The sequence below is a fragment of the Burkholderia sp. AU15512 genome, from assembly GCF_002223325.1.
Classification (GTDB): domain Bacteria; phylum Pseudomonadota; class Gammaproteobacteria; order Burkholderiales; family Burkholderiaceae; genus Burkholderia.
Window position 1 is genome coordinate 1 of record NZ_NKEX01000006.1, and the last position, 230,686, is coordinate 230,686.

Annotated in this window: 188 protein-coding genes, 2 rRNA genes, 6 pseudogenes and 1 riboswitch (1 of these 197 cut by a window edge); of the genes and pseudogenes, 95 read left to right on the top strand and 101 right to left on the bottom strand. The window is 65.9% G+C overall.

The features are described 5' to 3' along the window. From CFB43_RS19360 to CFB43_RS19370, 3 genes are all read left to right on the top strand, one after another. Nucleotides 1–110, top strand: a 23S ribosomal RNA gene (locus CFB43_RS19360); the annotation flags it as partial. Nucleotides 111–298: 188 nt separating this feature from the next. Beyond that, nucleotides 299–411 (top strand): 5S ribosomal RNA (gene rrf / locus CFB43_RS19365). Nucleotides 412–993: 582 nt separating this feature from the next. Further along, on the top strand, nt 994–2,418 hold the full coding sequence (locus CFB43_RS19370) for a DHA2 family efflux MFS transporter permease subunit (RefSeq protein ID WP_089496181.1): 1,425 nt from the start codon (nt 994–996) through the stop codon (nt 2,416–2,418). A gap of 273 nt (nt 2,419–2,691) precedes the next feature. Here the strand turns inward: CFB43_RS19370 and CFB43_RS19375 are convergent, their stop codons facing one another. The 3 genes from CFB43_RS19375 to CFB43_RS19385 all read right to left on the bottom strand — a co-directional run bounded on the left by CFB43_RS19375 (nt 2,692) and on the right by CFB43_RS19385 (nt 6,111). Continuing rightward, nucleotides 2,692–3,435: a 2OG-Fe(II) oxygenase gene (locus CFB43_RS19375; RefSeq protein WP_089498072.1), complete on the bottom strand. Its 744-nt coding sequence runs from the start codon at nt 3,433–3,435 to the stop codon at nt 2,692–2,694. Nucleotides 3,436–3,745: 310 nt separating this feature from the next. Beyond that, entirely contained in the window at nt 3,746–5,338 is a 1,593-nt protein-coding gene (locus tag CFB43_RS19380) for an inorganic phosphate transporter (RefSeq protein WP_089496182.1), read from the bottom strand. Nucleotides 5,339–5,523: 185 nt separating this feature from the next. Then, the gene (locus tag CFB43_RS19385; protein ID WP_089496183.1) at nt 5,524–6,111 is read right to left on the bottom strand and encodes a histidine phosphatase family protein; all 588 of its coding nucleotides are present in this window, start codon (nt 6,109–6,111) and stop codon (nt 5,524–5,526) included. A 49-nt stretch (nt 6,112–6,160) separates the two neighbouring features. Then, nucleotides 6,161–6,298, top strand: a riboswitch (cobalamin riboswitch). Between the two features lie 33 nt (nt 6,299–6,331). On the opposite strand from CFB43_RS19385, the gene CFB43_RS19390 reads away from it, so the two are divergent. Further along, entirely contained in the window at nt 6,332–6,541 is a 210-nt protein-coding gene (locus tag CFB43_RS19390; RefSeq protein ID WP_006488502.1) for a CbtB domain-containing protein, read from the top strand. A 13-nt stretch (nt 6,542–6,554) separates the two neighbouring features. Then, nucleotides 6,555–7,277 carry a CbtA family protein gene (locus CFB43_RS19395; protein WP_089496184.1) on the top strand — a complete coding sequence of 241 codons (723 nt, stop codon included), beginning with the start codon at nt 6,555–6,557 and terminating at the stop codon, nt 7,275–7,277. A 101-nt stretch (nt 7,278–7,378) separates the two neighbouring features. Here CFB43_RS19395 and CFB43_RS39200 read toward each other — a convergent pair. Next, nucleotides 7,379–7,546, bottom strand: a pseudogene (locus CFB43_RS39200) (LysR family transcriptional regulator); the annotation flags it as partial. A gap of 68 nt (nt 7,547–7,614) precedes the next feature. On the opposite strand from CFB43_RS39200, the gene metE reads away from it, so the two are divergent. After that, nucleotides 7,615–9,909: a 5-methyltetrahydropteroyltriglutamate--homocysteine S-methyltransferase gene (gene metE / locus CFB43_RS19400; protein ID WP_089496185.1), complete on the top strand. Its 2,295-nt coding sequence runs from the start codon at nt 7,615–7,617 to the stop codon at nt 9,907–9,909. A gap of 106 nt (nt 9,910–10,015) precedes the next feature. Here metE and CFB43_RS19405 read toward each other — a convergent pair whose 3' ends face one another. From CFB43_RS19405 to speB, 3 genes are all read right to left on the bottom strand, one after another. Then, nucleotides 10,016–11,518, bottom strand: a complete 1,503-nt coding sequence (locus tag CFB43_RS19405; protein ID WP_089496186.1) for a purine-cytosine permease family protein — start codon at nt 11,516–11,518, stop codon at nt 10,016–10,018. A 172-nt stretch (nt 11,519–11,690) separates the two neighbouring features. Then, on the bottom strand, nt 11,691–13,016 hold the full coding sequence (locus tag CFB43_RS19410) for an MFS transporter (RefSeq protein WP_089496187.1): 1,326 nt from the start codon (nt 13,014–13,016) through the stop codon (nt 11,691–11,693). Between the two features lie 54 nt (nt 13,017–13,070). Beyond that, entirely contained in the window at nt 13,071–14,027 is a 957-nt protein-coding gene (speB, locus tag CFB43_RS19415) for an agmatinase (RefSeq protein WP_011353980.1), read from the bottom strand. Between the two features lie 140 nt (nt 14,028–14,167). On the opposite strand from speB, the gene CFB43_RS19420 reads away from it, so the two are divergent. After that, nucleotides 14,168–15,079 (top strand): LysR family transcriptional regulator, encoded by a 912-nt coding sequence (locus CFB43_RS19420; RefSeq protein ID WP_089498073.1) that lies wholly within the window; start codon nt 14,168–14,170, stop codon nt 15,077–15,079. Nucleotides 15,080–15,208: 129 nt separating this feature from the next. On the opposite strand, the gene CFB43_RS19425 is transcribed toward CFB43_RS19420, so the two are convergent. Continuing rightward, complete coding sequence (locus CFB43_RS19425) at nt 15,209–15,673, bottom strand: Lrp/AsnC family transcriptional regulator (protein ID WP_046549763.1); 465 nt, start codon at nt 15,671–15,673, stop codon at nt 15,209–15,211. A 134-nt stretch (nt 15,674–15,807) separates the two neighbouring features. Here CFB43_RS19425 and CFB43_RS19430 point away from each other — a divergent pair, with 134 nt between their 5' ends. The 3 genes from CFB43_RS19430 (at nt 15,808) to CFB43_RS19440 (ending at nt 20,041) form a co-directional block, all read left to right on the top strand. Further along, complete coding sequence (locus CFB43_RS19430) at nt 15,808–16,434, top strand: LysE family translocator (RefSeq protein ID WP_089496188.1); 627 nt, start codon at nt 15,808–15,810, stop codon at nt 16,432–16,434. A gap of 247 nt (nt 16,435–16,681) precedes the next feature. Next, nucleotides 16,682–18,289, top strand: coding sequence for a S53 family peptidase (locus CFB43_RS19435; RefSeq protein WP_089496189.1), 1,608 nt, complete (start codon nt 16,682–16,684; stop codon nt 18,287–18,289). Between the two features lie 75 nt (nt 18,290–18,364). Then, nucleotides 18,365–20,041 carry a S10 family peptidase gene (locus tag CFB43_RS19440; protein WP_089496190.1) on the top strand — a complete coding sequence of 559 codons (1,677 nt, stop codon included), beginning with the start codon at nt 18,365–18,367 and terminating at the stop codon, nt 20,039–20,041. 69 nt (nt 20,042–20,110) lie between these two features. Here the strand turns inward: CFB43_RS19440 and nadE are convergent, their stop codons facing one another. The 3 genes from nadE to CFB43_RS19455 form a co-directional block, all read right to left on the bottom strand. Continuing rightward, a complete protein-coding gene (gene nadE, locus CFB43_RS19445) occupies nt 20,111–20,959 on the bottom strand; it encodes an ammonia-dependent NAD(+) synthetase (protein ID WP_089496191.1) in 849 nt (282 codons plus the stop codon). 242 nt (nt 20,960–21,201) lie between these two features. Continuing rightward, the gene (locus tag CFB43_RS19450; protein ID WP_089426693.1) at nt 21,202–22,071 is read right to left on the bottom strand and encodes a DMT family transporter; all 870 of its coding nucleotides are present in this window, start codon (nt 22,069–22,071) and stop codon (nt 21,202–21,204) included. A 181-nt stretch (nt 22,072–22,252) separates the two neighbouring features. Further along, nucleotides 22,253–22,438 carry a hypothetical protein gene (locus tag CFB43_RS19455; RefSeq protein ID WP_006480515.1) on the bottom strand — a complete coding sequence of 62 codons (186 nt, stop codon included), beginning with the start codon at nt 22,436–22,438 and terminating at the stop codon, nt 22,253–22,255. A gap of 208 nt (nt 22,439–22,646) precedes the next feature. On the opposite strand from CFB43_RS19455, the gene CFB43_RS19460 reads away from it, so the two are divergent. Next, nucleotides 22,647–23,405, top strand: coding sequence for a DeoR/GlpR family DNA-binding transcription regulator (locus CFB43_RS19460; protein WP_089496192.1), 759 nt, complete (start codon nt 22,647–22,649; stop codon nt 23,403–23,405). Between the two features lie 104 nt (nt 23,406–23,509). Next, on the top strand, nt 23,510–25,303 hold the full coding sequence (locus CFB43_RS19465) for a phospholipase D-like domain-containing protein (RefSeq protein WP_089496193.1): 1,794 nt from the start codon (nt 23,510–23,512) through the stop codon (nt 25,301–25,303). A gap of 66 nt (nt 25,304–25,369) precedes the next feature. Here CFB43_RS19465 and CFB43_RS19470 read toward each other — a convergent pair whose 3' ends face one another. The 3 genes from CFB43_RS19470 to CFB43_RS19480 form a co-directional block, all read right to left on the bottom strand. Then, nucleotides 25,370–26,044 carry a TetR family transcriptional regulator gene (locus tag CFB43_RS19470; protein ID WP_011353990.1) on the bottom strand — a complete coding sequence of 225 codons (675 nt, stop codon included), beginning with the start codon at nt 26,042–26,044 and terminating at the stop codon, nt 25,370–25,372. A 116-nt stretch (nt 26,045–26,160) separates the two neighbouring features. Beyond that, complete coding sequence (locus CFB43_RS19475; RefSeq protein WP_089496194.1) at nt 26,161–27,429, bottom strand: NAD(P)/FAD-dependent oxidoreductase; 1,269 nt, start codon at nt 27,427–27,429, stop codon at nt 26,161–26,163. Nucleotides 27,430–27,575: 146 nt separating this feature from the next. After that, on the bottom strand, nt 27,576–29,156 hold the full coding sequence (locus tag CFB43_RS19480) for an amino acid permease (protein ID WP_089496195.1): 1,581 nt from the start codon (nt 29,154–29,156) through the stop codon (nt 27,576–27,578). Nucleotides 29,157–29,777: 621 nt separating this feature from the next. Between CFB43_RS19480 and amaB the strand changes: the two genes are divergently transcribed. Continuing rightward, the gene (amaB, locus tag CFB43_RS19485) at nt 29,778–31,289 is read left to right on the top strand and encodes an L-piperidine-6-carboxylate dehydrogenase (protein WP_069252500.1); all 1,512 of its coding nucleotides are present in this window, start codon (nt 29,778–29,780) and stop codon (nt 31,287–31,289) included. 105 nt (nt 31,290–31,394) lie between these two features. Here amaB and CFB43_RS19490 read toward each other — a convergent pair whose 3' ends face one another. Further along, nucleotides 31,395–33,842, bottom strand: a complete 2,448-nt coding sequence (locus CFB43_RS19490; protein WP_089496196.1) for a DUF3772 domain-containing protein — start codon at nt 33,840–33,842, stop codon at nt 31,395–31,397. A 449-nt stretch (nt 33,843–34,291) separates the two neighbouring features. Here CFB43_RS19490 and CFB43_RS19500 point away from each other — a divergent pair, with 449 nt between their 5' ends. The 4 genes from CFB43_RS19500 to CFB43_RS19515 all read left to right on the top strand — a co-directional run bounded on the left by CFB43_RS19500 (nt 34,292) and on the right by CFB43_RS19515 (nt 39,745). Then, nucleotides 34,292–35,710, top strand: coding sequence for an MFS transporter (locus CFB43_RS19500; RefSeq protein ID WP_089496198.1), 1,419 nt, complete (start codon nt 34,292–34,294; stop codon nt 35,708–35,710). Nucleotides 35,711–36,098: 388 nt separating this feature from the next. Beyond that, entirely contained in the window at nt 36,099–37,409 is a 1,311-nt protein-coding gene (locus tag CFB43_RS19505; RefSeq protein ID WP_089496199.1) for a hypothetical protein, read from the top strand. Between the two features lie 160 nt (nt 37,410–37,569). After that, the gene (locus CFB43_RS19510) at nt 37,570–38,682 is read left to right on the top strand and encodes a porin (RefSeq protein ID WP_089496200.1); all 1,113 of its coding nucleotides are present in this window, start codon (nt 37,570–37,572) and stop codon (nt 38,680–38,682) included. Between the two features lie 10 nt (nt 38,683–38,692). After that, on the top strand, nt 38,693–39,745 hold the full coding sequence (locus CFB43_RS19515) for a nucleoside hydrolase (protein ID WP_089496201.1): 1,053 nt from the start codon (nt 38,693–38,695) through the stop codon (nt 39,743–39,745). 6 nt (nt 39,746–39,751) lie between these two features. Here the strand turns inward: CFB43_RS19515 and CFB43_RS19520 are convergent, their stop codons facing one another. Continuing rightward, the gene (locus tag CFB43_RS19520) at nt 39,752–40,663 is read right to left on the bottom strand and encodes a LysR family transcriptional regulator (protein ID WP_089496202.1); all 912 of its coding nucleotides are present in this window, start codon (nt 40,661–40,663) and stop codon (nt 39,752–39,754) included. A 94-nt stretch (nt 40,664–40,757) separates the two neighbouring features. On the opposite strand from CFB43_RS19520, the gene CFB43_RS19525 reads away from it, so the two are divergent. The 4 genes from CFB43_RS19525 to CFB43_RS38855 all read left to right on the top strand — a co-directional run bounded on the left by CFB43_RS19525 (nt 40,758) and on the right by CFB43_RS38855 (nt 45,499). Further along, nucleotides 40,758–42,107, top strand: coding sequence for an NCS2 family permease (locus tag CFB43_RS19525; protein WP_089496203.1), 1,350 nt, complete (start codon nt 40,758–40,760; stop codon nt 42,105–42,107). Nucleotides 42,108–42,153: 46 nt separating this feature from the next. Then, nucleotides 42,154–43,254: an adenosine deaminase gene (add, locus tag CFB43_RS19530; protein WP_089496204.1), complete on the top strand. Its 1,101-nt coding sequence runs from the start codon at nt 42,154–42,156 to the stop codon at nt 43,252–43,254. Between the two features lie 281 nt (nt 43,255–43,535). Next, nucleotides 43,536–44,900, top strand: a complete 1,365-nt coding sequence (locus CFB43_RS19535) for a WG repeat-containing protein (RefSeq protein ID WP_256990056.1) — start codon at nt 43,536–43,538, stop codon at nt 44,898–44,900. Between the two features lie 20 nt (nt 44,901–44,920). Beyond that, entirely contained in the window at nt 44,921–45,499 is a 579-nt protein-coding gene (locus CFB43_RS38855) for a hypothetical protein (protein ID WP_256990058.1), read from the top strand. Between the two features lie 46 nt (nt 45,500–45,545). On the opposite strand, the gene CFB43_RS19540 is transcribed toward CFB43_RS38855, so the two are convergent. Both CFB43_RS19540 and pdxR read right to left on the bottom strand, forming a co-directional pair. Further along, complete coding sequence (locus CFB43_RS19540; RefSeq protein WP_089496205.1) at nt 45,546–47,774, bottom strand: penicillin-binding protein 1A; 2,229 nt, start codon at nt 47,772–47,774, stop codon at nt 45,546–45,548. Between the two features lie 194 nt (nt 47,775–47,968). Next, nucleotides 47,969–49,483, bottom strand: a complete 1,515-nt coding sequence (pdxR, locus tag CFB43_RS19545) for a MocR-like pyridoxine biosynthesis transcription factor PdxR (protein WP_089496206.1) — start codon at nt 49,481–49,483, stop codon at nt 47,969–47,971. Nucleotides 49,484–49,606: 123 nt separating this feature from the next. Here pdxR and CFB43_RS19550 point away from each other — a divergent pair, with 123 nt between their 5' ends. Then, the gene (locus CFB43_RS19550; protein ID WP_089496207.1) at nt 49,607–50,245 is read left to right on the top strand and encodes an FMN-binding negative transcriptional regulator; all 639 of its coding nucleotides are present in this window, start codon (nt 49,607–49,609) and stop codon (nt 50,243–50,245) included. 55 nt (nt 50,246–50,300) lie between these two features. Here the strand turns inward: CFB43_RS19550 and CFB43_RS19555 are convergent, their stop codons facing one another. Continuing rightward, nucleotides 50,301–50,882 (bottom strand): thioredoxin family protein, encoded by a 582-nt coding sequence (locus CFB43_RS19555; RefSeq protein ID WP_089496208.1) that lies wholly within the window; start codon nt 50,880–50,882, stop codon nt 50,301–50,303. Nucleotides 50,883–51,109: 227 nt separating this feature from the next. Between CFB43_RS19555 and CFB43_RS19565 the strand changes: the two genes are divergently transcribed. Next, nucleotides 51,110–51,850, top strand: coding sequence for a response regulator (locus tag CFB43_RS19565; protein ID WP_034190595.1), 741 nt, complete (start codon nt 51,110–51,112; stop codon nt 51,848–51,850). After that, complete coding sequence (locus tag CFB43_RS19570) at nt 51,847–53,169, top strand: ATP-binding protein (RefSeq protein WP_089496209.1); 1,323 nt, start codon at nt 51,847–51,849, stop codon at nt 53,167–53,169. The genes CFB43_RS19565 and CFB43_RS19570 overlap by 4 nt, the downstream gene beginning before the upstream one ends. Before the next feature lie 84 nt (nt 53,170–53,253). On the opposite strand, the gene CFB43_RS19575 is transcribed toward CFB43_RS19570, so the two are convergent. The 4 genes from CFB43_RS19575 to CFB43_RS19590 all read right to left on the bottom strand — a co-directional run bounded on the left by CFB43_RS19575 (nt 53,254) and on the right by CFB43_RS19590 (nt 55,953). Continuing rightward, nucleotides 53,254–53,865 (bottom strand): alpha/beta fold hydrolase, encoded by a 612-nt coding sequence (locus CFB43_RS19575; RefSeq protein ID WP_089496210.1) that lies wholly within the window; start codon nt 53,863–53,865, stop codon nt 53,254–53,256. A gap of 62 nt (nt 53,866–53,927) precedes the next feature. Then, nucleotides 53,928–54,662, bottom strand: a complete 735-nt coding sequence (locus CFB43_RS19580) for a metallophosphoesterase family protein (protein ID WP_089496211.1) — start codon at nt 54,660–54,662, stop codon at nt 53,928–53,930. Between the two features lie 112 nt (nt 54,663–54,774). Continuing rightward, entirely contained in the window at nt 54,775–55,308 is a 534-nt protein-coding gene (locus CFB43_RS19585) for a GNAT family N-acetyltransferase (RefSeq protein ID WP_089498074.1), read from the bottom strand. A 12-nt stretch (nt 55,309–55,320) separates the two neighbouring features. Further along, the gene (locus CFB43_RS19590; protein ID WP_089496212.1) at nt 55,321–55,953 is read right to left on the bottom strand and encodes a LysE family translocator; all 633 of its coding nucleotides are present in this window, start codon (nt 55,951–55,953) and stop codon (nt 55,321–55,323) included. A gap of 306 nt (nt 55,954–56,259) precedes the next feature. Between CFB43_RS19590 and CFB43_RS19600 the strand changes: the two genes are divergently transcribed. Next, entirely contained in the window at nt 56,260–57,453 is a 1,194-nt protein-coding gene (locus CFB43_RS19600) for a porin (RefSeq protein ID WP_089496214.1), read from the top strand. Nucleotides 57,454–58,102: 649 nt separating this feature from the next. Continuing rightward, entirely contained in the window at nt 58,103–60,025 is a 1,923-nt protein-coding gene (locus CFB43_RS19610) for an SMP-30/gluconolactonase/LRE family protein (RefSeq protein WP_089496215.1), read from the top strand. A 23-nt stretch (nt 60,026–60,048) separates the two neighbouring features. On the opposite strand, the gene CFB43_RS19615 is transcribed toward CFB43_RS19610, so the two are convergent. The 5 genes from CFB43_RS19615 to CFB43_RS19635 all read right to left on the bottom strand — a co-directional run bounded on the left by CFB43_RS19615 (nt 60,049) and on the right by CFB43_RS19635 (nt 64,962). Then, a complete protein-coding gene (locus CFB43_RS19615) occupies nt 60,049–60,468 on the bottom strand; it encodes a DoxX family protein (protein ID WP_089496216.1) in 420 nt (139 codons plus the stop codon). A gap of 57 nt (nt 60,469–60,525) precedes the next feature. Beyond that, a complete protein-coding gene (locus CFB43_RS19620; protein ID WP_089496217.1) occupies nt 60,526–62,193 on the bottom strand; it encodes an MFS transporter in 1,668 nt (555 codons plus the stop codon). Between the two features lie 149 nt (nt 62,194–62,342). Further along, a complete protein-coding gene (locus CFB43_RS19625; protein ID WP_089496218.1) occupies nt 62,343–62,633 on the bottom strand; it encodes a putative quinol monooxygenase in 291 nt (96 codons plus the stop codon). 17 nt (nt 62,634–62,650) lie between these two features. Next, nucleotides 62,651–63,127 carry a cupin domain-containing protein gene (locus CFB43_RS19630; protein WP_089496219.1) on the bottom strand — a complete coding sequence of 159 codons (477 nt, stop codon included), beginning with the start codon at nt 63,125–63,127 and terminating at the stop codon, nt 62,651–62,653. Further along, nucleotides 63,127–64,962: a thiamine pyrophosphate-binding protein gene (locus CFB43_RS19635; RefSeq protein ID WP_089496220.1), complete on the bottom strand. Its 1,836-nt coding sequence runs from the start codon at nt 64,960–64,962 to the stop codon at nt 63,127–63,129. Before CFB43_RS19635 ends, CFB43_RS19630 begins: the two co-directional genes overlap by 1 nt. A 218-nt stretch (nt 64,963–65,180) precedes the next feature. Here CFB43_RS19635 and CFB43_RS19640 point away from each other — a divergent pair, with 218 nt between their 5' ends. Then, a complete protein-coding gene (locus CFB43_RS19640) occupies nt 65,181–66,056 on the top strand; it encodes a LysR family transcriptional regulator (RefSeq protein WP_089496221.1) in 876 nt (291 codons plus the stop codon). 33 nt (nt 66,057–66,089) lie between these two features. Here CFB43_RS19640 and CFB43_RS19645 read toward each other — a convergent pair whose 3' ends face one another. Beyond that, a complete protein-coding gene (locus tag CFB43_RS19645; protein ID WP_226202107.1) occupies nt 66,090–67,559 on the bottom strand; it encodes a multidrug effflux MFS transporter in 1,470 nt (489 codons plus the stop codon). A 7-nt stretch (nt 67,560–67,566) separates the two neighbouring features. Beyond that, nucleotides 67,567–69,750: a TonB-dependent siderophore receptor gene (locus CFB43_RS19650; RefSeq protein WP_089496223.1), complete on the bottom strand. Its 2,184-nt coding sequence runs from the start codon at nt 69,748–69,750 to the stop codon at nt 67,567–67,569. 401 nt (nt 69,751–70,151) lie between these two features. On the opposite strand from CFB43_RS19650, the gene CFB43_RS19655 reads away from it, so the two are divergent. Further along, entirely contained in the window at nt 70,152–70,598 is a 447-nt protein-coding gene (locus CFB43_RS19655) for a hypothetical protein (RefSeq protein ID WP_089496224.1), read from the top strand. A 26-nt stretch (nt 70,599–70,624) separates the two neighbouring features. Here the strand turns inward: CFB43_RS19655 and CFB43_RS19660 are convergent, their stop codons facing one another. From CFB43_RS19660 to CFB43_RS19680, 5 genes are all read right to left on the bottom strand, one after another. Then, nucleotides 70,625–71,719: a porin gene (locus CFB43_RS19660; protein WP_089496225.1), complete on the bottom strand. Its 1,095-nt coding sequence runs from the start codon at nt 71,717–71,719 to the stop codon at nt 70,625–70,627. Nucleotides 71,720–71,821: 102 nt separating this feature from the next. Further along, complete coding sequence (locus CFB43_RS19665) at nt 71,822–73,165, bottom strand: MFS transporter (protein ID WP_089496226.1); 1,344 nt, start codon at nt 73,163–73,165, stop codon at nt 71,822–71,824. A 156-nt stretch (nt 73,166–73,321) separates the two neighbouring features. Further along, nucleotides 73,322–74,383 (bottom strand): aromatic ring-hydroxylating dioxygenase subunit alpha, encoded by a 1,062-nt coding sequence (locus CFB43_RS19670; protein ID WP_089496227.1) that lies wholly within the window; start codon nt 74,381–74,383, stop codon nt 73,322–73,324. Nucleotides 74,384–74,432: 49 nt separating this feature from the next. Then, nucleotides 74,433–75,398 carry a PDR/VanB family oxidoreductase gene (locus tag CFB43_RS19675; protein WP_089496228.1) on the bottom strand — a complete coding sequence of 322 codons (966 nt, stop codon included), beginning with the start codon at nt 75,396–75,398 and terminating at the stop codon, nt 74,433–74,435. Next, entirely contained in the window at nt 75,395–76,474 is a 1,080-nt protein-coding gene (locus CFB43_RS19680; protein WP_089498075.1) for an aromatic ring-hydroxylating dioxygenase subunit alpha, read from the bottom strand. The genes CFB43_RS19675 and CFB43_RS19680 overlap by 4 nt, the downstream gene beginning before the upstream one ends. Nucleotides 76,475–76,673: 199 nt before the next feature. Here CFB43_RS19680 and CFB43_RS19685 point away from each other — a divergent pair, with 199 nt between their 5' ends. Beyond that, nucleotides 76,674–77,162 carry a MarR family winged helix-turn-helix transcriptional regulator gene (locus CFB43_RS19685; protein WP_089496229.1) on the top strand — a complete coding sequence of 163 codons (489 nt, stop codon included), beginning with the start codon at nt 76,674–76,676 and terminating at the stop codon, nt 77,160–77,162. A 65-nt stretch (nt 77,163–77,227) separates the two neighbouring features. Here CFB43_RS19685 and CFB43_RS19690 read toward each other — a convergent pair whose 3' ends face one another. Next, on the bottom strand, nt 77,228–77,974 hold the full coding sequence (locus tag CFB43_RS19690) for a TetR/AcrR family transcriptional regulator (protein ID WP_089496230.1): 747 nt from the start codon (nt 77,972–77,974) through the stop codon (nt 77,228–77,230). A 170-nt stretch (nt 77,975–78,144) separates the two neighbouring features. Here CFB43_RS19690 and CFB43_RS19700 point away from each other — a divergent pair, with 170 nt between their 5' ends. The 6 genes from CFB43_RS19700 (at nt 78,145) to CFB43_RS19725 (ending at nt 86,501) form a co-directional block, all read left to right on the top strand. Then, a complete protein-coding gene (locus tag CFB43_RS19700; protein ID WP_039339638.1) occupies nt 78,145–79,326 on the top strand; it encodes an isovaleryl-CoA dehydrogenase in 1,182 nt (393 codons plus the stop codon). Nucleotides 79,327–79,357: 31 nt separating this feature from the next. Beyond that, nucleotides 79,358–80,965, top strand: coding sequence for a carboxyl transferase domain-containing protein (locus tag CFB43_RS19705; protein ID WP_089448307.1), 1,608 nt, complete (start codon nt 79,358–79,360; stop codon nt 80,963–80,965). 19 nt (nt 80,966–80,984) lie between these two features. Beyond that, nucleotides 80,985–81,770: an enoyl-CoA hydratase/isomerase family protein gene (locus tag CFB43_RS19710; protein WP_089426733.1), complete on the top strand. Its 786-nt coding sequence runs from the start codon at nt 80,985–80,987 to the stop codon at nt 81,768–81,770. Between the two features lie 45 nt (nt 81,771–81,815). Then, on the top strand, nt 81,816–83,813 hold the full coding sequence (locus CFB43_RS19715) for an acetyl-CoA carboxylase biotin carboxylase subunit (RefSeq protein WP_089496231.1): 1,998 nt from the start codon (nt 81,816–81,818) through the stop codon (nt 83,811–83,813). Nucleotides 83,814–84,140: 327 nt separating this feature from the next. Next, nucleotides 84,141–84,344, top strand: coding sequence for a hypothetical protein (locus CFB43_RS19720; protein ID WP_039339629.1), 204 nt, complete (start codon nt 84,141–84,143; stop codon nt 84,342–84,344). A 42-nt stretch (nt 84,345–84,386) separates the two neighbouring features. After that, on the top strand, nt 84,387–86,501 hold the full coding sequence (locus CFB43_RS19725) for a phosphocholine-specific phospholipase C (RefSeq protein WP_089496232.1): 2,115 nt from the start codon (nt 84,387–84,389) through the stop codon (nt 86,499–86,501). Between the two features lie 115 nt (nt 86,502–86,616). Here CFB43_RS19725 and CFB43_RS19730 read toward each other — a convergent pair whose 3' ends face one another. Beyond that, entirely contained in the window at nt 86,617–87,315 is a 699-nt protein-coding gene (locus CFB43_RS19730) for a class I SAM-dependent methyltransferase (RefSeq protein WP_089496233.1), read from the bottom strand. A 76-nt stretch (nt 87,316–87,391) separates the two neighbouring features. Next, nucleotides 87,392–88,714, bottom strand: coding sequence for a galactosyl transferase GMA12/MNN10 domain protein (locus CFB43_RS19735; RefSeq protein WP_089496234.1), 1,323 nt, complete (start codon nt 88,712–88,714; stop codon nt 87,392–87,394). Nucleotides 88,715–89,160: 446 nt separating this feature from the next. Here CFB43_RS19735 and CFB43_RS19740 point away from each other — a divergent pair, with 446 nt between their 5' ends. The 3 genes from CFB43_RS19740 to CFB43_RS19750 all read left to right on the top strand — a co-directional run bounded on the left by CFB43_RS19740 (nt 89,161) and on the right by CFB43_RS19750 (nt 92,392). After that, nucleotides 89,161–90,303 carry a DUF2827 domain-containing protein gene (locus tag CFB43_RS19740; RefSeq protein ID WP_089496235.1) on the top strand — a complete coding sequence of 381 codons (1,143 nt, stop codon included), beginning with the start codon at nt 89,161–89,163 and terminating at the stop codon, nt 90,301–90,303. A 776-nt stretch (nt 90,304–91,079) separates the two neighbouring features. Next, nucleotides 91,080–91,883, top strand: coding sequence for an EAL domain-containing protein (locus CFB43_RS19745; protein ID WP_089496236.1), 804 nt, complete (start codon nt 91,080–91,082; stop codon nt 91,881–91,883). A 92-nt stretch (nt 91,884–91,975) separates the two neighbouring features. Next, complete coding sequence (locus CFB43_RS19750) at nt 91,976–92,392, top strand: hypothetical protein (protein ID WP_089498076.1); 417 nt, start codon at nt 91,976–91,978, stop codon at nt 92,390–92,392. Nucleotides 92,393–92,808: 416 nt separating this feature from the next. Here CFB43_RS19750 and CFB43_RS19760 read toward each other — a convergent pair whose 3' ends face one another. The 7 genes from CFB43_RS19760 to CFB43_RS19815 form a co-directional block, all read right to left on the bottom strand. Then, on the bottom strand, nt 92,809–93,945 hold the full coding sequence (locus CFB43_RS19760) for a DUF2827 family protein (protein WP_089496237.1): 1,137 nt from the start codon (nt 93,943–93,945) through the stop codon (nt 92,809–92,811). A 32-nt stretch (nt 93,946–93,977) separates the two neighbouring features. Continuing rightward, complete coding sequence (locus CFB43_RS19765) at nt 93,978–94,445, bottom strand: DUF4019 domain-containing protein (protein WP_089496238.1); 468 nt, start codon at nt 94,443–94,445, stop codon at nt 93,978–93,980. A 25-nt stretch (nt 94,446–94,470) separates the two neighbouring features. After that, complete coding sequence (locus CFB43_RS19770) at nt 94,471–95,625, bottom strand: DUF2827 domain-containing protein (RefSeq protein ID WP_089496239.1); 1,155 nt, start codon at nt 95,623–95,625, stop codon at nt 94,471–94,473. A gap of 14 nt (nt 95,626–95,639) precedes the next feature. After that, the gene (locus CFB43_RS19775) at nt 95,640–96,785 is read right to left on the bottom strand and encodes a DUF2827 domain-containing protein (RefSeq protein ID WP_089496240.1); all 1,146 of its coding nucleotides are present in this window, start codon (nt 96,783–96,785) and stop codon (nt 95,640–95,642) included. Between the two features lie 398 nt (nt 96,786–97,183). Beyond that, entirely contained in the window at nt 97,184–97,852 is a 669-nt protein-coding gene (locus CFB43_RS19780; protein ID WP_089496241.1) for an OmpA family protein, read from the bottom strand. A 137-nt stretch (nt 97,853–97,989) separates the two neighbouring features. Next, the gene (locus tag CFB43_RS37825) at nt 97,990–106,272 is read right to left on the bottom strand and encodes an ESPR-type extended signal peptide-containing protein (RefSeq protein WP_144023142.1); all 8,283 of its coding nucleotides are present in this window, start codon (nt 106,270–106,272) and stop codon (nt 97,990–97,992) included. Nucleotides 106,273–107,500: 1,228 nt separating this feature from the next. After that, on the bottom strand, nt 107,501–108,403 hold the full coding sequence (locus tag CFB43_RS19815; protein WP_089496244.1) for an aminomethyltransferase: 903 nt from the start codon (nt 108,401–108,403) through the stop codon (nt 107,501–107,503). Between the two features lie 1,014 nt (nt 108,404–109,417). On the opposite strand from CFB43_RS19815, the pseudogene CFB43_RS19825 reads away from it, so the two are divergent. Both CFB43_RS19825 and CFB43_RS37830 read left to right on the top strand, forming a co-directional pair. Beyond that, nucleotides 109,418–109,771 (top strand): annotated as a pseudogene (locus tag CFB43_RS19825) (integrase); the annotation flags it as partial. A gap of 122 nt (nt 109,772–109,893) precedes the next feature. Next, nucleotides 109,894–110,601 (top strand): hypothetical protein, encoded by a 708-nt coding sequence (locus CFB43_RS37830; RefSeq protein WP_144023075.1) that lies wholly within the window; start codon nt 109,894–109,896, stop codon nt 110,599–110,601. Nucleotides 110,602–110,756: 155 nt separating this feature from the next. Here the strand turns inward: CFB43_RS37830 and CFB43_RS19835 are convergent, their stop codons facing one another. From CFB43_RS19835 to CFB43_RS37835, 4 genes and pseudogenes are all read right to left on the bottom strand, one after another. Then, nucleotides 110,757–111,158, bottom strand: coding sequence for a VOC family protein (locus CFB43_RS19835; RefSeq protein WP_089496246.1), 402 nt, complete (start codon nt 111,156–111,158; stop codon nt 110,757–110,759). A 158-nt stretch (nt 111,159–111,316) separates the two neighbouring features. After that, nucleotides 111,317–112,852 carry an MFS transporter gene (locus CFB43_RS19840; RefSeq protein ID WP_089496247.1) on the bottom strand — a complete coding sequence of 512 codons (1,536 nt, stop codon included), beginning with the start codon at nt 112,850–112,852 and terminating at the stop codon, nt 111,317–111,319. A gap of 180 nt (nt 112,853–113,032) precedes the next feature. Next, entirely contained in the window at nt 113,033–114,148 is a 1,116-nt protein-coding gene (ald, locus tag CFB43_RS19845; protein ID WP_089496248.1) for an alanine dehydrogenase, read from the bottom strand. 790 nt (nt 114,149–114,938) lie between these two features. Then, a pseudogene (locus CFB43_RS37835) lies at nt 114,939–115,088 on the bottom strand (transposase); the annotation flags it as partial. Between the two features lie 478 nt (nt 115,089–115,566). Here CFB43_RS37835 and CFB43_RS19850 point away from each other — a divergent pair. Then, nucleotides 115,567–115,751: pseudogene (locus tag CFB43_RS19850) on the top strand (IS5/IS1182 family transposase); the annotation flags it as partial. 347 nt (nt 115,752–116,098) lie between these two features. Here the strand turns inward: CFB43_RS19850 and CFB43_RS38435 are convergent. Beyond that, nucleotides 116,099–116,506 carry a hypothetical protein gene (locus tag CFB43_RS38435; RefSeq protein WP_179254868.1) on the bottom strand — a complete coding sequence of 136 codons (408 nt, stop codon included), beginning with the start codon at nt 116,504–116,506 and terminating at the stop codon, nt 116,099–116,101. 26 nt (nt 116,507–116,532) lie between these two features. Here CFB43_RS38435 and CFB43_RS19855 point away from each other — a divergent pair, with 26 nt between their 5' ends. The 15 genes from CFB43_RS19855 (at nt 116,533) to CFB43_RS19920 (ending at nt 135,611) form a co-directional block, all read left to right on the top strand. Further along, nucleotides 116,533–117,501 carry a LysR family transcriptional regulator gene (locus CFB43_RS19855; RefSeq protein WP_179254869.1) on the top strand — a complete coding sequence of 323 codons (969 nt, stop codon included), beginning with the start codon at nt 116,533–116,535 and terminating at the stop codon, nt 117,499–117,501. A gap of 432 nt (nt 117,502–117,933) precedes the next feature. Then, on the top strand, nt 117,934–118,428 hold the full coding sequence (locus CFB43_RS19860) for a DinB family protein (RefSeq protein WP_089496250.1): 495 nt from the start codon (nt 117,934–117,936) through the stop codon (nt 118,426–118,428). Nucleotides 118,429–119,347: 919 nt separating this feature from the next. Further along, a complete protein-coding gene (locus tag CFB43_RS19865) occupies nt 119,348–121,588 on the top strand; it encodes an iron-containing redox enzyme family protein (RefSeq protein ID WP_144023076.1) in 2,241 nt (746 codons plus the stop codon). Between the two features lie 33 nt (nt 121,589–121,621). Then, a complete protein-coding gene (locus tag CFB43_RS19870; protein ID WP_089496252.1) occupies nt 121,622–123,466 on the top strand; it encodes a carbamoyltransferase family protein in 1,845 nt (614 codons plus the stop codon). 290 nt (nt 123,467–123,756) lie between these two features. Continuing rightward, entirely contained in the window at nt 123,757–124,839 is a 1,083-nt protein-coding gene (locus CFB43_RS19875; RefSeq protein ID WP_089496253.1) for an SGNH/GDSL hydrolase family protein, read from the top strand. Nucleotides 124,840–124,863: 24 nt separating this feature from the next. Continuing rightward, on the top strand, nt 124,864–125,001 hold the full coding sequence (locus tag CFB43_RS38440; protein WP_179254870.1) for a hypothetical protein: 138 nt from the start codon (nt 124,864–124,866) through the stop codon (nt 124,999–125,001). A gap of 60 nt (nt 125,002–125,061) precedes the next feature. Next, on the top strand, nt 125,062–126,228 hold the full coding sequence (locus CFB43_RS19880; protein WP_089496254.1) for an ATP-grasp domain-containing protein: 1,167 nt from the start codon (nt 125,062–125,064) through the stop codon (nt 126,226–126,228). 83 nt (nt 126,229–126,311) lie between these two features. Further along, nucleotides 126,312–127,631, top strand: coding sequence for an aspartate aminotransferase family protein (locus CFB43_RS19885; RefSeq protein WP_089498078.1), 1,320 nt, complete (start codon nt 126,312–126,314; stop codon nt 127,629–127,631). A 182-nt stretch (nt 127,632–127,813) separates the two neighbouring features. Next, nucleotides 127,814–128,131 carry a hypothetical protein gene (locus CFB43_RS38445; RefSeq protein WP_179254871.1) on the top strand — a complete coding sequence of 106 codons (318 nt, stop codon included), beginning with the start codon at nt 127,814–127,816 and terminating at the stop codon, nt 128,129–128,131. Further along, nucleotides 128,043–129,494, top strand: a complete 1,452-nt coding sequence (locus CFB43_RS19895) for an amidohydrolase family protein (protein WP_179254872.1) — start codon at nt 128,043–128,045, stop codon at nt 129,492–129,494. The genes CFB43_RS38445 and CFB43_RS19895 overlap by 89 nt, the downstream gene beginning before the upstream one ends. Nucleotides 129,495–129,741: 247 nt before the next feature. Beyond that, nucleotides 129,742–131,352, top strand: coding sequence for an MFS transporter (locus CFB43_RS19900; RefSeq protein ID WP_144023078.1), 1,611 nt, complete (start codon nt 129,742–129,744; stop codon nt 131,350–131,352). 186 nt (nt 131,353–131,538) lie between these two features. Further along, nucleotides 131,539–132,417, top strand: a complete 879-nt coding sequence (locus CFB43_RS19905) for an SDR family NAD(P)-dependent oxidoreductase (RefSeq protein WP_089496257.1) — start codon at nt 131,539–131,541, stop codon at nt 132,415–132,417. Between the two features lie 171 nt (nt 132,418–132,588). Beyond that, a complete protein-coding gene (locus CFB43_RS19910) occupies nt 132,589–133,521 on the top strand; it encodes a M28 family peptidase (RefSeq protein ID WP_089496258.1) in 933 nt (310 codons plus the stop codon). A 723-nt stretch (nt 133,522–134,244) separates the two neighbouring features. Further along, nucleotides 134,245–135,135 (top strand): LysR family transcriptional regulator, encoded by an 891-nt coding sequence (locus CFB43_RS19915; protein WP_089496259.1) that lies wholly within the window; start codon nt 134,245–134,247, stop codon nt 135,133–135,135. A gap of 146 nt (nt 135,136–135,281) precedes the next feature. Next, complete coding sequence (locus CFB43_RS19920) at nt 135,282–135,611, top strand: hypothetical protein (RefSeq protein ID WP_256990065.1); 330 nt, start codon at nt 135,282–135,284, stop codon at nt 135,609–135,611. A gap of 192 nt (nt 135,612–135,803) precedes the next feature. Here CFB43_RS19920 and CFB43_RS19925 read toward each other — a convergent pair whose 3' ends face one another. The 3 genes from CFB43_RS19925 to CFB43_RS19935 all read right to left on the bottom strand — a co-directional run bounded on the left by CFB43_RS19925 (nt 135,804) and on the right by CFB43_RS19935 (nt 137,532). Further along, entirely contained in the window at nt 135,804–136,022 is a 219-nt protein-coding gene (locus CFB43_RS19925) for a hypothetical protein (protein ID WP_011354057.1), read from the bottom strand. 228 nt (nt 136,023–136,250) lie between these two features. Further along, complete coding sequence (locus CFB43_RS19930) at nt 136,251–136,901, bottom strand: NADPH-dependent FMN reductase (protein ID WP_027790596.1); 651 nt, start codon at nt 136,899–136,901, stop codon at nt 136,251–136,253. Between the two features lie 325 nt (nt 136,902–137,226). Next, nucleotides 137,227–137,532 (bottom strand): NIPSNAP family protein, encoded by a 306-nt coding sequence (locus tag CFB43_RS19935; RefSeq protein ID WP_089496260.1) that lies wholly within the window; start codon nt 137,530–137,532, stop codon nt 137,227–137,229. A 279-nt stretch (nt 137,533–137,811) separates the two neighbouring features. Between CFB43_RS19935 and CFB43_RS19940 the strand changes: the two genes are divergently transcribed. The 3 genes from CFB43_RS19940 to CFB43_RS19950 all read left to right on the top strand — a co-directional run bounded on the left by CFB43_RS19940 (nt 137,812) and on the right by CFB43_RS19950 (nt 141,784). Then, a complete protein-coding gene (locus CFB43_RS19940) occupies nt 137,812–138,600 on the top strand; it encodes a GNAT family N-acetyltransferase (RefSeq protein WP_089496261.1) in 789 nt (262 codons plus the stop codon). Between the two features lie 360 nt (nt 138,601–138,960). Beyond that, nucleotides 138,961–141,045, top strand: a complete 2,085-nt coding sequence (kdpB, locus tag CFB43_RS19945; RefSeq protein WP_089498080.1) for a potassium-transporting ATPase subunit KdpB — start codon at nt 138,961–138,963, stop codon at nt 141,043–141,045. A 40-nt stretch (nt 141,046–141,085) separates the two neighbouring features. Beyond that, nucleotides 141,086–141,784, top strand: coding sequence for a response regulator (locus CFB43_RS19950; RefSeq protein WP_089496262.1), 699 nt, complete (start codon nt 141,086–141,088; stop codon nt 141,782–141,784). 8 nt (nt 141,785–141,792) lie between these two features. On the opposite strand, the gene CFB43_RS19955 is transcribed toward CFB43_RS19950, so the two are convergent. The 3 genes from CFB43_RS19955 to CFB43_RS19965 form a co-directional block, all read right to left on the bottom strand. Continuing rightward, nucleotides 141,793–142,446 carry a lytic transglycosylase domain-containing protein gene (locus tag CFB43_RS19955; RefSeq protein WP_089496263.1) on the bottom strand — a complete coding sequence of 218 codons (654 nt, stop codon included), beginning with the start codon at nt 142,444–142,446 and terminating at the stop codon, nt 141,793–141,795. Nucleotides 142,447–142,575: 129 nt separating this feature from the next. Next, nucleotides 142,576–143,919, bottom strand: coding sequence for a DUF3999 domain-containing protein (locus tag CFB43_RS19960; RefSeq protein ID WP_089496264.1), 1,344 nt, complete (start codon nt 143,917–143,919; stop codon nt 142,576–142,578). Further along, entirely contained in the window at nt 143,916–147,299 is a 3,384-nt protein-coding gene (locus tag CFB43_RS19965; protein ID WP_089496265.1) for a DUF2339 domain-containing protein, read from the bottom strand. Before CFB43_RS19965 ends, CFB43_RS19960 begins: the two co-directional genes overlap by 4 nt. A gap of 485 nt (nt 147,300–147,784) precedes the next feature. On the opposite strand from CFB43_RS19965, the pseudogene CFB43_RS19975 reads away from it, so the two are divergent. The 5 genes and pseudogenes from CFB43_RS19975 to CFB43_RS19995 all read left to right on the top strand — a co-directional run. Continuing rightward, nucleotides 147,785–149,073, top strand: a pseudogene (locus CFB43_RS19975) (quaternary amine ABC transporter ATP-binding protein); the annotation flags it as partial. Beyond that, nucleotides 149,066–149,962, top strand: a complete 897-nt coding sequence (choW, locus tag CFB43_RS19980; RefSeq protein ID WP_060225978.1) for a choline ABC transporter permease subunit — start codon at nt 149,066–149,068, stop codon at nt 149,960–149,962. The pseudogene CFB43_RS19975 and the gene choW, both read left to right, overlap by 8 nt. Nucleotides 149,963–150,067: 105 nt before the next feature. Beyond that, nucleotides 150,068–151,066: a GlxA family transcriptional regulator gene (locus tag CFB43_RS19985; RefSeq protein WP_011354068.1), complete on the top strand. Its 999-nt coding sequence runs from the start codon at nt 150,068–150,070 to the stop codon at nt 151,064–151,066. Between the two features lie 98 nt (nt 151,067–151,164). Beyond that, nucleotides 151,165–152,112 (top strand): choline ABC transporter substrate-binding protein, encoded by a 948-nt coding sequence (locus tag CFB43_RS19990; protein WP_011354069.1) that lies wholly within the window; start codon nt 151,165–151,167, stop codon nt 152,110–152,112. Between the two features lie 302 nt (nt 152,113–152,414). Further along, a complete protein-coding gene (locus CFB43_RS19995; RefSeq protein ID WP_089498081.1) occupies nt 152,415–153,041 on the top strand; it encodes a trimeric intracellular cation channel family protein in 627 nt (208 codons plus the stop codon). A gap of 9 nt (nt 153,042–153,050) precedes the next feature. On the opposite strand, the gene CFB43_RS20000 is transcribed toward CFB43_RS19995, so the two are convergent. Further along, nucleotides 153,051–153,476: a PACE efflux transporter gene (locus CFB43_RS20000; RefSeq protein ID WP_089429036.1), complete on the bottom strand. Its 426-nt coding sequence runs from the start codon at nt 153,474–153,476 to the stop codon at nt 153,051–153,053. 147 nt (nt 153,477–153,623) lie between these two features. Here CFB43_RS20000 and CFB43_RS20005 point away from each other — a divergent pair, with 147 nt between their 5' ends. After that, a complete protein-coding gene (locus CFB43_RS20005; protein ID WP_089496267.1) occupies nt 153,624–154,550 on the top strand; it encodes a LysR substrate-binding domain-containing protein in 927 nt (308 codons plus the stop codon). Between the two features lie 45 nt (nt 154,551–154,595). On the opposite strand, the gene CFB43_RS20010 is transcribed toward CFB43_RS20005, so the two are convergent. Next, nucleotides 154,596–155,744 carry a WD40/YVTN/BNR-like repeat-containing protein gene (locus CFB43_RS20010; RefSeq protein ID WP_089496268.1) on the bottom strand — a complete coding sequence of 383 codons (1,149 nt, stop codon included), beginning with the start codon at nt 155,742–155,744 and terminating at the stop codon, nt 154,596–154,598. Between the two features lie 67 nt (nt 155,745–155,811). After that, on the bottom strand, nt 155,812–156,081 hold the full coding sequence (locus CFB43_RS20015) for a MoaD/ThiS family protein (RefSeq protein ID WP_043180651.1): 270 nt from the start codon (nt 156,079–156,081) through the stop codon (nt 155,812–155,814). Between the two features lie 98 nt (nt 156,082–156,179). Here CFB43_RS20015 and CFB43_RS20020 point away from each other — a divergent pair, with 98 nt between their 5' ends. Further along, entirely contained in the window at nt 156,180–156,683 is a 504-nt protein-coding gene (locus CFB43_RS20020) for an ASCH domain-containing protein (RefSeq protein ID WP_226272403.1), read from the top strand. A gap of 64 nt (nt 156,684–156,747) precedes the next feature. Here the strand turns inward: CFB43_RS20020 and CFB43_RS20025 are convergent, their stop codons facing one another. Beyond that, nucleotides 156,748–157,146, bottom strand: a complete 399-nt coding sequence (locus CFB43_RS20025) for a nuclear transport factor 2 family protein (RefSeq protein WP_089496270.1) — start codon at nt 157,144–157,146, stop codon at nt 156,748–156,750. Nucleotides 157,147–157,226: 80 nt separating this feature from the next. Between CFB43_RS20025 and CFB43_RS20030 the strand changes: the two genes are divergently transcribed. After that, nucleotides 157,227–158,183 carry a LysR substrate-binding domain-containing protein gene (locus CFB43_RS20030; protein WP_089496271.1) on the top strand — a complete coding sequence of 319 codons (957 nt, stop codon included), beginning with the start codon at nt 157,227–157,229 and terminating at the stop codon, nt 158,181–158,183. A gap of 25 nt (nt 158,184–158,208) precedes the next feature. On the opposite strand, the gene CFB43_RS20035 is transcribed toward CFB43_RS20030, so the two are convergent. After that, complete coding sequence (locus CFB43_RS20035) at nt 158,209–158,898, bottom strand: aspartyl/asparaginyl beta-hydroxylase domain-containing protein (RefSeq protein ID WP_089496272.1); 690 nt, start codon at nt 158,896–158,898, stop codon at nt 158,209–158,211. A gap of 241 nt (nt 158,899–159,139) precedes the next feature. Between CFB43_RS20035 and CFB43_RS20040 the strand changes: the two genes are divergently transcribed. Together CFB43_RS20040 and CFB43_RS20045 are read left to right on the top strand one after the other, a co-directional pair. Continuing rightward, entirely contained in the window at nt 159,140–159,484 is a 345-nt protein-coding gene (locus CFB43_RS20040) for a DUF4148 domain-containing protein (protein WP_089496273.1), read from the top strand. An 80-nt stretch (nt 159,485–159,564) separates the two neighbouring features. Then, a complete protein-coding gene (locus CFB43_RS20045) occupies nt 159,565–159,840 on the top strand; it encodes a DUF4148 domain-containing protein (protein ID WP_089498082.1) in 276 nt (91 codons plus the stop codon). 144 nt (nt 159,841–159,984) lie between these two features. Here the strand turns inward: CFB43_RS20045 and CFB43_RS38860 are convergent, their stop codons facing one another. Further along, nucleotides 159,985–160,110, bottom strand: coding sequence for a hypothetical protein (locus CFB43_RS38860; RefSeq protein ID WP_256990071.1), 126 nt, complete (start codon nt 160,108–160,110; stop codon nt 159,985–159,987). Next, the gene (locus tag CFB43_RS20050; RefSeq protein WP_089441696.1) at nt 160,107–160,634 is read right to left on the bottom strand and encodes a cytochrome b; all 528 of its coding nucleotides are present in this window, start codon (nt 160,632–160,634) and stop codon (nt 160,107–160,109) included. The genes CFB43_RS38860 and CFB43_RS20050 overlap by 4 nt, the downstream gene beginning before the upstream one ends. Nucleotides 160,635–160,823: 189 nt before the next feature. Between CFB43_RS20050 and CFB43_RS20055 the strand changes: the two genes are divergently transcribed. From CFB43_RS20055 to CFB43_RS20065, 3 genes are all read left to right on the top strand, one after another. Continuing rightward, nucleotides 160,824–161,174: a hypothetical protein gene (locus tag CFB43_RS20055; protein ID WP_089496274.1), complete on the top strand. Its 351-nt coding sequence runs from the start codon at nt 160,824–160,826 to the stop codon at nt 161,172–161,174. Nucleotides 161,175–161,237: 63 nt separating this feature from the next. Further along, nucleotides 161,238–162,407: a bacteriohopanetetrol glucosamine biosynthesis glycosyltransferase HpnI gene (gene hpnI, locus CFB43_RS20060; protein WP_089496275.1), complete on the top strand. Its 1,170-nt coding sequence runs from the start codon at nt 161,238–161,240 to the stop codon at nt 162,405–162,407. Further along, the gene (locus CFB43_RS20065; RefSeq protein WP_089496276.1) at nt 162,404–163,492 is read left to right on the top strand and encodes a lysylphosphatidylglycerol synthase domain-containing protein; all 1,089 of its coding nucleotides are present in this window, start codon (nt 162,404–162,406) and stop codon (nt 163,490–163,492) included. Before hpnI ends, CFB43_RS20065 begins: the two co-directional genes overlap by 4 nt. 48 nt (nt 163,493–163,540) lie before the next feature. Here the strand turns inward: CFB43_RS20065 and denD are convergent, their stop codons facing one another. The 8 genes from denD to CFB43_RS20105 all read right to left on the bottom strand — a co-directional run bounded on the left by denD (nt 163,541) and on the right by CFB43_RS20105 (nt 171,690). Further along, a complete protein-coding gene (gene denD / locus CFB43_RS20070) occupies nt 163,541–164,512 on the bottom strand; it encodes a D-erythronate dehydrogenase (RefSeq protein WP_089496277.1) in 972 nt (323 codons plus the stop codon). Between the two features lie 28 nt (nt 164,513–164,540). After that, nucleotides 164,541–165,317 carry a 2-oxo-tetronate isomerase gene (gene otnI, locus CFB43_RS20075; RefSeq protein WP_089496278.1) on the bottom strand — a complete coding sequence of 259 codons (777 nt, stop codon included), beginning with the start codon at nt 165,315–165,317 and terminating at the stop codon, nt 164,541–164,543. Between the two features lie 80 nt (nt 165,318–165,397). Further along, the gene (locus tag CFB43_RS20080) at nt 165,398–166,723 is read right to left on the bottom strand and encodes an MFS transporter (protein WP_071332018.1); all 1,326 of its coding nucleotides are present in this window, start codon (nt 166,721–166,723) and stop codon (nt 165,398–165,400) included. A 112-nt stretch (nt 166,724–166,835) separates the two neighbouring features. Further along, the gene (otnC, locus tag CFB43_RS20085) at nt 166,836–167,474 is read right to left on the bottom strand and encodes a 3-oxo-tetronate 4-phosphate decarboxylase (protein WP_089496279.1); all 639 of its coding nucleotides are present in this window, start codon (nt 167,472–167,474) and stop codon (nt 166,836–166,838) included. Further along, on the bottom strand, nt 167,471–168,769 hold the full coding sequence (otnK, locus tag CFB43_RS20090) for a 3-oxo-tetronate kinase (RefSeq protein ID WP_089496280.1): 1,299 nt from the start codon (nt 168,767–168,769) through the stop codon (nt 167,471–167,473). Before otnK ends, otnC begins: the two co-directional genes overlap by 4 nt. Nucleotides 168,770–168,788: 19 nt before the next feature. Beyond that, nucleotides 168,789–169,679, bottom strand: coding sequence for an L-threonate dehydrogenase (ltnD, locus tag CFB43_RS20095; RefSeq protein ID WP_089496281.1), 891 nt, complete (start codon nt 169,677–169,679; stop codon nt 168,789–168,791). A gap of 49 nt (nt 169,680–169,728) precedes the next feature. Continuing rightward, nucleotides 169,729–170,433: a FadR/GntR family transcriptional regulator gene (locus tag CFB43_RS20100; protein ID WP_011354089.1), complete on the bottom strand. Its 705-nt coding sequence runs from the start codon at nt 170,431–170,433 to the stop codon at nt 169,729–169,731. A gap of 189 nt (nt 170,434–170,622) precedes the next feature. After that, entirely contained in the window at nt 170,623–171,690 is a 1,068-nt protein-coding gene (locus tag CFB43_RS20105) for a GlxA family transcriptional regulator (RefSeq protein ID WP_089441798.1), read from the bottom strand. A gap of 290 nt (nt 171,691–171,980) precedes the next feature. On the opposite strand from CFB43_RS20105, the gene CFB43_RS20110 reads away from it, so the two are divergent. The 8 genes from CFB43_RS20110 (at nt 171,981) to CFB43_RS20145 (ending at nt 180,945) form a co-directional block, all read left to right on the top strand. Next, a complete protein-coding gene (locus tag CFB43_RS20110) occupies nt 171,981–173,366 on the top strand; it encodes an L-serine ammonia-lyase (protein WP_089496282.1) in 1,386 nt (461 codons plus the stop codon). A 16-nt stretch (nt 173,367–173,382) separates the two neighbouring features. Next, a complete protein-coding gene (locus CFB43_RS20115; protein WP_006480591.1) occupies nt 173,383–174,627 on the top strand; it encodes a sarcosine oxidase subunit beta family protein in 1,245 nt (414 codons plus the stop codon). A gap of 31 nt (nt 174,628–174,658) precedes the next feature. Beyond that, a complete protein-coding gene (locus CFB43_RS20120) occupies nt 174,659–174,958 on the top strand; it encodes a sarcosine oxidase subunit delta (protein WP_089433164.1) in 300 nt (99 codons plus the stop codon). After that, nucleotides 174,955–177,966, top strand: coding sequence for a sarcosine oxidase subunit alpha family protein (locus CFB43_RS20125; protein ID WP_089496283.1), 3,012 nt, complete (start codon nt 174,955–174,957; stop codon nt 177,964–177,966). Before CFB43_RS20120 ends, CFB43_RS20125 begins: the two co-directional genes overlap by 4 nt. Further along, the gene (locus CFB43_RS20130; protein WP_089496284.1) at nt 177,956–178,588 is read left to right on the top strand and encodes a sarcosine oxidase subunit gamma; all 633 of its coding nucleotides are present in this window, start codon (nt 177,956–177,958) and stop codon (nt 178,586–178,588) included. The genes CFB43_RS20125 and CFB43_RS20130 overlap by 11 nt, the downstream gene beginning before the upstream one ends. Beyond that, a complete protein-coding gene (locus CFB43_RS20135; RefSeq protein ID WP_089496285.1) occupies nt 178,585–179,025 on the top strand; it encodes a dihydroneopterin aldolase in 441 nt (146 codons plus the stop codon). The genes CFB43_RS20130 and CFB43_RS20135 overlap by 4 nt, the downstream gene beginning before the upstream one ends. A 244-nt stretch (nt 179,026–179,269) precedes the next feature. After that, the gene (locus CFB43_RS20140; RefSeq protein WP_089496286.1) at nt 179,270–179,593 is read left to right on the top strand and encodes a helix-turn-helix domain-containing protein; all 324 of its coding nucleotides are present in this window, start codon (nt 179,270–179,272) and stop codon (nt 179,591–179,593) included. Next, nucleotides 179,593–180,945, top strand: coding sequence for a HipA domain-containing protein (locus CFB43_RS20145; RefSeq protein WP_089496287.1), 1,353 nt, complete (start codon nt 179,593–179,595; stop codon nt 180,943–180,945). Before CFB43_RS20140 ends, CFB43_RS20145 begins: the two co-directional genes overlap by 1 nt. 73 nt (nt 180,946–181,018) lie before the next feature. On the opposite strand, the gene CFB43_RS20150 is transcribed toward CFB43_RS20145, so the two are convergent. Beyond that, nucleotides 181,019–182,092, bottom strand: a complete 1,074-nt coding sequence (locus CFB43_RS20150) for an alkene reductase (RefSeq protein WP_089496288.1) — start codon at nt 182,090–182,092, stop codon at nt 181,019–181,021. A 172-nt stretch (nt 182,093–182,264) separates the two neighbouring features. On the opposite strand from CFB43_RS20150, the gene CFB43_RS20155 reads away from it, so the two are divergent. Continuing rightward, nucleotides 182,265–183,140: a LysR family transcriptional regulator gene (locus CFB43_RS20155; protein WP_089496289.1), complete on the top strand. Its 876-nt coding sequence runs from the start codon at nt 182,265–182,267 to the stop codon at nt 183,138–183,140. A gap of 22 nt (nt 183,141–183,162) precedes the next feature. Here the strand turns inward: CFB43_RS20155 and CFB43_RS20160 are convergent, their stop codons facing one another. From CFB43_RS20160 to osmF, 7 genes are all read right to left on the bottom strand, one after another. Next, on the bottom strand, nt 183,163–183,564 hold the full coding sequence (locus CFB43_RS20160; RefSeq protein ID WP_089496290.1) for a lysozyme inhibitor LprI family protein: 402 nt from the start codon (nt 183,562–183,564) through the stop codon (nt 183,163–183,165). Nucleotides 183,565–183,585: 21 nt separating this feature from the next. After that, nucleotides 183,586–184,269 (bottom strand): lytic transglycosylase domain-containing protein, encoded by a 684-nt coding sequence (locus CFB43_RS20165; RefSeq protein WP_089496291.1) that lies wholly within the window; start codon nt 184,267–184,269, stop codon nt 183,586–183,588. Nucleotides 184,270–184,427: 158 nt separating this feature from the next. After that, nucleotides 184,428–184,823 (bottom strand): NAD(+)--rifampin ADP-ribosyltransferase, encoded by a 396-nt coding sequence (gene arr / locus CFB43_RS20170; RefSeq protein ID WP_089496292.1) that lies wholly within the window; start codon nt 184,821–184,823, stop codon nt 184,428–184,430. A gap of 33 nt (nt 184,824–184,856) precedes the next feature. Continuing rightward, nucleotides 184,857–185,624 (bottom strand): ABC transporter permease, encoded by a 768-nt coding sequence (locus CFB43_RS20175; RefSeq protein WP_089433157.1) that lies wholly within the window; start codon nt 185,622–185,624, stop codon nt 184,857–184,859. Continuing rightward, nucleotides 185,621–186,559, bottom strand: a complete 939-nt coding sequence (locus CFB43_RS20180) for an ABC transporter ATP-binding protein (protein WP_089496293.1) — start codon at nt 186,557–186,559, stop codon at nt 185,621–185,623. Before CFB43_RS20180 ends, CFB43_RS20175 begins: the two co-directional genes overlap by 4 nt. Further along, nucleotides 186,556–187,734, bottom strand: a complete 1,179-nt coding sequence (locus CFB43_RS20185; protein ID WP_089496294.1) for an ABC transporter permease — start codon at nt 187,732–187,734, stop codon at nt 186,556–186,558. The genes CFB43_RS20180 and CFB43_RS20185 overlap by 4 nt, the downstream gene beginning before the upstream one ends. Next, complete coding sequence (gene osmF, locus CFB43_RS20190) at nt 187,731–188,654, bottom strand: glycine betaine ABC transporter substrate-binding protein OsmF (RefSeq protein WP_089496295.1); 924 nt, start codon at nt 188,652–188,654, stop codon at nt 187,731–187,733. Before osmF ends, CFB43_RS20185 begins: the two co-directional genes overlap by 4 nt. 166 nt (nt 188,655–188,820) lie before the next feature. On the opposite strand from osmF, the gene CFB43_RS20195 reads away from it, so the two are divergent. Further along, the gene (locus CFB43_RS20195; RefSeq protein WP_089496296.1) at nt 188,821–189,750 is read left to right on the top strand and encodes a 2-hydroxyacid dehydrogenase; all 930 of its coding nucleotides are present in this window, start codon (nt 188,821–188,823) and stop codon (nt 189,748–189,750) included. 96 nt (nt 189,751–189,846) lie between these two features. Here CFB43_RS20195 and CFB43_RS20200 read toward each other — a convergent pair whose 3' ends face one another. The 3 genes from CFB43_RS20200 to CFB43_RS20210 all read right to left on the bottom strand — a co-directional run bounded on the left by CFB43_RS20200 (nt 189,847) and on the right by CFB43_RS20210 (nt 192,567). Beyond that, a complete protein-coding gene (locus CFB43_RS20200) occupies nt 189,847–190,854 on the bottom strand; it encodes a quinone oxidoreductase family protein (RefSeq protein ID WP_089496297.1) in 1,008 nt (335 codons plus the stop codon). Between the two features lie 76 nt (nt 190,855–190,930). Further along, nucleotides 190,931–191,371, bottom strand: coding sequence for a DoxX family protein (locus CFB43_RS20205; protein WP_089496298.1), 441 nt, complete (start codon nt 191,369–191,371; stop codon nt 190,931–190,933). 74 nt (nt 191,372–191,445) lie between these two features. Further along, nucleotides 191,446–192,567 carry an alkene reductase gene (locus tag CFB43_RS20210; protein ID WP_089496299.1) on the bottom strand — a complete coding sequence of 374 codons (1,122 nt, stop codon included), beginning with the start codon at nt 192,565–192,567 and terminating at the stop codon, nt 191,446–191,448. Nucleotides 192,568–192,710: 143 nt separating this feature from the next. Here CFB43_RS20210 and CFB43_RS20215 point away from each other — a divergent pair, with 143 nt between their 5' ends. Continuing rightward, entirely contained in the window at nt 192,711–193,619 is a 909-nt protein-coding gene (locus CFB43_RS20215) for a LysR family transcriptional regulator (protein WP_089496300.1), read from the top strand. A gap of 136 nt (nt 193,620–193,755) precedes the next feature. Here CFB43_RS20215 and CFB43_RS37840 read toward each other — a convergent pair. From CFB43_RS37840 to CFB43_RS20230, 4 genes and pseudogenes are all read right to left on the bottom strand, one after another. Beyond that, nucleotides 193,756–193,896: pseudogene (locus tag CFB43_RS37840) on the bottom strand (CocE/NonD family hydrolase C-terminal non-catalytic domain-containing protein); the annotation flags it as partial. 270 nt (nt 193,897–194,166) lie between these two features. Further along, complete coding sequence (locus CFB43_RS20220; protein WP_089496301.1) at nt 194,167–195,270, bottom strand: terpene synthase family protein; 1,104 nt, start codon at nt 195,268–195,270, stop codon at nt 194,167–194,169. A gap of 45 nt (nt 195,271–195,315) precedes the next feature. Further along, nucleotides 195,316–196,278 carry an SAM-dependent methyltransferase gene (locus CFB43_RS20225; protein ID WP_089496302.1) on the bottom strand — a complete coding sequence of 321 codons (963 nt, stop codon included), beginning with the start codon at nt 196,276–196,278 and terminating at the stop codon, nt 195,316–195,318. Between the two features lie 265 nt (nt 196,279–196,543). Beyond that, nucleotides 196,544–198,496 (bottom strand): Xaa-Pro dipeptidyl-peptidase, encoded by a 1,953-nt coding sequence (locus CFB43_RS20230; RefSeq protein WP_089496303.1) that lies wholly within the window; start codon nt 198,494–198,496, stop codon nt 196,544–196,546. Between the two features lie 592 nt (nt 198,497–199,088). Between CFB43_RS20230 and CFB43_RS20235 the strand changes: the two genes are divergently transcribed. After that, on the top strand, nt 199,089–199,901 hold the full coding sequence (locus tag CFB43_RS20235; protein ID WP_089496304.1) for a hypothetical protein: 813 nt from the start codon (nt 199,089–199,091) through the stop codon (nt 199,899–199,901). 32 nt (nt 199,902–199,933) lie between these two features. Here CFB43_RS20235 and CFB43_RS20240 read toward each other — a convergent pair whose 3' ends face one another. Continuing rightward, nucleotides 199,934–201,187, bottom strand: coding sequence for a lipoprotein-releasing ABC transporter permease subunit (locus CFB43_RS20240; RefSeq protein ID WP_256990076.1), 1,254 nt, complete (start codon nt 201,185–201,187; stop codon nt 199,934–199,936). A 301-nt stretch (nt 201,188–201,488) separates the two neighbouring features. Here CFB43_RS20240 and CFB43_RS20245 point away from each other — a divergent pair, with 301 nt between their 5' ends. Both CFB43_RS20245 and pbpC read left to right on the top strand, forming a co-directional pair. Further along, a complete protein-coding gene (locus CFB43_RS20245) occupies nt 201,489–207,497 on the top strand; it encodes an MG2 domain-containing protein (RefSeq protein ID WP_089496306.1) in 6,009 nt (2,002 codons plus the stop codon). A gap of 54 nt (nt 207,498–207,551) precedes the next feature. Then, entirely contained in the window at nt 207,552–209,966 is a 2,415-nt protein-coding gene (gene pbpC, locus CFB43_RS20250) for a penicillin-binding protein 1C (RefSeq protein WP_089496307.1), read from the top strand. A 34-nt stretch (nt 209,967–210,000) separates the two neighbouring features. Here pbpC and CFB43_RS20255 read toward each other — a convergent pair whose 3' ends face one another. Next, nucleotides 210,001–211,215, bottom strand: a complete 1,215-nt coding sequence (locus CFB43_RS20255; protein ID WP_089496308.1) for an MFS transporter — start codon at nt 211,213–211,215, stop codon at nt 210,001–210,003. A 337-nt stretch (nt 211,216–211,552) separates the two neighbouring features. Between CFB43_RS20255 and CFB43_RS38865 the strand changes: the two genes are divergently transcribed. The 3 genes from CFB43_RS38865 (at nt 211,553) to CFB43_RS20265 (ending at nt 213,607) form a co-directional block, all read left to right on the top strand. Further along, nucleotides 211,553–211,753 carry an alpha/beta fold hydrolase gene (locus CFB43_RS38865; protein ID WP_256990077.1) on the top strand — a complete coding sequence of 67 codons (201 nt, stop codon included), beginning with the start codon at nt 211,553–211,555 and terminating at the stop codon, nt 211,751–211,753. Nucleotides 211,754–211,756: 3 nt separating this feature from the next. After that, entirely contained in the window at nt 211,757–212,194 is a 438-nt protein-coding gene (locus CFB43_RS38870) for an alpha/beta fold hydrolase (RefSeq protein ID WP_256990078.1), read from the top strand. 183 nt (nt 212,195–212,377) lie between these two features. Further along, a complete protein-coding gene (locus tag CFB43_RS20265) occupies nt 212,378–213,607 on the top strand; it encodes a Shedu anti-phage system protein SduA domain-containing protein (RefSeq protein WP_089496309.1) in 1,230 nt (409 codons plus the stop codon). A gap of 212 nt (nt 213,608–213,819) precedes the next feature. Here CFB43_RS20265 and CFB43_RS20270 read toward each other — a convergent pair whose 3' ends face one another. Continuing rightward, nucleotides 213,820–214,158, bottom strand: coding sequence for a helix-turn-helix domain-containing protein (locus CFB43_RS20270; RefSeq protein ID WP_011354126.1), 339 nt, complete (start codon nt 214,156–214,158; stop codon nt 213,820–213,822). Nucleotides 214,159–214,237: 79 nt separating this feature from the next. Here CFB43_RS20270 and CFB43_RS20275 point away from each other — a divergent pair, with 79 nt between their 5' ends. Together CFB43_RS20275 and CFB43_RS20280 are read left to right on the top strand one after the other, a co-directional pair. Further along, complete coding sequence (locus tag CFB43_RS20275; RefSeq protein ID WP_089441733.1) at nt 214,238–215,137, top strand: hypothetical protein; 900 nt, start codon at nt 214,238–214,240, stop codon at nt 215,135–215,137. A gap of 207 nt (nt 215,138–215,344) precedes the next feature. Continuing rightward, nucleotides 215,345–215,575 (top strand): hypothetical protein, encoded by a 231-nt coding sequence (locus CFB43_RS20280; protein WP_089441800.1) that lies wholly within the window; start codon nt 215,345–215,347, stop codon nt 215,573–215,575. A gap of 97 nt (nt 215,576–215,672) precedes the next feature. On the opposite strand, the gene CFB43_RS20285 is transcribed toward CFB43_RS20280, so the two are convergent. The 8 genes from CFB43_RS20285 to CFB43_RS20320 all read right to left on the bottom strand — a co-directional run bounded on the left by CFB43_RS20285 (nt 215,673) and on the right by CFB43_RS20320 (nt 223,195). Beyond that, entirely contained in the window at nt 215,673–216,644 is a 972-nt protein-coding gene (locus tag CFB43_RS20285) for an aldo/keto reductase (RefSeq protein WP_256990079.1), read from the bottom strand. Between the two features lie 87 nt (nt 216,645–216,731). Further along, nucleotides 216,732–217,058 carry a carboxymuconolactone decarboxylase family protein gene (locus tag CFB43_RS20290; RefSeq protein WP_089496310.1) on the bottom strand — a complete coding sequence of 109 codons (327 nt, stop codon included), beginning with the start codon at nt 217,056–217,058 and terminating at the stop codon, nt 216,732–216,734. A 132-nt stretch (nt 217,059–217,190) separates the two neighbouring features. Beyond that, entirely contained in the window at nt 217,191–218,084 is an 894-nt protein-coding gene (locus CFB43_RS20295) for a LysR family transcriptional regulator (RefSeq protein ID WP_089496311.1), read from the bottom strand. 82 nt (nt 218,085–218,166) lie between these two features. Beyond that, complete coding sequence (locus CFB43_RS20300; protein WP_179254873.1) at nt 218,167–219,045, bottom strand: alpha/beta hydrolase; 879 nt, start codon at nt 219,043–219,045, stop codon at nt 218,167–218,169. A 110-nt stretch (nt 219,046–219,155) separates the two neighbouring features. Beyond that, the gene (locus tag CFB43_RS20305) at nt 219,156–219,896 is read right to left on the bottom strand and encodes an alpha/beta fold hydrolase (protein ID WP_089496313.1); all 741 of its coding nucleotides are present in this window, start codon (nt 219,894–219,896) and stop codon (nt 219,156–219,158) included. Next, nucleotides 219,893–220,699 (bottom strand): DinB family protein, encoded by an 807-nt coding sequence (locus CFB43_RS20310; protein ID WP_089496314.1) that lies wholly within the window; start codon nt 220,697–220,699, stop codon nt 219,893–219,895. The genes CFB43_RS20305 and CFB43_RS20310 overlap by 4 nt, the downstream gene beginning before the upstream one ends. A 142-nt stretch (nt 220,700–220,841) precedes the next feature. Beyond that, nucleotides 220,842–221,270, bottom strand: a complete 429-nt coding sequence (locus CFB43_RS20315; RefSeq protein WP_089496315.1) for a YciI family protein — start codon at nt 221,268–221,270, stop codon at nt 220,842–220,844. A 161-nt stretch (nt 221,271–221,431) separates the two neighbouring features. After that, on the bottom strand, nt 221,432–223,195 hold the full coding sequence (locus tag CFB43_RS20320) for an ATP-binding protein (protein ID WP_089496316.1): 1,764 nt from the start codon (nt 223,193–223,195) through the stop codon (nt 221,432–221,434). A 162-nt stretch (nt 223,196–223,357) separates the two neighbouring features. Here CFB43_RS20320 and CFB43_RS20325 point away from each other — a divergent pair, with 162 nt between their 5' ends. After that, a complete protein-coding gene (locus CFB43_RS20325) occupies nt 223,358–223,588 on the top strand; it encodes a hypothetical protein (RefSeq protein WP_034186060.1) in 231 nt (76 codons plus the stop codon). A 42-nt stretch (nt 223,589–223,630) separates the two neighbouring features. On the opposite strand, the gene CFB43_RS38875 is transcribed toward CFB43_RS20325, so the two are convergent. From CFB43_RS38875 to CFB43_RS20345, 4 genes are all read right to left on the bottom strand, one after another. Further along, the gene (locus tag CFB43_RS38875) at nt 223,631–223,807 is read right to left on the bottom strand and encodes a hypothetical protein (RefSeq protein WP_226272372.1); all 177 of its coding nucleotides are present in this window, start codon (nt 223,805–223,807) and stop codon (nt 223,631–223,633) included. A 152-nt stretch (nt 223,808–223,959) separates the two neighbouring features. Further along, nucleotides 223,960–225,372: an MFS transporter gene (locus CFB43_RS20335; protein ID WP_089496317.1), complete on the bottom strand. Its 1,413-nt coding sequence runs from the start codon at nt 225,370–225,372 to the stop codon at nt 223,960–223,962. Nucleotides 225,373–225,536: 164 nt separating this feature from the next. Further along, on the bottom strand, nt 225,537–226,298 hold the full coding sequence (locus CFB43_RS20340) for an ABC transporter permease (protein ID WP_083266168.1): 762 nt from the start codon (nt 226,296–226,298) through the stop codon (nt 225,537–225,539). 3 nt (nt 226,299–226,301) lie between these two features. Continuing rightward, nucleotides 226,302–227,246 (bottom strand): ABC transporter ATP-binding protein, encoded by a 945-nt coding sequence (locus tag CFB43_RS20345; RefSeq protein ID WP_089496318.1) that lies wholly within the window; start codon nt 227,244–227,246, stop codon nt 226,302–226,304. A 434-nt stretch (nt 227,247–227,680) separates the two neighbouring features. Here CFB43_RS20345 and CFB43_RS20355 point away from each other — a divergent pair, with 434 nt between their 5' ends. The 3 genes from CFB43_RS20355 to CFB43_RS20365 form a co-directional block, all read left to right on the top strand. Continuing rightward, complete coding sequence (locus CFB43_RS20355; RefSeq protein WP_089496319.1) at nt 227,681–227,977, top strand: cupin domain-containing protein; 297 nt, start codon at nt 227,681–227,683, stop codon at nt 227,975–227,977. 620 nt (nt 227,978–228,597) lie between these two features. Then, a complete protein-coding gene (locus CFB43_RS20360) occupies nt 228,598–230,211 on the top strand; it encodes a DUF2957 domain-containing protein (RefSeq protein ID WP_089496320.1) in 1,614 nt (537 codons plus the stop codon). Between the two features lie 71 nt (nt 230,212–230,282). Beyond that, nucleotides 230,283–230,686: the 5' portion of a DUF2957 domain-containing protein gene (locus CFB43_RS20365; protein WP_089496321.1), read on the top strand. The gene runs 850 nt beyond the window's last position; 404 of the gene's 1,254 nt are visible here — the first part of the coding sequence; it begins with the start codon at nt 230,283–230,285; its stop codon lies off the right edge, out of view.

Here is a 230,686-nt window from a genome sequence, read left to right on the forward strand (position 1 = left end):
ACTAGATCCCCTTGAAGGGTCGTTCGAGACCAGGACGTTGATAGGTCAGGTGTGTAAGCGCAGTAATGCGTTCAGCTAACTGATACTAATTGCCCGTAAGGCTTGATCCTATAACAAGTCTGTTTCGACAGTCGTTAGCGCTTCAGCGCTCTACGAATGTCGAACGTCGAGTGCAAGGCACTCGACGTACAGCGGTTGAACTACCGCGTATGTGTGAGATACAACCTCACAACCCAACGAAATTACTGCTTCTTCCCAGATTGGTTGTGCTGCGAAGCCAGCGCAACAACCCCTTTTGCCTGATGACCATAGCGAGTCGGTCCCACCCCTTCCCATCCCGAACAGGACCGTGAAACGACTCTACGCCGATGATAGTGCGGATTCCCGTGTGAAAGTAGGTAATCGTCAGGCTCCCTAAGCCAGAAACCCCCGCCCGAAAGGCGGGGGTTTTTGCATTTCAGCGGCGGAAATGCTTTGCGAGCGGGATGGACAGCAGGCTGGATACAGCTCCGCGTCACTCCTACCTCCAGGCACGTTTCCCAGCGCCACACCTCGATCTGGCGGAAACCGGGGGGCGAATGCGTCGACCCAGGCCTCCAATGTTCTCCCGACGCTCTCTCTGGACCACACACATCCATCGGCCTCCCATTAGTCCCCATCAGACGTCGATTTATCCACGAATGGCGCGATGATGGCTGACGATGGGCGATGTTTTGTCGAAAATGGCTGGCAATTGATGTGTTCGGGCAAAAGGCATCTTGCACCATCTACCGGTCCTTCGACGCGGTGTATCGACGTGATCGCCGGCACACACAACAAACTCAGCGCTAAATCATCACAAAAATCTATGCGCATAAAGTCCATTCGCGCGACATGCCCTGCAGAGCGGGGTGCAAGCCCTTCGGGGTAATATCACCGTTCGTCCCGATCCCCGGTGCTTCCAGGCAACCGCCGGCGGTCGGGGTCCGCCGTATCCCGTCTCCCGCACCGTTCATGACTGATAACCCTGCACAAAGTGGTCGGACGACCGACTTCTTGCCGTATCTCGTCGCCGCAACGTTCTTCATGGAGTACCTCGACACGACCGTGATCGCGACCGCGCTACCGCAAATGGCGCGCTCGTTCGGTGTCGGGCCGAATGCGCTGAGCCTCGGGATGACGGCCTACATGCTGGCACTGGCAGTGTTCATCCCGATCAGCGGCTGGATCGCGGACCGGTATGGCTCGCGCACGGTGTTCGCCAGTGCAATCGTCGTCTTTACCGGTGCGTCGGTGCTGTGCGGGTTGTCCGAAGGTGTCGTGACATTCACCGCTGCGCGCCTGCTGCAAGGCGTCGGCGGGGCGATGATGGTGCCGGTCGGGCGCATGATCGTCGTTCGCAGCACCGAGAAGGCGAAGCTGATGCGCGCGATCGCGACGATCACGTGGCCAGGCATCGTCGCTCCTGTCGTCGGGCCGCCGATCGGCGGCTTCATCACGACCTATGCATCATGGCGGTGGATCTTCCTGCTGAACGTCCCGTTCGGCATTGCCGCACTGGTCTGCACCTGGCTGATCGTCCGGAACACGCGGGCCGACGAGCAACGACCGCTCGACTGGGGCGGCTTCGTACTCGCCGGAGGTGCGCTGACCTGTCTGTTGATCGGCACCGAAGCGGCCGGCCAGCAGGACGTCCACTTTACGCGCGCAGCCGTCCTGGTGGGCGCGAGCGTGGTGTTCGGCATCGCCGCCTGGTGGCATGCGCAACGTTGTGCACATCCGCTGCTCGACTTCACGACATTGAAAGTGCCGACGTTCTCGGTGACCGTGATCACCGGGTCGATCACGAGGATGGCCATCAATGCCGTGCCGTACCTGCTGCCGCTGCTGTTCCAGATCGGTTTCGGGCTGTCGCCGTTCCAGTCCGGCCTGCTGCTGCTCGCGAGTGCGCTCGGCAATCTCGGGATGAAGGCGGGAACGTCGTGGATTCTCGACCGCTACGGCTTTCGGCGCGTCGCACTCGTCGACGTGACGATAGTCGGCCTCTTCACGATCGCGTGCGGCTGGCTGACTACATCGACGCCACTGGCGATCACGCTGTTCGTCGTATTTGTCTACGGACTGACGCGGTCGATGCAGTTCACGACGCTCGCGACGCTGGCCTATGCGGATATCCCGGCCCAGCAGACAAGCGCGGCCAGCACGTTGTGGAGCGCTGCTCAGCAGATGACGATCGGAATGGGCATCGCGTTCGGTGCGTTGTCGCTTCGACTCGCAGCGTTGGTGCGGGGCGATGCGGCCGGCATGCACTACGTACTCGACGACTTTCGCTGGGCATTCGTCGCAGCGGGCGTGCTCGCATTGCTGACGTTGCCGGGCTACGCACGGCTCGCCTCCGATGCGGGTGATCGATTGCGGGCGAATGTGGCGCGCGGGTAGGTCGGGTCCCATCGACGTTGTGCTGCGACAGGTGAGTGCTTCTGCTTCCTGTCGCTCACTTGAGACGTCGATCCGACGAGTCGCGACGGTCTGCAGCGAATCGAAAGCGATCATTTGCCGGATTGGATGGATGAACTGGTCGCGCGCCGATGTCCGTTTGCAAAGAATCCGGATGGGTAACGAGCGATTGGCATGCCGGATGCGCGGCATTTCCCGCACAAATCCGTCTGCGTGACGGATGGCCTGCGAGCATCGTGCGTATTCCGCTCGCCGTCACTGCGCGTCATGGAAGATGATGCCGACCGTGTGGCGATGGCCGTTCCGAATCCGGCTGACGCCGTGACGCAGGTTGACGCGATAGACGCCGCGCGTTCCCTGCACGGGCCTGCCGTGCACGGCGAAGATGACGGCGTCGCCTTGTGTCAGCGGCACCACTTCCGCGCGCGATTGCATGCGTGGTCGCTGTTCCGTCAGCACGAACTCCCCACCCGTGAAATCACGGCCGGGCGCCGACAGCAGGATCGCGACCTGGAGCGGAAAGACATGCTCGCCATACAGGTCCTGATGGAGGCAGTTGTAGTCGTCGGCGCCGTATTGCAGGATCAGCGGCGTCGGTCGCGTCTGTCCTGCTGCATGGCAGCGAGCGAGGAAGACCGCGTGGTCTGCCGGATAGCGGACGTCGATCCCGAGTGCCGTGTTCCAGCGATTCGCGATTGGCGCGAGATGCGGGTAGAGCGTCGCACGCAGCTCGGCGATGACCGCGGGGAGCGGATACGCGAAATACTTGTATTCGCCGCGACCGAACCCGTGCCGCGCCATCACGACGCGCGAGCGATAGAGCGCATCGTGAGGATAGAGCGACGCGAGCGTCGCGCATTCGCTGGCCGAGAGCAGGCCCGGCACGCGCGCGCATCCGTAGCGATCGAGATCGGCATCGACAGTCGTCCAGTCGATCGCATCGACGCGTTGCGCAATTTCCAGTGATTCGACGGCAGGTTGCAGGTCGGCAATGTTCACGGGCATAGCTCGGTTCGTCAGCAATGTAGCGCCATGCAGTCGTGCGGAATGCTTCGGGCACGTCGTCCGCACGGTCGAGTCCACGGTAAATGTTGATGAGCCCAGTCTACGGATGTCGATGCGCCGGCGCGCTCCAGATCTTGCGCTTCAATTCGGGAAAGGAAGAGGGGGAGCGTTCGCGACGGCATGGACGCACGGAATGCCTCGACGAGTCGAGTTGGCGAGACGGAGAGACGGGACAGCGAGGGACAAGGGTCGAATCTTCTCCAGCAGGTAGCCGGCTCCGCCCGGCCACCCGCTGCATCACCGCTTACGCCACCGACCGGAACAGCCAATAGAGCCCGCCGGCAAGCACGATCGACGCCGGCAGCGTCAGCACCCACGCCAGCACGAGGCTGCGCACCGTGCCCCACTGCAAGCCCGATCCGTTCGCCGCCATCGTGCCCGCGACGCCCGACGACAACACGTGCGTCGTCGACACCGGCAATCCGTACACGTCGGCCGCGCCGATCGTGAGCATCGCCACGAGTTCGGCCGATGCGCCCTGTCCGTACGTCAGATGCTGCTTGCCGATTTTCTCGCCGACGGTCACGACGATCCGCTTCCAGCCCACCATCGTGCCGAGGCCCAGTGCGATCGCGACCGCCACCTTCACCCACGTCGGAATGAACTTGGTCGCGTGGTCGAGCTGCTTGCGATAGTTGTCGATCGCGAGCTTGTCGTCGGCGGCGAACGCGGGCCGGCCGGACTTCTCGATCAGGCGGATGGCTTCGGAGACCAGATACATCGTGTTGCGTACGTTGTCGACGTCGCGTTGCGGCACGGCCGCCATCGAGCCCGATGCACCGACGGCGGTGGCGAGCGACGCGGACAACTGCTGTACGGCGGGGATCACGGCCGGCGTCAGTTCGCGATGCTGGACGTAAAGCTCGACGTCGGCACGCGGGTTCGCGGACGGTGCAACGCCGTTCGTGTACTTCCCGAACGTCGCGGCGGCCTGGTTCGCGACCGCCACGAAGGTCTGCGTCTCGGCCGGCGTGACGGCCTTGTTCAGCGCATAGGCGGTCGGCACCGTGCCGATCAGGATCAGCATGATGAGCCCCATCCCTTTCTGGCCGTCGTTCGAGCCGTGCGCGAACGACACGCCCGTGCAGGTCAGGATCAGCAGGCAACGAATCCAGAACGGCGGCGGCTGGTCCTTCGGCGGCTCCTTGTACAGCTCCGGAATCCGCACGAGGGTTTTCAGCACGAGCAGCAGCAGCGCCGCGCACAGGAAGCCGACGAGCGGCGAGAGCAGCAGCGACTTGCCGACGCCGAGCGCCTGGCCCCAGTCGACGCCGCTCGTGCCGGACGGCCCGTGCATCAGCTGGTTCATCAGCCCGACGCCGATGATCGACCCGATCAGCGTATGCGAGCTCGACGACGGCAACCCGAAATACCAGGTCGCGAGGTTCCAGACGATCGCGGCGATCAGCAGCGCGAACACCATCGCGAAGCCCGCACCGCTGCCGACCTGCAGGATCAGCTCGACCGGCAGCAGTTGCAGGATGCCGAACGCGACGGCGCCGCTCGAGATCATCACGCCGAGGAAGTTCCACAGGCCGGACCAGATCACCGCGACGTTCGGTGTCAGCGAGTGCGTATAGATCACGGTGGCCACCGCGTTCGCGGTGTCGTGGAAACCGTTGACGAATTCGAAGCCGAGCGCGATCAGCAGCGCGGCGCCGAGCATCAGGTACGGGAACAGCGATCCTTCGCGCATCGGCGACAGATCGTCGATCAGGTGCGTGGCGATATACACCGCACCGATCGCGAGCACCAGCAGGAAGACGGCGTAGCCGAGCTGCTTGGTGCGCTCGACGGAACCCGAATTGTTCGGGGCAGACGAAGCAGGCTGATTCATGACGGTATCTCGTAAGGGAACCGCGACTGATCCTAGCTTCGGCTAGCAGTCAGTTTGATGACAGCAGGGACAACGAACGGCGTGTCTTGCAGCGGCGTAAGGTGAACGTCGCCAGGCAATCGCGATACGACGCGACACGTCGGCTCGTGTCGTGCCCGATATTGCGAATGCAACACGGCGAGCGGCTACGTCGCAGTGTCGCGCCGGTCGTCGGCGGCGATCAACGTCCATCCGTGCGGCGACGCAGCGAATCTCGTGCACGACAGTGGTGCGACGTCGATGCGGATTGCCGCGCCGGGATCCATTCGCAGCGCATGCGCGACGGCCGCGCGAACGATCGGCGCATGCGTGATGGCGACGATGTCGCGGCCGTGTTGCAGCGCGTTCAACCATGTGCCGACGCGGCGCATCGCTGCAACGAACGATTCGCCGCCGTGCGGGGACGCGGAGGGATCGCCGATCCACGCGCCCAATTCGTCAGGCAGGTCGCGCACGAGGTCGTGCAGCCGCTTGCCGCGCCAGTTTCCGTAGTCGATGTCGCGCAGCGCGTCATCGATGGCGGCACGCAGGCCGAGCGCATCGGCGGTCTGCACCGCACAGCGGGCCGGGCTGCACAGCACGCGCGCGCCGGTCACGCGTGCCCACCGGTCGTGCAGTGCCGCGGCGTCGGCGAGCCCGTGCGCGTCGAGCGGGTCGTCGTCGGGAAACGTACCGGTGCGCATTGCCCGGGTCGAGGCGTGCGCGATCAGGCGCAGCGAGGCAGGCATGTTCATGTCGTTGTTCGGATGATCCGGGACGAGTGAATGCGATCGCCGGTCGCCGCTTCAATACGCGAACGTTCGCGCGTACAATTCGCCCGATACGAAACGCGGAAGCCGGTGCAATTCCGGCGCGGTCGCGCCACTGTAACCGGTGATCCATGATCCCGGAAGCCAGACCTGCCTTCGTACCCATCCAACATTTGTCGGGGCGCGATTCCCCTGAGGTGCATCCATGAGCGAAGCAGTGCTGAAGCCGGCGGTCGTGCCGGCACCCATCCCCGTCCGCGAACTGTTGCCGTGGGCCGTGTTCGTCGGCCTGATCCTGTTGCTCGCGCTGTATTTCGTCGGTGCGGAACAAGGCGCGACGTCGCTGGTGCCGGGCATGTATGTCCACGAGTTCGTCCACGACGGCCGCCATCTGCTCGGCTTCCCCTGCCACTGACGCGGAGTTCACGATGGTCGGAAAGCTGCTCATGCGCGGGATGCTCGCAGGCATCGCCGCAGGCCTCCTCACGTTCGGTTTCGCGAAAATCATCGGCGAACCGCAAGTCGATCAGGCAATCTCCTTCGAGGAAAAAACCGAAGCCGCCCGAGGCGAAGCACCGGAACCCGAACTGGTCAGCCGCCACACGCAAGCCGGCCTCGGTCTGCTGACGGGCGTCGTGACCTACGGCGCGGCATTCGGCGGGCTGTTCTCGCTCGTCTTTGCGTATGCGTATGGCCGAGGCAGCCGCCTCCCGGCACGGCCGCTGGCTGCGTGGCTTGCGCTGGCGTCGTTCGTCGCGCTCGTGATCGTGCCGAACCTCAAGTACCCGGCGAATCCGCCGTCGGTTGGCGACCCCGACACGATCGGCTATCGCACGGGGTTGTTCTTCCTGATGATCGCGATCTCGGTCGCGACGATGGTGTTCTCGGTCAGCGTGCGCCGCCATCTGCTGGCGAAGCTCGGGCAGTGGAACGCGTCGATCGTCGCCGGCCTCGTGTTCGTCGCGATCATCGCGGCCGTGCAGATCGGGCTGCCGTCGGTCAGCGAGTTGCCGGCCGATTTCCCGGCGGCCTTGCTGTGGAAGTTCCGCGTGGCGGCCATCGGCATGCAGGTGATCATGTGGACGACGATCGGCTTGCTGTTCGGCGCGTGGGTCGAGCGCGGCGAACGCATCGGCATGCGCGCCGCCTGACGCACAGCGCAACGGGGCGTGCCTAGCGCAGCATGCGTGGCGCGCTCCACGTCGATTCGCGCGCCAGCGCGACGAACGCGGCCAGATAGTCGATCGATGCCGGTATGGCTGAGCGCCGATTGCGTGAGGTGCAGCACATGGGCGGCCGCGGTCAGCGAGCCCTGGCGCTCGACCTCACGAATGACGACGAGATGGAATCGTTCCAGCATGGATATCGCTCGCGCAACAGGTGCATGAATAAATTTAATGGATAAATGAAATAATTCCATTTTATTTCATGATTTGAAATCCCTATCATGGCTCCCGGACATGCAATTTCTCTTCTGGACGGCAGCTCATGGTCACGACACACAACCTCGGTTTTCCGCGCATCGGCGCGAAGCGCGAACTCAAGTTCGGTCTCGAACGCTACTGGAAGGGCGAATCGTCGCGCGACGAGCTGAAGGCGCTTGGCGCCGAGTTGCGCCAGCGTCACTGGAACGACCAGCGCGGTCTGGACCTGGTGCCGATCGGCGACTTCGCGTTCTACGATCAGGTGCTCGACATGAGCTTCACGCTCGGCAACCTGCCGAAGCGCGTGCAGGGTTTCCACGGCGACGTGCTCGACAACTATTTCCGTGTCGCACGCGGCCGTTCGGCGCAGTCGGCGGACGCGCATGCCGCGTGCTGCGGTGGCGTCGCGGCCGGTGAAATGACGAAGTGGTTCGATACGAACTATCACTACATCGTGCCTGAATTCCACGCGGACACGAACTTCTCGCTCGACCCGTCGCGCCTGCTCCAGCAACTGGCGGAAGCGCAGGCACGGGGCGTGGCTGCGAAGCCGGTGATCCTCGGCCCCGTCACGTATCTGTGGCTCGGCAAGGCGAAGGACGATTCCGACCGCCTCGCACTGCTGCCGAAGCTGCTGCCGGTGTACGGCGCGCTGCTCGACACGCTGACCGCGCAGGGCGTCGAATGGGTGCAGATCGACGAGCCGATCCTCGTCACCGAACTCGACGACGAATGGCAACAAGCGTTCAGGACCGCGTACGCCACGCTCGAAACGCGCCGCATCAAGGTGCTGCTCGCGACGTATTTCGGCCAACTGCAGGGCAATCTGGCGCTCGCGCGTTCGCTGTCGGTCGACGGCCTGCATGTCGATGCGATCAACGCACGCGACGAAGTCGACGCGCTGGCCCGTGACCTGCCGGCCGGGCGCGTGCTGTCGGTGGGCGCGATCAACGGCCGCAACATCTGGAAGACCGACCTGAACGCGACGCTCGACTGGCTCGAGCCGCTCGCGAAGCAACTGGGCGATCGCCTGTGGATCGCACCGTCGTGCTCGCTGCTGCACGTGCCGGTCGATCTCGCGAGCGAAGAGAAGCTCGATGCGGAAATCCGTTCATGGCTCGCGTTCGCGCTGCAGAAGCTCGACGAGCTGAAGGTCCTCGCGACCGCACTGAATGAGGGCCGCGACAAGGTGGCCGACGCGCTGGCCGCGAACGCCGCCGCGATTCATTCGCGCCGCCAGTCGCCGCGCGTGAACAACCCGGCGGTGAAGGCCGCGATCGCCCGGATCGACGCGCAGCTCGGCAACCGCGCGAGCCCCTATACGCAGCGCGCGCCGAAGCAGTCGGCGCGCCTTAACCTGCCGGCGTTCCCGACGACGACGATCGGCTCGTTCCCGCAGACCGGCGAAATCCGTCAGGCCCGCAGCCAGTTCAAGGCCGGCGCGCTGGACGAAGCCGGTTACCGCGCGGCGATGCAGGCCGAGATCGAACGCAGCGTACGCGAACAGGAGTCGCTCGCACTCGACGTGCTCGTGCACGGCGAAGCCGAGCGCAACGACATGGTCGAATACTTCGGCGAGCAGCTCGACGGCTACGCGTTCAGCCAGTTCGGCTGGGTGCAGTCGTACGGTTCGCGCTGCGTGAAGCCGCCGATCCTGTTCGGCGACATCAGCCGCCCGAAGGCGATGACGGTCGAATGGATCACGTACGCGCAGTCGCTGACGAACAAGCCGATGAAGGGCATGCTGACCGGCCCGGTGACGATCCTGAACTGGTCGTTCGTGCGTGACGACCAGCCGCGCTCGGTGTCGTGCTACCAGCTTGCACTGGCGATCCGTGAAGAAGTGCTCGATCTCGAGAAGGCCGGCGTGCGCGTGATCCAGATCGACGAGGCCGCGCTGCGGGAAGGGCTGCCGCTGCGCCGCGCGCAGTGGGGCGAGTACCTGAAGTGGGCGGTCGAATCGTTCCGTATCGCCGCGAACGGCGTGCAGGACGATACGCAGATCCACACGCACATGTGCTATTCGGCGTTCAACGACATCATCGCGTCGATCGCCGACATGGATGCGGACGTGATCACGATCGAGACATCGCGCTCGGACATGGAGCTGCTCGACGCGTTCGACACCTTCAAGTATCCGAACGAAATCGGGCCGGGCGTGTACGACATTCATTCGCCGAACATCCCGACGCAGGCGCACATCGTCGGCCTGATGAAGAAGGCGGCCGAGCGGATTCCGGCGGAACGCCTGTGGGTGAACCCGGACTGCGGCCTGAAGACGCGCCAGTGGGCGGAAGTGATTCCGGCGCTGACGAACATGGTCGCCGCCGCGAAGACGCTGCGCAACGCGGTGCAATAACGCGCGCAGGTTGCGTGCCGGCCGCCGCGCTCGATGATCGGGCGGCGCGGCCGGCGGCGTGACTTATGCCGTGACCGGGTGGCCCGGTGTCACGGGCAGTGCGCGATCATGCGCGCTCGTGTTCGAGGGGCCCCGCGAGCATCTCGGGTGAGGGCGTCTCGGCAATGATGCGGCGTTCGCGTGCGAGGTCGAGCGACCGCGACAGCAGCCAGTACGTAGTACCGGCGACGACCAGGCCGACGAGCCACGCGATATCCACGCCGCCGAGCAGGCGAGCGAACGGCCCGACGAAAATCTCGCGGTTTGCTTCGGCGTCGAAGATATAGAAGAACGGCACCATCGCCGCGAAGCCGACAAGGTAGGCGACGATGCCGCGCGGTTGCCACGCGCCGTAGAGCCCGTTCGGCATGAAGAAGTGCGCGATCGCATAGTGACCGCGGCGCACGAAGAAATAGTCGACGAGATTCACGGCGGTCCACGGTACGAGGAAGTAGAGCATCAGCGTCAGGAACGTCTGCAGCAGCGCGATGCCGTTGCCGCGGATCGCGAATACGCAGGCCAGCACGAACGTGCTGATCGCGATGATCGATGCCACGCGCGCGCGGCGCGTCGGCCGGATCGGCACGATCGAATCGGCGGCGGTCAGTACGGTCAGCATCGCGCTGTACGCGTTGAGCGCGATGATCGGCAGGAAGCCGACCAGCGAGACGATCGCGATCAGCTTGCCGAGGCCCGGCACGAGTGACGAGCCGACGTCGTTCATCGCGACCAGCGCATCGGCCGCATGCAGCTTCTGCGCGAGCCACGCGCCGAGGCCGATCATCCAGGTGCCCGACAGCGACGCGCCGGCGAAGATCACGGCGATCAGCTTCGCGCGGCGCGTGTTTTTCGGCAGATAACGCGAATAGTCCGACACATACGGGGCATACGAAATGTTGTAGCTCGCGGCGATCGCGAATTGCGTGGCGAACGCGATCCAGCTGAAGCCCGGAGCGGCAACCGGTGCAACGGTAGCGGGTGCCGGCGTCGCATGGCCGAACGCGAGCGCGAGTGTCACGAGCGCATAGAGCGGCAGTGTCGCGATCAGCGCCCACGTGAAAGTCCGGTGCATCAGGTCATGGCCGTAGATGGCGAGCAGCGCACCTGTCGTCACGGCGGCGATGGCGACGAAGCCGCCATCGATGCCGAATACGTTGTGCACGCCGTCGACCAGCAACGACACGTTGACGACATTGAAGCCCACGAACACGAACAACGTCGCGAGCAGCGCGACGATCACGCCGCGATAGCCGAACTGCGCGCGCGACTGGATCATCTGCGGCAGCCCCATCTCGGGCCCCTGCGAGCCGTGAAACGCCATGAAGATCGTGCCGAACATGATCCCGAGGGCGCCCGCGAGCGTCGTCCAGCCGGCGGACAGGCCCATGCCGGGCCCGACGAAGCCGATCGAGATCGTGAAGAAATGGAAGTTGCCGAGGAACCAGAACGGGCCCTGGCTGGCGAGTTTCGCGTGGCGCTCGTGTTCCGGAATGTAGTCGATCGAGTGGTGCTCGATCGCAAGGCCGGCCGATTCGGTGCGACCGAGATCGAGCGTGTCGGGGCGGGTCATGACGACTTGTCTCCTGGGTCGTGCGCGGTTCGGCAGAGCGACCGCGTGCGCCAGCCTGCCGCGACGTCTGCGTGGCAGGCGATGAATAGCATGGAACCGGGAGGCGGTGCGACGCACCGCCGACGCGTACAACGAAAAACGGGCAGGCGAGGTGCCTGCCCGTTGCGAGCGGTTACGCGGTGCGTGTGCCGCGCGGCAGCGGCGTTTCCTTCTGATTTGTCGCGCCCGCATCGTCGATGCTCACGCGACGCGAGATCAGCCACACGCACAGCGACGACAGGATAGCGGCGCTCGTGTACTGGAGCGCGAGCGGCCACCATTGCGGCGCGCTGTTCTGCGCGATGAGGGTCGCGACGAGCGGCGTGAGGCCGCCGGCGAGTGCGCCGCACACCTGGTATGCGATCGAGATCGCCGTGTAGCGGATGCGTGCGACGAAGATGCCGCTGACGAAGCCCGCAACCACCGAGTAGTAGCCCGATTCCGCGAGCGTCGCGAGGCCGACGCCGACCGTGATCGACAGCGGCGTGCCCATGTGCACGAGCGGCAGCATGACGAACGGGACGATCGCGGCCCATGCGCCGGTGATCAGCAGCACGCGCGTGGTGCCGAAGCGCTGCGCGAGGAACGCGGCCGCGAGCTGCACGACGAACTGCAGCACGGCGACGATCGTCATGCAATGCAGCACCATCGACCGGTCGAGCGACAGGAACTGCGTCGCGTAGCTGATCATGAAGATGTTGCTGAAATACACGCCGGCGATGCCATACACGTTCGCGCCGATCGCGAGCAGCAGCAGCGGCCAGTACTTGAGCGCTTCGCGCAGCGGCTTTTGCGCGATGTTGCCGCTCTTCTTGACCTCTTCGAACTCGGGCGATTCCGACACGCTCGCGCGGATCACGAAGCCGACGATCAGCAGCACGGAGCTTGCCAGGAACGGCACGCGCCAGCCCCAGCTCATCATGTCTTCCTTCGACAGCGTGCTGATCGCGCCGAACGCGAGCATCGACAGGATCAGGCCGCTCGCGCTGCCGAGCTGAGCGAACGACGCGAAGAACGTGCGCTTGCCTTCCGGCGCATGCTCGCCGGCGAGCAGCACCGCGCCGCCCCATTCGCCGCCGACCGCGATGCCTTGCAGCACGCGCATCAGCACGAGCAGGATCGGTGCGATCACGCCGGCTTGCGCATGAGTCGGCAGCAGGCCGATCGCGACGGTCGACACGGCCATCAGCATCAGCGTCGCGAGCAGCGAGCGCTTGCGGCCGAAGCGGTCACCGAGGTAGCCGAACATCACGCCGCCGAGCGGCCGCGCGAAGAAGCCGACCGCGAACGAACCGAACGACGCGAGCAGGCTGATGAAGCGGTTTTCGCCGGGGAAGAACAGCGGCCCGAACACGATGGCGGCGGCGGTCGCGTAGCTATAGAAGTCGTACCACTCGATCGTGGTGCCGACGAACGACGCGAGCGCCGCCCGCTTGGGTTGCTTGACGGAAGTCCCCATCTTTATGTGTGCTCCTCTGAATCCTCTGATTTGGAATAAGTGGCGGCGCGGGGATCAGTCGCGGTACGCGACGCCCGGCAGCACGCACAGCAGCTCGTACGCGAGGTTCGCGCCGAGCAGCGCCGTGGTGCCGAACGGGTCGTACGGCGGCGCGACTTCGACGAGATCGCAGCCGACGATGTTCAGCCCCTTCGCGCCGCGGATGATCTCGAGCGCCTGCGGCACCGTGAGGCCCGCGATTTCCGGCGTGCCGGTGCCCGGCGCGTAGGCCGGGTCGATGCCGTCGATGTCGAAGCTGATGTAGACGGGCGTGTCGCCGACGCGCGCGCGCACTTCTTCCATCAGCGGCGCGAGCGACTTGTTCCAGCACTCCTCGGCCTGGACGACGCGGAAGCCCTGCTCGCGGCACCAGTCGAAATCCTCGGCGGCGTAACCGGTGCCGCGCAGGCCGATCTGCGTGACCTTGTCGCCGTGCAGCAGGCCTTCCTCGACCGCGCGGCGGAACGGCGTGCCGTGCGCGATCTTTTCGCCCATCATCGTGTCGTTCACGTCGGCGTGTGCATCGACGTGGATCAATGCAACCTTGCCGTGCTTGCGGTGGATCGCGCGCAGGATCGGCAGCGCGATCGTATGGTCGCCGCCGAGCGTGATCGGCTTGCAGTCGTGCTCGAGGATCGCGTCGTACGCCGCTTCGATGCGCGCGATGGAATCGTGCAGGTTGTACGGATTGATCGCGACGTCGCCGATGTCGGCGATCTGCAGCGAATCGAACGGTGCGGCGCGCGTGGCCATGTTGTACGGGCGCAGCAGCACGGATTCGGTACGGATCTGGCGCGGGCCGAAGCGCGCGCCGGTGCGGTTGGACGTGCCGAGATCGAACGGCACGCCGACGAAACAGGCGTCGAGGCCTTCGGCGCTCGCCACGTGCGGCAGGCGCATCATCGTCGCGATGCCGCCGCAGCGCGGCATTTCATTGCCGCCGAGCGGCTGGAAATGGGTGTGGTCGTTCATGGGGCTGTCTCTTCCGATGTGGGGTTGCCGTATCATGCGACGCGGCCTGACGCACAGTTTTACGCGCTCGGCCCGCAAAGAAGAATGCGAAGATATCGACGTAAACATCGATTTTCATCGATGTATGGAAGGGGATGAACGTGCTGGGGAATCTGTCGACCCTCGATCTGCGGTTGATCCGCGTGTTTCTCGCGGTCACGGACGCGGGCGGCGTCTCGGCCGCGCAGGCGGTGCTGAACGTCGGGCAGTCGACGATCAGCGCGCAGCTTTCGTCGCTCGAGACGCGGCTCGGCTACCGGCTCTGCGAGCGCGGCCGCAGCGGTTTCCGGCTCACGCCGAAGGGCGAGCGGTTTCACGCGATGAGCCGCAAGCTGCTCGCCGCGCTCGACGAATTCGGGATGGCCGCGCGGCACATGGACCGCCAACTGGTCGGCACGCTGCACATCGGCCTGATCGGCCATACGCCGGTGAGCCAGAACGCGCGGATCGCCGAGGCGATCGCCGCGTTCCGCACCCGCGACGAGGCCGTGCGTTTCTCGATTTCCGTGCGCGCGCCTGGGGATCTCGAGGAGAAGCTGCTGAGCGACGAGATCCAGATCGCGGTCGGCTATTTCTGGCACCGGGTGCCGTCGCTGCACTACACGCCGCTGTTCATCGAGCGCCAGGTCGCGTACTGCGGGCGCGGCCATCCGCTGTTCGACGGCGCCGGCGAGTTGACGCCGGCCGACGTCGCGGGCTTCGAATGGGCGTGGCGCTCGTATCCGCTGCCCGAAGCGCAGATGTCGACGACGCCCGACCGCGTGACCGCGACCGCCGACAACATGGAGGCCGTCGCGCTGCTGATCCTGTCCGGCCACCACCTCGGCTACCTGCCGCAGCACTTCGCGGCGCCTTACGTCGCGCAAGGGCTGCTCACGCCGCTCAATCCGGAGCAGTTGCGCTACGACGTGACGTTCCACATGGTCGTCGCGCGCAACGGGCGCGGCAATCCGCTCGTGGAAGCGTTTCTCGAGGATCTCGAACGCGCGCACCAGCCGCCCGACATCGCATAGGCTGCCGGCCTCAACAATGTGAACCAGTGTTGCGGCGGGGCAGCCCGACGCGGCCCACATCGATCGGCGTCGACGTGACGAACCGAGGAGCGCCGGGTGCGGCTTGCGTGTGCCGTCCGCCCGCCGGCATCACGGCACCGGTAGCCCCGCGTCGTGCTTGACCTCGCGCAGCGACAGCGCCGATTCGATCGACGTCACGCCCGGCAGCATCCGCAGCGATTCGCGCAGGAACGTGCCGTAGTCGTCGAGATCGCGCGCCACGACCTGCAGCAGATAGTCGGCCGTGCCCGCCACGTTGTGGCACGCCAGAATCCGCTCGATGCCAAGGACTTCCCGCTCGAAGCGATCGGCGGTCTTGCGATCGTGCGTCGCGAACCGCACGAGCACGAATGCGACGACGCCGAAACCGAGCGCCTGGCGTGACAGCTGCGCGCGGTAGCGCTCGATGTAGCCGTCGTTTTCGAGTCGCTTCAGGCGCCGCGCGCAGGGCGTCTCGGAAAGGCCCACGGAATCGGCGAGGCGCGCGATCGGCAGGCGGCCGTCGCGCTGCACTGCGGCAAGGATGGCGCGGTCGGTTTTGTCGAGTTCGGTCATGTTGGCGGAATCCTTTTATGGATTGCATGATTGTGGCGGATTCCCCTACGGATCGCCAATCCTGAACCAAAGATGGCCAATAATCCCTCGCACTCTGGCGGCAACATATCGTCGTAAGAGGACAGGGGCAGACCATGATTTCCACGCATTTGCTGTTGATTTATCTCGCCGCGCTGGCGGCCATTTACGCGGTGCCGGGGCCCGACATGGCACTCGTGCTGCAGACCAGCATCGGCCGCGGCGTGCGGCCGGGGATGGCGGCGGCGGCCGGCCTGTCGCTCGCACGCACCGCGCACGTGACGCTGTCCGCCTGCGGCGTCGCGGCGCTGATTCGCAGCGCGCCGTGGCTGTACGAAGTGATCCGCTACGGCGGCGCGCTCTATCTCGCCTATGTCGCGATCCAGGTGTTCCGCTCGCCCGTGTTCGCGCTCGGCGACGGCGATGCGGCGGCCTCGGCGGGCGAACTGCGCCAGTCGTTCGTGAAGGGCCTGCTCACCAACCTGCTGAACCCGAAGGCGCTGCTGTTCTGCTCGGTGCTGCTGCCGCAGTTCGTGCGTCCCGAGGCCGGGCCGGTCATGTTGCAGATGTTCGAGCTGGGCGCGCTGCTGGTGGCGGCCGGCGTGTGCTTCGACCTCGCGTGCGCGTTCGGCGCGTCGCGGATCGCCGCGTGGATGCGCGCGCATCCGCTCGCGCAGACGGTGCAGCGCTGGACGTTTTCCGCGGCGCTGATCGGCTTCGCACTGCGCCTGTCGATGGACTGAGTGCCGAGGCGGCGGCGCGCCGCCGCAGGTCGCGCGGTGCGTTGCCGCACTCGATGCAGGCCGTGCGCAACGCCGGCCCGTGCGCGCGCCCCGTCGCAGAAGGGCATGCGCGCAAATCGTCTGACTGTTCTAAACTCCCTGTTACTTCGCGCTGCGCGAACCGACCGACCGAACGGAACCGTCTCCCGCCGGCCCTGTCCGATTTCCTGGCTGTTCCGTGCAACGCGGTACCAAGGAGGGTCTGAACATGGCAAGGCATCTTCACGCCGACCGTGAACCCCGAATCGTCGCCGAGTCCAAGTGCCTCGGCCCGTGCGATCCGGCAGAACGCATCCACGTCACGATCATGTTGCGGCGGCAGGAAGAAGGGCAACTCGATACGTTGCTTCACCAGCTCGCCACCGGCGACGCGCAAGCGAAGCCGGTGTCGCGCGCCACCTTCGCGCAACGCTTTTCCGCGAATCCCGACGATATTCGCAAGGCCAAGGACTTCGCGCATCGTCATCAGCTGACGGTCGATCGCGTCGATCCCGTTGAAAGCGTGGTCGTGCTGTCCGGCACGATCCAGCAGTTCGAAGCCGCGTTCAGCGTCAAGCTCGAGCGCTTCGAGCATCGGTCGATCGGCCAGTATCGCGGCCGCTCCGGCCCGATCGCGCTGCCCGACGAGCTCGGCGATGCCGTCACGGCCGTGCTCGGCCTCGACAGCCGTCCGCAGGCGCGGCCGCACTTCCGGCTGCGGCCGCCGTTCAAGCCCGCGCGCGGCGGCGCATCGAGCGTCACGTTCACCCCGATCCAACTGGCCTCGCTGTACGGCTTCCCGGCCGGCGATGGCGCCGGGCAATGCATCGCGATCATCGAGCTCGGCGGCGGCTACCGCGCGGCCGACATCCAGCAGTATTTCCGCGGGCTCGGCATCACGACGCCGCCGACGCTCGTCGACGTGAACGTCGGCACCGGCCGCAACACGCCGACCGGCGACCCGAGCGGCCCGGACGGCGAAGTCGCGCTCGACATCGAGATCGCCGGCGCGATCGCGCCGGCCGCCAAGATTGCCGTCTACTTCGCGCCGAACAGCGACGCGGGCTTCATCCAGGCCGTCAACGCGGCCGTCAGCGACACGACCCACAAGCCGTCGGTGATCTCGATCAGCTGGGGCGGCCCGGAGGCGATCTGGCAGGCTCAGTCCGCGCAGGCGTTCAACCGCGTGCTGCAGGCGGCCGCCGCGCAGGGCATCACGGTGTGCGCGGCATCGGGCGACAGCGGTTCGGGCGACGGGCTGCAGGACGGCGCCGATCATGTCGACTTCCCCGCATCGAGCCCGTACGTGCTCGGCTGCGGCGGCACGCAGCTCGACGCGCTGCCCGGGCAGGGTATCCGCAGCGAGGTCACGTGGAACGACGAGGCGGCCGGCGGCGGCGCGGGCGGGGGCGGCGTCAGCACGCTGTTCGACCTGCCGGCGTGGCAGCAGGGGCTCACCGTCACGCGCACCGATGGCAGCAGCACACCGCTCGCGAAGCGCGGCGTGCCGGACGTGGCCGGCGACGCGTCGCCGCAGACCGGCTACGAAGTGTCGATCGCCGGCACGGCCACGGTGATGGGCGGCACGAGCGCGGTCGCGCCGCTGTGGGCCGCGTTGATTGCACGGATCAATGCGGCGGCGAGTGCGGCGGCGGGCGGTGCGACTGCCGGCTGGATCAATCCGGTGCTTTACAAGAATCCGGGTGCGCTGCGCGACATCACGCAAGGATCGAACGGTACGTACGCGGCCGCGCAGGGCTGGGATGCGTGTACGGGCCTCGGCAGCCCGAACGGCGCGCAGCTCGCCGCGATCCTGACGCGCAAGCCGTCGAGCTGACGGCCGCGTTACACGTCTTTCCGTATGGCGCGGGCTTCCTGTCCGCGCCTTTTTCTCACCTCCAGGAGCAGCACGATGGGCATCGATTCCGCATCTTCCGGCGGCGTGTATCCGCTGCATCACGGCGACCACAACTCGCATGGCGTGCCGCCGACCATCAACCCGGTCGCGCTGAGCCACGGGCGCGACCAGCCGTTCTTCGATCCGGTCGCATACGGCAACGGCCCCGACGACTCGGTGACCGACACGACCGAGGCGGCTGCGATCACGCATCACACGATCCTGATCGACGGGAAGCGCATCGCGTATACGGCGACGGCCGGCCACCTCGTGACGGTCGACCCGAGCAGTTCGCAGCCGGCCGCGAAGCTCTTCTACGTCGCGTTCACGGCCGACGGCGCGAAGGAAGAAACGCGGCCCGTGACGTTCTTCTATAACGGCGGGCCAGGCTCGTCGTCGGTGTTCGTGCTGCTGGGCTCGTTCGCGCCGAAGCGCATCAAGACGTCGATGCCGGGTTTCACGCCGCCCGCGCCGTACCAGATGGAGGACAACCCGGACAGCATGATCGACCACAGCGACCTGGTGTTCATCAACCCGGTCGGCACCGGCTATTCGGCAGCGGTTGCGCCGAACAAGAATCGCAACTTCTGGGGCGTCGACCAGGATGCGGATTCGCTGAAGCAGTTCATCAAGCGCTACCTGACGAAGAACAACCGCTGGAATTCGCCGAAATACCTGTTCGGCGAATCGTACGGCACCGCGCGCAGCTGCGTGCTCGCGTACAAGCTGCACGAGGACGGCGTCGACCTGAACGGCATCACGCTGCAATCGTCGATCCTCGACTACCGGCAGGCCGGCAACCCGGTCGGCGCGCTGCCGACCGCCGCGGCCGATGCGTGGTATCACAAGAAACTCGGCGTCACGCCGGCGCCCGCCGATCTCGGCGCGTTCGTCGAGGAAGTCGCGCAGTTCGCGCGCACCGACTACCTGACCGCATTGCGCAACGTGCCGCATGCCGACCCGGCCGCCGTGAAGAAGCTGTCGCAATACACGGGCATCGACACGGCGACGCTGCAGACGTGGGGGCTCGACATTGCGGGTTACAACGCGCGCGGCAATTCACTGTTCCTGACGACGTTGCTGCAGGCACAGGGGCTGGCGCTCGGTTCGTACGACGGCCGCGTGACCGGGATCTCGTCGGGCATCGCCGGCAAGATCGACCCGAACTCCGGCGGCAACGATCCGACGATGACGGCCGTGACGGGCGTCTATACGGCGATGTGGAACAGCTACCTGAACGAGCAGTTGAAGTTCACGTCGAGTTCCGCGTTCACCGACCTGAACGACCAGGCGTTCCAGAACTGGGATTTCCATCACACCGACCCGACCGGCGCGCAGCAGGGCATCGATGCGCAGGGGAACGTGATCCTCTACACGGCCGGCGATCTCGCGGCGGTGATGGCGTTGAACGTCGACCTGAAGGTGCTGTCGGCGAACGGCTTCTACGATTTCGTCACGCCGTTCTACCAGACCGTGATCGACCTGCAGCAGATGCCGCTCGAGGATCAGAAGGTGCGGCAGAACCTGTCCGCGCGTTTCTATCCGTCGGGGCACATGGTGTATCTCGACGGCGGCTCGCGTACCGCGCTCAAGCGCGATCTCGCGGCGATGTACGACGCGACGGTCAGCGATACGGGCGCGCGGATGCGGATTCGTGCGCTGCAGGCGACGAAGACGGGCGGCCACGCGTAGCGGTGCCCGTCAGTAAGACGCCGCGCGCAGCCATGACGGTGCGCGCGGCGTTTTTTTAACCTGGCCGGCTTACGCGGCCGGCCAGTCGAACATCGTGTACGGCAGCGCGCGCTTGTGGCGCGACGCGTCGTAGAAGCGCAGCACGGTTTCGTACACGTGGTCGGCGACGGGCTTGCCTTCGAGGAAATCGTCGATCTCGTCGTAGGTGACGCCGTACGCATGCTCGTCGGGGCGCAGCGGGCGCAGTTCCTCGAGGTCGGCGGTCGGCACCTTCATCACGATCAGTTCGTCGCCGCCGAGCGCACGGGCCACCGCACGCACGCGACGCTTGTTCAGCCCCGCGAGCGGCAGGATGTCCGCGCCGCCGTCGCCGAACTTCGTGAAGAAACCCATCAGCGACTCGGCCGCGTGATCGGTGCCGATCACGATGCCGCGCCGCGCGCCGGCCACCGCGTACTGCGCGATCATGCGCTCGCGCGCCTTGACGTTGCCGTGCACGAAGTCCTGCTGGGCAGGCGTCTCGAACGCATGGCCGGACGCGACCAGCGCGGCGAGCATCGCGTCGGCGGCCGGCTTCACGTTGACGGTCAGTTCCTCGTCCGCGCGGACGAACGCGAGCGCGCGCTGTGCATCGGCTTCGTCGTTCTGCACGCCGTTCGGCAAGCGCATCGCGATGAAGCGGGCATCGTAGCCGCCGGCGCGCAGCTTTTCGACCGACAGCTGGGCGAGCCGGCCGGCCGTCGACGAATCGACGCCGCCGCTGATGCCGAGCACGTAGGTCCGCAGGCCGGTCGAACGCAGGTATTGCGCGAGGAACTCGACGCGGCGGGCGATTTCGGCCTCGGCGTCGAAGTGCGGGGCGACGTTCAGTTCGGCAATGATCGCGCGTTGGCGGCTGGCGTAATCGGCGGATGTCATGAAAGGAGTTCCGGAACGAAATCAAGGCGCCCATCATAAGCGCAATCGCGGCGCGGCGCCGCGCCGGGCGTGCGATCCGGCGATTTCGCGTTGCTTCGGCGAGACGGGCCGCCTCGCCGTGGTGCACGGTGCGCCGGGCGGGTGCAGCGATGTCGTGTAACGGGCGTTCGCGCGGCCGGTATGCGATGCGCGTGGCGGCTGGTGTGGGCGCGGCTGCATGGCGCCCCACACGGTCGGCCGCGTCAGCGCCGCGCGAGCACGACGCCCACCAGCGCGAGCGCGAAGCCGGCGAGCTGGATCGCCGCGAGCGTCTCGCCGAACAGCCAGTAGCCCTGCAGCGCGGCCAGCGGCGGCGCGAGGAACAGCAGCGACGTCGCGCGTGCGGCGTTGCCGCGCCGCAGCATCCACATCAGCATCGTGACCGCGCCGCCGGACAGGAACACGACGCCCCACACGAGCGATACCCACAGCGCCGGCGCGCCGATCCAGCGCGTCTCGTGCAGCAGCGCGACGAAGATGGCCGCGACGATGGCCGCACCGAAGTTCTGGATGGCAACCGCCGTGCGCAGGTCGCTCTGCGCGAGCTTGCCTTTCTGGTACAGCGAGCCGGCGGTGATCGACCCGACCGCGAGCACCGAGACGGCAACGACGAGCCACGCCGGCGCGGCGCCCGGCGGCGGCGCGACGCCGCCCGTGACCTTCGGCGCCAGCACGAGCGCGACGCCGGCGAGGCCGAGCGCCATCCCGAACCAGCCGCGCGCGGGCAGGCGCTCGTTGAACAGCGGGACGGCGAGCACGGCGGTGGCGAGCGGCTGCAGTGCGCCGAGCAGCGCCATGACGCCGGCGTTCAGCCCTTGCGCGACGGCCCAGTAGCTCGCGCCGAGATAGACGCCCTGCAGCAGCGCGCCCGCGATCAGGTGGCGCGGCCATTCGCGCCGGGCCGGCCACGGCGCGCGGGAAACGAGCGCCACCGCGCCGAACAGCGCGGCCGTGCCCGCGAAGCGCGCGAGCAGGAACAGGTTCGGATCGGCATAGGGCTTGATTGCCCGCGCAACGATGAAGCCGGTGGACCAGAGGGCGACGAAAGCGGCGGCGACGAGCGAGGTCAGCATGCGTGGCGGGCCGCGACGCGGCCGGACAGAATCGTGAAGTCGGCCAGTATCGGTGGAAGTGAAGCGGGCGTCTTGTCGAATCCTGCACTCATGCCGCGTGCCGCGCGGGCGGCCGCCGGTGCCGGGAGAAGGCGGGGCGCCGCCCCGGGATGAGGAACGTTCGAGCGTGAAGCCGCGGCGATCAGTCGATCGAGAACGTGTCGAGCGGCTGGTTGGCGCGTGCGTCGGTCGCGAAGCGCGCGGCGAGCTGTTCGTAGAGCCGGCGGGCCTCGTCGAGCGTCAGGTCGATCCAGTACGGATCGCCGGCCGCGTCGTTGAGACGTTCGGGCGGAAACTGGATTTCGATCACACTGCCTTTGCGATACATGGCGCGAGCCCCTTTGCTTGGTCGGTCGTTCGGCGAAGCGCAAAGTGTAGCAACCGGCGCCGCGCCGATTCGCGCGCGTCAGGCAATACAGAATTTCGCTTTCGGGAAACGCGGCCCGGCGGGTTTCCCGCCGCAGTCAAATGCCGGTCAAACGGCCGTAATACAATGGCCGGCTTACCCATAACCAGTCGCCTCGGGCGCACACGCGATGCTGGCGGAACAACGTCATCAATTCATCCTGTCGGAACTCGGACGGTCGGGCGCATTGTCGGTCGCGGAACTCGTCCGCTCGCTCGACGTGTCGCGTGAGACCGTGCGGCGCGACCTGAACGCACTGGCCGCACGCGGCCTGCTCGTGATGACGCACGGCGGCGCGCTGGCCGCGGATCGCCGCGAGCCGAGCCTGTCCGAGCGCGAAGCCGCGAACGCGGAGGCGAAGCGCACGATCGGGCGGCGCGCGGCCGAGTTCGTGCCCGATGATGCGTCGGTACTGATCGATTCGGGCAGCACGCCGCATGCGGTGGCGCTCGCGCTCGCCGACCGGCACCGGCTGTCGATCTACACGAACGACTGGCGCACCGCGTTCGTGCTCGCGCGGCGCAACGGCAACCGCGTGACGCTGCTCGGCGGCGAGCTGTCCGACGACGAGGACGCCACCTTCGGGCTCGACACGATTCAGCAGCTCGCGCAGTACCACGTCGATTTCGCGTTCGTCGGCGCCGGCGGCATCACACCCGACGGCGAATGCACCGACTACTCGCGGCTCGCGGCCGAGGTGCGCAGCCGGATGATCGCGGCGGCCGGCACCGCGATGATCGTCGCCGACCATTCGAAATTCGGCCGCGTGACGCCGGTGCGGATCAACGGCACCGGCGCCGCCCGCTATCTCGTGACCGAGCGCGCACCTGACAAGGTCGTGCGCCGTGCGCTGACCGCGCGCGGGATCGAGCTGCTCGTGTGCGACTGACGCGCGTCCGACATACAAGGTTCATCGAACCGTCATCCGCAGGGAAGAACCGCCGTCAAGACTGACCCATTCACCTCGACCGGCCGCAGGCCAGGGAGCAACGAATGACCGTCAGCGTGCGCAGCTATCTTTCCCCCACCCTGGTCCTGCTGGCCTTCGACTGGCCCGATGCGGCGTCGCGATCCGATTTCCTCGGCTTCGCGATCCGGCGCACGCCGGGCTTCTGGTCGGCCGACGGCAAGACGCGCGCGCCGGACAGCTGGCTGCCGAACCGCCTGACGTTCGATGGCCCGGCCGCGCACACGCAGGGCGACGCGCCGACCGATCAGGCGCCGATCCAGAAATTCATGTGGTGGGATGCACGCATCGATCCGCAGGATCGCGGCGCGGCGTTCCGCTACGACGTGTATCCGGTCGTCGGCACGCCGGCGAACCTGCAGGTGCTCGACGCGCAAGCCGGCGTGTGCGACGTCGTGCTGCCTGCGCATATCGAGGACGGCATCGGCACGTGGTTCAACCGCGCGGTGGTCAGCTCGCAGGCCTTCGCGAGGCAGGTGGCGGCGCTGGGCCTCGCGCCGAATGCGGCGCCGAGCTCCGCGCAGGCGCTGACGCTGCGCACGTGGCTCGCGAACGACATGGAGCAGGTGTTCGCGGAGATGCTCGACCCCGCGTCGCGCGCGGCGTCGGCGGTCTATCACCTGACCGACACGCTGTGGGCGCTGCCCGCGTTCGAAGCGTTCGGGCGCCAGCACGGTGAAGCGTCGCTCGCGATCGTCTACGACGCGCATACGACGGCGCGCAAGGGCAAGCCGCCGCTGCCGTCGCCGAACCAGCCGGCCGTCGACGCGCTGCAGGGTCTCGCGACGCTCGCGCCGCGCGACAAGACGCACATCATGCACGACAAGTTCATCGTGACCGATGCGTCGTCGAATGCGGCGCCCTCACGCGTGCTGACCGGTTCCGCGAACTTCACGACCGAAGGGCTCACGGAGCAGGCGAACGTGCTGCACGCATTCGACTCGCCCGCGCTCGCCGCGCTGTACAACGATCGCGCGCATGCGCTGGCAGGGAATCCGTCGATCGCGGAGACGGCGAAGCTGTCGCCGGGCTGGTCGGAACCGATGACGATCGGCAGCGCGCAGGTGCGGCTCGCGTTTTCGCCGGAGCCGGCGGGGCAGCGCACCGAGATCGACACGATCGTCGCCGCGATCGCGGCCGCGAAGCATTCGGTGTGCTTCTGCCTGTTCATGCCGACCGACGCGGCGCTGCGCGACGCGTGTTTCGCGGCCGGCGACCGCGGGCTGATGATGTTCGGGCTGGTGAACAAGATCAACGTCGGCAGCGCGACGAAGGCCGATGCCGGGCAGCAGGGCGGCCAGACGCTCGATGCCGCGACGCTCGCGAACCTCGAGCTGTACCACCGCAGCCGCGACAACCACGACGTGATCGATGCCGCGTATTTCTCGCCGGCCACCGTGCCGCAGGGTTTCGAGCCGGAATTGCGGTTGTTTCCGGGCGAGCCGGCGCCGGCCTTTCCGCCCGTCGTGATCCATCACAAGTTCATCGTGATCGATGCGGAGGGCGCGAATCCGGTCGTCTACACGGGCTCGGCGAACATGAGCCGCAATTCCGAGCAGTACAACGACGAGAACCTGCTCGAGATCCGCGACCAGCGGATCGCGGCGATCTATCTCGCGGAATTCCTGCGGCTGTACGAGCACTATCGCGCGCGGGCGCTGGCGATCAATGCGAAGCAGCACGGCACGGACGGGGGCACGGGCGCGCATGCGCGGCTCGCGCTTGCACCCGATTCGAGCTGGGCGAAGAAGTATTACGTGGCGGGAAGCCCGGAGGCGAAGGCGCGGATCGCACTGGCGTCGACCGCGCCGACGGACTGACCCACGAGAGCATGCCGGGCGCGGATGTCGCGCGCCCGGTTCGAGTCTGGCAGGGAAACCGTCTGCTTATGCGGCGACGTAGCGCAGCACGGCGTCGGCGATCGTGTCGCGGTGCCGCGCGCGCAGGCGCGGCGCCGACGGGTCGCGGCCGAATGCGGCGCCGAACGTGTAGCGGTTCGACACGCGGTGGAAGCAGAACGAGCTGATCAACAGGTGCAGGTCGAATGCGTCGATGTCCTTGCGGAACGCGCCGCTCGCCGCGCCGCGCTCGACCAGTTCCTCGAGCGTCTTGATGATGCTGACGTTGCGGTTCTTGAACGACTTGAGCTGTTCGAGATACTTCGCGCCGTGGATGTTCTCGATCGACACGAGGCGGACGAAGTCGCGATGCTTGTCGTGATAGTCGAACGTGAATTCGACGAGGCGGCGCATGCCCTCGCGCGGCTCCATGTCGCCGACGTGCAGCTCCTGCTCGAGCGCGCGGATGTCGCCGTACACCTTCTCCAGCACGGCCTCGTACAAGCCTTCCTTGCTTTCGAAGTAGTAATAGAGCATCCGCTTCGTCGTGTTCGTACGCTCGGCGATGGCATCGACGCGCGCGCCGGCGAGGCCCATCGCGGAGAACTCCTGCGTGGCGACGTCGAGGATGTTGCGCTTGGTTTGCTCGGGATCGTATTTGCGCCGCGCATCGGACGGAAGCGCGCGGGTGTCGGACGTGGCGGCCTTGCTTCCTGCTTTCATGTGGACTTATTGTGGCTTCGGCGGCTTGGAAAAGCCATTCTAGCATGTGGGAAATTCCCGCCCGGCCGACCTTCCGCTCTAATCGGCAGGGCGGTTTCGGCCGCCGTGGCCGCCGCTCAGCGGCGGCAGGACGCGAGCGCGTCGCGGGCCTGGTACGCCGTGTACGTGAGCTGCGCGGCAGCGAGGCCCGCCAGCCCGAACGTGCGCGTGAGCCCGAACGCGTTGAAGCCTTCCGGCACCGGCCGGCCTTCGGCCAGCGTGGCCGCGAGCACCTCGCCGGCCACCGTGGTCGGCGCCATCCCGTGGCCGCCGAATGCGATCGCGTGCCACACGCCGTCCGCGTCGCGGCCGATCTGCGGCATCTTGTGCCGCGCGTAGCTCATCAGCCCGCCCCACGCGTAGTCGACCTTCACGCCTTCCAGTTGCGGATACACGCGCAGCAGGTCGCGCCGCAGCAGGCGCGCGATCGCGTCGGGGCCGCGGTCGAGCACGGAGATCCGGCCGCCCCACAGGATGCGCGTGTCCTTCAGCGGACGGTAATAGTCGAACGCGAAACGCGTGTCGTAGATCGCGTACGGCGCGTCGATCGCGTCCGGCAGGCGCGCGCCGAGCGGTTCGGTCGCGATCACGTAGGTCGCGATCGGCAGCACCGCGCGCTCGATGCGCGGCGACACGCCGCGCGCGTAGCCGCCGCCGGCGAACACGACGTCCTTCGCGCGCACCGTGCCCTGCGCCGTACGCACGACGTACCCGGCGCCTTCGCGCGCGATGCCGAGCGCGGCCGAGCGTTCGTACACGCGCGCGCCGCCGTGCGAGGCGGCCGCCGCGACGCCGAGCACGTACTTGAGCGGATGGAAATGGAAGGCATTCGGCTCGAACAGGCCGCCGTAATAGCGCTGCGTCTTCAGCCGCTTGCGCAGCGCGTCCGTCGAAACGGGTTCCCAGTCGACGCCGAGCTCGTCCTTCATCAGCGTGCGTACGCTGTCGAGCCGGGCAGGATCGTCGAACCAGTTCGCGAGCATCACGCCCTGGTCGACGATGTCGCAGTCGATGCCGTAGCGCGCAATGCGCGCGCGGATCAGGTCGACCGCGTCGACGGTGAGCCGGTACAGCCGGCGCCCTTCGTCGCGGCCGAGCGTGCGCAGCAGGTCGGCGTTGTCGAGGCTGTAGCCGCCGAAGACGAAGCCGCCGTTGCGGCCCGATGCGCCGAAGCCGACGCGTTCGCTGTCGAGCACGACGACGTCATGCACGCCGCGCTCGACGAGGCCGAGCGCCGTGCACAGGCCGGCGAGGCCGCCGCCGACGATGCAGACCTGTGTGTCGATCGTGCCGGTCAGTTGCGGGTAGGGCTGGCGGGTAACGGTGGCTTCGTAGAAGTTCTGCATGCGATTTCGTTGACTCTTGACGGCGGAAAAACAGACGGCGCGCGTCGATCTTGCCTGAACGTGCGCGCCGCGTCGAATGGGGGTTGTCTGGGCACCGGCCGCCGCGCCTGGGCGGCGGCCGGTGCGGTGCAGGCCGATCCGCGCGATCAGGCGCCCGGCGTCGGGTTGGCCGGACGGGCGCCGTAGCCCGCGTAGCCGGTTTCAGCTTGGGGCGCGGGCTCGGGCGTCGCGTTGCGTTCGATCCAGGGAGCGATCTCCATGTCTTCGTAGCGTACGAGACGGCATTTGCGCACGATCGCGTAGCCGAGCCAGATCGCGAGGAAGAACGGCAGGCCGATGTAGGTCGCGGCGACGCCGACCCAGTCGATCTTGTCGGAGAGGAACGCCTGGTAATCCTGGCCGAGCGCGATCACCGCGCACAGCGCGAACGCGAACAGCGGGCCGAACGGGAACCACTTCGACCGGTACGGCAACTGGTCGAGCCGGTAGCCCTGCTTCAGGAAGCCCTTGCGGAAGCGGTAGTGGCTGACCGCGATGCCGAGCCACGTGATGAAACCGGCCATGCCCGACGTGTTCAGCAGCCACAGGTACACGGTCTTGTCGCCGTACAGCGACGTGAGGAAACACAAGGCGCCCACGGCCGTCGTCGCATACAGCGCATTGCGCGGCACGCCGCCGCGCGACAGCTTCGCGAAGATCTTCGGCGCACGGCCTTCGACTGCGAGGTTGTAGAGCATCCGCGTCGATGCATACATGCCCGAGTTGCCGGCCGACAGCACGGCCGTCAGGATCACCGCGTTCATCACGCCGGCCGCGAACGCGAGGCCCGCGTGGCGGAACACGAGCGTGAACGGGCTCACGCCGATGTCGGTCACGTCGCTCTTCAGCAGGCTCGGGTCGGTATAGGGAATCAGCACGCCGATCACGAAGATCGCCAGCACGTAGAACAGCAGGATGCGCCAGAAGATCTGGCTCACCGCACGCGGGATCGTCGTGCGTGGGTTTTCCGATTCGCCAGCCGCGACGCCGATCATCTCCGTGCCCTGGAACGAGAAGCCCGCGATCATCGCGACGCCGAGCATCGTCGCCCAGCCGCCGGCGAACGGCGCGTCGCCGATCGTGAAGTTGCCCCAGCCCGCGCTCGGGCCGCCCTGCATGATCCCGAAGATCATCAGCAGGCCGACGCCGACGAACGCGAGCACCGTCAGCACCTTGATCAGCGCGAACCAGTATTCGGCTTCGCCGAAGCCGCGCACCGACAGCGCGTTGAGCGCGAAGATCAGCGTGAGGAACAGCGCGCTCCACCAGACGCCCGGCACATGCGGGAACCAGTAGTTCATCACGAGCTGCCCGGCGACGAGCTCCACCGCCAATGTCACGGCCCAGCTGTACCAGTAGTTCCAGCCGAGCGCGAAGCCGAAGCCTTCGTCGACGAACTTCGCGCCGTAGGTCGCGAACGAACCCGACACCGGCATGAACGCGGCCATCTCGCCGAGGCTCGTCATCAGGAAATAGACCATCAGGCCGATCACCATGTACGCGAGCATGGCGCCGCCGGGGCCGGCCTGCGAAATCGACGCGCCGGACGCGACGAACAGGCCCGTGCCGATCGAGCCGCCGATCGCGATCATCCGCAGATGGCGTGCCTGCAGCGCACGGTGGAGGGACGGCTTCGCGGGCGGCGAGCCGGAGGGGCGGGGCGAATCGGGGCGGGCATCTGAATGCATGGCGGGCGCTGGGCGCTGTCTCCGGGATTGTTTTTTCGGTGACGAAGCGCGACGCGTTGCCGGGCAGCGGTGATGCGGTGCTGAAACGGGCCGGGTGAGCGGGCCGCGATGCGTGTCGCCTTCGTCTGTCGTCCGGCAGCCGTGGTGGCGGCCGGCGGCGCGCCGGGTGCGTTGCACCTCGACGTCGCAACGATTGTGTGTGCCCGGTGCACGGGCGGCAAACGATATTTCCGAACAGGGTGATGCGGCTTTGTCATCAACTTGTGCACCGTCACGGCATCGCCGATGCCCGGTCACGGGCCTTGGATAAGTCTGATATCAGCGAAGAAACGCACGGCGTCATCCCGCCCGGGTGTTGCGTTTTCGGAATGAAGTCGTGAGTTAATATCAATAGCGGCCCGCCTTGTGGCCACCGACAATGTGTTTCATGGATCGTGCCCTGCGAGGCGGGAGCGCGCCGTCCGGCGGGCTTCCGGCGGCGGCGCGGCGCGATGCGCCCAATGGCGCACCGGGCCTGCCGCGCGGCGCATCCGCTTGCACAGGGCGCGCGAACGCGCTCCAATCGAATCACGCGGGCGGCGTTGCCGCCGCACCGATCAATCTGTCCCTGAAGAGGAAGTGATGCAATTCAACGACATTCTTGCCGCGCTCGATATCGATCTCGCCCAGTGGAAAGGCAATGCGCTGACCGCGCGTTCGCCGCTCGACGGCGCGACGCTCGCGACGCTGGCCGTCGACACGCCCGCCGACGCCGAGCGCAAGATCGACGCCGCGCACGACGCATTCCTCAAGTGGCGCACGGTGCCGGCGCCGGTGCGCGGCGAACTCGTGCGCGTGTTCGGCAACGTGCTGCGCGAGCACAAGGCCGAGCTCGGCCGCCTCGTCACGCTCGAAGCCGGCAAGATCACGTCGGAAGGCCTCGGCGAAGTGCAGGAAATGATCGACATCTGCGATTTCGCGGTCGGTCTGTCGCGCCAGCTTTACGGCCTCACGATCGCGTCGGAGCGCCCGGGCCACCGGATGATGGAAACGTGGCACCCGATCGGCGTGTGCGGCGTGATCTCGGCGTTCAACTTCCCGGTCGCCGTGTGGGCCTGGAATGCCGCGCTCGCATTCGTGTGCGGCGATTCGGTCGTGTGGAAGCCGTCCGAGAAGACGCCGCTCACCGCGATCGCATGCCACGTGCTGCTGCAGAAGGCGATCCGCGAGTTCGAGAAGACCCACCCGGGCGTCGCGCCGGCGGAGCTGAGCCAGCTGGTGCTCGGCATGCGCGATGTCGGCGAGGTGCTGACGGCATCGAAGAAGGTGCCGGTGGTCAGCGCGACGGGCAGCGTGCGGATGGGCCAGGAAGTCGCGAAGGTGCTGAGCCAGCGTCTCGCGCGCGGCATCCTCGAACTCGGCGGCAACAACGGGATGATCGTCGCGCCGAGCGCCGATCTGGATCTCGTGGTGCGCGCGGTCACGTTCGCGGCGGTCGGCACGGCCGGCCAGCGCTGCACGACGCTGCGCCGCCTGATCGTGCATCGCAGCCTGGTCGAGCAGCTGCTGCCGCGCATCGAGAAGGCCTACGCGTCGGTGAAGGTCGGCAACCCGCTCGAAGAAGGCACGCTGGTCGGCCCGCTGGTCGATCGCGCGTCGTTCGATGCGATGCAGAAGGCGCTGGGCGATGCACGCGAGCAGGGCGGTGAAGTGAAGGGCGGCGAGCGCGTCGACGTCGGTCACGCGGATGCATACTACGTGCGTCCGGCCATCGTGCGGATGCCGAAGCAATCGGCGGTGGTCGAGCGCGAAACGTTCGCACCGATCCTGTACGTGATGGTCTACGACAACTTCGACGATGCGATCGAACTGCACAACGCAGTGCCGCAAGGCCTGTCGTCGGCGATCTTCACGAACGACATGCGCGAGGCCGAGCAGTTCATGTCGGCAGCGGGCAGCGACTGCGGGATCGTCAACGTGAACATCGGCACGAGCGGCGCGGAAATCGGCGGCGCGTTCGGCGGCGAGAAGGAAACGGGCGGCGGCCGCGAGTCGGGTTCGGATGCGTGGAAGGCTTACATGCGCCGCGCGACGAACACGATCAACTACAGCCGTCAGCTGCCGCTGGCGCAGGGCGTGAAGTTCGACGTGTGATGCGGGGCGCCCGGGAGGGCGCTGCGTAGAAGGAGAAAGGGCCGGCTGCCGCGTGGCGGTGCCGGCCCTTCGTTCATCTGCGCGACGGCAAGCGTGCGAGCCGCGTCATGCGTCTCCCGCCGCCGGCATGTTCTGCACGACCAGCATCTGCGGGCTCGACAGCGTGATGCCCGCCGCGCGCAACTGCTTCAGGATCTCGAACAGCAGGTCGCTCTTCGTCGAGCCGGCGATCCGCGGGCTCGACACGTAACCCGTCACGCTCAGCGTGATGCCGTCCGGCGTGAGCTGGCTGAACGTGACCGACGGCGCCGGCTTCTCGAGAATCGCCGCATGCGAGCGATAGGCTTCGAGCAGCAGGTCGCGCACCTGCTCGGGATCGGTGTTCAGCGGGAACGTCAGCACCAGCGTCGCGACGCCCTGCGTGCTGTTGCCCATCGTCACGTTGCGCAGGTTCTGCGAGATCAGTTGCGAGTTCGGCACGATCACGGTCGAGCGGTCGCTGAGCTGGATCTCGGTCGCGCGCACGTTGATGCGGCGGATGTCGCCTTCGACGCCCGCGATGCTGATCATGTCGCCCACCTTCACCGGGCGCTCGGTCAGCAGGATCAGCCCCGACACGAAGTTTTTCACGATCTCCTGCAAGCCGAAACCGATGCCCACCGACAACGCACTGACGATCCACGCGAGGTTGTTCCACCGGACGCCGAGCAGCCCGAGCGTCATCAGCACGAGCAGCACGTAGCCGACGTTGGTGAACAGCGTGATCAGCGACACGCGCATCCCGGTATCCATGCCGAGCGCGGGCATGAACTCGCTGTCGAGCCAGCGGCGCAGCGAGCGCAGCAGGTAGAAGCCGATCGCGAACCCGATTCCCGCGTTCATGATCCGGTCGGGCATGATGTTCAGGCTCTGCAGCCGCTGGCTGCCGATCATCGCGACCGCGCTGTCCATCAGGTCGCCCGGCGTCGTGCCGAAGCCGCCCGTCAGCAGCGCGATGGCCGCGATCAGCATCAGCAGGCTCGTGCCGAAGCCGGACAGGACCGTGCGGGCCTGGTCGAGGTGGCGATCCTCGAGCGCGAACAGGTGCTTGATCTGCTGGCCCGTCGTCAGGCTCGACGAGAACAGGCTTTCGCTCGCGTCGCGCGTCAACTGGATCAGGATGTAGGTAGCGCCCAGCACGATCTCGAACCACACGAGCTCGTAGGTAATGAAGCGCGCGACCGTGATGTAGCCGATCAGGAGTGCGATCAGGGTCGCGATGATGGCCAGCGTGACGGCGGCATGGATCAGCCCGGCGAGCGTCGAGCGCTGCTCGGGCGCTTCGCCGGCGGCCGCGAGCGCGCTGCGCGCACGGTTCGAGCGCAGCAGCGATGCACCGACCGTCACCGCGACGACGAGCGACACGATCCCGCGGCCGAACAGCGTGACCGACAGGCTGGTGTCGACGATCCGGTTGATCGATTCGAGCGTGCCGGACACCAGCAGCAGCGCGGCCAGGATGCCGGGGAACGGCTTCATCGCGAGCGCGACCGGATCGGCGAGCGCGGGCAGGCGCCATGACGGATGCTTCGTGCAGAGCAGCGCACGGCCGAGCCCGGCGATCAGGGCGCAGGTCGCGGCGAGCTTGGCGAACTGGTCCCACAGATCGTTCAGCGCCGGCGTGAGGTCGTATTGGCGCGCGACGGCGAGGTAAAAGATCTGGACGGCGATGGCGGTTGCCAGCAGCGTCGACAGCGCGGTCGACAACGCCAGCGCGCTGCGGCGCAAACGGGTGGCCGGCAGGCGGTTCACGCAGAACCACGCGAGCCCGCGCTCGATGAGCCGGCGGCCGCCGATCCATGCCGCGAACGCGGCAACCAGCAGCAGCACCGTGATCGCCTTTTGTCCGGGCACCCACGACGAGCGCAGCATGTCGAGCATTTCTTCGTCGAAATCCCCGAGCCGCTGGGCGTCGTCCGGTGAAAGATGGAACAGCGGCAGCCAGAACTGCGCACTGAAAATGCCGCCCGAACGGAACGCGAGCTGGTTCTTCAGCAGGCCGCGATGCAGCTTCGCGAACTGCTCGTTCAGGTTCGTGAGGCTGGCTTTCTGGTCGGCGGCCTGCTTCAGCGCCGCGTCGAGCTGCGTCTTGCGCGCGTTCAGCGTGGCCCGTTGCTTCGCGACGGCCGGCGTTTCAGGCGCGGCGCCGTCGGCGGGCGGGGGGCCGAGCACGTCGAGCTGCCCCTGGATCTGCGCACGTTGCGGCACGAGATCGCTCTGCAGCTTCTCGACATCGGTGCTCAACTCCTGCGTCGAGTCGCTGAGCCCGTCCAGCTCCTTGCTGTTGGACGCGTTCGAGGTCTGCTGTTTGATGCGGTCCAGTTCGGCCTGCATCTGCTTGAGCTGTGCGACGGCGTCGTTCAGCGAGATGGCCGGAACGGGCGCGACGACGCCGCTCGCGTTCGGTGCCGAGGCGGCCGCCGGAAACGCCGACGCGGTCGCGATCGCCACGAACTGCAGCAGCGCGATCAGGGCGATCCGGCGAGCGTAGGTGGATAGTCGTTGTATGAACATGGAATGCTTACGATTTGCCGACAATTCAGGTCGCCGAAAGGCGCCCGGAAGCCGGTGGTTGGCCCGGTAGCATGTTACCGGGGTGTGGAACGCGTGGTTGTACCGATTGCGTACCCCGTTTGTGGTGATTCCGGTGGTGCGTGCCCGCGCGAAACGGCGCACCAGGCCCGGACGGTGGGGCCAGCGCCCCCGCGATATGGCGCCGGATAGCCGTTCCGGCGCGTTTCCCGTACCCGACAGACGGTTACGCAAGTTACACATTATCTGGCGCAAAAATGGGGTATCCGAAGCGGTTCGGCGGCCGGGGGCTGCACGTCATCGCGTTCGAGATATCGGGGCCGGGGTGCGCTCGCACCAGACGGACCTGCCGGTACAATGCAGCGATTCGCCCGATGGCGGCTCGCGGGTCGCCGGACAACAATACGACACGATCAGGAGACGCGCCCACGATGGCCTCAACGGACAGCCTTTCGCAGGCACCTGCCCAATCCTCACACGTCGACCCCGGCTCCATCTCGGCCCGTCTCGACCGCCTGCCGCCCACCCGCACCGTCTGGAAGCTCGTCGTCCTGCTGAGCCTCGGCTTCTTCTTCGAGCTCTACGACCTGCTCTATAGCGGCTACGTCGCCCCCGGCCTCGTGAAAAGCGGAATTCTGTCCGCGACGACGCACGGCCTGTTCGGCACCACGGGCGTCGCGAGCTTCATCGCCGCGCTGTTCTCCGGGCTCTTCATCGGCACGATCGCGTGCGGCTTCCTCGCCGACCGTTTCGGCCGCCGCGCGATCTTCACCTGGTCGCTGCTGTGGTACACGGCCGCCAACGTCGTGATGGCGTTCCAGGACACGGCCGCCGGGCTGAACTTCTGGCGCTTCGTCGTCGGTCTCGGCCTCGGCGTCGAGATGGTGACGATCGGCACGTACATCTCCGAGCTCGTCCCGAAGCAGATCCGCGGCCGCGCATTCGCGTGCGAGCAGGCGGTCGGGTTCGTCGCGGTGCCGGTGGTCGCGTTCCTCGCGTACCTGCTCGTGCCGCACGCCCCGTTCGGCCTCGACGGCTGGCGCTGGGTCGTGCTGATCGGCGCGCACGGCGCGCTGTTCGTATGGTGGATTCGCCGCGAACTGCCGGAAAGCCCGCGCTGGCTCGCGCAGCAGGGCCGGGTCGAAGAAGCCGATCGCATCATGCGTGCGCTCGAGGCGAAGGTCGAAGCCGAATACGGCCGGCCGCTGCCGCCGCCCGCGCCTGCCGAGCCCGTGCCGCCGCGCGGCAGCTTCCGCGACATGTGGGTGCAGCCGTATCGCAGCCGCACGATCATGATGACGATCTTCAACGTGTTCCAGACGGTCGGCTTCTACGGCTTCGCGAACTGGGTGCCGACGCTGCTGATCAAGCAGGGCATCACCATCACGTCGAGCCTGATGTATTCGAGCGTGATCGCGCTCGCCGCGCCGGTCGGCCCGCTGATCGGCCTCGTGATCGCCGACCGCTTCGAGCGCAAGTCGGTGATCGTCGCGATGGCGGCGGCGATCGTCGTCTGCGGGCTGCTGTTCAGCCAGACGACGGTGGGCGCATTCCTGATCGTGCTCGGCATCGGCCTCACGCTCGCCAGCAACATCATGTCGTACAGCTTCCACGCGTATCAGGCCGAACTGTTCCCAACGTCGATCCGCGCACGGGCCGTCGGCTTCGTCTATTCGTGGAGCCGCTTCTCGGCGATCTTCTCGTCGTTCGTGATCGCGGCGGTGCTGAAGGGATTCGGCACGTTCGGCGTGTTCGCGTTCATCGCGGGCGCGATGGTGATCGTGATGGCCGCGATCGGGTTCATGGGGCCGCGCACGAAGGGCATCGCGCTCGAAACCATTTCGAAGTAAACGGGGGTTGCGCACGCATGTCGCACGGTTCGTGCGGCGTACGTGCGATGCGATGGCGATTGCATCGCGCATACGGCATGTACCGCGTATCGGGAGTGATCTGGCATCCGAATTGATTTGAAGACCCAGTCGTGCCGTGGCGAATCACACCGCTTTCTGTCTAGATCGCGAACGCCCAATAAATCAGACTGCCACGTAACGAACAAGCAAACGGCAACGAGTTGAAACAAAGCGTGACGAAGCGCAAAACCACGACGTTCGCCCATGCCGATTCTTGCCGGGACGCGTAAAATGAAGGGCCTGACGACTCATTAGCCGCCATCGGACCGACCGCGTTGCAATAGCGAACGGCTCCGCCGCGAAGAGGCGTCGGCGTCGGGCGCACACGATGCGCCGGACGTGTCGATGGCTCGCGCGGAAGATGCGCCGCCCGCAACAGCAGCATGCGGCGGCCGGATCGGCCGATGGCTTCGAACGTATGATGCCATTCAGCTTCACGCGGCGATTTGCGAAGCCGCGTTGTCTTGCCCGTGTCGCCACGGCGTGTATTGGAATCGCCGCGGCACTGTCGATCTCCGTGCTCGTCGAGCGGCCTGCCTTGGCGGCGTCCGACGTATCGGCGCCCGTCGCTACGTCATCCTCATCAGTCGAGTCACCCGCGTCGGCAGCTTCCCGAGTGCATCCCGCTTCGGCGGCGCATGCATCGTCGGGTGCGTCGGCGGCCAAGCCCGCGCCTGCCGCATCACACGCGCATCCCGTGGAGCCTGCCAGCCCGGCGTCGAGTGCATCGGGCGCATCCGCAGCATCCGCAGCTTCCACCGCCGCACCTGCATCGGCCGCTTCCGCCACGCCCGCCAGCGAGGCCGAGGCACCCGCACCGACACCGCCGCGCCAGCATCCGCCCCTGTCGGCTGAAGAGGCAAAAAATGCGACGGCGCGCGCGATCGACATGCGCAAGCGCTTCACGCAGGAGGTCACGCGGCGCCTGAACGTACCGGCAAACGAGCAACGCGCGTACGGCGAGCGTCTCCAGAAGGCGCTCGTCGATGCGGACCTCGGCGACCTGGCCGGCGAATACATCGCGATGGTCGACCGCGCACCGAACGTCCAGGCGCTGTTCATCTACTTCCGCGCGACGCCGGCCAACGCGTGGATGATGATCGGCGCATCGCCGGTCGGCACCGGGCTGCCGGGCACGTACGACCACTTCCTGACGCCGCTCGGCGTGTTCCATCACTCGCCGGACAACATGGATTTCCGCGCGGAAGGCACGACGAACGAGAACGGCATTCGCGGCTATGGGCACCGCGACATGCGCATCTACGACTTCGGCTGGGTGGACGGCGAGCGCGGGTGGGGCAAGGGCGGCGTGTCGCCGATGCGCTTCCAGATGCATGCGACCGATCCCGATCGCCTCGAAGCGCTGCTCGGCATCCGGCACTCGAAAGGATGCGTGCGCATTCCCGCGTCGCTGAATACGTTCTTCGACCGGCACGGCCTGCTCGACGACGACTACCAGGCGCGCGTCGAGGCCGGCAAGTCGCTGTGGGTGCTGCGCCGCGATCGCGACATCACGCCGATCGCGGGCCGCTACCTGGTCGTGATCGACAGCGCACGCAAGACGCGGCCGGCGTGGTCGCCGTTGCCGGGGCGCAAGGCATGGTCGCAGCTGCCGAAGGGCGGCGACACGGCGGACTGACGGCCGGCGAGGCGGGCACGGGAGCGATGCGGATGAGAATAAATCCGTTTTATTGAACCATAATAAAAGCAAACTTTTATTATCCGATCCGGGTTCGTATAGTCGAGGCCAGTTTCGCGGAACCCTGCCGCGCCTGGACCATCACCGATCACACGACCCGATGAAAACTCTCTACAAGCTCGCCCCGCTTGCGATGCTCGGCGCCTTCGCGACGCATGCCTGTGCGCAAAGCAGCATCACGCTGTACGGTCTCATCTCGGCCGGTGTCGGGTTCGCGACCAACCAGGGCGGCAAGAACGCCTGGCAGGCGCTGTCCGGCACGAACCAGAACCCGCGCTGGGGGCTGAAGGGCAAGGAGGATCTCGGGCAGGGGCTGTCCGCGGTCTTCCAGCTGGAGAACGGCTTCAACGTGATGACCGGCACGGCCGCGCAGAACGGCCGCGAGTTCGGGCGGATGGCCTACGTCGGCCTGGCCGACCGCACCTACGGCGCGCTGACGTTCGGCCGCCAGTACGACGCGATCCACGACTATATCGGGCCGGTGATCATCGCGAGCAACGGCGTGAACATCGGCGACAACGACAACGGCTACAACGACATCCGCGTGCAGAACTCGGTGAAGTACGTGAGCCCCGTCTACTACGGCCTGAAATTCACCGCGCTGTACGGGTTCAGCAACGCGACCGGCTTCGCGAACAACAGCGCGTACAGCTTCGGGCTCGGCTACGAGCAGGGCCCGCTGCGCTGGAGCGTGGTCTACGCGCAGTACAACCATCCGTACAGTGCGACGAACCAGGACGGCGCGATCGCGAACGACTATGCGTCGCCGCTGCTGATTTTCAGCAAGAGCGCGATGTCGCCGGCGGCTTACGCGAGCCGGCAGCGGATCGCGGGCACGGGCGGCTTCTACACGATCGGCCGCGCGCAGTTCGCGGCGATGTTGACCGACGTGCGCTACGATTACCTCGACAATTCGCACCTGCACCTGCAGAACCTCGGCGTGAACGTCGTCTACACGATGACGCCGCAGCTCTTCCTCGGCGCCGCGTATGCGTTCACGAACGGCAAGTACGACGTGATCGACAAGCGGCCGAAATGGCACCAGGTGAACCTGCAGGCCGATTACTTCCTGTCGAAACGCACCGACGTCGCGCTGACGGTGATCGCGCAGCAGGCGGCCGGCGACGCGGACCATGCGCAGATCTTCGCGTACGCACGCTCGACCGGCACGCGCCAGATGATGGCGACGCTTGGCGTCCGGCATGTTTTCTGAGCGCCCGACCATGACCCATCCGATCGCATCCCGCCGCACCTTCCTGAAACTGTCCGCCGCGCTGGCCGGCACCGCGCTGCTGCCTGAAACGGGCGCGTTCGCGGCCGGCGGCGACGCCGCGCGCCGCACGGTGATCATCGATACCGACCCGGGGCAGGACGACGCCATCGCGATCCTGTTCGCGCTGGGCGCGCACGATAGGCTCGACGTGCGCGCGCTGACCGCCGTCGCCGGCAACGTGCCGCTCGACCTGACCGAACGCAATGCGCGGATCATTCGCGACTGGGCCGGCCGCACGAAGACGCTGCCCGTCTATGCAGGCTGCCCGCGTCCGCTCGTGCGCGACCTCGTGACGGCGGCGAACGTGCATGGCAAGACCGGGCTCGAAGGCGTCGAGTTGCACGAGCCGCGCGCACCGCTTGCCGCCGGTCACGCGGTGGCTTATCTCGTCGATACGCTGAGCCGCGCAGCGCCGGGCAGCGTGACGCTGTGCGCGCTCGGCCCGCTGACGAACCTCGCGACCGCGTTGGTCGAAGCGCCGCAGATTCGCAGCGCGCTGCGCGAGATCGTGCTGATGGGCGGCGCGTTCTTCGAGCGCGGCAACATCACGCCGGCTGCCGAATTCAACATCTACGTCGATCCGCAGGCGGCCGAAGTCGTATTCGGCAGCGGCGTGCCGATCGTCGTGCTGCCGCGCGACGTCGCGGTGAAAGCGCCGATCACGCCGGCACGCGTCGCGCCGTTCCGCGCGCTTGGCAATCGCTGCGGCGCGATCGTCGCCGACATCATGGAGGCCGAGCTCGCGTACAACAAGAAGCGGCGCGGCGTCGAAGATGCGCCGATGTACGACCCGACCGCGGTCGGCTATCTCGTCGATCCGACGCTGTTCGGCGGACGCAAGGTGAACGTGATGGTCGAGACGACCGGGCAGTGGACGCTCGGCGAGACGGTCGTCGACTGGAACGGGCGCAGCGGCCGTGCGGCGAACGCGACGTGGATCAACGAGGTCGATGCGGACCGCTTCTACGCGGCGCTCGTCGAGCGCATCGCGAAGCTGCCCTGAAGGCGTTCAGATGTGCTTCGCAATCCACTCGCGGCACGCGCGCACGTGCGGGCCGCGATCGTCGCCGGTGAGCGAGATCAGCGAGATCGCGCGCGTGACGCGCGGCTTGTCGACGCGCAGCGCGACGAGTTCGGGATCGTGCAGATGCATCGTGTAAAGGCTCGGCAGCACGGCGGTCGCGAGGCCGTTGCGCGCAAGCGCGTAGAGCGGCTCGGTGTATTCCATCCGGTACGTGACGTTCAGGCGCAGCTTCTCGGCGCCGCCGGTGCGATGCAGCGATTCGCTGACGCTGCCGCGCACGAACACCGCGAGCTCGCGATCGACGAGCCTGGCCCACGTGACGCTCTTCGCGCGGGCAAGCGGATCGTCATGCCGCACGACGATCACGATCTCGTCCTCGAAGAGCTGCTGGTAGCGCAGCGTGCCGTCGTCGCTGTCCGGTTCGCGCACGCCGATGCCGAGATCCGCGACGCCGTCGCGCACGGCTTCGACGAGCGCGCTGTTCGGCAGGTCGGTGAGGGTGAAGCGCAGCGTCGGATGCGCGTCGCGCAGTGCATTGAGCGCGGGCAGCAGGCGGCCCGCGACCGACGGGATGAACGCGATGCGCACGGTCTGGATGCGTTCGCCGATGAGCCGCGCCATGTCGTCGAAGGTGCCGCGCGCCTGGTTGAGCAGGCGTTCGGCGAGCGGCAGCACGGCTTCGCCCGCGGAGGTGAGCGTGAGCCGATGCGCGGAGCGCGCGAACAGGCGCCCGCCGAGCAGGAACTCGATCTGGCGGATCGACGCGGTGAGCGCGGGCTGCGTGAGCGACAGCGCCTGCGCGGCCTGCGTGAAGCTGCGTGCGTGGGCAAGCACGACGAAGTGCTGGACCTGCCGCAGCGTGAGCGCGGGCAGCAGCGACGAGCGGTCGGACGACATCGGGCAATAACGGTCGGGATGCGGTACGCGGCAGTATAAGACCGCGCTGCGTGAATCGACACAGGACAATATTCGGAATCACAGGAGAACCACCATGTCAGCGACTGACACGATGCCGGCGCGCGCGCCGGTCAACTGGCTCGAACGCCGCTTCGCGCTTGCCGCGCGCGGCACGAGCGTGCGCACCGAGACGATCGCGGGCGTCACGTCGTTTCTCGCGGCCGCGTACCTGCTCGTCGTGATCCCGTCGCTGCTCGCGACGGGCGGCATGGAGCGCGGCGCGGCGACGACCGCGACGATCATCGTGTTCGTGCTGTTCACCACGTTGATGGGGCTCTACGCGAACCTGCCGTTCCTCGTCGGCCCCGGCATCGGCGGCTCGGTGATCATCGGCGTGACGCTCGCGACGACGGAGCACGTCGGCTGGCAGACGGGCCTCGGCATCGCCTGCGTGTCGGGCGTGCTGTTCTTCCTGCTGACGATCCTCGGCGCGCGCGGCGTTGTGGTGCGGCTGATTCCGGTGCAGATCAAGCTCGGGCTCGGCGCGTCGATCGGGCTGTTCGTCACGATGCTCGGGCTGCGCAACGCGGGGATGGTCGTCGCGAACGCGAAGACCAACGCGTTCGCGCTCGGCGATTTCTCGCGGCCGGGCGCGCTCGTCGCGCTGGTCGGCCTCGCGGTCGCGATCGTGCTGCAGGCGCGCAAGGTGCCCGGCGCGATCCTGATCGCGATCCTCGTGGCAGCCGCCGCCGGCGTGCCGCTCGGCGTCACGCATCTGCCCGCGTCGTTCGTGTCGCTGCCGCACAGCATCGCGCCGATCGCGTTCAAGCTCGACATCGGCAGCGCGTTGAGCCTCGCGGCCGCGCCGTACCTGTTCGCGTTCTTTGCGGCGGAATTCTTCTCGACGCTCGGCACCGCGCTTGCGGTCGGCGCGAAGGCGAACCTGCTCGACGAACAGGGCAACCTGCCGAACATCAACCGGCCGTTCCTCGTCGATTCGCTCGCGGCGACGCTCGGGCCCGTGTTCGGCATTCCCGCGCTGACCGCGCTGATCGAATCGGCGGCGGGCGTCGAGGCCGGCGGCCGCAGCGGGCTGTCGTCGCTGGCGGCGGCCGTGCTGTTCGCCGCGATGCTGCTGTTCGTGCCGGTCGCGCTCGCGATCCCGAAAGAGGCGACCGCGCCGGCGCTGATCCTGATCGGGCTGTCGATGTTCGCGACGATCCGCCATACGCATTTCGACGACTTCACCGATGCGCTGCCCGTGATGTCGATGGTGCTGCTCACGCTGATGTCGAACAGCTTCGGCACCGGCATCGCGGGCGGGCTGCTGTGCTACGTGCTCGTCAAGCTGCTGGCCGGCCGCTTGCGCGACGTGTCGTGGGGGCTCGTCGTGCTCGCGCTTCCGCTCGGCTACTACTTCTGGACCGTCGTGAAGCCGCACTGAGAGACGGCTTTCGCGACGCATCGGCACTACCCAAAACGAGACTGCAATGAAGGCAACACCAGGTAACGTCCCGGCCGCGCGCACGGGCATCGAGATCACGCCGGCCCATCGGGCCTTCTTCCACGCGCTGCCGAAGGTCGAGCTGCATTGCCACCTGCTCGGCGCGGTGCGGCACGACACGTTCGTCGCGCTCGCGGCGCGCAGCGGCGCGCCGATCGAGCGCGCGGAGATCGACGCGTTCTATGCGCGCGGCGAGAAGCCGGTCGGCGTGCTGCACGTGCTGCGCGCGCTCGACCGGTATCTGCTCACGCAGCCCGACGACCTGCGGCGGATCGCCTACGAGTATCTGGAGGATGCGGCCGCGCACCACGTCCGGCATGCGGAATTCTTCTGGAATCCGACGGGTACGGTGCGCGTGTCGGGTATCGCGTATGCGGATGCGCAGGCCGCGATCGTGACGGGGATTCGCGACGCCGCACGCGACTTCGGGATCGGCGCGCGCCTGATCCCGAGCATCGACCGCGAGCAGGATCCCGACGAAGCGGTGGCGCTCGTCGAATGGATGAAGGCGAACCGCGCGGATGAAGTGGCGGGGCTCGGGATCGACTATCGCGAGAACGACCGGCCGCCGGAGCTGTTCTGGAAGGCTTACCGCAATGCACGCGCGGCGGGTTTTCGCACGACCGCGCATGCGGGCGAGTTCGGGATGCCGTGGCGAAACGTCGAGACGGCCGTCGATCTGTTGCAGGTCGATCGCGTCGATCACGGCTATACGATCGTCGACAACCCGGAGCTGTGCGCGCGCTATGCGGAGCGCGGTATCGTCTTCACCGTCGTGCCGACGAATTCGTACTACCTGCGCACGCTGCCGCCGGAGCAATGGGCGGAACGGCACCCGATGCGCAAGATGCCGGGCCTCGGGCTGAAGATCCATCCGAACACCGACGATCCGACGCTGCACAAGGTCAATCCGTCGGAGGCGTGGGAGCTGATGTTCAGCCATTTCGGCTTCACCGTGGCCGAGCTGAAGCAGTTCATGCTGAACGGGATCGACGGCGCGTGGGTGGACGACGCGACGAAGGCCGCGTGGCGTGCGGCGTGGGCGTCGGAGTTCGACGTGCTGGCTGCCACGCTCGCGGCTGGCTGAGCGCGGCGGCGTCATACGCCGGCCGGTGCTTCAACCGGCCGGCGATTCGTTGTGCCGGAACAGCTTCGCGACGCCCGGCAGGCCGCCGGCGTCGAGCAATTCCGCGTAGCGGTACAGCAGGTTCGCGATCGCGACTGCGCTGTGGGTCATGCGGGCTCCGCCGTCGTTGAACGATGACGACGATGGTGCACGGCGCGCAGCAAGTCCGCTTCGTCCGGGTGGACTAATCCGGCGCCTGGCGTTCTACAGGGCAACCGTCTTCGTCATCGCGCGCTCCTATAATGAGCGCCGACACGACAACAGCAACAATAAAGACGAGGGCGACCCTTCCAATGGGCAATCGATCATGGCTGTATCTCCAGGCCGGTGACGGCGACGACGCGCGAACGATCGCGCTCGCGGAATCCAACAATCACTTTCCGTTGCTGTGGCGCGTGCTGCTTGCCGACGGCGGCGCGGGCGACGCGATCACCGATCAGCGCATATTCGGCGATGCCGGCACGCCGAATCTCGCCAGCGATGCGCGCACCGCGCTTGCGCGACTGAGCCGGCTCGCGTCGTTCGTCGTCTCGTATCCGCTGCCCGGCGACGATCCGGCGCTCGCGCGCCAGTTCGATGCAGTCGTGCGGCATCTCGGCGAATCGATCGACGCGTTCGGCGACGCGCACGGCGCACCCCGGTTTTCCGCGAATCTCGACGAGTTGTCGTGGCTCGACGGCGGCGATCCGAACGACTACATCGACCAGGAACGCGATACCTGCACGCGGCTGTGGTGGCAGGTCGCGAACTGCATGGATTTCCGCGACGTGCGCGGCGTGCGCGATGCGCTCGAGATCGAGTCGCCGCCCGACTGGGGCGACTGGGCGTGGGGCTTCGGGTTCGGCGGCCTGTTGCATCACTATTTCGTTCGTCAGCAGCCGCCGCGCGGCGTGACGTTTGCCGAGCTGTTCGACGCCGGCGAAGTGCACGGCGACCGGCTCGGCTACGGCATGTTCAGCTTTCGTGCGCGCAACGGGCTGTGGGGTGTGCGACGTGAAACCGACGATGCGTGGCACGTGATCGTGCCGCCCGAGTGGACGAACCTGTGGGCGAGCGGCGCGCGTGACGACCGGCTGCTGTGGGCCGCGCGCGACGGGAAGGTCGGCCTGCTGTTCGCCGACGGCGATGTCGACCGCGATGGCGACGAGATGCGGATCGTGCGCGAACCGTCGTTCGACGCCGTGTGGGATTTCAGCGGCGACGTCGCCTGCGTGCGCGTCGGTGAGCAGTTCGGACTCGTGCGCACGGACGGCACGTGGGTGCTCGAACCGTCGCTCGACGACTTCGGCGATTTCACGGGCGGGGTCGCATCCGCGAGCCTGGACGGCCGCTGGGGCTTCGTCGACACGCGCGGTGCGTGGGCGATTCCGCCGCGTTTCGACGATGCGCAAGAATTCGAGAACGGCACCGTCGCGGCGGTATCCGAAGGCGAACGGTGGGGGCTGATCGGGCGCACGGGCAATGGCGCGCGCAGCCCGAGTGGGACGCGCTCGAATGGTCGTCCGAATGCGGCGCCTTCGTCGCGCGGCGCAACGGTCACGTCGGCCTCGTCGATGCGAAAGGGCGCGTCGTCGTCGAGCCGCATTATGCGGAAGTCGCCAGGCTGACCGACGACGAACGGACGGACATGCTGACCGAGCTCGGCGCGATCCGCCATATCGTGCGGCGCGACGACGGGCGTTGCGCGATCGTCGACGGACAGGGCCGCGTGCTGACGCCGTTCGACTTCGTCAACATGGGGGCGCTGCCGTGGTTGCCCGATGACGAAACCGTGCCGGGCGAGCTGTTCACGCGATACGCGATCGGTGTCCTTCCAGGCGAGCCGGTGCAGCTCGCGATCTGCGATCTCGAGACGGGCGCGACGCTCGTGCAGGGGTGCTACGACGACGTGGCCGGCCTGTTCTGGGGCGCCGATCACGGCTGGCTGGCCTGGGTGGAGGAGGGCGGCGACGACGTGCGGGCGACGGTGCTTCGCGCGGACGGCACCGTGCTGCATCCGGCGCGTTACACGCGCATCGGTGACGATGCGCTGTTCGACGACGATCGCGACGCCACCGACGGACACGCGATGCTGATGCCGTGGTTCGTCCGCCGTGTCGCGGTCGCGCAGAACTGGAGCCTGGGTGAACCGGTCGCCGCATTGCGCGACGACGGCGTGCCTGTATGGCTCTACGCGGACGGGCAAGCGACGACGACGCGTCGATAGGCCGAGCCGTTGTCGTGGAGGCCGGCGTGGCGCACCGGCAACCCAATCAGCGGAAGAACTTCAACCAGTCGAACAGGCCCGGATGCGGCGTGCGCCGGCGCGGCGCCGGCGCGCTGCGCGGCCGGAAATCCGGCGAGAACTGCGCGTGCGGATCGATCGCCTTCGCGCGCAGCGCCGCATCGTAGAAACTGCCGACGATCGGCAGCGCGCTGTGCGCGCCCGCGCCCCAGTAATCGCTGCGCAGCGTCACGCTGCCGTCGTCGAAGCCGACCCACGCACCGGCCACGAGCTGCGGATGCATCAGGATGAACCAGCCGTCCGCGTTGTCCTGCGTCGTGCCCGTCTTGCCGGCGACGTCCACGCGAATGCCATACCGTGAACGGATGTCGGCGCCGGTGCCGCGATCGACGACATCGCGCATCACGTCGACCAGCGTCTGTGCGGCGGGCTCGGGCAACGCACGTTCGGGCGGCGCGCTGCCGAAGACGGCGAGCACCTTGCCGTCGCGATCCTCGATGCGCGTGATCATCTGCGGCGCGACGTACACGCCACGGTTCGCGATCGTGCCGTACGCGGACACCATCTCCTTCAGCGTGACGGGGCTCGTGCCGAGCGCGAGCGACGGCACCGCGTCGAGCGGGCTTTCGCGCACGCCCATCGCACGGGCGAGCTGCGCGACCTTCGCGGCGCCTTCATGCTGCATCACCTGCGCGGTGATGCGGTTGCGCGACAGCGCGAGCGCATCGCGCAGCGTCATCGGCTCATCGGTCGGCGGCTCGGCATCGGTCGGGCGCCAGACCGCGCGCCCGTCGATCGGGATCGCCACGGGGCGGTCGACGAACGTATCGCCCGGCCGCATGCCGTCCGCGAACGCGGCGCCATAGACGAACGGCTTGAACGTCGAGCCCGGCTGGCGCCGTGCCTGCGACACGTGATCGAACGGCTCGCTGCCGAAATCCGGGCTGCCGACCCACGCACGGATCGCGCCGTTGCGCGGATCGATCGCGACGAAGCCGGCCTGCACCTGCGTCTTGCGCTCGCACAGCGCGCGCATGAAATCGCGATTGGCGCCGAGCCGCTTCAGCGCCACGACGTCGGTCAGCCCCGTGTCGCGCGCCTGCCGATAGTCGGGCGTCTGGCGGATGAAGCCGCGGAACAGGTCGTTGCGCAGCCCGCAGCCGGACGGGCCGCGCCACGCGCCGTCGGCGATCGCCTGCAGCCGCTCGGTCTGCCGCGTCAGCGCCTGCGTCGCCATGTCCTGCAGCCGCGCATCGAGCGTCGTGCGCACGACGAGTCCATCGGAGTACAGATCGTAGTTGTTGCGATCGGCCCACGCGATCAGCCATTTGCGCAACTGCACCGCGAAGTGCGGGGCGAGGCCGGGCTGCCCCGACTGCGGCTCGAAGTCGACGCGCAGCGGCTGGCGCTGCAGTTTCGCGAGCTGCTGCGGCGTCAGCATGTGCATCTGCGCCATCCGGTCGAGCACGATATTGCGTCGCTGTACGGCGCGCTCCGGGTTCAGCACCGGGTTGTAGTAGCTGTTGCCCTTCAGCATCCCGACGAGCGTCGCGCTTTCGACGATGTCGAGCTGGTCGGCCGACTTGCCGAAGTAGGTGCGCGCGGCCATTTCGACGCCGTACGCGTTGTACAGGAACGGCACGGTGTTCAGGTAGGTCTCGAGAATCTCGTCCTTGCTGTACACCGACTCGATCTTGAACGCCGTGATCAGCTCCTTCACCTTGCGGGTGAGCGTCGGCGCGCGGCCGACTTCATCCGGATACAGGTTGCGTGCGAGCTGCTGCGTGATCGTCGAGCCGCCCTGGCGGTCGCCCGAGAACGTGTGCAGCCCGGCCGCGAGCGTGCGGCGCACATCGATGCCGTGATGCGCGTAGAAACGGTGGTCCTCGGTCGCGATCAGCGCGTCGACCATGTGCGGCGAGATCTGCTTGAGCGGCACCCATTCGCGGTTGACGGGCCGGAACTCGGCGATCAGCTGGCCGTCGGCGGACAGCACGCGCGCGGGACGGTCGATGCGCGCCTTGCGGATGTCGCCGATGCTCGGCGTGAACGGGACGAACGCGAGCAGCACCAGCAGGCCCAGCACCGGGATCGCGGCGAGCGTCAGCGCGACGCCGCGACGCGTCGGATGGCGCAGGCGATGCAGCGCGCCGGCGCCCAGCGCGCGGAGGCGCGCGCCGCAGACGGCGGCGAACGGTACGACGCGGGCGCGGCAACGGAGCCACGCGTCTCGGAGAAGCGGCACGAAGCGATTCAAGGCGGCAGGAGCGCGGATGGAAGAGGCGCGATCCTAGCAAACGGCACACGTGCGACGCCCGCCAAAACGGCCGTTTGCTTGCAGGATTTACAGACGATTACGTTTGTTGCCCATCGACAACCTTTTACGGCGCGGTCTGGCGCGATTCTCCCGACGAATCGCGGCCGGCGCCGCCCGCGCTCGAAGCCGTCCGGTCAGCGTGGCACGGCACTGCCGGCGGCCATTGCGACCACCTCCGCCAACCGCTGCGCGGCCGCCTCCATCTGCGCGCGTCCGAACCCGCCGAAGCCCAGCACGAGCCCCGGGCGGGCGGTACCGGGCGCGAACATCGGCGACACCGCGCGCACCGCGACGCCGGCTTTAGCGGCGCGCTCGACCACGTCGAGGTCGTCGATCCCTTCCGCGAGCCACAGCACGACGTGCATGCCCTGATCGCCCGGCTGCACCCACGCGCGTTCGCGCGGCAGCCGCGCACCGAGCGTGTCGATCAGCAGCGCGCGCTGTTCCGCATACACGCCGCGCACGCGGCGGATGTGGCGGTCGAGGTGGCCTTCCGCGATGAACGCGGCCAGCACGTGCTGATCGGCGGTCGGCACATGACGATCCATCAGTACGCGGGCGCCGCAGAACGCGGGCACGAGATCGTCGGGCGCGATCACGTAGCCGAGCCGCAGCGACGGGAACAGGATCTTGCTGAAGGTACCGAGGTAGATCACGCGGTCGGGGTCGAGCCCTTGCAGCGACGGGAACGGATGGCCTTCGTAGCGCAGCTCGCTGTCGTAATCGTCCTCGACTACCCACGCGCGTTGCCCACGCGCCCAGGCGAGCAGCGCATTGCGCCGCGCCATGCTGAGCGGCATGCCGAGCGGATATTGGTGCGACGGCGTGACGAACGCGACCCGCGCATGCGGCGCGAGACGGATGCCGGCGTCGACGTCGATACCGTCGGCGTCGATCGGCACCCGCACCATCGCGTCGCGCCGCCCGGTGCTGTCGAGCAGCGCGGTGATGCCGCGATAGGCCGGATTCTCGACCCATGCCTGATCGCCCGCGCCGAGCAGCACCTGGCTCGCGAGATGCAGCCCCTGCTGTGTGCCGCTCGTGATCACGACCTGGTCGGCATGGCAGCGCACCGAGCGTGAGCGGCGCACGTAGTCGGCGATCGCCTCGCGCAGCGGCAGCGCGCCTTGCGGATCGGCATAGCCGGACGGCGCGCCGGCGCCGCGCGCGCGCAGGCGGTTGCCGAGCCGGCGCCAGATGTCGTCGGGCGCGGTGAGGCCGATCGGCACCGAGATCGCGAACGGCATGGCCGGCAGCGGGCGGAATTCGCCGGCGATCCGCGCGAAGGTGGCGGCCGGCTCGGGCAGGCCGGTACGTGCCGGCGGGCGGTGCCGGGCAGGCGGTTCGGGCGCGTCGACGGGCGGCGGCCCGGCGAGCGCGAGCGCGCTCGCGACCCGCGTGCCCGCGCCGCCGCGCGATTCGAGAAAGCCTTCGGCGATGAGCTGCGCATACGCATCGACGACGGTGCCGCGCGCCACCTGCAGCGACGCGGCGAGCAGCCGTGTGGACGGCAGCGCGTCGCCCGGGTGAACGTCGCCGCGCCGCACCGCGTCGCGCAGCGCCTGCGCGAGCTGGCGGCTCAGGTCGCCGGCCGCGCGATCGAGCGCGCCGAGCGACGGGATGTCGACGTTCCGGGCCGTTCTTGCCATGATTCTGGTCTGCTGAAATTGTTTCAAACCGGCTCTACAGCATAAACCAGTTTGGCGCCACAATCGGCGCATGACGGGCCAGCGCCCGATCCATTCCCACCCCCGCGTGACCGTGGAGCCGCCATGTACGTCCCCGCCGATTTCAACGAACCCAACCCCGACGCGCTGCGCGAGCTGATCGTGCAGCATCCGTTCGGCAGCCTGATCACGCACGGCAAGAGCGGGCTCGACGCGAATCACATCCCGTTCGAGCTGCTGCCCGGCGACGGCGGTCTCGGCGAACTGCATGCGCACGTCTCGCGCGCGAATCCGGTCTGGCAGGACGTCGCGAACGGCGACGAGGTGCTCGTGATCTTCCGCGCGGGCGATGCGTATATCTCGCCGACCTGGTTTCCGAGCAAGCATGTCGCACACCGGCAGGTGCCGACGTGGAACTACGTGGTCGTGCATGCGCACGGCCGCATCACGGTGCGCGACGACGCGCAGTTCGTGCGCGGCGTGGTCGCCCGGCTGACGCGCACGCACGAGGCGTCGCAGCCGGTGCCGTGGAAGATGGGCGACGCGCCGGCGGATTATCTCGACGCGATGCTGCAGGCGATCGTCGGGCTGCAGATCGAGATCACGCGGCTCGTCGGCAAGCGCAAGCTCGGGCAGAACAAGGACGAGGCCGATATCCGCGGCGCCGGCGATGCACTGGTCGCGAACGGCAACCTCGCGATCGGGGAAGCGATGATCGAGGCGGCCGACGCGAAGCGCGGGTGAGCGCCCGCGACGGGCAGGCAAGCGCGGGCAAGCGCCGCGCCCGCACGCCGGCCCGTCACTGCGTGCGGGTCGCGCCCTTCGCGCCTTCACCGGCCTGCGCGAGCGCGCCGCGAATCGCGGCGTCGGTCTTGTCGTACTCGCCCTCGCCATAGCGCGTATAGACGACCTTTCCGCTCGCGTCGATCAGGTACAGCGCGGGCCAGTACTGGTTGCCGTACGCGCGCCACGTGTCGTAGCGATTGTCCTGCGCGACCGGATAGGTGATGCCGAAGCGCTTGATCGCATCGGCGACGTTGCCCGCGTCGCGCTCGAACGGATACTCGGGTGTATGCACGCCGACCACGACGAGCCCCTGGTCGCGATACTTCCGGTCCCACTCCTTCACGTACGGAATCGTATGAATGCAGTTGATGCACGAGTACGTCCAGAAGTCGACGAGCACGACCTTGCCGCGCAACTGGCCGAGCGTCAGCGGCGCGCTGTTGTGCCAGCGGTCGATGCCGGTGAAATCGGGCGCGGACATGCCGGCCTGCGAAGTCGGCATGCCGGCGTCGTCGCGGGTGCCCGCGAAGGCGGCGAGCCCGGCCGTGGCGGCAAGGGCGAAGACGAGGGCGGCGATCTTGAGTCGGGGCAGCATGGCGTTCTCCTGAGCGGGAGGCCGCCGCGCGGTGGCGGCGGCCGGACGGGTTTCGACAGGCCCCATTAAGCGGCGCCGACGTATCTCCGATGTGTCCGGCGAGCCACGCGTGTGCAATGTTGTGTGTCGTCGCGGCGGCGCGATACATTGGGATACAAACGGATGCCCGCCGTGCGGTATAAAAGCGGACATCACCTGCCCGACTACCTCGATACCGACCACGACTCATGGACAAGATCGACCACGTGCTGATCGTCGACGACGACCGCGCGATCCGCGAACTGATCGCGGATTACCTGGAGAAGAACGGCATGCGCGTGTCGCTGGCCGCGAACGGCCGCGAGATGCGCAACGTGCTGGACGACGGCGCGCCCGACCTGATCGTGCTCGACCTGATGATGCCGGGCGAGGACGGCCTCACGCTGTGCCGCGACCTGCGCGCCGGCAAGTTCCGCACGGTGCCCGTGCTGATGCTCACCGCCCGCGGCGAGGAAACCGACCGCATCATCGGCCTCGAGATGGGCGCCGACGACTACCTGGCCAAGCCGTTCGCGGTGCGCGAACTGCTCGCGCGGATCCGCTCGGTGCTGCGCCGCGCGCGCATGCTGCCGCCCGGCATGCAGGTGACGGAAACCGCGGAGATGCTTGCGTTCGGCGAATGGCGGCTCGACACGACCGGGCGCCACCTGCTCGACGCGGAAGGCACGCTGGTCGCGCTGAGCGGCGCCGAATACCGGCTGCTGCGCGTATTTCTCGACAACCCGCAACGCGTGCTGACGCGCGACCAGTTGCTCAATCTCACGCAGGGCCGGCAGTCCGATCCGTTCGACCGGTCGATCGACCTGCTCGTGAGCCGGCTGCGCCAGCGGCTGCGCGACGGCGCGCGCGAACCGCGCTACATCAAGACGCTGCGCAACGAGGGCTATGTGTTCTCGTCGGCCGTGACCGCCGTCGACGGTACGCCATGAGCGCGCGCATCCCGTGGCACTGGCCGCGCTCGCTGTTCGCGCGGCTCGCGCTGATCCTGTGCGTGGGCCTCGCGCTCGCGCAGACGCTGTCGTTCTGGCTCACCGTGACCGAGCGCGACCAGGCGACCACCAACCTGATGATGGGCTACATCGAGCGCGAGGTCGCGAGCTCGGTCGCGCTGCTCGACCACCTGCCGCCGGCCGAGCGGGCCGCGTGGGTGCCGCGCCTCGCGCGGCGCAGCTACGCGTTCATCCTCGGGCCCGGCGAGACCGGCACGCCGCCGGAAGCGCGGCTGTCGGCGCGCGTCGAGCGCTCGATTTCCGACGGCATCGGCGGCGACTACCCGCTGACCGCGAACGCGATTCCCGGCGACCGAGAACATCTGCAGGTGCATCTGCGGCTGACCGACGGGTCGCCGCTGACGATCGACATCCATCCGATGTCGACGGTGCCGCTGTCGGGCTGGCTGCCGGCCGTGCTCGTGCTGCAGCTCGCGGTGCTGGCCGCGTGCTGCTGGCTCGCGGTGCGGCTCGCGACGCGGCCGCTCAAGCAGCTCGCGCAGGCCGCCGATGCGCTCGGCCCCGACCTGAAGGGCGAGCGGCTGAACGAGGACGGGCCGTCGGAAGTCGCGCGCGCCGCCCGGGCGTTCAACGCGATGCAGGATCGCATCGCGCAGTACATGGCCGAGCGCATGCAGATCCTCGCGTCGATCTCGCACGACCTGCAGACGCCGATCACGCGGATGCGCTTGCGCGCCGACATGATGGACGACGACGCGCAGGGCGCGAAGCTGCGCCAGGACCTGCTCGAGATGGAGCATCTGGTGAAGGAGGGCGTCGCGTACGCGCGGACGCTGCATGGCAACGAGGAAGCCGCGCGCCGGATCGATCTCGATGCGCTGCTCGACAGCATCGTGTGCGACTACACGGATGCGGGGCAGGACGTCGCGCTGCACAGCCGCACGCCGCTCGCGCTCGTCACGCGGCCGAAGGCGCTGCGCCGCATCGTCGGCAACCTCGTCGACAACGCGCTGAAGTTCGCGGGCGCGGCCGAGATCGACGTGCACGCCGCGCCGGACGGCGGCGCGGTGATCGCCGTGCTCGACCGCGGGCCCGGCATTCCGGACGATCAGCTCGACGCGGTGTTCGAGCCGTTCCGGCGCGTGGAGACATCGCGCAACCGCGAGACGGGCGGCACGGGGCTCGGCCTCGCGATCGCGCGGCAGCTCGCGCTGGCGATGGGCGGCACGCTCACGCTGACCAACCGGGCGGACGGTGGCGGGCTCGAGGCGCGGCTGACGTTGAGGAATGCGGCGTGATGGGATGCGGTGAGCGAGCGGTGCGGTTTCAGGTGTGCGCCGAAATCGAAACCGGCGCTGCCGTTGAAGCTGCCGTGTGCGGTGTCACACGCGCTGCAGATGCGCGTCGACGACCGGTGCGAGCGTCTGTGCATGCACGGCCGCGAGATCGTGCCGGCCGCCATGCAGGACATGCAGCCGCGCGTCGGGCAGTCGTTCGAGCAGGCGCCGGCCGGCCGCGATGGGGCTGATCGGATCGTCGTCGCCCCACAGCAGCAGCGTCGGCTGCGCGATGCGGCCGATATCCCGCGACAGGTCGGCACGGAACGTCAGGAACCAGTCGGGAAGCTGCGGGTTCGCTTCCGCGAAACCGGTGCGCCAGTCCTGCGCGCCGAGCCCGGCCATGTCGAGGCCGCCGGACGTGACCGTCAGCACGAGGTGCGTGATCAGTTCGGGCTTGTCGAGCGCCGCGCGCATCGCGATCACGCCGCCCATCGATTGCGCGATCACGGCGGTCGGCCGGTCGATCGTTTCCAGCGCATGACGCACGAGGCTGTCGAAATCGTCGACGGCCGGATCGCGCGGCGTGTCGCCGAAGCCCGGGTAGCCGACGATCCGGCGCTCGGCCGGATGCGTCAGCAGGCCGGCGAGCGGTTGCCAGAAAGCGGTGCTGCCCGATGCGCCGGGCAGGAAGAGCAGTTGCGACGGAACGGGCATGGCGGTGCGGTTTCCCGGTGAGTGAAGTGAAGCGGAAGGGCGCGCGACGTGAGCCGGGCGCGTCAGCACCGGCCGGTGCGCAGCGCGACGGTCCAGTCGTCGCGTCCGCGCGAGGCCGCGGTGGCGGCTGCCGTGTGCCAGTCGTATTCGACCGCATGGAATTCGACGGTCCAGCCGGCGGCCGTGCGCGACACCATCGCGTAGCGCGCATGCGGCGAGCCCGTCTCGATGCGATGCGGATGCGGCAGGTCGTCCGTGTAGGCCTGCAGCCCGACGCTGCCCGGGTTGACGATCAGCCGGCCGTCGTCGAGCCTGGCCGTCCGCGGGATATGCGTGTGGCCGCACAGGATCAGCGACGCCGGTTCGTCACCCGCGCGCCGCGCGATTTCATCGGGCGTGGCCGCGCGGCAGCCGTCGGGCGTGACCGTTTCGAGGAAATAGACGAGGTCGCTGTCGGGCGTGCCGTGCACCATCAGCACGTCGTCGCCGAGCGTCATGCGTTCGGGCAGCGCGGCGATCCATTCCAGATGATCGGCGCGCAGCGTGTCATGTGCCCAGCGATCCGACAGCCGCATCGACGCGCGATCGCCGGTGAGCAGTTGCCGCTCGTGATTGCCCTTGATGGTCGGCAGGTCGAGCGCGATCAGGCGGTCGGCCGTTTCGGGCGGATGGCGCGCGCCGGACAGGATGTCGCCGAGATTGACGATCACGTCGGCGCCGCGGCGGCGGACGTCGTCGAGCACCGCGTCGAGTGCGGCGAGGTTGCCGTGGATGTCGGACAGCGCGGCGATTTTCATGGTGGGTCGTCGGGAAGGGAACGGCGATTGTCGCCAATTCGGCGCAGGCCGTCCAATGGCGTGCGCATGCGAAGCAGTGAGCGGTTTGGCGTGTGACGCCGCGATTGGTGTGTCAGTCGGTCGCGAGGCGCGCGTACATCGCGAAATCGCCCGGCGTGCCGCGCACCATCTTGTACGCGCGCAACAGCCCTTCGTAGCGGTAGCCGCATTTCTGCAGCACGCGCGCGGAGCCTGCGTTGCTGGTCAGCACGACGGCCTGCATGCGCATGAAGCCCTCGGCGAATGCCCACTCGGTGACGGACGTACACAGCGCGCTCGCGATCCCGCGCCCCCAGTGCGACGGCGCGAGGTCGTATGCGATCTCCGCCGAGCGGTTCACGGTCGAGACGGTATGCAGGCCGATCGTCCCGGCGAGCACGCCCGATGCGTCGTCGATCACGGCGAGACGCCGGATCGAATCGAGGTCCGTCGATTCGATGGCGTCGAACAGCGGCAGCAGATCGTCGGGCGAGCGCAGGTTCCAGCTCGTGTGGCGGTAGACGTCGGGGTTCGTCAGGTATGCGTACCACGTGCCGAGGTCGGTGCGTTCGATCTGGCGGAGCGACAGGCCGGGAAAGCCGGAGCGGGGCGGCGCAGCGATTTTCATCGGCATCCGCGCCTACGCCGCATGACGCCGGTACAGCGCCAGCGACCCGGCGAGCGCGAGCAGCATCGCGCCGCACGTGCGTTCGAGCCACAGCGCCCCCGCGCGCTTCAGCAGCCGCACCGCGCGTGCGCCGAGCAGCGCGTAGCCGAACATCACGACCCCGTCGAGCAGCGCGAACGTCACCGCGAGCGCGATGTATTGCGGCGCGAGCGGCGCGGACGGATCGAGGAACTGCGGCAGGAAGGCGGAGAAGAACAGATAGCCCTTCGGGTTCGTCACCGCCGTGAGGAAACTCTTCGCGAAGATCGACGCGTTGCGCCCAGATGTGTCGCCGCCGTGCGCGGCGGCGACGTCGAGCGAGCCCTTCGACATCAGCAGCCGGATGCCGACGTACGCGAGATACGCGGCGCCGAGCCACTTCACCACCGAGAACCAGAACGCCGACGCCATCAGCAGCGCGCCGAGTCCCAGCGCGACCGCGACGATCAGCACGAAGTCGGACAGCATCGCGCCCGCGAAGCCGTAGGCCGCGCGGCGCACACCGTAACGCGAGCCGTTGGTCAGCGCGAGCAGCACGGTCGGGCCGGGTGTCGCGATACCGACGAACGCGACGGCGGCGAAGATCAGCAGGGTCGTTTCATGCATGAAGGGACTCCCGATGGATGGCGGCGCGTTCGATTATCGGTTGCGCCCGCCCGGGCTGTACAGGTGCGGCGTGCTGCGCACAAGGTCGCCCGCCCGACTATCTCGATTTTGGCAAGAAACTGTTTTCATTATTGTGCTTTCGACGGGAACCGGTTCCAACTACCATGGCGGCCGCAGTGGGCATGCCCGCCGCGTCGTCGCGCGCGGACGCGGCCGGCCTCGCACCGCCGGCACATCCCGTCGCCCGCGCGCTACTCGCAACTGACAGCCAGAACAACGGGTTCAACGCCCGGAGACACGACAATCATGAACAAGCAACTGATCGCAGCCCCGCTGCTGCTCTCGCTCGCGGGCATCGCCGCCGCGCAAAGCTCCGTCACGCTGTACGGCATCGTCGATGCGGGCGTCACCTATCGCAGCAACGAGCGGGTCGGCTCCGCGGGCGCGTACACCGGCCATTCGAGCGTCGGGCTCACGACCGGCAACCTGTCCGGCAGCCGCTGGGGGATCAAGGGTTCCGAGGATCTCGGCGGCGGGATGCGCGCGCTGTTCGTCCTCGAGAACGGCTTCGACATCACGAACGGCACGTCGGGGCAGGGTGGCCGCCAGTTCGGCCGCCAGGCGTTCGTCGGCCTCGGCAGCGACCGCTACGGCACGGTCACGCTCGGCCGCCAGTACACGTCGCTCGACGACTTCGTGAGCCCGGTCGGCCCGTCGTCGTTCATCGGCGGCTTTGGCGCGCACCCCGGCGACATCGACGACCTCGACCAGACCGCGCGGGTCGACAGCTCGATCAAATACACGAGCGCCAACTACTCGGGCTTCACGTTCGGCGCGCTGTACGGCTTCGGCAGCCAGCCGGGCAGCATGAAGCAGCGCAATACGTGGAGCGTCGGCGCGGCGTACGCGGCGGGCCCGCTGCGCGTCGGCGTCGGTTACGAGCGGTCGGACAACAGCAAGACGGGTGCGACCGACCCGACGGCCGGCAAGTGGCAGAGCACCGACGACGGGCTGTTCAACTCGTCGATCAACGAAGGCTATGCGAGCGCGCAATCGCAGCAGATCATCGCGACCGGCGCGACGTATGACTTCGGGCCGGCCGTCGTCGGCGTGAACTACAGCAACGTGCAGTACCGCAGCGGCGGTCAGTCGCTGTTCACGGGCCACGCGACGTTCAACGTCGCCGGCGTGTTCACGCGCTGGAACGTGCGCCCGCAGACGCAACTGTTCGCAGGCTACAGCTACACGCGCGGCAGCGATGTCGACGGCGTGGACGACCGCGCGCAGTATCACAACGTCACGCTCGGCGCCGTCTACGACCTGTCGAAGCGCACCAGCGTGTACCTGCTCGGCGCGTACCAGCATGCATCGGGCATGACGCTCGACGCGCTCGGCCACCCGGTGGCCGCGACCGCGTCGGTGTCGGACAAGGCGAACGGCCACTCGTCCGATTCGCGCTCGCAGGCCATCGTCAGCCTCGGCCTGCGCCAGAAGTTCTGACGTAAAGCGATCGTTGCGGACGCAACGTTGCCCGCAGACGATGCCGGCGACGTTGCATGCAGGCTCCTGACCTGTCGCCGCCTTTCCCGGACTACCGGCCCGGCACCGCGTGATCGACGTCGTCGACGCGCTGCCGAAATGCCTCGACGGCTGGGCCGGCCCGACGCTCGATGACGCGAACTGAACGATCGCGGCCGCGTGCCGGCATGGCCGGCGCGCGGTTGTTTGGTTTGCTCCACCGTATTCCGCTTTCCTCCCCCTTCCCCCCGCCGCATGCCGCCGTGCCGAATCGCGACGACGCGATTGCATCGGGTATTATTTTTTCTCTTTCATTTCAATTTCGATTTGTAATCATTTGGCCCATTTCCGGGGAATGAAAAAGGCCATGCGGGTATTTCAGAAAAAATGACGCATTCTTATTGAGTGAGCCGGAAGAAAATGCCGGGGAAAAAGCGCCGAAACCGTGCGCCCGGCAAGCTGCTGCGGCGCGGTGTGCGGGTTTGACCATCGTTGACGGAAAAGCGCCGGACGGCAAAAAGAACGGAGTGAATAATTCGGGAGGGCGGCGAATGTGCTTTAGCCGGAATCACCAATATTTCACGTGCCGAGATTTACAGTGTCGACCATTGAACGTTCGGGAGCATTATTCATGTCAATGAAACAAATTCGGGCGGCGTTGCTGGGAATGTGCATGGCAATGCTGGCGCCGGCGAGTCACGCGCAGGTGCAATACTCGACCGACTGGCTCGCGAACACGTACGGCACGCTGGCCCAGCACGTCGGCAATGCCGCGCGCTCGATGTGGGTCGCGCCCGAGGGCGTGATCTATACGTCGTCGCGCTGGGACGAGAACGCGGGCGGCGTCGCGCTCTACCAGAATGGCCAGACGTTGGGCACGATCGGTATCCACGACGAATTCCAGGGCGGCGCGATTACCGGCAACGCGACGTCGATCTTCGTCGCGCTCGGCTACAACCGCAACTTCGGCAGCGGCTCCGTCGGCCGCTACGATCGCAGTACGAACAAACGCGACCTGCGTATCCCGGTCAGCACGTGGACGGGCCTCCCGAACCCGGACGTGATCACCGGCCTCGCGACGGCCGGCAACCTGCTGTACGCGAGCGATTTCTACGGCAACCGCGTGCGCGTCTATACGACCGACGGCGTCTGGCAGCGCGACATCGGCGTGACCGGGCCCGGCGCGCTGGCGCTCGATGCGGCGGGCAACCTGTGGGTCGCGCGCATGAGCGCGGGCGTGGTCGTGCAGTACAGCGCCGCCGGCACGCTGATGAACACGATCCAGATGGCGGCCGGCGCGCGGCCGTCGGCGCTGTATTTCGATGCGTCGACGGGGCAGTTGCTGGTGGGCGACCAGGGCCCGGACATGAACATCAAGCTCTACAGCCTCGCCGGGTTGCCGCAGCAGGTCGGCACGTTCGGCGTGCAGGGCGGCTATCTCGACACGACCTCGGGCATCAAGGGGCAGGTCGGCGACAAGCGCTTCACGCGCGTGGTCGGCATCGGCAAGGATTCGGGCGGCAACCTGTACGTGCTCAACAACGCGTGGGGCGGCGGCTGGGATCTCGGGCGCAACGGCAGCACCGATCTTCATTCGTACAGCCCGACGGGCGCGCTGCAATGGAAGCTGCAGGCGCTGAACTTCGAGGCGATCGCCGCGCCCGACCCGTCGACCGACGGCGCGTTCTTCTACAGCGGCAACAACGTGTATACGGGCTCGGCGGGCGGCACGTTCGTCGCGAACACGGTCGACCCGTTCACCTATCCGAAGGACCCGCGCCTCGACATGAACGACTACCAGCGCGGCCAGCATTTCGGCCAGCTCGTGATGGTGGGCGGCAACCGGATTCTCGTCGCGTCGGGCCAGAACCCCGGCAACTTCAATTTCTATTACTTCACGCCGGCGACCGGCTATATCGCGAATCCGGCCGGCTCGCTGCCGGGCAAGCCTTTCAACACGACGTTGCAGGTCACGACCGGTTTCGACATCGACGGCAACGGCGACGTGTGGGCCGGGCTGAACGGCACCAACGCGATTACCCGCTACCCGATGACGGGCTTCGATGCGACCGGCAAGCCGTCGTGGGGCAAGCCGGTGACGACGCCCGTGCCGAGCACCGTGGCGCCGACGACGCGCATCGTCTACCAGGCGGACAGCGACACGATGATCCTCGCGCAGGGCCTCGCGAACAACTGGGACTGGACCGCGATGAACGGGCACATCGAGGTCTATCACGGCTGGAAGAACGGCAACACGACCGCGCCGAACCCGGTGATCAACCTGACCAGCGCGAACCCGAAATCGATCGCGGCGGCCGGCCACTACCTGTTCGTCGGCTACGTGCACACGGTGCCGAACGTCGACGTGTTCGATCTCAACACCGGCGCGCTCGTGACGACGCTGACCAACTCGAATACGTCGGCGATGGACGTCGGCAACGACGTCGATTCGATGTACGGGATCCGCGCGTATCTGCGCTCGACCGGCGAATACGTGATCACGAAGGACAACTACAACGGCACCAGCATGATCGTGTATCGCTGGCATCCGTGAGCGCGTGGGCCGTGCCGCTCGGCTCAGCCACGGTCAATCGAAAATCGTCCCGGGCCCGCCGAGTAGAGCGCGAGAAGGCCGCCCATGATCGACAGATTCTTGTAGAAATGAATCATGTCGGTCATCTGTCGAGGGCCGTCGATTACCCAGAACGGATGCCCGATAATCGCGGCGCCGAGCGTATAGAGGGCGAGCAGCAGCGCGAGCGGGCGTGTATGGAAGCCGATCAGAATCGCAATCGCTACCACGACGTCCATTGCGATCAGGATCACAGCAGACAGCATCGGCAACGGGGCGTCGATGCGAGTCATGTAGGCGACTGCACCTCCGAAGTCGAGTAGCTTCGGAATTCCGATTTTCAAATAGAGCGAGATGATCAGCACGCGAGCGATCAACAGCAGGAAATCATGAAGTGTGTTTGACAGGAGTGGGCGGATTGTCATGGCTTGAGAGAGTTTGAGCGACCGGCACGCGCGCAGGGCGAGCCGGCCGCGAAGATTTCAGGTGGCGTTGTGACGCGCGCTGTCGTCCTTCTGCCCCACGCTGAAACGGATCTCGAGGATGGTCAATGCGGCCAGAAGGGCAATGAAGGCGGCCCCAGCGGCCAGTTGGAACCCTGTGTGCAGGACGCCGCTGAAGGCGCCGCGCAAGACGTCGATGATGTGCTGGCCGTTGAACGGCGTGCCCGCCAGCGATTCGATGACGGCGGACTGTTTCTTCGGGTCGATGAGCAGTTGGGGATCTTCCAGCAGGCTGTTCAGGTGTCCGCCGAGCGTGCTCACACCCAACGCGTTCAATATCTGGGCCGTACCGGCCTTGTAGTGTGCCGATACCCAGGCGCCGAGCGCGGACAGCCCCACCATTCCGCCGATCATCCGGGTGGACTGGATGAGTGATGTCGCGATACCGACGCGCGTCTTCCCCGCGATCTCCTGCGTGAAAATATTGACGTTATTGAGGATGAGCCCCAATCCGACGCCCGCCCCGGACAACGAAATGATCAGAAGCGCATGCATGTTCGTCAGCGCGACGCATGACAAGCCATAGCAGGCCAGCACGAGCATCGAGAAGCCAGCGAGCACGATGATCGCAGGACGCTCGACGCGCGTGACGATGGCCGTATTGAGCAGGCTGCCGATCGCGATCGATCCGGCGAGCGGCGTCGATAGCTGGCCTGCTGCCGTGGCCGAAAGCCCGAAGCCGCTCTGGAGCAGCAGCGGCGCGTAGAAGATCGCCGAGAACATGACTGCGCCCGTCAGAAAGGATAGTCCGAGCAACGTCACGATGCGTCGGTCGCCCAGCAGTTCGAGGGGTACCAGAGGTACGGTTGCGCGCCGTTCACAACGGACGAACAATGTGACCAGAACCGGCAAGCTCGCGATAGCAGCGCAACGGAGTTGCATCGACATGTCGTCAAGCTCGTTACCGAATACGAACAACAGGCATGCAAGTAACAAGGAAAGCGTCAGCGCGCCGGCGATGTCGATGCGGATCCGTGTTCCCGATGCCGGAGCGACGCGCGGAAGATAGCGCTGTGTGAAGTAGAGCGCGGCGACGCCTACCGGCAGATTGATCAGGAACGTCGAGCGCCAACCGTATCGATCGGTTAGCCAACCTCCGAGGGATGGCCCCGCGGCCGTGCCGATGCCATAGGCCGCGGCGAGTACTACCTGCCATCGAGCGCGCTCCAGCGGCGCGGGAAACAGGTCCGGTATGGACGCGAACGCGGTTCCCGTCATCATTCCCGCGCCGATACCTTGAAGCGCGCGCGCGGCGACGAGCGTAGCCATATTCGGGGCGGATGCGCATGAAACCGAGGCCACGGTAAAAGTCGCGACTGCCCCGACTACGAACGGTTTGCGTCCGTAGTAGTCGCCGAGCCGACCGAAAACCGGTACGGTAATCAGAGACGTCAACAGATACGCGGTCGCGATCCAGGTGTACCACTCGAAGCCGCCCAAGGTCGCGACGATCTGCGGCAATGCCGTACTGACGGTCGTTTGATCGAGCGCGACCAGCATATTGACGATCCCGATGCCTGTCATCGCCGCCAGCGATTGACCGAACGGGCGTGATGATGGGCATGGCGTGGGGGCGGGGGAGCGCGGTTCGTCGGCAAGAAGCGAGGGCGCGCCGCCGGTAGCCGGCGCTTTGACTGGGGGTTGCATGGTGCTTGGACTCGAATCGGTCGCGATCCGGGCTGGCGGATAGACGCGATGAAGATCGGGGAGGGAGAGGCGATATGATGGGCGCGACAGCTGAGGTAAGGAAGCCGAGTCGTCTCCGGCGTCGGCTTCCCGTCGCGTATCTCGATGCGTTACTGAACCTTTCTCGTGATAAGCAATTCCTTGCGCTCGACGAGCTCGGGGGAAAGCGCGCGATAGGCGGCAATGTGACGCGTATTCAGGTGAGCGTCGAGCGCCTCTTGGCTCTCCCAAATCTCGTGGAAGACGAAGGTGCGCGGGTCGCGCAGATCGCGACTTAGCTCGTAGCGGATCATGCCCGGATCGCCTTCGGTCGGGGCGAGGAGGCCGCGCAGCAGTGCTTCAAGTGCGGCTTCCTTTCCTGGTTTCGCTACGTTGATGGCGGTGACAACGATTTCAGACATGTTTTATGTTTGGTGATTCAGTTTGCTTCCAGCGTGCGCAACGGCTGGCCCTTGGCGCCGGCGAAGAACACAACCATCTCGGCTGGTTCGTCTGTCGTGTAGCCGTGGTGAATCGTTCCGACGGTGTCGGCGATCACCTGTCCCGAGGTAAACGTCGTCCGGGATTCACCGTTCTTTTTCTCCACGGTGAGGCGGCCGCTCAGCAGATAGACGGCATTGACGACACCGTGGCTGTGCCAGGGAAGCATCGTGTGAGCCGGGATCCGCACATATTGCACGTCGAGCAGCGGCGTACCCTCCGGATAGCGTGTGTAGTCGGCGCCATCCCAGGATTGCGACGTATGCGCAAGCGACGTGACCTCTACGCCTCCTTCGGACGCTCGCGCGCCTGAAGCGATCGACAAGGCGGTGATCGCAACTGCCCCGAGACAGGCAGGCCACTTCGGATGGGTCATTCTTTTCAACGTCGCGTATCGGTCCAGTTCTTTCAACATCAGTCGATGCACTCGGGTGTGTCCATTGCCGTTGTATACGGAGCGTCGAACGCGTCGGCAGGAGCGTGTTTCACTGATATTGCCGTCGAGGATTCGGCGTAGTAGCGGTTTGGCGACGGGAAGACGCCGACGGCCACTTCGATGACGAATGGACCGTCGCATGCCAATGCGTCGCCGACGGCCTGTTCGAGATCGACTAGGCTATCGACCTGACGTGCCGGGACGCCCACCGATTGGGCGAACCGTGTCCAGTCGTGGCGAGGCAACTTGCTGAATTGCTCCGCGACGGTCCGCTTGGTGATGGCGTCGATATGAATCGCGCCGTGAGCGGCGTTGTTCAGGACGATAAAGATCACCTTGATGCCGTACCGGGCAGCGGTTTGCATCTCCATGCCGTGCATCAGCATGCAGCCGTCCCCGGTCACCACGAGACAGGGACGGTGCGGCGCGCCGAGTCTGACGCCTATTCCGGCTGCGACTGCCCAGCCCATCGGAGCCAGCGCGCTCGACGAGAAGTAGTTTCCGAGGCCGGACGAGAGCCAGTAGTGCGCCATGAAGATTCGATGCGCACCTGAATCGACGACAACGTTGGTGTCCTCGGGCACGAGGTTGCTGAGACTTCGGACGACGTCACCCGGATAGAGGGAAAGCGAATCGGATGCGCTTCCGATCGAGGTCGGCTCGAATCGATGATCGTAAAGCGGAACCGGCTTCACGCGCTCGAGCCACTCATCCCGATGAGCGAATGCTTTGTCGAATTCCCGGGTTGCGCCTGTCGGCATATGCGCAAGCATACGGAGGGTCGCGGTAATGCCGGAGAAAATGCTTCGGCTCGGAACGTGACCGGTTGCCGGCGCATTGAAGCTATCGTCGAAAATGATGAGTTCCTTGCCGGCGCTCAGCTTGTCGCTCCAGTTCAGACTATCGCGTTGATTGAGATCGCAGCCGAGAACGACGAGCGCATCGAGATCGGCGGAATTGATCAGTTGTATTGCTCGTGTGTGTCCCGAGAATCCATAGACACCCAACGCGAGAGGGTGCCGTTCCGGAAAGGCGCCTTTTCCGGATAAGGTTGTCGCAACCGGAATATTGAAGCACTCGGCAACCTTGAGCAGAACCCGGGCCGTCTCTGGATCGTTTCCGCGGCCACCGACGAGAAATGCGACCTTCTTTTCCTGAAAGAGATATTGCTTGCAAAGCGCTTGCACTGCGATCGGGTTGGCCGGGACATGGTTCGTATCCACGATACTTTGTGCGTACGGACGCTGCATGCGCTCGTTAGGGGCCGGCGCAGGTTGCTGCTGAACGTCCAGCGGGATGCTGATGAATGAACGGGCGCGGCGCATCCAGTTCAGACCGTCAGTAGCGCGACGCATTTCGGCCAGCAGATTGTGCTTGTTTTTCAGCTCAACAACGTCGTCCACGAGATTTTGTACGACGCTGCTTTCGGCAATTCCTCCCAGCGTACCGTCCTGGAAAGCACCTTTTCCCTCGGCATTCGACGATATGCCGCCGGCGAGATAGAGAACCGGGATCCGGTCGGCGAGGGCAGCCGCCATGCCGGGAACGAGATTCATCGTGCCGGGTCCGGAAATGGCGAGACACACGCCGAATTTGCGACTTGCTCTCGCGTAGCCATCGGCCATGAAAGCACTGCCGGTCTCGTGCGCGGCAACGATGCCACGCATTTCCGGCGTCTTGTCTATCGCGTCAAGCAACGGATAAACCATCTTTCCGGGGACCAGAAAAATGTGGTCGATGTGCAGCGACCGGAGGAGGTTCATAACGCTTCCCGAAACGTCGTATCGGGCCGGAATGTGAGTTGCCTTTTCCATCTTTTTATGCTTTTTTGATTTACAACGATCTAGCGAGTCGAATACGCCGGCTTTTTTTTTCTAACCCTCGGTATGGGGAGGGAAATCGCGACTGCCGGAACACTGCGATATACCGTTTGGTACGGGGGCCTGATTATCTCTGTTGGAGAGTATTGGCTCAACTTGTATAATTGCATCCGAAGAATGCAAAACTGCTTTGACGAGAGAGAAGGTTATTCATGAATTGGGACGATGCCCGCGTCTTTTTGGCGGTTCATCGCGCCGGGACGCTGCGCGAGGCTGCCGTCGTTCTGGATGTCGATCAGGCAACCGTGGGGCGGCGGCTGATGGCACTGGAGAAGGCGCTGGGTGCGAAGCTCTTTCTCAAGACATCGTCCGGCTATGTCGTGACGCAGATCGGCGAGCATTCGCTGCAGGCAGCGCAAGAGATGGAGCGAGCGGCGTGCGAATTCGAGCGTCGAGCACATGGCTCGGACGACCGGCTCGAAGGGGAGGTTCGGGTGACGACAACCGATTCCCTGGCGATGGATTTTGTCGTTCCCGCGATACGCGCGTTACGGCGGAAATGTCCCGGAATACACGTCGTCCTGACGACTTCCGTGCAGGTGCTCAATTTGACGCGACGCGATGCCGACCTCGCGATTCGAACCGTGATGCCGGAAAATCCCGATCTTGTTCGGCGGAGGCTGGCCGAGTGGGAGGTTGGGCTGTTCGCGAGCCGCGAGTATCTGGATGGACGTGGCGCCCCCGAGATCGGATCCGCTTTCGAAGGTCATGATCTGGTCATCTACCAGCCCTCCATCACGTCCAACCAGGGACACTCGCTGTGCGGCGAGCCGATGGATCGAGGGCGCGTCGTCGCGCAAGTGAGTTCGAGCTTGATGCTGGCGACATCGATCCGGTCGGGCATCGGAATAGGCGAACTTCCGGTGTATATGGCGCACGAGGACGATTCGCTCGTACGCATCTGGTCCCACCGGACTCGAACCACGCCGTATCAGGTCTGGCTTGTGTCGCATACGGACCTGAACCGGACCGCCCGCGTTCGAGCAGTCACCGACGAGATCGCTGCTTCGTTCGACCGCTTTCGGTAGCAGCCGGGATCTCGCCGATACCGGGGGCGCTGGTTAATGCGGCAGGGTCTTGCGCGTTGCAAGCGCGCGCCGAGCGGCGTACCAGCGGGGCACGATCGCGACTGCGGCGACGATCGCGAAGAACGGAATGGCCGTCGCAAGCACGTGGCTGCCGGTACCGAGCAGGCCGCTGGAAACTGTGGCCGCGAGCGAGGCACTTCCGATCTGGAAGAAACCGACCAGTCCGGACGCCGTGGCGGCGCGCCCATGTTCGCTAGCGATGGCGCCCGACACGGCCAGCGACAGCGACGATCCGTTTGACAGACTGACGAGAAACATCGGTATCACGATCGCGACGACGCTTTTGAAATGCCATGACTCGCACAGGGCGAACGCAATTCCTCCGGCAACGAAGCAGCACACACCGGCCACGACGATCGAGTCGTAGGACATCCGATCGAGCATCCGCCGCGAGATCATGTTGGCGGAAATGATGCCGGCGGTAAGCGGCAGATAGAGCCAGCCGCTTTGCTGTTCCGACAGGCCCAGGCCGGAGAAGATGAACGGCGACTGCGTCAGGTAGACGAACCACGCGCAATAGATCGCACAGACGACGAGCGTATATCGGATGAACGTTCGATCCCTGAGCACGCTGGAAAAGCCGGCCAGCGGCACTGTGCTCTGTTGTCCCGGTGTGACGGGCGGCCGCGTTTCTTTCAGAAGAAGCTGTGCCAGCATGAGCGAGACTAGGCCAAATCCGGCGACGAAGATGAAGTCGCTTCGCCACCCGAACCAGGCTGCCAGATAGCCGCCGATTGCCGGGGCGATCGCTGGAGACAGCGAGACGAGCGGATACACGATGCTATAGACCTTGGCGGATTCCTTCTTGTCGCAGGTGTCGGCGATGATAGCGCGGCCGATGACGAGACCGGACGCCGCGCCGAGGGCTTCGAGCACGCGCCATCCGAGAAAGCTTTCAAAGCCGCCGGCATTTGCGCAGCCGATCGAGCCGAGAATGTAGAGAAGGATTCCGACAGTCAGCACGGGTTTGCGTCCCCATCGATCGGAGAGGGGGCCATAGACCAGTTGGGCGCAGGCGAGCGCGATCAGGTAGGCCGATACCGTCTGCGGCATCTGCCATGCACCGATTGAAAATTCATGAGCCATCGACGGCATCGCGGGCAAATAGACGTCGGACGCGATCAGGCCGAAGGCGCTCAACATGGAGACGACGAGTATGAGTGAGAAGTGAGACATATTCGCTGGGTTGGTGTGGCGGAACGCGTGAACGAATGGAGATGACGACGCGTACGGGCAGCCTCGAGAAAAGGCCGGGGCGATCATACGGCGTACGATGCGGTTCGGGATCGGATGGAATTGCATCGCTAGGATGCATTTTTGCGGGGCACCGGGATTGATGCCGCGGATGTTGCGCAGAGAAGGGAGCAGAGCCGCCGCGTAGCGAGCGCGGAGCATCGATGCGGGGTTTGCGCGTGGGTCGCGGTTTGCGACCCACGCGCCCATCAGCCCCTCAAAACGACACCGTCGTCGTCAGCGTGACGAGCCGCGGCTCGCCGACCGCGATGATCAGGTTGTTGTTGCTCGACGGGTAGTAGGTCTTGTCGAGCAGATTCTTCACGTTGAGCTGGAAGCGCGTCGGGAACTTGCCGATCGTCGTTTCGTAGGCCGCGAATGCGTCGACGGTCACGTAGCCGGGCAGCGTGAAGCTGTTCGCGGTGTCGCCGGAGCGCGCACCGACCAGACGTGCGCCGCCGCCGAAGCGCCAGCGGCCGGGCAGGTTAGCGATCGCCGTGTCGTAAACCGCGAAGAGGCTGCCCGTATGGCGCGCAACGTTGGTTAGCGGCGTGTTGCTGTCGCGATCGGTCGCATTCGTGTATGCATAGCTGCCGATCACGCTCAGGTGGCGCGTGATCTGCCCCGCGACGTCGAGCTCGATCCCGCGCGAGCGCGCGGTGCCGATCGTCGACGTCAGATCGCCGACCGTGACCGCGACGTTGCGCTTGTCGATCTGGTAGACCGCGAGCGTACCGGTGATCGCCGGCTTCAGGCTGAACTTCAGCCCGGCTTCGAGCACGCGGCCGTATTCCGGTGCGAGCGGCGCCGCGACGTTCGTGGCGACGTTCGGCTTGAACGAGCGGCTCACGTTCGCGTAGGCGGTCAACGCCGGCGTGAGCGCATAGGCGAGCCCGAACTGCGGCAGCCACACGCTGCCGCGCGAGCGGTCGGCGAACACGAACGGCCGCCCCTTCCCCGATTCCTGCTGCCAGTTTTCCCAACGCAGCCCGCCTACCGCGGTGAGCCGGTCGGTGAGCTTCACCGTGTCCTGCACGATCGTCGAATACGCATGCACCAGCGAGCGCGAATCGCTCTGCTTCGGGTTGGGCGTGCCGCCCGGTGCGAGCAGGTCGTACACGGGATCGTAGAGATTGAAGCCCTTCGTCGCCTTGCCGCGGATCGTGTCGCCGCGGAAGCTGCGCTGCCGCTCGTATTCGCCGCCGATGTAGATCGCGTGATTCATGCCGGCGAGCGTCACGTTGCCGAGCAGGCCGAGCGTCGCGATCTGGTCGGAATCGTTGCGCCCGAGGTTCGCATCGGACGAGCGCGTCAGTGCGCCGGTGGTGCTGTTGAACGCGGTGGCGCGGGTAATGTATTGATCGTAACGATCGCGGCCCCAGCCGTAGGTTGCACGCACGCGCCACGCATCGGAGAAGCGGTGCTCGACGCGCGCACGCAGCGTTTCCTGGATGCCGGCGCTCTGCGACCACGCTTCCTCGTAGCGGCGATAGCGCAACGCATCGTCGAGCTGGCCGTTCACGAGCACCGTGCCGCGATCGAACGGCGTCGTGTAGTCGACGTATTGGTAGCTGACGTCGATCGACGTGTTCGCGTCGTGCCACGACAGCGCGGGCGCGATCAGCGCGTCGCGCTGGCGGCCGAAGCTGCGCCAGTAGCGGCTCGTGTCGTACTGGCCGGTCAGCCGGAACGCGAGCGTGCCGCCCGCGACCTGGCCCGGGTGGCCGACTGGGCCCGTGAGATCGAACGTCGCGCTGCTGCCGCCGTGGCTCGTGCGCGAGGCCGAGATCGACCCGCCGAAGGTGTCTTCCGGCTTGCGCGTGACGAGGTTGATCACGCCGCCGGGATCCTGCATCCCGTAGAGCAGCGAGGCCGGGCCTTTCAGCACTTCGACGCGGTCGATCGTCGCCAGATAGCTGTGCAGCACCGGCGTGCGCACGCCGTCGACGAGCACGGAGCCGTCGTTGTTCGACCCGAAGCCGCGCTTGATGAACGCGTCGCGCGTGCCGCCGAGCGTGTTCGTTTGCGTGACGCCGCTGATGTTGCCGAGCACGTCGTCGAGCGTGCGCGCCTGCTGGTCCTGCATCACGCTGCTGCTGACCACCGCGACCGATTGCGGAATCTCCTTGATCGAACGGTTGTCGCCGCCCGCGATGCTCGTGGTGCGCGGCTGATAGCCGACCGTCGGATCGGCGGTTGCCGATGCGCTGACGCTGATCGCCGGGAGTTCGCGCGCGGCCGGCGGCGCGGGTGTGGCGGCGGCCGCGACGGGTTCGGCGTCAGCGCGTTCGGCGGCGGACGCATGCGTGCCGCTCGCGACGCACAGGGTGATCAGGGCAGGCAGGCTCGTGCGCCACGGACGCAGGGTCCGGGCACGGCGGGGTGTTCGGCGGGATGGCATGAATCGATGCAGGACGGAGTGCTAAGGATCGGGGCGCGGGCCGCGGCGTTTCGCCATGACCAGGACGCGAATAATATATGTAATGAGAATCATTTGCAATTGTAATGAGATGGTCTGCGCCGCAGGGACCTTGGTTGCCGGGCCGTCGGCCGTCTGCTACCGTAGCGACCAAAATCAGACGCAGTGAAATTCAATGAGAGAGCCGGGGGCCGCACCATGTCACCTTCCTGTCACGTCGCGTTCAGCGCGACGCTGCGCACCGCACACGACCCTGCGGGTGGAGAAGTGATCGCAGCCGTGTTCCGCCATTCGAACGATTAAACCAACGGAAGCGAATTCGTCCGGCGCAAGCGCCGGGCTTCAATCACTTCAACCACCACGCTAGACGGGAGAGACCACCCATGAAGAAGATTTCCGCGCCGTTCGCGGCGGCCGCGCTTGCGGCATGCACGATGCTGGCGGGCGTTTGCCAGAGCGCCTGCGCCGCATCGGACACCGAGCCCGCGATCGACGCGCATTACGGCGCCGTGATCGAGGCCTATACGCAGAACATGGCCGCCGCGAAGACGAAGTACGACGGCAAGCGCCTCCTGTTCGTCGGCGCCGTGATCCGGATGGGCGGCGATCCGGGCGGCACCTATTTCGGCGCGCTGACGGCCGACGGCGAACAGTTCGACACGCATTTCGACGTGGCCGACCAGGATGCGCTGAAGCCGAAATTCCCCGGCGGCGAGATCAAGCCGTTCGTCACGTCGGCGGCGTTCCGCTTCAGTTGCGTGAACGAAGGCTATATCGATGCGCCGGTGCTGCCGGGGTTGAAGCTCTCGCACTGCCGGCTCGCCAACTGACCCTGCGCCGGCGCGGTGGCCGGCGTTCAGAACTTCTGCTGGATGCCGGCCATCACGCCGAGCTGGTTCATCCCGGTCCCGACCGTTCCGCCGGCAGCGACCGCGTTCGCCGCCAGCTTGCTGTTGAACATGTAGCCCACCGACGTATAGACGGTCGTCCGCTTCGACAGGAAATAGTTCGCGCGGCCGACGAGCAGCGTGGCATTCATGCCGCCTTCGCTGTTTTCGCGGCGTTGCAGGTAGCGTACGCCCTGCAGGTCGAGCGCGAGGTAGGGCGTCGCGTAGTACGTGCCGCCCGCGAACACGATATCGGCCTGCAGGTGGTCGGCCGCCGCGAGATTGCGGCGAATCCACCCGGCGCCGAGTTTCGCCGGGCCGATCTTCACGTAGCCAGCGACGATGTCGCGCGTGTCGGTGTACGCCGGATTGTTCAGTGGGGCGAGCGCGCCACCGCCGCCGCGCATCAAGTCATGCGACGCGGCGATCCCGAAGTTGCTCGCGTCGTACGCGAGCATCGCCGTGTACTGGCGGCAGGCGACGATGTCGCCGGGCACCTGCCCGGCACAGCCCGTCGCCGACGGCCCGGCCGGCCCGGCTGCGTCGCGGCCGAAGCTGTAGGTGGCGCCGAGCGTCACGCCGTGGAACGTGCCCTTGTAGCCGATCGCATTATCGCTGCGCGCGTTCGGCAGATAGGAATCGAAATCCGCCATCGAGTGAATCGACGGGCCGATTACGTCCGCATTGGTCAGCACGATCATCGACATGTTCATCTGGCGGCCGAGGGTCAGCGCGCCGAACGGACCGTTCACGCCGGCGTTCGCCTGTCGCCCGAACAGGCGCCCGCCGTAGTTCAGTGCACCGCTGCCGGGCTGGAAACCGTTTTCGAGCACGAAGAAGGCCTGATAGCCGCCGCCGAGATCCTCCGTGCCTCTCAGCCCCCACCGTGACGGCACCTCGCCGGTCAGCGTCGGCATGCCCGTGAACGATCCGCCGTGCGCGGCGTTGTTGTAGTAGGACACGCCGGTGTCGATGATCCCGTACAGCGTGACGCTGCTTTGCGCGCAGGCCGGCCCGCCCAGCGCCATTGCCGTCGCGAGCGCGACGCCCAGTTTCTTTTTCATGGCTGTCTCCAAACAGTATGTAGAAATACTTATCGATTTTTATAGTGACCCGGACGAATCCGGGATGCCGACAGGTATCGGCAAGACGGCTGGCGCCGCGTGTTACGACATCGCCGGGTCGCGTTGCCGGCGCGGCGCCGTGGCCCGCGCGCCCACCATGACGACGGCGATTGCCGCGCCGGCCATCGGCACGAGGAACGCGAGATAGAGATGGGACACGGACCAGCCGTCGTCCAGCAGCGCACCGACCGTCATCGGCGACAGGATCGCGCCGAGGCGCCCGATGCCGACCGCGAGGCCGATGCCGGTCGTGCGGATTTCGGCGGGGTACGGCGTCGGCGACAGCGCGTACATGCCGGCCACGCACGCATTGATCACCGCGCCGAGGAACACCGCGACGGTCATCCCGATGCCGAGCGAGCCCGTGTTCGCGCCGAACACGACCATCAGCGCGCCGCCGAGCAGCAGGGTCGCGCCCAACAGGTTGCGCAGGCCGAAGCGCGTCGACAGCAGGCTGAAGAGCGAGGCGCCCGCAATGCCGCCGAGGTTGAGCAGGACGCCGCCGGTGACGCCCTGCGATGCCGACAGCCCGGCCTGGACCAGCAGCTTCGGCGTCCAGCTCACGACGAAATAGAAGCTGCCCATCACGAGGAAGAACGCGATCCACAACGCGATCGTGCGGCGCGCGAGCGGTGCGCGGAGCACGGCCGTCCAGCTCGACGCGGGGCTTGCGGTGTCGATCGACGAGGCCACGGGCGGCAGCGCGTCGATCGGTGCGCGCTTCATTCTCGCGAGGATGCGGTTGATTTTCTGCAGCGCGTGGTCCGGACGCCTTGCCAGCAGGAAATCGAGCGATTCCGGCAGCAGCGCGAGCACCATCGGGATCGACAGCAGGGTCAGGATGCCGCCGAACGCGAACACGCTGCGCCATCCCCACGTCGACAGCAAGTAGCCTGCAATGACGCCGCCAGCGGTGGCGCCGATCGCGTAGCCGGTCGACTGCATGCCGATCGCGGCGCTGCGCCATTTGTTCGATGCGTACTCGCCGCTGATCACGGTCAGGCTCGCCAGCATGCCGCCGATGCCGAGCCCCGTGTACGCACGCGCGACGGCGAGTTGCAGCGTGCTGTGCGTGGCCGCGCAGGCGAGCATCCCGGTCGAGATCACGGCGAGGCAGAGCAGGATGATGCGGCGGCGGCCGACGCGGTCGGCCAGCGGCGCGATCAGCACCGAGCCGATGCCCATGCCGGCCAGCCCGGCACTCAGCAGCAGGCCGATTTCCTTGCCGCTCAGTTTCCATTCGGCCGCCAGGTGCGGCGCGGCAAACGCGACGGCCAGCACATCGAAGCCATCGAGCATGTTCAGCACGACGCAGGCCGTGACCGCCATCGTCTGGAACGCGCTCATCGGGGATTCGTCGATCGTATTGCGGATATTGGCGCTCACGTCAAAGATCCTTCATAAAATAGTATGACTAATCAAATTGAATGGCATCGAAGCCGGCGGTAGCGAATGGGACGAAAGCGAATGCGTGGGTTGACGAGCATCCCCGGGGAACACCCGCTGCGGCCGGCAGGCGCCGCTAGCGCGCCGGCAAGATGCTTACGCGGGTTGGGGTTGCAGCAGCAGCCGCTCGATCACGCGCCGCGCACGGTTGGGGCCCGCGTCGACGTGAATGTCGAGTTGGCGACCATCCGGAAAGCGCAGCTGATTCCGGTATTGCGCTTCGATCACGGCCTTGTCCTCGTCGAACGTCGCCGCGGATTGCTCGATGACCGTTTGCGCGGTGCGCTCGACGTCGTGCTGCGGATTGGTCGCGACGGTCCAGAAGTAATGCGTCGTCGTTTCCGTCTCGGGCGTGATGCCGTGGAAGCCGCGCATGTGAAGGCCGCCGCGTGCCGGATCGTGCAGGTCGCCGGTGCCGGCGTCGATCGCGCCCGTCCAGATCCGGATGTGCGACACGTGGAACTCGATTTCCTGCCAGCGATCGACGCGGGCCGCGAACGGCCATGCGGCGGTGTAGGTCGGCGGCGGGACGGAATCCGGCATTCGTCGAACCAGCGTCACCGTGTCGCCGTCGCTGCTGACGCGGGTTTCCGCGCCCATATGCAGCGGCGCGTTGCCGCCGATCGTTTTCAGATGGACATAGCCGAGGTGGCTCAGGTCCATCAGGTTGTCGTGAATCAGTTGATACGGCGCGTCGTAATAGTACTGGCCGCCGCCGAACCGGTATTGCGGATCCGTATGGAACGCGTAGCGCGGCGGCGCGCAGGTCGGTCGAGCGTGCGCGTCGGCGCCGATCCAGATCCACACGATCGCGTCCTGCTCCTGCACCGGATACGACGACACGCACGCCTGGGCCGGAATCCGGTCTTGCCCGGGAATCTCCACGCATGCGCCGCCGCGGTCGAACAGCAGGCCGTGATAGCCGCAGCGCAGGCCGCGTGCTTCGAGCGAGCCGCACGACAGCGGCAGCGACTTGTGACAGCAGCGATCCTCCAGCGCACCGACTTCCCCGGACGGCAACCGGAACAGGACGACCGGATGGCCGAGCAGCGTACGGGCGACGGGCTTGTCCGTCAGTTCGGATGACAGCGCGGCGACCCACCATCGGTCGGCCGGGAATTTAGCAGTATTGATTGATGGCCGGGCAGGTTGCGCCATTGATCGTCTCCAGTATGGTGGTGGGCCGCCTCGAGTCGGGCGTGTCCGTCTACAGATCGAGTACCAGCAGGTCGGTTCGTGCGCGCGAGCAGCAGGGCATGAACTGGTCGCCGGCGGCTTTTTCCTCGTCGGTCAGATACGCATCGCGGTGATCGGGCTCGCCTTGCAGCACGCGTGTCACGCACGTGCCGCAGACGCCTTGCTCGCACGACGTCAGCACGTCGACGCCATTTGCAGCCAGTGCGGCGATGACCGTGCATTCGGCCGGCACGTCGATCATCTGGCCGCTGCTCGCGATCCTGACCTGGAACGCGCGATCCGCGCCGGACGCCGCCACCGCGCCACCGAAGAACTCGTAGTGCAGTCGCGCTTCCGCCCAGCCGCGCTCGCGCGCGGCGTTCAACACCGCATCCATGAAGCCGCGCGGCCCGCATACGTACAGGTGCGTGCCTTCGGGCGCCGCGGCGAGCACGGCGGCCAGGTCGAAGCGTTGCTCGGGCGCGCCGTCGTCGACGTGGAAGCGGGCACGATCACGGAACCCGGCCGCGTTGATCCGCTCGACGAAGGCCATGCGGTCGGTCGAGCGCGCGCAGTAATGCATGTCGAATGCGCCGCCGGACGAGAACAACCGTTCCGCCATGCTGAGGATCGGCGTGACGCCGATCCCGCCTGCGAGCAGCAGGTGGTGCGGCGCGTCGGGGGCGAGCGGAAACTGATTGCGCGGCACGCCGATCCGCACGGTATCGCCTTGCCGGACTGCATCATGAATGGTGCGCGACCCGCCGCGACCGTCGGCATCGCGCAGCACGGCGATCTGATAGCGGTCGCCGTGCTCCGGGTGGTTGCACAGCGAATACTGGCGCACGAGGCCGCCCGGCAGATGCACGTCGATATGGGCGCCGGCGTCGAAGCGCGGCAGCGGCGAGCCGTCATCGCTGACGAATTCGAAGCCGCAGATGTCGCGCGCTTCCTGCCACTTGCGGGCCACGCGGACCGTCAGCGTCGCGGTGCTCATGACGCCTCCTTGACCTGCGCGACCGGAATCACGGTCCGCGACGGGCTCGACGCGAGCTCGTCGGCGAGCAGCCGCTCGATCACCTTGCGCGACAGCACGCCGCCGGCATCGATGTTGAGCTTGAGCAGCTTGCGATCGGGCCACTTCTCCAGATTGAGCTGCTGGCGCTCGAGCATCTCGAGATCCTCGGCGAAGATCTTGCCCTGGCCTTCGCGGATTTCGGCGGTCAGGGCGTGATCGTCGGGCCGGAAATTGCGCGCCATCCCCCAGAAGTACCAGATCGAGGCGTCCGTCTCGGGCGTGATGAAATCGACGACGATCGACGACGCCTTCAGGTCGGCCGGCGCGTCGTAGCCGCCGTGGCCCGCATGCGCGACGCCCACTTCGATCATCACGTGGCTCGGCGGCGCGAAGCGGCAGATCTGCCAGCGGTCCACCGGCACGTCGTCGGCCAACCCGTTGCCGCGCAGCGCCATCTGCCAGAACGGCGGCGGCATCACGTTCTCCATGAAGCGGCTCGTGACGACTTCGTCACCGTGGCTGGTGGTCTTCGGCAGTGCTTCGTCGATTTCCTTCTGGCCGATGCTCGACGCATGCACGTAGGTTTCGTGCGTGAGGTCCATCAGGTTGTCGATCATCAGCCGGTAGTCGCAGCGGATGTGATACAGGCCGCCGCCGTGGGCCCAGGCCGGGTCTTCCGCCCACGCCAGCGCGGGCAGTTTCGCGGGATCGGCTGCCGACGCATCGCCCGGCCAGACCCAGATGAATCCGTACCGCTCCACCACCGGGAAGCTGCGAATCGGCGGGAAGCCGCCGACACGCTGGCCCGGCATGCCGGCCGCCTTGCCGTTGCAGCCCATTTCCAGCCCGTGATAGCCGCACACGAGTACGCCGTCGCGCACGAATCCCAGCGACAGCGGTGCACCGCGGTGCGGGCAGAAGTCCTCGAGCGCCGCGACCTGGCCATCCGCCGCGCGGTAAAACACCATCGACTCGTTGCAGATATTGCGGCCCAGCGGCTTGCCGTCGATTTCATCGGGCGTGCACGCCACGTACCAAGCATTCTTGAGAAACACGTTCGTCGTCTCCGTCAGGTCGATGCCGCTGGTACGCGGCATCTCAATATTCCGTGTACTGAATGAGATTCAGTGTACTCATCGAGGTTGGCGGGGGCAAGGCGAGCGGTATACTGGTTTTCCCGGGAAATGGCGCGAGGCAGCGCCATGCCGTCGGCGCGCGCCACCGGCACGCGCCGCTTACGTCATCGACTCATTCATGAAAAAAACGAATCCCGCCGACGCACCGGCTTTCCCGCTCGATCTGTACGACGAACCCGGGCACCTGATCCGGCGCGCACACCAGATCGCGGTTGCGATGTTCTACGAGAAGCTGGGCCGGGACGTGACGCCGGTGCAGTACGCGGTCCTGCGGATGCTCTACGAGTGCCCGGGGCTCGATCAGGTGACGCTCGCGCAGCGGGTCGCGCTCGACACGTCGACGACCGCGGATATCGCGGTCCGGCTCGAAGCGAAGGGATTGATCGTGCGCGAAGTGCTGCCGCGGCGTCAGCGCCGCTTGGTGCTGACACCGGCGGGCGTCGAACTGCTTACGCATCTGATTCCGTCGGTGAAGGAATTGCGTGCCGGCCTGTTCGACGGGATGGGGGAGGACGATTCGCAGGAACTGGTGCGCCTGTTGCGCAAGTTCGTCCATTTGAACAACGAGCAGAGCCGCGCGCCGCTGCGCGTCGGCGACGAGTCGTAGCGGCCCCGAACCCCGTGACGACAGGCAAGCGGCGATGAGGCGGCGGGCGCGTTGCCCGCCGCGCGTCACCCGCGCGTGCTGCCGCCTTCCAGCCGCCGCACGGCTTCCGCCACTTCGTTCCTGAAGCGCACGAGCGCCGCCTGTTCCGGCGCCGGCGGCTGCACGGCCGCCCACAGCATGTCGACGAGCTGCGTGGCCGTCGTTTCCGTATCGAGCTTGCGGTGCCCGAGGATCGCATCCCACAGCACGTGCTCGATCGGCCCGAACACCATCGAGCGCAGCAGGCTCAGCGGCAGGTCGGTGCGCACCTGCCCGGCCGCCTGGCCGCGCGCGAGCACGTCCATCAGCGGCGCGGTGTAGCGGCGCTGCAGCGCGGTGAGCTCGTCGCTCAGCGCATGCTGCTTCGCGCGGCCTTCCGACAGCACCAGCGCGCACAGGCCCGTGCCGTTCACCAGCATCAGCCGCAGGTGGGTGCGCACGATGAACGCGAACTGCTGCTGCACCAACGCGTCCTGAGGCATCCCTTCTTCGAACGCGGCGATGTTTTCGTCGTACCAATCCGCGATGACGCGCGCGCACAGCTCGCGCTTGCCGCGGAAATAGCTGAACACCGTCGCCTCCGACACGCCCACGCGCTGCGCGATCTCGGCGGCCGTCGCATGCTCGTAACCTTTTTCGGCGAACACTTCCCGGCCGGCGCGCAGAATGTCCTGCACGCGTTGCTGGGATTTGCGCCCGGCGGGCGCGCGCGAGGGATCGGCGCGGTCGGCTTTGACGGTGGCGGTCATGGTGTCGGCGGTAGCGGCTGTCATCTCGGCATGATATCTGAGTGTCACTCAAAAAACTATTGACGCCGAACCCGGCGAGGCGCGAAACTGTGCAAAATTTACGCTGTACAGGTCAATGAATCTAGGTATTCATTCGATTTGAGCGAAACTCAGAAATCGGTGAGTGCCACACACTTTCTGGAGACGGAGGAGACATGATCAACCTGCCCGGTGTGCAATTCATGCTCGGTGAAGACATCGAGATGCTGCGCGACGCCGTCGCGACGTTCGCGGCGAAGGAAATCACGCCGCGCGCGGCGGAGGTCGACCGCACCGACCAGTTTCCGATGGATCTGTGGAAGAAGTTCGGCGATCTCGGCGTGCTCGGCATGACGGTGGCCGAGGAGTACGGCGGCGCGAACATGGGCTACACCGCGCACATGGTCGCGATGGAAGAGATCTCGCGCGCATCGGCGTCGATCGGCCTGTCGTACGGCGCGCACTCGAACCTGTGCGTGAACCAGATTCACCGCAACGGCACGGAAGCGCAAAAGCAGAAATACCTGCCGAAGCTCGTGTCGGGCGAACACATCGGCGCGCTCGCGATGAGCGAGCCGAACGCAGGCTCCGACGTCGTCAGCATGAAGCTACGCGCCGACAAGCGCGGCGATCGCTACGTGCTGAACGGCACGAAGATGTGGATCACCAACGGCCCCGATTGCGACACGCTGGTGGTCTACGCGAAGACGGACGTCGAAGCCAACTCGCGCGGCATCACCGCGTTCATCGTCGAGAAGGGCATGAAGGGCTTCTCGGTCGCGCAGAAGCTCGACAAGCTCGGCATGCGCGGCTCGCACACGGGCGAGCTGGTGTTCCAGGACGTCGAAGTGCCGGAGGAAAACATCCTCGGCCAGCTCAACGGCGGCGTGAAGGTGCTGATGAGCGGGCTCGACTACGAACGCGCGGTGCTGTCGGGCGGCCCGACCGGCATCATGGCCGCGTGCCTCGACGCGGTGGTGCCGTATATCCACGACCGCAAGCAGTTCGGCCAGGCGATCGGCGAATTCCAGCTGATCCAGGGCAAGGTCGCCGACATGTACACCACGTTCCAGGCCTGCCGCGCGTACCTGTACGCGGTCGGCCGCCACCTCGACTCGGCCGGCAGCGACCACATTCGCCAGGTGCGCAAGGACTGCGCGGGCGTGATCCTCTACACGGCCGAGAAGGCGACGTGGATGGCCGGCGAGGCGATCCAGATCCTCGGCGGCAACGGCTACATCAACGAATACCCGGTGGGGCGCCTGTGGCGCGACGCGAAGCTGTACGAGATCGGCGCCGGCACGAGCGAGATCCGCCGGATGCTGATCGGCCGCGAGCTGTTCGCGGAAACGATGTAACGCCCCACGTCACGCGAACGGAGCCCCGTCGATGCCGATCATCGAATCGAAACTGAATCCGCGCTCGGAAGACTTCCGTGCGAATGCCGCCGCGCTCGAGGCGGTCGTCGCCGACCTGCGCGCGAAGATCGAACAGCTCGCGCAGGGCGGCGGCCAGGCCGCGCGCGACAAGCACCTGTCGCGCGGCAAGCTGCTGCCGCGCGACCGCATCGCGCAACTGCTCGATCCGGGCGCGCCGTTCCTCGAGTTCTCGCAGCTCGCGGCGAACGGCATGTACAACGACGACGCGCCGGGCGCGGGCGTCATCACCGGGATCGGCCGCATCGCGGGCCGCGAATGCGTGATCGTGTGCAACGACGCGACGGTCAAGGGCGGCACGTATTACCCGGTCACCGTGAAGAAGCACGTGCGCGCGCAGGAAATCGCCGCGGAAAACCGGCTGCCGTGCGTGTATCTGGTCGATTCGGGCGGCGCGAACCTGCCGAACCAGGACGACGTGTTTCCCGATCGCGACCACTTCGGCCGCATCTTCTTCAACCAGGCGACGATGTCGGCCGCGGGGATCGCGCAGATCGCCGTCGTGATGGGTTCGTGCACGGCGGGCGGCGCGTACGTGCCCGCGATGAGCGACGAGTCGATCATCGTGAAGGAGCAGGGCACGATTTTCCTCGGCGGGCCGCCGCTCGTGAAGGCCGCGACCGGTGAGGAAGTGAGCGCCGAGGATCTCGGCGGCGGCGACGTGCATACGCGCCTGTCGGGCGTGGCCGACCATCTCGCGCAGAACGACGCGCATGCGCTGTCGATCGCGCGTAACATCGTCAGCCACCTCGCGCCGAAGATTGCGTCGCCGGTCGCGTTGCGCGAGCCGAAGCCGCCGCGCTACGACGCGAAGAGCCTGTACGGCGTGATTCCGGTCGATACGCGCAAGCCGTTCGACGTGCGCGAGGTGATCGCGCGCATCGTCGACGATTCGGAATTCGACGAATTCAAGGCGCGCTACGGCACGACGCTCGTCACGGGCTTCGCGCACATCTGGGGCCACCCGGTCGGGATCGTCGCGAACAACGGCATCCTGTTCTCGGAATCGGCGGTGAAGGGCGCGCATTTCATCGAGCTGTGCTGCCAGCGCAAGATTCCGCTCGTGTTCCTGCAGAACATCACGGGCTTCATGGTCGGGCGCAAGTACGAGAACGAAGGCATCGCGCGGCACGGCGCGAAGATGGTGACGGCCGTGTCGAACGCGAAGGTGCCGAAGTTCACGGTGATCATCGGCGGCTCGTTCGGCGCCGGCAACTACGGGATGTGCGGCCGCGCATTCGGCCCGCGCTTCCTGTGGATGTGGCCGAACGCGCGCATCTCGGTGATGGGCGGCGAGCAGGCCGCGTCGGTGCTCGCGACGGTGCGCCGCGACGGTATCGAGGCGAAGGGCGGTTCGTGGTCGGCCGAGGAAGAGGACGCGTTCAAGCAGCCGATCCGCGATCAGTACGAGCGCCAGGGCCATCCGTATTACGCGAGCGCGCGGCTGTGGGACGACGGCGTGATCGACCCCGCGCAGACGCGCGACGTGCTGGGCCTCGGCCTCGCCGCGTCGATGAACGCGCCGATCGAAGACACGCGCTTCGGCGTGTTCCGCATGTAACGGCCGGGAGGGCTGAACGATGCGATACGAAACGATCAAGGTAAGCGAAGCCGGCCGCGTGGCGACCGTCACGCTCGCGCGTCCCGACGTGCGCAACGCGTTCAACGAGACGACGATCGCCGAGCTGACCACCGCGTTCGAATGGCTCGACGCGCACGAAGGCGTGCGCGCAATCGTGCTCGCCGCGGAAGGCGCGGCGTTCTGCGCGGGCGCGGACCTGAACTGGATGAAGAAGATGGCCGGTTACTCGGACGACGAGAACCGTGCCGATGCGCGCAAGCTCGCGCGGATGCTCGAGGCGATCCATCGCTGCGGCAAGCCGGTGATCGCACGCGTGCATGGCGACGCGTATGCGGGCGGCGTGGGCCTGGTGGCGGCGGCCGACATCGCGATCGCCGCCGACGGCGTGAAGTTCTGCCTGTCGGAAGCGCGGCTCGGGTTGATCCCCGCGACGATCGCGCCGTACGTGGTGCGCGCGATGGGCGAGCGCGCGGCGCGCCGGTACTTCACGACGGCCGAGGTGTTCGACAGCACGCGCGCGGCGTCGCTCGGTTTCATTCACGACGCGGTGCCGGCCGACGCGCTCGACGACACCGTCGCGAAGCTGGCCGCGACGCTCGTCGCGAACGGCCCCGACGCGGTGAAGGCGTGCAAGCGGCTCGTCGCGGATGTCGCCGGCCGGCCGCTCGACGCGACGCTGATCGAGCAGACCGCCGACTGGATCGCGCGCACCCGCGCCGGCGCGGAAGCGCGCGAAGGGATTGCGTCCTTCCTCGAAAAGCGCACGCCGTCGTGGCGTGAATGATCGCGCAGCGCGCGTGACCCCCTCTTTCCGGACGACACCGAAGCCATGTTCGACAAGATTCTGATCGCCAACCGCGGCGAAATCGCGTGCCGCGTCGCCGCGACGTGCAAACGTCTCGGGATCGCGAGCGTCGCCGTCTATTCCGACGCGGACGCGAACGCGAAACACGTGGCCGCATGCGACGAGGCCGTGCATATCGGCGGCTCGGCCGCGGCAGACAGCTACCTGCGCATCGAGCGCATCATCGAAGCCGCGCGCGCCACCGGCGCGCAGGCGATCCACCCCGGCTACGGCTTTCTGTCGGAGAACGAAGATTTCGCGCATGCGTGCGAAGCGGCCGGCATCGTCTTCATCGGGCCGCCGGTCGACGCGATCGCGGCGATGGGGTCGAAGGCGGCCGCGAAGGCGCTGATGCACGCGGCGGCCGTGCCGCTCGTGCCCGGCTATCACGGCGACGACCAGGACGCGTCCAACCTGCATCGCGAAGCCGACGCGATCGGCTATCCGGTGCTGCTGAAGGCCAGCGCGGGCGGCGGCGGCAAGGGGATGCGCGTGGTCGAGCGCTCCGACGATTTCCCGGCGGCGCTCGCATCGTGCCAGCGCGAAGCCGCGAGCAGCTTCGGCAACGATCGCGTGCTGATCGAGAAGTACCTGACGCGCCCGCGCCACGTCGAGGTGCAGGTGTTCGGCGACACGCACGGCAACACCGTGTACCTGTTCGACCGCGACTGCTCGGTGCAGCGCCGTCACCAGAAGGTGCTCGAGGAAGCGCCGGCGCCCGGTTTGCACGACGACGTGCGCCAGGCGATGGGGCAGGCGGCCGTCGCGGCCGCGCGTGCGGTGAATTACGTCGGTGCGGGCACCGTCGAATTCATCATGACGGGCGAAGCGTTCTACTTCATGGAAATGAACACGCGCCTGCAGGTCGAGCATCCGGTCACCGAGATGGTCACGGGGCTCGATCTCGTCGAATGGCAATTGCGCGTCGCCTCCGGCGAGCCGCTGCCGCTGAAGCAGGACGAACTGCGCGTGCAGGGCCACGCGCTCGAAGCGCGCCTCTATGCGGAGAACCCGGCGCGCGGCTTCCTGCCGTCGACGGGCACGCTGAAGCATCTGCGGCTGCCGGCCGGCGTCGAGTTCGCGATCGGTGCGTCGGTGCGCGTCGACAGCGGCGTGCGCGAAGGCGATGCGATCACGCCGTTCTACGATCCGATGATCGCGAAGCTGATCGTTCATGGCGCGGACCGTGCCGAAGCGCTGAGCCTGATGCTGCGCGCACTGCGTGCCTGTGAAGTGGTCGGCCTGTACACGAACGCCGCGTTCCTGCAGCGAATCGTTGCGTGCGCACCGTTCGCGACGGCCGATCTCGACACGGGCCTGATCGAGCGCAACCACGACGCGCTGTTCGCGCCGCAGGCACCGCCGCGCGCGACGCTGGCGCTTGCGTGCGCAGCGCTGTTCGCACGCGAACGCGGCGCGGGCGCACGGGGTTCATCGCCGTGGGGCGCGCTGCCGGACTGGCGGCTGAACGGCGGCTATCGCCGCACGCTCGAATGGCACGCTGCCGAGCGCGAAGCGGACGTGACGGTGACGTACGAGGACGACGGCGCGGGTACGCGCGTCGCGATCGGCGCCGCCGCCGCACAACCGTTCGCGTGGACGCGTGGCGCCACGCCGCTCGATTTCGACGTGACGCTCGGCGGCGTGCGCAGCAGCGGCCGCGTGTATGCGGACGGCGACCACTTCCACGTGTTCACGCAGGGCACGGCGGAGACGTTCGAATGGCGCAACCTGCTCGCGCATGCGGGTGACGCGGAGCAGGGCGGTGGCCGCCTGACCGCGCCGATGCCGGGCAAGGTGATCGCGGTGCTGGTCGAGCCCGGCCAGAAGGTCGAAGCCGGCACGCCGCTGATCGTGATGGAAGCGATGAAGATGGAGCACACGATCGGCGCGCCGAGCGCGGGCGTGGTCGCGGAAGTGCTGTACGGCGTCGGCGACCAGGTGTCGGACGGCGCGCAGTTGCTGATGATGGCGGAAGGCTGAGCAGCGCTTTCGTCGGACACGGGCCGGCGGCTGCCGGCCCGCGCAAATCGCGTCGCAATTCATCGCGCGCCCGTGGTTGCGACAGCGCCGCCTTGATCGCATCGACAAGCGGCAGCAGTCCGAAGCTTTCGATTGAATTACGCATTCGCCGGCGCTGATGACATGCCGTGCCGCACATTCCGCACCTCGGGTGTTTTCACCCGCCGCAGACCGATTCTGCCGCCGCACGACACCATCGTGTAACACGTCGAAATTAGCATCTCGCCGTCGATATGACCGCAGCGCATCCGCGCCTGGGTCATGTCATCACATCCACGGAGAGACGTTATGCGAAACTCGGCCCTACGGCCCTTCGCGGTCGCTGGCCTGATCGCGCTGACCGCACTCCTCGGCGCCTGCAACGACGACGTGACCGCACCCGCCGCACCCGTCGCGCAGCAGAAGGCCGCCTGCGGCGGCGGCGTGGTCGCCACCGCGCAGATGCACTGCCCGCCCGGTTTCACCGCGCCTGCCTCCTCGCCCGCTTCCTGATCCCGGCCGTTTCCACCAGAAATCCAATCAAGAGCAACCAGCATGGCCACCCATTCGCGACGCGACTTTCTGAAGTTCTCCGCCGGCCTCGCCGGCGCGACCGCCGCCACCGCACTGCTGCCGGAATCGATCCGCAAGGCACTGGCGATCGAGCCGAATACCGTCACGGGCACGATCCAGGATGTCCAGCACATCGTCGTGTTCATGCAGGAGAACCGCTCGTTCGACCACTACCTCGGACACCTGAGCGGCGTGCGCGGCTACAACGACCGCTTCCCGGTCACGCTGCCGAACGGCAAGCCGGTGTGGTTCCAGCCGCGTCAGGAAGACACGTCGAGCGTGATCGCGCCGTTCCGCTACGACACGACCAACCCGGGCGTCAACGCGCAATGCATCGGCGGCCTGCCGCATACGTGGGCGACGACGCACGGCGCGATCGACAACGGCCGCGCGGATCAATGGGCGGTGCAGAAGTCGAACATGACGATGGGCTACCACGTCCGCGACGACATCCCGTTCCATTACGCGCTCGCGGATGCATTCACCGTGTGCGACAACTACTTCTGCTCGATCCCCGGCAACACGCACCCGAACCGCATGTACCTGATGACGGGCATGGTCGACCCGCTCGGCACGGGCGGCGGCCCGCTGCTCGACAACACCGATTACATCGACAACCCGTTCGACAAGATCAAGCTGCCGCCTTTCAACTGGACGACCTACCCGGAACGGCTCGAAAAGGCCGGCATCTCGTGGCAGATCTATCAGCAGGGCACCGGGTTCGACAACTTCACCGGCAACTACGGCACGAACATGCTCGCGTGCTTCAACAACTTCGTGAACGCGCCGGCCGGCTCGTCGCTGCAGACGCGCGGGATGAGCACGCGCCCGATCACGCAGCTGAAGGCCGACGTGCAGGCGAACGCGCTGCCGCAGGTATCGTGGCTGCTGCCGCCGGCCGCGTATTCGGAACATCCGAAGTTCACGCCGCTGTACGGTGCGTACTACCTGTCGACGATTCTCGATGCGCTGACGTCGAATCCGGACGTGTGGAGCAAGACTGTCCTGCTGATCATGTACGACGAGAACGACGGCTTCTTCGACCATGTCGTGCCGCCGTCGGCGCCGACGCTGCCGGGCTCCGGCATGAGCACCGTGGACGTGTCGCTCGAGCGGCACAACGTCGTGACCTCGACCCAGACCGGCACGTACACGGCCGACAACCTGCCGTACGGCCTCGGGCCGCGCGTGCCGATGTTCGTGGTCTCGCCGTGGTCGAAGGGCGGCTTCGTCTGCTCGCAGGTGTTCGATCACACGTCGGTGCTGCAATTCATCGAGAAGCGCTTCGGCGTGATGGAAACGAACATCTCGCCGTGGCGCCGCGCGATCTGCGGCGACCTGACGTCGGCGCTCGACTTCTCGAAATCGGATGCCACGCTGCCGACCCTGCCGAGCACGCAGGCGTACGTCGCGCAGGCGGACCTGCAGTGCTCGCGCGCGTCGTCGCAGACCGCGCCGGCCAGCACCGCGCAACAGGTCGTGACGGCACAGGAGCCCGGCACGCGGCCGGCGCGCGCGCTGCCGTACGAACTGCATGTGACCGGCCAGCTCCAGACGCAGGGCTACGCGCTGACGTTTGCGAATACCGGCACGCAAGGCGCGCACTTCTGGGTCTATACGGGTGACGCGACCGCGATGCCGCGCCGCTATACGGTCGAAGCGGGCAAGCAACTGACCGATACGTGGGCGCTCGACGCGAACGGCAACTACCTGGTGAGCGTGTGGGGGCCGAACGGTTATTTCCGGCGCTTCGCGGGTTCGGCCGCGGCGGATGCCGGCGCGAAGCCTGAAATCACGCCGTGCTACGACACGGCCAACGGCGACGTGTACGTGACGATCGCCAACGCCGGCACCGGCGCGCTCACGGTCACGGCCACCGATGTCGCGTACGGTAGCGTCGCGCGCACGCTGACGGTGCCGGCCGGGCAGCGCATCGAGGCGCGCTGGGATCTGTCGTGCAGCAGCCACTGGTACGACCTGCAGTTCGCGGTGGCGGGGAATGTCGGGTGGACGCGACGTATCGCGGGGCACGTCGAAACCGGCAAGCCCAGCCTTACCGATCCGGCCGCCGTCGCGCCGACGGTGACGGCGATCTGAGCGCCGCTCGCACGTGCCGTCAATCGTGAAAAAGGCGCCGTGAGGCGCCTTTTTCCTTTTTCATTCGTCGTGCAGGCTGGATGCGTCGATGTCGGATCGCATCACGTGCGTGAAATCAGATCGGCCGAAATACGGCAAATTGGTCGCCATCGAGTTTTTCCACGTACCGGGAGTCATGGAGCGTCAGGTTGACCGGCTGGAGCAAGTTTTCATTCGCGGACTCCTGCTCGTTGCTGGCGCGCGTATTGAACAGGTTTGAAGAATTCGCGGCGTCCACAAGCGCATCGAGACGCATCGCGTTCCAGTCGAGGTGCCCTCTGAGCAGGTAAAAGTGCATGATCCCGCATTGCTGATGCGCCCAGAAGTCGTGCCACATGAACGAATCGGGGCGCCAGACGGAATTGTGACTCTCGAAGTACGAGGCGGTGCTCATCGGCATGCACTCGGGGGTCGAGATGAGGATGTACCGCGATCGATAGTTGAGAAATTCCAGTAGATCGCGACCGTGGGAGTGACGCATGTGTTCAATGACGTCTCCCAGAATGACCGTGTCATACGCGTCACCCGATCGTTCATAGAGCGTGTCGCTGACGCCGGAAATGATGTCGTCGTACCCGTTCTCGATCAGGAACGGATGCGTCTCCTCGTCGCATTCGAGCGCCGTCAACCGGCAGTCCGGCACGACCGGCTTGAGCAGGCGCCCGTACTTGCCGCCTCCGGCCCCGATATCCAGAATATGCTTCGGGTTGATGGACTTGACGAGATACTGAGTGAGCTGGTCAAAGGTTGGCCACGAATACCCGATCTGTTCCAATCTGCTCTCCCATCACGGCTGGTTCGAGAAATGGATTGTAGTCGTCGAACGGCTTTTGCCGCTTCGGACATCGGTGTCAGCCCAGCACCCCGTCGTCGTGCGCCATCATCAGCGCGCGCATCGCGGACCACATCCCGTAGTAGTGGACGATGTAGCTGTCCGCGCGGCGAAACAGCCAGGGCGTGTTGAAGCTGACGAGATCGGCCACGCCTTCGCCGTGCAATTGCCCGTCGCGCTCCATCGCGCGAATGAAATGCAGTTGGTCGCCGTCGCTCGCATAGACGCTCGACCGGTCGTGCAGCGCGGCGATCGTCGTCATCATGTCGCGCAGCATCGCGTCGTTGCGCGCGGTGCGCCGGAATGCCATCACGCCCGAGTTGAACGCCCACTGGCCGAGATCGTGCGCGAGCAGCCAGTCGCGCCCTTCGAGCAGCGGCGCCAGCGCTTTCTGCTGGTCCGCGATCAGCACGTCGGCATCGAGCCACACGACCCATTCGTGATGCTGCAGGTACGCATGCAGCAGCCACGGCTTGAACCAGTTGCCGGTCGCGTTCAGGCCGATCTCGGCCGGAATGTCGCGATGCACGTAGAGCGTGTAGCCGTGCGTGTCGCAGTAACGCCGGAAATTCCGTTCGGCGACGCGCGCATAGCTGCCGATGTTCGGCGTGTAGAGCGTCATCAACGCAATCGGGCGGCCCGGATTGTAGGTGCTGCGCTCGGCGGATTCGTCCGGCGTATGGGCAGCATCGTGATCGAACGAGAACATCGGCCGGCCGGCGGCACGGCATCGATTGACGTACGCGACGAGCGTGTCGCGGAAACGGGGCGCCGTGCCTTTCCGTTCGGGATCGTGCGGCGTGTCGTCGATGCTGATCGCGAACGTCGGTTCGCGGTTCCACATCGGATCGAGGTCGGGGCTGCTCGGCATGACCGGGTACAGCCCGTCGATCGGGGTCATGTAGTGATGCGTGTCGAGCGCCGCGAACAGCGCGGCCTCCGAGGTCAGCCGCGGTTCGCTGCCGAGCTTGCAGCGTTGCACCAGCTGCATCACGATCGCCCGCACGGCCGCCGTATTGCGCCAGATCTGCACGTCGACCTGCGGCAACGGGGGCGCGAACGCATCGACGAGCAGCATGTCGCGGCCGCGCATCAGGCGATCGAGCGCGACGGGCTCGATGATCGCCGCATCTTCGCTGAGCAGCAGCACGAGTTCGCCGGGCTGCGCGCCGCGCAGCACATGGAGCAGCGATTCGTAGCGATGGAGCGGCCGCAGCGGCAGCGCCTGCGGCATCGCGGAGGCGTCGACGATTGCGTGGCGATAGCCGTGCGCCTGCGCGTATTGCCGGTGATTCTCGAGGCTGGCGGGCGCGTCGTGACTGAAATGGCTGAGGACGATCATCGCGCGCTCCGGAGGCCGCGAAGCGGATCACGGCGGGCGCCGGGCGCGGGGTGTGTCGGCACGGCATCGCGGCCGGGCACGCGTTCCGGCGCGTGCCGCCCCTGTTCGTGATGGATTGCCCGGAAGACTTGCGCGGCGTCGCGTTCCATTCTGTCAGCCATTTTTTTCCGCAGCGCGGCTGCGAGGTCGTTGTCTGCCCGCGCCGGATGCCGATACCGTCCGGTCATCCCCCGGCATCCCGGTAGCGCGGCGGGTCGCCGGAGTATCGCACAGCCGTCTCGCCGATTGGCATGCGCCGGCCGCGCGCTGACCATCCCTGACAGTATGCGGCCGGCGCTCCGCTAGAATGCCGGCTTGCCGCCGGCGAGCGCCGCTTGACGCGGGCGGCGCATCGCGCGCTACACTGCGTCCATTCCATCCCCATCCAACCTTCCATCCTGCCGACGATGACGTCTCCTGTCCTGAACGGCCTGCGCATCGGTATCACGATCGGACTGCGTGCCCCCGACGAAAGCCTGTGGATCAACGGCATCAAGCAGAACGCGCTGTTTCTCGCGAAGCTGCTGATGGCGTCGCCGCACGGCTACCGCGTGACGCTGGTCAACACCACCGATGTGCCGCTCACCGATGCGCTGCCGTGGGATCGCCACGTATTCGACACGCGCACGTTCGACGACATGAAGGATTCGCTCGACGTGGTGATCGAGCTCGGCGGCCAGGTCAACGGGGAGCAGACGGCCTACCTGAAGGCGCGCGGCGCGAAGCTCGTCAGCTACTGCTGCGGCGTCGAGTACATCAACGTGATGGAGTCGATGCTGTTCGGCCGCCGGCTGTGGGATTCACTGTTCATCAACCGCGGCTACGACGAGGTGTGGGCGATTCCGCAGATCGCGCCCTCGTCGCTGCCGTTCCTGCAGTCGCTGCGCCGCTGCCCCGGGCGCGTCGTGCCGTTCGTGTGGGATCCGATGTTCCTGAGTGCGCGCGCCGCGCCGCTGCCCGAGCACGGTGAATACCGGCCGCGCAGCGAGCCTGGCAAGCGGCTGACGGTGATGGAACCGAACCACGACGTGGTGAAGTTCTGCGTGTATCCGATGCTGATCATCGACGAAGCGTATCGGCGCGATCCCGACGCGATCTGCTTCACGCACGTGACGAATGCCCTCCATCTCGCACACGACAGCCCCGAGTTCGTGATGCTGATGAACTACCTCGACATCGTGCGCGCGGGCAAGGCGAGCTTCGTCGGGCGCTTCGATACGCCGCTGTTCCTGGCCGACCTGACCGATATCGTCGTGTCGCACCAATGGTCGAATCCGCTCAACTATTTCTATTTCGACGTGTGCTGGCAGGGCTATCCGCTCGTGCACAACGCGAGCCTCGCGCCCGATCTCGGCTACTACTATCCCGACAACGACGTGCAGCAGGGCGCCGACGCGCTGCTGCGCGCGCTGCATACGCACGATGACGATTGGGAAGCGTACACGCGGCGCCAGCGCGAGATTCTCGGCCGCTATACGTCGGCCAATCCGGCACTCGTCGCCGAATACGACGCGTTGCTCGCGAACCTGGTCGGCACATCGGCCGCATAAGGCCCGATTTTTCGCGCGACGCACACCGTCGCGCCGAATTCCGCCATCGGGATAGTCCCGCCCTAATGTCTGACGAAATCGTGCCGTTAAAAAAGAAACCGCCGAACCCGATCGGTTCGACGGTTTTGAAGGCACGAATTTGACGGCTCCGAGGGAAGTCCGTCGGAAATCATTTTAGAGGTTAACAAGTATTTAAAATTGTTAAAAATGGTTCAATCGATATTCGTCGTATGAATTAAATTGATATTATCGATTAAGGGCTGTTTGATTCTGTTTTAAAATTTAATAATTCGTTTGAAACAATAAAATTGGATGCTGCGATGATCGAATGACATGCGGCGACCGATTTTCGATGTCGCTGCCGGCCATCCGCGATGGGCCCGGCAGCGGGCGATGACACGATGCTTCACGGGCCGGTATTTATCTGATCAATTCAGGATTTCCTGATTTCGAGATCCATAAATTGCGGGATCTGAATCGGATCGGGTTGTTTAGGCGAGAACAATAAACAGCATCCGAACCGGGGTTCCGTAATTTGCGTTAGTGTGACCTGTCGCACATTCGATATCGTGTGTGCATGGTGTATTTCCAGTAACTGAATATCGTTGAAAAATATCGAATTTTGACGGCGCGCCGAAGCGAACAGTACGCTCCCGGAAAAGATCGACATAACAGGATGGGCCGGGTAGGCGGCGGAGCGCGTCATGGTCGGCTTGCTCCGCATGTTTCTTGAGGTCGAGCCGCGATCGGCGGCTCGCCATTTGCCGGAGCGCCGGATGAATGCGGTCGAAGCTCGCCTGGAGGCGAATCGGGAAGCGAATCGTGACGAAATCGATCTCGTGTTCGGCGCCCCCGACGATCATCCCGACCTTGCGTCGGTACGCAGTTTCGTGGAAAGCCGGCTCGGGTTCGCACAAGAGCCCGTGTGCCGGGCCGACCTGTCGGGTGGTGTGCTGTACCAGGAATGCCTGGCGCGATTGCGGTGGGGCGAGCGCGATGCGCTGCCGCCCGCCGCATTCCTGCCGCGCCTCGAGGCGCTCGGGCTGATGCGGTGGTTCGACCGGCTCGTGGTCGGCCGCACGATCGACGCGCTGCGTGCCGATCCGGCTGCCGTCTACGGCTGCAATGTGGCGGCGGCGAGCGCGGTGGTCGACGACGCGTGGCTGGCCATCTTCAGGCGGCTCGAGCGCGAGCCGTCGGTCGCGGCGCGGCTGGTGGTCGAGATCACGGAGACGGGGCCGCTGAATCCCGTCGCGGGGCGATCGTTCGTGAACCGCTTCCGGCAGGCCGGATGCCGCATCGCGATCGACGATTTCGGGGTCGGTTTCAGCGCATTGAACAACCTGGTGGTCGGCAATCCCGACATCGTGAAGCTCGACCGGTCGATCCTGTCGATGATCAAGCGCAACGCGATCGGGCGTTACCAGCTCCGCCGGCTGATCGCGTTCGCGCATGAAGGGGCGCGACACGTCGTCGTCGAAGGCGTGGAGAGCGAGGTCGACCGGCAGATCATCCTGGATGCCGGCGTCGCGTGGGCGCAGGGCATCCGTTTTTCGTGGCGGCCGCCGGCCGCCGCGTGACGGCGCGGGAACCGGCGAGGTGGCGTGCAGGATGCACGCCGATGTCGGGCGTGATCGGCGCGTGGCCGGGGCGAATCGCAAAGGGGCTGAGCATGGCAGGGACGAAGGCCGGAGGCGGAACGGGCACGCAGGCGGCTGGTGCGCGCGACCTCGTCGCGATCACCGAGCTGACCGACATGCTGTGGCAACTGGGCGCCGAATCGACCGAGGTGCCGATCGACGTCACGCCGTATCTCGACGGCCTGAAAGCCGTTGCGCGCGGCATTCAGCGGATGACGCTGCTCGACGCCGGCGGCCGCGAGCTGGCGGCGCGGCACTATTACGCGGCCGTCATCGCGGGCGCGTGCGGCGACGATTCGGCCATCGCGCGTGGCGTGTCCGACAGCCTCGTCAAGTCATCCGGCGGCGCCAGCCGGCCGGTGGCGCATTGCTTCGCGGTGCTCGCGCGGATGGGGCGGCGGCATGGCCGTACGTTCGCCGCGCAAAGCGGCGATCGGGTGCTGGTCTAGCGCCTGTTCACGTCAGTCACGGGCCACAGCGCGAGACGCGCGGCCCGCGTCGACATCATCCGCGCGTCGCGGCCCCGATCAACATCCTGTCGATCAATCCGCCGAGCGCATGGAACAGCGTGCGCTGCGGCTCGAACGCCTACACGCGGCCGCCGCACGCACGCAGCCGATGCGCGATCGGCACGCACACGAGCCCCGCATTTGCGCCGCCGTCCACCGCGGTCGCATCGTCCGGCAACGGGGCGATCACGTGCAGGATCGTGTCGAGCTCGCCCCGGATAGGCGGCCGGCCGTCTTGATCAGCGCTTCGGCCTGAAGCGCGCAGTGCCGGTTGATGACGAACGGGCCCTGCATCGAATCGATCCCGACGAAATTGCGGACGGTCTGATTCAGGGGCGGGCCGTGTGCGAAGGAGGTCAGCCGAGCGCGCGGCCGTCGAACAGCTGCCGGATCTGCGCGGAATACGCGTGGACGTTGTGTTCGGCGAGCGTGTCGACCTGGTGCAGGCAGCGGCGGGCCGCGGCCGCATAGTCGTCGAGCCGCGCATCGTGCGTCTGCGCGGCGGTCGCGATCGCACGCGCCGCATCGAAGATCTCGAAGTCCGGGTAGTAGTAGCCGACGTCGCGCAGGAACGGCGAGTTGTGCACGAGCGGATAGTTGCCGTACAGCGCGTCGTACAGCAGGTAGTTGAGGCCGTTTTCCCAGTGATGGGACACGACGATGTCGGTGTGATGCGCGGCCCACGCGACGAACGGCGCGCGCACGTCGGCGGTCGCCTTGCCGTCGCGCACCATCTCGAGCCCGAGCGCGAGATGCTTGAAGGCGACGTTTTCCTTCTTGTCGAACGTGTTGGTCATGAACACGTGCTCGACGAGCTCCGGATGCTCGACGTAGCACGCGTTCGCGGCGAGCATCGGCACGATCGAGCTCTTCACGACGTTCAGGTTCGGTTCGAAGAACGCGATGCGCTTCGCGGTGCCGTGGTTGCGATAGCCGAAGCGCGCCTTCAGTTCAGGATCCGCGTCGAGGCTGCGTTCGATGAAATACGGCGACCAGATGTGCGGCAGCTCGATCACCGGCGCGCGATAGACGGCCCGGAAATACGCCGCGCACGTGTGCATGTGCTGCGGGTTGGTCCAGATCTCGTCGAACTGCACGCGGTTCGGGTTCGGCCGCCACGGATTCTTCTCGAAGTTGATCGTCTCGACCGCGATCACGTAGTCGTTGCCGAAGCGGTACGACACGCACTTGCCGCCGCGCCGGCGTACGGCATCCGTGTGGGTCTGGTCGATGAACGCATTCATCTCGATCAGCAGGTCGGTCTGGTGGACGACGGCCGACAGCGGCCGCAGCGCGTCGCCGAACGCGTCCATCATCAGCGCTTGCGGATAGTCGGTGATGCCGTCGTCGTGCGCGAGCCAGACCTCGCCGATCAGCGGCGACTGCTTCAGCAGCATGTACAGGAACACGCAGTGCTGGTTCGCGCCGTTGTACCAGATCGACTGCGTCGCGTCGCGCTGCACGTTCATCGTTATCGCGACATTGAGTTTCATCGGATCGGCTCCGTGGGGGCGCGGCGCGCGGGTTATTGCGCGAAATTCTGCGACTGGCGCGGCACGTAGCCGGTCAGGTGCCAGCGGCCGTCATCTTCGAGGCGGAAGCTCAGCTTCTCGTAGACCGTCGCGCCGCTCGTCAGCGTGGTCGTGTAGTCGACGTTCGCGTAAAGCCCGTCGGGCGTCGTCGCCGCATTCGTATAGCGGATGCGCGTGACCTGCGCCCAGCCGCGACGGCTGACCGTGCCGACCGACTGGCGTGCATGCTGCATGTCGGCCGCGAACTGGTCCTGCTTGATGCGCGCCTTCACGAACGGAGCCGCGTCGGTCCATACCGCGCCGTACCGGCCGGCATCGAGCTGCTTGAACACCGCATCCGAGTCGCGGAGCAGCGCGTCGGCCGATTCGCCGGCGGATTGCGCGTGCGCGCCGAGCGCGATCGAACCGACGGCACAGCCGATCAGCCATTTGGCGCGGGTGAGGGACGGGCGTGCGTTCATGTCGGCGTCCGGAAAGGGTGGCGCGTCACGCGTCGCGATAGAGGGTGGCGATCGCGTCCGTGTAGGCGGCGACGTTCTCGGGGTTGTAGATGCTGACGGAACTGAGCACGTGCCGCGACTGCTCGCGGTACGCCTCGAGGTTCGCGTCGTGTTCGGTGAACGCCTTCAGCAGCGCGCGGCCGCCGGCCTGGCAGTCGAAGTCCGGATAGAAATACCCGCCCTTGCCGAGGAACGGCGAGTTGTGGATCAGCGGGTAGTCGCCGTACAGCAGCTCGTAGTACAGGTAGTTCTGCGCGTTTTCCCACGTGTGCGACACCACCGCATCGCCGTAGGCGGCCATGAACTCGTACACCGCATAGCGGCTTTCGAACGTCGTGATCCCGTGATTCACGATGTCGAGGCTCTTCGCGAAGTGGACGAACGTCGCGTGTTCCTTCAGGTGCAGCGTGTTGCACACGCGCACGAACTCGAGGAAATCCGGTTTCGCGCGATACGCTTCCTCGGCCACCAGCATCGGAATGACGCTCGTCTTCACCATGCAGATGTTCGGCTCGAACATCGTCACGCGCCAGCGCGGCTTGCCGGGCGCATAGCCGAACGACAGCCCGGCGCCGAGCGTCGCGCGCGCCTTGTCGAACAGCATCGGGTGCCAGATGTGCGGGACGATCGTGACGGGCGCGCGCAGGCCCGTCTGGTAATAGTGCAGGCACGAGCGCTCGAATTCGGGGATCGTCCATACGGCGTCGTACGGCGCGCCCGAGAACAGGAACCCCGACGGCTTGTTGAACATCGCGCGTTCGATGTCGATCACGTAGTCGTTGCCGACCCGCATCGTGACAACCTTGCCGCCGCGCTCGCGGAACGCGCGCAGGTAGTCCGCGCCGAACTGCGCGCTCATTTCGATCAGGACGTCGCAGCGTTCCAGCGCTTCGTCCATCGACAGCAGCGGCACGTCCCATTCGCCGAGCATCATCTGCGGATCGGCGACCTGTTCGCCGCCGTTCACCATCACGGCTTCCGCGACGAGCGGCGACTGGCGCAGCAGCAGGATCAGCAGCAGGCAGTTCTGGAAGATGCCGTTTTCCCACAGCGACTGGCCGGCGCCGCGCACGAACAGCGACACGCCGACGACGAGACGCTTGCCCTCGCCGGGCGCTTGACGGGCATTGGAGTCCGACATGCGTATGCTCCGGTTCAGGCGACCAGACGCGAGACGAACGCGTCGAGGTTCGCGGGGTTGTCGATCGAGACCGACTGCAGCAGCCGGCCGGCCTTCGCGCGGTAGTCGTCGAGGCGTTCGTCGTGATGCAGCCAGGCCTCGAGCAGTGCTCGGCCGCCTGCGGCGGAATCGAAGTCCGGGTAGTAGTAGCCGGCGTCGCCGATCAGCGTCGAGTTGTGGATCAGCGGGTAGCCGCCGTACAGCACGTCGTAATACAGGTAGTTCTGCCCGTTTTCCCAGTGGTGCGACACGACCGCGTCCGCATGGCGCGCCATGAAGCCCGGCAGGTCGAGGCGCGGCTCGAAGGTCGCCTTGTGCTGGCGCACGAGGTCGAGGCTGTTCGCGAAGTGCACGAAGGTCGGATGCTCCTTCATGTGCAGCGAATTCACGACGAACATGTGCTGAACCGCGTCCGGCCGCGCACGGTAGAACTCGTCGCACGCGAGCATCGGGTAATGGCAGGACTTCGCGACCGAGATGTTCGGTTCGAGCATCGCCAGGTGCCACGGGCGCCGGCCCGGCCGATAGCCGAACGTCGCGCCTTCCGCGGCGAGCGCGGCGACGCGGCGATCGAGGAAGTACGGCGACCAGATGTGCGGCATCAGGTGGACCGGCGCGCGCAGGATGGTCTGCAGCATCGGCGCGGCGGTCTTGTCGTATTGCGGCAGCAGCCACACTTCGTCGAACGGCGCGCCGTTGAAGATGTGCCCCGACGGTTTGCCGAAGATCGGGGTTTCGCACAGGCCGGCATACACGTGCCCGCAGAAGAACGCGGCGATTTTCTTGCCGAGCGCCTTCATGTGCCTGAGCCATTCCACCGGCAGCTGCGCGCCCATTTCGATCACGACGTCGAGTTCGTGCGTGACGTCGGCGGGCTTCACGAGCGGGATGTCGAGGCCGTCGAGTTCGAGGCCGGCCGGCAGCGCGTTGGCGTCGCCGCCGTTCAGGAAGTAGACGGGGCCGACGCGATCCGAGCGCTTGAGCATCATCGCGAGGAACGCGATGTTCTGGTGTATGCCGTTTTCCCAGATCGCCTGGCCGTCGCGCGCAAACAGCGAGATGCCGACCGCCGGCCGTTGCTTGCGGGTGCCGCCCGAGGCGGCTTCATTGATGTCCGTCACCGGTTGGTTTCCTCTGCGGCGTCGTGCGTCCGGGCATCGCGTCGAGCGTCTGGCCTGGAAGCGGCGCGCCGTGGATTGTCATGGTTGCATGTGCGCCGGTGCGCCGCGGCGGGCGAATCGGGCGACCGGGTTCGCGAGGGCGGCAGCCGGTTTCCGGCGTGTCGTCGGGCACGCCTGGCACGGCGTGCGATTCGGGCAGGCTGCCCCGGCGACTGTCTGCGGCGATTGTGGCACGGAAACCACCGGTTTTGGCGGGGCGTGACGAACTTTGACATAGCCGACGACCAACGGAAACGGGCGCCGGCGAAGCGGCGCCCGGTCGGTCCGGCGGCGGTCGGGTGCGCGCCCGGCGCCGCGCTGGCGGCCGGAGCGGGATGCCGCGCGCGGCGGCGGCCCGCTCAGTGCTGCAGGCGGATTTCGACGCGGCGGTTGCTGGCGCGGCCTTCCGGCGTCGCGTTGGACGCGACCGGATCGGCCTTGCCGCGACCCGTGACCGTCAGCGAGTCGGTCTTCAGGCCGTGCGCCTTCAGGTACGCCGCGACGGATTCGGCGCGGCGCTTCGACAGCGCGAGGTTGTAGTCGTCGCTGCCCACCGAATCCGTAAAGCCGGTGACGCTCACCTGCGAGTACGTGTGGTCGGCGCGCTCGCTCAGCAACCGGTCGAGCGATTCGCGCGCGGTCGGGGCGAGCGTTGCGTGGTCGGTCGCGAACAGCGCGTCGCCCGACAGGTTCACCTGTTCGACGACGGCTGCCGGCGGCGCGGCGGCCGGGGCCGAAGCCGCCTCGACCGGCGCCGCGCCGCACTGGAACACGAGCGTCGCGGGATCGGATTTGTCGCGCAGCGCGCGGGCCGAGTCGACGGCGCGCACCGGCTCCTCGCCGCAAATCTTGCGGGCGGCCTTCATGCAGGTCTGCGGGCCCGACAGCAGGCCGTGGCAGTCCACCTGGAAGGTCCGCACGCCGTCGCGCGGCTGTAGTTCGGAAGCGCTGAAGGTCGGGCCGGATGCGGTCGAGCACGCGGCGAGGGCCGTTGCGGAAAGTGCGAGCGCAAGAGCGAGTTTGTTCACGGTTACATCCTCAATGCTTGGGTTGACTGAAGCCCGCCACGGGTGGCGCGGCGGGCTCGTCCGGCCGTCGGGGCCGCCGCGGGCCGGACGGCTGGCGAGCCGGGCGGCCGGGCGGCCTGGCGGCTCGACGCGACGCGTTACTTCCACTGGTACAGCATGCCGGCGCCGATCACCTTCTGACCGCCGCTGAAGCCGCCGTTGATCGACGCCTTCAGGTTCTCCGTGATGCGAGCCTGCATGTTGACCGCCATCGCCTTCTGGCCGAGGAAGGTCGACGTACCCACGCCCATCCCGAAGTTGGCATCGCGATCGAGCTGCGGGATCGATGCCATCGCGCCGACGGCCGCGATACCCTGCTTCGCCATCTGGTCGGTCTGCTGCAGTTGCGAACCCAGCGAGTTGATCTGCGCCTGCTGGCCCGACAGTGCCGTCGACAGCGTCGTCTGCACCTGCGTCAGCTGGTTCACGTTCACCGCGTCGGTGCCTTGCGTACCCGGCGCGACGTTCGTGATCTGGCGCTGCTGCGTGTCGTTGCCGACCGACACCACGTTCGAGCGGCCGCCGTCGTTGGAGCCCGCGCCGATCGCCACCGAGTTCGAACCGGCGGTGACGACCGGAAGGTCGTTGCCCTTGCCGTTCAGGTCGGCGGCGACACCGTTGTTGTTGTTGGAACGAATCGTGTTGTTGTTGATCGTCGTCGACAGCGAGTTCAACGTGTTGTTGATGTTGGTCACGCCGGTCGACAGCGAGGCCACGTTGCTGTTCGTCGTGCTCAGGCCGGTGGACAGCGAGCCGATGCCGGTCGAGGTCGACGTCGACAGCGAGTTGACATTGCTGTTCGTCGCGCTCAGGCCCGTCGACAGCGAGTTGATCGCGGTCGAGGTCGACGTGGACAGCGAGGCCACGTTGCTGTTCGTCGCGCTCAGGCCGGTGGACAGCGAGTTGATGCCCGTCGACAGCGACGCGACGTTCGACGCGGTCGACGTCGACAGCGTGTTGATCGCGTTGTTCGTCGCGTTGAGCTGGCTGCCGTTGATCGCGTCCGTGCTGCTGGCCGAGATCCGGCCCGCGGCGACGTTCGTGATCTGGCGTTCCTGGCCCGGTGCGCCGACGCTCACCACGCCGACCGGCGAGCCGCCTGCGAAGGGGTACGTGACGCCGCCGATCGTGGCGCTCGACGTCGGGTTCGCGGCGCTCGTGACCGAGTTCGCGCCGAGTGCGATCGAGTTGGCGACGTTGGCCTGTGCGTTCGTGCCGAAGGCGAGTGCGTCGGCGGCGGTTGCCTGCGCTGCCGAGCCGTACGCTTGCGCGCCGGTGGCGCTTGCCGTGGCCTGGTTGCCGAGCGCGATCGTGTTGTCCGCGGTGGCCTGGTTCGAGCTGCCGAGGGCGAGCGCGCTCGCGCCGTTGGCCGTGTTCGCGTTGCCGAGCGCCACTGCGCCGTTGCCGGTCGCCGTGTCGTTCGCACCCATCGCCACCGCGCCGGTACCCGTTGCGATGCTCGGGTCGCCGATCGCGACCGCGCCGTCACCGGTTGCCGTGTTGCCGGAGCCGATCGACACGGCCTTGCCGCCCGCTGCCGATGCGTTCTGGCCGATGGCGACCGCGCCTGCCGACTGCGCGTTCGAGCCGTCGCCGACCGCGACGCTGCTGGCGCCTGCCGCGCTGGCGTTCACGCCGGCCGCGAGGGCGTTGGTGCCCGTTGCGCCCGTGTTGTCGTAGTTGGCTTGCTGCACGCCGTTGTCGTTGACGCTGTAGTAGTGCGTCTTCGCGGCGTTGATCGCGGTCGAGGTCGAGGTCGACAGCGACGTCACCGAGCTGTTCGTGCTGCTCAGGCCGGTGGACAGCGAGCCGATGCCGGTCGAGGTCGACGTGGACAGCGACACGATCGTGCTGTTCGTGCTGCTCAGGCCGGTGGACAGTGAGTTGAGGCCGGTCGAGGTCGACGTGGACAGCGAGGTGATCGAGCTGTTCGCCGAGGACAGACCCGTCGAGGTCGAGGTCGACAGCGACGTGATCGAGCTGTTTGCCGACGACAGGCCCGTCGAGGTCGAAGTCGACAGCGAGGTCACCGAACTATTCGTCGAGCTGAGACCCGTGGACAGCGAACCGATCGAGCTGGTGGCCGACGAGAGGCCGGTCGAGGTCGAGGTCGACAGCGACGTGATGGAGCTGTTAGCCGAGGACAGGCCGGTCGAGGTCGACGTGGACAGGGACGTGATCGAGCTGTTCGCCGACGACAGGCCGGTCGAGGTCGAAGTCGACAGCGAAGTCACCGAACTATTCGTCGTGCTGAGGCCCGTGGACAGCGAACCGATCGAGCTGTTCGCCGACGAGAGGCCGGTCGACGTGGAAGTCGACAGGGACGTGATCGAGCTGTTAGCCGAAGACAGGCCGGTCGAGGTCGAGGTCGACAGCGACGTCACCGAACTATCCGTCGAACTGAGGCCCGTGGACAGCGAACTGATCGAGCTATTGGCCGACGAGAGACCGGTCGACGTGGAAGTCGACAGGGACGTGATGGAGCTGTTAGCCGAGGACAGGCCGGTCGAGGTCGAGGTCGACAGCGAGGTCACCGAACTATTCGTCGAGCTGAGGCCCGTGGACAGTGAACCGATCGAGCTGTTGGCCGACGACAGGCCGGTCGAGGTCGAGGTCGAGAGGGAGGTCACCGAACTATTTGTCGAGCTGAGGCCCGTAGACAGCGAACCGATCGAGCTGTTGGCCGAAGACAGGCCGGTCGAGGTCGAGGTCGAGAGGGAGGTCACCGAACTATTCGTCGAGCTCAGGCCCGTGGACAGCGAACCGATCGAGCTGTTAGCCGACGAGAGGCCGGTCGAGGTCGAGGTCGACAGCGACGTCACCGAACTATCCGTCGAGCTGAGGCCCGTGGACAGCGAACCGATCGAGCTGTTAGCCGACGAGAGACCGGTCGAGGTCGAAGTCGACAGCGAGGTTACCGAACTATTCGTCGAGCTCAGGCCCGTGGACAGCGAACCGATCGAGCTGGTGGCCGACGACAGGCCGGTCGAGGTCGAGGTCGACAGCGACGTGATCGAGCTGTTAGCCGACGAGAGGCCGGTCGAGGTCGACGTCGACAGCGACGTGATCGAGCTGTTGGCCGACGAGAGGCCGGTCGACGTGGAAGTCGACAGCGACGTGATCGAGCTGTTAGCCGACGACAGGCCGGTCGAGGTCGAAGTCGACAGCGACGTGATCGAGCTGTTGGCCGTCGAGAGGCCGGTCGACGTGGAAGTCGACAGCGACGTGATCGAGCTGTTGGCCGTCGAGAGGCCGGTCGACGTGGAAGTCGACAGCGACGTGATCGAGCTGTTGGCCGACGACAGGCCGGTCGAGGTCGAAGTCGACAGCGACGTCACCGAACTATTCGTCGAGCTGAGGCCGGTGGACAGCGAACCGATCGAGCTGTTAGCCGACGAGAGGCCGGTCGAGGTGGAAGTCGACAGCGACGTCACCGAACTATCCGTCGAGCTGAGGCCGGTGGACAGCGAACCGATCGAGCTGTTGGCCGACGACAGACCAGTCGACGTGGAAGTTGACAGCGAAGTGATCGAGCTGTTTGCCGAAGACAGGCCGGTCGAGGTCGAGGTCGAGAGCGAAGTGATCGAGCTGTTGGCCGATGAGAGGCCGGTCGACGTGGAAGACGACAGCGACGTGATCGAACTGTTAGCCGACGACAGACCGGTCGACGTGGAGGTCGACAGCGAGGTGACCGAGCTATTGGTCGACGAGAGGCCGGTCGAGAGCGAGCCGATCGAGCTGTTAGCCGACGACAGGCCGGTCGAGGTCGAGGTCGAAAGCGAAGTGATCGAGCTATTGGCCGATGAGAGGCCGGTCGACGTGGAAGACGACAGCGACGTGATCGAACTGTTAGCCGACGACAGACCGGTCGACGTGGAGGTCGACAGCGACGTTACCGAACTATTCGTCGAGCTGAGTCCGGTGGACAGCGAACCGATCGAGCTGTTGGCCGACGACAGACCCGTCGAGGTCGAGGTCGACAGCGAGGTGATCGAGCTGTTGGCCGAGGAGAGGCCGGTCGACGTGGAAGTCGACAGCGACGTGATCGAGCTGTTAGCCGACGACAGACCGGTCGACGTGGAGGTCGAAAGCGAAGTGATCGAACTGTTGGCCGACGAGAGGCCGGTCGAGGTCGAGGTCGAAAGCGAAGTGATCGAGCTATTGGCCGACGACAGACCCGTCGAGGTCGACGTGGACAGCGAGGTGATCGAGCTGTTAGCCGAGGACAGACCCGTCGACGTCGAAGTCGAAAGCGAGGTGACCGAGCTATTGGTCGACGAGAGGCCGGTCGAGAGCGAGCCGATCGAGCTATTGGCCGACGACAGGCCGGTCGACGTGGAAGTCGACAGCGACGTGATCGAGCTGTTGGCCGACGACAGACCGGTCGAGGTCGAAGTCGAAAGCGAGGTGATCGAGCTGTTTGCCGACGAGAGGCCGGTCGAGGTCGAAGTCGACAGCGAGGTGATCGAGCTGTTTGCCGACGAGAGGCCGGTCGAGGTCGAAGTCGACAACGACGTGATCGAGCTGTTAGCCGACGACAGACCCGTCGACGTGGAGGTCGACAGCGACGTTACCGAACTATTCGTCGAGCTGAGTCCGGTGGACAGCGAACCGATCGAGCTATTGGCCGACGACAGACCCGTCGAGGTCGAGGTCGACAGCGAGGTGATCGAGCTGTTGGCCGAGGAGAGTCCGGTCGAGGTCGAGGTGGACAGCGACGTGATCGAACTATTGGCCGACGAGAGGCCGGTCGAGGTCGAAGTCGACAGCGACGTGATCGAGCTGTTAGCCGAGGATAGACCGGTCGAAGTCGAGGTGGACAACGAGGTGATCGAGCTGTTCGCCGACGACAAGCCGGTCGAGGTCGAAGTCGACAGCGACGTCACCGAACTATTCGTCGAGCTGAGTCCGGTGGACAGCGAACCGATCGAGCTATTGGCCGACGACAGACCCGTCGAGGTCGAGGTCGACAGCGAGGTGATCGAGCTGTTGGCCGAGGAGAGTCCGGTCGAGGTCGAGGTGGACAGCGACGTGATCGAGCTATTGGCCGACGACAGGCCGGTCGAGGTCGAAGTCGACAGCGACGTGATCGAGCTGTTAGCCGAGGACAGACCGGTCGAAGTCGAGGTGGACAACGAGGTGATCGAGCTGTTCGCCGACGACAAGCCGGTCGACGTCGACGTCGACAGCGACGTCACCGAACTATTCGTCGAGCTGAGGCCGGTGGACAGTGAACCGATCGAGCTGTTGGCCGACGAAAGACCCGTCGAGGTCGAAGTCGACAGCGAACCGATCGAGCTGTTAGCCGACGACAGCCCCGTCGACGTGGAAGTCGACAGCGACGAGACCGAACTGTTGGTCGAACTCAGGCCAGTCGACAGTGACGAGATCGCGCTGCTGGACGACGACACTGTCGTCGACAGCGAATTCACGGCCACATTGGTTGCAAAGAGCTGCGAGCCGTTGATTGCGTCGGTACTGGTCTGGGCGATCTCGCCGGCCGCAACGTTCGTGACCTGGCGCTGGTTGGTCGAGCTGCCAACACTGACCACGCTCGTCGGATTACCGCCCGCGAACGTGCTGGTTACGCCGCCGACGGTACCGGTAGGCGTCGGGTTGGCTGTGGCCGTAGTGGAGCCGCTGCCCAGCGCGACGCTGCCGACGTTGCTCGCGACGGCATTCGGACCGATCGCGACTGCGTTGCTTGCGCTCGCGTTCGCAGCATTGCCGACGGCGACGCCGCTTGCGCCGGCTGCGTTGGCAGCATTGCCGACGGCGACACTGCTGGCGCCCGCGGCAGTGGCGGCTACACCGGCGGCGAGCGAGTTGATGCCCGTTGCGCCCTTGTTGTCGTAGTTGGCTTGCTGCACACCGCCGTCGTTGACGCTGTAGTAGTGCGTCTTCGCGGCTTCGATCGCAGTCGAGGTCGAGGTGGACAGCGAGGTAATCGAGCTGGTGGCCGACGACAGACCGGTCGACGTGGACGTGGACAGCGAGTTGATGCCCGTCGACGTGGACGTGGACAGCGAAGTAATCGAGCTATTGGCCGACGACAGGCCGGTCGACGTGGAAGTCGACAGCGAAGTGACCGAGCTGTTGGTCGACGAGAGACCGGTCGAGAGCGAGCCGATCGAGCTGGTAGCCGACGACAGGCCGGTCGACGTGGAAGTCGACAGCGAAGTGACCGAGCTGTTGGTCGACGAGAGACCGGTCGAGAGCGAGCCGATCGAGCTGGTAGCCGACGAGAGGCCGGTCGAGAGCGAGCCGATCGAGCTGGTAGCCGACGACAGGCCGGTCGACGTGGAAGTCGACAGCGAAGTGACCGAGCTGTTGGTCGACGAGAGGCCGGTCGAGAGCGAGCCGATCGAGCTGGTAGCCGACGACAGGCCGGTCGAGGTCGAAGTCGACAGCGAAGTGACCGAGCTATTGGTCGACGAGAGACCGGTCGATAGCGAGCCGATCGAGCTGGTAGCCGACGACAGGCCGGTCGAGGTCGACGTGGACAGCGACTTGATCGAGCTGTTAGCCGACGAGAGGCCGGTCGACGTGGAAGTCGACAGCGAAGTGACTGAGCTATTGGTCGACGAGAGACCGGTGGACAGCGAGCCGATCGAGCTGTTGGCCGACGAGAGACCCGTCGACGTCGAGGTCGAGAGCGAAGCGATCGAGCTGTTAGCCGACGACAAACCGGTCGATGCCGACGTCGACAGGCTCGTGATGCTCGACGTCGTCGTGCTTGCAACTGCGTAGAGCTGGCTGCCGTTGATGGCGTCGGTGCTGGTCCCGCTGACGAGGCCTGCCGCGACGTTCTGGATGCGGCGCTCCGCGTTCGGCTGGCCGACGCTGACAATGCCGCCCGTCGGCGTCCCGGCCTGGTAGTTGCCGAACGTCTGGCCGCCGATCGTGGTGCTGTTGACGGCGGTATTGCCGCCGGTCGTCGCCGACGCGGCGCTACTCGTCACCGAGCTGCTGCCGAGGGCGACCGAATTCGCGACGTTCGCGGTCGAACCCACGCCGATGGCGATGGCGTTCGAGACCGTTGCATTCGCATTTTGGGCGAACGCGACCGAACCCGAACCCGACGCAGTCGAGTTCGAGCCGAAGGCCGTCGCATAGTTGTTCGAGGCCACGGCGGCGGAGCCGACGGCGACCGAGCCGGACGCGCCGCTGGCCGTCGAGCCGTTGCCGAGCGCAATGGCGTCTGCGCCCGTCGCACGCGTGTTGGCGGCGAAGCTGCCGACGGTGCCGAGTGCAATTGCGCCGACGCCCGTCGCGGTTGCCGAATTGCCGATTGCGACGGCGCCGTTCGTGCCCGTCGCGTTCGCGGAGCTGCCGATTGCCACCGCGCTGTTGCTTGCGGTGCTGCTGTTGCCCAGCGCGACGGAGCCGGTGCCACTCGCCGAATTGCCGTTGCCGAGCGCAAGCGCACCGGAACCGTTCGACGTGTTGTTCGCGCCGATCGCCAGGGCACCCGTGCCGGTTGCGCTGTTGGGATCGCCGATCGCAACGGCGCCGTCGCCGCTCGCGACCTGGCCTCGACCGATCGCGACCGCACCGCCGCCTGCCGTGGCGCCGTTCGCGGTGGTGCCCGACGAGCCGATCGCCACGTTCTGGCCCGTCGCGCCGGAGGTGACACCGTCGCCTTGCGCGATGCCGTATGCGCCATTGACGGCCGCGCCGCGGCCGACTGCGATCCCCGACGTGGCGCTCGACGCCACCGACGACTGCCCGCCGATTGCAATACCGTCCGAAGCGGCCGACTGCGCTCCCTTCGTTGCATTGCTGCCGATCGCAACCGCGCCTGCACCCGAAGCGATGGTCGAGTTTGCGTAAGCAAGCGGGGTCGTGCCATTGCCTGCTGCGCCGCCGATGGCGACCGAATTCAGCGCGTTGGCCGTTGCGCCGAAGCCGAGCGCGGTGGCACCCGCGCCGCTGGCCGTCGACTCGAGGCCGGCGGACGTGCCCCACAGACCGGCAGACGACAGAAAGCCCGTTGCCGTGCCGCCGGTACCGGTGACCTGTGCGAACGCACCGTAAACCGTCGCTGCCAAGTTGTTGTTGCCGGTGGAGTTACAGCCACCGACCGTGGAATAAGTGCCGGATCCGTCGACCGGATACGCATTGGTGTTGCCGGTCGTCGTGCGGCCGACTGTAGCGTTGCCACTGCCCGACGTACATGACGACACCGTGAACTGGGTGCCGTTGGTCGTTCCTGGGACGAACGTATTGGCGTTCGCGAACGAAGGCAGTGCGGCCAGCGCGACGAGCACGGCGGCGGCAACAGCCGACTTGTTCGGCTTGCCCCGTGCCGAGTCGTGTTCCGATGCGGCGACCCACGCGCCGAGGGCTTCGTTCCAGATCGAGCGGTATGTGCGGTTCATGTCCTGCTACCTCCAAATATGCACGCCACACACCGGTCTCTTTTGTTAGAGGATTGCTCCGTGCGCTCGCGCGAATCTCAAAATTGATGGGCGGAGTTTATTGGAGGAGGATTTTTCAGATTGATAAAAAGTGATAAATAGAGTGTTTTGAAAGTTAAAGGATGGTTAATAGATCGTTTTTGATGCATTGACTCGGAATGTATTTGTAAGATGTAAGAATGTTTAGTGAAGGGCTTTAAACTTCCGCGAGTGTCTAGATTTTTCTTATAAAAATCATGATGTTACGGTTGTTTTGTGTGATGGATTACACAACAAAAGCATCGAAATGTAAGACAAATGAAATAGCAAACGTTTGCGAGTTAAGCAATCCTTTCGTCAATGTAATGTATTTGGGGTGAGCAAGTGGTTAAAGTGTTCTTCATCTCATTAATTTGTTAATTTATGGTTTATGTTTTGGTTTTTAATTGATTTTGCGGATTATCTTAAAATAGATTTAATTTGAAATATCGAACATCGGGCTGTGCTGATTTGCGCGTCCGGGCCGCCGCAATGGCCCGCGAGACGGGCGTTTCGGGCCGGTTGGCCCATTGAATTTGTAAAAAAGTGCTACAGGGCGGTGAACCAGACCGTCACCATTCATCTTTCGAATTTGTCCTATTGACTATTTCGGAGATTGTGACAATCGGATGGGGTTCGGCGACGGGGCAAATCCGTCTGGCAGGCGTGACCTGCGTCGATGGTGCGCCCGGCGGCGACAGGTTGTTAAAGGGGCTGTCCGGCCTCGGTGGCGACGTCCCCGAATTGTCAAATCCGGGGTGTGACAATTTGTCCGCGCGCGCCGAAGCGCTGAAGAAAAAAGGGCGGGAGTGAGTGTGTCAGCCGCGCCACATCCGGCGGGTCGATGCAGGTCTGCAAGGTTCCACACCGCATGCGATGGGGCGGCTTCGAGTGGGTGGCGGGCAGTAACCCCAGTGAGGCGGCTCGCCATGGAAGTGCGACGAACGCGTAGCGAAGGTCGAACGCGACCCGGGCGCGGGCCGCCGAACAGCACGGGTGCGTCGATCGTCGTGTCCCGCTTGCTGTGCGCGCCGGATACTGGCGATGCCGTTGCCGGCGCCCGGATCCCGGTGGAATTCAGCGGCCCGAGGTTTCGAGCGTCGACGAAGGCGTTGTCCGGTTGCCCGGCCGGACAACGGGGCCAACCGGACGTCTGCCCGGCGCGGTAGCCTTACTTCTTGAGAAACCGCAGCGCAAACCGCGCCATGCGCGGCACGAACGTCGGGCGCAGCAGGCGCTTGTCGTAGCCGGCCATCCGCCGGTCGTTCTCGGCGAGACACAGTTCGATCAGCTCGCGCGGATTGAGTGCGTCGCCGATGTCGGCGGTGCCGGTTGCCGGGAAGTTCGCGTCACGTGCGACGCCGTCGGAATCGATGCCGCGCGCGATGCCGATGCGCTCCCGGATCAAATGCACCCACACGGCCGCGACCCGCGCGAAGAACCACGGTCGGCGCCACCACGGGAGCGAGCGCCAGTACCACGCGTACCAGTTCACGAAGAACAGGATATGGCGGCCTTCTTCCTGAATCACGGGCTCGAAGGTGTCGACGAGTTCGGGCGGGAAATAGCCGGAGCGCTGCGCGGAACGGAACAGGCCGAACGCGAAGAAGCTGTCGATGCATTCGCTGAAGCCCGTGACGATCCACCACCACTCGGGATCTTTCGGCGCGGGGTAGGCGGGCTCGGGGGCGAGCCGGATGCCGTATGCCTCGACGAGCTTCGACAGCACGACCTTGTGGCGCGCTTCCTCGCCGCCGTCCATCTCGAGTGCGCGGCGCAGCAGCGGATCGCCGATCGTCGCCGCATAGGTGGCCACGCGGATCGATGCGCGGCCTTCGGTCTGCACCGCGATGTCCCAGATCGGCAGCGACGTGAGCCGTTTGAGCTCGGCGGGTGTGAGCGCCGGCCAGTCGATCACGGCCGGCTTGTACGGATTGTGTGTGTCGAGCAGCATGCGGCAGAACATCTGCATGTGCGCATCGGAACCGATCCGGACCGGACCTTGCCTCTCGAAGGTCCAGTTGCGCATTGCGTGATCTGCGGCTGCATGCTCTTCCTGCAGCGTGTCACTCATGGCGTAGCTATGCGTTTACGGGTCGAAAGATTCTTGCATAGCTTCCGTAAACGCGTATTTTCGAGCGGCCATGGGCACGCCGGTGTCGTTGGTCGTAAAACCGAGCGGATTGACATCTAAGACGAGCGAGGGGGCCCCTGCGCGGTACTGAATGTCGTGCCCCCGACGTTCGGTAAGCCGGCTGGGCATACGCACATGACCCCCTGGGTCTCCGGTGATGTTGCGAAATGGTCACGGAGTCAACAAGGCGAACCCATATGATCGAATAGGGGGAGGCTTCGTGTTCTTGCAGGGGCGTTTCGGAGAGCTGTACCGGGCGGCCTTTAGGTCGGCCCCAGGGGGAACTGGAGACCTCCCAAAACACATACCTGGATCACGAGATGAACCCAGTTCGATGCAGGGGCCTAATACACAGCAAACTACGCGCAGGGGGAGATGCATAGGGCGTCCCGTATGCGTTCTTCTGATCTTGCAAGACCGATGCGTCGTCGCGATACTTAACTCAACGCAATGAACGTCGGGGGAGCACGAAATGAGTGTCGCGACAAAACCGCAGGCAACCATGCAGTAGACAAGATGTTGCGGCCAAGTGGTCGGCGCCGTTGGCGAAGGCGGGCTGGACTTCTTTCCCGAACGTCATTTTCGAGCGTCAGCAGGCGTTGGGGCTTACTCCGCTCGATATCAATATTTTGATTCACCTCGCTGGTTACTGGTGGAGGCCAGGAGAGTATGCACGCCCGTCCAAGGGCACCTTGGCGCAGGCAATCGGTGTGGCTCCACGCACAATACAAAAGCGAATAATCGTCGATAGATCGCCAAGTGGGGCGAATCCTGCACGACACTCGGCGTGTTGTTTTGATACCGACATGACGCATTATCCAAATGCGATGTAGCGGCCTGATCGACGCGACATCCAAACCGCTTGCGTCGCGGTCTGGCTTGATGCTGAGAGCTCAGCAGTCAGTTCGCATCGGATTTCGCACGAGTCGTGCGAATGCAAGGCTGCCGATCCAGCCAATCACGCCCTCCCGATGGGCGCCTGATACGCCGCTACTTGGCCACCTCGATGAGCCCCGGGGCATCACCACGCCACGTTTGCGGCAGAGGCTGCGCCGGTTCTTCGATGGTGCGGCCGATTCCATCGAGGCTGAACATCCACCGCTCGCAGACAAGCTGGGACGGGCCACGCCGCACTGGATGTGCCACGCGCATGCGACGAACGCATTGGTCAACGGTGCAACGCTCACAACCGTGCGTGATAACCTGCGCCACGCATCGATTTCGACGACCTCAATCTATCTCGACGATGACGAGGTACAGCGCGCGCATCGGATCGAGAGGATCTTCACACGACGGCCGACCGCGTAGCGGCATGTGCGCACGTGTCCAGAGCCCAGCCTGGCGCGGCTTTTGTCCGGGATTTTCCATTTATGGGTATTGGGCGCTTTTAGCCAAAATGGGGTTGCGAAAAACGGCAAAAAACCGCAATCTTGAAGCCGTTCGAATCCGAGTTTTACCCCGTTTCTGCTGATCTCTTTACGCCGATCAACCCCGGCTTCTTTACGGCGATCCGTGAAAACAGGGTCAACAATCGAATGAAAGGATCAAAAAAGACGAAAGTCCGCCTGTATGGTACGTACCGATGGCCACTGCATGTGATACCGCATCAACCTACTTCCTGGGAGGGACTCGATTTATCCCCAGTGTTTGGAAAGACGTTGCCCGGTTTTTGTGCGTACTACGGTAGTGCCGCACTTGACTTCGTCAAGGCGGACGCGGACCTCGGGTACCGACCTGGCCCCACCCGGGTCCCGACACATCAGTTTGCTTATTTCGAGATCACTGCGTATTTTTCGAATCCTGCGACCAACACCAAAAACTCAATTGATCGATGGAAACACGTGGATACATCAGTTCTCGATCTGCGGCAGGGCCGATATCCGCGGTTCCTGTTGCCGATGCTCGAATCTATATTCCAAACCAAGAGTTGGGGTGGCATAGTCACCGCACTGAATGAAGCACCGAATCAGGCGCGAGAAATTGTACTGGCGCTCCCTCATCTTGAGGCAGTGATATTTCCCGTCCAATGTGCAGATCAAGTAACGAGGCTCCTGATGTGGGTGGTTAGCCCCGACCAGGCGGTCGCGACTATTTCACCAACCGCAATAGGATTAGCCTTTACCATTGCTGGGTCTTGACAGTATGCGGTGGAGAAACACCGGTGTGGAGCTCGTCTCCAGATCCGACGAGAAAAGCTTGGGGAATGATTGGTCGACGTCGGCCCGTTGTCGGTCTCGGGAAAGTTGCGATCGCTCGCCCAAGCCCTCCATTCGACGGACCTTGTCAAATAGGACTACGTTACATCGCTACGATGAACGATGTGAATCTTGTTGCCATCCGGATCACGGAGATACGCACCAAAGTACCCCTCGCCATATTGAGGGCGAGGCCCAGGTTCCCCTTCACTCGTTCCGCCCGATTCAAGACCTGCAGCGAATGATGCCGCAACCGCGTCGTTCGACGGGGCGAGGAACGCAACCATGCTTCCATTGCCGACCCCGGCGGGCCGCCCGTCAAACGGCAAGTATGCGTAAAAGCGTGGCAACGGGCGGCCTTGCTCAACCCAGCAAACGGCGACCGGCCCGCCGTCGGGCGTCACTGGTCGACGCTTCAGGCCAAGCGGAGTTAAAAGGGCATCGTAGAATAACGACGCGCGGTTGATGTCGCTAACACCAACGGTGACGTGACTGAACATTTGCAAGTCCTTCGCCGGCGACGAATGTTGCCCGTTGCCCGAATCGCGTAACTGCCGATTCAGGGGTGGTCAAAAGTGATGTGTCGGGCACCGGACATTCAAGAAGGTGGTACTCGGAACTGGCGACGCCGGTCATATCCGCCGGCTCGATCGATCGTTCACGAGGCAACCTGGACCGTTCGTTTTCCGGTGTTGAAGATCACGAAGCTGAGCGTCGCCAAGATCCAGACACCGATCCCCCCATACAGCAAGACAAGACTGAAACCGTGTACGAGGGCCGAGCGAACGATACCGCCCGTATCCAGGTGAGCCAGTTCGGGGAAGCGCGTCTGGAACGACGAAAAATCTCCGGCTGCCACTTTTTCCGCGAGTAGCCGCAATTGAGCCGGCCCCAAGGTTTTGGAAAATGCGTTCGTCAGGTACGACAGCGTTCCACTCAACAAGATAAATCCCATTAGCGCAATATTGATGGCCAGCGAAATCAGGCGGGCGCTCATGTCGATCCCTGACGCCATGCCGGAACGGTTGCTGGGTACGGCCGCTGTGGTCGTGTTGGTGACCGGCGTGATAGTCAATCCCAAACCGATACCGGACAGCGCCAAACCGGGCAGCATCGTCAGCCAACTCGCGTGATCCGCATCGCAACCCAGCCACATCAGCATGAAGCCGAGGCCGATCGTGAACAATCCAAACGGTATGACGATGCGTGGCTGATAGCTGCGAGACAGATGCTCCGCCAGCGGGGGGACCAGAACGGTAGGCAGCGTATAGGCAAGCAGCGAAAGGCCTGCGGGTACTGCTTGGTAGCCCAGCGCGCCCTGAAAATAGATGGGCAGATAGATCATGAATGGCCAGAAGCTGAAATTCATACCCATGGAGCCCATGATCGCCCCCGAGAAATTGGGAATCTTGAACACCGAGAAGTCAAACATTGGCCGCGAAGACAGTTTCTCGACCAGCACGAAAATTGCGAACCCTGCGGCCGTTGCGGCAAGAATCGCGATCGCGGGCGGACTCCAGAAGCCGAGGTCGGATCCTTGCGTGATGTAATAGGTCAATCCAAACACCGACAACGAAAGTGCAATGATTCCCAGTATGTCGAGGCGTTTAGCTTCGGGATCCCGCGATTCCGTCATGCCGCCGAACACCAGACACAGCGTCACAATCGTCAGCGGAACATGGATCAGGAACACCCACTGCCAATTGGACAGTGCGATGATCGCTGCGCCGATGATCGGCCCAAAACCCAAGCCGATGCCGAAAACGATCCCCCACGCGGCGAACGCCCGGCTGCGCTCTCGCCCCTCCTGAAACTGATGCGATAGGATCGCCACGAGGCAGATGAACATCGCGCCCCCGCCCATGCCTTGCAAGAACCGACTTGCGATCAGGATGGACGGGCTCGTTGCCAATCCACACGCCAGCGAGGTAATTCCAAATATCAGCAGGCTGACGACAAAGACGCGTCGTCGCCCGTAGCGATCGGCGAGCGTCCCAACCGCCATCAGAACCGTTGTACAGGCAATGGTATAAGCGTTCATTATCCACTGCATGTCCTTGAAATCCCCGTGCAATACGGTTTCGAGAGCGGGCAGGATGACGGGCACACTCGATATCTCCAGACCGAACATCAGTGCAGCCAAGCAGATTGCCGCCAACGCTACTAGGTTCTTGCTGACATAAGGAATGCGCATCGCGTGTTCTCGGTGAGAAGTGACATCCTGAAGCGTTGCTTTGCGAAACTGAGTAATGTCGATTTGCAGCGCACGGAATAGAACGCGCCTCGCATCACTCGGCTGGATGGGTTGACGACTGTCTTGGACAGTCGAGCACGCATAAATATACGCCCGTCAACCTACGGTCGAGCTTAGCACTCAAATCAGCGCGGTCTCCGGCGCGACAAATGGCTGGTCGATCGACTTCGCGACTTCGCGGTTGGTGATCTTACCGCGAGTGATATTCAGGCCATTCATCAAATGGGGATTTGACAGTAGCGCCTCGTTCAAGCCGAGATCAGCCAACTGAAGAACAAAAGGCAAGGTGGCATTGCTCAATGCATACGTCGAGGTCAGCGGAACCGCGCCGGGCATGTTCGGCACGCAGTAATGCACGATGCCATCCTCGACATAAGTTGGTTCTGCATGCGTGGTCGGTCTGGACGTCTCGAAGCAGCCGCCCTGATCGATCGACACGTCGACCAGCACCGCGCCCCGTTTCATCTGACTCAGCATCGCCCGCGTCACCAGCTTCGGTGACGCTGCTCCCGGCGTAAGCACGCCGCCGATCACCAAGTCCGCATCGCGCAAGTGGCGGATGATCGCGTCCTGAGTCGAATAGGCCGTCTCGATTCGGCTACCGAACTGCACCGTGAGCCGTCGCAACACGTCAAGTGATCGATCGATAACGACCACTCTCGCGCCCATACCGATTGCCATCGCGGCCGCATTCGCACCAACTACCCCTCCTCCCAGCACCACTACCGTGGCAGGTTCAACACCAGGCACACCGCCCAGGAGCAAACCCCGGCCGCCGTTCGCCCGCTCGAGCGCGCGTGCGCCAACCTGGATGGACATGCGTCCGGCCACTTCCGAGCCGCCGGCAAGCAACGGCAACCCTCCTTCGTCCGAGGTCACCGTCTCATACGCAAGGCACGTCGCGCCGCTGGCAGCCAAACTCATCGACAGCTCCCGATCTGCGGCCAGATGCAAGTAACAAAACACGATGTGATGAGGCGCGAACCTGGCCAGTTCGCTCTCCTGCGGCTCCTTTACCTTGACTATCAAGTCGGCGCTGCCGAAAACTTCTTCCCCGCTGGAACCGATCCGCGCCCCTGCGGCAAGATAATCATCGTCGGCGGCGCCGATCCCATGACCCGCTCGCGTTTCGACGATGACCTGATGTCCGCGGGCCGTCGCCTCACGCACGGCGACCGGCGTCATCCCGACACGATATTCGTGGCTCTTGATTTCCTTCGGTACACCAATTCGCATATCGTCCTCCAGTGGCTGGTTGCGCTATACATTCCCAATCACGGTGTGAATTGGAATGATCAATGGCATTGGTGCTGGAGATGACAGCAATATCTCCCTTCCCAATTTTTTGTGATACGTACCTGACAGCGAACAGACTCCAGTTGTACGGCACCTGACATCCTGTCGAGCATCGCAATGCCGATGTCCGCATTGGTCTGCCGGGCCACGAGGGATGACACGTCCTCGGGTCGCGCACCAGCAACACCGTGCAACCCCTCATCGCCGTCGCGACTCACGCAACTTGGCCACCGTGACAGCCTGCCAAACCCGCCCGTCGTCCAAGATCGCTCCTGATGCCAATCTCGCTGCCTTTGAGGCCCGAATCACAACTGCGCGCTGCCGTCACGCACTGTGGAGCCACAGGTTGCACCGCCGCACACTGACGTCATCATCTGACACATCCTTCGTCGTAAACGCCATCAGGCGCGAATTGGCTGGTCGGTCTGCCGCTCCGTTCCCGTAACCGCAACCAGAGAGGGCTCACCGACGTCTTGGCGCATGCGCGTCAAAATCGGCACGTCGCTAGCACCAACCACCGGATACGGCCAGACGATGTCGGGCGGCCGGGCTGCAACCTCATGGTCTGGCCAGTTCGCTACATCACACAATCTTTGGAATGTAATGACTCGATTTGCATTGCGTTTATGCAGCATGCACAGAGCCAACAAGTTTCGCTGTCGGCCTATTGCAGGGTTGTGCAACATTTCTTCTGTAAGACCGTTCAGGCAATTCCACGGAGATGCGCAGATCACGCGTTCATGTTGAGATAGATTTTTCCGCTCATCCACTCTTCGTCGCACTCGGCCAGCAAGGCAGAGACGAGACGAAAGCAGCATGGGGCATTCGGGAAGATCGAGGCGACGCGGGTTTGACGCTTGAACTCGCGATTGATCCGTTTTTTACAGAAAAATGTTGCACAACCCTGCGGCGATTCAATAGTAATGGACCGACCTTAAACTCGGTAGATGAAATTCTTGTATAAGCGTTATTCATCGTGCGCCTTTGTGCATGTCAGCCGGCATAATCGCCATATCTTTGAGACTCAATTACCACAACTCTCCATCTTTCCGATGTACTGGCGAGCCACGCGGAGACGCCGAGCCAACTCAACTTGACTCGACTTTTGACGACGGCGAGATGCAATAAGGGTCACGCTGAACGGTGTTTTTCAGATCAATCGACGTGATCTGGCTGATATGCAAACGCGCCTCGGCAAGTAGGCCGGCCGATCGCCCATCTGCCCAATACGGGCCCGCCACCTTGAACCCTCCTCATCCGAAGAACATTGCGTTGCAGTTTCGGCTGGACAAACCAGAGGGGCTTATAAAACGACCAAATCTCAACCGATCGCGAGGCGCACGGGCTCGCTGCGCGCTAGGTCGAATCGAAAGACCAGGCGGCGGTATAGCCGCATGCTGTATCGAACTCGGAACATTGTCGAACGCGTCATCAATCGCATCAACCATTTCGCCGCGTCTCCACTCGTTACGACAAACTCGCCGGCAACTATCTCGCCTTCGCCGTGCTTGCCTGCGCATTTGGGCCGCTGGTGAGAATGTGAACAGGACCTGGCACGCACAGCGCGTCGACTTCCTGCGTCCTCGAGTTTGCGGTTGGAAGTACGTTGTATTTCATTGGAATCAGGTAGAATCTCTTCGAAAGCTTGTTGACATTGCCTGACTTCCCCACCCGACCATCCGAAGTCCTTGTCGCGGGTTCGTGCCGTTCGTGAACCCGTAAAGGCATCGGCGTGTTTCTCGTCCGGAGTCTTTTGCAGGGTCGATCATGAAGCGAGGAAGCTCCCGCGTGCCGCGCATTTCTCATTCATGGTCGAGGGCCGGCGCGATGTCGGCCACCGTTTTCACCGTGCGGATGTCGAGTGCGACGCGTGGCGATCCCATGGAGACTTCAAGTCACCATGCGTTGGCTAATCGTAATATCGAGCCTGCCATGCGGTTTCCCGCCGAATGGCCCAGCGTTGCCTGGACGCATGGACACCTCCCACCATGTGCGCAAGCGCACCGTTCCGGCTTGAGGGGCGTTTCTCTTCGCCATATCGTGATGCGCCGGCGCCACGGCGCGTACGCCGTCGATTCGTTCGTTATGGCTCCATATGCCGAGCCAGATGTCGAAATCAAGGCTTTTGCATCCATTAAACAAGTGCGCATACCGTAAATGGCGAGCGGTAGCCTCCATCCCGAATCGGTGCTGGACGACTGATCGCCATGTCGTCGATTCATTCGGGAATTGGGGGTTTTGAATTGCCCGGATCTTTAATATGCCGGGATTGGTTGTTAATTCGAATATCACCTCCATTGCGAATTCCAATATGTGAGAGATCTATGTCCGAGATCGGAAGTCACCTTATTCAGATGAGCACATTCGTCAGAATAGTCGAGGCGGGTAGCCTGTCCGTGGCAGCCAAGCAGTTGAACACGAGCCAACCAACCGTAAGCCGTCATCTCAGGGCGCTCGAGAATCACCTGGAGACGCAACTGCTGATCCGCTCCACGCATGGCATGAACCTCACGGAGGCGGGGAAGCGCTATTACGAATATGCGCGAGGTCTGATTGGACAGATGGCGGAGTTCGAGGAGGAGATGCGGGGACAGGCGTTCGTGTCGAGCGGCACGTTGAGAGTCGTCGTGCCGACCGCGATCGGGCAGGAGTGGCTGATCGAACTCGCGGATCAGTATCTCAAGGCGTGCCCGGAGATGCGGCTCGAATGGCGACTGAGCGACGGCTCCGTGAACTTCGAGGAGGATGCGATCGATTGCGTTATCCGGGCAGGCGAACCGGAAAAGAATTCCTACGTGGCGCGCCCCCTGGGCGAGTTGCGCCGGGTGCTGGCAGCCGCCCCGTCCGTCGTTCGCGGCTATGGGGAGATTCTCACCCCGGAAGACCTGAGCAAGCTGCCCTGGATCGCCATGACGTCGTACTACATCAACGGCATCGATCTGCGCGATCGCTCCGACCGGATCAAGCGCGTCGAGATCTCTCCGCGATTCGCGCTGGATCACGTGCTCGGCGCCAAGGTCGCGGCGCGCCTCGGCATCGGTGCGGTGCTCATCTCGGAGTGGATGGTGCTCGCCGATTTCGACGACGGGAAGCTGGTGAGGCTGCTGCCCGACTGGTGGGGCACGTCGTTGCCGCTCTACGCCGTGTATCCCAAGGCAAAATTCTATCCGGCCAAGCTCAGGCAGTTCGTCGGCATTGCCGAGGACGTGGTGGCGAGGCATCTCGGCCGGGCACAAGTGCTGGCCGAGCGGATGCGCACGCGAGAGCTCGAACAACCGATCGAGGGGCGGTGAGCATGGCGTGACGGAACGATCGGCGTCGGGCGGAATGCGCCGATCGCGTGCGAATCGACGAAAAAAACCATTGACATCGCGCGGGTTCGTTGCTCGCTCGAGACGCATGCGCGTGCTCACCCGAGGAGATTCGAGACTCTCGAGGCATGACTGTCTGGAACGCCTAGCCATGCCTCGGGCGAGCGCCTACAGTATGACCAGCTTGATGGCATCGTGATGCGTGGCGGTTCGGTCACGTCTAGGACGCGCGCGCTGCGAAGGCGGTCTCGCGTGACCCTGTTCCTTGCATGGACAAGCCCGGGGTGTCAGCGCCCCGCTCGTATCGGGGCTGACGGCGTTCGGGCGTCGATCTAGCCACGCAACCACGAAGCGAAGAGGTTGCAGTGGCGTTCCAATGCATCGTATCGATAGCGGACCCGCTCAGGAGCCCACATGTTAGATGTTGAAGCCGCCCGCATGCTCGTCCGCTACAACGCATGGGCGGACCGGATACTGTTCGATGCATTGGCGGCCGTTCCCGTGGAAGAAGTTCATCGATCGAGAGTCACGCTGTTCGGCTCGGTCATCGGGACGCTGAATCACAACTATCAGGTGGATCTCATCTGGAAAGCCCACCTGCAAGGCAAGGCGCATGGATTCACTTCCCGGCGCGACATGCTGTATCCCGATCTGGGCGAACTGCGCGCGGCGCAGTCCGGGGTGAACGAATGGCTCGGCGCGTGGGTCGAGGTCCAGCGGGAACGGGATCTCGCCGAAGTCATCCCGATCCGTTTCATTTCGGGACGAACCACCCGCATGCAGCGCGGCGCGGTGCTGCTGCATATTTGCAATCACAAGACCTACCATCGCGGTTGGGTGGGGCAGATGTTCTACGAGTTCGACGCGGATCCGCCCGATATGGATCTGTCGGTGTATTTGTGTGAATGAGCGCGTCGGCGCGGGCGATATGCATGCGTCTAGTTCTTGCAATGCGGGGTGGCCGGGCGCGTCGACGCGGTTCGCGCACGCCATTGGATTGAATTTCTGTTCGTACGCTACACCGATATTCGGTTTGGGCGCATGCCATTCATCGACATCAATGCCGATGGTCGGGTATATGGAGACACTCCCATCAAGCCGATCGGGCCAGGCAAGCGTGATCAGATATCCCTTGGCGCGATGATTCCTCGTTCCGCGCGCGTTCAAGGCTGCATAGTAGAACAGAGCAATGCGCGGAATCGATCCAGGATGACCGGCCACCACCCATCCAGCTGCGGACGCGATCGCTGCATTTCGCGATTCCGTCGCTGCAGTCTCCTTCAAGCGGCGACACTCGTCGCTTTCCGGAAATAATCCCCACATCTTCAATGAAGCGTGCAGCGTTCGCGCGTGCACTTCAGCATCGCGTCCTGAATCACGCAGTGTTGCTCGATTCAACGAGCAGATGGCGACGCTACCTGAATTTATGCAAGGCGATGTTTCGTGAATAACATTTATGCGCAAACTTCGCCTACCGAACTGGTGGACGATCCATTAGTATCGGTTCACCAAGGCGCAGGATTCGTTCGCGCATTGTGTCGAGAGGTGAGTAGATCGATGGCATCGTCCCGATGACTCGAGACGATCGAGGCGAGGCGAGACCGGATCGTGACCGAGTGGCGTCATCCGCCGAGCAACCATTGAGAGATTCCCGCTGACGAGTACTTGACGACGCACATGCTCCTCATGTGCGGCGCTTGTTGTTTCCTGATTCGTCGAGACGTAGAGAATCGTCATCCGAATTCGTTTTATTCTACGGTATCCTAATTGATGGATATCGGAGATGAATCGTGCTTTTCGGTCGAAATGAAGATTAAGGAGCGATCCATTGAATCTGAACCAAGTTTCGTCGAATCGAGAGTTGAGGCACGCTGCGATTCAGCCTGAATCGGATTGGGAAGAAATCCACGCACGGACCGATGGTTCGCATGTCGCGGCGGTTCAGACGTGTCGCGCCATCTTGAGCGTGACGGTCGATCCGTGCCGGATGTCGGCGCATGCGGAGCATTACGTCCGGCAGAAACAGGACGAAGCCATGGCGGGGCAATCCCATTGGGTCGACGAATGCGCGAGCCTGACGGCCGAGGCATTTGAGGCGAGTCTCGACGCCATGGCGGCGTCTGCGGAGCTGCCATGGGACGCCGGCGCGAACACGGATGATGTCGTCCGGTTCGTGTTGATGCAATGCGCGCCGCGCGAACTCCTGCGTGGCGCGCTGCTGCAGAACTTTTGCAATGCGTCGAATTCCCACGAGGTCATCGCGAGCCTCGTGCATCGTCTACACGCGATGCAAGTCGGCGATGGCCAGATACGGGAGAATTCCGCGAATCTCTACCGCCTGCTGTTGTCGCAGTACGGTCTCGATGCGCCCGATGTGTTGTCGGAAAAGTTCTTCGCGCATCCCGACATCGTTGCATCGTCATGGGATCTGCCTGCGTATCAGTTGAGCTTGTCCTTGTTTCCGAAGCGGTTCGACGCCGAGCTTTTCGGCGCGGCGTTATTCGACGTATCGGAAACGATCGCGAAGCCATTGACGCGGCTGGCCGGCGTGTCGAACAGCCCTTACATCCAGCACAAGCGTGCGGTGCGTGATGAGTTGAACCGGGTCGTCCGGCAGGTGATCGCGCATGCGCTGGCGCGGCAGACAGGGGATGGCGCGCCAGCCGCCGCTGTCGCGTACCGCCGGCGGATCCTGACGGGATTCCGGACCTCCGCGCTGTGCTCGACCGCGTGGCAGCACGCCTTGCGGACCTTGCTCGACGGCGAGTACCTCGCGCCGCGCAGCGCCATGATCCGGCTGATCGAGCGCAAGGGCATCCATGCGGTTGGCTACCATGAGCGATTGAAGGTAGGCGAGGCCGCATTCGATCGTCTGATCATCGACGATCCGTCGGCCTTCGTCCGCGCCCTCGAACGCTCACGATGGATCGCGCCGGGACATCCGGAAAAGAGCCTGTTGATCACGAAGCTGATCGAGTTCGGCGGACCGATGTTCCGGGTGTTCTCGGATTCCGAGATCGAGACGATTCGAAAATGGATCACAGCCATTCCCGACGATACAGCGACGCGCACCAGTACGTCGCTCTCGATCGGGCGAAGCGTCGGGGGCGGGGCGCGGTTCCCGGGCCGCGATGCTCCGCGTGGCGTCGGCATGCATCCCGACGCCACGGGCGAGGCTGCGGCGGCCCGGTTGTGCGCGCGCGCGATGTACACGAAGCTCCTCAACAACGAGCAGGATCCGGGCACGCATCGAGACGCGAGACATTTCGCGCGGTGCTGGCTGGCGAGAAGCGCGGCGGGCATGACGCGCGACGACAGCGCGATCCCGTTCGAGACTTACTCCCGCGACAGGCTGCGGAGCTGGTTCGACGAGAAGACCGTGGCGCAGCTGAGAAGCTATGCGGAATCGGATCGAACCGTTCAGAAGACGCGCGAGGAGGTCGTGGACGAAGCCCTGCAGCTGTGCCCGATGATTTTCATCGATGGGGCCTGGCTGCAGAAGTGGGGAAATGTCGGCCTGGTGGAAACGCAGATCGGATCGCATCTGTTCAAGATATACGCCGATGAGATCGGAAACGGGAACGTCGACTGGAACCACCCCAACATATACCGGAATCTGATTGGCCAGATGGGCGTCGATCTTCCGGATTTCAGAACGCCGGAATTCGCGCAGTGGCCGGGCTTTCGCGATTCGGCGTTCGACGTGCCCGTCTTCTGGCTGAGCATCGCGCTGTTTCCGCGCACGTATCTCGCGGAAACGCTGGGCCTGAATCTCGCGATGGAACTATCCGGCGTCGGCGGCTCGTACAAGACCGCGCACGACGAGCTTCGGCATTACGGATTCAGCACCCTGTTCGTCGATCTGCACAACACGATCGACAACGTATCGACCGGGCACTCGGCGCTGGCGCTGGAAGCGATCGAGCTGCACATGGACGAAGCGGTGCGAACCGGCGACGCGCGGCTGGTCGCCGAAAGATGGCGCAGGGTCTGGACCGGGTACCGGGCATTGACGCCGCGCGCGAGGAAGTGGGCGGAGATATTCAAGCCCGCTGTATACGCCTACTGACTTTATCTTCCCAATACATCGAGAGTCCCGCCAATGACTTCATACATCGTGGGTTTGTCCGCCTACTACCATGATAGTGCGGTTGCGTTGCTGGCCGATGGAGAGATCCTGGGCGCGGCGCAGGAGGAACGCTTCACCCGAATCAAGCAGGACAAGAACTATCCTGCCCATGCACTCGATTTTTGCCTGAGGCGCGCGAACATCTCGATCGGCGACGTGGAGAAGATTTTCTACTACGAGAATCCGAAGAAGAAGCTGCGGCGCATCATGTCGACCTATCTCCATTTCGGTCTTCCGGGCTATCGCTCGTTCGTTTCCGAACTGCCGTCCTGGCTCTTCGAAAAGGTCAACGTCAAGAAGACCCTGTCCAGGGAGCTGATGAGGCAATTCGGCGCGAATGCACCCTTGCCGCCGATCGAATACATCGACCATCACGTCTCGCATGCCGCCGCGGCATTCTTCCCGAGCCCGTTCCCGCGCGCGGCCGTGCTGTGCATCGACGGAGTCGGGGAGTGGGCCACGACTTCGGCGTGGATCGGTGATGGAAACGCGATCAACCCGGTATGGGATATCGAATTTCCGCATTCCTTGGGACTCCTCTATTCGGCGATCACTTATTTCTGCGGCTTCAAGGTGGATTCCGGCGAATACAAGCTGATGGGCCTCGCGCCCTACGGCGAGCCCCGTTACGCGAAGACGATCCGCGACCATCTCATCGACGTCAAGCCGGACGGCAGCTTCTGGCTGAACATGGCGTATTTCGACTATGCGGTCGGGGACTGCATGATCAGCCCGAAATTCGAGCAGTTGTTCGGCGGACCCCGGCGCAAACCGGAGGCGTTGATCACCAAGCGCGAATTCGACCTGGCGGCGTCCATCCAGCTCGTGCTCGAGGAGACCTTGATCCTGCTCGCGAAATCGGTGCGGATGCAGAGCGGGCAGAAGGCGCTGTGCCTGGCGGGCGGCGTCGCGCTGAATTGCGTCGCGAACGGCAGGCTGCTGAAGACACGCATCTTCGACGACATCTGGGTCCAGCCGGCCGCGGGCGACAGCGGCGGCGCATTGGGCGCCGCGCTGGCCGGCTGGCACGGCGAGAAGAAGCAGCCGCGCAAGCTCGCCGCCGGCCGCGACTCGATGAAGTCCGCGCTGCTCGGCTCGAGCTATGACGACGCCGAGATCGAGACGGCGTTGACGGCCTGCGGCGCGGTGTTCCGGCGCGTGGACGAACAGGCGATGTACGACGAGGTGGCGGATCTGCTGGCGCAGGGCAACGTGGTCGGATGGTTCCAGGGAGCGATGGAGTTCGGCCCGCGTTCCCTGGGCGCGCGGGCGATTCTCGGCGATGCGCGCAACCTCACGATGCAAAGCGTGCTCAACCTGAAGATCAAGAATCGCGAGTCGTTTCGCCCCTTCGCGCCGGCTGTTCTCGAGGAACATGCATCGCAGTGGTTCCAGACGGATGGGCCGAGCCCCTACATGCTCTTCGTGGTCGGCGTCGAGGAGTCGCGTCGCCGGGCGTTGACTCAGCAGGAGAAGGCGCTGGACGGCATCGAGTTGCTCAAGTGCATCCGGTCGAGCATTCCCGCCGTGACGCACGTCGACTATTCCGCACGCGTGCAGACCGTGGGAAAGAGCGGCAACGTGCCGTTCCGGCGCCTGCTGGAGACCTTCTACCAACAGACCGGCTGCCCCGTGCTCGTGAACACGTCTTTCAACGTGCGCGGCGAGCCGATTGTCGAAAGCCCCGAAAACGCCTACCTCTGCTTCATGAGAACACAGATGGATTATCTGGTGATCGGGCGGTACATCCTGCGCAAAACGGATCAGGCGGAACTGATCGAGGAAAAGGACTGGCGCGAGGAATTCGCGCTGGATTGATGTCGAGGCGCGTCGCCTCTCGTCGACGCGACGATTCGAGTAGGGAGTTCCCATGGTGACAATCAACAGCTTGATCAGATGGCTCGCGTTCTCCGTGTTGTTCGTGGTCGTGGTCGTGCCGCTCGGAACGCTGTTCCGGACATTCAACGATCGTCACAGGATACGTCTGCCTGTGTCGAGCGAGACGTATTTCAATTTCAGGCGGTAGTGCAGTGTCGACATGCATGGGCGGGACAGGCTGATCCCTCCATTTATCCAATCGATATTCTGACGAGGCAACCTTGAAAAAAATGACGCCGGAGCAAGCGCTGGAGGAGGTGTATCGGCTGACGCCGCAGATGAAGATCTACGACGACTTCATCTCCGAGGTGCGTTGGCTTCCGTACACCATGTTCTTCCATCCCGCGAATTATCGTTCGGAAGTCGTCAACACCGATTCGCTCGGCTTTCGCGACAGTCCCTGGAACGGCCGCAGCCTCAGTGTCGGCGCGCTGCCCGAGACGGGACCCATCAATCTGCTCGTGGGCGGCTCGAACGTCGTTGGCACGGGCGCCACGCACGACGCCTACACGACGTCGGCGTGCCTGTCCGAGATCACGCGCGAGGCTTGGCTCAATTTCGGCAGCCGCGGCTACAACTCGATTCAGGAGGCGTTGCTGTTCCTCATGCATCGGCATCGTTTCGACGATCGCCTCAAGCGGGTGGTCATCCTGAGCGGGATGAACACGCTCACGCTGGAGGGACTGCCGGACAGCCTATCGTCCGATCACGGGCGCTTCTACTACTCCTACGAGTACACCCAGTACATGAACAAGTACTCGCAGGATCTCCGGCGACGCAGCGGCGGCGGGACCCAGGCGGGCGCGAAGAAGGGCGTGCTGGGCAGGCTGACCAACTTGATCGAGGAGTACGTGGACGACGGCGATCCGACCGCGACCGTGATCGACGACCGCGACAGTCCCGCCGAGGAGCGGCTGCGGCGCGCGTCCGGTGAAATCGTCAGATCGGCGGCGTTGTGGAAGGAACTGCTGGCGCCGTTCGGGGTGAAGCCCGTTTTCGTGCTGCAGCCCCTGACGTACTGGAGCAAGGATCACATGACGCCGTTCGAGAACGAGATCTTCAATGCCATCGACAGTTGTCCGAACAATTTCTGGCGGCTGTTCGGGAAGATCCTGGGCAAGGAAGTCCATCGCCCGTTCTCGACGCTGATCGCGGACGGCTGCCGCGAGGCCGGCGTCGATTATTTCGACATGAACGATCTGCTCAAGGATTCGCCGCTGGCGCACGAGGATCTGTTCGTCGACCGGGTTCACTGCACGGATCAGGGCTATGCGGAAATCGCCCGCCTGATCCAACACCACATCATTTCCTGAGATTGTCCACAAAGAGGCCCGACCATGAACCCGAGAAGCCATGCTGACACGCGCGCCATGAACGGTGGCGCGCAACGGAAACAGAACCTGCTGATCGCCTTGATCAGGAAGCTGTTCTCGAAGAAAAAGAAAGCGAGCAACTCCATCTATCCGCTGAGGTAAGGGGCAAGCCGGAGCGCACCTCGTCAATCGCATTCGACAGCCATTCAAGGACATCGAAACATGAAGAAATTCGCCATTTTGAGTGATGGATACGCCAGTGCGCGGCTCCGGCAAGCTGGGGAGGACGTCGAGATCCTGTCGGTTGACGAGATCGTCCGGCGGGACATTTCGTTCGGCGTCGACGACATCCTGTATGTCCCATCGGAGGATGGATTGAATCTGGTCGCGGCGCGCAGCGAAAGCGCGCCGATCAGACGCGCCATCGGCCTGTTCAAGGACAAGTGCGCGTTCAGGACGAAGGTGGCGACGCTGTTTCCCGATTTCTTTTACGCGGAATGCGCGACGGGCGACATCGGGAAGCTCGATCTGAATTTCGATGACGGCAGGAAGTTCGTGATCAAACCGCGCCGGGGGTATTACGCGACGGGGGTGCGGGAGATCGATCATCGCAGCGATCTGAACGCGGTGCAACGCGACATTCAGGCCGAGCTGGCCGAGCGCGGACGCTACTACCCGGACAGCATGCTGTCGGGGAACGCCGTCATCGTCGAGGAATTCATCGGCGAGGACATCAGGAATTCGCTGTCACTGGAGTCGTGCGAACTGGCGGCGGATCTCTTCTACGACCGGGAAGGCGTGCCGCGCATCGTGGGTTTGTACCATCATCCCCACCCGACGCGCGCCGCCTATTTCCACACCCTGTATTACTCGAATGCGGAGATCTTCCGGCGCTATGCGGGCAAGGTCATTGAGTTCTTCACGGCGCTGCAGGGCCTCGGGCTGGACCTTCGATCGTTTCCGATGCATGCGGAGTTCAAGGTCCATCGCGGCGCGTTGGTGCCGATCGAGGTTAACCCGTATCGGTTCGGCGGATACGGTCTGGCCGATCTGATGTACTACGTCGCTGGAATCAACCCGTATCGGGCCTTTTTCGAGGGGGAAAATCTCGCCCCGGAAGCGGTCTGGCAGGGCAAGACCGAGAGCTATGCCTGCGTGGTCGGCTACAACGGCGAGGGCATGGTGACGAAGGATCACGTTCCGGACCACGAGGCGTTCAAGGATTTTCTCGCGCCGGGTCTGCTGTATTACGAGCCGCTCGATCATACCAACTGTCCGCTCTTCGGCATCTCGTACATCAAGCGGCCGCAGGTGGACACATTGAAGCCCGTTCTCGAGGTGGACTACCGGAAATTCTTCTCGCCGGTGCCGGTGCCGGTGGGCGACTGAGACGCACGGCTGAGGGATGCGCCGCCGCTGATCGGGCGCATCGTTTTCGTCAACGGATCAGCATGCATGTCGAGGGCACACTGATGACGCACGTTTTCTATCGTTCTCCGCGAACCAAGATGCCGATGGCCGCGTCCGGAGAGGGCATTTACGTCACCGACGACGCGGGCCGGCGCTATCTCGATTCCTGCAGCGGCGTGGCGGTGACCAATCTCGGTTACAACCATCCGCGCGTGATCACGGCCTTGCAGCAGCAGGCGGCCAAACTCGCCTACGTATATGGCGGCGTGTTCCGAAACGAAGCGGCCGAGGAACTGGCGACCTTTCTGATCGAACGCTCGCCGGGTCTGGACAAGGCGTACTTCCTCTGCAGCGGTTCCGAGATCGTCGAGATCGCGCTCAAGACGGCGCTCCAGTACTTCGTGGAGCGTAATCAGCCCAGCAAGCGGCTGGTGATATCGCGACGGCAGAATTACCACGGCAGCACGCTCGGCGTGCTGAGCATCTCGGGCAACATTCAGCGGCGCGACATCTTCGATTCGATTCTCGCGAGCGGCAACTTCGTCTCGTCGTGCTACGCGTATCGGAATCAACGCGCGGGCGAGACGGAGGCGGACTACGCGCAGCGCCTGGCGGACGAACTGGAAGCGAAGATCCTCGAACTGGGCCCGGACAACGTCGCCGCGTTCATCGCGGAAACCGTGGTGGGGTCGACTTCGGGGGCCGTGCCGCCGGTGAAAGGCTACTTTCAGCGTATCCGCAAGGTGTGCGACAAGTATGACGTCTTGCTGATACTCGACGAAGTGATGTGCGGCATGGGTCGAACGGGTTCCCTGTTCGCCTGTAGCCAGGATGACGTGAGGCCCGACATCCTGACGGTCGGGAAAGGCCTGGCCGCCGGCTATCAGCCGATTTCCGCGATGCTGGTCCGTCAGCCCATCTACGACGCGATCGAAGCGGGTTCGGGCGCGCTGAGAAACGGACAGACGTTCGCGTTTCATGCGACCGCCTGCGCCACCGCGCTGGAGGTGCAGCGCGTCATCGAGGAAGAGAACCTGCTGGAGGCGGTCAGGACGCGCGGCGCCCAACTGCGGCAGGCGCTGCACGACACCCTCTCCGATCATCCCAACATCGGCGACATTCGCGGACGCGGGCTGTTCGTCGGCGTGGAGCTGGTGCAGGATCGCGCGACCAAGGCGCCGCTCCCGTTCGATCCGAACCGCAGCCTCAAATTGCGCGCCGCCGCGCTGGAGTCGGGGCTGCTGTGCTACCCGCTGGGCGGAACGATCGACGGCAAGCTTGGCGAGCACGTCCTGTTCGCTCCGCCATTCGTGATTTCGGAAGACGAAGTCCAGCAGGTCGTGTCGATGTTCGCCCGGGTCCTCGCGCGTGAGCTGGGCTGATGCCGGATAGGGCGGCCGGTCCGGCGGCGTTCACGAACGTGGGCCGCGCCGTTTGACGGGGCGCGCGGCGAAACGCGCGCTTCGTCACGATCGCTCGAATCGGTGCGAGCACCGTGACGATCGGTTAGTCATCCTTTGTAAATGGTGATCTGGCTGATTCGCCAGGACCTTCGATATCGAGAATGGACATGAACCTTGATCGACGAGCGCTGGACGGCTGGGCGTTGGAACAGGCGGATTTCGAACGCTTGCCGAAACACGCGGGCTACCTTTTCCGTCATGGAGACGCCTGGTACGTCTGTCATCCGCGATGCGGGCAACCGGTTGATCGGGATGCATTCCTGCGGGTCATCGATCTGCTCAGACGCGCTGACCCCGACGAATTGTCGGAACTCGCGCACCGCGCCGAGGATGCTGCCGCGCGACGCCGGGAAGACGGCCTGTCCGCCGGCGCGATACGGTTGGACGAGGCGGCCGCGGTCGCGGTTTCTCACGCTTGACCTTGGAAAGAGGGGAATCAGATTGTTCTCAGCAGCCGACAATCCGGAATGGGGCGCGGTGATCGATGACGTCTGGGCGATCTCGAACGTGCTCTATTTCGATACGGAAAACCGCGCGCTGCAGCGCGCGGACATCGAGATCTGCGACAACGAAATCGTCGCAATCACGCCGCCGACCACGTCGTCGGTGCCGACGCGAATGAATGGGCACGGGCTCGTATGCACGCCCGGCCTCGTCAACGGCTGCCTCGTCGATGGCGACGGCACGTCCGAGGCGGCAAGCGGCGTCGAACGCGCGGCGCGGTTGGGCGACGCGTTGCGTCAGGCGGTCATGCGCGGCGTGACGACGGTGGGCGTGTTCAGTCGCCGGGCGGAGGCGGACATCGCGCTGATCACGAAGGCCGGCGTGCGCGCGAGCCTCTATCGCGAATACATGGACATCTGGCTGGGACCGGAGCCGCGCGCGGTCGAACACGACGTGGCGGCGTGTCTGCGCGATTACGACAAGCTGATGCGACGGTTCGACGGCGCGCTGCTGGCGATCCAGCCGGCCGTCGGGTCTCAGCTCGCTGCATCGACGCAGTTGCTCACGGGTTTGCACGAGGCCGCGAAGAAGCGCAACGGGCGATTCGTGATTCGCGTGGACGGCGGCGCGCCGTGGGCCGAATCGTTCCGGGACGCCTATGGCTGTTCGGGGCTGGCGTTGTTGCGGAGCCTGGACGTGGTGGACGCGCACACGCTGATCGTGCCGACGGCGCAGATGTCGCCGCTCGAGCGGAGCCATCTGCGCAAGTGCCACACCAACGTCGTTCACGACATCCAGGAACTCGACGGGCGGCCGGGACGACGCGGCGAGATCGCGCGGACGGATATCACCGGTCGGCCGCGCGCGTCGCTGCACTGGGGCGCGGGGCCGCTGCCGGGGCCGGGCGATCTGGCGCCCGCGCGTGACGACGACCGCGCGGGCGACGTCATCGACGTGCTGACCTGGAAAGGCGCGCAGGCGTTGCAGTTTCCGGAGACCGGGCGCGTGGCCGTGGGCCTGCGAGCGGATCTGCTGCTGTACGACCTGCGTCTGCTCCCAGGGCAGGCGTCGATGCGTCTCGCGTGCGCGGATGTGCTCGACATGCTCGTGCGTCATGCACCGCAAGGTGTGCTGGTCGACGGCCGATGGGTGGTGCGGGCCCCCGCGCTGCTGACGCGGGGGCCCGGCCGACGCTATGCGGATCCGCTCGCCTTCGGCCGGATCGGGGCCGAGCCCGCGAGGGCGTTCGACGCTCTGTCGGCGGTGGGCGACGCGTCCGGCGCGGGCGAGTTGTCCGACCTGGATCGCGAGCACGCGTCTCGGGATGTGGCGCTATGAGCGATCCGACGGCAGGCGCGCCGCGGTCCGTGGGGCGCGGGCGGGTCCGAATGGCCGACCAGCGCGGCGGATCGCCCGGAATTGCTGACTAATCGGTTCAGGGTGTTTGGAGCGCGAGCCTGTTTTTCGTCGGGGCCGCCGGCGATACGCTACTTCCAGCGGCATGCTCCGCCGTGCAGTCCTGTCGGCGGCGCGTCGCGCCCTTAATCGATCCAGCTCGAGTTCTGCCCACGTCGCCGTTGATTCCATGCTGGTGTGCCGCCTGCTGTCGGTGGCGCACGCGACGTCCACCGGGAATATGCGAATGACTTCTACCACTCATGCCTACCGGAACATGCTCGCCCTGGCGGCCATATGCCTGGCCGGCGTCATGTTCCACCTGGAAATCTCCAGTGTCCCGATCATCCTGCCGACGCTCGAGGTCAAGCTCGGTGCGGATTTCGCCGATCTGCAATGGATCATGAACGCGTACACCATCGCGTGCACCACCGTCCTGATGGCCGTCGGGACGCTGGCGGACCGGTACGGCCGACGGCGCATCTTCGTCCTGAGCCTCATTATCTTCGGCGTGGCGTCGTTGATCTGCGGGCTCGCCGAAAACACCTACACGCTGATCGCGAGCCGCTTCCTGCAGGGAATCGGCGGGGGCGCGATGATGATCTGCCAGATCGCGAATCTGTCCCATCAGTTCCAGGAGGGCAAGGAGCGGAGTCAGGCCTTCGCGATGTGGGGCTTCGTATTCGGCGTGGGACTCGGCCTGGGACCGCTGATCGGGGGCGTCATCGTCACCTTGCTGAACTGGCGCTGGATCTTCCTGGTCCATGTGCCGCTCGTCGCGTTGACCCTGGTCCTGACCTACGTCGGCATCGACGAATCCCGCAATCCCCAGGCAGGCAAGCTGGATCTAGGCGGGATGGCCACGTTGTCCGCCGCCGTGTTCGGCCTGACCTACCTGATCACGCAGCGGCCCGGCCTGGGGGCGGCCGGCATGAGCGGCATCGCGGCCGTGGTGATCCTGTTCATCGCGTTCATCGTGATCGAGAACCGTTCGGCGCATCCCATGTTCATGTTCTCGGTGTTCCGCATCCGGAACGTATCGGGCGCGCTGATGGGCTCCATCGCGATGAACTTCAGCTTCTGGCCGTTCAACATCTATCTGCCCATCTACTTCCGGACCGTGCTGGGGTACGACGCGGTGAATGCGGGGATGCTGCAGCTCGCCTACACGCTGCCCACGCTGTTGATTCCGCCCCTGGCGGAGCGCCTTTCGCTGCGTTACCAGGCGAGGGTGATCATTCCGGCGGGGCTGATGACGATCGGTGTGGGCTTCTTCCTGATGCTGATCGGCAATACGACGCTGCAGGCCGGTTGGGCGGCGATGGTGCCCGGCTGCATCATCGCCGGCATCGGGCTCGGTCTCACCAACACCCCGGTCACGAACGCGGTGACGGGATCGGTGCCGGCGGCACGGGCGGGCATGGCGTCGGGAATCGACATGAGCGCGCGGCTCATTACCTTCGCGGTCAACATTTCGCTGATGGGATTCATTTTGCTCGAGGGGATCTGGGCCTATCTCAGGCATGCGTTGCCGGCGTCGTTCGACGATGCGCAGCTGCTCGCCATGGCGGGGAAGGTGGCGGCGGGCAGCGGCGACGAATTGCGGCGTGCGTTTCCGGCGCTGATGTCGGCCGACGCGTCCGGCGCCATCACGCACGCCGCGCTGGTGCACGGGTTCAGCATCGTGATGCTGTATGGAGGCGTGGGCGCCGCGGTTCTCGCGGTCATCAGCCGCCTGATCTTCGGCGGCAAGCTGCAGGGAGTTCCGCAACCCGACATGTTGACCGCGGCCAAGAACTGACGGGGCAACGCGTCCGGCGGGAGGCGCTCCGCCGGTTCCGCGAGACGTCGTAGCCGAATACGCGCGGCACGATCGATCATCCGGTGGTATTCCATCGGGAAACCGATGACCCGGGGAATCGTCGGATGACGTGCCGTCCAGGGATGAGGTCATGTGACTGATGCAATAACTTTCTATTCGAACGTCATGAATACTCCGCACTCTGTCATTCAAAAGGCGAAGCTCGCCGTGATCACGGGCGGCGCATCGGGAATCGGTCTGGCGATCGCCGCAAAACTGTCCCGCAGGGGCATGAATCTGGTTTTATTCGACAAGAACAAGGCCGCGCTGGCGGCGGCGACCGAGAAGCTGAAAAGCGAATCGAGCGAATCGGTCATTCAAGTTCTACAGGGCGATGTCACGGCATACGAGTCGAGATTCGAGTTGCTCAAGCTCGTGCGCGCGTCGGGGCCGATATCGCTGCTGGTCAACAATGCCGCCATCCTGCATCGGGCGGGGCCGTGGGGGAACGACCAGGCCTGGCACAACGTCATGGACGTCAACTTCTGGTCGGTCCTGGAGATGCAGCGTCTTTTCGTCTCCGTGATGCTCGAACAGGCGGAGAAGTCGGCGATCGTCAACGTGGGATCGAAGGAGGGCATCACGACGCCGCCCGGGAATGCGGCTTATGCCGTTTCGAAGGCCGCCGTGCGTGTTCTGACGGAGCAGTTGGCGCACGAATTGCGCGAATGCGTCGGAGAGAAGATTTCGGCGCATCTGCTGATTCCCGGCTTCACGTTCACGCCGATGAATTTCCCGGGCATGACGCCCGACACGCCGAAGCCGCAAGGCGCCTGGGAGGCGGATCAGGTGGCCGACCGGATGATCGAGGGCATGGAGAGCGGGGATTTCTACATCTTTTGCCCCGACAACGAGGTGACGTGGGAACTCGACCAGCGCCGCCTGCAATGGTCGATCGACGACATGATCAAGAATCGCCCGGCGTTGTCGCGATGGCATAACGCCTATGCCGAGCAATTCAGGAAATACATCAGCAGGATCGGATTGGATGGCGTCGGCAGTTGACGGCGTACCCGATGGCTGGCGTTGCGTGCTCGGGCTCGCGTTGCGCGGATCGGAAGCAGGTCATTCCGTTGTTTGTTCGGTTGGATGAAATGCCGGGGATTCGATGCGTGAGTCCGGCAGTCTTTCCTTGCTTGTTGGACGAAAAACACCTTACCTCACAGGAGTTTTGCTATGTCTGAAAGTATGTTCGCCATGAAACGGCCACCGATCGTGCGTCATTACGAAGTGTCCAACTCGCCGAAGATTCGGAAGTGGATGGAGGAGATGTCGGCAGAGAACGTCGTGCAGACGATCTCTGCGCTGGAGTCGTTCCCCAACCGGTTCTTCAACACGTCGCATGGCGTGGCCTCGTCCAACTGGCTGGCGGATCACTGGCGCAACATGGCGCGGCATCGTCCGGACGTGGTGGTCGAGCAATACACGCATCCGTGGCCGCAGTCGTCCGTGATCCTCACGATTCCCGGTTCGGAGCCGGAGCGCGGCACCGTGATTCTCGGCGCTCATCTCGATTCAACGGTCGGCAATCTGAAGGAGATGGAAAGCGATACGGTGGCGCCCGGCGCAGACGACGACGCTTCCGGCATCGCGAGCTTGACGGAAGCGCTGCGGGTGATGCTGGACAACGACTACAGGCCGGTGCTGACCATCAAGTTCATGGCGTATTCGGCGAATGAACTCGGCCTGTTGGGCTCCGCCATCATCGCGAAGGATTTCAAGGTGCGCGAGGTGAAGGTGGCGGGCGTGCTGCAACTGGATGTGACGAATTACGTCGGCGACGAGCACAACTTCTGCCTGGTCTACGACTTCACGGACGAAAAGCAGAATCTGTTTATCGAGCGCTTGATTCGAACCTACTTCCCGGATCAGGAAATTCTGGTCGCGGAGAGCGGATTCGCTTCCTCGGATCATGCCTCGTGGCATGGCCAAGGATACCCGGCGTCATTTCCGTTCAACCCGGCCTTGGAGGATAGCCCGTATATCCATACCGTGAACGATACGCTGTCGAATTCCGATCCGACCGGAAATCATGCATTGAAACTCGGCCGGCTGGCGCTCGTATATGCCGTTGAAATGGGCAATGGCAGCGCGATCATGACGGCATGACAAGAGGTATCGCAGGTGCTTTGCTTGGTTGCGGGCTGGTTCGTTGACGAGCCACCCGCAACATTTTTTCTCGGTGCATGCGGCGTCGAGGCGAGCGCCTCGACATGCCGGTTCGACTGTGGTCGCGTATCGCGGCGACTCGGCGCCGTGCGCTCGAATCAGCGGTTTCCGCCTCGCACGCGGGATCGGACGTGGTTCCTCTCAAATCCCATGATTCGACGTCCGGACGCCTCGATGTGAAGGCGCGGGGACATGCATCGATTTCGATTCGGAATCGATTGCGCCGATGCGTCGATTCATTCAAGCATCCGAATGATGTCGCGATGTCGTATATCCGATATACGCTCGACGTATGGCGCTGAATTCCTTCTTGCCCGGATGCAATGCCCATTCATGGCAGCAGAACGGGGGAACGCTTCGTGGTATTTCACGATAAGATTCTGCGCTGAACCTATCATGATGAAAGGCGCGCTTACGTTAGCGTTGCGAAACGGGTCTTTGTCGTATTCTCCATTTCCAAGTGTCGTCGCTACGCTCAGGGAGTCGGCCGGTCTTCACGCGTCGTATCCGTGATTGAGCCACTCATCCGCTGCTGTCCGTTCATCACGTGGTGCGCGCGTTCGGCCCGTCGGTCGAGGTGGGCCGCGCGGCCACGCGCATGGCCGATGGGATCCGCTCGCGGGATGGCATCATGCTCATCGCTCGTTTGATTGACTCTTGCCAATGAACAATCTGAATTGGGTGCAGTCCTTCGTACAGGTTGCCGAGACGCGAAGCTTCGTCGCGACCGCGCGGCTTCAGGGCGTGTCCGCCTCCGCCGTGAGCAAGAGCGTCGCGCGTCTCGAGGAACACCTGAACGTACGGCTGTTTCATCGCAGCACCCGTAGTATCAGCCTCACGGCGGAAGGCACGCTCTTTCTTCAGCGATGCCGGCGCATTCTCGACGAACTGACGGCCGCCGAAATCGAGTTGCAGCAGTCGGTCGAGGCGCCCCGAGGCCGCTTGCGGGTCAGCCTGCCGCTGATCAGCATGCTCTCGCCGCAGTTGATCGCGGCGTTTCTGCGGCGTTATCCCGAAGTCGAACTCGAGATCGATTACTCGGATCGTCTGGTCGACGTCATCGAGGAAGGTTTCGATGCGGTGCTGCGCACCGGCTATCCCGACGACTCGCGCCTGATCTCGCGCAAGCTTGGGACGTGTCGTCGCGTGATCGTCGCCGCGCCGGCTTACCTCGACCAGCACGGCACGCCCGAGCATCCCCATGACCTCAAGGATCACAAGCTGCTGCTGTACCGGTATCCGAGCAACGGAAAGATTCAGCAATGGCCGCTCGCGGACGACGTGCCGACGGATGCGTCGAGATTCCCGGTCACCATGGTGTCGAACTCCAGCACGACGCTGCTCGCGATGGCGAGCGAGGGCCTCGGCATCGCCTGCCTGCTCGATTACGAGGTCAAGGAAAAACTGGCGAGCGGTGCGTTGCGCGCGATTCTCGATTGGGATGCCGCGTCGTCGGTCGAATATCGGGTTCTCTGGCCCAGCGGTCAGCAGCCCGCGCCCAAGGTCCGTGCCTTCGTCGATTTCCTGGCGGAGCACGTTTTCCCATCGCGATAGGTGCGTGCCGTGCGAGGCCGGCGCGCGTCCTTCTCGATGATTCCCGCCCGCGATGTAAAAGGGATGCGCAGTGCAATCCGCCCATGGGGGATGACATGCGTATCGGCGTACCGAAAGAGATCAAGAGTCACGAGTCCCGGATCTGAATGACGCCCGTCGCGGTGCGTGAAGCGACCGCCCGTGGACATCAGGTCGTGATTGAAACCGGGGCCGGCCAGGGGATCGGCGCGAACGACGATGCTTTTCTCGCCGCCGGTGCGCGGATCGCCGCGAATGGCGCGGACGTATTCAGTCACGCGGACCTGATCGTCAAGGCCAAGGCGCCGCAGGACAGCGAACGCGCCCACAACCGCTCGCATCACATCGTGTTCTGCTACCTGCATCTGGCTCTCGGGAACCTACAGCGTGCAGGACGGGCCGAGGTATTTCAACGGCCCGTTAGCGCTCCGCTCATCTTGACGGAAATCGGTCGCTAGTTCGCCACATCGAGGGGGGAATCAAACCTATTAGCGCGTGCTCGAATTTCCTGTCAATTCAGCGGCTTTTGCTCTTCTTGAATGGCAAAATGATGCGAGCAATCATGGCAATGTCTTTTGTAAGCCATTGATTTTATTGGCGTATGTCGCTCAACTTTACCGACAAACGATAGCGCGCCGGCAAGGCGTGCGTCACGCGTTCGTGTCGACCCAGAGGCGGCCCCAGCGGGACGCGTAGGCCAGCGCGTGTTCTTCCTCGAAGAAGAAATCGATTGCGTCGAACGACACGGCGCGCGGCGACGGGCCGCCGCTCGCTTTCTCGATCGTCAGGTTGGCGGCGAACAGCCCGTTCGGCAACCGGGCGGCAGCGGGGGCGACTTCGTAGCCCTTGTAGCGGATCGTACGGTTCATGGCGTGCGCGGAGAAAGTTCGGAGGTTCAGCGTACGAAAACCCGCTCGCGGCGTGAACCAATCTTTCGGCCAATGCAAATCACGCGGCGGGCCGAATTCTTATCGGTGCGGGGAAAGGGCGGCAGGGAGAGGCGTCGACATGCGCGGCGTGTGGCCGCTCGTCCGAATGCGCGCCGCCCGCGCCGGCGAATGGAATCGGCCGGGCGCGGGCGGTGGAAGGCGGGAGAATTACTGGTTGGCGATCTTCAGCACGGGTGCGAGCGCATCGACCGATGCCGCGTGCGAGGCCGCGCGATGCGAGGCGAACGCGAGCGCGAACTCGGCCGCCTGCGTGCCGACCGTCTCGAGCTGCGCGACGACCTTCGGATCCGAGCAACTGTCGGCGCTGTCGAAGCGCGTTTCGAGCGTGTTCACTGTGGCGCCGAACGGTGTCGGCCAGCCGCGCAGCGCGTGCACGATCGACCGCAGCGACGTCAGCACGGTGCCGGCCGCCTGCCAGCCGTAGGCGGTGACGATCAGGCCGACCGCACGGCCGTCGAGATACGGCCGATCGTCCGCGCGCAGTTCCTCGAGCGTGTCGAGTGCGTTCTTCACGAGGCCGGAGACGCCGCCGTGATAGCCGGGCGTCGCGATGATGATCGCGTCGGCCTGGCGCACGGCGTCGATCAGTTCGCGCTGCGCGTCGGTCAGCGTTTTGTGTTCGGGCGCGTAGTGCGGCAGCGTATGCAGGAACGGGCCGTCGAACAGCCGCGTGCGTGCGCCGGCCGCTTGCGCGCCGCGCAACGCGAACGACAGTGCGCGTTCGGTCGACGACGCTGCCCGGGTGGTACCGCCAATGCCGACGACGAACGGGCGGCGGTGTTGATCGAATGCAGTCAAGGGGCGCTCCTTGGGGATGGCTTGCCCGGCTAAGCACAGGCTTAAAACCAGATGGTAACGACCCCGCCGCCACTCTGAAAACGACTTTTCGTTCTATCGATATGCCGCGCGACAGGGGCAATCGTGTGCGCGGCCGCCCAGATCGATAGCAGAAATGCTTGGTTGGGACGGCGGGCCGCGGTCGATAAGATGGGCCCGTCTCCTCCATGATGTCTCTACTGACATGGGTTGGCCCCGCCGCGCGGATGCAGGCGGGGCTTTTTTTCGTCCCGGTCAGGAAAAAGGGGCGCGATGCGTCGGGACATTGCCGGTCGCCCGTTACCAATTACTCGAACACCGGCCGGAAGAAGCTACGCTCGTAGCTGACGATGCAGCGTGTTTCCTCCGCGTAGCGGAACGCGGCCTGGCAGACCGGATCGTCCATCGAGCGTTCGCGGTAACGCTCGTATTCGGCGAGGTTCGGGAACGAGAACATCGCGAGCGCAATGTTGTTCGCCCCTTCGGACGGCAGGAAGTAGCCGTGATGCGTGCCGCCGAACTTTTCGACGAGCGGAATCCACATCCTGCCGTAGGTTTCGAACTGGTCGAGCTTGTACGGATCGATGACGTAGCGAAGGTAGCAGGTGATCATGAGCGCGCTCGGTGAGGGAAGGAACCCGCGAGTCTGGAAGGTGCCGTCGCATGTGTCAACGGCACGCGCCAACGCGTGATCTGGTCACGGGATGCATTGCTTGCGCAAACAACGATCGGCGTTCCGTCATGCGTTCGCACCGACGCACGCAGAGCCACGGCGCGCACCGTCGCAACCCTCGCTCCCGCATGCATTTCCCCAAACTTTTACGACATTTTTTCTTGCGAGGGCAGCTGGCGCGCTCATAGACTTCGGGCATCCCAACCACGGAGCAAGGCAATGTCGATACCCTGGAACGCGATCGCCGAACACACCCCTACCGCGCCGCCTTCCGTGTGCGCCGATCGGGTGATCGTGCGGCGTTTCGATCCGGCCTTCGACAGTTATGCCCAACTCACGCCGATGCTGCATCGCGCGTTCGCGCGGCTCGGCGCGATGGGACTCAACTGCACGTGCGTCGACCAGAGCGAGGACGTCACGCGCCGCCGCGCGGAAGCGGGCGAGTGCTACGTCGCCGTGTGCGGCGGGCGCGTGATCGGCACGGCCACGCTGTATGCGACCGATCCGTCGTCGGCGTGCTCGCTGTACCGGCGCGAAGGCGTCGCGAGCGTGCGGCAGGTGGCGGTGGACCCCGATTGCCAGAGCCGCGGGATCGGCGCGTTGCTGCTCGCGTTCGCCGAACAGTGGGCCGCGCTGCGCGGCTATGCGCTGCTCGCGCTCGATACGCCGCATCCCGCTTCGCACCTGCTTGCGTTCTACGGCGCGCAGGGTTTCGACGTCGTCGACGTGATGCGCTTCGACGGCAAGCGCTACGACAGCGCGATCCTCTGCAAGCGGCCCGTCGCGCAGGTGGCGCGCCGCGTGTCGCCGGCGTCGCGCATGGCCGCGCGCGTGGCGGCCGTGCGGCGTCTTGCGTATGCGTTGCCGTCGCGCGTGGTCGCCGTGGCCCGGCGTGGCCAGCACGTGCGCCGTGGCGCAGGCTGGGCGGCACGACGCGCGGCCGGTGCCGCGAGTTGCCGCTCGACGCCGTGGCGTCCGCGTCAGCATGGGCGCTATACGTTCGGCTGACCGTCGCGCGCCGGTTCGTTTTCCTGCTTTGCCGCGTAAGCGTCGGATGAGCGGAGTGTGGCGCTCCCGCTCGTGTACGGCCCTTGAGACACCCCCGCCGCGCCGCGGCGAAACGGACGTTTACGCGCTTTTTATACCCTGACGCGATCCTTTGCCGCGATCTTCACGCGAACCTTCATAAGATGGTTGCATGGAAACGGAAGCCGCACGCGAGATCGCGCGCAGGCAGCCGGCTCGCGTGACCGATGCCGGGTGCTGCTGCGCGAGGCGTGCCGGCAAAAGGAAACCGCCATGTCTCTCGCACCCGTGACAGGCCCGCGCCCCACGCAGCCGGGCCATGCGCGCACGGCCGCGCGCTCGATGTTCGATCCCGCACTCGTGCGTCCGGCTATCGCGGATTCGTTCCGGAAACTCACGCCGCGCACGCAGTTCCGCAACCCGGTGATGTTCTGCGTGTACGTCGGCAGCATCCTGACGACGATCCTGTGGATCGCCGCGCTGTTCGGCCAGGCCGAAGCCCCCGCGGGCTTCATCGTCGCGATCGCGCTGTGGCTGTGGTTCACCGTACTGTTCGCGAACTTTGCCGAGGCGCTCGCGGAAGGGCGTTCGAAGGCACAGGCCGCGTCGCTGCGTAGTGCGAAGCACAACGTGGTCGCGAAAAAGCTCGCGGCGCCGCGCGCGAAGGCGGTCGTCGAAGTGATGGCGTCGACCGACCTGCGCAAGGGCGACGTCGTGCTCGTCGAAACCGGCGACACGATCCCGGCCGACGGCGACGTGATCGAAGGCGTCGCGTCGGTCGACGAATCGGCGATTACTGGCGAATCCGCGCCGGTGATCCGCGAGGCGGGCGGCGACTTCTCGTCGGTGACGGGCGGCACGCGCGTGCTGTCCGACTGGATCGTCGTGCGCGTGGCCGTCAATCCGGGCGAGGCGTTCCTCGACCGGATGATCGCGATGGTCGAGGGCGCGAAGCGCAAGAAGACGCCGAACGAGATCGCGCTGACGATCCTGCTCGTCGCGTTGACGATCGTGATGCTGCTCGCCACCGCCACGTTGCTGCCGTTCTCGACGTTCGCGGTCGAAGCGATGAAGGCCGGCCACGTGGTGACGATCACTGCCCTGGTGGCGCTGCTCGTGTGCCTGATCCCGACGACGATCGGCGGCCTGTTGTCCGCGATCGGCGTGGCCGGGATGAGCCGGATGATGCAGGCGAACGTGATCGCGACGTCGGGCCGCGCGGTGGAAGCCGCTGGCGACGTCGATGTGCTGCTGCTCGACAAGACCGGCACGATCACGCTCGGCAACCGCCAGGCGTCGGCGTTCGTACCCGCGCCGTTCGTGACCGAGGAAGCGCTGGCCGATGCCGCGCAACTGTCGTCGCTCGCCGACGAAACGCCGGAAGGCCGCAGCATCGTCGTGCTCGCGAAACAGCGCTTCAACTTGCGCGAGCGCGACATGCAGGCGCTGCATCCGGTGTTCCTGTCGTTCAGCGCACAGACGCGGATGAGCGGTGTCGACCTGTTCCCCACGGGGACGTCCTCCGGGGCGCCGGGGCGCGAGATCCGCAAAGGCGCGGCGGACGCGATCAAGCATTACGTCGAGTCCCACGGCGGTCATGTCACGCGCGAAGTCGACGCGGTCGTGACCGACATCGCGCGTCGCGGCAGCACGCCGCTTGCGGTGGCGGAGCGCGTCGACGGCCTTGTCCGCGTGCTCGGCGTGATCGAGCTGAAGGACATCGTGAAGGGCGGCATCAAGGAGCGCTTCGCGGAACTGCGCAAGATGGGCATCAAGACCGTGATGGTGACGGGCGACAACCGGCTGACGGCCGCGGCGATCGCGGCGGAAGCGGGCGTCGACGACTTCCTCGCGGAAGCGACGCCGGAAACCAAGCTCGCGACGATCCGCGAGCATCAGGCGGCGGGCCGTCTGGTTGCAATGACGGGCGACGGTACCAACGACGCGCCGGCGCTCGCGCAGGCCGACGTCGCCGTGGCGATGAACACCGGCACGCAGGCGGCGAAGGAAGCAGGCAACATGGTCGACCTCGACTCGAACCCGACGAAGCTGATCGAGATCGTCGAGATCGGCAAGCAGATGCTGATGACGCGCGGATCGCTGACGACGTTCTCGATCGCGAACGACGTCGCGAAGTATTTCGCGATCATCCCGGCCGCGTTCGCGACAACGTATCCGCAACTGCGCGTGTTCGACGTGATGCATCTCGCGTCGCCCGCGTCGGCGATCCTGTCGGCGGTGATCTTCAACGCGCTGATCATCGTCGCGCTGATCCCGCTCGCACTGAAGGGCGTGCGCTATCGCCCGCTCGGCGCCGCGCCGCTGCTGCGCCGGAACCTGCTGCTGTATGGGCTCGGTGGCGTACTGTTGCCGTTCCCGTTCATCAAGCTGATCGACATGGTGCTGGTGGCATGCGGATGGGCCTGAGCATGGGCGCGCATCACGCACCGGACGAAGGCGCTGCCGGATGAGCGAACCGGGCATCGTCATCGTGATCGTCGACGAAGACAGGCTCATCCGGCGTTTCGTCCGTGTCGCGCTGAAGGCCGAACACATGCATGTCTTCGAGGCCGCGACCGGTGCGGCGGGCGTGGCGGCCGTCGGCGTGCGACGTCCCGACCTGATCGTCGCGGACACGAACCTGCGCGACCTTGGCGGCACCGACCTGATCCGTGCACTGCGCGCGTGCTCGGCCGCGCCGCTGATCGTGCTGTCGGCGCTGAGCGCGGAACGCGACAAGGTGGCCGCGCTCGATGCGGGGGCGGACGATTACGTGACCAAGCCGTTCGGTGCCGCCGAGCTGATCGCGCGGATGCGTGCGCACCTGCGGCGGCAAGCGGGCGGCGGGCGCATCGATGCGGTATGCGTGCGCTTCGGCGACGTGACCGTCGATCTCGGCGATCGCCAGGTGCTGCGCGGCGGGGCGCGCGTGCATCTGAGCCCGATCGAATTCCGGCTGCTGGCCGCGCTCGCGCATCACGCGGGCCGGCTGCTGACGCACGACCGCCTGCTGAGCGAGGTGTGGGGCGCGGCGCACGGCAAGGATGCGCACGACCTGCGTGTGTATGTCGGCCATCTGCGGCGCAAGCTGGAATGCGACTCGCGGCGGCCCGCGTACATCGTCACGGAGACGGGCGCCGGCTACCGGCTCGACGGCGCGCGGTAGCGCCGCGCTCAGGGGTTCGCGGCCGTCCGCAGCGCGTCGCTCGCCGCGCCGTTCGAACGACGCAACTGCGCATCGAATTGCTGCACGCGCAGCGCGACTCGCTGCGCATAGCGCTTCGTGCCGCCGTTGTAGCGCACGAGCGCGGTTTCGACGTCGCCGTCCGCATCGTCGAGATAGCCGCGGAGGATCGCGGCGCCGATCCGCACGTTGGTGGCCGGATCGGAGAGATCCTTCACATGCGCGACGAGATCGCGATGGGCGGTGGGCATCACCTGCATCAACCCGCGCGCGCCGGCGACACTGACTGCGTGGCGATCGAAACCCGACTCGACCGCGATGATCGCGAGCAGCAGCGCCGGTGCAAGCCCGTAGCGATCCGATTCGGTCTGCACCGCGCGCGCGATCGTGCGCGCGTCGGCGTATGCGAGGTGAAAGCGGTTGCGCAGCGCGGTGACGATCGTGTCGAGGGTCGGGGGAAGCGAGGGTTCGGGCGTGCTGGCGGCGGTGATCGGCGCTGCGGGCGTGTCGTCGGCATGCGCGGGCCATGCGATCGACAGCGGCAGCACGATCGGGAAGAGCAGCAAAAGCCGCTTCAGCCGCAGGGCCGGGCGCACGCGTGTGCGCGGCACCGGCCGGTCATACGATGGATAGGTTTCCTGCATGTCGTCGCATCGTGGTTCCGATGCGACGACTGTACGCAGTTATGCATTGCGACCGTCGAAAGAAACCGGCGCGCGAGATAAACGGCGCGTAAAGACGGGTGAACGGGTGGTGTGCATGGCTGCGCGGCGTCAACCGTCGTGGCCGCGCGTATCGCCGCCGCCTTTCGCGAGGCGCCACGCAATCGTGCCGAGCACGCCGACCGCGACGACCAGCGCGCCCCACAGCACGTAGCGGCGCGGGGCATCCGTATCGGCGGCCGGCGCCGGCGCCACCGCCGACACAGGCAGCGCCGCGCCGACCCGCGCGGGCCGCACTTCGGGCGCCATGCCCACCAGCAGTGCGTCGCGGCTCACGGCCGACGACACGAGCGACGCGTCGCCGACGCCGAGCGTAAACGGCGGCGTGCCGCGCGCGACGAACGTCAGCGCCGCCGGATGCCAGCCGATCGCGACGGCCGGCTGGCCGCCGCCGAATCCGCCATTGCGCATGTCGACGACGATCCGCCACGCGCGATCCGTATTCGCCGCGAATTCGAGCGGCGGATTGCGCTGCTCGCCGGCCTTGCCCTGCAGCCGGAACAGCACGGCGCCCGCGACGTCGCGCCACGGCGCCTGCGGGTCGGCGCGGCTCTGCAGCGTCGCGCGCGCGACGGTGTTCGGCTGCGGCAGGTCGATGCGCACGCGGTCGACCGGATACGCGCCGTCGGTGTCGAACAGGTATTCGCCGGGGGCACCGCCGGCCCGCACGCGCACCGCGTCGCGCCATTGGCGCGGCACGGACGCGGTGTCGGTCTCGCGCGTGTCGCGCGGGTGCGTTTCGACGTCGATCGACGCGATCGCGGGTGCGCCGTCGAGCCAGTCGAGCCGCAGGTAGCGCGGCGCCGCGCCTTCGAGTGCGATGCGTTCCTGCACCAGCATCGCGTCGCCGTGGCCCACCTTCAGCAGTTGCGTGCTGCCGAGCGACCGCCAGCTGCGCAGGTCGTCGCTGGCTTCGATGGCGACACGCCCCTGGTAGCTGTCGTCGCTCACGTGCACGAGCAGCGCGTCGATCTCGCCGTCCGCATGCGACAGGTCGACGAGATCCGCGCCGTGCTTCGCGCGCACCGGTGCGGCGACGCCCGCGCGCAGCGCGCCGTCCGGGCCGACCGTCACGCCGAGCGGCGGGTTGCCCTTGTCGGCGCGGGCGGGCGGCAGCGCAAACCAGTGCACGGGCGTGCGCTTCGGCGGGACGGCGGGCGCGGCAGCCGCGGGGGCGTCGAGCGAATACGGCACCGGCTCGCCTGCGCCGTTGAAGATGCGCACGTCGCCGAGATCGTTGCGCCGGCTCGCCGCATAGACCGGCTGCGGCACGGTGAGCTGGTAATACGCGGCGGCGCCGTCGAGGTCGAGCGAGAAGCGCTGCGCGACGCGCCCGTCGGCCGCCGCGAACGACGCGAGCAGGCTCAGTCCGAGCAGGGCGGCGAGTCGTTTCATGCGTGGTCGTCCTGTTGCGCGGCGGCCTTCGGCGGCAGCGGCGAGAAATACCCGATCAACAGCAGCAGCACGCCGATGCCGATGAACGACACGATGCGCTCGATGCCGGACACGTGCGACAGGTCGAACAGGAACAGCTTGACGACCGTGAGCGCGAGCAGCGCGGCGCCGACGAACCACAGCGGACGCAGCCCGCGGCGCGTGGCCCAGATCGTGATCGCGAGCGCGCAGAGCGTCCAGTACACGGACACCGACGCCTGCACCAGTGTCGATTCCGCCATCGCGCCGAGTTCGTACGGCACGCCGGCCCAGTGATGCAACGTGCGCAGCAGGATCGCGTTCAGCCACAGGAACGCGGTCGCGCCGGCCGCGCTCAGCAGCTCGACGCGATACTTGCCGAACGACCAGCCGAGCTTGCGTGCGCGCACGAACCACGATGCGGCGAGCGCATAGACCACCGCGAGCACGAGGTCGAGCGGGTTGAAGAGCGGTACGCGTGCCCAGCTTCCGCCGTCCTGCGTGAAGTTCGCGTAGAAGGTCCATACCCACATCACGACGATCAGCGGCAGCGACGCGAGCGCGCACATGCGGGCGATGCCGTCGCGACGCGTCAGCCACATCCCGGCGAACGCGAACAGGCTCCAGCCGACCATGAACACCTGCTGGATGCCGAACGACGACAGCACGGTGTCGATGTCGTAGGCCAGGTGGAAGCGCTGATGCAGCGTGCGCAGCATCAGTGCGTTGAACCACAGGAACACGGTCGCGATGGCCGCGTAGTCGACGACGCGTGGATGCCACGCGATGCCGAGCGTCCGCAGGCGGCGCAGCCACACGGCGAACGCGACGAACACGAGGAACTGCGCGATGTCGAGCGGGTTGAGCAGCGGCAGCCAGAAGAGCGGCGCCGCGTTGCCGTCGCTGATCACGCTGGCGATGCTCCACAACCACAGCAACGCCGCGAGCGGCGCCGCGCCCCACACCTGGTACGCGCGCGGAAACGCCGCGACGGGCCAGCGCAGCCGCGAGCCGGGGCCGGACACCAGCAGGAGCAGCGCACCGAAGCCATAGGCCCACGCGCTCCAGCTCCACGCGCCTTCGGGCACGTACGCACGCAGGCGCCAGAAGCCTTCGAGCGACAGCAGCCCGCATACGGTCCAGAACATCAGCGTATGCAGCGGCGCGATGATGCCTGCGGAGAGGGATAGCGCGATGCCGTGGGCCGAGCCTGGTGCGGCATCGACGCCTGCCGTGCCGCGCGACTGACGCCACAGCAGCGCAAGGCCTGCGCCGACGGCGATGGGCCACGCGAATGCGCCCATCCCCGACAGCGGCGCTTCGTGCGCATCGAACGCACGCAGCGCGAGCAGCGCCAGCACCGGCGTCAGCGCGAGCGCCGGCCATTCGGCGAGCGGCCACGCCAGCCGGCGGCGCGCGACGTGCGCGAGCCACGCGGTGCCGGCCGCGAACAGTGCGGTCGTATCGACGACGAAGCGGTCGGCATGCAGGTCGACGTGACGGCTCGCGTAGACGAGGATCTCGTGCAGGCCGCCGCTCACCCACCACAGCAGCCCCCATGCGGCGGCCGCGGCGCCGATCTCGGGCATCCACGCATGCCACGCGCGCGCTTCGCTGCGCCCGTGCAGCCACCAGCCGGTGAACAGGCCGGCGAGCGCGATCAGCAGCATCGCGATGTAGGGGCTGTTGAGCACCGGCAGCGCGGTGGCGTCGGCCGGCCCGAGCAGGCTCGTGAAGAACGCGCCGGCCGCGGCAACCTGCATCAGCAGCCCGAAACCGAAGCGCAGCATGCGCTTCTCGCGCACGCCGAGCCAGACGACGGCCGCGCCTTCGATCGCCCACGCGGCGCTGGTCGTCGGACCGGAGAACGCGAGCGGCACGGCCAGCGTCGCGAAGATCACCGCGAGCGCGAGCGTGGATTCGAACAGCAGCGCGAGGCGGTCGCGGCGTCGCGCGAGCCACGCGGTGACCACGACGTAGAACGCCGACAGCGCGACGGCGCTCCACGCGAGCCCGAACGGCATGTCCTTCACGAGCGACGCCTGCAGCGCGGTCGCGACGATCGGCGTGCCGAACACGAGCGTGCCGTCCACGTAGTGCCGCAGCGTGAGCTCGCGCTTCACCGCATACAGCAGCGCGATGCCGACGTACATCAGGAAGAACAGGACGAGGAACGGCTCGGTGCTCGCGAACAGTGCGGGGCGGTAGGCCGTCACGCCCCATGCCGAGCCGATCGTGAACGTGAAGACGAAGCCGAGCAGGTTCAGCGGACGCCAGGCCTTGAACCAGGCGATCGCGAAGATGCCCGCGTTCAGCAGCGCGTAGTAGCTGAACAGCGCGACATGGTTGCCCTGGCCGGTCGACAGCAGCACCGGCGCGAGAAAGCCGCCCGCGGTGCCCATGAACGCGAGCGGCAGCGCGTTCTGCCGTACCGCGAGGAACGCGCTCAGTGCGCACACGGCCACCATCAGCGGGAATGCGGCGCCGACGGGCAGCAACGCGTAAAGCTTGGTCGCGGCGAAGATCGTCAGGTACAGGATGCCGACGCCGCCGCCCTGCAGCACGAGCCCGTACGCCGCTCGGCGCGCGCGCACGCGCCAGCCGATCGCGAGCAGCGCGGCCGCGGCCAGCGCGGTGCCGGCGAGGCGGAATTCGATCGGCAGCATGTTGTTGTCGGCCGCGTACTTGAGCAGGAACGCGACGCCGAAGAACAGCACGATGATCCCGACGCGCACGACCGTGTTGCCGCCGAGCAGCCAGTCGCGCGCGGCGCGGAATGCGCGCTCGACGAAGTCGGGTTCGCGCGGTTTGGGCGGCGCGGGGGGCGCCGACGGTGCGGGCGCCGGGGCGGCAGGGGTTGCGCTCGCGCGGATCGCGGCGGCCGGTGTCGGTGCCGGCGTGGCGGCGCGAACGGGGCTGGGAGCCGGTGCCGAGGCGGATGCCGGTGCGTCCGCGCGTGCGGCGGCCGGCTGGGCAGGCGCGCGCGGTGGCAGGGCTGCCGAGGCAGAGGCGGAGGCGGCTCCGGCGGGCGTGTACGCGGTCGCGTCAGTCGCGGCCGAGCCGGCCTTCGCGCCGGCCAGCTGGCCGCGCAACGACGCGACTTCGCGCGTCAGCGTCTCGACGGTCGCCTCGAGGCGCGCGACGCGCTCGGCCAGGGGAACCGGCGGCTGGGCGGGCGGTGCCTGCATCGCGAACGCATCGGGGGCCGTGCCTTTGTTCTTGCGCTTGCGCTGTTGCAGCGTGTTGTCGAGGCAGAACCCGATCGCGGCGCCGAGCACTGCGCCGGTGATGGCGGAGACATCCCCGATCAATGCGGCAATCCCGCCCACGATGAAGCCGATTGCGGTAAAAGCCCAGTTCATCTCGCCTTGCTCCCTCTCTCGTATCGTTATCGGCCTGCGATCGGATGTTCGCCGATCGAGGCGGTATCGGCATGGCCGGCAGGCGAACCGGCATGCGCTGCTGACCACGGTGGCCGCGTGGCGGCCTGCGTCGCGATCAGCCTGTTGGCGGGGAATGTATCACAGCGGCTGTCGGGGATTTTCCGGGTTGGCGCGGTATCGCGGCGTGCACCGTCCGGTGTCGCCGCGCGGCTTTTTGCACGGTCATGCTTTTTATTGGTGGAGGCGAGGCGCTTTCGTCTGAGCAGATCGGCGCGTGATCGGACGTGAAATTGTCGTAAAGCGACGCGTGTCCGATGCGAATTGGCGCAACGCGCGACGCGATCCGCGCCGCGCTGCTGCGCACAAGTCCGACGCGCGATGCCCGCCGTTGCTGGCCGTGCGCGTATTGCGCCGCCGCAATCGGGGGCCGCCGCGTGCCGCGGCCCGCCCGGCGGGGCTGGCAGCCGTGTCGTATTTGCGCAAGCGTTTGTCGTAATTCGTCGGCAGGTCGGGGTTTTTTCTGGCAACTATGTAGGCACGCTAAGACAAGCGCGAGTCCCCGCTACACGAGGAGAAGGTTTCGATGGATGCCCCCAAGGTCGTGGTCGAAGGTCTGTGCAAGGTATTTGGAAGCAACCCGCAGCAGGCGCTCGACATGCTCGCCGCCGGCGCGACGAAGGACGAGGTGCTCAAGCGCACCGGCCAGGTCGTCGGCGTGCACAACGTCTCCTTCGATGTGCAGGAAGGCGAAATTTTCGTGCTGATGGGCCTGTCCGGTTCCGGCAAGTCCACGCTGATCCGCCTCGTGAACCGGCTGGTCGATCCCAGCGCCGGCAAGGTGATGATCGACGGGCTCGACGTCGCGTCGGCGCGCCGCTCGGCGCTGACCGCGCTGCGCCGCAAGGACATGAGCATGGTGTTCCAGTCGTTCGCGCTGATGCCGCATCGCTCCGTGGTGTCGAACGCCGCGTTCGGCCTGGAAGTCGCGGGCGTCGGCAAGAAGGAGCGCGAGCGCCGCGCGATGGAAGTGCTCGAGCAGGTCGGCCTCGCCCCGTTCTCGCACAAGCTGCCGTCCGAGCTGTCGGGCGGCATGCAGCAGCGCGTCGGCCTTGCACGCGCGCTGGCCGTGAACCCGTCGCTGATGATCATGGACGAGGCGTTCTCCGCGCTCGATCCGCTCAAGCGCCGGGAAATGCAGGATGTGCTGCTGCAACTGCAGAAGGAACAACGCCGCACGATCATGTTCGTGTCGCACGATCTGGAAGAAGCGCTGCGCATCGGCAACCGTATCGCGATCATGGAAGGTGGCCGGCTCGTGCAGGTCGGCACGCCGCAGGACATCATCGCGAACCCGGCCGACGATTACGTGCGCGCGTTCTTCGACGGCATCGACACCAGCCGCTACCTGACCGCCGGCGACCTGATGCAGACGGGCGCCGTGCCGATCGTGTCGAAGTGCGATGCCGCGAACGTCGCGGCGACGCTGAACGGCAGTGCCGACTATGCGTTCGTGCTCGATGCGCAACGCAAGATCCGCGGCTTCGTCACGCGCGAAGCGATCGGCCAGGCGACGCCGTCCGTGAGCCCGATCGAATCCATCCGGCGCGACGCGTCGCTCGAACATGTCGTCGCGCGTGTGGTCGCGAGCCCGAATGCGCTGCCGGTCGTCGACGACGACGGCTGCTACTGCGGCTCGGTCGATCGTGCGCTCATCCTGAAGGCCATCACGCGTTCGCGAGGTTCCCATGTCTGAAATGATTCCGCTCGGTACCTGGGTCGACCAGTCCGTTCACTACCTGCTCGACCACGACGCCAAGACGTTCGACGCGATCGGCCAGGCGATCGAGGGGCTCGCGGCATTCGTCGAGCACGGCCTGCAGGCGATCCCGATGTGGCTGATGATGGCCATCTTCATCGGCGTCGGGCTGTGGCGGGTGGGCTGGCGCTTCGCGCTGTTCACGACGCTGTCGCTGCTGCTGATCTTCGCGACGGGCTTCTGGGACCAGACGGTCATCACGCTCGGCCTCACGCTGTCGTCGACGATCATCAGCCTCGTGCTCGGCATCCCGCTCGGCATCTGGGCCGCGAAGAGCAAGTGGGTTGCCGCGATCGTGCGCCCGATCCTCGACCTGATGCAGACGATGCCCGCGTTCGTCTACCTGATTCCGGCCGCGATGCTGTTCGGTCTCGGCCGCGTGCCGGGGATCCTGTCGACGGTGATCTTCGCGATGCCGCCGGCGGTGCGCCTGACGAGCCTCGGCATCCGCCACGTGAACCGCGAGATCGTCGAAGCCGGCCAGGCCTTCGGCTGCACGCCGTGGCAGCTGCTGTACAAGGTGCAGTTCCCGAATGCGCTGCCGTCGATCATGCAGGGCGTGAACCAGACGATCATGATGGCGCTGTCGATGGTGATCATCGCGTCGATGGTGGGTGCGGGCGGCCTGGGCAACGACGTGCTCGCCAGTATCCAGCGCCTCGACATCGGCCTCGGTTTCGAAAGCGGTCTGTCGGTCGTGCTGCTCGCGATCATTCTCGACCGCATCACCGAAAGCTTCGGCCGTGCGCCGGGCACCGTGAAGGCGCCGCTGTTCTCGGGTCTCAAGCAGCTGTTTCGCGTGAAGGCCTCGCCCGCGCAGGCCTGACCTCCGGCGGCCGGCACCCCCGGCCGCTCACCCTGAATGAATAACGGCTTCCGCGGTTTCGGCCGCGGGGCTGGCCCCCTGCAACCTCCTCGCCAGGAGACCGATGTGACGTCCGCCGTCGCTGTCGCGCCCGCAGCCTGCGTTTCACCGGTTTCATCGCTCGCCCATTTCGGCTTCCTGACGCTGCCGAACTTTTCGATGATCGCGTTCTCGAGCGCCGTCGAAGTGCTTCGGATGGCGAACTACGTCGGGCGTGCCGATCACTACCAGTGGTCGATCTATTCGCTCGACGGCAGTCCGGTTCACGCCAGCAACGGCATTGCGGTACGGCCCACGCAGGCGCTCGACTACACGAACCTGCCCGACGTGATGATCGTATGCGGCGGCATCCGCATCCGCGACGTGGTCGACGAAGGCGCGCGCGATACGCTCGCGGCGCTCGCCGAACGTGGCCTGCCGCTCGGCGGCATCTGCACGGGCGCGTATGCGCTGATGTCGAGCGGGCTGCTCGACGGCTATCGCTGCACCGTGCACTGGGAGAACCTGTCCGCGCTGCATGCCGAGTTTCCGCAAGTGGGTTTCGCCGACGAACTGTTCGTCGTCGATCGCGACCGGCTGACCTGCACCGGCGGCACCGCACCGCTCGACCTGATGCTGAATCTCGTCGGGATGCGCTTCGGCCAGCAACTGGCCGCGCAGGTATCCGAGCAGTTCATCCTGGAGCGCATCCGCAGCTCGACCGACACGCAGCCGATTCCGGTCGATGCGCGCGTCGGCTTCTCGCGCGCGGAGCTGATCGAGGTCGTGCGGCTGATGGAGGCGAACATCGAGGAGCCGCTGTCGCTCGAGGAACTCGCACGGCTCGTGCGGCTGTCGCAGCGGCACCTGCAGCGCATGTTCAAGGTGTACCTGAACGTGTCGCCGACCCACTATTACCTGACGCTGCGCCTGAAGCGCGCGCGCGACCTGCTGCGCACGACCGACGCGTCGATCGCACGCGTGACGACGGTCTGCGGCTTTCATTCGCCCTGCCATTTCAGCAAGGCCTATCGTGCGCAGTTCGGCCACGCGCCGAGCTACGAGCGCCGGTTGCCGGGGCGCTGACCGACCCAATGGTCCGCGACGCTGCCGGGATCGCGGCGCGCGGCTTCAATAAACGATCCCGCATTCAAGCAAACGACATCACTTTGAGGAGAAGCAAGATGAAGCGCCTATTGATCGCAGCGGTGTGCGGGATCGGGATAACCGCGCCGATGTCGGCCGTGTATGCGGCCGATCCGCCCGTGTGCAAGAACGTGCGCTTCGCGGACGTCGGCTGGTCCGACATCGCGGCGACCACGGGCCTCGCATCGACGATGCTGCAGGGGCTCGGCTACAGCCCGACGAAGACGATCGCCTCGGTGCCGATCACGTTCGCCGGCATCAAGAGCAAGCAGATCGACGTGTTCCTCGGCTACTGGTCGCCGACGATGGACCCGATCATCCAGCCGTTCACGAAGGCCGGCCAGATCAAGGTGCTGTCGACGCCGAACCTGACCGGTGCGAAATACACGCTCGCGGTGCCCGACTACGTGTACCAGGGCGGCCTGAAGTCGTTCGCGGATATTCAAAAGTACGCGGACAAGCTGAACGGCAAGATCTACGGGATCGAACCGGGCAACGACGGCAACCTGCTGATCAAGAAGATGATCGACGGCAACCAGTTCGGCCTCGGCAAGTTCAAGATGGTCGAGTCGAGCGAGGCCGGGATGCTGGTCGAGGTGAATCGCGCGATCCGCGACAAGCAGTGGATCGTGTTCCTCGGCTGGGAGCCGCATCCGATGAACGTGCAGATGAAGATCGACTACCTGACCGGCGGCGACGACGTGTTCGGCCCGAACTACGGCGAAGCGAAGGTGCTGACGGCGACGCCGCCCGACTACGCGCAGCGCTGCCCGAACGTCGCGAAGTTCGTGTCGAACCTGCAGTTCACGACGTCGATCGAGAACCACGTGATGATGCCGATCATGAACAAGGAAGACCCGAACAAGGCGGCAGCCGAGTGGCTGAAGGCGAACCCGCAGGCGCTCGACAAGTGGCTCGCCGGCGTGACGACGCTCGACGGCAAGCCGGGCCTGCCGGCGGTGAAGGCTTATCTCGGCGTGCATTGAGCGAGGTGCGCGGGGCTTAGCGGTCCTGACCGGAGGCCCGGCGTGCGGTCGAGCCGGCGGAAGCAGGGTATACATCCTGCTGCCGCCGGCTTTTTGCATTCGGCTTCATGCGCGGCCCGACCGTGAGCGGTCGATGCGCTAGACTGCCCGATTCCGATCGAGGAGGCGGTCATGATACGCAGTGCGCTTGAGGTATCCGGATGGCGACAGGTGACCGGCAGGCGGCCGAGGCCGAACGGCGGGTCGGCTTGTCGCGACGCAGGCTGCAGCCGGACGATGCCGCACTGCGGCCATTCACGCGCATGAAGCGCATCGAGCAAGTGGTGCTGGCCGCCGATCTCGCGGGCACGGCGGTGTTCGCAATCGAGGGCGCCAATGCGGCGATCGGTGCCGGACTCGACCTGTTCGGGGTCATGGTGTTGTCGCTCGTCGTCGCGCTCGGCGGCGGCGTGATCCGGGATCTGCTGATCGGCGCTCGGCCGCCGAGCGCCGTGAGCGACTGGCGCTATCCGGCGCTTGCGTTCGCGTCAGGGCTGTTCGCGTTCGTCTTTCATGCGCGGGTGGCCGAGTTCTCGCCGTCGATGCTCACGTCGCTCGATGCGGCCGGCCTTGCGTTGTTCGCGGTCGCGGGCGCGGTGAAGGCGCTCGAATTCCGGGTTCATCCATTCATTGCGACGCTGATGGGTGCCGTGACCGGTTGCGGCGGCGGTGTCGTGCGCGACGTGCTGCTCGCGCGGATCCCGGTCGTCCTGGTCACGGACATTTATGCGAGCGCGGCGCTGCTTGGCGCGGTCGTTGTCGTGTCGTGCCGGCGGCTCGGTTGTCCGCCGGTCGTCGCGGCCGTGCTCGGCGGCGCCGCCTGCTTTGCGCTGCGGATGGTGGCGGTACGATTCGGCTGGCAATTACCAAAAATTGCCGCCGGGGCGTGAGCGTTCGGCTCATTGCCCCTTCGTCGCCGCCGGCACGTCGAACACCCGATCGAATGCCCACTGGAACACGAACGCGTAACAGAAGAAGAACGCGAACAGCCCAATGTCGACGACGAACGCGTCGAGCCACGAGATATCGAGCCACCCCGCCACGACGGGCACCAGGATGAAGATCAGCCCGCCTTCGAATCCGGTCGCATGCAGAATCCGCCGCCCGAGCGTACGCGTCGGCTGACGACGCGACGCTTCCCAGCGCTCGAACAGCGCGTTGAAGATCATGTTCCACAGCATCGCGATCGCCGACATCGTCGCCGACAGCGCGCCCGAATAGACGAGGTCCTGCTTGAAGATCGCCGCGATCACGGGCGAGATGCAGGAAATCGCGATCGCTTCGTAGAGCACCGCTTGCGTGATCCTGCGCGGTAGGCCTTGCACGTTGTTGCTCCGGTGGGACGTCACTCGCCGCGGCACCGTACCGCGACGTCCCGCAAGGCTATCCGCGTTGCACGCCCGCTTCAATTCACCTAATCTCACCCGGATTCAATTGAATTCAACCCGGCCCGAGCCGGCCCGCGAGGCCCCGTGTTCTCGAAAATCCCCCTGACCGCATTGCGTGTATTCGAGTCGTCGGCACGGCTCGGCGCGTTCAAGGCTGCCGCGGACGAACTGTCCGTGACGCCGGCCGCCGTGTCGCATCAGATCAAGTCGCTTGAAAGCCGGCTCGGCGTGCTGCTGTTCGAGCGCGGCGCGAGCGGCGTGCGGCTCACGGACGAGGGCGAACGCCTGTTTCGCGCGAGTCACGATGCACTGCTCGCATTGAGCCGCGGGCTCGACGCGGTGCGGCCCGAGGCGGCCGGCGAGCGCACGCTCGTGCTGACCACCACGCCCGCGTTCGCCGCAATGTGGCTGATTCCGCGCCTCGGCCGGTTTCGTCGCATCGATCCGCAACTGCACATCAAGGTCGAAACCGGCAACATGCTCGCAGATCTCGAGCGCGATGCGCGGATCGATCTTGCGATTCGCGCGACGTCGCGCACGTTTCCGGCGCTGCACGAGATTGCGCTGATCGACGAGTATTTCGGCGCGTATGCGGCTGCCGGGTTCGACGCGCATTGCACGGACGAGCCGCTCGACCTGATCGAGACCGTGTGGGATACGCCGCTGCCGGTGTCGGTCGACTGGGTGTCGTGGTGTCGCGCGGCCGGCCGCGACGCGTGGCTCGAGCGCGCGGTGTTTCGTCACTACGACGACGAGCATTACGCGTTGCAGGCGGTGCTGCACGGGCAGGGCATCGCGTTGCTCAGCTCCGTGCTGGCTGCCGAGCATGTCGCGCATGGGGCATTGACGCCGATCGAGCCTTCGGTGCGGATCGACGGCGCGCGTTTTGTCGCGCTGTGCCGGCCCGGGCGGGAGCGGGAGCCGCAGGTCAGGTCGTTTCTCGACTGGCTCGAAGCGGAGATTGCGCAGACACGGGAGGCGGTGGGGCGGATGGCGGGCGTTGAGCGGTAAAGCGGGCCGAGCGGGCCGGATGCGAACCGACCCGCCCACCCACCGTCACCCGAACCTGACGCAATAAACCGGCGGCAAATGCGCAGACACCAGTTGCCAGTTTTCGCCGCCGTCGCTGGACGTCCATAACCCGCCGGTGGTCGATCCCATCGCGAGGCGCGTGCCGGTGTCATCGATCGCGAGCCCGTGCCGATACACGAGGTCGTACGCCGGCGCACTCGGCAGCCCGTTCGCGAATTGCTCGAAACTGCGCCCGCCGTCGCGCGTGCGCGTGACGACGAACCGGCCGTTCACCGGAATCCGGCACGCGTCCTTCACGGCCGGCACGAACCACGCGGTGTCCGGTTCATGCGGGTGCACGGCTACCGCGAAGCCGAAGCTCGAAGGCTGCGCCTCGATGCGCCGCCAGTGTTCGGCGCCGTCGGTCGAGCGGAAGATCGCGCAGTGATGCTGCGTCCACAGCACGTCCGGGTTGGCCGCGCACTGCACGACGCGATGCGGGTCCTGCGCGTTGGGCTCACCGCGTCGTTCGGGCGGCATGTAGTCGGCTTCCATGCCGTCGGCGGTCACGCGCCACGTCGCGCCGCCGTCGGCTGTCTGCCAGACGCCGCCGCACGAGATGCCGACCATCACGTGCCGGCTGTCACGCGGATCGACCATCACCGAATGGATGCCCGGCGCATCGTATCCGCCGCCGCCCCATTCGGCGCGCTCCGGGCGATCCCACAGTGCCCGGTTGAGCACCCAGGAACTGCCGCCGTCGTCGGAGCGGAACAGGCCGCCGGGAATCGTGCCGGCCCACAGCACGCCCGGTTCGTCGGCGCCGCCGGCTTCGAGCGACCAGATCTGCTGGAGCGTCCATGGCGGCTGCGGCGGGCCGGGTGGCGCGTCGTCGTCGTCGCCGGTGCCGGCATTCACGCTGGCGCCGGCGGGTGGGGCGTCGGCGGGTTGCGGCGGATAGACGGGAACCGCGCATTCTTCCCAGTCGGTGGCGCCGGCGCGCAGGCGATGCAGCTTCACGCCGAAATGGCCAAGATTGAGCGCTGCATACAGCGTGCCGTCGCGCGGGTCGGTGAGCGCCATGCTGACCGGCTCGCCGGCGAAGTGCGGCTCACCGAGCGTCCAGCCGCCGTGGCCGTCGGCCTGCAGGACGAACAGGCCCTTGCGGGTGGCGACGAGCAGTCGATCGTTCATGTGAGATGTCTCCTGATGGGCGGGCCTGACGTAGGTGTGCGCGGTCGGTGCTGGTGCATACGTCCCCTTATCCGCCCGTCAACGCCTGTACGACATAGACCCGGCTGGCGTCGCCGAGCACATCGGACAGGTGTTGCCGGTCGCGGATCGGCTGGCCGTCGATGAATACCGACAGGTGTTTGCGCAGCGCACCCTGGTCGTCGAGGATGTAGCCGCGCAGCCGCGGCTGCTCGCCGAAAACGGTGTCGAATGCTTCGCCGACCGAGTGGGCGTCGATTTCGCGCTCGGGCGTTTCGATATGCCGCTGGATCGAGGCGGCGAAGAAGAGGTGCGCCATGGCGGTGGCTGGCAGGAGCCTCGCTGAGGGGACGGTCTGTAGTTTAGGCGATCCGTCGGGGGCGGAAAGCCGGCATCGCGTAGTCGCGGTGCGCCGGCGTGTCCGATCCGGCCGGGTCGACACGTTCCGGCGAATCGGCAACAATCCTTGCCGGATCGTCATCGCATACAGGAATCGACCGCCATGCCGACCGTCAGTCGTACGCTTTCCATTGGCCGATGAAGGAAATACGTGCCATGCCTCGATCCGCGCTGTCGATCGTCAAACCCGCCGTCGACGATATCGTCGCGGGCCGCAAGCGGATCGAAATCCGGTCGTGGGCGCCGCCGGTCATACCGTTGCGTGATCTCGTGCTGGTGCAGAACACGATCTTCCTGCGAGAGGACGGACAGGAGGACCCTGACGGGATCGCGCTCGCGCTGGTCGACGTCGTGGGGGTACACGACTGGACGCCGGATGAAGCCCGCGCGCAAGGCAAGCAATGGTGTGCCGGATACGTGTGCTGGGAACTGACGAACGTGCGGGCGATCGATCCGCCATTCCGATGTGCAGCGAAACGAGGGGTCTATGCACTGGAGACCCCGCAGCGTCATGCATCCTGACTCCCGTGCCCGGGAACGACGGAGCCATTGGTGAGGTTTGCCGGACAGATATCGTGCAGTCGTACTACGCGTACTTGTCACCCACCGCCGCCCTGATCGGATGCGTGTCATAGACGATGACCATGCGCTCGACGAGTCCGCTTTCGTTGAATTCGAACACGTCGACGCATTCGAACTGCACCGCCGAGCCGTCCTTCAGCCCCCAGTCGTACACGAAGTAACCGATTGCCCGTCGTGCGCCGGTCGCACTGACACAGATGTCGATCGCCGTGATGCGGCTTTGTCCGGATGCCGCAACGACCTTTTCGAAGAACGGTGTCGGCTGCATCCAGCCGAGAAACGGCGAAAAAATCCGCGCATCCGGCGTGAACAATGCGCAGATCGCGGCGACGTCGCCGCCCTCGAGCGCCTTCAGGTAGGTGTCGACCTGCCGCGTGTATAGTGCCTTCGACGATGGGTCCATTCTCTTTCTCCGCTGGTTGTTGACGAGCCGGGCCGCGACAGGTGAGGCGGAGCCGGCGCAACCACGATAGCGATGCACAGATGTCCGAACAATCGAAAAATCCGCAACCCGGGCATGCGGCCCGTGCATACCCACTGGCCGAACTCACGCGGGCGCTGCCGCCGTTGACGGCGTTCCAGGCCTTCGTTGCCGCGGCCGAACTCGGCAGCTTCAGCCGTGCCGCCGATCATCTTTGCCGGACCCAGGGTGCGGTGAGTCGTCAGGTGCAGCAACTGGAAGTGCATTACGGGTGCGCGCTGTTCGTGCGTCATGCGTCGGGGCTGACACTGACTGCGGAAGGCGGCGCGTTGCTGACGGTGGCGGTCGACGTCCTGACGCAACTGGCACGCCACGCGGAGGCGCATAGCGGCGTCGCGCCGGTTCTCACGCTGCGGTTGCCGTCGACCTTCGCGATCCGCTGGCTGCTGCCGCGTCTTCCGGCGATCAATCGCGCACTCCCGCGGACCGAGCTGCGTATCCAGACGTCGGCGGACGACACGCCGGATTTCGCCGGAACCGACGTCGACGCGATCGTCGTACGAGGCGCCGGGCACTGGGCCGGCATGGTGTCGGTTCCGCTCTTTGCAGAGCGGCTGACACCGATGTGCACCGTCACGCTGGCCGCTTCATTGAGATCGATCGCCGACCTTGCGCAGGCCACGTTGCTTCATCCCGCCCCCGGGCACGACGAGTGGCGCTGCTGGCTCGCGGCCGTCGGCGCGACGCAGGTCGACCCGGAAACCGGGCTCGTACTGGACACGCTCGAATTGACGCTCACCGCCGCCGAGCGGGGGCACGGCGTGGCGATCGGTGACCCGCGCATGGCCCGGGACCGGCTCGCGGCCGGGTCGCTGGTTGCCCCCTTTGGCGACGTCGTGGACAACGGTCTCGGCTATTTCCTCGTGTACCCGTCGCCGCGTGCGATGCAGCCCAAGATACGCGCGCTGACGTCGATCCTGACGGAGCTGGCACAGGACGATTCGCCGCGCATGGCGTGACGGGAAGCCACGCCCCTCACACGCGCTAAACCGGAATCGATCGCCCGCGCATCCTGATCCCGATCCGCACGACGCCAATCACCGCATTCGACAGCCACGTGAGCAGGCGCGGCATTCCGCGCCGGCGGATATCGAGCAGCAGCACGATCCGCACAGCGTCGCTGTCGTTCCACACCTCGTGCATGAACGTGTCGTCCCACAGCAGGAAACGTCCTTCCTCGAGCCGGTATTCGTGGCCGTCGACCTTCAGCACGGCGGCCGGCGTACCGTCCGCGCGCGTCGGCATCGACAGCACCAGATAGCCGCGCAGGATGCCGCGAAACGGCCCGCGATGCGGTGGAATGTGCTTGCCGGGCGCGAGGAACGACAGCGATGCGGACAGCACGTCCGGCGATGCCGCGACGATCGACGCGACGGTCGGGCAGCGCGACAGGTTGCGCGGGAACGGCTGGCCGTACGCCTGCATGATGAACATCCGCCAGTCGCGTGCATCGTTGGCCGAGATGTCGTACTGCTCGCGCATGATCTCGTGAAAGCGCGGGATGCGCGGCATGTCGCGCGCCACGGCGAATGCCTCAGCCTGGATGTCGGTCCACGCCCGGACGAAACGCTCGGCGTCGGGAAACGCGGCCGGATCGAGCACCGCGCCGCCGTCGATATGGCGGTCGTACAGCGTGCGCAGCAAGCCGGCGGCATAGTCGTAAACGACGGACATGATCGATCGAAGGGCGATCCGTAAGGGGTGACGTCAGTCTGCCCGAAGCGCGGCGGGCGCTGCGTTACGTCAGGTTACGCCGGCTGACGAAAGAATGACAGTTGCATGAACGTCCCTCCCGGGCGCCCGGCGCCGGAGAAGCCGTGTGATCCGAGTCGCGCGACGCGCGGGAATAAACGCACGTGCTCCGTCGTCATACGGGTGTAGCACATCGTCTCGTTGACTTCTCAAGGAGTGGAACATGAACACGCATTGGCTGGTGGCCGCCGCGGTGGCGGCGATTTCTCTCGCGGGTATCGCGACGCAAGCGTCGGCACAGGAACTGACGCGCGCGCAGGTCAGGCAGGAACTGATCGACGCCGAAAACAACGGGCTGCGCTTCGTGACCGATACGTCGTATCCGGACGTGAGCCCGCTGTTCCAGCGGCAGGCCGAACAGGTGCCGGCGCATCAGGCCAGCACGGCGGTCGGTCGCGATCCGGCCGCGTCATCCGACGCGGGCAGGCCGGCGACGATGTCGCCGCGCCAGGGTTCCGCCGCATGCGTCGGCCCCGCGAGCTTCTGCGCGGTCTATTTCGGAAGCTGACGCAGCCGCCTGCGTTCGCAGGTCAGGCATTCGAGGGATTCAACACGGTTGATCGATACGGAACATTGAAGGAGTTCATGATGAAAACATATATCGCAGTACTGATGATGATCGGCGCGATCGTCGGTCAGTCGGCCTTCGCGCAATCGGCCGCGCCGCTGACGCGTGCGCAGGTTCGCGACGAATTGATGCGTCTGGAAGCGGCCGGGTACGACCCGGCGAAGGGAGACGACGGCGAGTATCCGGCGGACATCCAGGCGGCGGAAGCGAAGCTTGCCGAGCAGGACCGGGCCCGGATGGCGGCAGCCGCCGCGCACGCACCGGCCTCCGGTATGCCGGCGCAGACCAGCAACTAGGTGTCGACATGGTCTTGTGCGACTTCAGGCCGGCGTGTTCGCGGCACGGCAGTACGGCAGCCCTTCGCGCCGCTCGACGCGGCAGAAGGGCGCCGGCCGCGCTGCCCGTCATCGCGCGCCGCTTCGCGCGGCGGCGCGATCATCTCATTGGCCGCGTGCGATGAGCGGCTGGCCAGGCGTGCGATGAACCGGAACGAAGACGGTATCGGTATCGGCGGCAATCCGGCTCATGCGCGCGATGGCATGCGGTGCCGCCAGCGTGGCGATCACCAGGGCATCATGCGCTGCACGACCTGATCGCGCAGCACGAAGCGGTGCGCGAGCGCGGCCGCCACGTGCAGGCAAATGCCGACGAACAGTGCCCACGCGAGGATGCCGTGCACGTCGCCCATCGCGTGGCCGAATGCGGAGCCGGCCGCCGACAGCGCGGGCAACGGCACGATCCCGAGCAACGTCACGCTCCAGGCGCGCGACGACGCGTTGATCCAGCCGAGCAGCGGCACCGCGATCAGCAGTGCGTAGAGCGCGAAATGCGTCGCGCCCGACAGTGCGCGCATCGCGGGCGGCAGGTCACTCGCGGGCGGGCGATGCGTCACGCGCCACAGCACGCGGCAAGCCATCGCCGCGAGCAGCGCGGTGCCCACGAGGAGGTGCGCGGCGATCAGGCCGATGGGCTGCGTGTCGCGATGCACGTCGGGCATCGTCCAGCCGATCGCATATTGCGCGATGACCAGCGCGACGATCAGCCAGTGAAGCAAGCGCGCAACGGTGTCATATCGGGCGGGCGTGGACATGGAGACTCCTGCGGACGACGGGGACGATATCGGTCGAGTGGATTCTACGTTCGCTTTCTTAACGAAACGTTAAGCGGGCGTCGCCACAATCGTTCTCCGCTGGACTGTCGCTTTTCTTCATCCTGACCCACGCGACCTTTCGAATCTTTCAGATCGATAGCGGTCGTCCGCACGGGAGACTCTTTCATCATGGCACCTTCGACGATCGAGCGATGGCGTGCCCACCTGCTGATCGCCGCGCTGGCCGGCGTGTTCATCCAGTGTTTCATGCTGGTGTCGTTGCTTGCATGGCACGTGCCCGAAGCATTTTTCACCACGATGACGTTTCGTATATGGGTCGCCATCGCGTTGGCCACCGCGATCCTTTCGGCCCGCAAGCTTGCCGACGTCGCGTTCCGCGCGGCGCTCGCCTGCGGCTACGTGCGCGTGACAGGAATCGATCACCGCACGGTAGTTGTGTCATCTGATTGCGCGTATCGTCGCTTGGTCGTCCTTCACATCCGGCTCCACGGGAATCGATACGGCGGCGTGCACGGGTGACCCTGCGTGCGCGCGGCGGCTCCCGGGGTGCCGTGGTCGCACGGGTCACCACTGGGGAGAAGCATGGTTTTGCTGCATGTGCTGCGCGAGCTGGCCAGAGCAATGTCGATCGTCTGCGGGCTGGGCGTATTACTGGGCATTGCCTACACGATCACGGCCAGCGTGCTGGTCGGCCGGTTCTTTTCCCGGGCGGCGGCCGAGCCGCGCGATTATCCAGGCGTCACCGTCGCGAAGCCGCTGCACGGCGACGAGTGGCAACTCGTACAGCATCTCGAAAGCTTCTTCGTGCAGAATTATCCGGGGCCGGTCCAGCACCTGTTCGGCGTGCACGATGCGAACGACAAGGCGCTCGTGGCCGTCGAGGCGTTGCGGGCGCGCTACCCCGACGCGAACATCAAGGTCGTCGCCGATGCGCGGCTCTACGGGCCGAACCGCAAGATTTCCAATCTCGTGAACATGCTCGAACACGCGGAGTATTCGGTGCTCTGTCTCGCCGACAGCGACGTGCGGGTCGAGCGCGATTATTTGCGCGCCGTCGTCGGTGCGCTGCAGCAGCCGGAGGTCGGCATCGTGACGAGCGTGTATCGCGGCATCGCCTCGCCGGGCTTCTGGCCCGGCGTCGCCGTCGCGATGACGAACTACCATTTCCTGCCGGGCGTGATCACCGGGCTCTTCATCGGGCGCGCACGGCCCTGCTTCGGCCAGACGATCGCGATCACGCGCGCGACGCTCGAACGCATCGGCGGCCTCACGCGTTTCGCGCATCACCTGGCCGAGGATCATGCGCTGGGCGAGGCGGTGCGGCAGGTGGGCGCGCAGGTCGTCATTCCGCCGTTCGTCGTCGGGCATGCGTGCGTCGAGGAGACGTTCGCGAAGCTGTACGCGCACGAATTGCGCTGGAGCTGCACGATCCGCGCGGCGGACCGGCTCGGTCACGCCGGCTCGGTGCTGATGCACCCGGTGCCGCTCGCGCTGCTGGCGCTGCTGTTCTCCGGCGGCACGGCCGTCGCGTGCGGGCTGGCGGTCGCGGCGCTGGGCGCGCGGGCGCTGCTGATGCTGAACACGAGCCGGGCGACCGGCGCGGGCCTGCGCGGCGCGCTGTGGCTGCCGTTCGTCGATCTCCTGCAGTTCTTCGTGTTCGTGTCGAGCTTCTTCTCGTCGCATGTCGTGTGGCGCGGCACGCGTTTTCGTGTCGACCGGGAAGGGCTGCTGTCGCCCGCGAGCGAATCATGACGACCCCAACGAACCCCGCTGCCGATGCCGCGGAGCGCAACGCCGCGCGGGGCGACGCACGGCTGCGCCACGTGGGGCAGGCGGCGGCGCTAGGCGGGCTCGCGCTCGCCGTGTGGCTGATCTGGCGCGAGCATCCGCTGGACATCCTGCATCGCCTGCAGATCGCCGGGGCCGGGCTGTTGCTCGCGGCGCTGGCGCACATCCTGCCGATGCTCGCGAATGCGTGGGACTGGCGGATGCTGATCCGCGGCCCGCGCCGGCCGTCGTTCGCGACGATGCTGAAACTCGTGTGGATCCGCGAATCGATCAACGGGTTGTTGCCGGTCGCGCGGATCGGCGGCGAGATCGTGTCGTTCGGCCTGTTGCGGCAGGCGGGCGTGCGGCCGGCGACCGCCGTCGCCAGCCTCGTCGCCGACATGCAGCTGACGCTGATCAGCCAGCTGGTGTTCGCGCTGGTCGCGATCGGCTACGTGCTCGAGCACGTGTCGTCCGGTGCCGCGCGCGTGGCCGGCAACCTCGCGATCGGCATGGCCGCGCTGGTGCCGGTGCTGCTGCTGTTCGCGCTGGTGCAGCACGCGCGGCCGTTCGAACGCGCGATGCGCGTGCTCAACCGCGTCACGAGCGGCAAGGTGGTGGCGCTGGTCGGCGAATCGGCGCGCACCGATCAGTCGATCCGGATGATCTGGAGAAAGACCGGCATCGTCGTGCGTTATCTCGTGATCTGGCAGACGCTGCAGTTCGTCGGCTATGCACTGGAAATCTGGCTCGCGCTGTATTTCCTCGGCGCGGAGCCGACGTTCGCGCAGGCGCTCGCGATCGAGGCGCTGATCCAGCTCGTGAGCAGCATCGCGTTCCTGATGCCGGGCGGGCTCGGCGTGCAGGAGGGCGGGTTCGTGCTGATCGGCGGGCTGCTCGGGTTCGACCCGCCGACCTGTCTCGCGCTGGCCGGCGCCCGCCGTGTGCGCGACCTGCTGTTCTATCTGCCGGGCCTGCTGGCATGGCAGTGGGCGGCCGGTTCGACGAAGCGGCCGGGCGGAACGAAACGCGCGCCGTTGCCCATCGGGGAATCGGCCCGGCCGCGTTGAGGCGACCGGGCGGCCCTTGCCCGTCACGCGCGGCGGGCCGTGCGGGACTCAGCGCCGTTCGTCGGCGAGATGGCTGCGGATCACGTCCGCGAACGACGTATCGCCCGTCAGCCCGAGTGCTTCCGCGCGCGACGTATCCCAACGGCCCGGCCAGCTGCCGACGATCTTCTCGACGCGTTCGTCCGGCACATGGCGGATCAGCTTCACGACATCGTCACCCGCGACTTCGCGCAGCGCCGCGATCATTTCGTCGACCGATACCGACAGGCCGGGCAGGTTGATCACCCGTTTGTTGCCGAGCTTCGCGCTGTCGATCTCGCAGCCCGCGACGAGCGCTTCGATCGCGCCGCGCGGCGACAGCAGCCACAGCCGCGTCGAACCCGGCACCGGGCACACGCTTTCCTCGCCGTTCAGCGGCTCGCGGATGATGCCGCTCGCGAACGACGACGCAGCCGCGTTCGGTCGGCCCGGCCGCACGCTGATCGTCGGCAGCCGCAGCACGCGGCCGTCGACGAAGCCGCGCCGCGCGTAGTCGCACAGCAGCAGCTCGGCGATCGCCTTCTCGGCACCATACGACGATTGCGGGTTCAGCGCGGTGTCGTCCTGCACGACGTCCGGCAGCGTGCCGCCATAGACCGCGACGGAGCTCGTGAACACGACGCGCGGCCGATGGCCGCGCGCGCGGCACACGTCGAGCAGCGTGCGCGACGCGTCGAGGTTGATCCGCATGCCGAGATCGAAATCGGCTTCGGCCTGCCCGCTGACGATCGCCGCGAGGTGGAAGATCGCGCCGGTCTGCGTGTCGATCGCGCGGTCGAGCACCGCGCGCTCGGCGATGTCGCCGACGATCGACGTCACGCGTGCGTCGCCGAAATCGCTGCCCGCGACGACGTCGAGCAGCACCAGCTCGTCGATCTTCTCGCTGCGGCCGTCGGGGCCGGTCAGTTCGCCGCGCTCGAGCAGCTTGCGCGCGAGACGCTGGCCGAGAAAGCCGGCGCCGCCGGTGATCAGTACTTTCATGTTCTTTACCCTCGGAAGAATGCTGGAATTACAGGTACGGCTTGAGCCAGCCGAGCCCTTCGGACGTGCCGGCCTTCGGGCGATACTCGCAGCCGATCCAGCCGTCGTAGCCGAGCGCATCGATCAGCGCGAACAGATACGGGTAGTTGAGTTCGCCGATATCCGGCTCGTGGCGCTCGGGCACGCCCGCGATCTGGATATGGCCGATGCCCGCGAAATCGCGCTTGAGCTTCATCGCGAGATCGCCTTCGACGATCTGGCAGTGGTAGCAATCGAACTGCACCTTCAGGTTCGGCGCGCCGACTTCCGCGCAGATCGCCTGGGCGTCGTCCTGGCGGCTCAGGAAATAGCCGGGCATGTCGCGTTGGTTGATCGGCTCGATCAGGATCGTGATGCCGTGCGCGGCGGCGGCCTGCGTCGCATGCCGCAGGTTCGCGAGGTAGGTGTCGCGATGGCGTGCGCGGTCGGCGCCCGGCGGCACCATGCCGGCCATCACGTGCAGCTTCCTGTTGCCGAGCACGCGCGCATAGTCGAGCGCCTGGTCGATGCCGCGCCGGAACTCGTCCTCGCGGCCCGGCAGCGATGCGGTGCCGCGTTCGCCCGCGGCCCAGTCGCCGGGCGGCGCGTTGAACAGCGCCTGTTCGAGGTGGTGCGTATCGAGGCGCGCGCGGATGTCCTCGGCGGCGAAGTCGTACGGGAACAGGTACTCGACGGCCTTGAAGCCGTCGTAGGCGGCAGCGGCGAAGCGTTCGAGGAACGCGTGCTCGGTGTACATCATCGAGAGGTTGGCGGCGAAGCGTGGCATGGCAGCGGGTCCTGTGAATGAATGGGGCGGGGCGCACGGCGCCCCGCGTCGAATGGCGGCCGGATCGTTCGTGGGGCGGATCAGCGGTTCACGAGTTTCGCGGGCGTGAGCCACACCGCGATCGCGCCGATCACGAGCATCGCGGCGAGCACGTACATGCCGGACGCGGTGCTGTGCGTGACGTCCTTCAGGTAGCCGATCACGTACGGGCTCGCGAAACCGGCGAGGTTGCCGACCGAGTTGATGATCGCGATCCCAGCCGCGGCTGCGGAGCCCGCGAGGAACGCGGTCGGCAGCGACCAGAACAGCGGGGCGCAGGTCAGCACGCCGCCCGCCGCGAGCGACAGGAACACGATCGACACCGCCGTATTGTGCGAGTACGACGCGGCGACCGCAAACCCGAGCGCGCCCATCAGCGCCGGCACGATCAGGTGCCAGCGGCGTTCGCGGCGCTTGTCCGCGCTGTGGCCGAACAGGTTCATCACGACGATCGCGACGAGGAACGGAATGGCCGACAGCAGGCCGATCTGCAGCGTATCGGTGATGCCGGTCGACTTGACGAGCGTCGGCATCCAGAACGTGAGGCCGTACTGGCCCGTGACGAACGCGAAGTAGATCAACGACATCCACCACATGCGCGGGTCCGCGAACACGGCCTTCAACGAGTGGCCGTGCTGCTGCTGTTCCTGCGGCTGCGCGGCGATCTCGTCCTCCAGCAGCTGCTTCTCGCGCTCGTCGAGCCACTTCGCGCCGCGGATGCTGTTGTCGAGATACAGGATCGTCGCGATGCCGACGAGCACGGCCGGCACGGCTTCGATCATGAACATCCACTGCCAGCCGTGGAAGCCCGAGCCGCCGTGGAAGCGCTCCATGATCCAGCCCGACAGCGGGTTGCCGAAGATGCCCGACACGGGAATCGCGGACATGAACACCGCGATGATTTTCGCGCGGCGATGCGACGGGAACCAGTACGTGAGGTACAGGATCACGCCGGGATAGAAGCCGGCTTCCGCGAGGCCGAGCAGGAAGCGCAGCACGTAGAACTGCGTCGGCGTCTGCACGAACGCGAACAGCGCGGACAGCAGGCCCCACGTGATCATGATCCGTGCGATCCAGATGCGTGCGCCGATGCGATGCATCAGCAGGTTGCTTGGCAGTTCGAACAGAAAATAGCCCAGAAAGAAAATGCCGGCGCCGAGCCCGAACACCGTTTCGCTGAACGCGAGATCCTGCGACATCTGCAGCTTCGCGAAGCCGACGTTCACGCGGTCGAGATACGCGACCACGTAGCAGAGCATCAGGAACGGCACGATGCGCCAGAACACTTTCTTGTAGGTGCGGTCGAGTTCCGCGGCATGGGCGGGCGCGGCGGGCGAGCGGCCAGCGGCCGCGTCGAGAGCAGTCATCGTCGTCTCCAATGATGTCGTGTGCCGGCGGCGCGTACGTCGCCGGTCGTGTGTGTGCTGACGGAAGGGCCCGCGCACACGGCGGGCATGGGAATCGTTGCGCGGCGTGTCGCTACCAGCGCGCGCCGAAGCTGGCGCGCAGCTCGTCGAGCGCGGCGTCGTCGAGCGGCTCGGGTTTCGGGTGCGTCATCAGCCACAGCCGCGCCGTCTCCTCTAGCTCTTCGAGCGCATACGACGCATGCGACACCGACGGTCCCCACATCACCGGGCCGAGGCGCTCGAGCAGCACGCCGCGCACCTGGCCGGCGAGCGCCGCGACTTCGGTGGCAACGCCCGGATCGCCGGGGCGGCGGTAGCGGATCAGCGGAATGTGGCCGACCTTCATCACGTAGTACGGCGTGATCGGCGGCAGCACGTCGGTGTCGCGCCACACGCCCGCGAGCGTCAGTGCGACGAGATGCGTCGAATGCGTATGGACGACGCCGTTCGCTTCGGCATTGCGCGCGTAGATGCCGCGATGCAGCGCGAGCGTCTTCGACGGCTTGCCGCCCGATACGGGCTGGCCGTCGAGGCCGACCTTCGCGATGTCGTTCGGGTCGAGCCGGCCGAGGCACGCATCGGTCGGCGTGATCAGCCAGCCGTCGGCGAGGCGCGCGCTGATGTTGCCCGCGCTGCCGACCGCATGGCCGCGCGCATACAGGCTCGCACCGACCACGCAGATTTCTTCGCGCAGTTTCGCCTCGTCGCTCATCGTGCGGCTCCGTCCAGCGCGCGCAGCGCCTTGTCGAAAAAGTCCGTGGCGCCGAAGTTGCCGGACTTCAGCGCGAGGCCGAGCGGCTGCGCGTCGATGGTGGCCGTCGCCGGCACGCCCGGATCGATCTGCGCGCCGATCTGCAGCGATTTCACATCGAGCGCCTGCACGACCGCGCCGGACGTTTCGCCGCCGGCGACGACGAACTTGCGCACGCCGAGATCGCGCAGGCCGCGCGCGATCGCCGCGAGCGTGGCTTCGACGAGATGGCCGGCCGCATCGACGCCCAGCGCCTGCTGCACGGCCTTCACTTCGTCGGGCGTCGCGGTCGCGTAGATCAGCACGGGCTGCGGCAGGTGCGCGCGCGCGAACGCGAGCGCCTGGTCGACGACGGGTTCGCCGCGCGAGGCCGCGAGCGGATCGATGCGGAAGCTCGGCCGCGTGGCGCGCCATGCGGCGACCTGCGCGTTGGTGGCCTTCGACGCGCTGCCGGCGAGCACGGTCGAGAGCCCTTCGATGCGCGGCAGCGACGCCGCGTTGTCGCGTTCGGGCAGTTGCTCCGCGCGACGGAAATTCGCGGGCAGGCCGAGCGCGATGCCCGAGCCGCCGGTGACGAGCGGCAGGCCCGCGCACGCTTCGCCGAGCACGTAGAGGTCGCGGTCCGACAGCGCGTCGGCGATCGCGAAGCGCACGCCTTCCGCGCGCAGTTGCTCGATCCGCGTGCGCACGGCGGCCGCGCCCAGCGCGATCGTGTCGTAGCGGATCAGGCCGACCGGCGACTTCGTCTGCCGTTGCAGCACGCGTACGAGGTTCGCGTCCTTCATCGGCGTGAGCGGATGGTTCTCCATCCCCGATTCGTTCAGCAGCACGTCGCCGACGAACAGGTGGCCGCGATAGATCGTGCGGCCGTTCTCCGGGAACGCCGGGCACGCGATCGTGAAGCCGCCGCCGGCCGCATCGAGCAGCGCATCGGCGACGGGCCCGATGTTGCCCGCGTCGGTCGAATCGAACGTCGAGCAGTACTTGAAGAAGAACTGCCGGCAGCCTTGCGCGCGCAGCCATTCGTACGCGGCGAGCGATTGCGCGACGGCGTCGGCGGCGGGGATCGTGCGCGACTTCAGCGCGACGACGATCGCGTCGGCATCGAGCGCGGTGTCTGCGGCGCCGTCGGCGGGCACGCCGATCGTCTGCACGGTGCGCATGCCGCTCTTCACGAGCATGTTCGCGAGATCGGTCGCGCCGGTGAAATCGTCGGCGATGCAGCCGAGCAGGGGACGGGAAGCGGAAGCGGTCATGGCAAGTACGTCGGTCGAATCAGCGGGCGGGCGGCAGCGTGATGCCGGGGAAAGTCTTGATCACGGCGGAATCGTCCTCGCCGCCGTGGCCGGCGCTCGACGCGCTCATGAACATCTGGTGCGCGGTGGCCGACAGCGGCAGCGGGAACTTGCTGCGGCGGGCCGTATCGAGCACGAGGCCGAGATCCTTCACGAAGATGTCGACGGCCGACAGCGGCGTGTAGTCGCCGTTCAGGATGTGCGGCACGCGGTTCTCGAACATCCACGAATTGCCGGCGCTGTGCGTGATCACGTCGTACAGCGCGTCGGCATCGACGCCTTCGCGCAGGCCGAGCGCCATCGCCTCGGCCGCCGCCGCGATGTGCACGCCGGCCAGCAACTGGTTGATGATCTTCACTTTCGAGCCGATGCCGTGCGCGTCGCCGAGGCGATAGACCTTGCCGGCGATCGCCGCGAGCACGTCCTCGCAGCCCGCATAGGCGGCGGCCGGGCCCGACGTCATCATCGTCATCTCGCCGGAGGCCGCGCGCGCGGCGCCGCCGGATACCGGCGCATCGAGCATCTGCAGGCCGGCCGCCTCGATCCGCGCGCCGAGCGCGACCGCGAATTCGGGCGCGACGGTCGCGCTGGCGATCACGACGCCGCCCGGTTTCATCGCCGCGACCGCGCCGTGCTCGCCGAACAGCACCGTCTCGGTCTGCGCGGCATTGACGACGAGCGTGACGACGACGTCGCACTGCGCGCCGAGTTCGGCCGGCGTCGCGCAGGCGATGCCGCCTTCGGCGGCGAACGCCTGCAGCACGCTGTCGCGCACGTCGCATGCGTGCACGCGCAGGCCGGCGCGCAGCAGCGAGCGGGCGACGCCGAGGCCCATCGCGCCCAGGCCGATGACTCCAACATTTCGTGACATGGTCAACCTTGATCGATTCGGGAGAGGGGCGGCGCGGCGGCCGCCGGGTTCAGCAGATACCGGCTTCCGCGAGGCGGCGGGCGGCGTTGTACATGTGCGTGCGCGCCGCGTTGCGTGCGGCCATCGGGTCGCGCGCGCGGATCGCGTCGGCGATCGCCGCGTGTTCCTCGCGCACCTGGCGCGAGAAGTCCTCGCGCGTCGCTTCGTTGCGCCGCGTGACCTTCACGCCGGCTTCGAGGTACTGGTTCAGGAACTGCAGCGTCTTCAGGAAATACGGGTTGCCGGTGACGGCCGCGATCGTGCGGTGGAACGCGACGTCTTCCGCGACGCCGTCGCGCCCTTCGGCCACCGCATCGTCGATCTTGCGCAGTGCATCGTCGATGTCGGCCATGTCTTCATCGGTGTGGTTCAGCGCGGCTTCGGCCGCGACCTCGGCCTCGATCGCGCGGCGCACCGCGAGCAGGTGCGGCAGCGACGTGGCTTCGACAGCCTCCGCATAGTCGATCCGCAGCGGCCGGATCGCGCCGTGCTGGTTCACGTACACGCCGCTGCCCTGGCGCGGCTCGACCACGCCTTCGTTCTTCAGCCGCGAGATCGCCTCGCGGATCACCGTGCGGCTCACGCCGAATTCCTGCGCGAGCACGGCCTCCGTCGGCAGCTTGCCGGTGGCGGAGAAACTGCCGACTTCGATCTGCTTGAGCAGTTGCTGCGCGACATGGTCGCTCATCGCGCGGGCGGGAATTTTCTCGAACATGGTGCTCTGGCTTGTAAGGTTATGTGGTCATCATACAAATTTGAATGCGTGACAGCATCCGGGATAACCCTCGGTGAGTGGAGCGCAACGTCGGTTAAGTTGATTGAAACCGGTTCCAATTGAATCGAAACCGATGTGTTCGAGTGTCGTGTCGCGATCGGCTGGAAAAGGAGCGGGGGCCCGTCGCCGTCAGTCGGCGATGTCCTCGACGGCGTCCGCCGCGATTGCCGCGCCGGCTTCCGCCACTTCCCCGCCACGCTCCCGATACGTCGCAGGCGGCACGCCGAACTGCTTGCGGAATTCGCGCCCGAGGTGCGACGCATCCGCGAATCCGCAGCTCGACGCGATATCGGCCACCGTGCGGTCCGAGCTCGTCAGCAGCCACGCGGCCGTGCGCAGCCGTACCTGCTTCGCGAACGCCTGCGGGCTCTTGCCCGTTTCCGCCTTGAACAGCCGCTCGAGCTGCCGCGTCGACAAATCGAGCTTGCTCGCAAGCTCGTCGAGCGACAGCGCCCGCCCGACATGCTGTTCCATCAGGAGAATCGCGCGCTTGACCTTCGGGTGCGTCGCCGGCTCGAGGCCCGGCGGATGCGGCTGCGGCGCATTGCCTTTCTGCATCTCGCCGACCAGCAGGATGCGCAGCGCCTTCTGCACGGTCGCGTGATCGAAATGGCGCAGCAGGATCGCGGCGGCGACGTCGATCGACGCGCGGCCGCCCGAGCAGGTGATGCGGCGCCGGTCGATCACGAACAGCCGGTCGGCGATCAGCAGGTCGGGATCGGCGGCCGGAAAGCGCTCGATGAAATCCCAGTAGTGGAACCAGCTCACGCAGGTGCGGTAGCCGTCGAGCACGCCGGCCCGCATCAGCGTGAACACGCCGGTGCAGATGCCGACGACCGTCGCGCCGCCCGCCGCCGCGCGGCGGATGAAGTCGAGTGTCTCGGGGCCCGCCTGCGGCCCCGAATGCAGCAGCCCGCCGACCACCACCACATAGTCGAACGGCTCGGCCGCGTCGAACGTTTCCCACGGCGTGATCTGGATCCCGCAGCTTGCGCGCACCGGCGCGAGGGTCTCGCCGATCACGCTCCACGCGCAGCGCACGGGCTTGCTGTAGTCGCCGTCGTCCGCCGACAGCCGCAGCATGTCGACGAAGCCGGAGAAGGCCGTCAGCGTGAAGTTCGGCAGCAGCACGATGCCGAAGCGGATACGCCGCGGCGCGGGTTCTGCGAGGGGGGAAGCGGGTACGTCGGTTGTCATCGCGGCCAATCTCTTCACGCCGGGCGGGCGGTCTCACTCAGTCTGTTGATACGGGTCATGCGGGTACGGCGGCCGGGCGGGGCGGATGCAGCCAGCGTCGCTGATCGGTTCCGGCACGACTTGTGGTTTTCCGTCGCGAACCATCGCCAAAACGCACTTTCGGGCCTGCCGGCGGGGCGCTTGGCGGCGGTATCCCACGCCGATGCCGTTTTTGTTCTATCGGCCGATTTTACGCTTTGATGTACTGGCGCCAACGTCATTTCACGTGTGTCCCACCCAGAGGAAGCCAGATGAACGTCAGCGTCTTCGACCTGTTCAAGATCGGCATCGGCCCGTCCAGTTCGCATACGGTCGGCCCGATGATCGCCGCGTGCCGCTTCGCGTCGCACGTGGAGGACGCGAACCTGCTCGGTTTCGTGCGCCGCGTGCGGGTCGAACTATACGGCTCGCTCGGCGCGACCGGCAAGGGCCACGGCACCGACAAGGCCGTGCTGCTCGGTCTCGAGGGCCACCTGCCCGACACGATCGATCCGGACCTGATCGAGCCGCGGCTCGCCGCGATCCGCGCGGAGAAGGCGCTGTCGCTGCTCGGCAAGCAGACCGTCCGTTTCGAGGAAAAAGAGCACATCGGCTTCTATCGCAAGCTGATGAGCGGCACGAGCATCGTGCACCCGAACGGGATGCGCTTCCAGGCATTCGACGAGCACGGCCAGTTGCTCGTCGAGAAAGAGTATTACTCGGTCGGCGGCGGCTTCGTCGTGAACCGCGACGGCGATCGCGTGAACGGCGTGCGCGCGGCGGTCGAGGTGCCGTATCCGTTCCGCACCGGCGACGACCTGATGCGCCAGTGCCGCGAGCACGGGCTGTCGATCGCCGAGCTGATGATGCGCAACGAATGCGCGCTGCGTCCCGCCGACGAAGTGCGCGCCGGGCTGCTCGCGATCTGGCGCACGATGGCCGCCTGCGTCGAGCGCGGCTGCAAGGTCGAGGGCGACCTGCCGGGCCCGATGCGCGTGAAGCGCCGCGCGGCCGAGCTGAACAATCGTCTGCGCGCGCGTTCGGAAGAGTCGCTGCGCGACCCGCTGTCGATGCTCGACTGGGTCAACCTGTATGCGATGGCCGTCAACGAGGAGAACGCGGCGGGCGGCCGGGTCGTCACCGCGCCGACCAACGGCGCGGCCGGCGTGATTCCCGCGGTGCTGCACTACTACGTGAAGTTCGTGCCGGGCTCGAACGAAGCCGGCATCGTCGAATTCCTGATGACGGCCGCGGCGATCGGGATCATCTACAAGGAAACCGCGTCGATCTCCGGCGCGGAAGTGGGTTGCCAGGGCGAAGTGGGCGTCGCGTGCTCGATGGCCGCGGCCGCGCTCGCCGCGGTGATGGGCGGCACGCCCGACCAGGTCGAGAACGCGGCCGAGATCGGCATGGAGCACAACCTCGGGATGACCTGCGACCCGGTCGGCGGGCTCGTGCAGATCCCGTGCATCGAGCGCAACGCGATGGGCGCGATCAAGGCGCTGAACGCATCGCGCATGGCGCTCAAGGGCAATGGCCAGCACTACGTGTCGCTCGATTCGGTCATCAAGACGATGCGCGAGACGGGCGCCGACATGAAGACGAAATACAAGGAAACGTCGCGCGGCGGTCTGGCCGTGAACGTCATCGAATGCTAAACGAAGGATCACTCACATGAGCCGCTACTCGATATTCAGCCTGTTCCGCAACGGCCTCTCGTATCACGAGAACTGGGAAAAGCAGTGGAAGAGCCCGGAACCGAAGAAGGAATACGACGTCGTGATCGTCGGCGGCGGCGGCCACGGCCTCGCGACTGCCTACTACCTCGCGAAGGAGCACGGGATCACGAACGTCGCGATCCTCGAGAAGGGCTGGATCGGCGGCGGCAACACCGCGCGCAACACGACGATCGTCCGCTCGAACTACCTGTGGGACGAATCGGCCGCGCTGTACGAGAAGGCGATGAAGCTGTGGGAAGGGCTGTCGCAGGACCTGAACTACAACGTGATGTTCAGCCAGCGCGGCGTGATGAACCTGGCGCACACGCTGCAGGACGTGCGTGACACCGAGCGCCGCGTGAACGCGAACCGGCTGAACGGCGTCGACGCCGAATTCCTGACGCCCGCGCAGATCAAGGAAATCGAGCCGACCATCAACCTGAACAGCCGCTACCCGGTGCTCGGCGCATCGATCCAGCGCCGTGCAGGCGTGGCGCGTCACGACGCGGTTGCCTGGGGCTTCGCGCGCGGCGCGGATCGCGCCGGTGTCGACATCATCCAGAACTGCCAGGTGACGGGCATTCGCCGCGAAGGCGGCGCGGTGGTCGGCGTCGATACGGTGAAGGGTTTCATCAAGGCGAAGAAGGTCGCGGTGGTTGCGGCCGGCAACACGACGACGCTCGCCGACATGGCCGGCGTGCGCCTGCCGATCGAGAGCCACCCGCTGCAGGCGCTGGTGTCCGAGCCGATCAAGCCGGTCGTCAACTCGGTGATCATGTCGAACGCGGTGCACGCGTACATCAGCCAGTCCGACAAGGGCGACCTCGTGATCGGCGCCGGCATCGACCAGTACACGGGCTTCGGCCAGCGCGGCAGCTTCCACATCATCGAAAGCACGCTGCAGGCGATCGTCGAGATGTTCCCGGTGTTCTCGCGGGTGCGGATGAACCGCCAGTGGGGCGGCATCGTCGACGTGTCGCCGGACGCGTGCCCGATCATCACCAAGACCGACGTGAAGGGCCTCTATTTCAACTGCGGCTGGGGCACCGGCGGCTTCAAGGCGACGCCCGGCTCGGGCTGGGTGTTCGCGCACACGATCGCCCGCGACGAACCGCACCCGCTGAACGCGCCGTTCGCGCTCGACCGTTTCTACACGGGCCACCTGATCGACGAGCACGGCGCTGCCGCCGTCGCGCACTGACCGCTACCGCCCAGACACAGGAGAAAGAAACATGTTGCTGATCGAATGTCCGTGGTGCGGGCCGCGCGCCGAATCCGAGTTCTCGTGCGGCGGTGAAGCCGACATCGTGCGCCCCGTGAACAACGAGAACATGACCGACCGCGAATGGGGCGAGTACGTGTTCATGCGCGAGAACAAGCGCGGGCTGCACAAGGAGCAGTGGCTGCACACGCAGGGCTGCCGCCGCTGGTTCAAGGCCACCCGCGACACGGTGACCTACGATATCAAGGGCTACGAAAAGTTCGGTGGCGAAGCTGCCGGCAACGCACACGAAGAGGGCACGAGCAAATGAGCCAGAAAGACCGCCTCGGCACCGGTGGCCGCATCAATCGCGCGATTCCGTTGACCTTCACGTTCAACGGCCGCACGTATCAGGGCTTCCAGGGCGACACGCTCGCGTCCGCGCTGCTCGCGAACGGCGTGCACTTCGTCGCGCGCAGCTTCAAGTACCACCGCCCGCGCGGGATCGTGACGGCCGACGTCGCGGAACCGAACGCCGTCGTGCAGCTCGAATCGGGCCCGTACACGGTGCCGAACGCGCGCGCGACCGAGATCGAGCTGTACCAGGGGCTCGTCGCAACGAGCGTGAACGCGGAGCCGTCGCTCGAGAACGACAAGTACGCGATCAACCAGAAGCTGTCGCGCTTCCTGCCGGCCGGCTTCTATTACAAGACCTTCATGTGGCCGCGCAACATGTGGCCGAAGTACGAAGAGAAGATCCGTGAAGCCGCCGGCCTCGGCAAGGCGCCGGAAGCGCTCGACGCCGATCGCTACGACAAGTGCTATGCGCACTGCGACGTGCTCGTGGTCGGCGGTGGCCCGTCGGGCCTCGCGGCCGCGCATGCGGCGGCCACGGCCGGCGCGCGCGTGATCCTCGTCGACGACCAGCGCGAGCTCGGCGGCAGCCTGCTGTCGTGCCGCGCCGAGATCGACGCGAAGCCCGCGCTGCAGTGGGTCGAGAAGATCGAGGCCGAGCTGCGCAAGCTGCCCGACGTGACGATCCTGTCGCGCAGCACCGCGTTCGGCTACCAGGACCACAACCTCGTGACGGTCACGCAGCGTTTGACCGATCACCTGCCGGTGTCGATGCGCAAGGGCACGCGCGAGCTGCTGTGGAAGGTCCGCGCGAAGCGCGTGATCCTCGCGACCGGCGCGCACGAGCGGCCGATCGTGTTCGGCAACAACGACCTGCCGGGCGTGATGCTCGCCGGCGCGGTGTCCACCTACGTGCATCGCTTCGGCGTGCTGCCGGGCCGCAACGCGGTCGTGTTCACGAACAACGATCGCGCGTACCAGACCGCGCTCGACCTGAAGGCGTGCGGCGCGAAGGTGATGGTCGTCGATTCGCGCGCATCGTCGAACGGCGCGCTGCCGGCCGCCGCGAAGCGGCAGGGCGTGACGGTGATGAGCGGCGCGGTCGTGACGGGCGCATCGGGCAAGTGGCGCGTATCGTCGGTCGACGTCGCGTCCTACTCGAACGGCCAGACCGGCGGCAAGCTGCAGACGCTGCCGTGCGACCTCGTCGCGATGTCGGGTGGCTTCAGCCCGGTGCTGCACCTGTTCGCGCAGTCGGGCGGCAAGGCCTGCTGGAACGACGAGAAGGCGTGCTTCCTGCCGGGCAAGCCCGTGCAGGCGGAAGCGAGCATCGGTGCCGCGGCCGGCGAATTCGGCCTGGCCCGTGCGCTGCGACTCGCGGTCGATGCGGGCGTGGAAGCCGCGAAGGCAGCGGGTTTCACCGCCGAGCAGCGCGCGGTCGCGCCGCAGGTCGCGGAAACCGTCGAAGGCGCACTGCAGCCGCTGTGGCTGGTCGGCAGCCGCGAAGCTGCGGCACGCGGGCCGAAGCAGTTCGTCGACTTCCAGAACGACGTGTCGGCCGCGGACATCCTGCTGGCCGCACGCGAAGGCTTCGAGTCGGTCGAGCACGTGAAGCGCTACACGGCGATGGGTTTCGGCACCGACCAGGGCAAGCTCGGCAACATCAACGGGATGGCGATCCTCGCGGGCGCGCTCGGCAAGACGATTCCGGAAACGGGCACGACGACGTTCCGCCCGAACTACACGCCCGTGTCGTTCGGCACGTTCGCGGGCCGCGAGCTCGGCGATTTCCTCGACCCGATCCGCAAGACCTGCGTGCACGAGTGGCACGTCGAGCACGGCGCGCTGTTCGAGGACGTCGGCAACTGGAAGCGGCCGTGGTACTTCCCGAAGAACGGCGAGGATCTCCATGCGGCCGTGAAGCGCGAATGCCTCGCGGTGCGCAACAGCGTCGGCATCCTCGACGCGTCGACGCTCGGCAAGATCGACATCCAGGGCCCGGACGCGGTGAAGCTGCTGAACTGGATGTACACGAACCCGTGGAACAAGCTCGAAGTGGGCAAGTGCCGCTACGGGCTGATGCTCGACGAGAACGGGATGGTGTTCGACGACGGCGTGACGGTGCGCCTCGCCGACCAGCATTTCATGATGACGACCACGACGGGCGGCGCGGCGCGCGTGCTCACGTGGCTCGAACGCTGGCTGCAGACCGAATGGCCCGACATGAAGGTGCGACTGTCGTCGGTCACCGATCACTGGGCGACGTTCGCGGTGGTCGGCCCGAAGAGCCGCAAGGTCGTGCAGAAGGTGTGCCAGGACATCGACTTCGGCAACGAGGCGTTCCCGTTCATGAGCTACCGGAACGGCACCGTCGCGGGTGCGAAGGCGCGCGTGATGCGGATCAGCTTTTCGGGCGAACTGGCCTATGAAGTGAACGTGCCGGCGAACGCGGGCCGCGCGGTGTGGGAAGCGCTGATGGCGGCCGGGGCCGAGTTCGACATCACGCCGTACGGCACCGAGACGATGCACGTGCTGCGCGCGGAGAAGGGCTACATCATCGTCGGCCAGGATACCGACGGCTCGATCACGCCGTACGACCTCGGGATGGGCGGCGTCGTCGCGAAGTCGAAGGACTTCCTCGGCAAGCGTTCGCTCTCGCGTTCGGACACCGCGAAGGAAGGCCGCAAGCAGTTCGTCGGCCTGCTGACCGAGGACGAACAGTTCGTGCTGCCGGAAGGCGCGCAGATCATCGCGAAGGACACGCAGGTGTCGGCGGTCGATCCGACGCCGATGCTCGGCCACGTGACGTCGAGCTATTACAGCCCGATCCTGAAGCGCTCGATCGCGCTCGCGGTGGTGAAGGGCGGCCTGAACAAGATGGGCGAGAGCGTCGTGATTCCGCTGGCCAACGGCCGCCGCATCACCGCGAAGATCTCGAGCCCGGTTTTCTACGATACCGAAGGGGTGCGCCAGCATGTGGAATGAAACCAGAAACCAGACGCAGGTGGCGGGCGCGGGCGGCGTGACGCTTGAATCGCCGTTCGTCGGCGCGGCCGACGTGCTGAAGCCGCACCAGGCGCGCGCCTCGAAGGAGTTCACGCTGCGCGAGCGGCCGTTCCTCGATCTCGTCAACGTGCGCGGCGAGTTGAGCGATCCGGCGTTCGTGAGCGCGTTCGAGCGCGTGGTCGGCTGCCGGCCGCCCGCGGCGCCGAACACGGTCGCGCGCGGCGCCGAGTACGACGTGCTGTGGCTCGGCCCCGACGAGTGGCTCGTGCGCTCGAACGGGCCCGTGCCGGCCGGCGTGCTCGAAGCGAAGCTCGCGGAAGCCGTGCAGGGCACGTATTCGGCGGCCGTCGACGTCGGCAGCGGCTATACGGTGGTCGAGATCAGCGGCGAACGCGTGCGCGACGTGCTCGCCCGCGGCTGCCCGCTCGATCTCCATCCGCGTGCGTTCAAGCCGGGCCAGTGCGCGCAGTCGCATTACTTCAAGTCGTCGATCGTGCTGATCCCGACCGGTGACGATGCGTTCGAGATCGTCGTGCGCCGCAGCTTCGCCGACTACTTCGTGCGCATCATGCTCGACGCGGCCGCGCCGCTCGCATCATGAAGCCGTTCGACGAACCGTTCGTGGCGATCGACGCGCCGCGCCTGCGCGGGCGCGGCTGGAGCGTGTTCGTCGACGAACTGAAGGTGCCCGCGCGGATCGGCATTCATGCGCACGAGCATGAAGCACCGCAGCCGATCGTGATCGATGCACGGCTCGGCTACCGGTGCGAGCCGAGCGAGCAGGGCGAGTGGATCGATTACGACGGCTATTGCGCGCGCCTTGCCGCGTTCCTGTCGCACAAGCCGCATACGCGGCTGCTCGAGACGCTCGTCGCCGATATCGCGGTGCTGTCGTTCCGTGAGTGGCCGGCGCTGGAGTCGCTGACGCTGTCGGTGTACAAGCCGAAGATCCGACCCGGCACGAAGCGGGTCGGCGTGTCGCTGGACTGGACGCGCGGGGATTTCCTGCGGTGGACGGGGGCGGCGGGGCAGTTTTGACGCAGGAGAGGCGGCCGACGAGCGCATCGAAACGATGCCGGTCGGCTGCCGGCCGTGGCACTTGCTGGTCTGTATAGTTCCTGAAATATGAGAATAATGCGTCGACTGTGAGCATGTTGGCGTTTGTTCCTGAAATATGAGAACAATTGGCCGGCGCTGACATTCAAGCCTATAATTCCGATATTCTCGTAACAATGCCGTCGAAACCCGTTCGTCGGCGTTTTGTTCCTGGTATCCCGGAATTATGGCCCGCACCTTACCCCGCCCGATTGCATCACCCGACCCGCTCGCGCAGGATCTCGCGGCGCTGGGTGCGCTCGTCCGCAACCGGCGGGCGCAGAACCAGATGCGGATCGACGACGCAGCCGACATGCTCGGCGTCTCAAAGGACGTGCTGTCGCGGCTCGAAAACGGCCGGGCGGTGAGCCTCGACAAGTTGTTCAAGGTGCTCGACGGTCTGGGACTCAATTTGCTCGTCGTACCGAAGCGCGAAGTGCCCGTCGCTCGCAAGGCATTGCATGAACTTGCCGAGCCGACTGTTCCGGCGGAGTCGCGGGAGGGCGCGTGATGGTTCATCGCCTGCGCATCTCGACCAACGGTTCCCCCGTCGGGCAACTGACTTACGACGCCCGTCAGGATGACTACGGTTTTTCGTATGACCCGGCGTGGCAGGCGCGCGCCGATGCGTTCGCGTTGTCGCCGTGCATTCCGCTCGACGGTCGTTCGCTACCTGCGGGCGCGGTGCAGCGCTTCATCGGCAATCTGTTGCCCGAGGGGCGTGCGCTCGACGTGGCCGCGGCGATGTATCAGCTATCGAAGGACAACGTTTTCGGCTTGATCCGGATGCTCGGCAAGGAGCCGGTCGGTGCGCTGAGTTTCCTGCCGGACGACGGAGAGAATGCACAGGCCCCGGCAGCCCTTGAGTCCGAACGTCGCGTGATATCCGCGGAAGAGTTGACCGACCGCATTCGCAAGCGTGACGCGATTCCGTTTCCGGTATGGGACGGCCAGGTTCGTCTGTCGATTGCCGGCCATCAGGACAAACTGCAGGTGCTGGTCGAGGGGGAGCAAGTTGCACTCGTCGAAGGGGCGCTCAGCAGCACGCACATTCTGAAGCCGGAGTCGGGCAACCCGCATGCGCCGTTCATGGTCGCCAATGAGCACTTCTGCATGTCACTGGCCGCGAGAATGGGGCTGCCAGTGGCGCCCGTCGAGATTCGCCGCATCCCGGAACCCATTCTGCTCATCGAGCGCTTCGACCGGATCGTCACGACCGAGCCGGACGATCCGACGCGCGTCAGTGCGGTGCGGCGCCTTCATGTCATCGACGGGTGCCAGGCATTGGACTTGCCGGCAACGCTCAAGTACGAGCGCAACCTCGGTAACAACGCGGACGTGCGCAATATTCGCGAAGGCGTGAGCTTCGAGAAGCTGTTCTCGCTGACGCCGTATCTCGAGGCCCCGGCAGCCGCGCGCACGGCCATGCTGCGCTGGGCCCTGCTGCAACTGCTGATCGGCAACAGCGACGCTCATGGCAAGAACATCTCGTTTTTCGTCAGCGGTGGCGGGCTTGCGCCGGCGCCGCTTTACGACCTCGTTTGCGTCAACGTGTATGGCGACACGTACGTCCAGGATATGGCGATGGCTTATGGAGATGTGTTTCGCACGGAGGAACTGACCGCGTTCGCGCTCGCGGATTTTGCGCATCGCACACAGATTCGGCCGTCGTTCGTCGCGCGCGAAATGTCGAAGATGGCGAGCCTGGCGAAGAAGCTGGCACCTGAATTGGCGGCGTCCGACATTTACGTGGGCGACGAACGTGGATGGGTAGGCAATATTTCGGAGTACGTGTGTACCCAGGCCGACCGCGTGCTGCGTATTGCGCCTCTGGTGTCCAAGGTGAACATCGATCTGCTTTGAAATCGGGCATTCACCGGGCGATCGCAGCGACATCCGTTCCAGCCTGTCGTTGCGATCGCCCTGAGCCGAGGCGTCAAGCTGCAGCCGCCCCATCCAGCGCCGGATAGTCGACATACCCGCGCGCATCGCCGCCGAAGAATGTCTCGCGCCGCGCGTCGTTCATCGGCGCGCCGGTCTTCACCCGCGTCACGAAATCCGGATTCGCCAGCACCATCTGCCCGTACGCTTCGAGATCGGCCAGCCCCGACGTCACGTCCGTGCCGATCGCGTCGCGCGTGCGGCCCGGACGGTTCAGGATCAGCGTGCCGCTCCAGCGCGCGCGCAGGTCGGCCAGCAGCGCTTCGTTGCCCTGATGCATCACGTGCAGGTAGGCGAGGCCGAGCCGGTCGAGTTCCGTCGCGAGGTGGCGATACAGGTCCGGCCCTTCCGCACCTTCGTCGAGGCCGCCCAGCGTATTGCCGGGCGATACGCGGATGGCCGTGCGATCCGCGCCGATCTCGTCGGCGATCGCCGTGGCGACCTCGATCGCGAAGCGCGCGCGGTTCTCGATCGAGCCGCCGTACGCGTCGGTGCGCGTGTTGGCATTCGGCGCGAAGAACTGCTGGATCAGGTAGCCGTTCGCGCCGTGGATCTCGACACCGTCGGCACCCGCCTCGATCGCGCGGCGCGCGGCGATGCGGAAGTCGTTCACGGTCTCGCGCACTTCGTCGAGCGTCAGCGCGCGCGGCGCGGGGATGTCCAGCATCCCCTTCATCGTGAACATTTGCGCATTCGGCGCGATCGCCGACGGCGCGACGGCCTGCCGGTGATGCGGCGTATTGTCGGGATGCGACATGCGCCCGACGTGCATCAACTGGATGAACAACCGGCCGCCGCGGGCATGCACGCGGTCGCTGATCGCCTTCCAGCCGGCGACGTGCGCGTCGGTATGGATGCCGGGCGTCGTCAGGTAGCCTTGCCCGTCGTCCGACGGCTGCGTGCCTTCGCTGACGATCAGGCCGAGGCTCGATCGCTGCGCGTAATACTCGGCGGCCCATTCGCCGGGCGTGCCGTCGAAGGCGGCGCGGCTGCGGGTCATCGGCGCCATGACCAGGCGGTTTTCCAGCGTATATCGGCCCACGCGGACCGGGGTGAACAGTTGGCTCATGATGCGTCAGCTCCTCGAGAGTCGGGATGGTGGCACCGGGTCGGTGCCCCCTCGGGCGCCGGCCGCGCACGGGTGTGCCGACCTCGCCTCCACGCACCCATCATCCATTGCTTCCTTTTCGGGATAAACCGGGTAATCTGGATAACATTGATCCATTGATGGAGCAGTGGGCATGGAACTACTGAACGACATGGCGCTGTTCGTCGAAGTCGTGAAGGCGAAGGGTTTTCGCAGTGCGGCCGAGACGCTGGGGATGCCGAACTCGACGCTGTCGCGGCGCATCAGCGCGCTGGAGAAGGCGATCGGGCTGCGGCTGCTGCATCGCACGACGCGCCGGATCGAACTGACCGAGGCCGGCCAGCTCTACTTCGAGCGCTGCAAGCGCATCGTCGACGAGGCGCGGCTCGCGCACGAGCAACTCGGCGGGTTGCTGGCGGAGCCGACCGGCGTGCTGCGCGCATCGTTTCCGGTCGATTTCGCGGTGACCTACCTGGCGCCGCTGATCGTCGAGTTCTCGACGCGTTACCCGAAGCTGACATTCGATTTCGAGCTGACGTCACGGCGGGTCGATCTGGTGAGCGAACCGTTCGACGTGGCGATCCGCTTGGGCGAATCCGACGATTCTCAACTGATCGCGCGCCGGCTGGCCACGCTCGGGAACTACCTGTATGCGTCGCCCGGCTATCTCGCGCGCGAGGGCGAGCCGCGCACGCCGGACGACCTGGCGCGGCACGCGTGCCTCAGCCTGGCGAGGGCCGGCACGTGGACGCTGCACGACGGCACGCACACCGTCGCGGTACCGGTGAGCAGCCGCTTCGCGGGAAACAGCGTCGGCATGTTGCGGCGCCTGGCCACGCTCGATGCGGGCATCATCGTGCTGTCCGAAGCGATCGTCGCGGACGATCTGGCCGCCGGCCGGCTGCGCCGCGTGATGCCCGCATGGGAAGGCGAGCCGATTGCGGTCTACGCGATGACGGAAACGCGGCTGCTGCCCGCGAAGACGCAGCATTTCATCGAGTTCTTGCGGGAGCGTTTCGCGCAGGCGTGACGGGCGGGTAGCCGTTCGTCGTTCAGTTCTGCGCCGGCGGCGACGGTGCGTCCAGCTGCGCTTCCCATTTCTTCAGGATGCGCACGCGCGCCTGGCTGAAATCGACCCAGCAGTTCATCCGCGCGTCTTCCGGGATCATCTGCTGCGGATTGGCGGCTTTCACGTAGTCGCAGGTGTCGTCGGCGAAGCGGGTCCAGCTTGCCTGCGACTTCGCGAGCGCGCTGGCGGCATCGGGGTTGCGCTGCTTGAGCTTGTGCTCGAGCGACCGGTATGCGCGCTCGACGGCCTGATCGTTCTGACCGAGTACGCAGGTCCGTACGTCGTTCATCGTCAGCGCGTGTTTCTCGCAATCGACGGCGGCAAACGCGGTGGTGTGGCCGATCGCCAGCGCGGCGACGGCAAGGAAGCGGGGGGCGTGGCGCATGCGCGTCGAACGAAGGGGGGACTAGTTGCCGCGGGCCGACGTCGGGCTCGTCTTTTCGCTGACCGGCACCATGCGGGCCTTCGCATCGTTCGCGGAATTCGCAGGACTTGAGGCTTTCGCATCGTCGTCAGGTTCAAGCACGAAGCGGAACGAATCGACGCGCTGCATCACCTTCGCCGCATACGCGTTCGAACCGCCGCTGTAGCTCCTCAGTCCGGCCCGCACGTCGCCACCGGCCGCCCTCACGTAGCCCGACAGGATCGCGGAGCCGACTTCGACGTTCGCGTTCGGGTCGGTCAGGTCCTTCACGTTGCGCACCAGGCCGCGGTGCGCGGTCGGCACGACCTGCATCAGCCCGGTCGCGCCATGCTGGCCGCGCGCCTTTTCCTGGAAGCGAGATTCGATCGAAATAATGGCGTAAACGAGTGCGGGAGGCAGTGAATATTTCGTCGCAGTGACGCTCACGATATCGGCGAGCTTCGCGGCCCGTTCCTTCGCGACGCCGAACTTCTTCGTCAGGTAGGACGTGATGCGGCGGTTTGCTTCGTTCGGCTGATCGTTGGCGTCGGCGAGCGGCGCGGATGCGACGGACGGCGCCGATGCGGCTGCTTCGGGCGCGGACGCAGGCAGTGCGGGCGCTTGCTGCGCCGACGCCTGTTGCGCGATGCCGAGCGAAAGCACGATCAGCCAGAGAAACCGTCGCATGGTGGAGTGCGGGGAATGGGAAGGCGCCTAGTATATCGGCCAATCGCGACCGGTGGTCGAGTGCCGGTTCGAATGAAAGCGGCATGTAGGCTTGTGTCGCGGCGGGCCGATCGAGGCGCCGATCGTTGCACGGACACGCATCGGAGTCCGGACGAACGCTAGTTGATGATCTCGCCGGTGCCGGTTTCGATGCGGATTCTGAGCTGCTGGATGAACGCCGGATCGTAGGGTTCCCAGCGATCGAGTTCGCCGACGATCTTCAAAGGCGATGTGCTTCGATACGATCGCGTCGGATTGCCCGGGAATTTCTTGTCCGTGACGTTCGGGTCGTTTTCGAATTCGCCGGTGGGTTCGACGATATAGACCCGCGGCCGGCCGTCGCCTTTGGCCATTTCCGCCGCCAGGCCGGCGCCTTTGGGCAAAGCCGTGAAGTAGATGTGATTCATCACGACGTCGTCGCGATAATTCGATCGGAAGCCTGCCGTCAGCAAGTCGCCGATCCGCAAATCCGCTTTCGTGCCATGAAAAAACGGGCCGGTATCCGAAACGGTCATGGTTTCCCCCTTCTAAAAATCGCGCAACGGCTTCTACGCGCGCCGTGCGGCCGCCACCCGTGCAATCGCGCCGATCGCATCGCTGACGAGCACCGCGAGCAGCCCGACGATCACGCCGCCCTGCAGCACGAACGCGGTATTCGACGTCTGCAGCCCCGCGATGATGACGTCGCCGAGCCCGCGCGCGGCGACCGTCGAGCCGATCGTCGCGGTGCCGAGATTGATCACGACCGCGAGCCGCACGCCGTTGACGATCACCGGAAACGCGAGCGGCAGCTCGACCGACACGAGTTGCTGCCAGCCGCTCATCCCCATCCCGCGCGCGGCATCGACGACGTCGCGCGGCACGTCCTCGAGCCCCGCGATCGTGCTTTCGAACACGGGCAGCAGCCCATACAGCACGAGCGCGATCAGCACGGGCTTCAGGCCGAAGCCGACGGCCGGCACCGCGAGCGCGAGCACCGCGACGGGCGGGAAGGTCTGGCCGATGTCGACGACGCTGCGCGCGACCGGCAGGAAATCCGCGCCCCACGGCCGCGTGACCGCGATACCGGCCGCGACCGCGACGATCGTGCCGATCACGCTCGACAACGCGACCGTGCCGAGATGCGCGAGCGTGAGGTCGAGCAGGCTCGCGCGATCGTAGATCACTGGCGCGCCGTTGTCGGCGAACGGCGCGAACAAGCCTTGCAGCCAGGCGGGTCGCAACAGCAGCACGAGCAGCAGTGCGAGCGCGGCCGCGCGTGCGAGGTAGGCGGGAAGTGCCGACCGCCCGGGCCGCGTGCTGCCGTGCGTCGTCATGCGGGCTTCCTTGCGTGCGCACGGATCGCATCGAGCGTGATGCGGCGCTTGTTGCGGCCGTCGCCATCTTCCACTGGAAGCACATCGACACCGCGCCACAGCAGCTCCGACACCGCATCGCGCAGCGTGCGCGTCGCGGCGATCGGTTCGCCGTCGGCATGACCGGGTTCGGCCACCGCGTCGATCGGCGTCAGCGCGAGCAGGCGCAGCGGCCGGTCGACGCCGGCGACCAGCTGTTCGACGACGCCGGCTGCCGGCTTGCCGAGAATCTCGGCCGGCGTTGCGACCTGCAGCAGCCGGCCGCCGTCCATGACCGCGATCGTGTCGCCGAGCTTCAGCGCTTCCTCGATATCGTGCGTGACGATCACGACGGTGATGCCGAGGCGGCGCTGCAAGGCAAACAGGTCGTCCTGCGCCTTGTTGCGGATGATCGGGTCGAGCGCGCCGAATGGCTCGTCCATCAGCAGCATCGCGGGCTCGGCCGCGAGCGCGCGCGCGACGCCGACGCGCTGCTGCTGGCCGCCCGACAGTTCGTGCGGCAGCTTGCCCGCGAACTCGGCCGGCGGGAGATGGAACAGGTCGAGCAATTCGTTCACGCGCGAGTCGATGCGATCGGCCGGCCAGCCGAGCAGGCGCGGCACGGTCGCGATGTTGCGCGCGACGCTCCAGTGCGGAAACAGCCCGTGCCCCTGGATCGCATAGCCGATGCCGCGGCGAAGCTGCTCGGGCGCCACGGTGGCCGTATCGACGCCGTCGATGCGGATCGTGCCGCTGGTGGGCGCGATCAGCCGGTTGATCATGCGCAGCAGCGTCGACTTGCCGCTGCCCGATGCACCGACGAGCGCGGTGATCGTGCCGCGCTCGATCGTCAGCGAGACGTCGTCGACGGCGACGATATCGCCGAAGCGTTTGCCCGCACGTTCGATCTCGATCATCCTGCACGCCCCTTCGCGAGCGTGGTCGCGGCTTCGAATATGACGGCCGCCACCAGCGCGAGCGCGATCGTCGGGATCGCGCCGAGCAGCACGAGATCGGCGGCCGATTGCCCGATCCCCTGGAAGATGAAGGTGCCGAAGCCGCCGCCGCCGATCAGCGCGGCGACCGCGGTCAGCCCGATGTTCTGCACGAGCACGATGCGCACGCCGCTCAGGATCACGGGCAGCGCGAGCACGAGATCGACGCGCAGCAGCCGCTGCGCGCGCGTCATGCCCATCGCGCGCGCCGCTTCGGTCACGCGCGGCGGCACCTGGCCGAGCCCGACCACGACGCTCGACGCGATCGGCAGCAGCGAATACAGGAACAGCGCAAGCACGGCCGGTGCGACGCCGATGCCGCGGATGCCGAGCGCGGCCGCGAGCGGCACGTGGGCGGCGAGCAAACCGAGCGGCGCCATCATCAGCCCGTACATCGCGATGCTGGGGATCGTCTGCACGATATTGAGCACGGGCATCGCGACGGTACGCACCGCCGCGATGCGCGCGCAGGCGATGCCGAGCGGCACGCCCGCGACGAGCGCGGCGGCCACCGAGCCACCGGCGAGCGACACGTGCCGGATCGCCTCGATCCAGAAGTCGTCGCTGCGCACCGCGTATTCGCGCATCACGGAGAGGCCGTCCCACCAGCCGCTCGCGAGCGGCACCGAAATCGCTGCTATCGCGACGACGAGCGCGGCGAGGCGCCGCCACGGGCCGAATGCGAGCCGTGCGAGCGCATCCGCGACGAGCACGGCCCACGCGAACAGCAGCAGCCAGACGCCGGAGGAGGGCGATACGCGGGCGAGCGTGTCGTCAGGCGCGACGACGTGCGTCGCGGCCGCGCCGACCGCGTACGCGAGCGTGGCGAGCCACGCGCAGCCGGCCATGAGGCGCCACGCGGGGCGGCTGGCCGTCATCGCCCACAGCGCGCCGACGATCCACAGCGCGGCGAGCCCGGCGCCCTGCAGGGCCGGCAGCGCGGCGAACACCGACAGGTCGGTGCCGGCCGCGATGCGGTTCGGCCGCAGCACCGCGAACGGCAGGCCGAGCACGGCGACGATCGTCAGGACCCCGATCAGGATGCCGACCTTGTCCGCCGTGATGCGCCGCGCGGACGCTGCCGCGCGACCCGTCATTTAACGAAGCCCTTCGCTTTCAGGTAGCTTTTCGCGACGCCGGCGGCCGGTTCGCCGTTGATCTGGATGCGCGCGTTCAGCGTCTGCAGCGTCTTCAGGTCGAGGCTCGCGAACACGGGCTTCAGGTAGTCGGCGATCTGCGGATGCGCTTTCAGCACGGCTTCGCGGATCACCGGCGCGGGGGCATAGACGGGCTGCACGTGCTTGTCGTCGTCGAGCACCGCGAGGCCGCTCGACGAGATTCCGCCGTCGGTGCCGTAGACCATCGCGGCATTCACGCCGTCGGTCTGGTTCGCGGCGGCCTTGATGGTTGCGGCCGTGTCGCCGCCGGACAGCACGACGAGCTGGTCGGGCTTCAGCTTGAAGCCGTACGCCTTCTCGAACGACGGCAGCGCCGACGCGCTGTTCACGAATTCGGCCGACGCCGCGAGCTTCACCTTGCCGCCGCCGGCCACCCACTTGCCGAAATCGGAGAAGGTCTTCAGGTGCTGCGACTGCGCGACCGGTGCGAGCACGGCGACGCCCCACGTGTTGTTCGCGGGCGCCGGGGTGAGCCAGACGAGATGGTTCGCCGCGTAGTCGAGTTGCTTCGCGGTGTCGTAGCCCTGGCTCGCGTTCTTCCACAGCGGATCGTCCGCCTTGTTGAAGAAGAACGCGGCATTGCCGGTGTATTCGGGGTAGACGTCGATCTCGCCGCTCGTGAGCGCCTTGCGCACGATCGGCGTGGTGCCGAGCGCGATCTTTTCGGTGACGGGGATGCCGTGGGCCTTCAGCACCTGCGCGATGAGGTTGCCGAGCAGGTTGCCTTCGGTGTCGATCTTCGACGACACCACGACGGGCGTGTCGGCATGCGCGCCGGGCGCGACGAGGGCGGCGGCGAACGCGAGGCCCAGGATCCGGGCGGGCAGGGCGAGCTTCATACGGGCCAATCTCCAGGACGGGGGCGTACGCCGAAAGTTACTTGACTGAGCGGGCTTTGGCAAACCGCGTGCGGCGGCGTGCCCACAGCGCATGTGGGGATTACCCGCATCCGTGTGGCAGGCTTGTTACACTGAATCCGTTCCCGCCTTGCCGACACTTCCTGACATGAAGCCCGAGTTGCTGGTTCTCATCGCATTGCGCGGCGACGCGCATCGCGAGATCGCCGCGTCGTTCGACGTGCGCTACGCCCCGACATCCGACGCACGCGAACGTGCGATCGCCGAACACGGCGGCACGATACGCGCGGTGCTGACCAATGGCAGCACGGGGCTCACCGCCGCCGAGATCGATCGTCTTCCGCAGCTCACGTTCGTCAGCGCGCTCGGCGCCGGCTACGAGCACATCGATGTCGCGCATGCCAAAGCGCGCGGCGTGACCGTGGTCACGGGCGCCGGCACCAACGACGATTGCGTCGCCGATCATGCGTTCGCGCTGCTGCTCGCGACCGTGCGCAACGTCGTGCAGCTCGATGCGAAAACCCGTGCGGGCGTGTGGCGCGACGGCCTGGCGATGCCGCCGAACGTGTCGGGCAAGAAGCTCGGCATCGTCGGGCTCGGCAAGATCGGCGAGAAGTGCGCGCGCCGCGCGGCCGGCTTCGACATCGAGATCGGTTATCACAACCGGTCGCAGAAGGACGTCCCTTACCGCTATTTCGACCGCGTCGACACGCTCGCGCAGTGGGCCGATTTCCTGATCGTCGCAACGCCGGGCGGCGCGGGTACGCGGCACCTGATCGATCGCGCGGTGCTCGACGCGCTCGGCCCTGGCGGGTTCGTCGTCAACGTGTCACGCGGCAGCGTTGTCGATACCGCTGCTTTGGCGGACGCGTTGCGTGAAGGACGCATCGCGGGCGCGGGGCTCGACGTGTACGAAGGCGAACCCGAGCCGCCGCGCGCGCTGACGGAGCTCGACAGCGTCGTGCTGACGCCGCACATGGGCGGTTGGTCGCCCGAGGCGCTCGATCGGTCGGTGCGGCAGTTCATCGACAATGCCGAGCGGCACTTTTCAGGGCGGCCGGTGTTGACGCCGGTGTGAGCGGCGCCGGGACGATGATTCGCCGTTCACCGTTTCGTCCGGGATCGATGTCGGCATGAGAGGCGCCACGCAACGGTCGAGGGCGGATGCGCAGCGCTATCGATCGATACGCAGCACGAGCTTGCCGGTCGTGCCGCCCGACTCGAGCGCCGCATGCGCGTCGACGATCGCGTCGAGCGCATAGCTGCCCCCGATCAGCGGCTTCAGCGCACCGGTGGCCAGCAGGCCGAACAACTCGCCGAGCGTTTGTTGGACGACGTGATCGGCGAGGAACGCATGCAACGCGAAACCCGACAGCGAGCGGCAGCCGAAGATGAGCGCGTTCATCAGGCTGTCGTCGACTGCGAGCAACTGGCCGCTTGCCGCGCCATAGGCGACGAAACGACCTTGCGGCGCAAGGCTGGACGCCAGCGTGCGGGCCACGGCGCCACCGATCGAATCGAACACGACGTCGGGGCCCGTGCCGCAGGTTGCGGCGCCCAGTCGATCGACCCACGCGTCGTCGCGATAGCTCACGGCCTGATCGGCACCGAGCGCCCGCACCGTCGATAGCTTCTCCGTGGAACCGGCCAGGCCGACGATCGTCCTGGCACCGTCGAGTCTCGCCAGCTGGATGAGCATGGAACCGACGCCGCCGGCAGCGGCGGTGATGGCGACGGATCGTGCGGCCACCGGCGTCTCGCGCAGCAGCATGCGGGCGACCAGCCCCTGCAGCATGACCGCGACGGCGTCGTCGTCCGAAACGGCGTCGGGAATCGCGACGATCAGCGGAGCGCGTACCGTCACATATTCGGCATACCCGCCGGTTCCGCTCGTTGCACCGAACAGCGCCGCGGCCACGCGATCGCCGACGCGGAAGTCCCGCACGTTCGCGCCTACGGCTTCGACGGTGCCGACCGTTTCCGATCCCAATATCGCCGGCAAAGTCGGCGCCGGGCCCGGATAGGTACCGGCGCGTTGCAGCGTTTCCGCGAAATTCAGTCCGATGCGCGTCACGCGCACGAGGACTTCGTCGGGAGCCGGTGTCGGGCGCTCGATCACGACCGGACGGAGTACGGACGGAGCGCCGAAACGATCGATCTGAATGGCATTCATGGTATTCACGGGAAAATCTCGCTGGATGCGGGGGCGTTGCCCCCGGGGTGTGTGAGGTGTCGGGCAGGACGCGGCGTCGGCCGGATCACTCCGGCAGGGACGTTCGATCGCCGCGATCGAACGAGGCGCGGCCCGCGCCATTCAGCACGAGCGCGAGCAGGCCGCCCGTCATCGACAGGTTCATCATGAAGAAGGTCTGCTGCGTCTGGTCGCCGCCGCTATGGAAGATCACCGCGGCGATGACCGAAAAGATCGCGAGCCCAAGCGCGGCGAGTCGCGTCATGAAGCCGGCGATCAACGCGAGGCCGCCGGCGACCTCGACGAAGATCACGAGCGGCAGCAGTGCCCCCGGTACGCCCATGTGCGCCATGTATTGCTCGGTGCCTGCGTAGTTGAAGATCTTGCTGATGCCCGCGCCGACGTAGACGCCGGCGATGAGGGTGCGCACCAGGACGGACAGGATGGCGTTGACGGCGGGCGCCTGCGTAGCGGTTCGGTACAGGGTGCGGTTGATCGATCGAATCATGGTGAGTCCTCGTTCGTGAGGCGGCGGATCGGCGATCCGCCGCCGTGTTCAGCGGTTCGGGTTCGGGGCCGCGCTCATGCGCGGAACGGCGGGTAGTCGGTATAGCCGGCTTCGCCGCCGCCATAGGCCATGGACATGTCCGCATGCGCGAGCGGCCGGTCGTGCCGGAAGCGTTCGGCAAGATCCGGGTTCGCGATGAACGGGTAGCCGAACGACACGAGATCGGCGTGGCCCGTGGAAAGCGCCGTTTCCGCGCGTGCTTTCGTATAGCCGTTGTTCGCGATGTAACGCCCGCCGAACGCGCGCTTGAGCGCGCCGTAGTCGAATGCGGGCACCGCGTCCGGTGCGGCCTGGGGGACGCCTTCGACGACATGGAGATAGACCGCGAGGCCGCTCAGCCGGTTGGCGAATTGCTCGAACAGCGTTTGCGGATCGCTATCCGCGATTCCACCGAAATGCGGCGTGACCGGAGAGATACGGATCCCTAATCGATCGGGGCCTGAAACGAGGCCGACTGCGCGCACGATCTCGAGCGGCAGACGAAGCCGGTTGTCGATCGTGCCGCCGTAGTCGTCGGTCCGGCGGTTCGTGCCGTCGCGCAGGAACTGGTCAAGCAGATAGCCGTTGCCGGCGTGGATCTCCACGCCGTCGAACCCGGCCTGCAATGCGGCACGAGCGGCCAGCACGTATTGATCGACGATGGCGGGCAATTCGGCGGTTTCGAGCGCGCGCGGTACCGGGTACGGCTGCGGGCCGGTCGGCGTATACGCGTCGCCGTCGGGCCGGATCGGCGACGGCGCGACCGGTCGTGCGCCGTCCGGCTGCAGGTCCGGGTGACCGATGCGGCCGACATGGGCCAGTTGCACGAAAATGCGGCCGCCTTCACGGTGCACCGCGTCGGTCACCTGTTTCCAGCCCGCGATCTGCGCGTCGCTGTAGATGCCCGGCGTGAACGGATAGCCCTTGCCCTGTGGCGAGATCTGCGCGCCCTCGGTGACGATCAGGCCGGCCGAGGCCCGTTGTGCGTAGTAGGTCGCGTTCATCGGGCCGGGCGCGTCGCCGGCACCGGCACGGCTGCGCGTCATCGGCGCCATTACGATGCGATTCCTGAGCGTGATGCGCCCGAGTCCGATCGGGTCGAACAGCGTCGGACGCGCAGGCGCCCGGGGCGGCGAGAGAAAGCGGTCGGTCGTCATGGTTCCATGTTCCTGTGACATTGACGGGGGATTGTCGACGCGGGGAAGCCGCGATCGACATGGCGTGACAGGAATGTAGGGGATCGTTTCGATCCAAACAATTGGCTAGAATGGATCGTTAAAATCAATTTTCTGGATAGATCGTGGATCGCAGCCCCAATCTGGATCAGCTTCGTGCGTTCGTCGCCGTCGTCGAGGCAGGCAGCTTTTCAGGGGCGGCGCGTCGGCTCGGCAGGGCGCAATCGGTGGTGAGTTATGCGGTCGCCAGCCTCGAGGCACAGCTGGGCATGCCGTTGTTCGAACGCGGCAGACGCCGTCCGCAGCTGACGGCGGCCGGCGAGGTCGTGCTCGCCGATGCGCGTCGGCTCGACATGCTGATGGGGCAGTTGCAGGCGAAGACGGCCGGTTTGCGGGGCGGCGTGGAAGCCGAGCTGTCGCTGGCCGTCGACGTGATGTTTCCGTTGCCGAAGCTGGTCGAAGGCATGCAGGCGTTTGCCGAGGCGTTCCCGACCGTCGCACTCAACCTGGCGATCGAAGCGCTCGGCGGCGTCATGAAGCTGGTGCTCGACGGCGGCTGTGCGCTCGGCATCAGCGGCCCGATTCCGAACTGGCCGGATGCGATCGACGCGACCTCGATGGGGGCGATCGAGTTGCTGACCGTTGCGGCGCCCATGCATCCGCTCGGGTTGCGCGACCTGCCGATTCCGCTCTCGGAGGCGCGCGAACATACGCAGATCGTGCTCACCGACCGCAGCAAGGTCACCGACGGGCAATCGTTCGGAATCCATGCGACCCGCACCTGGAAGGTGGCCGACCTTGGCGCGAAACATCGGTTGCTGCTCGCCGGGCTGGGCTGGGGATCGATGCCGATGCATCTGATCGAGGACGATCTGCAGTCGGGCCGTCTCGTGCCGGTGCAACTGGCCGACCGGCGCACGTTCCGATACGGACTATCGCTGATCCGGCGTGCCGATCGCGCGAGCGGTCCCGCCGCGCAGTGGCTGATCGATTATTTGAGTCGTCAGGGCGATCCGAATGGCCGGCGGGCCTGACCCATGCCCGGCGGCGGCCGGCCGGGCAGGCCGCCCGGCCAGCCTTGCAATCCGCGACGATTGAAGGCTGGCCGGACGCTCGGCCGTGTCAGCGACGCACGCCGGCGGAAGCGCGTTCCGCGCGGCGTATGCCCGCTCAGGACGAAGCCAGCGGCACCGTCACCGACGTACCGGCCGGATCGAGCGTCAGCCCGGTGCCCGGTGTCGGCCACAGCGTCGCCTCGTTGTCGCTCGACAGCACGACGAGCCCCAGCCGGTGGCCGGCTTCCAGCAAGAAGATGAAAAAAATTGCGTCGCGGCGGCCAATCAAGCGCCGAAATAACGATCTGCATGAAACAGCATTTCACTCCTTAGCGTCCGGCGATTGGCCGGATACGTGCCGCAGATTGAGATGACCGGCCCGTGAGGATGTGGTCATGCCGGCAGACCAACGGCGCGAGGCATGCGGCTCGCTATTGCGCGCGCGGGTGTTCGCGACAGCGCGAAGCATGTCCGTTTGCCGTTGTTTCGACCGTATCGATGCGTTTGCGTGGCCGATCCGGTTGCCTCAATTCGCGGGACGGACACCGGCCAGATCGGCCGCCGCGACTTCATCCGTGGAGGGGAGCGGCCGAATGGTCACCTCACCGGAAATGAACCGTTTCCCTTTGAAATCCCGGCCATGGTAGCGCGTGCTGATCGCGTGAAATTCCGCATTGCCGGACGCCAGATGCTCGAGCTCGGTCACGTAGGCGCGCACATCCGCCCGATTCCCGAGCGGGCCGGCAAGGACGCGATCGCGCGCTGCCATCAGATTGCGCTCGTTCTCCGCAACCAGCGTTGCCAGCTTGTTCAGCGCATCCTGGAGTTTCAGGCCCTCCCTGTACATCAGCAGCCAGACCGAGTTGACCGAATCGGCGATATGAATTTCCTTTCGGAATGAATACGGGTCGTTGACCAGCGTAATCGAATCGATGGCGGCCGTTCTCATTTCCGCCAGCGAGCGGTCGGCCACCAGGTGCTCGGTCATGTCGACGTCGATGGCGTACTCCGTCATGATGGCTGCCCATTCCCCGTAGTTGTCGATGCGCCGCATCTCGAGGTAGGCGTCGAATGTGAGTTCGTCCATCTTCAGGGCCAGCGGATCCGTCTGCCTGATGATCAGCGTATGCAGCGCGTCCTCCATGCGTTTCCAGACACGCGGTTTCGACGCCAGATGTGTCTTGACGGGCAAGAGCCCCTCGTACAGCAATTGCGCGATGGGCGCGGTGTCGGGCGGGCGAATGCCGGCGATTGCATCGAAATAGTGCTGGCGCAATGTCGAGCGCTTGTGCGCCTGCTCCAGCATCGCGGGGTTGGTGATGGTGTCGTCGATCAGCGTGGTGATGCTCATCATCCGTTCCAGATCGTAGATCCTGTCGTTCAGGGTGTGCGGATAGCACAGGCCGCCGAATGACGGCATGCTTTGCGCCAGATAATGTTCGACGGCCTTCTGGCTGCCGTAGTAGGCCAGGATGTACGGGCTGTCCGTGAGCGCGATCCGGCGTTCCGCCTCGTCATGGTGCGGATGCCACATGGGTTTCAACTGCAGATGGAAGTCCGGATGGAAGATTGTCTCCCCGGGCTTCGGCAGGCCAGGCAGGTTGCGGACGAAGTTGGGAATATCTGTCATGGCGGGTTCTCGGGCTTGATGTCCGGCGGCGGGAACGGGCGGCCTTCATCGACCGTGCTTGAGCACGAAGCTATAGATGGAAACCTGATGCTTCACGATGGCGACGGCCAGGCTTTCGCACATCACGCGGAGTTCCTCCAGCGCGCCGACCGCGCCCGTCGGGAAATGGCGCTCGATGTTGTCCTGAACGTTCAACAACCATCGCGTCGCGTCTGTCCGGTTCGGCAGGACCTGCATGTCCTGGACGCGGAAGCCGCTTTGCTCGAATACCTGGCGCAGGTACGCGGGGGTCTTGCGATACTTGCATGCGAGCCTGTCGACCAGGTCGGGCGTATCGGAACGGTATTCGGAGAGGTCGACGTTATATAAGTTATCCGAAACGATGACTGTCCCGTTTGCGCCCAGCCGCTGACGCAATTTCGCCATCACGATTTCGAAGAGATCATAGGGGAAATGGGAGATCACACCGCGCATGATCACGAGGTCGTAGGGCTGGTCGACATCCGGCAGCAGGTCGATGTCCAGCGCATTGCACTGGAACAGGTTGATCCTGTCGGACAATCGCCGCGCGGCGTTTACCTCGGCGCAATATTCGAGCTGGCGGCTGCTGATGTTGATGCCGTCCAGGCGATGGCAGTCGGGAAACCGCTCGGATAGATCGCGCAGCACGGTTCCCCATCCGCATCCGATATCGAGTACCCGGTTGATCGGCTGGCGCCCTGGCGTCTCCAGACCGGCGATCTTCAATTGCCGTTCGAAATACCTGAGGCCGGATTCGTCGAGATCGACCGGCCTCGGCGATTGGGGATGGTCAAAGACGCCGAACTGGAACCAGAGGCGATCGCCGATGGCCTTGCTCCAGTTCACCGGGTCGTCCTGGTAGGCCTCCACGACCCGGGATTCGTAATCGTTTCGCTCTCGGCCCCGAATTGCCGCGAATGGCGGGTTACGCCGATCGTTCAATGGTGACGCGGATGCTGCGGTTGTACCGGTGATCAGGTTGTTCATTGCCGTTCCCCCGCAGCGACCGGCTACAAATGTCCGGATTATTGATTTTTAAATCTAGCCGGCGGGGAATCGATGTCAAGCGATATCAGATTGTTTCTGATTTCGATTCAATAATGTAATTGATTTATGAAGCGTGGAATTCTTGTTTTAAAGAGCCGTTGCTTCCGTTTCCATAAGAATCGGGAAATGGAACCGAATGAATGAAGCTATCCCGGGACGCCGGTGCGCTGGCGTCCCGGGATGGCTTCAGTACGGGCATGCCCGCTCAGGACGAAGCCAGCGGCACCGTCACCGACGTACCGGCCGGATCGAGCGTCAGCCCGGTGCCCGGTGTCGGCCGCAGCGTCGCCTCGTTGTCGCTCGACAGCACGACGAGCCCCAGCCGGTGGCCGGCTTCCAGCTTGTAGTCACGCGGCATGAACGTCAGCTTCAGGTCGTACGGCATGCCGGGCAGAACCGGCTGCGAGACCCACTCCGACACGCGGTTGCGCGGATCGGTCCACGCCCGCGTGACGATCGTCGCCGTGCCGTCCGGCGCGCGATCGACCAGCAGGGCCGTCACGTTGGCCACGGCCGTGAAGGTCAGCCTGACGCGCGCGGTCGCCGAACCGGACAGGCGTGTCGCGGCCGTGAGCGGCGCGGTTTCGAAGCGGCTGCGGTTCTCGCCCGTCGGCGCGTTCGCCAGCGTGAGCGCGGTGATGCGTGCATCGTCGGTGAAGCGTGCGAGCGGGCCGCCGGTCGGCAGTCGCAGCAGCGTGCCGGTGCCCGCGCCGTCGCCGCCCGCGAAGTACGTGACCGGCGTGGCGTGGCGTGCGGCCCAGTCCGCTTCCTTCAGCAGCGTGCCGTCCGCCTGCTCGATCACCGCGCGCGGATCGCGTTCGACGCCGTTGTCGAAACCGATCAGGTAGCGCGTGAACCAGCGGTTCACTTCCGCGGTCCACGCCTCGGCCATCGCCGGCACGCGGGTCGGGTCGGTGTGCTTCAGGCGATGCAGCCACAGCTGCGTCGGCACGCCCTGGCGCCGCATCGCGAGATGCCACAGCGTCGACTGGTCGACCCGCACGTTGTCGTCGGTGAGCCCCTGCGCGACGAGCGCCGGCGCGACCGCGTACGGGGTGGGAATATCGCGCGCGGCCCAGAACGGCGAATAGTCGCCGGTCTTGCGGTCTTCCTGCTGCAGCGCTTCGTCGATCAGGTGCGTGCAGCGCTCCGGATGCGCGTTCGTCAGCAGCGCCTTGATGTACACGTCGACGTCCTCGCCCTGATAGCCTTCCGGCGCACGCACGAGGCCGCCCGAGCGGTAGTAGCCGTACATGTTCGTCAGCCCGGCGACCGGCACGATCGCGTCGAGCCCGCGCGTGCGCAGGCTCGCGACCATCTTCGGCAGCGTGCCGTCGTACGACACCCCGTACATGCCGACGTGGCCCGTCGACCAGTTCGCGACGACCGTCTTGCCGTTCGCGTCCTTCGCGGTCGCGTCGCGGCCGAGCCAGCGGATCACCGAGGCCATCGCGACCGATTCGTCGCGGGTGAGGATCGTCGGGCAGCCGTCCGAGCCGGCCGTGCCGAGCGAATCCGCGTAGACGATCGTGAAGCCGCGCGGAATGAAGTAGCCCTCGATCCACGAGCGCCCGGCGGCGGCCGCCTCGACCTGCTGCAGCATCCGCACCTGCGGCGCGGCGGCCATGATGCGCGCGGAGGCGCCGGTCGCTGCCGTGGCCGCCGTGGCGACCGGATGCGGCGTGCCGTCGAGTTCGACGTCGACGTTGTGGTCGGGGCTGTCGGCGAGGCCCGCGTAGTACGGGCTCGCGAGCACGATGACAGGCGTGCGCGCGCCGTTCGCGGTTTCGGTCGGGCGCACGATGCGCACGTGGATGCGGTCGCGCGTGCCGTCGCCGTCGGAGTCGACCGGCGTGTCGACCCACGCGTTCTCCTCGATCGTGCCGCCCGACAGCGACGGCTGCACCTGGCCGTTCGTGATCACGGGCCGGTAGCGGCCGCCGCTGGCCGGATTGGCGTACGGCACGCCCGACGGCGAAATGCGTGACGCGAGCGACTGCTTGTCGGCCGCGGCGGCGACCTCCTCCTGTTGGCCCTGCGCGAGCGCGGAGACGCCCGCCACGCTGCCGCCGTCGTCGCCGCCGCACGCGGCGAGCGTTGCGGCCGCAACGAGCGCGGGAAGCCACGCGCGACGCAATCCGGTTCGATGAATGTCCATTGTCGACCTCTTGTTGTGATTGTCTGGAACCGGTCGGCACGCGATATGCCCCCTGCGGCCCGGCCGGGTGCTGCATCGGATGAAACGGAACTGCACCTTCGAAAGCGCCGGGCGCGAGGCCCGGGTGCCACGGCCGGTGTCGACGCGCGTCACGCATCGCGCGACCCGGCGAGCGTCGGGGCGATTGCATCGCCTCGACCGCAAAGCGTCAGCGCGGCGGCCGATTCGGGCCGCCCGGTCGAAGCGAGGCCGGCGGCACGAAGTGAATACAGGAGTGCGAATCAAATGCGGGCATGCCCGATCTTCCTTCAGGTTTCAGATGAAACGGAACGGCACGATGCGATGAGGCGGGGATGGTGCGAACGGCGGTGCTGCAACGGCAGGAAAGCGCGACGCGAGTCGGCGGGGCTGGCCGGAATGCTTTCCGGAAGCTTGCGCAAAACTTATCTCAGTGAAATCTCGGTGTCAAACTTTTTTAGTTTGAGTCAAACAAAGTTTTCATGCGTGCGGGGCGATGGACCTGCGATCGGTCTAAATTTCCGGGCAATCTGTCCGTAAACGGTAAAAAACAGATTGAAAGGAGAGAGAGGGCATGACGACTTCAGTCACGGCAGCGAGCGGCCTTTCGCTCGTGCAGATGGCGCAGCAGGCTGCGCTCGACGGGCGCCAGCAGACGGCCGCGGCGGCCGGGCAGCCGCAGGACACGCCGATTACCATCCGCGCGCTGGACCCGGACGCGATGCACGCGGCGCGCATGAAGCAGATGTCGATCCTGGGCAACCTGTCGACGAAGCTGCGCGACGTCACCAGCCAGCTCGCGACGAGCCTGCACGAGATCATCGCGAAGCGGCCGGACCTGGCCGACGCGCAGTTCGACTTCATGACCGACAACGGCCAGATCAAGGTCGTATCGAAGACGATGACGGAAAGCGATCGCGCGTGGGTGGAGTCGACGCTGAACGCGAACGCGGGCCTCGTGCTCGCAACGCGCGCGTTTCACCAGCAGGCCATCGATTTCGCGGAGCAGGGTGCGGCCGCCGTCGGCGAGACGTTCACGGACGAGGATCGCAAGGTGGCCAGCCAGCGCGCTGATGCGGATTTCCGCTTCATGACGGAGATGAATGCGTCCGTCGCGCGCAACCGGAAGTTCGACGAGGCCGGCGGGCATTTCACCACGCAGGACGGCACGCGGCTGACGTTCGATCAGTCGGCCGGCACCGCGCGCGGCACGCTGGCGCTGCTGGATACCGACCGCCAGTTGTCGTCGGGTGCGGCGATCTTCGTCGACGAGTCCGGGCAGAAGACCTACGGCCGGCGTGCCGGCCTGATCGACGTCGGCTTCGGGGAGGCGTTCGAGAACATCCTGAACGGCCGCAACAGCATCGGCTTCCACGAGACCGCGTAGCCACGGGCGTCACGGAGCCGGACGCCGCGCGCCTATTCGTCGCGCAGCGCCTCGGCCGGCCGCACCCGCGCGGCGCGCCAGCTCGGGTAGAGCGTCGCGACGCACGACATCAGGAACGCGGCCGCGGCGATCTCGATCACGTCGGCCGTCGCGAGCTTCGACGGCAGCGAGCTGAGGAAGTACACGGACGGCGTCAGGAAGCGGATGCCGAGCACCTGCTCGATCGCGGGCAGCACCCACGGGATGCTCACCGCGATCGCGCAGCCGAGCGCGACACCCGCGAGCGTGCCGGCGAGGCCGATCGTCATCCCCTGGATCGCGAAGATCTTCATGATCGACCCGGGCGGCGCGCCGAGCGTGCGCAGGATCGCGATGTCGCCCTGCTTCTGGGTGACGGTCATCACGAGCGACGACACGAGGTTGAACGCGGCGACCGCGACGATCAGCATCAGGATCAGCGAGAGCATGCGCTTTTGCAGCCGCTCGGCTTCGAACCACGTGCGGTTCTGCCGCGTCCAGTCGCGGATATAGAGGTTGCCCGACAGCGTGCGCGACAGTTCCAGCGCGACGTCCGGCGCGCGCTGCAGATCGTCGAGGCGCAGCCGGATGCCGGTCGGTGCACGCACGTTGAACAGCGTCTGCGCGTCGCGGAGGTGGATGTAGGCGAGCGCGCTGTCGTACTGATAGTGGCCCGACTCGAACGTGCCGACCACGTTGAACTGCCTGAACCGCGGCAGCGCTTCGCCGATGCGTGCGGTGTTGCCGGGCGCGAAGAACGTGATGCGGTCGCCGATCTTCACATGCAGCGCGTCGGCCAGCGCCGAGCCGAGCACGATGCCCATCTCGCCCGGCACGAGCGCGTCGAGCCGCCCGGTCTTCAGCTTGCGCGCGATCTCGGACACCCGCGGCTCCAGCACCGGATCGATGCCGCGCAGCGCGACGCCCGTCACGCTGCCCGCGTTCGTCAGCAGCGCCTGTGCGTCGACATAGGGCGCGACGGCGCGCACCGCCGGATTCTGCAGCGACTCATGAGCGGTGAGCCGCCAGTCGGGCATCGCGCCGGACGGCGAGAAGATTTCCACGTGGGCGAGCACCGACAGCATCCGGTCGCGCACTTCGGTCCGGAATCCGTTCATCACCGACAAGACGACGATCAGCGCGGCGACGCCGAGCGCGATGCCGGCCATCGCGGCGCCGGCAATGAACGACACGAAGCCGTCGCCGGCCGTGCGCCGGCCGCCGCGCGCATAGCGCAGCCCGATCTGCCATTCGAACGGGAGTTTCAAGCGGTTTCCTTTCATTTCGATTCGATCCTGCCGAGCCGCGCATTCTAGCGAACGCGGCGCCGCCGTGGGCGGAGGTTGCGCGATGGACGACCGAGATCCGCCCGACCGGCCGGTCATCCGGCGGCGTTGCGCGCCGGCACACCGATATTTCCATCGTTTCGGGTCTGATCGATAATGGCGGCCAGCATCCGGTCGAACATACCAAGCAATTACGGCGCAACCGGGCCGCGCCGTCACAGACCCATAACAATTCGGGGAAGGTTGCCGCACCCGGCAGCATGTCCTTGACAAGGAAATAACAATGGATTTGCTGCGCTTCCTGCTGCTCCTGCCGATTCGCGTGGCGGGCTTCGTGTGGTGGCTGCTCGGCTGCGCGCTGCGGCCGCTGGTGGGCGACGTGTCGTGGACGGCGCCCGCATGGATGGGCGTGACCGCCGCGGCCGTGCGCCGCCGCCCGTGGCATGCCGGCGGCCTCGTGCTGCTCGCGGCCGCGCTCGGCTATGGCGGTTACTGGTTCAAGCATCGCCCGAAGCCGCCAGAGCCCGCGACCGTCAGCTTCACCGTGAAGGCGCCGGCCATCACCACCTACGAGGTGGACGACACCGACAAGCCGAAGATCACCGTGCATCCGCTCGAAGTCGTGTTCGCGCAATCGGCGGCGCCGATCGAACAGGTCGGCAAGCCGGCCGGCGACGGCATCGAGATGACGCCCGCGCTGAAGGGCGCATGGGAGTGGGCCGACGACAAGACGCTGCGCTTCACGCCGGCGGCCGACTGGCCGGTCGGCGCGCACGTCGAGGTGCGCTTCGCGGTGCACCGGGTGTTCGCGCCGCAGGTGCTGATGCACGACGACCGTTTCGCGTTCGACCTGCCGGCGTTCGCCGCGACAGTCGGCAACAACGAGTTCTACCAGAACCCCGACAATCCGGCGGAGAAGCAGGCGCTGCTGCAGTTGCGCTTCAACTACCCGGTCGATCCGGCCGAGTTCGAGAAGCGCATCGGCCTCGTGCTGGTTGGCCGCGACGGCAAGAATACGACGCCGCTGCGCTACACCGTCAGTTACGACAAGATGAAGACGAGCGCATGGGTCCGCTCGCAGTCGCTCGAGATCCCGCTCAACTCGATGGCGGCACGGCTCGACGTCGACAAGGGCGTGAAGAGTGCGCGCGGCGGCAACGGCACGCCGGACGCGCTGCATGCGTCGGTCGACGTGCCGGGGCTCTACAGCCTGTCGATCGACAACATCGCGCCGACGCTCGTCGACAACGAGCGCTACGAGCCCGAGCAGGTGCTCGTCGCGGAGGCATCCGACGGCGTGCGCAGCGCCGATCTGGCCGCACGCGCCAAGGCGTGGGTGCTGCCGAAGCGCAAGCCGGGCGTCGACCAGTCGGACGACGATCCGCCGTACGAATGGAACGTGGCCGACATCAGCGACGCGGTGCTGAAACAGTCGAAGCCGCTGGCGCTCGACGTGGTACCGACCGAGAACGACTACGCGACGCTGCAAAGTTTCAAATATCACGCGACGCCGGGTGATCGCATCGTCGTGCGGTTCGCCGAAAACCTGAAATCGGCCGGCGGCTACCTGCTCGCCGAGCCGGTGACGACCGCGTTCACGGTGCCCGACTATCCGAAGCTGCTGCGCTTCATGGCCGACGGCTCGCTGCTGTCGATGAGCGGCAGCAAGCGGCTGTCGGTCGTGTCGCGCAACCTGCCGGGGATGAAGGTCGAGATCGGCCGCGTGCTGCCCGACCAGCTCCAGCATCTCGTGAGCTTCAACAACGGCACGTATGCGCGGCCCGAGCTGTCGTATTCGTTCAGCGAGGATCACATCGTCGAGCGCTTCGTGCAGACGCGCGCGTTCCCGGCCGGCGACCCCGGCAAGGCGCATTACGAAGGCATCGATCTCGGCCAGTACCTGAAGGGCGGCAAGCGCGGCGTGTTCCTGCTGCACCTGACGAAGTACGATCCGGCGGCCGAAAAGAAGAAAGCCGACGATGCGAAGGACAGCGATGCATCGTCCGGCGACGGAAGCCAGGATCAGTCGGACAACGCCGATTCGGGCGACAGCAGCGGCAACGGCAATGGCGACGACAGCGACAACGCGCTCGGCGACACCCGCCTGATCGTCGTGACCGATCTCGGCATGCTGGTCAAGAAGGCGCTGGACGGCAGCCAGGACGTATTCATCCAGTCGATCCGCACGGGCAAGCCGGTTGCGGGCGCAACGGTGTCGGTGCTCGCGGTGAACGGCCAGGCGCTGTTCACGCAGACCACGAGCGCCGACGGCATCGTGCATTTCCCCGCGTTCAAGGGGCTCGACCGCGAGAAGCGGCCGCAGCTGTACGTCGTGAAGAAGGACACCGACCTGTCGTTCCTGCCGGTGGCCGGCCGCGACCGCCAGCTCGACTTCTCGCGTTTCGACGTCGACGGCGAGCGCAACGCGACGGGCCAGGGGCAACTGTCGGCGTACCTGTTCTCGGATCGCGGGCTGTACCGGCCCGGCGATCCGTTCCACATCGGCCTGATCGTGCGCGCGGCGAGCTGGGCGCGCAGCCCGGCCGGCGTGCCGCTGCAGGCGGAGATCGTCGACCCGCGCGGGATCACGGTCGAGCGCAAGCCGGTGACGGTCGATGCGACCGGCTTCACCGAGCTCGGCTATACGACGGCCGAAACCGCGCCGACCGGCACGTGGACGGTCAACCTGTATATCGTCAAGGACGGCCAGCCCGGTGCGGAGCCGATCGGCAGCACGACGGTGCAGGTGAAGGAGTTCCTGCCCGACCGGATGAAGGTCGACGCGAAGCTGTCGCAGCAAGTGATCGAAGGATGGGTGAAGCCGAAGGGGCTGAAGGGCATCGTCGATGCGCAGAACCTGTTCGGCACGCCGGCGGAGAAGCGCCGCGTCGCGGCGACGCTGACGCTGCGCCCGGTGTGGCCGTCGTTCCGCAGCTGGCAGGGCTATCACTTCTTCGATGCGCGCCGCGCGAAGGAGGGCTATACGACGACGCTGCAGGACGGCACGACCGACGACAAGGGCCATGCGGAGTTCGACCTCGATCTCGACAAGTACGCGGACGCGACCTACCAGCTCTACTTCCAGGCGAAGGCCTATGAAGCGGAAGGCGGGCGCAACGTCGCCGCGAACGCGCAGACGCTCGTGTCCAACAACGACTGGCTCGTCGGCTACAAGTCGGTCGACGATCTCGGCTACGTGAAGCGCGGCAGCCCGCGCACGGTGCGGCTCGTCGCGATCGATCCGACCGCGAAGGCGATCGACGTGAAGGACCTGCGTGCGCAGCTCGTCGAGGAACGCTACGTGTCGGTGCTGACCAAGCAGGATTCCGGCGCGTACAAATACGATTCGCGGCTGAAGGAAGTGCCGGTCGACGAGAAGCCGCTGGCGATTCCGGCGGCCGGGCTCGACTTCACGCTGCGCACCGACAAGCCGGGCAGCTATGCGCTCGTGATCCGCAACGCGGCCGGCGCGGCGGTGAACCGGATCGAGTATTCGGTCACCGGCGACGCGAACGTCACGCGCTCGCTCGACCGCAACGCGGAGCTGCAGGTGACGCTCGCGAAGCACGACTACAAGCCGGGCGAGCAGGTCGAGATCGCGATCCGCGCGCCTTACGCGGGCAGCGGCCTGATCACGATCGAGCGCGACAAGGTGTATGCGCACGCGTGGTTCCATGCGGATACGACCAGCTCGATCCAGCACATCACGGTGCCGGCCGGCTTCGAGGGCAACGGCTACATCAACGTGCAATACATCCGCGATCCGTCGTCCGATGAAATCTTCATGAGCCCGCTGAGCTACGGCGTCGTGCCGTTCTCGGTGAACCTCGATGCGCGCCGCAACGCGGTATCGGTCGATGCGCCGGCACTCGTGAAGCCAGGCGACACGGTGAATTTCACCGTGCATTCGGCGAAACCCGCGAAGGTTGTCGTGTTCGCGGTCGACGAGGGCATCCTGCAGGTCGCGCGCTACAAGCTCGGCGATCCGCTGAAGTTCTTCTTCCGCAAGCGGATGCTCGAAGTCGGCACGTCGCAGATCCTCGACCTGATCCTGCCGGACTTCGAGAAGCTGATGGCGATGGCCGCGCCGGGCGGCGACGCCGACGATGCGATCGGCCGCCAGTTGAACCCGTTCAAGCGCAAGCGCGACAAGCCGGTCGTCTACTGGTCGGGGATCGTCGACGTGAACGGCGACACGCGGCTGAGCTATACCGTGCCCGACTACTTCAACGGCAAGCTGCGCGTGATGGCCGTGTCGGTGTCGCCGGACCTGGTCGGCACGTTCGAAGGCGCGACGACGGTGCGCGGCGATTTCGTGCTGTCGCCCAACGTGCCGACGACACTCGCGCCGGGAGACGAGGCCGACGTCAGCGTCGGTGTCGCGAACAACCTGACGGGTGTCGGCAATCAGCCGGTGCCGGTCGCGGTCACGCTGAAGACGGGGCCGCAGTTGCAGGTGATCGGGCCGGCCATGCAGAACGTCGCGCTCGCGCCGCAGCACGAGGGAGTCGCGATGTTCCGCGTGAAGGCGACCGACACGCTCGGCTCGGGTTCGCTGTCGTTCGGCGCGCGTTATGGCGCGAAGGGCGCGCAGCAGCGCGTCGATGTGTCGGTGCGGCCGGCCGCCGCGTTCCGCACGCAGCTCGACATCGCACGCCTCGATCCGGGCAAGAAGGCGAGCGTGCCGAACCTGCGGTCGATGTACGACGCGTTTGCGTCGCGCGATGCGAGCATCTCCACCGCACCGCTGGTGCTGTCCGAAGGGTTGTCGTCGTATCTCGTCAACTTCGAGCACACCTGCAGCGAGCAGCTGGTGAGTGCGGCCGTGCCGCGCGTGTTCGCGGCGAAGTGGCTGTCGGTGCGGGCGCTGACGAGCGCGATGCATGCGACCGACGCCGGTGCCGACGCGACGAACGCGGCGGCGATCACGCAGTTCCTCGGCGTGCTGCGCAGCCGGCAGAACGCGCAGGGCGGGTTCGGGCTGTGGAGCGCGACACCCGACGCCGATCCGTTCGTGTCCGTGTACGCGATGCACGTGCTGCTCGACGCGCGCGAGCGCGGCATCGCGGTGCCGAAGGACATGCTCGACGCGGGCAACCAGTATCTGCAGAAGCTCGCGGCGAACGATTCGCTCGGCTCGCTCGACCTGCTGCGGCAGCGCGCGTACGCGGTGTATCTGCTGACGCGCCAGGGCAACGTGACGACCAACAGCCTCGCGGCCGTGCAGAAGCGGCTGCAGGATGCGTATCCGAACGACTGGAAGAACGATCTCGCAGCCGCATGGCTCGCCGCGTCGTACCAGCTGCTGAAGCAGGACAAGGAGGCCGCGGCGCTGATCGCGGGCCCGCAGGCGCTGCTCGAGCGCAAGCGTGCGTCCGACGGCGGCTACGTGACGGGCTACTACCTCGATCCGCTGACGCGCGACGCGAGCGTGCTGTACCTGATCGCGAAGCACTTTCCCGAGCGCGTACGCAAGCTGTCGCCGCGCGCGATGGACAACCTCGCCGCGCCGCTCGTCGACAATCGCTACAACACGCTGTCGTCGGCGATGACGATCCTCGCGCTCGATGCGTATGCGGCGTCGAGCGCGGGCCAGCTCGACCAGCTCGCGATCGACGAAGTGCGCGCGGGCGCCGCGCCGAAGGACGTGTCGTCGATCCAGGCGAACCTCGTGCGTTCGGGCACGTGGTCGGCCGGTGCGTCGCGCGTCGACTTCGTGAACGGCAGCTCGCTGCCCGCGTGGTGGATCACGAGCCAGTCGGGCTACGACCGCGGCACGTCGACGAAGGCGATCAAGAACGGGCTGGAGATCGTGCGCGACTACACCGACACGGACGGCAAGCCGCTCGACAAGATCACGGTCGGCCAGGAGATCGACGTGCACCTGAAGATCCGTGCGACGGGTTCGGCGAGCGTCGGCAACCTCGCGATCGTCGATCTGTTGCCGGGCGGCTTCGATCCGGTGATCGCGCCGCCGCCCGTCACCGACACGCAGGACGGCGACAGCAACGGCGATGGCGGCGCGTCGGCACCGGTGGCCGATGCACCGTGGCGGTCGCCGATCGGCGTGAAGGGTTCCACGTGGCAGCCGCAGTTCGCGGACGTGCGCGAGGATCGCGTAGTGATCTACGGCACCGCGACGACCGACGTGCGCGAGTTCGTCTACCGGATCAAGGCGAGCAACGCGGGCCGCTTCATCGCGCCGCCGGCCTACGGCGAGTCGATGTACGACCGCCGCTTGCAGGCCCAGGCGCCCGGCGGGTCGACACTGACGGTGGAGCGCGCGCGATGACGATGAAGCTGCAACGTCGTTGCCGGCCGAGCCGGGTGCGAGGAGCGCCCGCGCGTGGCTGACGACGTTTCGGTGCGCCGGCGCGTGCTGCACGGCACCGGCCGCTGGTTGCATCGCTGGCAGAACTGGATCGCCGGCGTGCTGCTCGTGTTCGGCGCGCTGGCCGCGTGCCGGCTGTGGCCGCATCTGCCGCTACGCGACTGGAAGCCGTCGTCGGTCGCGGTAACCGACGCACAGGGCCGCTTGCTGCGGCTCACGCTTGCGAAGGACGACCGCTACCGGCTGTGGGTGCCGCTCGACCGGATGTCGCCGCAGCTCGTCGAAGCCGTGATGCTGCACGAGGACCGCTGGTTCTGGTGGCATCCCGGCTTCAACCCGTACGGGCTCGCACGCGGCGCGTGGATCACGTACGTGCGCGGCGGCAATCCGCAGGGCGGCTCGACGCTGACGATGCAGCTTGCGCGCTCGCTGTGGCGGCTGAACACGCGCACGCCGGCCGGCAAGCTCGAGCAGGCGGCGCGCGCGGTGCAGCTCGAACTGTTCTATTCGAAACGGCAGATCCTCGAAGCGTATCTGAACGATGCGCCGTACGGCCGCAACGTCGAAGGCGCGGGCACCGCGAGCGTCGTCTATTTCGACCGGATGCCCGACACGCTGACGCTGCCCGAGGCGCTTGCGCTCGCGGTGATTCCGCAGGACCCGGCGCGACGCGTGCGGGGCGGGCAGGATGAAATCAACCGCGCGCTGGCCGCGTCGCGCAACCGGTTGTATGCGCGCTGGCTGACGAAGCATCCGGGCGATGCGTCGTTCAAGCCGCTGTTTGCGTTGCCGCTTGCAATGCGGTCATTGTCCGCACTGCCGTTCGATGCGCCGCATGCGGTCGACCAGGCGCTCGCCGCGCGCAACGCATGGCGTACGAACTCGAGCGCCGCGACGAACGACAGCGACGCCGACGCGCGGCTCGTGACGACGCTCGATCTCGACCTGCAGCATACGCTCGAACGGCAGATCGCACGCTATGTCGCGCGCAACGACACGCGCGGCGTGCGCAACGCGGCGGCGATCCTCGTCGATACGCGCGACATGAGTGTGAAGGCGCTCGTCGGTTCCGCGAATTTCTTCGACCGCACGATCGACGGGCAGGTGAACGGCACGCTTGCGCGGCGTTCACCCGGCTCGACGCTCAAGCCGTTCATCTATGCGCTCGGTTTCGACCAGGGCGTGCTGCACCCGCAGACCGTGCTGCGCGATGTGCCGACCGCGTTCGGCCCGTATGCGCCGGAGAATTTCGACGGCCATTTCCTCGGGCCGATCACCGCGACCGATGCGCTGAACCGCAGCCGCAACGTGCCGGCCGTGTGGGTCGCGTCGCAGCTCAAGTCGCCCGATCTGTACCGGTTCCTGCAGGAAGCCGGCGTGCGGCGGCTCGCGAGCGCGCAGCACTACGGGCTCGCGCTGGTGCTCGGCGGAGGCGAAGTGACGATGCAGGATCTCGCGGCGCTCTACGCGATGCTCGCGAATCGCGGCGAGTTCAGGCCGCTGCGGCTGCGCGCGGACGAACCGGCGTTGCCTGGCAAGCGCCTGCTGAGCGCCGAGGCGAGCTACATGACGATGGACATGCTGCGCCAGCATCTGCGCCCCGACGAGACGAGCGGCGCGCAGCCGTCGAGCGTGCCGGTCTACTGGAAGACCGGTACGTCATGGTCGTTCCGCGATGCGTGGACGGCCGGCGTGTTCGGCCCGTACGTGCTGGTCGTGTGGGTCGGCAACTTCGACAACTCGACCAATACGGCGTTCGTCGGTGTCGACGCGGCCGCGCCGCTGTTCTTTCAGGTCGTCGATGCGCTGAATGCCGAGCGCACGCTCGTCGAGCCGCCGCGCGCGGTGCCGCCGAAGCTGAAGCGCGTGCGGATCTGCCTCGCGAGCGGCGACTTGCCGAACGAGTGGTGCCCGCAGCAGGGCTGGACGTGGTTCATTCCGGGCACGTCGCCGATTCGCGTGAGTACCGTGCACCGGCCGGTCGTGATCGACGATGCGACGGGAAAGGCCGCGTGCCCGCCGTACGACGGCAAGCGCACGCATGCGGAGATCTTCGAGTTCTGGCCGTCGGATCTGCAGCAGGTGTTCGTGCAGGCCGGCATTCCGCGCCGGCGGCCGCCGCAGAATGCGGACTGTCGTGACGCGGGGCAGGTCGAGGGCGATCCGCCGCGCATCACGTCGCCGCTGCGCGGGAGTACGTATGCGATGCGTGTGAAGAGTACGGAGGAGACGCGCATTGCGTTCAACGCGACGGCCGATGCGAGCGCGCACGCGCTGTACTGGTTCGTCAACGATGCGTTCGTCGGGCGCAGTGCGCCGGGCGATGCGCTGTTCTGGCAGCCGCGGACGGCCGGCAGTTATACGGTGCGGGTGGTCGACGATCACGGGCGCAGCGATCAGCGGCCGCTGGCGGTGGGGTTGGAGCAGTAGGCGCAGTATCTGTATCCGTATCGCGTGTTCGCGATCAACGTGCCGCGATCTGCGCGTGTTCGCGGCGAAGACTCGCGTGAGTGAGCATCAGCAAGTTGATGACGACGATGGCGATCGTTGCGGCGACCATCCCGTTCACGCCGATGTGGGTCACCAATACGCCCGCTACATACGGAAACCCGAACAGGCCCGTGAAGTAGGCGATCGTGAAGACCTGCGAGCTCGCCGATGCGGACAAGCCCTTTTCACTGGCGAGATTGACCGCCATGCCGTTCAAGGTGGAGTAGCTGAGTCCGTAGCCGATCGCGAAGATGAACGAGCCGATCACGTACAGGATTTCACTGCCCGGATTGGACACGAAGAGAACCAGCGCCACGAGCGTCATGGCGAACAGCGTGAAGGCGAGCTTTCGGACCGGCAATCGGCTGATCGTCCGCGCCAGCGTGAATCGGCAGAAGACGGTCGTCAACGTGAAGGTCACGAAGAAGAGATCGGGCGACAGGTGGCGCGACTCCGCATAGATCGCCTGAAAATTCGACAACGCGGAAAAGACGCAAGCGGCGAGTCCGATCATGATGATCGGCAGCCGGGTGACGTTGCGCAGGATTTCAGCCACGCGCGCGGCCGTCAGGCCGGTTGCATCTGCGGGCGGGTGCGGTATGCGTTCCGTCTGTTTTCGGACAATCGAAAATACGACGGCTGCAACCACGCAGAGACACGCGAGACCTGCATAGACGATGGCATACGACCCGAAGCGGCTAGCGATGAAATGGCCCATCGGTGACGCGAGACCTAGCCCGACCATTTGACCGCCCGAGAGCAAGGTCAGGTACTTGATCCGTGCTGAGGGGCTGACGTGATGAATGATCTGAAGCGGTGCGAGTATGTAGAAGGTCGACCATCCCATTCCCAGAAGCAGGCCGCCGATGAATGCGATCCTCAAATCGCGCGCTGCGAGGCTGAATGCGAGCATGGAAAGCGCCATGACGGCAGCGGCGGCCACGATGGTCGACATCAACCCGATTCGTTGCGCTACCCAACCTGCAACAAGGGAGCTGACGATCATGCTCAGGATGCCGGTCGAGATCACTGCGCCTGCCATCGACGAATCCAGACCGCTCTGACGCAAATGCTCGGAAAGGAGAAAGCTGGCGCCGTAGGCGGCGGAAAGTGCGATGCTCGCGACGAGGAATGGAACGAACGTGGCAGTGGCGAGCGAAGACGGAAGCTGGTCAGCGGATGTGTTCATGAAATTGGCGTCCCGTTTTTATCACCGCCGTGATGCCTAGAGCGGGCCGGATTTCTTTGATCGTCTCGTACCCACATATGACGTGCAGAAGGCCCTTCCGGGTGTTCTGATCTCGAGCCTGACGGGCATTGTGTTTTAGGTGGAAGCGGGATGAAATGTACAGTGAAGCCGATTTTCTTCTGCACAGTCCATGTCGTTGGTGATGAGCTTGGGCCCGGAAACTTGAAGTCGATCGACATTACGTTGGATGGTTTCGAAACGCGATCCACTACCTGCCTGAATCATTCTGATGTTGCTACCGCTCATATTTCTACCCGCGATGCCGTGCGACGCTCGCATGTATGCCGATCAGGTCGACGCGCTGAAGGATCTTGTTTCACCGACCGTGAAGATACTGGCGCAACCGACATTCGCCGAGAGTGCCGAGCAACTCCTTGCATCGACAAGCAGTGAGTTCATTCTTGCGGGCACGGCATACGGCGGATGTCTCGCGATGGAAGTGCTCGCGAGAGCGCCCGACCGCGTTCGTGGGCTCTGACTGATGAATTGTCAGCCGGGCGTTCATCCGGATCCGGACGCCGGTCGTGCCACCAGCCGGCGCATTCGTACGGGAGAGCACGAGCGAGTCATTGCGGAGTTCGCCGAGCAGGCGATTCCGGCGCACGACGGCACGTCACGGGCTGCATTCATGCAGATGGCCCGCGATGCCGGGGCGGATCAGTTTGCACGTCAATCTGATGCCACGCTGACGCGCTCGGATCATTGGTCGACGCTTGCGGCGAGCAAAGTGCCTACGTTGCTCGTCTGGGGGGCCGCTGACCGTTTCGTTCCCGTCGACGTCGGCCGGTGTATCGCCGGCGTGATGCCACATGCGCGATTCGAAGCGATAGAAGGGTGCGGTCATTTCCCGACGCTGGAGCGGCCGTCGCGATGCACGGAGATCGCGCGTGAGTGGTTGAGGGAGTCGGTGTGCGATTGAATCGTGCTTGTGGATCATTTGCTTGATTGCGTGAGGCAGTATCCGATCCTAAGTGACTTTTGGAAAGCATTGCTTATACACAATGCACATATTGTTGATTTGGTGGCCGTTATAGCAAGCGATGAGAAAATTTCGATAAATTGACGCAAGTGGAAGCGTCGAAATTTTGCACTGAGGAAAAACATGCTCAGCTTTGAAAGCACGATTGCAGGCGTAGATCTCGAGTACGAAGGAGAGCAGGCGGGCACTAATCAGTGGGTCTGGAGCGAACTAATGAGTAATAATGTGGCGTCGGTATCTCGCGTATTCTCGTTTGAACTTGCAGATCTGATAAATCCTCCTGCGCACACGCAAGATCTAGATGGTTATGCGTTTCGGTTTAGATACGGGATATTCGTAGGTGATTATGTGAAGATTCCAGGAAGGATTCTTGGTATAAGTAACGAATTGTTGATAAGTAAAGATATAAGATTGAAACGAACGATCTTTGCTGCTGAACGTAACGTTTCTATTTTTGGCCGACTCTCAACACTTCTGAAGCATTCGAATCCCATCGTGATTGGAGGGGGGCATCCAGAAGCTATCCCACAGGATGTATTTGAAGAGTTGGTTAAAAAATTTCCAAATACCTATGAACTTGATCGCTACGCTAGTGCCCGCGTTCACACGATCCTTTCGGAGTACTTGGACGGTTTAAAAGATGCACGGGGGCGATACGAGAAGTATCTAAACTCAAAGGGGGATGTGCTCAGAAGCACCACGAAACTCGACTTGAGCGTCGTGAAGAAGTTGGAGGCTGAGAAATACGTCTTAGTTCGAGACTTGATCAGTGACGCCTTGGTGACTAAGAAGGATTTGTCCGAGCGCGAGTGGCAGCAACTGATGCAGTCCTTCCTCCTTCTATTGTTTCCGAAGTACATTAAGGTGCTTCAGAACATCATGATCCACGACTACTACAGCGACCCAGGCAGGAAGACCAATCGCTATATCGACATAGGACTAGTTGATGCGAATGGTAATCTTGATGTTATCGAGGTAAAAAAGCCCTTCGACGATAAGATTTTTCGCAAAAGTCTTTACCGTGATAACAGCATCCCAACCTCCGAGCTGAGCGGCAGCATTATGCAGGCCGAGAAATATCTCTTCCATTTGTCGAAATGGGGCGTCAAGGGTGAGGAGGCGCTTAATAAAAAGTATGCCGCAGAGTTGCCGGCCGGGATGAAGATAAGAATATCGAACCCGAAGGCCATCATCATTGTCGGGCGCGATCAGATCGGTGGTGCCGAAATGACTGGTGGTCAATTATTAGACTTTGAGGTGATAAAGCGCCAGTACGCGAACATGATGGACATCATCACATACGACGACCTACTTCGACGGCTTAACAATACCATTGCAGCCTTGGGTGGTTGAGGATTCAGGTTTGACCATGATTGCTTTCCTTTCGCAATGCACTGCCCTAGTCGTCGTGAGGACTTGTTCTGAGGCAGCAATTGACAAGACGCGGTAAGGAGAAGTGTCCGAAAAGGGGCGTCAAGCAACATCCATTGCAATCTCCGGCGCGCCTTCTCTTCTTCTCTCTCGGTGCTAGCCATAGCCGCGGGCGCGTAACGCCCCGCCCCCCATCACCCATCATCCGCCTTCGCCTGCAGCCCCTTCAGCCCCTGGATCACGACCAGCAGCGCGCGCCCGTGCTCATCCGACCCGTCCCACGCGTCGACGATCGCGTCGCGCAGCAGGTCGTTGTACTGGCGGCGCGACGGCCCGGTATCGACGCCATAGAAACTGCATAGCTTATTGAATGGCGCGCTGCGGCGCAGCCGGTGCCCGTTCGACAGCCTCAGGCGCGATACGGTCGGCTGGCTGACCCCGGAGAGTCGCGCGATTTCGCTGGACGAGCGTGTATCTGCCATCAGGCGGCGCAACAGGTCTTGAACGGGAAAATCTTGGTCCGGGGCTTCCATGCGATGCATTATACCTATACAGTTACGGCTGTTGAATGGGCTTGCTGTCACCAGCGAGGCTGTATCCCCGAGAAAGTTGATGACACTGAAACACCTCCCACCCACGTTCTGCTGGACCAAGATCGGTACCGAGTCCGGCGAGGATCTGCCGACCGTCGTGCTCCGCAAGGAATGGGAGCGCCGGCTCGGGGGCGGGCGTTTTCTGTGGGGCATCAACCAGCCGCTCGGCAGCAGCGCGCAAGTCGCCGCGCATCGCACGGGCTCGCTGCTCGCGCTGTTTTCGCCGGTCGCATCGCGCCCGCGCGCGGGCGAGCGCAAAGATATGCTGCTGTGGAACGCATGGGTCGACGCGAGCGGGCAGGTGCGGCCGTTGCCGCCGCATACGTTCATCGCCAGCCGCTCGACCTTGCCGTCGGGCCGGCGCCGCGAACAGCACTACGCGCTCGTGTGCGCGTCGTCCACCGCGCTGACGGTCGGCACGCAATTGCGCGTGTTTCCCGATCACCTGCGCAGCGTGAGCACCGGCCAGCCGCTTGGCGCCGCACAGGGTGCGGCCGTAGTCGATTGCGTCGGGCGTGCGAAGGAGCAGACGGGCAAGAGCTATCCGCTCGCGCTGTCGGTCGAGCTCGAAGCACCGTATTTCGTGCGGCTTGCACAGCCGTGCGTGCTGAAGGCACGCGATCTCGCGGAAGTGAACAAGGCCACCCGTGCGGGCGATTTCGATCGCTTCGTCGAGCTCGTCGCGCGCTTGCGCGGCCGTTCGCCGACGGACGCCGTGCGCGGCGTCACGCGCGATCTGTTCGACGTGCCGCCGATCGAAACGGCAGCCGCGTATGTTGCGCCCACACACGTGGCGCGATTGCGCAACCGGCCGGCGGCCGAGCATCCGCGTGATCTCACCGGCGACCTGTTCGACCTGTCGCCGGGTGAAGCCGCCGCGTTCGCGGGCCTTGCGCATCCGCGTATCGGGCGCGCGTGACGAAACGCGCGCAGCGGATCGCGCAAGAATTTGTTGCAATCTCGCCATAGCGGAGTGGCGAGCGCAGAGAGACAATCGGCACGAAGCGCGCTGCGCGGCGGCCGATGCGTCGAGACTCGATGGGTCGTGGTTCACGCCGCCGACATGCGCACCACGCACACTGAGCGTCGGCGTGCTTCACACTGCAACCCTGAGGGAGAAGTGTCGATGTCGACCCACATCTGTTCGCGGGAAGCCCGGGCCGCGCAGCGCTTCGTCGAAGCCACGCGCAATGTCGATCAGGCGTTTCGCGCCGTGCGCGGCGAAAGCGACGACGACGTTTCGTCGGCCGAATACGCACGCGCGATGTCGCGCCTCGATCGCGCGCTCGACGAGCTGGCGCGTGCGCAGGAATTTTTCGATCGCGTCGTCAGCGCCGACACAGCGCACGACAACTGATCGCGCTGCATCTACGTGAAAGCGCGTCGTGCGACGCGCTTTCATCTTCATGCCGGGCATCGCGCCCGGCATGTCATTCACATATCCCGTTCCGACTTCAAACTTTGCGGCCTTCGACCGGATAGCCGGGATCGGTATAGCCGTGCGTCGAGGCATGCCCGGGCGGCACGAGCGCATCGACGAACCGTTCGTCGTCCGGGCCGAGTTCGAGTGTCAGTGCATCGATGTAGCTGTCCCAATGCGCTTCGGTGCGCGGCCCCGCGATCGTCGAGCTGACGATGCGGTTCTTCATGACCCACGCGAGCGCGAACGCAACCGACGTCGTGCCGCGCGCGGCGGCATGCGCGGCCACCTGCTGCGCGATGTGCAACGATTCGGGTCGCCATTCCGTTTGCTTGATGCGACGGTCGCCGCGGCCGGCGCGTGAATCGGCGGGCGGCTGCGCATCGACTGCGTATTTGGCGGTCAATACACCGCGCGCGAGCGGGCTGTACGGCACGACGCCGATCCCGTAATGCGCGGCGGCCGGCAGTTGTTCGACCTCGGCCGTGCGATCGACGAGGTTGTACAGCGGTTCGCTCGCGACCGGGCGATCGATGCCGAGCTGGTCCGCGAGCCGCACGATTTCGGCGATGCGCCAGCCCTTGAAGTTCGACAGCCCGAAGTAGCGCACCTTGCCTTGCCGGATCAGGTCGGCGATCGCGCGCATGCCTTCGTCGAGCGGCGCGTCGGTCAGCGCGCGATGGAAATAGAGGATGTCGATGTAGTCGGTACCGAGCCGCTTCAGGCTCGCGTCGACCGATTCGACGATCCATTTGCGCGACTGGCCCTGCCGGTTCGGCCCTGCGTCCGGCCCGGCCGGATAGCCGAACTTCGTCGCGACGACCCAGCTGTCGCGACGCGATGCAATCGCGCGGCCCACGACTTCTTCCGAGCGGCCGGCGTGATAGACGTCGGCCGTGTCGATGAAGTTGATGCCCTGGTCGAACGCCTTGTCGATGATGCGCGCCGATGTCGCTTCGTCGGTCTCGCCGCCGAACATCATTGCACCGAGGCACAGCGGCGACACCTTGAGCGCGCTGCGCCCGAGATAGCGGTAATCCGTGAAGGCTCCATGCGGGCGCGTGCCCGCCGGTTGAAAGAGGGGATGCTGCGCTTACACGCCGGCTTCGTCGAACGCGCGCTGCGCGATCGTCAGCGCCGAGCTTGCGGTCGGCCAGCCCGAGTAGAACGCGAGGTGCGTGATCGCTTCGACCAGCTCGTCGCGCGTGAGGCCATTGTCGAGCGCTTTCTTCAGGTGGAACGGCAGCTCGTTGACGCGATACAGCGACACGAGGCTCGCGACCGTGACGAGGCTGCGATCGCGCGGCGACAGGCCGGGGCGCTGCCACACGTCGCCGAACAGCACGTTGTCGGTGTAGTCGGCGAGGGCGGGGGCAATGGCGCCGAACGCTTTGCGTCCGGCGGAAGTCGGTTCGGACATCGAGGGCTCCGGGGAAGGTGGGGAACACCGTCGATGGTAGCCACCGATGCGTCTATCGATAATCCCCGCCAATCCGCATGCACTTATCGACTAGATTCATGAATCGCGGCGCAGAGGCAAAGCAAGGCGGGCTCATGCGCGATAGCGCAGCGCCTCGACGACCACCGCGAGCGCGCGCGACGATTGCCGCCGGCTCGCGTAGTACAGGTGATGGCCGGGGAACGTTGGGCACCAGTCGGCGAGCACGCTGTCGAGGCGGCCGGCGGCGACATGCGGCGCCGCGAGTTCGGCGGGCACGTAGGCGAGCCCGTAGCCCGCGAGCGCCGCATCGAGGGTTTCGTAGGTGCCGTTGAACGTGACCTGCCCGTCGACGCGCACCTGCAGCATGTCGTCCCCGCGCGCGAGCTCCCACGCGTACAGCGCGCCGTGCGTCGGCAGGCGCAGGTTGATGCAGTCGTGCGCGACGAGATCCTGCGGCGACACGGGGCGCGCGCGTTCCGCGAAATACGCGGGCGCGCCGACGATCGCCATCTTCATGTCGGCCGAGATGCGTACGGCGATCATGTCCTTCGCCACCTGGTCGCCGAGCCGCACGCCGACGTCGAAGCGCTCCGCGACGATGTCGGACAGCCCGTAGTCGTTCACGAACTCGACTTTCAGGTCGCGATAGTCGCGCAGGACCGGCGCGAGCTTCGGCCACAGCAGCGTGCGGATCACGAAGTCGGTCGCGTTGATGCGCACGGTGCCCGCGGGTTGGTCGCGCAGTTCCGCGAGCGCGGTCAGTTCGGCTTCGATTTCGTCGAAGCGCGGCGCGAGGTTGCGCAGCAGACGCTCGCCCGCTTCGGTCGGCGCGACGCTGCGTGTCGTGCGCGTGAGCAGCCGCACGCCGAGGCGTGTTTCGAGCGAGCGGATCGTATGGCTGAGCGAGGATTGCGAGACGCCGAGCTGCGCGGCCGCACGCGTGAAACTGCGCTCGCGCGCGACGGCGATGAAGGCGAGGAGATCCGCAAAGTTGTCGCGCGGCATGGCGGGTGTCGGGTGGTCGAGGCCCGCGCATCGTACCACCGGGTTCGACCGGCCGCGTCGCGGCGCCGCGATGCGGCGCGCGTCAGCCCGCCCGCGTCATACCCGGCGCATGGGGCGCGGGATGGTACGCATAGCCGCGCTGCTGGAACGACGTCGCGAAGAAGCGCATCTGGTAGCGGATCGCATTCGCCCAGTAATCCCACGTGTGACCGCCCGGCCGTTCCGCATAGTCGTGCGGCACGCCGAGCGCGACGAGCCGTTCGTGCAGTGTGCGGTTCGAGCCGACGAACGCGTCGTCGCGGCCGCAATCGATCGTCATGTCGAGATGCGCGCGCACGAACGCGCTGGCGCTGGCGACGATCACGTTGCGGTCCCAGAACGACGGATGGCGGCCGGGGTCGCCGAATACGTGGTCGATGCCCGGCTCGTCCGCGCAGCAGCGCGGATCGACCGCGCCGCTGATGCTGCCGACCGCGCCGAACGTGTCGGGCCGGTCGAGCGCGATGCGCAGCGCGCCGAAGCCGCCCATGCTGAGCCCGGTGATCGCGCGGGCGCGTTGCGTGGCGATCGTGCGGAAGTGCAAGTCGATGTACGACACGACTTCGTCGCCGATGAAGGTTTCGTAGCGGCTGCCCGAATCGAACGGGCTGTCGATGTACCAGCTCTCGTGCCCGCCGTCGGGCATCACGAGGATCACGTGGTAGCGGTCGGCCAGCGCGGCGATGCGCGTGTTGGACGTCCAGTCGGTGTGATCGCCGCCCGAGCCGTGCAACAGATAGACGACCGGATAGCGGTCGCCGTCGCGGGTGCCGCGCGCATAGGCGTCGGGCAGCACGACGGTGGCCTTGAGCGTCTCCTTCATCGCGGCGCTCGGAATCACGACGACCCGCGCGTGAAAGGCGAGAGCAGGGCCTGAAATGGCGACCAGCAGAAGCAGCCAGAAGGCGCGTGCCAGGTACATCGATCCTCGCATGTGTCGACCCCATCCGGCGCCGGGCGCCGGGAAAACCCTGTTCGGACGACTCTAGCAACCGCGCCTTTCAACCATATTTCGGCGAATCCTACGGGTTGTCAGGCGGGCGGCGCGGACACGATGCGCTCGAGCGCCGCGCGAAACGCATCGGGTTGCTCGGCCGGGATCAGGTGCCCGCAGCGCTTGATCGTGTCGAGGCCGGCGCAGCGCGCGAGCGCCCAGTCGGGCACGTGCCAGCCCGCGCGCGAGCGTTCGCCGGCCATCAGCCAGACCGGATGACGCGCGAACACTTGCGCGAGTGCCTGCAGATAGCCCGGTTCGCCGGTCGTCGCGACCACCGAGCGGCCCATCGCGCGCAACGTCGATGCGGGCTGATGCGCGAGCCAGCGGCGGGCGTCGTCGACGAGGCCCGGCGACGGCGCGTCGATCGCGCCACGCAGCCAGCCGTGCGGATCGGCACGCAGGCCGTCCAGCATCGCGTCGGCTTCGGCAGGCGTCATGCGGCCGACCGACGCCGACCAGAACGCATCGTCGAGCGTGAAGTTGCCCTCGACGTTGACGATCCGCCGCACGCGTTCCGGGTGCGCATGCGCGAACAGCATCGCGATCGCCCCGCCGACCGAGTGGCCGACGACATCGACCGGCTGCGCGCCGAAGTGCGTATCAACGGTATGCCGAAGGTGCTCGACCTGCGCGGCAAGCGTGATCGTGTCGGACGGTACCGAGCGATGCGTGCCGTAGCCGAGCAGGTCGGGCGCGAGATGCGGGCCGCTCCACCCGCGCACGTCGAGCGTGCCGATGAAACCGTGGATGAAGACGATGGGCGTGGGCTGGGTCATGGGGCGGGCGCGGCAGGAAGGGGCGGTAATTCGAGTTCGGCGAGCAGCTCGTCGAGTTCGAGCACGTGGGTACGGTCGTGGTCGAGCAGTTCGCGCACGAGTTCGTCGAGCGACATGCGGCGGAGGCCGTCGCGCAGCCCGCAGCGTGCGCGTTGCGCGGAATCGAGCGCGGCCGCGGTTGCACACAGCGCGGCGCGGCCCGTACGGAATGCCGTGACCGCAGCGTCGAGCGGTTGCGCGAGATAGTCGCGTTGCGCGGCAAGCGCGGTGCCGTCGACGGATGCAATCACGGGCAGGTCGAGCGTGCGTACGGCGTCGATGCGCTCGGCGAATATCGCATCGAGATCGCGCAGGTGGCACGCATGCTCGACGACCGAGAAGCCCGTGCCGTCGGGGCGGCGTGTCCACAGTGCGGCCGGCACGTGCGCCGCATACGCGGCGAGCCGATCGGGCAGGCGCGCCAGCGCGGCGACGACGTCGGCGAACGGCAGCCGTTGCGGATATGCGCTGAACACCGCGCCATAGCTGAACAGCGTGCCGCCGAGCCGCCCACGCGCCTGCACGACGTCGTGGCCGTGACGGCGCATGACTTCCGCGACCATCGCGCCGCAGAACTGGCGGGCCGTGGTGTCGGTTTCGATTTCGGGGAATTTGTGCGCGATCTCGTGCTGGATCGCACCGATCGCGGCGACGCCGACGCGCGACAGCGCCGCGAATTCGACGTAACGCTCGGGTTGTTCGATCAGCGCTTCAAGCTGGGCGCCGAGCGGCGTGGTGCGGAAACGGTCGAAGCGGGAATGCATGACGGGAGGATTTCGGCGAGTAACGTATCAAAACGATACGTTACTCGGTCGGGCCCAGTCAAGATGGCGATTCGAGCTTGCGGGGGCGGCGCCAATCGGCGAGTCTTCGATGGCGTGCGGGCCGCCGCCGGCACCGCCCGCCTTACCGCTTCCCGGCGTCGGCCTGCGCGCTCAACCTCGCTTTCTGCTCCTGCAACGCATCCGTGAACGCCGGGCTGAAGTCTTCCGCCTCGAACAGCGGGCGGATCTCGATGTCGGAGTCGCCGGGCATCGGGTTCGGGCAGCGCTTCACCCATTCGACTGCCTCTTCCATCGATTTCACCTGCCACAGCCAGAAGCCGGCGACGAGTTCCTTCGTTTCGGCGAACGGGCCGTCGCTGACGGTGCGGTTCTTGCCGGCAAAATGCACACGCTTGCCGCGCATGCTCGGGTGCAGCCCGTCGGCGGCGAGCAGGATGCCGGCTTGCGCCAGTTCTTCGTTGAACCGGCCCATCGCGGCGATCATTTCCGGGTCGGGCATCCGGCCGGATTCGGAATCGGTGGTGGCCTTGACGATGACGAGGACGCGCATGGTGGACTCTCCTTGAACAAGAATGAGGGGGCGCCGCCGGTCGTTCCGACGGCAAAAACGAGCGGTTACGACAACACGACGCGCGACGGCGGCGCGAATCGACATCGCAGGGAAAAAATCTCAGGGGTGAACGGCGTGTGCGGCGTTGCGCCGGCAATCCGTCATGTCGTGCCGACGCCCGCATCGAGTGCGCTGCGGATCCGGGCGGCGAGTTCGTCGCGCCGGTATGGCTTGCCGAGCAGCATCACGCCGGGGTCCAGCCGTCCCGCATGGAAGATCTCGTCTCGCGTGTAGCCGGACGTGAACAGCACGGGCAACGGCGGCTTGCGCAGCGCGGCACGGCGTCCGAGTTCGCCGCCCTTCACGGGGCCGGGCATGATCACGTCGGTAAACAGCAGGTCGATTGGCGTCTCGCTGTCGAGCACGCGCAATGCGGCTTCGCCGCTGGACGCCGTGATGACCTTGTAGCCGAGTTGCGCGAGCATGTCGACCACGGTCAGGCGGACGTCCGCATCGTCCTCGACGACGAGGATGGTCTCGTGGCCGCGCACCGCGTCGTGCTGCGGCATGCGGGCCTGCTCCTCGGCCGCGCCGTGGCAGCGCGGAAACGTGAGGCGCACGGTGGTGCCCTGGCCTGGCGTGCTGTCGATCGACACATGGCCGCCGCTCTGCTTGACGAAGCCGAACACCATGCTGAGCCCGAGCCCCGTGCCTTCGCCATCCGGCTTGGTCGTGAAGAACGGTTCGAACGCGCGCTCGAGTACGTCGGCCGTCATGCCGGTGCCCGTGTCGGCGAGCTCGAGCGTCACGTATTCGCCGGGTGGCGTCGGCGCGCGGCCGGCGCCCGACGCATCGCCTGACTGCACGTTGTAGGCGGCGATCGTCAGCGTGCCGTCGCCGCGCATCGCGTCACGCGCATTGAGCGCAAGGTTCAGGAGTGCGTTTTCGAGCTGGTGCCGGTCGGCGAGCACGTTGCCGACATCGGGCGACAGTGCGGGGACGATCCGGACCGTTTCGCCGAGCGCGCGGTGCAGCATCTCGCTCATGTCCACGATCAGTTGCCGCGGATTCAGCGTCGTCGGCGCGAGCGGCTGGCGGCGCGCGAAGGCGAGCAGGTGCGACGCCAGTTTCGCACCGCGCCGCACGGCGTTGTTCGCGTTCTCGATCCGCGGTTGCGCGCCCGCATGGGCGCCGAGTTCGACGGAGAGGATCTGCAGGTTGCCGCTGATCACCTGCAGCACGTTGTTGAAGTCGTGCGCGATGCCGCCGGTCAGGTTGCCGATCGCTTCCATCTTCTGTGCATGACGCAACTGTTCCTCGATCGCCGCGCGCTCCGCGATCGCGTCCGTCACGCGCTGCTCGAGCGTCTCGGTCAGGTCGCGCAGCCGGGCATTGGACGCCTGCAGCGCCGCTTCCGCGCGATCGCGGTGGCGCGTGGCGAGCACGCGTTCGGTGGTCTCGACGACGACGGCGAGCACGCCGCCCGGTGCACCGTCGTCGTCGGGGATCGGGCTGTAGTGCAGATCCATCCAGACGTCTTCGGGGCGGCCGCTGCGCAGCAGCACGAGGGCCTTGTCGCGATAGGACAGCGTGCCGCCGGCGAGGCAGGTGTCCATCACGTTGCGGTTGAAATCGGCGACTTCGGGCCAGCCGAGTTCGACCGGCTTGCCGAGCAGATACGGATGGCGCCCGCCAGCGAACCCGGCATACGCGTCGTTGTAGATCATGTAGCCGGGGCGGCCCCACAGCATCACCAGCGGCAGCGGCGACGCGAGTACCGTGCGCACGGCCGTGACGAGGCTGGCCGGCCACCCGTCGAGCGGCCCCAGCCCGGTGGCGGCCCAGTCGAATGCGGCGATGCGCCGGGCCATGTCGCCCTGCCAGCCGGTACAAGCGTGATGCTGCGCGAACAACTCGACATGCATGGGAGCGCTCCGATGAGGACATGCGGTCTCGGGCGGGGGGACAAGTCGCGAAAGCGTGCTCCATTCTAGGGCAGATCGATTCGTGCGGCGACGCTGCGACGTTCCGGAGCCCGTCGTCAAAACTGGTATGCTGATCCTCACCACGTTCACGCGGAGGGCGCCATGGCTGCTAAGGAAGTCTCGAAGAAGAAGTACCTGAAAATCCTGAACAAACGCCTGCGCGCCGAGCCGGCGGCTCCGGCCGGTGCGTCGTTTGTCTTTTTCCCGCTGGGTGCGAAGGCGAAGCACGCGACGGGTGTCGTGTCCGGCGACACGCGCAGCAAGCGCGAACTGGCGGTGATGGCCGCGGTGCAGCGCAAGGCGGCCGAAGAGTTCGTCGTCGCCGGCGCCTGACCGGAACCTGCGACACCCCCACTGGATTGCCGCCTCCGCGACTTACGCGGCGGCGGCCTCGCAATGCGCGATCGCGCCGGCGAGCACGCGCGGGATGTCGTGCTTGATGGCCGGGCCGTGCGTGCAGACCGGATGCGCGTACGCGACGAGCGCCGGATTGGCCACGAGGAAGTCGGGCAGTGCGCCCGTCTCGTCGACCTCGAAATGCGGAACGATCACGCTGCTCACCGTCGACGGCGTGATGCCGACGGTCGCGAGGCTCGCGGCCGATTGCGGAAAGTTGGAAAGCGTGCCCGTTTCGCTGCAGACGACGTCGCCGTTCGTCGACCGGACGAAGAACTGGCTGAAGGCTGACCGGGCGCTCAGGACACCTAGTCCGCCGCCGCGGCATAGCGGCCACCGCCACCCGCTTCGTCGCCCGCCGCGAGCTGTTCCAGCGCGAGGCCCTTCGTCTCGATCCCGAGCGTCCACACGGCCAGCGCGGCCGCGATGAACGACAGCGCGCCGAGCGTGAATACGCCGCCCTGGCCGAACACCGGCAGCACGACGCCGACCACGTAAGGCCCGATCAACGAGCCGACGCGCCCGATCGCCGACGCGAAGCCCGAGCCCGTCGCGCGCGCGCCGGTGCCGTACAGCTCCGGCGTGTACGTGTACAGCGCGGCCCACATCCCGAACAGGAAGAACTGCATCGCGAGGCCGGTGCCGATCAGCAGCACCATGCTGCCGCCGTACAGCGCGCTCTGGCCGTACGCGTACGCCATCACGCCGCCGCCGATCAGCGACGCGATGCAGGTCGGCTTGCGCCCCCAGCGTTCGACGAGCCACGCGGCGCACAGGAATCCCGGCACGCCGCCGAGCGAGATCAACACCGTGTAGAACACCGATTTCGTGACCTCGAAGCCGGCCTGCTGCAGCAGCGCGCCGAGCCACGACGTGAGGCCGTAGAAACCGAGCAGCGCGAAGAACCACAGCAGCCACACCATCACCGTGCGGCGGCGGTACACGCCGCTCCAGATCTCGCGCAGCGCGCCGCGCCCGCGGGCGGCGACCGGCTCGGCGAGCCGCGACGGCGGCGGCAGCGTCGTGACGCCGGCCGAGCGCATCACCTTCGCCTCGATCGTGTGCATCACCGTGTCGGCTTCCGTGTGCCGGCCCGCATGCTCGAGCCAGCGTGGCGATTCCGGCACGATGCGACGCACGACGAGCACGAACACCGCGGGAATCGCGAGCAGCGCGAACACGGTGCGCCAGCCGAACTGCGGCAGCACGAAGTACGCGACGATGCCGGCCGTGATGAAGCCGAGCGGCCAGAAACCGTCCATCAGCGCGATCAGGCGGCCGCGCTTCTCGGTCGGCACGAATTCGGACAGCAAGGTCTGCGCGACCGGGAATTCCATGCCCATCCCGATCCCGAGTAGCACGCGGTAGACGATCAGCGCGTCGACGCTCTGCGCGGTCGAGCACAGATACGAGGCCGCGCCCCACAGCACCATGCTCCACTGGAACACGGGCCGGCGGCCGAAGCGGTCGGCGAGCAGGCCGGCGACGGCCGCGCCGAGCACCATCCCGAAGAAGCTCGCGCTCGCGACGAGGCCGGCGGCCGCGGTCGACAGCCCGAACTCCTTGCGGATCGAGCCGAGCACGAACGTCATCGTGCCGAGGTCGACCGAATCGAAGAAGAACGCGATCGCGATGATGAAGAAGATCCGCTTGTGATAGCCGGAGAACGGCAGGCGTTCGAGCCGGGCGGCGGCGGAGGCGGGAGCGGTGGCGGCGGGCATGGCGTCCTCTGAAATGAAAAGGGGCCGCGAAGCGCGTGCTTCGCGGCCCCGATGCTTCTTCTTCAGTAGACGCGACCACAAAATGCCGCATCAGAGGAAAAGCGCCGCCTGCTTGCTCAAATGCGTCATCGGCGGCCGCGCGGGGTGCGGCCGTCGTGCATCAATTAATTCTTCAGCTTGTAGCCGGTGCGGAACATCCACGCGACGATCGCCAGCAGGATCACGAGGAACAGCGACGTCGCGCCGAGGCTGACACCCACATGCACGTCGGCGATCCCGTAGAACGACCAGCGGAAGCCGCTGACCAGGTAGACGATCGGGTTGAACAGCGTGACGACGCGCCACGCGGGCGGCAGCATGTCGACCGAGTAGAAGCTGCCGCCGAGGAACGTGAGCGGCGTGATGATCAGGAGCGGCACGAGCTGCAGCTTCTCGAAGCTGTCGGCCCAGATGCCGATCACGAAGCCGAACAGGCTGAACGTGACCGCCGTCAGCACGAGGAACAGCACCATCCAGAACGGATGCAGGATGTGCAGCGGCACGAACAGGCCGGCCGTGGCGAGGATGATCACGCCGAGCAGGATCGACTTCGACGCGGCCGCGCCCACATACGCGATCACGATCTCCCAGTACGACACGGGCGCGGAGAGGATTTCGTAGATCGTGCCCGTGAAGCGCGGGAAGTAGATGCCGAACGACGCGTTCGAGATGCTCTGCGACAGCAGCGACAGCATCACGAGGCCCGGCACGATGAACGAGCCGTAGCCGATGCCGTTCACGTCGCTGATGCGCGAGCCGATCGCGGAGCCGAACACCACGAAATACAGCGATGTGGAGATCACCGGCGCGATGATGCTCTGCATCAGCGTGCGGCGCGTGCGGGCCATTTCTGCGCGGTAGATCGCGCGGATGCCATGCAGGTTCATACGTCAGGCTCCTTGCACGCCGTTGCGGCGGTTGTCGATCAGGCTGACGAAAATATCCTCGAGCGAGCTCTGCGTCGTGTGCAGGTCGCGGAAGCCGATCCCGGCCGAGCCGAGCGCGTTGATCAGTTTCGCGATGCTCGCGTCGTCGCGCTGCGAGTCGTACGTGTAGACGAGCGCGGCGCCGTCGGCCGCGCGTTCGAGACCGAACGGCGCGAGCGCGGGCGGCACGTCCGCGAGCGGGTGCTCGAGCTGCACGGTGAGCTGCTTCTTGCCGAGCTTGCGCATCAGTTCGTGCTTTTCCTCGACGAGCACGAGCTCGCCGCCGAGGATGATGCCGATCCGGTCGGCCATTTCCTCGGCTTCCTCGATGTAGTGCGTGGTCAGCAGGATCGTCACGCCGTTGTCGCGCAGCGAATCGACGAGCTTCCACATGTCGCGGCGCAGCTCGACGTCGACGCCGGCCGTCGGTTCGTCGAGGAACAGGATGCGCGGCTCGTGCGACAGCGCCTTCGCGATCATCACGCGGCGCTTCATGCCGCCCGACAGCGTCATCAGCTTGTTGTCGCGCTTGTCCCACAGCGACAGCGCTTTCAGCGTCTTCTCGATGTACGCGGGATCGGGCGCCTTGCCGAACAGGCCGCGGCTGAACGACACGGTCGCCCACACGGTCTCGAACGCGTCCGTGGTCAGTTCCTGCGGCACGAGGCCGATCATTTCGCGGGCCGCGCGGTAGTGATCGCGGATGTCGTGGCCGCCGACCGTCACGCGGCCTTCGGTCGGCGTGACGATGCCGCAGATCGAGCCGATCAGCGTCGTCTTGCCGGCGCCGTTCGGCCCGAGCAACGCGAAGATCTCGCCGGGGCGGATGTCGAGGGTCACGTGCTTCAGCGCCTGGAAGCCGGACGCGTAAGTCTTGGAGAGGTCGGAGACGGAAAGGATCGGTTGCATGCTCACGGATGGGACGGCCGGCCGGCGCGACGGCGTGCGCCGCACGTGCCCGGCGTCGCCGCCGCTGCGAAGCGGCCGGGACCGGGGACGGCATGGCGAACGGGCGTCATGTCGAACGGCGTTGTGGTGCGGGATCGCAGGATCGCCATATTAGCAATCGGTAGATGGAAATGCATTCTCGTGGAAAGGGCGTGGGTTGCCGGTGCCGGATTTGCGTGAATTGATGGCGCATCGCTGAATAGCACGACTCTTTATTTGCGATGCGTGAACAATTTGAGCCATTTTCGGCGAACCGGGCTGCGATCGTGTTTCCGCTCGGTGGCGGCGCGGCCGGCCGGCCGACTGTGCCGCCCGAAGGCTGTCGCGCCGTACCGGGACGGCATGCGCGGCGCTCGCGATAATGCGTTCCTTTCATCGTTCACGGAGCGGCGCGCATGTCTTTGATCGATTTCAAATCCGTGGCGGCGGCGCAGGCCGTCGCATGGAAATCCACGATCGTCGGCGAGGTCGGGCCGGCCAGGATCAAGGTGCTGCGCATGGATGCGCAGGCTTACGAAGCGGAAGTGCACGACTACAACGAAGGCCTGCTGGTACTCGACGGCCGGATGCTGCTCGAGGTCGCGGGAGAGACGATCATCGTGGAGGCCGGGCAGATGTACCTCGCGCGCGCCGGTGTGGCTCATGCGGTGCTGCCGGGCAGCCACGGCACGCTCGCGATCATCGACGTGTAAGGTTGCGCCGCAACATGCAGGCGGCCGGCTGAGGCCCGGCTGGCTTGGCCAAGCGCGGATTGGCGGCCGCCATTCAAACGCGTGTTATACCGCCCGGGTATTTGTCTGAGCAAATAAATTGAAGGCTGTTTGAAAATCTGTCAAATACCGTGTAAACGCTAGGATTGCGTGGTTTCGGTCGTTTGGAACTCTGCATCCATTTACTTGTGGGTATCGTCCGATCATAGTCTCGACAAACGACGCATCACGATAACGAATCAAGCGTACGGATGGAGACCCATACATGAGACGCCTATCCGCGGGGCCAGTCGGACTGCCGTTTCCCGTTTTTTCGCTGAATGCAGGCGCGATGCAGATCGCGTGCCTGCGTTGTCCTGTCGCCGTGTAGCGGCGAACCACTTCCCGTTTCGATCGTTCTCACGGCGCCGTGCCGCATGACGGCGCCGCGGGAGAGCGCTTGTCTGCCGCCGCCGCGGCGTGTGCCGCATGTGCCTGACCGGCATCGCGGCCGGCTTGCGCGCACCGTCATGCGCCGCGCGTCCGTGCCGCGGCGCGATACCAACCGGCGGGCCATGCAGCCTGTCCGGACGAGACTTGTCGTACCTGAAAAGGAGGGGTTGATGATTTGCATTCCTGAATGGCGGAAAGCGATTCTGTCGTGCGCGGTACTGGCGCTGCCGTTCGTCGCCGGTTGCGGCGGCGGCGACGATCCGGGGCCGATCAACGTGCCGCAGTGCTCGGGCAGCGCATGCGGGCCGAGCGGGGCCGAAACGACGCCGCCCGTCGTGACGAAGCTGTGTCCGGACGCGCTCGATTACACGACGACGTATACGGGCGGCGCAGGCAGCGGCGAGTACGTGAAGGTGAAATTCGACACCACGAAGCTCACCTATCAGATGCAGTTCCTCGAATCGTCGGTGCCGACGTCGGCGGGGCAAGTCAACAACACGCGCGCGGGCCTGACGATCAGCGGCGCATTCCATCATCCGACCACGCTCCCGACCGCCGAGCAGAACCGCTGCGCATTCGTGCTCGACAGCGGCGCGACGAGCGACGGCGCGTACGCGGTGACGATCAACCGTGCCGATCCGCCGATGCTGTTCGTCGGCAATGGCGTGGTGGGTGGCGGGATTCCGGGGGCGACGATTGCGTACAAGGGTATCGACCTCGGGGCCCCCACGCCCATCGGCTACGTGCCGTCGCGGACGTTCGATTTCTACCCGTTCATCGGCTTCATCGAAACGGAAACCGACTTTTCGAAGGTCGCGGGCAATTACAACGAGGTAGGCATCCATCTGTCGCCGATCGGCGGGGGTGGGCAGAGCGCGCTGGGGCCAATCGGCTGGGAGCCGGACGTCGTCAACTGGAACCAGACGCTCAATGCGGACGGTTCGTGCACGATCACGCAAGGCAGCGACTACTCGTGTCAGACGACCGGGACTCCCTGGACGCTGCGCAAGAATGCGGACGGGTCGGCCGACAACGTGTTCGTGAGCAACGGGCTGCCGAATGCGTTTGGCGTGGCCTCGTATCCGATCGCGGGGCAGGGGTCGTCGCTCATCCTCCTTGCGTCGAGTCAGGCCAAAGGCATCATGATCGTCGGCAAGCTGAACGGCGTACGGATACCGGTCGTGATCCGTGTCGGCTACACGTATGTCGATCCGGCCAATCCGCTCGCGTCGGTCGCCGATGCCGAAGTCGGGATCTCGATGCTGTCGTCAGCCACCGCGATTGCCGCCAATTCGCTGAAGGGCGGTTACATCGGCGCGACCAGCGCATCCGCATGCGGCATCGTGACGTCTCCCGGCACGGCGAGCTTCTTCCCGTCGGCAGGCCCGAGCTTCAATCCAAACGTGCCGCACCCGGATCTGCCTGGCAAGTTCGTCAATGGCACCTTCCTGACGGAAGCCGGAACCTGTAACGACGGCACTGCCGTGTCGACGATGGCCGCGAACTATACGTCGACGCTGTTCCAGGGCAATACCGCGGCGTTCATTGATCCGCAGACGTCGTCGGTGACCTCGCAGTTCGCGCTCGACTATACGCAGGCCACGCCCGGCAAGATCAAGGTCACGGCCTCGCAGGACTTCAACGCGAAGGGTGCGAGCGGCAACGTGGCGATCTTCAAGAAGGGCGATACGGGCTGGATCGTGACGGCCGGCAACGTCTACGCGATGGTCGTCAACAACAGCCAGGTCAACCCGTTCTTCACGGTCGGCGCGTTCGTCCAGTAACCCTGCATTGAACACGTAACACCGGCGGCGCATGCGTCGCCGCCGGCGAATCGAATTTCAAGAGGATTCCTATGAATTTGAAGCAATGGATGGCCGCGGCGTCGCTCGCACCCGTGCTGGCCGCCTGCGGCGGCGACGGCGACCCGCCGCCCGCACCGGTAGTCCGGCTGTGCCCGCAGACGATCGACTACAACACGGTGTTCATCGGCGGGTCGGGATCGGGCGAGCTCGTGAAGGTGCAGCTCGACACGACGAAGATGACGTACCGGATGACGTATCTCGCATCGCCGGTGCCGACCACCACGGGCACCGTGCAGCCGACCCGCGACACGGCGCCGGCCAACGTGGTCGACGGCACGCTCGCCGACGAAACGGGGCTGCCGACCGTGAAGCTGAACCAGTGCACGTTCCGGATGCAGAACGCGAGCCTCGACCCGAACCGGCCCGCGCGGCTGTTCCTCGGCGAAGGTGTGCT

Bases quoted from the DNA above. Each gene is read 5' to 3' on its own strand.
- CFB43_RS20360 (WP_089496320.1), top strand. From the start codon at position 228,598: ATGATTTGCATTCCTGAATGGCGGAAAGCGATTCTGTCGTGCGCGGTA.
- CFB43_RS19575 (WP_089496210.1), bottom strand. From the start codon at position 53,865: ATGCCCGTTCCGTCGCAACTGCTCTTCCTGCCCGGCGCATCGGGCAGC.
- speB (WP_011353980.1), bottom strand. From the start codon at position 14,027: ATGAACGACCACACCCATTTCCAGCCGCTCGGCGGCAATGAAATGCCG.
- CFB43_RS20280 (WP_089441800.1), top strand. From the start codon at position 215,345: ATGTCGACCCACATCTGTTCGCGGGAAGCCCGGGCCGCGCAGCGCTTC.
- CFB43_RS38865 (WP_256990077.1), top strand. From the start codon at position 211,553: ATGTATGCCGATCAGGTCGACGCGCTGAAGGATCTTGTTTCACCGACC.
- CFB43_RS20300 (WP_179254873.1), bottom strand. From the start codon at position 219,045: ATGTACCTGGCACGCGCCTTCTGGCTGCTTCTGCTGGTCGCCATTTCA.
- osmF (WP_089496295.1), bottom strand. From the start codon at position 188,654: ATGAAGCTCGCCCTGCCCGCCCGGATCCTGGGCCTCGCGTTCGCCGCC.
- CFB43_RS19885 (WP_089498078.1), top strand. From the start codon at position 126,312: ATGACGCACGTTTTCTATCGTTCTCCGCGAACCAAGATGCCGATGGCC.
- CFB43_RS20275 (WP_089441733.1), top strand. From the start codon at position 214,238: ATGACACTGAAACACCTCCCACCCACGTTCTGCTGGACCAAGATCGGT.
- CFB43_RS19525 (WP_089496203.1), top strand. From the start codon at position 40,758: ATGTCAGCGACTGACACGATGCCGGCGCGCGCGCCGGTCAACTGGCTC.
- CFB43_RS20160 (WP_089496290.1), bottom strand. From the start codon at position 183,564: ATGCGCCACGCCCCCCGCTTCCTTGCCGTCGCCGCGCTGGCGATCGGC.
- CFB43_RS19520 (WP_089496202.1), bottom strand. From the start codon at position 40,663: ATGTCGTCCGACCGCTCGTCGCTGCTGCCCGCGCTCACGCTGCGGCAG.
- CFB43_RS19645 (WP_226202107.1), bottom strand. From the start codon at position 67,559: ATGGGCGCGTGGGTCGCAAACCGCGACCCACGCGCAAACCCCGCATCG.
- CFB43_RS19995 (WP_089498081.1), top strand. From the start codon at position 152,415: ATGAAGCGCATCGAGCAAGTGGTGCTGGCCGCCGATCTCGCGGGCACG.
- CFB43_RS19395 (WP_089496184.1), top strand. From the start codon at position 6,555: ATGGTCGGAAAGCTGCTCATGCGCGGGATGCTCGCAGGCATCGCCGCA.
- CFB43_RS19455 (WP_006480515.1), bottom strand. From the start codon at position 22,438: ATGTATCGCAAAGGCAGTGTGATCGAAATCCAGTTTCCGCCCGAACGT.
- CFB43_RS19385 (WP_089496183.1), bottom strand. From the start codon at position 6,111: ATGAACATGCCTGCCTCGCTGCGCCTGATCGCGCACGCCTCGACCCGG.
- amaB (WP_069252500.1), top strand. From the start codon at position 29,778: ATGCAATTCAACGACATTCTTGCCGCGCTCGATATCGATCTCGCCCAG.
- CFB43_RS20255 (WP_089496308.1), bottom strand. From the start codon at position 211,215: ATGAACACATCCGCTGACCAGCTTCCGTCTTCGCTCGCCACTGCCACG.
- CFB43_RS19580 (WP_089496211.1), bottom strand. From the start codon at position 54,662: ATGAAAATCGCCGCGCTGTCCGACATCCACGGCAACCTCGCCGCACTC.
- CFB43_RS19440 (WP_089496190.1), top strand. From the start codon at position 18,365: ATGGGCATCGATTCCGCATCTTCCGGCGGCGTGTATCCGCTGCATCAC.
- CFB43_RS19585 (WP_089498074.1), bottom strand. From the start codon at position 55,308: ATGAAAATCGCTGCGCCGCCCCGCTCCGGCTTTCCCGGCCTGTCGCTC.
- CFB43_RS19515 (WP_089496201.1), top strand. From the start codon at position 38,693: ATGACCCATCCGATCGCATCCCGCCGCACCTTCCTGAAACTGTCCGCC.
- CFB43_RS20345 (WP_089496318.1), bottom strand. From the start codon at position 227,246: ATGCAACCGATCCTTTCCGTCTCCGACCTCTCCAAGACTTACGCGTCC.
- CFB43_RS19750 (WP_089498076.1), top strand. From the start codon at position 91,976: ATGGCAGGGACGAAGGCCGGAGGCGGAACGGGCACGCAGGCGGCTGGT.
- CFB43_RS19555 (WP_089496208.1), bottom strand. From the start codon at position 50,882: ATGCTGCCCCGACTCAAGATCGCCGCCCTCGTCTTCGCCCTTGCCGCC.
- CFB43_RS19675 (WP_089496228.1), bottom strand. From the start codon at position 75,398: ATGAGCACCGCGACGCTGACGGTCCGCGTGGCCCGCAAGTGGCAGGAA.
- CFB43_RS19700 (WP_039339638.1), top strand. From the start codon at position 78,145: ATGATCAACCTGCCCGGTGTGCAATTCATGCTCGGTGAAGACATCGAG.
- CFB43_RS20265 (WP_089496309.1), top strand. From the start codon at position 212,378: ATGCTCAGCTTTGAAAGCACGATTGCAGGCGTAGATCTCGAGTACGAA.
- CFB43_RS19905 (WP_089496257.1), top strand. From the start codon at position 131,539: ATGAATACTCCGCACTCTGTCATTCAAAAGGCGAAGCTCGCCGTGATC.
- CFB43_RS19450 (WP_089426693.1), bottom strand. From the start codon at position 22,071: ATGCTGACCTCGCTCGTCGCCGCCGCTTTCGTCGCCCTCTGGTCCACC.
- CFB43_RS20325 (WP_034186060.1), top strand. From the start codon at position 223,358: ATGGCTGCTAAGGAAGTCTCGAAGAAGAAGTACCTGAAAATCCTGAAC.
- CFB43_RS38435 (WP_179254868.1), bottom strand. From the start codon at position 116,506: ATGGAGGTGATATTCGAATTAACAACCAATCCCGGCATATTAAAGATC.
- CFB43_RS19705 (WP_089448307.1), top strand. From the start codon at position 79,358: ATGCCGATCATCGAATCGAAACTGAATCCGCGCTCGGAAGACTTCCGT.
- CFB43_RS19370 (WP_089496181.1), top strand. From the start codon at position 994: ATGACTGATAACCCTGCACAAAGTGGTCGGACGACCGACTTCTTGCCG.
- CFB43_RS20135 (WP_089496285.1), top strand. From the start codon at position 178,585: ATGAAGCCGTTCGACGAACCGTTCGTGGCGATCGACGCGCCGCGCCTG.
- CFB43_RS19990 (WP_011354069.1), top strand. From the start codon at position 151,165: ATGAAGCGCCTATTGATCGCAGCGGTGTGCGGGATCGGGATAACCGCG.
- CFB43_RS19870 (WP_089496252.1), top strand. From the start codon at position 121,622: ATGACTTCATACATCGTGGGTTTGTCCGCCTACTACCATGATAGTGCG.
- CFB43_RS19535 (WP_256990056.1), top strand. From the start codon at position 43,536: ATGAGCGCCGACACGACAACAGCAACAATAAAGACGAGGGCGACCCTT.
- CFB43_RS19480 (WP_089496195.1), bottom strand. From the start codon at position 29,156: ATGCATTCAGATGCCCGCCCCGATTCGCCCCGCCCCTCCGGCTCGCCG.
- CFB43_RS19855 (WP_179254869.1), top strand. From the start codon at position 116,533: ATGTCCGAGATCGGAAGTCACCTTATTCAGATGAGCACATTCGTCAGA.
- CFB43_RS20270 (WP_011354126.1), bottom strand. From the start codon at position 214,158: ATGGAAGCCCCGGACCAAGATTTTCCCGTTCAAGACCTGTTGCGCCGC.
- CFB43_RS20025 (WP_089496270.1), bottom strand. From the start codon at position 157,146: ATGGACCCATCGTCGAAGGCACTATACACGCGGCAGGTCGACACCTAC.
- CFB43_RS19955 (WP_089496263.1), bottom strand. From the start codon at position 142,446: ATGCAGGAAACCTATCCATCGTATGACCGGCCGGTGCCGCGCACACGC.
- denD (WP_089496277.1), bottom strand. From the start codon at position 164,512: ATGAAAGTACTGATCACCGGCGGCGCCGGCTTTCTCGGCCAGCGTCTC.
- CFB43_RS20320 (WP_089496316.1), bottom strand. From the start codon at position 223,195: ATGCATGTCGAGTTGTTCGCGCAGCATCACGCTTGTACCGGCTGGCAG.
- CFB43_RS19815 (WP_089496244.1), bottom strand. From the start codon at position 108,403: ATGAGTGACACGCTGCAGGAAGAGCATGCAGCCGCAGATCACGCAATG.
- CFB43_RS19875 (WP_089496253.1), top strand. From the start codon at position 123,757: ATGACGCCGGAGCAAGCGCTGGAGGAGGTGTATCGGCTGACGCCGCAG.
- CFB43_RS19615 (WP_089496216.1), bottom strand. From the start codon at position 60,468: ATGACAATCCGCCCACTCCTGTCAAACACACTTCATGATTTCCTGCTG.
- CFB43_RS19735 (WP_089496234.1), bottom strand. From the start codon at position 88,714: ATGATCGTCCTCAGCCATTTCAGTCACGACGCGCCCGCCAGCCTCGAG.
- CFB43_RS20245 (WP_089496306.1), top strand. From the start codon at position 201,489: ATGGATTTGCTGCGCTTCCTGCTGCTCCTGCCGATTCGCGTGGCGGGC.
- CFB43_RS19840 (WP_089496247.1), bottom strand. From the start codon at position 112,852: ATGCGCATTCCTTATGTCAGCAAGAACCTAGTAGCGTTGGCGGCAATC.
- CFB43_RS19500 (WP_089496198.1), top strand. From the start codon at position 34,292: ATGGCCTCAACGGACAGCCTTTCGCAGGCACCTGCCCAATCCTCACAC.
- CFB43_RS19880 (WP_089496254.1), top strand. From the start codon at position 125,062: ATGAAGAAATTCGCCATTTTGAGTGATGGATACGCCAGTGCGCGGCTC.
- CFB43_RS19460 (WP_089496192.1), top strand. From the start codon at position 22,647: ATGCTGGCGGAACAACGTCATCAATTCATCCTGTCGGAACTCGGACGG.
- CFB43_RS20310 (WP_089496314.1), bottom strand. From the start codon at position 220,699: ATGCATTCCCGCTTCGACCGTTTCCGCACCACGCCGCTCGGCGCCCAG.
- CFB43_RS38855 (WP_256990058.1), top strand. From the start codon at position 44,921: ATGCTGACCGAGCTCGGCGCGATCCGCCATATCGTGCGGCGCGACGAC.
- CFB43_RS20125 (WP_089496283.1), top strand. From the start codon at position 174,955: ATGAGCCAGAAAGACCGCCTCGGCACCGGTGGCCGCATCAATCGCGCG.
- kdpB (WP_089498080.1), top strand. From the start codon at position 138,961: ATGTTCGATCCCGCACTCGTGCGTCCGGCTATCGCGGATTCGTTCCGG.
- otnI (WP_089496278.1), bottom strand. From the start codon at position 165,317: ATGCCACGCTTCGCCGCCAACCTCTCGATGATGTACACCGAGCACGCG.
- CFB43_RS20165 (WP_089496291.1), bottom strand. From the start codon at position 184,269: ATGCGACGGTTTCTCTGGCTGATCGTGCTTTCGCTCGGCATCGCGCAA.
- CFB43_RS19910 (WP_089496258.1), top strand. From the start codon at position 132,589: ATGTCTGAAAGTATGTTCGCCATGAAACGGCCACCGATCGTGCGTCAT.
- CFB43_RS20010 (WP_089496268.1), bottom strand. From the start codon at position 155,744: ATGAACGATCGACTGCTCGTCGCCACCCGCAAGGGCCTGTTCGTCCTG.
- CFB43_RS19550 (WP_089496207.1), top strand. From the start codon at position 49,607: ATGTACGTCCCCGCCGATTTCAACGAACCCAACCCCGACGCGCTGCGC.
- pdxR (WP_089496206.1), bottom strand. From the start codon at position 49,483: ATGGCAAGAACGGCCCGGAACGTCGACATCCCGTCGCTCGGCGCGCTC.
- CFB43_RS20220 (WP_089496301.1), bottom strand. From the start codon at position 195,270: ATGACAGATATTCCCAACTTCGTCCGCAACCTGCCTGGCCTGCCGAAG.
- CFB43_RS19950 (WP_089496262.1), top strand. From the start codon at position 141,086: ATGAGCGAACCGGGCATCGTCATCGTGATCGTCGACGAAGACAGGCTC.
- CFB43_RS20145 (WP_089496287.1), top strand. From the start codon at position 179,593: ATGGTTCATCGCCTGCGCATCTCGACCAACGGTTCCCCCGTCGGGCAA.
- CFB43_RS20100 (WP_011354089.1), bottom strand. From the start codon at position 170,433: ATGTTCGAGAAAATTCCCGCCCGCGCGATGAGCGACCATGTCGCGCAG.
- CFB43_RS19470 (WP_011353990.1), bottom strand. From the start codon at position 26,044: ATGAAAGCAGGAAGCAAGGCCGCCACGTCCGACACCCGCGCGCTTCCG.
- CFB43_RS20015 (WP_043180651.1), bottom strand. From the start codon at position 156,081: ATGGCGCACCTCTTCTTCGCCGCCTCGATCCAGCGGCATATCGAAACG.
- add (WP_089496204.1), top strand. From the start codon at position 42,154: ATGAAGGCAACACCAGGTAACGTCCCGGCCGCGCGCACGGGCATCGAG.
- CFB43_RS19745 (WP_089496236.1), top strand. From the start codon at position 91,080: ATGAATGCGGTCGAAGCTCGCCTGGAGGCGAATCGGGAAGCGAATCGT.
- CFB43_RS19505 (WP_089496199.1), top strand. From the start codon at position 36,099: ATGCGCCGGACGTGTCGATGGCTCGCGCGGAAGATGCGCCGCCCGCAA.
- otnK (WP_089496280.1), bottom strand. From the start codon at position 168,769: ATGACCGCTTCCGCTTCCCGTCCCCTGCTCGGCTGCATCGCCGACGAT.
- CFB43_RS19740 (WP_089496235.1), top strand. From the start codon at position 89,161: ATGACGTCTCCTGTCCTGAACGGCCTGCGCATCGGTATCACGATCGGA.
- CFB43_RS20180 (WP_089496293.1), bottom strand. From the start codon at position 186,559: ATGATCGAGATCGAACGTGCGGGCAAACGCTTCGGCGATATCGTCGCC.
- CFB43_RS20035 (WP_089496272.1), bottom strand. From the start codon at position 158,898: ATGTCCGTCGTTTACGACTATGCCGCCGGCTTGCTGCGCACGCTGTAC.
- CFB43_RS20185 (WP_089496294.1), bottom strand. From the start codon at position 187,734: ATGACGGGTCGCGCGGCAGCGTCCGCGCGGCGCATCACGGCGGACAAG.
- ltnD (WP_089496281.1), bottom strand. From the start codon at position 169,679: ATGTCACGAAATGTTGGAGTCATCGGCCTGGGCGCGATGGGCCTCGGC.
- CFB43_RS19920 (WP_256990065.1), top strand. From the start codon at position 135,282: ATGACGCCCGTCGCGGTGCGTGAAGCGACCGCCCGTGGACATCAGGTC.
- CFB43_RS19490 (WP_089496196.1), bottom strand. From the start codon at position 33,842: ATGTTCATACAACGACTATCCACCTACGCTCGCCGGATCGCCCTGATC.
- CFB43_RS19590 (WP_089496212.1), bottom strand. From the start codon at position 55,953: ATGCATGAAACGACCCTGCTGATCTTCGCCGCCGTCGCGTTCGTCGGT.
- CFB43_RS19960 (WP_089496264.1), bottom strand. From the start codon at position 143,919: ATGAAACGACTCGCCGCCCTGCTCGGACTGAGCCTGCTCGCGTCGTTC.
- CFB43_RS20315 (WP_089496315.1), bottom strand. From the start codon at position 221,270: ATGCGCGTCCTCGTCATCGTCAAGGCCACCACCGATTCCGAATCCGGC.
- CFB43_RS20230 (WP_089496303.1), bottom strand. From the start codon at position 198,496: ATGGACATTCATCGAACCGGATTGCGTCGCGCGTGGCTTCCCGCGCTC.
- CFB43_RS20295 (WP_089496311.1), bottom strand. From the start codon at position 218,084: ATGCCGCGCGACAACTTTGCGGATCTCCTCGCCTTCATCGCCGTCGCG.
- CFB43_RS38440 (WP_179254870.1), top strand. From the start codon at position 124,864: ATGAACCCGAGAAGCCATGCTGACACGCGCGCCATGAACGGTGGCGCG.
- CFB43_RS19610 (WP_089496215.1), top strand. From the start codon at position 58,103: ATGTCAATGAAACAAATTCGGGCGGCGTTGCTGGGAATGTGCATGGCA.
- CFB43_RS37825 (WP_144023142.1), bottom strand. From the start codon at position 106,272: ATGAACCGCACATACCGCTCGATCTGGAACGAAGCCCTCGGCGCGTGG.
- CFB43_RS19760 (WP_089496237.1), bottom strand. From the start codon at position 93,945: ATGAAACTCAATGTCGCGATAACGATGAACGTGCAGCGCGACGCGACG.
- nadE (WP_089496191.1), bottom strand. From the start codon at position 20,959: ATGACATCCGCCGATTACGCCAGCCGCCAACGCGCGATCATTGCCGAA.
- CFB43_RS20355 (WP_089496319.1), top strand. From the start codon at position 227,681: ATGTCTTTGATCGATTTCAAATCCGTGGCGGCGGCGCAGGCCGTCGCA.
- CFB43_RS19465 (WP_089496193.1), top strand. From the start codon at position 23,510: ATGACCGTCAGCGTGCGCAGCTATCTTTCCCCCACCCTGGTCCTGCTG.
- CFB43_RS20120 (WP_089433164.1), top strand. From the start codon at position 174,659: ATGTTGCTGATCGAATGTCCGTGGTGCGGGCCGCGCGCCGAATCCGAG.
- CFB43_RS19640 (WP_089496221.1), top strand. From the start codon at position 65,181: ATGAATTGGGACGATGCCCGCGTCTTTTTGGCGGTTCATCGCGCCGGG.
- CFB43_RS19965 (WP_089496265.1), bottom strand. From the start codon at position 147,299: ATGAACTGGGCTTTTACCGCAATCGGCTTCATCGTGGGCGGGATTGCC.
- CFB43_RS19765 (WP_089496238.1), bottom strand. From the start codon at position 94,445: ATGAACGCACGCCCGTCCCTCACCCGCGCCAAATGGCTGATCGGCTGT.
- CFB43_RS20195 (WP_089496296.1), top strand. From the start codon at position 188,821: ATGAAGCCCGAGTTGCTGGTTCTCATCGCATTGCGCGGCGACGCGCAT.
- CFB43_RS19565 (WP_034190595.1), top strand. From the start codon at position 51,110: ATGGACAAGATCGACCACGTGCTGATCGTCGACGACGACCGCGCGATC.
- CFB43_RS19475 (WP_089496194.1), bottom strand. From the start codon at position 27,429: ATGCAGAACTTCTACGAAGCCACCGTTACCCGCCAGCCCTACCCGCAA.
- CFB43_RS19690 (WP_089496230.1), bottom strand. From the start codon at position 77,974: ATGACAGCCGCTACCGCCGACACCATGACCGCCACCGTCAAAGCCGAC.
- CFB43_RS19635 (WP_089496220.1), bottom strand. From the start codon at position 64,962: ATGGAAAAGGCAACTCACATTCCGGCCCGATACGACGTTTCGGGAAGC.
- CFB43_RS20235 (WP_089496304.1), top strand. From the start codon at position 199,089: ATGACGACTTCAGTCACGGCAGCGAGCGGCCTTTCGCTCGTGCAGATG.
- CFB43_RS20225 (WP_089496302.1), bottom strand. From the start codon at position 196,278: ATGAACAACCTGATCACCGGTACAACCGCAGCATCCGCGTCACCATTG.
- CFB43_RS20210 (WP_089496299.1), bottom strand. From the start codon at position 192,567: ATGACGACCGACCGCTTTCTCTCGCCGCCCCGGGCGCCTGCGCGTCCG.
- CFB43_RS19935 (WP_089496260.1), bottom strand. From the start codon at position 137,532: ATGATCACCTGCTACCTTCGCTACGTCATCGATCCGTACAAGCTCGAC.
- CFB43_RS20150 (WP_089496288.1), bottom strand. From the start codon at position 182,092: ATGAGCCAACTGTTCACCCCGGTCCGCGTGGGCCGATATACGCTGGAA.
- CFB43_RS20110 (WP_089496282.1), top strand. From the start codon at position 171,981: ATGAACGTCAGCGTCTTCGACCTGTTCAAGATCGGCATCGGCCCGTCC.
- CFB43_RS19835 (WP_089496246.1), bottom strand. From the start codon at position 111,158: ATGTTCAGTCACGTCACCGTTGGTGTTAGCGACATCAACCGCGCGTCG.
- choW (WP_060225978.1), top strand. From the start codon at position 149,066: ATGTCTGAAATGATTCCGCTCGGTACCTGGGTCGACCAGTCCGTTCAC.
- CFB43_RS38870 (WP_256990078.1), top strand. From the start codon at position 211,757: ATGAATTGTCAGCCGGGCGTTCATCCGGATCCGGACGCCGGTCGTGCC.
- CFB43_RS19410 (WP_089496187.1), bottom strand. From the start codon at position 13,016: ATGGGGACTTCCGTCAAGCAACCCAAGCGGGCGGCGCTCGCGTCGTTC.
- hpnI (WP_089496275.1), top strand. From the start codon at position 161,238: ATGGTTTTGCTGCATGTGCTGCGCGAGCTGGCCAGAGCAATGTCGATC.
- CFB43_RS20340 (WP_083266168.1), bottom strand. From the start codon at position 226,298: ATGAACCTGCATGGCATCCGCGCGATCTACCGCGCAGAAATGGCCCGC.
- CFB43_RS19430 (WP_089496188.1), top strand. From the start codon at position 15,808: ATGATTTCCACGCATTTGCTGTTGATTTATCTCGCCGCGCTGGCGGCC.
- CFB43_RS20050 (WP_089441696.1), bottom strand. From the start codon at position 160,634: ATGTCCACGCCCGCCCGATATGACACCGTTGCGCGCTTGCTTCACTGG.
- CFB43_RS19625 (WP_089496218.1), bottom strand. From the start codon at position 62,633: ATGTCTGAAATCGTTGTCACCGCCATCAACGTAGCGAAACCAGGAAAG.
- CFB43_RS19660 (WP_089496225.1), bottom strand. From the start codon at position 71,719: ATGAAAAAGAAACTGGGCGTCGCGCTCGCGACGGCAATGGCGCTGGGC.
- otnC (WP_089496279.1), bottom strand. From the start codon at position 167,474: ATGAGCGACGAGGCGAAACTGCGCGAAGAAATCTGCGTGGTCGGTGCG.
- CFB43_RS20335 (WP_089496317.1), bottom strand. From the start codon at position 225,372: ATGCCCGCCGCCACCGCTCCCGCCTCCGCCGCCGCCCGGCTCGAACGC.
- CFB43_RS19510 (WP_089496200.1), top strand. From the start codon at position 37,570: ATGAAAACTCTCTACAAGCTCGCCCCGCTTGCGATGCTCGGCGCCTTC.
- CFB43_RS19860 (WP_089496250.1), top strand. From the start codon at position 117,934: ATGTTAGATGTTGAAGCCGCCCGCATGCTCGTCCGCTACAACGCATGG.
- CFB43_RS20040 (WP_089496273.1), top strand. From the start codon at position 159,140: ATGAACACGCATTGGCTGGTGGCCGCCGCGGTGGCGGCGATTTCTCTC.
- CFB43_RS20205 (WP_089496298.1), bottom strand. From the start codon at position 191,371: ATGATTCGATCGATCAACCGCACCCTGTACCGAACCGCTACGCAGGCG.
- CFB43_RS19620 (WP_089496217.1), bottom strand. From the start codon at position 62,193: ATGCAACCCCCAGTCAAAGCGCCGGCTACCGGCGGCGCGCCCTCGCTT.
- metE (WP_089496185.1), top strand. From the start codon at position 7,615: ATGGTCACGACACACAACCTCGGTTTTCCGCGCATCGGCGCGAAGCGC.
- CFB43_RS19900 (WP_144023078.1), top strand. From the start codon at position 129,742: ATGCTGGTGTGCCGCCTGCTGTCGGTGGCGCACGCGACGTCCACCGGG.
- CFB43_RS19630 (WP_089496219.1), bottom strand. From the start codon at position 63,127: ATGTTGAAAGAACTGGACCGATACGCGACGTTGAAAAGAATGACCCAT.
- CFB43_RS19600 (WP_089496214.1), top strand. From the start codon at position 56,260: ATGAACAAGCAACTGATCGCAGCCCCGCTGCTGCTCTCGCTCGCGGGC.
- CFB43_RS20290 (WP_089496310.1), bottom strand. From the start codon at position 217,058: ATGTCCGAACCGACTTCCGCCGGACGCAAAGCGTTCGGCGCCATTGCC.
- CFB43_RS20105 (WP_089441798.1), bottom strand. From the start codon at position 171,690: ATGACAACCGACGTACCCGCTTCCCCCCTCGCAGAACCCGCGCCGCGG.
- CFB43_RS19940 (WP_089496261.1), top strand. From the start codon at position 137,812: ATGTCGATACCCTGGAACGCGATCGCCGAACACACCCCTACCGCGCCG.
- CFB43_RS19770 (WP_089496239.1), bottom strand. From the start codon at position 95,625: ATGTCGGACTCCAATGCCCGTCAAGCGCCCGGCGAGGGCAAGCGTCTC.
- CFB43_RS19725 (WP_089496232.1), top strand. From the start codon at position 84,387: ATGGCCACCCATTCGCGACGCGACTTTCTGAAGTTCTCCGCCGGCCTC.
- CFB43_RS20175 (WP_089433157.1), bottom strand. From the start codon at position 185,624: ATGACGACGCACGGCAGCACGCGGCCCGGGCGGTCGGCACTTCCCGCC.
- CFB43_RS19925 (WP_011354057.1), bottom strand. From the start codon at position 136,022: ATGAACCGTACGATCCGCTACAAGGGCTACGAAGTCGCCCCCGCTGCC.
- CFB43_RS20080 (WP_071332018.1), bottom strand. From the start codon at position 166,723: ATGACTGCTCTCGACGCGGCCGCTGGCCGCTCGCCCGCCGCGCCCGCC.
- CFB43_RS19685 (WP_089496229.1), top strand. From the start codon at position 76,674: ATGAAAAAAACGAATCCCGCCGACGCACCGGCTTTCCCGCTCGATCTG.
- CFB43_RS19380 (WP_089496182.1), bottom strand. From the start codon at position 5,338: ATGAATCAGCCTGCTTCGTCTGCCCCGAACAATTCGGGTTCCGTCGAG.
- CFB43_RS20030 (WP_089496271.1), top strand. From the start codon at position 157,227: ATGTCCGAACAATCGAAAAATCCGCAACCCGGGCATGCGGCCCGTGCA.
- CFB43_RS20140 (WP_089496286.1), top strand. From the start codon at position 179,270: ATGGCCCGCACCTTACCCCGCCCGATTGCATCACCCGACCCGCTCGCG.
- CFB43_RS20045 (WP_089498082.1), top strand. From the start codon at position 159,565: ATGAAAACATATATCGCAGTACTGATGATGATCGGCGCGATCGTCGGT.
- CFB43_RS20065 (WP_089496276.1), top strand. From the start codon at position 162,404: ATGACGACCCCAACGAACCCCGCTGCCGATGCCGCGGAGCGCAACGCC.
- CFB43_RS38445 (WP_179254871.1), top strand. From the start codon at position 127,814: ATGGACATGAACCTTGATCGACGAGCGCTGGACGGCTGGGCGTTGGAA.
- CFB43_RS20115 (WP_006480591.1), top strand. From the start codon at position 173,383: ATGAGCCGCTACTCGATATTCAGCCTGTTCCGCAACGGCCTCTCGTAT.
- CFB43_RS19570 (WP_089496209.1), top strand. From the start codon at position 51,847: ATGAGCGCGCGCATCCCGTGGCACTGGCCGCGCTCGCTGTTCGCGCGG.
- CFB43_RS19425 (WP_046549763.1), bottom strand. From the start codon at position 15,673: ATGACCGAACTCGACAAAACCGACCGCGCCATCCTTGCCGCAGTGCAG.
- CFB43_RS19435 (WP_089496189.1), top strand. From the start codon at position 16,682: ATGGCAAGGCATCTTCACGCCGACCGTGAACCCCGAATCGTCGCCGAG.
- arr (WP_089496292.1), bottom strand. From the start codon at position 184,823: ATGACCGTTTCGGATACCGGCCCGTTTTTTCATGGCACGAAAGCGGAT.
- CFB43_RS19710 (WP_089426733.1), top strand. From the start codon at position 80,985: ATGCGATACGAAACGATCAAGGTAAGCGAAGCCGGCCGCGTGGCGACC.
- CFB43_RS20130 (WP_089496284.1), top strand. From the start codon at position 177,956: ATGTGGAATGAAACCAGAAACCAGACGCAGGTGGCGGGCGCGGGCGGC.
- ald (WP_089496248.1), bottom strand. From the start codon at position 114,148: ATGCGAATTGGTGTACCGAAGGAAATCAAGAGCCACGAATATCGTGTC.
- CFB43_RS19720 (WP_039339629.1), top strand. From the start codon at position 84,141: ATGCGAAACTCGGCCCTACGGCCCTTCGCGGTCGCTGGCCTGATCGCG.
- CFB43_RS19405 (WP_089496186.1), bottom strand. From the start codon at position 11,518: ATGACCCGCCCCGACACGCTCGATCTCGGTCGCACCGAATCGGCCGGC.
- CFB43_RS19670 (WP_089496227.1), bottom strand. From the start codon at position 74,383: ATGGCGCAACCTGCCCGGCCATCAATCAATACTGCTAAATTCCCGGCC.
- CFB43_RS20055 (WP_089496274.1), top strand. From the start codon at position 160,824: ATGGCACCTTCGACGATCGAGCGATGGCGTGCCCACCTGCTGATCGCC.
- CFB43_RS19915 (WP_089496259.1), top strand. From the start codon at position 134,245: ATGAACAATCTGAATTGGGTGCAGTCCTTCGTACAGGTTGCCGAGACG.
- CFB43_RS19650 (WP_089496223.1), bottom strand. From the start codon at position 69,750: ATGCCATCCCGCCGAACACCCCGCCGTGCCCGGACCCTGCGTCCGTGG.
- CFB43_RS19390 (WP_006488502.1), top strand. From the start codon at position 6,332: ATGAGCGAAGCAGTGCTGAAGCCGGCGGTCGTGCCGGCACCCATCCCC.
- CFB43_RS19655 (WP_089496224.1), top strand. From the start codon at position 70,152: ATGAAGAAGATTTCCGCGCCGTTCGCGGCGGCCGCGCTTGCGGCATGC.
- CFB43_RS20305 (WP_089496313.1), bottom strand. From the start codon at position 219,896: ATGACCCAGCCCACGCCCATCGTCTTCATCCACGGTTTCATCGGCACG.
- CFB43_RS19895 (WP_179254872.1), top strand. From the start codon at position 128,043: ATGCTGCCGCGCGACGCCGGGAAGACGGCCTGTCCGCCGGCGCGATAC.
- CFB43_RS20155 (WP_089496289.1), top strand. From the start codon at position 182,265: ATGGAACTACTGAACGACATGGCGCTGTTCGTCGAAGTCGTGAAGGCG.
- CFB43_RS19715 (WP_089496231.1), top strand. From the start codon at position 81,816: ATGTTCGACAAGATTCTGATCGCCAACCGCGGCGAAATCGCGTGCCGC.